This window comes from Paraburkholderia sp. BL10I2N1, assembly GCF_004361815.1.
GTDB lineage: Bacteria > Pseudomonadota > Gammaproteobacteria > Burkholderiales > Burkholderiaceae > Paraburkholderia.
Genome location: NZ_SNWA01000002.1, coordinates 1,726,925 through 1,950,113, shown reverse-complemented (window position 1 = coordinate 1,950,113; position 223,189 = coordinate 1,726,925). Strand labels below are relative to the sequence as shown.

Here is a 223,189-nt window from a genome sequence, read left to right as displayed (position 1 = left end):
CTGATGGTCGTCTCGACGAACATGGGGCTCGCGCGTCGCAAAGGCTTCAACGATCTGGAGAAGGAAGTGGTGGCGGTCGAGCGTGCGACCGCTGGCGCACAGTCGCTGGCGCGGCGCCTGTTGAGCGTCGCGCGCAAGCAGCCGCTCAAGCAGGAACCGGTGGACTTCGCCAGCTGGCTGCCGGCGACAACCAATCTGGTTCAGACGGCCGTCGGCGATAAGGTGCACGTGAGTGTGCAGGTCGTGCCCGATCTGTGGCCTGTGCTCGCCGACGCGACTGAACTCGAATTCGCGATCCTCAACATCGCCGTGAACGCGCGCGATGCGATGCCGCTCGGTGGCCGCTTCGTGATCCGCGGTCAAAACGTGCGTTTGACCGCGAGCGATACCATGCTGCCCGACGGCGACTACGTGCTGGTGTCGTTGTCCGACGATGGCGAAGGCATGACGGAAAGCGTCGCGCAGCGAGCGTTCGAACCGCTCTTTACGACCAAGGTGAGCGGCGCAGGCACAGGCCTGGGACTTGCGCAGGTGCTGGCCGCGTGCGAGCAGGCGGGCGGGACGGCACGCATCGACAGCGTGCCAGGGCGAGGCACGACGGTGCGCCTCTATCTGCCTCGGTATCACGGAGAGGTTGCGCCGGTCGAGCCGCCGGCGAGAGCGACGCTCGACGACGCCGACGCGACGCAGGGCTCGGTGCTGCTGGTCGAAGATAACGAAGAGGTCGCGGCGGGTGTCGCCGCCGTCCTCGAAGTATTCGGCTGCAAGGTGCGTCATGAACTGACCGCCGACGCCGCCCTCGAGATCCTCGCCGAAGGCGATACGTTCGATCTGGTGTTGTCGGACATCCAGATGCCGGGCCGGCTGAGCGGCATCGATCTGGCCGAGTCGGTACAACGTTCGTGGCCCTCGCAACGGATCGCACTGATGACGGGCTACGCTGACGAACTCGAGCGTGCGAAACATCTTGGCGTGCCGATTCTCGCGAAGCCGTTCGATATCGATGAACTGCGCGAGCTGGTTGCATGCGCTCCTTGACTGCGACGTGAACGATAACGGGCGTGCCAGCGGCTCGTTCTCACGCGTTGTCTTTATGCGCAAAAAGTATTGATTGTTGTTGGCGCAAGGACAGACGAAGTCCGTCCGTTATATTCCGTTCCCACGCTCCCGAAAAATCTCACCTAAGGGCGCGAATCGTGTCGCATGCGATAGTGCGACCGTCCAGACCAATGCACTGAAAATGGCGTTCGACGTCATCGTTCGCGATAGCTTCGCATCGTTCATCAGGCAGATAGGTGTGGCGCGGCCGCGATCGCATCGATCCTCGCCAAGCCTTTATCTACAAGGCTCTCCGGGTGAATGCAGAGCGTTGTCGAATGCCTGTTCCTGCCATTGCCCGAACGGACCGGTGAGGAAGTCGAAGCCACTCGCGATCACGTTTTTCGAGCCTCGACGTGCGCACCGAAAACGCAAAACACGAGGCTCCAGCGTCACCTCCCGAAAACTCTCACCATTCGTCGCCGAACCTTCTATGCCCGTAAACAACTGATGCGCGTGCATATCAACGATGGCAATGCGCAGGGCAAGTTGGCGCTGTTGCATCTCCGTGTCGTTGACCCTCGTGAGCGAGAGCGCTACTCGATGTCGTCGAGCAGTGGCGTTCAGTATCCATTCTCACGCAGTGCTTTTCGGAGAGACGCCGGAAACGGCCAGAACATCAAACGGGGGAGCGCAGCCGCGAATCCGGCGGCCAGGCCTGTTCTCGCATAGACGCGCGTCGGCTCCCGAACTATCTCACCATTGAACGGACGAATCGGCGAGGACCCGCCGCCCCTTCCATTTAATTCCAGTCAGTCCAATATAGACTTTTTAGTCTATACTTCATCACGACCGGTCGCTGCTCTTCGCGACTACAGCCTGCTGCGCACGTGCTTCTTCAATTCAAGGACGGAAGTCATGAAAATCAGGGAATTCGGTGTCGAACGCTGGATGGATCTCTATGAGGACCACTGCGAGCTGAATCTCGCGGAAACCTGCGTCGAGTCGCTCACGGTCGAAGAACTGCTGGAGATCTCCGGCAAGCGGGACTCGATCCTCGCCGAGATACTGCCGCTCAAGCTGACCTATGGCGCGATCGACGGCACCGAGCGGCTGCGTTCGAACGTGGCTTCGCTGTACGAAGAGCAGCAGGTCCCGAATGTGCTGATCACGCACGGCGCGATCAGCGCGAATGCGCTGGTGTATGAAACGCTCGTCGAACCGGGCGACCATGTGATCTCAGTGCTGCCGACGTATCAGCAGCACTATTCGATTCCCGCGAGCTATGGCGCGAACGTCGATATCCTGCCGCTGCGCGAGGAAAACGGCTTCCTGCCGGATCTTGAAGAACTGAAGCGCCTCGTCAAAGACAACACACGCATCATCGCGATCAACAACCCAAACAACCCGACCGGTTCGCTGATGGACCGAGCGTTCCTCGAGCAATTCATCGACATTGCGCGAACGTGTGGCGCCTGGGTGCTGTGCGACGAGGTCTATCGCGGCACCGACCAGGAAGGCGATGGTTTCACGGTATCGGTCGCTGACCTGTACGAAAAGGGCATCAGCAGCGGCAGCGTGTCGAAGACGTGGTCGCTCGCAGGCCTGCGTGTGGGCTGGATCGTGGCGCCTGTGGACCTGATTCATCGCGTGCAGATTCATCGCGACTACAACACGATCAGTGTCGGCATGCTGAACGACCTGTTCGCTTCGATTGCGCTGGAGAACCGCGACGCGATCCTGAAGCGTAACCACGACATCCTGCGCGGCAATCTGGCGCTGCTGGATGCGTGGATCGCGAAGGAACCCCTGCTCTCCTACGTCAAGCCGAAGTCCGGCACGACTGCGCTGGTGCGTTTCGATCTCGACATGTCGTCACGCGACTTCTGTATCGCACTGCTCGAAAAGACGGGTGTGATGTTCACGCCGGGTAGCGCGATGGATATGGAAGGCTATGTGCGGATCGGCTATACGAACAACCGCCAGGTGCTCGAAGCTGGTCTCGCGAAAGTCTCCGACTTTCTGCGCGAGGCAGCACGCAGGTAACAGGCTGTTCGCGACGTGCTGACCGGATGTCAGGCGTGCTTTCGTTCCGCTCACCGTTAAGCTGTTTCTTCGTCGCAGACCATGGCTAACGGTGGAGCGGTGCGCAAGCCGGCAGCGCGCGACGCACCGTTCGCTCGATCCCGAAAAGTCTCACCTTTAGCGCTGTATATGTACAACGGCAACGTCTGCATCGGTGGACACCCAATCAACCGGGTGTCCTGAAACCGCCGCCGCAACACTCAATACGTCTCCAGATGCAGCCGCCCTTCCCGCTTGAGCGTCTGCCACAACGGGTCCCACTCCAGGCCGTTCTGTTCCGCGATATCACCCAACGCCTGCAACACACCGTCTTCCATGCCCTTGAGCCCGCACACATAAATGTAGGTGTTCGCATCGCGCAGCAACTGGGCCACGTCCGCGCTGCGTTCACGCATCGCGTCCTGCACATATCGCTTCGCTTGACCAGGCGTGCGTGAAAACGCGAACGTCGTGTCGATGAAGTCGCGCGGCAGATTGACGAGCGGCCCGAAGTACGGCAACTCTTCCTTGGTCCGCGCCCCGAAAAACAGCATCAACTTGCCAGTCGCACCCTTCAGACGGCGACGACGGCGATATTCCGTCATCGCCCGCATCGGTGCCGAACCGGTACCGGTGCAGATCATCAGCAGATGCGAGCTCGGATGATTCGGCATCAGGAACGTGCTGCCGAACGGACCGATTACGTCGACCTTGTCGCCCTTCTTGAGGTCACAGAGATAGTTCGAGCAAACGCCGTCTGCCTCGTTGCCCTGATAGTCCCGCGTCACGCGTTTTACCGTCAGCGAGAGGTTGTTGTAGCCCTTGCGTTCACCGTCGCGCGGACTTGCGATCGAATACTGCCGCGCATGATATGCCTTGCCGTCTTTCGTCGCGCCCGGCGGCAGCACGCCGATCGACTGTCCTTCCAGCACCGGGAACGGCATCGTTCCAAAATCGAGCACGATGTGATGTATGTCGCTCCCGGTCGTCTCGTCGGTTAGCCGGTAGTTGCCGACTACCGTCGCCGACACCGGGACTTTATGCGTATAAAGGTTGACGTAGGGCTTAGCTGCCGACCACGGCGGCAGCGTCGAACCGCGCACGGTGTCGACCTCGATGCCATCCGACATTTCGGTCGACTCGCCTTCCGCACCTGGTTGTGCCGCGAGGGTATCGAGCGCCGCACTCGCCGTCGTGTTCTGTGCGGGCAACTCGTCCCACGTGAACTGTTCTTCGATGCTGTATGCGTCGGCCTTGAGCACCATGCGCCAGTTGTCGATCGCACCCGTCGGGCAGGGCGACACGCAGGCCATGCAGCCATTGCACACATCGGCCTTGACGACGTAGTTGTTGTCGTCGTGCGTGATGGCGTCGACGGGGCAGGTCTCTTCGCATGTGTTGCAGCGAATGCAGATCTCCGGGTCGATCAGATGCTGCTTGAGCACTTGTATCGGGGCTGGGCCGTTCATATTTGTCTCCCCCTGCGTACGGACGTCGCAGCCAATTGCATCGCGTCCGTACGCCTGGTATTGCTCGGTTGATGCCAGGTTAAAGCTCAGCTAACACTCAGTTGAAGCGCACGTAGTCGAAGTCGATCGGCTGACGGTTGATGCCCATCGCCGGCGGTGCGATCCAGTTCGCGAACTTGCCCGGTTCGACGACACGCCCCATCAATGACGCCACATACGCGCGATCTTCCGGCGTCGGCAGCCATTTGGCCTGATTCGCCTGCCATTCGCTTTCGTTCATGACGCGACCGTCGGGCGCCACGCGCACCCCGGCGAACGTGCCGATCTGCCGATTGAATGCCTTATGCGGAACGGTCATGCGGAAATCGATGCCTGCTTTTTCGAGCACCTTGTTCCAGCGGCCGACACCTGCCACCGAATCCTTGATGTAATCGTCGCGCAGCACTTCGTTCATCGCGTTGAGCATCGGCACTTCGCGCTCGACGAGCTTGCCGTCCTGCACGTCCAGCAGCTTGTAGCTCTGACCGGTCAGTTGATGGTCGTCGTCGCGCTTCGTTTCTTCGTAACGGCCCTTGAGACCCGAGCTATAGAAGGTCGCTGCATTCGATGAATGATCCGCACCGAACAGGTCGATCGTCACCGAGTAGTGGAAGTTCAGGTAGCGCTGAAGCGTTTCGAGGTCGATCACGCCAGCCGCGCGGATCTTGTTGACGTCGTCGGTCTTGAGTTCGTTCATCACCTGCGCGGTGCGCTGGATCACGCGCGACACGCCTGATTCGCCGACGAACATGTGATGGGCTTCTTCGGTCAGCATGAACTTCGTCGTGCGTGCGAGCGGGTCGAAGCCGGATTCGGCGAGCGCGGACAGCTGGAATTTGCCGTCGCGATCCGTGAAGTACGTGAACATGAAGAACGACAGCCAGTCCGGCGTACGTTCGTTGAAGGCGCCGAGAATGCGCGGATTGTTGTCGTCGCCGGAGCGGCGCTCGAGCAATGCATCCGCTTCCTCGCGACCGTCACGGCCGAAGTAACGATGCAGCAGGTATACCATTGCCCACAGGTGGCGCCCTTCCTCGACGTTCACCTGGAAGAGGTTGCGCAGATCGTACATCGAAGGCGCGGTCATCCCGAGATGCCGTTGCTGTTCGACCGATGCGGGTTCCGTGTCGCCCTGCGTGACGATGATCCGGCGCAGGTTCGCGCGATGCTCGCCGGGCACGTCCTGCCAGGCCGCTTCGCCCTTGTGCTCGCCGAAGTTGATCTTGCGGTCTGCGTCGCCCGGGGTAAGGAAGATGCCCCAGCGATAGTCGGGCATCTTCACGTGATCGAAATGCGCCCAGCCGCCCGGATCGACGCTCACCGCCGTGCGCAGATAGACGTCGTAATTCGGCGAGCCCTCCGGGCCCATATCGCCCCACCATGACAGGAAGTTCGGCTGCCATTGTTCAAGCGCGCGCTGCAGCGTGCGGTCATCGGCGAGGTTGACGTTATTCGGAATCTTTTCGCTGTAGTTAATCGTGGACATGTTCGGTTCCTCAGGCTTGGGCGCTTGCTGTGCGTGATCGGTGAAGGTGCGCGCGGACGGGGATTGCCTGGACTGCGGCTCAAACCCGGTTCAGGTCGAACTGCGCCTTGCTTCCCTTGCCGTACACCTTGAGCGCACCCTTCTCGCCCACTGCGTTCGGCCGGTTGAAAATCCAGTTTTGCCAGGCGGACAGCCGGCCGAAGATGCGCGTCAGCATCGTCTCTGGACCATTGAAACGCAGGTTGGCTTCGAGGCCCGTCAGCGCATCCGGCGACATCGCCGCCCGTTCTTCGATGGCGATACGGATCTCGTCGGCCCAGTCGATATCGTCCGGCGACGCGGTCACGAGACCCAGCCGCTCGGCCTCCACCGGCTTGACCGGCTTGCCGATCTGCTCGCGAACAGCCTGCATTGGACCGGTTTCATCGTAGAAGCGGCGGCCTAGGCGCGACTGGCCGGTGATCATCGGATACAGCCCGAAGTTCACCTCAGACAAAGTGATCGCCGGCTCTTCGTCCTCATTGCTGGGCAGCGCGGCCATGTAGGTGCGGTCGGTCGCAAAAGCAAGTTCGGCAAACGTGCCGGCAAAGCACGAACCCGGCTCGATCAGCGCGAAGAGGGACCGCGACGACACATCAATGCGCGCCAGCGTGCGGCGCAGCATGCCGATCGTTTCGCGCACGAACCAGTGGTCCTTGTGTTGCAGCAACGTGGCATCGGTGGCGAGCAACGCGCGGGCGTCACCTTCAGTCTTGAAGAGCCATGTGCCGATGTCGAGTTCGTTGGTACGCATCGAAAGAATTGCATCGTCGAGTTCGCGTGCGAACTGCAGCGGCCACCAGTTCGCGCCCGCGGCAACAATCGCGTCGATATCCGACGGCTGGACGCCCGAAGGAGCCTTCGCGGTGAACTTCGCGGTACGCTTGACGCGGTCGATGGTGACATCGACCGTGGCATAGCCGAGGCCGTCTCCGCGATCCGTGCGCTCCACGCGTGTCAACGCCACGCCCTTCGCGTCGGCCGGACGGTCGCTCAGCGCGGCAAGTTCGAGCGCGCGGGCCTGAATGGTCTGCTTGAACGCATTCGGCTTGACCACCTCGTCGACGAGGCGCCAGTGCTTCGCGCGCTCCCCGCGCACGCCTTCGACGATCGTGCAGAAGATGTCGGCGCGGTCGTGGCGGACCTTGCGCTTGTCGGTGACACGGGTGAGGCCGCCCGTGCCGGGCAGCACGCCGAGCAGCGGCACTTCGGGCAACGCGACGGACGACGAGCGATCGTCGACCAGGTAAATCTCATCACACGCGAGTGCCATTTCGTAGCCGCCGCCGGCGCACGCACCGTTCACTGCTGCGAGAAACTTGATACCGGAATAGCGCGACGTATCTTCGAGGCCGTTGCGCGTCTCGTTGGTGAACTTGCAGAAATTGACCTTCCACGCATGCGACGACAGCCCGAGCATGAAGATGTTCGCGCCCGAGCAGAACACGCGGTCCTTGAGGCTCGTCACGACGACCGTGCGAACTTCCGGATGCTCGAAGCGAATCCGCTGGATCGCATCGTGCAGTTCGATATCGACGCCCAGATCGTACGAATTGAGCTTGAGTTTGTAGCCTTCGCGGATACCGCCGTCTTCGGCGATGTCGATGCCGAGCGTCGCGACCGGACCATCGAATGTCAGCTTCCAGTGTTTATAGCGCGACGGCTCCGTGCGGTATTCGACACGCGGACCAGCCGACGGTGCAGCGGCCGCCGGCACCGAAGCGGCTGCCTGACCTGCGGCCGAGGTTGCGGCGCCCTGCTCCACTGATTGAGCGACTGACATGGATGTCTCCTTCGTACATTGCGAGTTGGTTGAATGTACGATAGTGCATCTTTTCTGCCGGGTAAAGCACTTTAGTTCTTATTAAGGGTTTCTCCGGACAGCCATTCAATAGCAGGATAATTCACTTTTATTCCGAGGCAAGGCGCGCTGCCAGGCGGTCCCTCAGCGACAGATAGCAATCGGCGAGCGGCTTGCCGCTGGTGTCGAACGTCATGTCGGCGCGGCCGTAGAACTCTGCGCGCCCTTCCAGAATGCGCTTCAGGTCATCCATCGCTTCCTTGTTGCCGGACATCGGCCGCAGGTCGCCTTGGGCAATCACGCGGCGCATGTGTTCTTCCGGCGTGGCTTGCAGCCAGATGGTGAAACAGTGGGCGAGCAGCGCCTTCAGCGTCGTGGGCTCCGACACCAGGCCGCCCGGCGACGCGATCACCGCGCGGGGATGCTCCTGGATCACGGCCTCCAGCGCACGGTGCTCGTAGCGACGGTAAGCGCTCGCTCCGTAGAGCGAGTGGATCTCCGAAGGCGGGCAGCCGGCGAGTTGCTCGATGACGCGGTTCAGTTCGACGAACGGTGCTTTCAGTTCGTCGGCCAGCATCCTGCCGAGCGTCGATTTGCCGGCGCCGCGCAGGCCGATCAAGGCGATCCGGTTGCGCCGGTTCGGGTCCTGCGGGGCGGTGGCCAGCATTTCCTCGAGCGCAATGCGGGCCCGTTTCAGCGTGTCGTGATCGCGGCCGTAGAGCAGTTCGCGGATGCGCAGCCAGTCAGCCGACGAGGTGGTCTCGTCCCCGACAATTTCCGCCAGCGTGCAATTTAGTGCCTTCGTCAGCTGACGAAGGAACAGCACCGACGCATTGCCGACGCCTGACTCCAGATTCGCGAGGTAGCGCTCGGACACTTCGGCCTCTCTCGCCAGCACCTTTCTTGTCAGGCCACGGCGGGCACGCAACAGCCGCACGCGCTCTCCCATGCCGACCAGAAACGGATCGCGGCCCTCGCGCCCTTCCTCGAGCGCGGCATCCTGCTCACCGGGCTCGACCGGCTGTGCAGCGGCGGTTTGCTTCATGTTGACCCGTTCCTTCCAGAGCTGTTGATGAATTATAGTGCTTGACATGCAGTTTGTCGCGGGCTAAGTTTAATGCACCTGTTTCGCTTTTTATTGCCCCACATCAAGAATGCGCCAGGCGAGGGTGCAGTACTCGCTCAGGCGTCGATCTGCGCACGATGCGCAGTGGAGACAAGCATGTCCCCCAGTCATTTCCAGGCCCTGATTGCGCGTGTGACTGAACGAGTCGCGCAGCGCCCTCTGGATCAAGATCTTGCCGACTGGCTGAACGCCGAATATCCGGCCGACGGCCCCGCCTTTGCCGAACTGTCCGACGCCTGCCGCACCGGCGTGAAGGAAGGCTGGCTGTGCGACCGCGAAGCCGGCGGCATCCGCTACGGCCGCATCTTCAAGGCGCTGCCGGAGACACACGGCTTCTCGGTGGACGTCGTCAGCATGAGCGATATCGCGGGCCCACATCACGTGCATCCAAACGGTGAAATCGATCTGATCATGCCCGTCACCCAAGGCGCGACGTTCGACGGTCATCCTGCCGGATGGTGCGTCTACGGCCCGGGAAGCGCTCACCGTCCCACCGTGGCCAACGGGAGTGCGCTGATTCTTTATCTGTTGCCGGAAGGCGCCATCCAGTTCACGAAGCAGGACACCGCCGCTGCCTAGCCGCAACGGCGCTGCTTGTCCGCTCACGACATCACTGGACCATCCCGGCGCATCGGATGCAGCGCGCCGGAGCCACAGCGGGACCCCGTTCCGCCGAACATCTGAAATAAGGGCTTGTCATGGCCGCACTGCTAGAAAACTTTGTCGCCGGCAAATGGGTTGCCGGTCGTGGCGACGGCACGCCGCTCGTCGATCCGGTGACGGGCGAAGCGCTCGTGCGCGTGTCAAGCGACGGCCTGGATCTGCCCGAAGCATTCGGTTATGCCCGAACCCAGGGCGGTGCCGGGCTCCGTGAATTGAGCTACGCCGCCCGCGCCGCCCAGCTTGCCGAAGTGGCGAAGGTGCTGCAGGCCAATCGCGACGACTATTACGCGATCGCCCTCGCCAACTCCGGTACGACGAAAAACGATTCGGCGGTGGATATCGACGGCGGCCTGTTCACGCTGTCGTACTACGCGACGCTCGGCGCGACGCTCGGCGACGTGCGTACGCTGCGCGATGGTGCCGCGCTGAGCCTCAGCAAGGACAAGACCTTCACCGCACAGCATGTGCTGACTCCGACGCGCGGCATCGCGCTGTTCATCAACGCGTTCAATTTCCCGTCGTGGGGATTGTGGGAGAAGGCCGCGCCGGCCTTGCTGTCGGGCGTGCCGGTCATCGTCAAGCCGGCCACCGCGACGGCATGGCTCACACAGCGGATGGTTGCGGACGTCGTGAAGGCGGGCATCCTGCCGGCGGGCGCGCTATCCGTCATTTGCGGCAGTTCAGCGGGTCTGCTCGATCAGATCGAGGCGTTCGATGTCGTCTCGTTCACCGGGTCGGCGGAAACCGCCGCGAAACTTCGTGCCCATCCGGCGTTCATCAAGCACGGTGCGCGCCTGAACGTCGAGGCCGATAGCCTGAACAGCGCGATCCTCGCCGCCGATGCCGCTCCGGGTACCGCAGCGTTCGATCTCTTCGTGAAGGAAGTCGTGCGCGAAATGACCGTGAAGTCAGGCCAGAAATGCACGGCGATCCGCCGCGCGTTTGTACCGAAGCAGCACCTCGCCGCTGCCGCTGATGCCATTGTCGCGAAGCTGTCGAAGGTCACCGTAGGCAATCCGCGCAATGAATCCGTGCGGATGGGCGCGCTCGTGAGCCGCGAGCAATACGATAACGTGCGCGCCGGCATCGCAATGTTGCGCGAAGAGGCACGCGTTGCCTTCGATGGCTCGAAGGTCGAACTCATCGATGCAGACCCAGCCGTCGCCGCCTGTCTCGCACCCCACCTGCTGGTGGTAGACGAAGCGCAGAATGCGGAGCGCATCCACGACGTCGAGGTGTTCGGCCCGGTCGCCACGCTCTGCGGCTATGACATCCACACAGCCGACGATCAACTGGAAGAAGCGCAGGCGATCGCGCTGGCGCGGCGCGGCCACGGCTCGCTCGTCGCATCGATCTATTCGAACGACGAAGGGCGCCTTGCCCGCCTCGCGCTGGAACTCGCCGACACCCATGGGCGCGTCCATGCGATTTCGCCGTCGGTGGCGCAAAGCCAGACCGGCCACGGCAACGTGATGCCGATGTCGCTGCACGGCGGCCCAGGGCGCGCCGGCGGCGGCGAAGAACTGGGCGGTTTGCGCGCGCTGAATTTCTATCATCGACGTGCAGCCATCCAGGCGCCGGCCGCAACGATCGAAGCACTTCAGCAATCGACCGGCAGCTTCGACACCTGAAGCGCCGAACGAATCGGGACCCCGCATCAATCCCTACAGAACGCGTGGCGGCTTGCGACAAGCGCAGCCGCACATGCGTCGCCCACGTCAGGAGACAAGCATGGAAGCTCTCGTTGAGCCGGCTGCCGCAAGCGATCACCCCGCCGTCGTGGCGCCACCCGCGCACTTCAATTTCGCGGCGCATCTGTTCGCATTGAACGAGGCACGAGCGCTCAAGACCGCCTATATCGACGACAACAGCGCGACGAGTTACGGCGAGCTTGCCGGGCGGGCGCGCCGCTTCGCGACGGTGCTAGGCGGTCTCGGCATTCATCCTGAAGAGCGTGTCCTGCTGGTGATGCAGGACACGATCGACCTGCCGGTCGCGTTTCTCGGCGCGCTCTATGCGGGCGCGGTGCCGGTGGTCGCCAACACATTGCTGACGCCGGCCGACTACGCGTACATGCTGGACCACAGCCGGTCGCGCGCGGTCGTCGCGACGGCCGCCCTGCTTCCCACTGTCGCGCAGGCGCTGGCGGATACGTCGAACGAAGGGTGCGTGCTGATCGTCTCGCAGCCGCAGGAGAGCAACCTGCCAGACGAGCACGTGTTCGGCAAGATGGTTGACGAAGCCGCACCGCGTGCCACGCCCTACGCAAGCAATGCCGACGAAATCGCGTTCTGGCTGTATTCGTCAGGGTCTACCGGCAAGCCGAAGGGCACCGTGCATACTCATGCCAACCTCTACTGGACAGCCGAACTGTATGGCAAGCGCATCCTGGGCATCCGCGAGGACGACATCGTCTATTCGGCTGCGAAGCTGTTTTTTGCGTACGGGCTAGGCAATGCGCTGACGTTCCCGTTGTCGGTCGGCGCGACTGCCGTGCTGACGGCAGGACGCCCCACGCCCGAAGCCGTCTTCGCGCAGCTCACCCGCCACAAGCCGACGATCTTCTGCGGCGTGCCCACGCTTTACGCCGGCATGCTGGCGTCGACGGCGCTGCCGCCGCGTGCGGACGTGCGACTGCGCGTGTGCACGTCGGCCGGCGAGGCGTTGCCGCGAGAAACCGGCGAGCACTTCACCGCGCACTTCGGCTGTGAGATTCTCGACGGCATCGGCTCGACGGAAATGCTGCATATCTTCCTGTCGAATCGCGCGGGCCATGTCGCCTACGGCACGACCGGCAAGGCCGTGCCAGGCTACGAAATCGAACTGCGCGACGAAAGCGGGCAGCCGGTGCCGGATGGCGAAATCGGCGATCTCTACATCAAGGGGCCGAGCGCCGCGCTAATGTACTGGTGCAATCGCGACAAAACGCGGGCGACCTTTCTCGGTGAATGGCTGAAGAGCGGCGACAAGTACCGTCGCCTGCCGGATGGCAACTACGTCTACGCAGGCCGCAGTGATGACATGCTGAAGGTCAGCGGACAATATGTGTCGCCAATCGAAGTCGAGATGGTACTGATGCAGCACGAGGATGTGCTGGAAGCCGCAGTCGTCGGTGTGACGCGCGACGGGCTCACGAAGACGCGCGCGTTTGTCGTCCTGAAACGCGACGTGCCCGCAACCGATGAGTTCGCCGCCGAGCTGAAGGCCTTTGTCAAGGCAAGGCTCGCGCCGCACAAGTATCCGCGTGAGATCCTGTTCGTCGAGGATCTGCCGAAAACGGCGACGGGCAAGATCCAGCGTTTCAAGCTGCGCGAATCGCCTTGATGGAATTGCGTTGAACCAACGTACGATGTCGAGCGCAAACCGATCAACTCCAGACTGACTGTCCATGGACCGCCTCGCTACAAACCTTCCGCCCTCCATCGCTTTCGCGGAATTGCCCCCGACCGCTGAACGCGGCCCGCTGCGCCTCGAATACCAGTGGCTGAATCCGGAACGCGTCGGTGCGCCACTTGCCATATTTCTGCACGAGGGGCTAGGCTCCATCGCGTTGTGGAAAGACTGGCCGCAAACGCTCTGCGACAGGCTCGGCTTTCGCGGCCTCGTGTATTCGCGGCCAGGCTATGGCCGCTCGACGCCACGCGAGCATGACGTGAAATGGCCTGTCGATTTCATGCACAGGCAGGCGCACGATGTGCTGCCCGCCTTCCTCGATGCGCTTGAAATCGACCCCGCCGAGCGCGCCCGTATGTGGCTCATCGGACACAGCGACGGCGGCTCCATCGCGCTGCTTTACGCTGCGGCGTTCCCGAAGACGCTGGGTGGCGTCATCGTCGTCGCGCCACACGTGATCGTCGAGCAGAAGTCGGTTGACGCCATCGCCGAAGCAAAAGTCGCTTATGAAGCGTCTGGCTTTCGCGAGAAGCTCGCCCGTTATCATGACGACGTCGACTCCGCATTTTATGGCTGGAACGATATCTGGCTCGACGCCGACTTCCGTCTCTGGGACATCACCGGAGTGCTCGCGTCTATCGAGTGTCCGTTACTCGCCTTGCAGGGCTATGACGACGAATACGGCACGATGGCGCAAATCGATCTGATCCAGCAGCATGTCGCCCATGCACAGCTGACAAAACTGACCGGCTGCGGACACTCGCCCCATCGTCAGGCAGGCGCGTTATTGAACGACGAGATTGCGGAGTTCATCAACGCTCCTTGATCGCGAGCGTCGCGTTACGGTGAGACTTTTCTGGAGGTGAGCGGGTCGCCTCGTTGTACTCACCGCTCGCTCAAAGCGATGCGCGGCTGGCGCTTCGCGCCGGTACACTACCTGCTCCCCGACCAGCATCCGGAACTCCATGGACTATCTTGCAGCGGTGCGCGCCTTCGTTCATGCAGCGGAACTGCAGAGCTTCAGCAAGGCCGCTCATGAAATGGCCGTCAAGACTTCCACCATCTCGCGATATGTGAGCGAACTGGAAAAGGATCTGGGAATCGCCCTCTTCAACCGGTCAACGCGAGGTCTCTTGCTGACCGAAGGCGGCCGGGTCTTTCGTGAGCACGCGCTGGTTGTGCTGCAGGCGCTCGATGACGCACGCCAGATCACGTCGTCCCTGAACCGGACGCCGCAGGGCTTGCTACGCGTCACATTGCCCTCCGCGTTCGGGCGCCTGCACATCGTGCCGCATCTTCCGGAATTCATGAGGCGCAACCCGGATATCGATCTCGACATTGTCGTGACCGACCAGACGCTGAACATGATCGAAGCCGGCATCGACGTTGCGGTACGCATCGGGGCGCTGCCCGATTCGTCCTTGATGGCCAGACGGCTTGCGCCGCATCGGCGGATCGTGTGCGGTAGTCCAGACTATTTCGAGCGGAATGGAACGCCTTGCATCCCTGACGATCTGGCGGCTCACGCTTCGCTGCGCCTGTCCCTGCTGCCGGACAACAAATGGCTTTTCCTGCGCGAGGGGAACACGAATGCGGACTCGGAGCAGCGGCTCGTCGAACTGAAGGTGCGCTTCCGTGGGGACGATTCCGAAGCGGTGCTGAAGATGGCGCTGGCCGGATGCGGTGTCGCGCTCCTGCCGACCTGGCTCGCGGGTCCGGCATTGCGCGAGGGACGCCTGATCCGCGTGCTGCCCGGATGGGAAGCGCGCACCGGTCGAGCCGAACCCGCGATCTGGGCAGTTTATCCGCCCAAGAAGATCGTTTCGTCGAAGGTACGTGCGTTCGTCGATTTCCATGCCGAGGTGATCGGCGAGCCGCCCTACTGGGACGACGGACTCGCCCTGGAGCCCGACGCCTAGCGTGCGAACTGGATATCGAGTGTGCGCAGCCACGTTTGCAGGCCGGCATCCTGAATCGGAATCACGTAGGCGTTATTGTTCGTTTCATTGTAGTGGGCGTGCCAGTACCCAGGCGGCGTCACAAACGCCATCCCGGATTCCCAATCGATGCGGGTCGGATTCGCGATGTTGCCGCTCTCGTCCAGTCTGGTACCGACCAGCGTGTAGACGCCCGGGTGGCCCCCGGCGATGAAGTCGAGTGCAATCGATTGATGGCGATGCGGCTTCTGCACCGAGTTGGGCGGCACGATGCCGAACATCGCCCACAGCACGTGCGTGACTGTCCGCGTTTGCGGGAAGTTGGCGTTGCCCATCAAAACACTGATACGGTTGCGGCGGCCCGCGTTGACGTCTTGCGCAACCTTGCGCAGTTCGGCCTGCGCCTGTGCGGCCGGATACAGCGTCGGAGCAAAGCGTGCGCGCACGCCGGTCGTGCCGAGGTAGGTCAGCAACGGGGCGTCGTTGACGTAGTAGAGCGTGGCGGTCGCGCTGGCCGACAACGCGGCGGCCGTGCCTCCCGGCAGGGTGAAAAAGTCGCCCTGCGCGAAAGGAAAGGTCGTCTCCCCCTGGGTCATGCTGCCGGCCCCGCTGATGACGTAGCAAACCTGCGACGTCGCGTCAGGAGCAAGTGTCAGTTTGTCGCCCGTGTTGATTCTTAGAAAGCTGGCGCTCAATCCTGGACCTGTTGCCGGGCCCGGGCAGCCCAGTTCGACAGAAAGGTCGAGTGGCACCACACGCGTTGCGCCGTCTGCGTACAGCGAAGGCGGGAAACTCCAGAACGGAATGCGCGAGATGAGCTTCGCGCCAATCGGATTGGCAGATGAGGTGTACTCGAAGTATTCCGCGTCCTGGGTTGCCGGAGATGCGTCTCCGAGGTTGGCGGGGGATGTTCTGTTCAACATGGTCGGCTCCGGTGGGTTAGAGGTCGAGTCGTGCAGACGCCTTCGTGTACGTGCTGCTTGCCCCGACGACTAGACCGAGTCTAGGTAGCTGCCTCTCACCACAGAAGTCCCGGGGATCGAAATCACTTTTGCGCAATAAGGCGTAGCGTTGGGCGCGTCGATCTGAAATCCAGCAGGCATCGCCATTCTTGTTGACTCGGCTAAGCCTTCACGCTTCGGCGTTTGGGTGTAAAACTACTGAAGGTCGACGAACGGAGGCCGATATGGACGACCCCTATGATCTCCAGCGCTTTGTCGATGCGCAGCAGCCGGTGTATGTGCAGGTCTGTGATGAATTGCGTGCCGGGCGCAAGCGAAGTCACTGGATGTGGTTCGTGTTTCCGCAGATCCAGGGCCTCGGGGAAAGCGCAATGTCGCAACGGTACGCGATCTCGACGTTGGCCGAAGCCGAGGCCTATCTGCGCCACCCAATACTCGGCGACCGGTTGCGGGAGTGCACGCGACTCGTCAACCTGATCGAAGGGCGTTCGATCCAGGAGATTTTCGGCTACCCGGATCACCTGAAGTTCTGGTCGTCGATAAGCTTGTTCGAGCGTGCCATTCCGGACAACGAGGAATTTCTGGAAGCGCTGCGCAAATATTTCGACGGCAAGGCCGATAGGCAAACGCTGCAGCGGATCCAGGCCACCTCTCCGCCAGGTTCCAGCGCATGACGGAGCGAAAATCCCGGACGCGCCGTGCCGTCTCGCTTCAGGTCCAACCGTTTGCCGATCAACGTTCAATCCGTCGCGAAGTGAATGGACGAGGGCAATCCTTGCCCCTAATGCGCCGCCGCCGTGTGCTGGTGGTCGCGCAATTCGCCGGGAATGAACGCCTGCTCGAGACCGCCGTCGTCGAGCCATGCGCGCGTTGTCTGCGCGGCGCGTTCGATCAGTTGAGCACATTGCCCGTAGTCGTACGGCGATACATCGAGTGGACATAGCGGCGGAACGACATAGATCTGCGCGCGCGTCCCGTAGTACTCCAGATCGCGCACGAGTTGCCTTGCGATCACCAGCGTCAGCGCATGCATCGCCTGCGCGATCGCGCTGCTGGGCGGCGCGTGCAGCGCACATGCGAAGCCGGCAGGCAACACGATGATGCGCGTCGCGCCGAGCTTGATCGCGGCGGCGATCGGCGTGTTGCTGGCCACGCCGCCATCGACGAGATCCACCCCGTCGATCCGCACCGGCGGATACACACCTGGGATCGCCGCGCTTGCGAGCACGGCATTCACCACCGGGCCCGAAGAGAGCACGACCTCGTGACCCGCAAGCATGTCGGTCGCGACGATGTGAAGCGGCAACAGCGCCTGCTCGATCCGCTCATAGGTCAGATGCTTTTCCAGCAGGACGCGCAGCGCATGTGACTCGACGAGATGCGGACGGGTGCGCAGAATCATCGAAAGCAGCCCGAGCATCGACAGCGGCATGATGTCCTGCCGGCGGATCTTGCGCCACAGCCCTTCGAGCGTCGCGACGCCGTCGCTGTCCGGGCGCCCGGCGAAGTACGCCGCGTTGATCGCGCCGGCAGACGCACCGACGACGAAGCCCGGATGCTCGCCCCGTGCGAGCAGTTCGCGCAGCATGCCCACCTCGATCGCGCCGAGACTGCCACCACCTGCGAACACAAACGCGGTTACCCCAAGCCGATCGGATTTCATGACTTTTCAGAAACGTCACAAGCGGAACCCGGGAGCCAGAGTATGGGCGCGTGACTGTCTCGCGCCCACGGCGGCCCCGGCCGTTCACCGCTCGACGTCAATGCCCCTTGAAGATATCCAGCAGTTCAGTCTGCAACTGCATCATGCCCTGCGCGTATTTCATTTCCATCTGCGCCGTGGCTTGCTGATGCTCCATGTCCATCTTCATCATCTTTTCCTGGATGTCGATGGCCTGGCTCCGCTGCTCGGGAGTCAACTTATCCATCATCATCCCCCAGTTCGGCGGCATGGTGTACATGCCGCTGTGCCCGATGCCCTGCGCGTGCGCAGCACCGGCTCCCAGAACCAGCGGAAGCATTCCGCACAGCACCATTTGTCGAATCGATTTCATACAAGCTCCATTTCACGTTTGCAGCCCGGATCGGATGAGGGCTGCTGAGGCGCCGTCGGGTAACCGTCGCACGGGCCACGTCCGGCAACACAACATCAGCGCTCGCGACCACACCTCCGGCGTGATGTTTCATGGCTTTCGTCGCGAGGATGTGCGGGAAATGACAGGCGCCGGCGGAAACCAGCGCGACGCCGCGTTGGAGCGGCGCACGCCCGGAACTAAGATGGGTGAAGTTGCGGACGATTGCCCAACCGCGGCCTGGACACATGGTCAGGTCGCGATTGTTCCATATAAATATCAGTCGTCGTACAACAAGAGAACCTTCATCCGGAAATAAAATGCCGTTTAAATCCGCACTTATCAGGGTTAACCATCCTGTTGGCTGCGGCATAAAACGGTATAACCTACTCGACAAGACATACGACGACCGATAACAAATCAAGATTTTGATTTGCAATCGTGACACCTTTGCGCCCATCGCCGCCCGACCGGGCTGGCTTTCGGAAAGCCCCATCTGGAGGAACGGAGAATGACAGCGTCTTCACCTTATCAGCCGTTACCCAACGGATTTCGCAAGTCGGTGTTGAGCGGCGAGACCGTGATCGGTTGCTGGTCGTCGCTAGCCAGCCCGATCGTGACTGAACTCCTCGGCGTGTTGAACTTCGACTGGCTGCTGCTCGACGCGGAGCACGCACCCAACGATGTCAACACGCTCATCCCCCAGTTGATGGCGCTCAAGGACAGCCGCAGCGCGCCGGTCGTGCGGCCGCCGTGCAACGAAAACGTCGGCATCAAACGGCTGCTCGACATCGGTTTCTATAACTTCCTGATTCCGTTTGTCGACAGTGCGGAGGACGCCCGCCGCGCCGTCGCCGCGACACGCTATCCGCCGCATGGCGTACGGGGTGTGTCGGTCGGACATCGCGCGAACCGCTATGGCACGGTGCCAAACTATCTCGACGTCGCGAACGACAACATCTGCGTCATCGTCCAGATCGAGAGTCGCGCGGCCGTGGAAGCGATCGATGAAATCGTCGCGGTTGAAGGCGTCGACGCGGTGTTCGTCGGACCGTCCGATCTCGCGGCCGCGTACGGACATCTCGGCAACGCGAATCATCCGGACGTGCAGCAGGCCATCGAGCGCATCTTCGCGAGCGCGCGCGCCGGCGGCAAGGCGAGCGGCATCCTCGCGCCGGTGCAGGCCGACGCGGAACGCTATCTGTCGATGGGCTGTCGGGTCGTCGCCGTCTGCGCGGATCTCGGTCTGTTGAGGGGCGCGGCGCAGGCGGTCCAGAAGCATTTCATTCACGAGTAAGCTGGGGCGAGCGGGAAAGCTCGACAGGCCAGGCAACGAACGGAGGATCACATGCAGAAAGCAGGATTTATCGGTCTCGGCATCATGGGCAAGCCCATGGCCGCGAATCTTCTCAAGAATGGCGTGTCGCTCGCGGCCTTCACGCGCAGCGGCGTGCCCGACGACCTGAAGCAGGCTGGCGCCGTTGCGTGCGACAGCCCCGCAGCCGTCGCCGCCCACGCGGACGTGATCTTCATCATGGTGCCGGATACGCCGGATGTCGAACGCGTGCTGTTCGATGAACAGGGGCTCGCAGACGCACTGCGCCCAGGCCAGACCGTCGTCGACATGAGTTCGATTTCGCCGATGGCCACGCGCGAGTTTGCCGCGCGCGTGCAGAAGCATGGGGCCGAGTATCTGGACGCGCCGGTGTCAGGTGGCGAGGTCGGCGCGAAGGCTGGCTCGCTGACGATCATGGTCGGCGGCAAGCAGGCGAGCTTCGACCGCGTCAAGCCCCTCTTCGACATGATGGGCAAGAACGTCACACTGATCGGCGACGTCGGCGCAGGACAGGTTTGCAAGGTGGCGAACCAGGTGATCGTCGCCGCGACGATCGAGGCGGTAGGCGAGGCATTGCTGCTGGCGTCGAAGGCCGGAGTCGATCCGGCGCGCGTGCGTGAAGCATTGATGGGCGGCTTCGCTTCATCACGGATTCTGGAAGTGCACGGTGAACGGATGACCAAACGCACCTTCGACCCGGGCTTTCGTATCGAACTGCACCAGAAGGATTTGAACCTTGCGCTATCGACGGCGCAATCGCTCGGTGTATCGCTGCCGAATACGGCGACGTGTCAGGCGCTCTTCAACGCGTGCGTAGCGCACGGCGGCAAGGCGTGGGATCACTCGGCGATGGTCCGCGCGCTGGAGATCCTGGCGAATCACGAAATCGGTCAGCAAAAGTAAGACTCGTGACGGGCGCGAGGCTCGCGGCCCAGCGCCTCGTCGGTCAGTCACCCTGTGCGTCGAGCGGCTTCTGACAGGCCGCCAGCACAGCGCCCACGCCCAGCAGGAGCGCGGAATCGATCAGTCCGCGCGCGAGTCCCGCGCCATCCGACACCCAGCCGATCACCATCGGCCCGACGATCTGGCCGAACGCAAACACGATCGTGAAAGCGCTGATGCCTTTAGCCCAATGACCGGCTGGCAGGTTGTGACGGACGAACGCGGTCGTCGAGGCAACGGCCGACAGGAACGTCGCGCCGAACATCACCCCTGACACAAACGCAACCAGCGGCTGCGTGAACAGCGCAGGCATCAGCGTTGCCAGTCCGAGCAACGCGTTGAGAATCGCCAGTGCCTGACCGCCGCGCACGCGATCCAGTAGGCTCGACCAGAGTCTCGCCGACACGATCGTCGCCGCGCCGAGCAGCACGTAGAACCCTGTCACCACTACCGCGCTCATGCCGGCATTGCGGAGCAGCGCGACGATGAAGGTCATGTACCCGATATAGCCCACGCCGAAGAGACCGTAGCCCGCCAGCGCCAGCGCAAACCGCGGCCACGTCGGATGGGAGCGGGTAGCAGCGGATGCGGCGCGCGCAGGAGACGGCGCGGCTTCGTGGTCCTCGATCTTTCGTACGGCGAGGATCGCGATGATCGAGAACACCGCGCAGGAGACGGCCAGTGCGAACCATGCAAATTGCCAACCGTGCACGGCACCGACGATCGTCACCGGAACCAATAACGCGGACGCCACGATGCCCCACCCGGTGCCGCCGTAATACAGCCCGAGCACGAGCCCGGCATCGCGTGGGCTTGCCGACGCAAGCCGCGCCGCCAGCACGCCGCCGCTGATAAAAATGAAGGCGCTGGCAATGCCCGTGACCACTCGTTGCACGAGCAAACCATGCGTATCGGAGAGTAGCCCGTCCGTCGCCATCAGCAACGCGGTAGCGAGACAACCGGCATTGAACAATGCCCCCGCCGACCAGCGGCGCGAGAGACGCGGAAACGCCAGCGCGCCCAGCAGGTAGCCGAGTGCGTTGGCGGTGTTCATTGCACCCGCCTGCGCGAAACTCCAGCCCAGATCGACTTTCATCGCCGGCAGCAGGAGTGCGTAGGAAAACCGCGCAAGCCCGAGGGCGATGGCGCTACCCAGCGAGAGCCGCGCGGCAAGCATCAGCGTCTGACTTCGCTGCGCGGTGCGCATGGCGTCTGTCTGCCCGCCGCGGGCGTGAAGAGGGGATGCCTGAGTATCGGTCACGTCCTGTTTGTGTCCACCGGAGCCGCTCGCGATATCGCGACCGGTATCGCGACAACGTTCGCACATTCAGATTGATCGGGAAAAAGCACATCGCAGGTTACCGGAAAATGGCCGGCACCGGCTCCCGAATGCTCTCACCTCTGGCGCTTATGGCAGCATCTGCTTTAACAGGGGGAGCAGCACATCGAGCGAGAGGGGCTCGCGGCAATACGCGAATCGCCGGATTGGGTTGCTTTGCCGGGATAATCGCTACCGCGTCAGCGGCTCGATCGGAGCGCATGGTCCATACTATCCCCACGAAGCGCGAACCGGCCGCGTACGCGCCGGGCATGTGCATTGCTACAACCACACCCCGGTGTACGCTGAGTGCTCCCTGCCGCGACGTTATGTCGCGCTCCTGCCATTACCATGCCGCGCCCTGCCACCTCGAACGTACGACCATGAAACTCCCCTTACCGCCGCGAGAACATTCCAACCGCGTCTATCCGCCCGGCGCGCCGACCCTGCATGGTCTGGCATCGGTGATCACGGGCGTCGTCGTTGTCTGCGGATTGTATTTCGCCCAGGCCGTCCTGATACCGATCACGCTGTCGGTGCTGCTCAGCTTTCTGCTCGCGCCGCTGGTGAACACGTTGCGGCGTCTGCACGTGGGACAGCTGCCGTCGATTTTCGTTGCCGTGCTCTTTGCGCTGTGTGTATTGCTGGGCGTCGGCGCCTTGATCGGCGCGCAGGTGGTCCAGCTCGCCGCCGATCTGCCGCAGTACCAGGTGGCCATCGAGCAAAAGATCGAGACGGTTCAGGAAAAGACGGTCGGCCGCGCCGATGTGCTGCTGAGCAAGGCGGCGGCGACGCTGCAACGCGTCGCCCCCTCGCGGCCCTACATGCCGCGGCCTACCGGACGTGCCGCGAAGAACGCGCCGCCGGTACCTGCGCCAGTCGAGGTTCATGAGCCCTCCCCTACGCCGCTGCAGCTTGCGCAGCGCGCGTTCTCACCCGTGATCGCGCCGCTCGAAACGACCTTTATCGTGCTGGTCGTGACCATTTTTATCCTGCTGCAACGCGAAGATCTGCGCGATCGTCTGATCAGCCTGTTCGGATCCAGAGATCTGCATCGCACCACTACCGCCATCAACGACGCGGCGGTCCGTCTCAGCCGGTACTTCGTTGCGCAACTGGGCCTCAATCTGAGCGTGGGGGCCGTCATCGCCGTCGGCCTTGCGCTGCTCGGCGTGCCGGGCGCGCTGCTGTTCGGTGTCGTCGCGGCGCTGCTGCGCTTTGTCCCGTACATCGGCATCTGGATTGCGGCCGTGCTGGCCGTGTCTCTCGCGGCAGCTATCCAGCCGCAATGGACGATGGCCGTATGGACGCTGGTGCTGTTCGTCGTGGTGGACCTGGTGGCCGGGCAGGTCGTGGAGCCGCTGCTATATGGCCATCGGTCGGGGCTGTCGCCGCTTGCCGTGATCGTCGCGGCGATTTTCTGGAGCTGGCTATGGGGTCCGGTCGGCCTCGTGCTATCGACGCCGCTGACGCTGTGCGTCGTCACGCTCGGCCGTTACGCCGACCGGCTGAATTTCCTGACCATCCTGCTGGGCGATCAGCCCGCGCTCACGCCCGCGCAGAATTTCTATCAACGCCTCCTCGCGGACGATCCCCACGAAGCTATCGTGCAGGCGGACCGGTTGCTGGGAGAGATGTCGCTCGTCGACTATTACGATCATGTCGCACTGGAGGGGCTGCGCCTCGCCCGCAACGACGCGCTGCGCGGCGTGCTGACCTCAGAGCAGCTCGCGCGGATCAACGAGGCGCTCGCGGATATCGTCGAAAATCTCGAAACGGTGGAAGGCGCACCCGATACGTCTGCGCCGGCCGAGCCGCCCGGCGTACCTGGAGCGGAGCCCGTAGCGGGTCATGTAACCCGGCTCGATGGCGAGGTTTCCCGCGAAGCAGGCGAGTCCGAACCAACGCCCGACGCGTTCGTCCTGTGCATCTCCGGACGAGGCGCATTCGACGCGCTGGCGGCGGCGATTGTCGTCCAGCTGCTTGCGCGCCGGGGGATCGCGTGCGCCCCGACGACTTACGAGCGCTTCCGCAACGGTCACGCCAGTACGCCTGATGTCGGAAGCCCATCGATCATCTGCGTCGTGACGCTCGACGCAGCCGAGTCGCCGCCGTATCTGCGCAATCTTCTGCGACGCATAACCGGCCGAAAGACGCCGGCGACGATTATCACGGGCTTTGGCCGATCGTTGGAGAACACCACGGATGCCGGCCTCGTCCACAGCACCCGCAACGCGACGACGTTTCGCGGGCTGATCGAGGAATGTCGGCTGGCCGCGGCCGCGAAGCCGCATCATGAGGATGCGCGGGGCGTTGCGTGAGTGTGGTAACCGCATGAAACGGCCCGCGCCGGTCACGTACAGTAACTGTGGACCGTTCGTCCGAGTGTCTATAATCGGGCTCCAAATCTGGATCTGGTCCGGGAGCCCAATCTGTGAAAACGATGATCGCCGTCGCGCTGGCTGCGCTTGCACTCACCGGCTGCATGTCTGCCGAAAAGCAGGCGGAGAAAGACAACGCGTTTTCGCGCGCCGAGAACAACCTGGACACCGCACAGCGGAACGCCACGGTAGAGTGCCGCGACGAGGCACAGTGCAACAAGGCCTGGGCGCTGACGAAGCGCTACATCGAGGAGAACACGTCGACGTCGGTGATCCGGGCGGATGAGGTTGCAATCGAATCCGACGTGCCGACCCGCTCAGGCAAACCCGTCTACTCGGCCACGCGAATCAGGAAGGGCAGCGGCGCAACGATCACCCTCGATGCGCAATGCCGCGGCATGTACGGCATGGACAAATCGCAAGGGGGAGACTATGACGACTGCGTCGAAAAGATCGTCCCGACGCAGAACAAGTTTCGTGCCTTCCTGACCACCCATCTGTCAGACAAGTGATGGTTGGCGACGCTCGCTGCCACACGATGCGCGGTCGTACCCTGTCGGGCTTGCGACCGCAGTCTTACTCAATGACGCAGGAAATCCAGCACCATCCGGTTGAACTTGTCGGCATGTTCCCACTGCGCCCAGTGGCCGCAGCGGCTGAAGATGTGCAGTTCAGCGTTCGGCATGCCCCAGGTCAGACGTAGACCCACATCGAGCGGCACGAAGCGGTCGTCACGTCCCCAGATCACCAGAGTCGGCGCGGACACTTCTCCGAGGCGGGGACCGACGTCCGGGAACTGTTTCGGATTGGCCGCCAGACTCTTGACGAAATTTTCGAGGTGATCACGGCGTGCCAGCATGTTTTCCAGTCGCGCCTGCATCAGTTCGTCGGTGAGCGTGCTGGTGTCGAACACGAAGACGTTCAGCATCTTCTTGAGGTTCTCGAGCGTCGGCTCACGGTACAGGCCCTGCAACAGCTTGATGCCTTCCGTCGGCATCGGCACGAACTGGCTCGGGCCGCCGGTGCCACCGCCCATCAGCACCAGCTTGCCTACCCGCTCCGGATAAGCGAGCGCGAAGGCCACGGCGCTATGTCCCCCCATCGAGTTGCCGATGATGTGAACCCGTCCACCCACATCAATCGCGTCGAGCAGGCTCTTCAAAGCTCGGGCGTTCAGTTCGGAGCGCGAGCTTTTGCAGACGACCGGATCGCTTTTGCTCCAGCCCGGGCAATCCATCAGGATGACGCGATAGCCTGCGTTGGCGAATGCATCGACGTTGCGGTTGAAGTTCGCCCAACCGCTCGCGCCCGGTCCGGAGCCATGCAGCATGACTACCGTCTCGTCGCCGTGCCCGGCATCGTTGTAGTGCAATTGCAGGTCGAGATCGCCATCCTTGATGCGGACGAACCTGCTTGTTGCCGCTTCACTCAGTGCTTGTGTACTGTCTGTCATTTCATGTTTCCTTGTTCGAGTTGATGCTGCAGGTTGATGCCTGTCAGGGCGAAGCCGGCAGGACCGGTGTTTCCTCTTCCTGCCCGAGTCGATTTCTTGCCGCCATCCAGAGCCATCGCGCCTTCGCCCTTGCGCCCGATGCCCTTCGAAAGAACGCGAACCCAACCGCTCGCTATGCGTGATCGGGCTGGTGCGCAGTGGCGATCGTCTGTCCACGCGAGAACCGTGCAATCACAAGCAGCGCCGCAATCGCCGCGATCACGATCAACGGGATGCTTGCGATCACCAGCACCGAAGCGCTCTGCCCGGTTGCGAGCAACTGGCCTGCGATCAGGGGACCGAGGATCGAGCCAAACCGACCCACGGCCACCGCCGCGCCTACACCGGTGCCACGTACCTGCACCGGGTAGATCGTGCTCGCGAGCGCATACAGCACCGACTGTCCGCCGACGAGAAAAAGTCCGGCGAGCAGGCCGCCGAAAGCCGTCGACACGCTGCCGGTCGCACTGGCGAGCACCGCGAGCGCCACCGCGATACCCACATACATGCCGGTAACGGTGAAGCGCCGGCCGATGCGATCCATCATGTTCGCGATGACGATTGCGCCGATGCCCCCGCCGATGTTGAACATCATCTGCACGACGCTCGCCTGCACGCGTGTCAGACCACGGCTCAACACCATCGACGGCAGCCAGTTCATCAGGAAGTAGAGGACGATCAAAGTGCCCAGATAGCTCGTCCACAGCCCGAGTGTCGTGCCGGCCCGGCCTTCGGCCCACAATGCATGTGCCACGCCGGATCGGGACTCCCGATGCGTCATCTCGCGGGACTTTGCCAAGACGAAATGCGCGGATTCCTTCAGGTACACAACGAGCAGCGGCAGGATCAGTAACGGCCCAATACCGCCGACGTAAAAGATGTGTCGCCAGCTTTCGTCGCCGGGACTGACGATGCCGATCAACGCGGCCAGCGCCGCACCGAACGGCATGCCGCAATACATCGCGCCCACAGCCGTGCTGCGCTGATGCGGCTGCGCGGCTTCCGAACAGAGCGCGATCAGGTTCGGCATGGCCGCGCCCAGCCCGAGGCCGGTCATGAAGCGTGCGGCGAGCAGACTATTGAGGTCCCAGACCTGCGTGGTCGCAATCGAAAAAATCCCAAAGAGAGCAATAGAGAGCATCAACACCCGCTTGCGACCAAGCTTGTCCGCGAGACGCCCGCCGATGGCCGCGCCCGGCAGCAACCCGAGCGCGCCGATACTGAAAGCCCAACCCATCTGCGCAACAGCCAGATGGAATTCGCGCGCCATGCGCGGGGCCGCGACCCCGGTTGACTGAAGATCGAGTCCTTCAAGTAACGCGACGACAAGACACAATCCGATGGTGAGAGCACCGCTTGCGCGGGCCGGCGTTGACGTCTTCATTAAAGTCTCCAATGAGTTTTTCAGCATCGCTTCTGGCGGCGATCACGCTGTGAATAGAACCCGTGCACCCGGCGAAGGCGAAGCGAAAACTTCGCCGCCGCCGGGCGCGCCTTCGGCCCATGTACTTCAGGATTGCGTGTCGAGTTCGCGCTTCAGGTCCAGCGCGACGTCGACGATCATGTCCTCCTGACCGCCAACCATCCGACGCCGCCCCAGTTCGACGAGAATGTCCACCGTCTTCAGGCCGTACTTGTTCGCCGCCACTTCGGCATGGCGCAGGAAGCTCGAATAAACGCCCGCATAGCCGAGCGCGAGCGTCTCGCGGTCCACACGTACCGGCCGGTCCTGCAGGGGTCGGACGATGTCGTCGGCGGCGTCGAGCAACGTGTACAGGTCGGTGCCATGGTTCCAGCCGAGACGCTCCGCCGCGGCGATGAACACTTCAAGGGGCGCATTGCCCGCGCCCGCGCCCATGCCGGCGAGGCTCGCATCGATGCGGTCGCATCCTTCCTCCACCGCGGCGATGGAGTTGGCAACGCCCAGGCTCAGGTTGTGGTGCGCGTGCATGCCCGTCTGCGTCGCCGGATCGAGCACGTCCTTGAACGCGCGGAAGCGTGCGCGGATGTCGCTCATGTTCATCGCGCCGCCCGAGTCCACCACATAGACGCAGGTCGCGCCGTAGCTCTCCATCTTCTTCGCTTCGACGGCGAGCTTTTCGGGAGTCGTCATGTGGCTCATCATCAGGAAGCCGACCGTATCCATACCGAGTTCCCGCGCGTATTCGATGTGCTGCTTCGAGATATCCGCTTCGGTGCAATGCGTGGCCACGCGCACGACCCGCGCACCCGCGTTGTAAGCTGCCTTGAGGTCGTGAATCGTGCCGATGCCGGGCAACAGCAGCGTCGCGATCCGCGCATGCTTCACGACCTCCGCCACCGCCTCGATCCATTCGAGATCGCTGTGCGCGCCAAAGCCGTAGTTGAAACTCGAACCCTGCAATCCGTCGCCGTGCGCGACTTCGATACTGTCGACCTTCGCGGCGTCCAGCGCGCGGGCAATGTCCTGCACGTTCCTGATCGAATACTGATGACGGATGGCATGCATGCCGTCGCGCAGCGTCACGTCGGAGATATAAAGTTTCTTGCTCATGTCAATCTGCTCCTTACGCGTTCACGAGCGACTGGGCCATGCGTTCGGCCGTTGCGAGCGCGGCCGAGGTCATGATGTCGAGATTGCCGGCGTAGGCCGGGAGGTAGTGCGCAGCACCTTCGACTTCGACGAACACCGAAGTCTTCAGTCCGCTGAAGCGGCCGAGGCCAGGCACGAGAAGCGGCGCATCGGCGGGGATTTCGTCGAACTGCACCTTCTGCTTGAGGCGGTAGCCGGGCACGTAGGCATTGACGGCGCGCGCCATGTCCTCGATGGACGCTTCGATCTTCGCGCGGTCCGCCAGCTCCGACAGCGTATAGACCGTGTCGCGCATCATCAGCGGCGGCTCGGCCGGATTCAGCACGATGATCGCCTTGCCCTTGTCCGCGCCGCCCACGACTTCGATTGCCTTCGACGTCGTTTCGGTGAACTCGTCGATGTTGGCGCGTGTGCCGGGGCCTGCCGACTTGCTGCTGATCGACGCAACGATCTCCGCGTAGTGAACCATCGCGACCCTCGACACGGCCGCCACGATCGGAATGGTCGCCTGCCCGCCGCACGTCACCATGTTGACGTTAGGGCTGTCGAGGTGCGCGTCGAGATTGACGACCGGCACGCAGTACGGGCCGATCGCCGCGGGCGTCAGGTCAATCAGGCGGATGCCGGGCTTGAGCGAGCGCAAAAACGCATCGTTCCTGACGTGCGCGCCGGCGGAGGTCGCATCGAATACGAAGTCGATATCCTCGAACACCGGCAAACGCGTGAGTCCCTGCACGCCTTCGTGCGTCGTGGCGACGCCGAGACGCGCTGCGCGCGCGAGACCGTCCGACGCCGGATCGATGCCGACCATCGCCGCGATTTCCAGGTGTTTGCCATGGCGCATGATCTTGATCATCAGATCGGTGCCGATATTGCCGGAGCCGATGATCGCGGCTTTGAGCTTGGTGGATGTCATGTCAGTCCCTGGTGGAGTCGTTAGTCGGTGAAGGTGGCGCGCACGCTGCCGAGCCCGTCGATCTGCGTCGTGAACGTGCCCGGGCGGGTCACGGCCACCATCGGTCCGAGCGCGCCGGTCAGCACGACGTCGCCCGCGCGCAGCGGAGTGCCGAGTTGCACCATCCGGTCAGCGAGCCACGCGGCCGCGTTGAGCGGATTGCCGAGACAGGCGGAGCCGGTGCCTCGCGACAGCACCTCGCCGTCCTGCGAAAGCGTCATCGCGCATCCGGCGAGATCGAGATCGCGCAGCAACACGGGGCGGCTCCCCAGCACGAACATCGCGCTCGATGCGTTGTCCGCGACGGTGTCGACGAAGTGGATGTCCCATTTATCGATCCGGCTGTCGACCACTTCGATCGCGGCCAACGCATAGGCTGTTGCGCCGATCAGATCGGCGAAGGTGTGCCTGTCTTTAGTGAGATCGCGTTCCAGCACGAGTGCGATCTCGGCTTCCACCTTGGGCTGGATGAGCGACGAAAGCGGCATCGGCTCGTTGTCGCCGTATGCCATCGATGCGAACAGCGTGCCGAAGTCGGGCTGATCGACGCCGAGCTGACGCTGCACCGCAGGCGAGGTCAGACCGATCTTGCGGCCGACGATGCGTTCTCCTTTGGCGGATCGCGCGTCGACGTTCGCGCGCTGCACGGCGTAGGCGATTGCCGCATCGTCGGGCGAGATCTCGTTGCGCACGGGGGCGATCGTGCGCCTCGACTGTTCGGCCTCGCGCAGCCGGGCGGCAAGTGCGAGCACGGTTTCGTTCGCAGTTTCGTTGTCAGACATGAAGTTCTCCTGTTCCTGCTACGCCAGCGTCGCGGCGATGTGAGTGGGGTGTGCGTGTAGCGCTGTCTGTCCCTGTCCCGCGGGGCAGGCGTGCATCGCGCCGAAACCCGCGATCCACTCCGGAATCGGCCGGTAGTAATCGAGCGAGGCCCGATACGGTCCGTATGCCGCCAGCGCCCCGAAGGCGGCGATCCACGTGCGGATTTCGTGCGCCGACTTGCCGCCCTGGCACGTGATCGCGCCGTTGGTCATGCCATCGACTGCGCTGATGTCGCCAGCGGCGAGCAGATCGAGAAACCAGCGGTCCCATTCGGGGTTGAGCGGATGCAGAGGGCTATCGCCGGCCGTGAAGGACTTCGCCGCCGCCACCGTGCGCGCCTGCCGCGCTGCGCGCGATTCCGCCGACGGATTGCGTCCGGCAATCAGTCTTTCGGCCATTTCCGCGCTGGCGCCCGCGATTTCCGGCACAGGCGGCTCGTGCGAAATTCCGCCGGAGCCGATCACGAGCACACGCTTGCCGGTTCGCAACAGGAAGCGGCCGACGGCATCGCCAAGCAGCCGCGAACGGCGGCACGACGCCATCGGTGGTGCCACCGAATTGATGAAGACCGGCACGACCGGATAGCGGTCGAGGCCGCCAGTCAGCACTTCGAGCGCCTGTGCACAGCCGTGGTCCACCTGCATGCGGTACGACACCGACACATCGACCTCGCTCGCCAGCACGACATTGGCAAGCGCGAGCGCCACGTCCTGCGGGACAGCGAGCGAACCGGCAAGACTTTTGAAGTCGCCGATTGCAGTGGCCGCCACGCCGATGCAGAACGGCGGCATCACTTCGTAGAAAAATCCGTTGTAGTGGTCGGGCGCAAACACCACCACCAGTTCAGGATCGAACGCTTCGACCCGCGCGCGGGCCTCGTGCTGCACGCGCTCCACTTCCGCGACGATGTGCGGCGCGGGATCGTAGTAGCCATGCAGCGGAGTGTGCGAGAGACATTCGAGAAGAATCGGCATATCAGGCTCCTGCTGTCGTGGCGACGAGGGGGCCATCGCAAACGGGCGTCGCGTTCCGCGCCACGGACACGTCGACCGGCGCGGTTTGTTCCGCTGCATCCGCAACCCAGGCCAGCTTGCCGGCGAGATCGGCAATGCTTTGCGACACGCGCTGCGGTGAACACATGCCGGCTACGAAACGGTCCGGGCGCAGCAGCACGACCGACTCCGACACCCGTGTGAACCAGTCCTTCAGACGGCCATCCACGTCACCGAGGGCGATCACCCCCTCAGGTACGTCGTGGCGGAAGCTCAGCTGCGTATCGGGCTTGGCGATCACAAAGCATCCGCCAAGACCCTCCCAGATCGCACGCGCTGCCGGCGTCAATCCGTAGGTGGGATCCGCGCCCCACCCGATCATCGCGAAGCGGTTCCCTAACGCATCGTCAAGTCGCACGACGCGGCCATCTTCGAGCCGCACGGACGGCTGGATGAACATGCGTCCAACGGGCGAAGCACTGGCGGGATCGCGGCCGTACACGAGACGTCCAATGAACGACTCGCGCTTTTCGCTCATCAACCCAAGCAGACGGCCGGGCGCCGTGTTGCCCGAGCGCTCGAGCAAGCGCGCGAGAAATCCGTGTTTGCGTTTGCTCTCGGGGAGCAACACCACACCTGATTCGTAGCGCGGCATCGGCTTGAAACGCATCTCGACGAAATAGCGCTTCACCGAGGGCAGAACGTTGAACGTGCGCACGAACGCGTCACGGAATCGCGAGCCAAACCGGCTCGTGGGCGCGAAGATGTCGCCGGCAACTTCCGACAGATGGATCATCGAACGCGCGTGGGTGCGTCGCTCCATCGTGTAGGTGTCGAGCAGACTGTCCTGCGCGAAACCCTTCACAACCATCGCCAGCTTCCAGCCGAGATTGCTTGCATCGCGGATGCCGCTGTTGTATCCCTGGCCCTGCCACACCGGCATGATGTGCGCGGCATCGCCCGCCAGCAGCACGCGCTTCACGCGGAAGGTGCTGGCAAGACGCGCATTGTGGGTATAGACGCGCTTGCGGATGTAGTCGACCTTGTCGGGGTCGGCCACGACCTTGCGGATCAATGCCGCCAGGTTCTGCGGCTTCGACAGTTCTTCCTCTGTTTCGCCCGGCATGACCATGAATTCGAAGCGGCGAATGCCGTGCGGCAAAGCCGCCGACACGTAAGGGCGCGCCGGATCGCAGTGCATGTAGACATGGGGTGAGCCGATCGGGTCGTTGCGCACATCGACAACGATCCACTGGTTGGGTTTGGTGCGGCCTTCGAAGGGCACGTCGAGGGTGCGGCGCACGAAGCTGTTGCCGCCGTCGGCGCCGACCATGTATGTCGCGCGGATCGATTTCTTTTGGCCCGTGCTATCCGCTGCCTCGATCGTCACACCCGCATCGTCCTGCGAAAAGCCGTCGACACTGTGGCCGAGCAGGACCTGCACGTGTTCGAAGCGCTCCAGACCATCGCAGAGAATGCGATCCGCGAGCGGCTGGATGAAGGCGTTGCGGCGCGACCAGCCGAATTCGTCGGTGCGCGGTTCAATCGATGCGAAGCAACGGCCCTTCAGCGTGAAACGCATCCAGTGATTCGGCGTCGTGTGCGGCAGCAGTTCGTCGACGAGCCCAACGGACTGGAACACGCGCAAGGCCTCGTCGTCGAGACCGATCGCCCGCGGATAGTCGATGATCTGTTCCAGCTTCTCGATGAGCACGACGCGCACGCCCTGCAGTCCGAGCATGTTGGCGAGCATCAAGCCGACGGGGCCTGCGCCGACGATGGCGACATCGGTGTACACACTCTGGGGGCGGCCGTCACCGGCCGCCATGTCGATGGCGGGGGTCATGTCTGTCTCCTGTTCTTGCGCCCGGAATGGACCGTGGTCGCATCAGTTGCGGGCTGGATCAGCGAAAATCCGGGGGAGACAGCGGTGCGCGACGGATTAACCGAAGCGGGCTGCGCGGGTCGTGGAAGGCTTCGTCAGCCACGATCCGCATCTCCTCGAATGTTTGCTTTGAGGCGAGTGTAGGAGCGCGCCCCGTGCTGCCTCAACATAATCTGAAAAATGTGCATAGAATGCACATTATTGAAAATAAAGGAGATTTTTGCGTGACGACGTACACGAACGTCCGAGGTCTGGCGCGCGGCCTGCAGGTGCTGCAGGCCCTTAACGCGATGGAAAGCGGCCGCGCCACGAGCCAGCAGATCAGCGATCTGACCGGACTGCATCGCACGACGGTGCGGCGCCTGCTCGAAACGCTGGTAGAGGAAGGGTTTGTACGGCGCAGCACGTCGGACGACAGCTTTCGCCTGACGCTCAACGTTCGTTCGTTAAGCGAGGGATTCACCGACGACGAGCGAATCGCGACCATCGCGCCGCCAATCATGGGGCAGTTGCTGCAACGCGTGGCATGGCCGTCGGACCTGACGACGCCGGACGGCGACGCGATGATCATCCGCGAAACCACGCACCGGTTCAGTCAACTTTCGTTTCACCGGTCGATGGTTGGGCGGCGGCTGCCTATTCTTTTGACCGCGGCGGGCCGCATCTATTTCGCGAAGTGTCCTGACGCCGAACGTGAAGATATTCTCGACCTGTTGCGCTCGGGCGTGGGCGGCGAAGAACAGAAAGCGCTCGCGTCCAACGATGCGCTGATTCGTAGTCTCATCAAACGGGTTCGAACCGACGGGTTCGGATCCAACCACGGCGACTGGGCTGCCCAGAGCAAGATCGGCGCGGTCGCTGTTGCGATCATCTCGCGTGAGCGTGTGCTTGCGAGTCTCAATGTGGTGTTTCTGTCGCGCGCGGTTACGCTCGCAGAGGCAACGCGGCGCTATGTTCCCGAACTGCAGAACGCCGCGCGAGAGATGGTCGCGGCGCTGGAGGCCGAACCGGCGCAGAACAAGGTTTGACTTCGCACAACAGGCGTGGGCTTGAGGCGCCATTTCGGGCAGGGGAACGCGACTACTTGTCGTCGCCATAGGTAAGGCCGTGTGAGCCCGTCGATCGCCAATCTCGCGCGGATACCGTTTCAGGCAAATGCAGACTCCTGGAAATCCTCACCTTTATCCAAGGTGCTCGCAAAAAACAGCGTTGACTCACCTCCTGGATTCGCTCACCTCTCTCACATCTGCGACTCCATCTCCTGGAATTCCTCACCTTTGCGCGTCGCCGGCTACCCCATAGATATAAACAAGCGCGGCATCTCTTTGCTGACAGATAGCGATGCTGCAATCTGCAGCGCAACGCGTATCAGGTATCCAAGCCAACGTTGGCGAAATCGCGGGGCGGCGCGCACGTCCAGTCTCATAAGACTCTTGCGGCGTCCGGTATCGATGAGACAACACTGCTGAATCACTGGCACGCCCCCGAAAAAGCTCACCTTTGATGTGCCTGGGGTTAGTGCGCCCGGTCAGCCTCCTGCCCTGACCGACCCGCAGAAGAGGCGCGATGCAAATGCATCGGGCTCCTCCGCATCGTGCGTATCGTGCTTCGCGATACGCCGCCTATGACTTGCTAACCGTCTTCACAGCCGGCTGCCCGCCCGGTGCAGGTCGATGGGCCGCGCCCGGATTTTCAGCCGCCGCTTCGCGCACCGAACGGTTCGGCCGTTGCGCCGCTTGATGCGATACATCCGGATGATGTCCCCGTTCGTTAGCTGCCATGTGACGGCCTGGTTCTTGACGGTGCTCATCCGTCGCGGCTGCGCGCATCGACGCCCGATGGTGAGGCTTTTCTAGATGGTGGTCATCACCTGCGTGCCGCGCGACAGGATGAACCTCGCGGCGCGACACCATCGCCGAGCGCAGATTATCCCGACGATGGAAGACCTCCCGACGCCTGTCGCCATGAGCGTAGAAGTGCCTGCGGCGTCGGCCGTCGGCGTCCGTCACCCAGATATACGTGTCTCCGCCCAGATAGACGACGTCACGATCGGTCGCGGTAGCGATATAGACATCGTTGCGCTCGGGCATCAGTTCTTCTCGCACGACGGGCTGAGGCGGCGCGACAGGCGGACCGGGCACCATCGGCGCAGCCACCACGGCGGTTGTGCGCGCCGGTTGCGCTGCGACTCGCCCTTCTCCGGAGGTCACGCATCCCCCCAGCGAGAGTGCGCACGCGATTCCGGCGATGGGTAAAGCCAGCCTCTTGTTGTTCAAACCAGGCTCCGTATTACGGTAGACATGATCCTGGGGATAACGGCCCAACCGACGGAATTCTTGAGGGCATACCGTGTGCGCGAGGCGATTGAAGGTGATAGCTGATCGAAGGAGCGGCAACGGCGTGTCGGGCGCTATCAGCGGGGGAGGCAAGAAGCGGCAACAACCGGCAAGTATTGCTGCGTGGGGATCGCGTTCGGCTTGACCGTGCAGGGCGTTACGATAGACTTGCCTCGTCAGGGGAGGGGTATTGCCGTGTCCGATCTGAAATCCAGGCTGATTCGTTCGACCGCCGTTTGCGTCTTTGCTTGCGTGTCGTTGCCGGCGCACGCCGGACCGTCATCAGAAACAGCCCCTGTTGCCGAGGCGAGCGGAGCGGAAACGTCTGCCTCTATCGATGTCCTGTCGGCGCAGCCTTTGGTTGGCGACGACCCGGTTGCGGTCAGAGACGCCCTGGCGAAGGAGAGTCGCAAGGCCAACTCGCCTTCGTTGAGCGATCGCGTGGAGAAACTGTTCAACGTCCCGACCCACAGGAAACCGCGCGATCCCGATTTGGCGAAAGCCGGGCTCGATCGCGACCTCGCGTTTGTCGTACCCGCGCCCTACGGCATACTGTACCGGTCGACGACGCATCTGTTGACGGTCAACGTCGATCTATCCGGCGACGAGACTCCCGGCGTGATTCTGCTCAGAAAGACGATAACGGGACCGCGGGGCCGAGGGCTTGTGGTGGCAGCTGAGGCGAAGGCCAAGGGATACATCCAGAATATCGACCTGATCGGACTGGATTCCCGCGAAGGAAGAAAGACCACCGTTCGCGGACGCGCGACGCTCCCGCCGTCAGCGTTCTCCAAAGCGAATGGAGCCTTCGCGGTCGTGTTGATCTGCAGCCTGGTTCCGCCCTACCTGAACGACCGGAGCGAGCACAGCGATCCCACCAACGAAGAGCCCACCGACATCACCACAAGAACCTCGACACTACACGCCAATATCCACGCGATCTGGCTGGTCAGCCCGCAAAAGGGCACGGTGTTGTCGAAGAACCTGCATCTGTCGAAGTAACGCATCCCGGGATGGATGTTCGGCACTCGCCGACGGTCCCATCGCGCGGCGCGACGGACTTGATGCGATCGTCGGACCAGGCGCATCTCGCGTGATGCATTGCGGTTCTGGTGAGCTAGCGGACGCTCAATGCATCACCGTGCCATTCCGTCGATCCAGTTGCTTCATCCTTTTCGGGGAAGCTCCGGCACCTGGAAATCCTCACCGTATTGAATATTTCTCGTGTCTCCTGGATTTCCTCACCTCCTGGAATCGCTCACCCATATCGCGGCATCTCCTGGAATTCCTCACCATCCTGGAACGTCTCACCTTTCCGTGTTGCAGGCTGCCACGCAGCGACCGCCAAAGAGCGCGTATCAAATGCATGGTGAGCACACGCTACTTGCGATACTTCTCACGCCAGGTGGTGGCCCGAAGGTGCGTGCGTTCTGGTGCGTCACACGCCCGGCGCTCCCGAGTTCCGCCTGGCGGACGTGGGGCAATTTCAGCGCCTACCCTGCGTTGTAAGCCTGAATCCGCGATTCGCGGGAGTCTTTTGCATTTGGCGGTGTGCGCCGATGTGGCAGTGTCACCTGTCTAAAACTTCACTTTCACCTGAAAGCCCAAAGTGAACGGAAGATGATCGGAAGGGATCGGCGGAATCAGAATGATGTTTGCGCCGACACGCTTGTAGTCGAGCATCACAATCGGCGCTGCCACTGGACCAATCGTGTGATTGTGTCCAAGCCCCCAGTTGCCATAGTTGTAGCCGGAGATCATGCCTGCCATCACGGCGACTCGCACGAGGCCCCAGTGTGCAAATTCGGGTGCCCAGACTCCGCCGCCATACCACGACGGGCGTCGGAGCGAATTGCGAAAACCACCGGCTGTCAGCGCCCATTCGTTGCCGAGCCAGCATTCGACGCCAAGCCCAGGATTGAACTGCTCGAAGTGTTCGTCAGGATCAGGATTAATGTGATACGAGCCGAGCATCGCGTCGACCCAGACGCCGCCCTTGCACCACTCGGCTGCTCGCGCCGTGGTCGCCGTCGCGAGGCCGGCGGCAGCCACGGCCACCGCCGCACGCACTATCGTGTGTTTCGCCCGCCAGAAACGCATGTCCTCTCCGCCGTCGGTCGAGTGCCGGCGTGATCAATGTTCTGTCCAGTGATTTTATGGGCCACCCGTCGCGCACTGTACCGCAACGCGCACCCGCGAAGAGGAAGACCCGCTCGGGTCGGCAGGCACGCATACTGCCCAGCGTGCCGCCGGACAGAACAATCATGGAGAGCCGATGGCAGTTCGCTGACGTACGGTCCGCCAAAGGTGAGCTTTTACAGGCCCAGTTCCGATAGACCCGGATGGTCGTCGGGACGCCGGCCGAGCGGCCAGCGATACAGCCGGTCCGCTTCCCGGATCGGCATGTCGTTGATGCTTGCATGACGGTGCGCCATCAGGCCGTTCTCATCGAACGCCCAGTTCTCATTGCCATACGAGCGGAACCAGTTACCCGAGTCGTCGTGCCATTCATAGGCGAAGCGCACCGCAATGCGGTTGTCCATGGATGCCCAGAGTTCCTTGATCAAACGATAGTCGAGTTCCTTCGCCCACTTGCGACGCAGCAATCCGACAATCTCCGCGCGCCCCGTGACGAACTCCGCGCGATTGCGCCACACGCTCTGCGGCGTGTACGCCAGCGACACGCGTTCCGGGTCGCGCGTGTTCCAGCCGTCTTCTGCGGCGCGCACTTTCTGGATCGCCGTTTCGCGTGTGAAGGGCGGAACGGGCGGACGGGTTTCGACCGGTTCAGTCATGGCTTTTCCTTACGTCGGGTGGAGGCTTGCCGTGAAGGCGAGCGAGGGGTTGCGGATTCGGCTTCGAGCAGACGTTCGGCCGCGGCGCGCGCATCGAGCGCGGCATCGGCGTCGCCGCTCACGAGTGCCACACCGATCGCACCGTCGATCAGGATCAGCCACTTACGTGACAGCCGCGCAGCACAGTGCGCGTCCCGATCGATCGTAGCGACGTATTGGTCGCATACGGATCGGACGAATTGCAGCAAACGCACTTTGTGTTCGCGCGCAACGACACGGATCGGATCGTCGGCGGCTTCGATTTCTCCTGCGGCGTTGAGGAACGCGCAGCCATGAAAATCACCCGACGAAAACCACTCGCGCAAGACGTCGAACATGCCGATCAGACGCGTGCGCGCGGTGTTACCACTGCGCAAGGTTCCTTCTACGAACCAGTTCATCCAGCGCTCGTCACGCCGCGCCAGCGCGGCGGCGACGAGCGCATCCTTCGATTCGAAGTGGGTATAGAAGCTTTTGCGCGCCGTCCCCGACTGGCGGACGATCGCATCGACGCCAGTTGCGTGGATGCCGCCAGCGTAGATCAACGCTTCAGCGGCTTCGAGCAGCCGCTCGCGCGGACTCGCTGCGGACAGATTGTCATCGGAAGTAGCCATGACCGGAGAGTAGAACGATCATTCTCCGTCGTCAAGTACCGGATGAATTTTGCTGGTCAGGCGGGCTTACGCTATCGTGTGACGAAGATCGACTGAGGGAATAAATGTCATGAGGACCTCCGCTTTCCGCGCGCCGGTTGCGCGCGCTTTATTGATCACTGCGGTCGCCCTGACGGCGGCCTGCACGCCGCTGCGGGTCGTCACGCATTCGGTGAGCACGACGGAGGCGCGCGTGCCGACCGGACGTTACCAGCTCGATCCACATCACTGGAGCATCACGTTCGACATCGATCACTTCAAATATTCGCGCTTTACGATGCGTTTCGATCGCGCCACAGCGCAGCTCGACTGGAACGAAGGCGGTCTGGACAGGAGTGCGGTAGCGGTCACGATCGATGCCGGGAGTATCGATACGAACGTTCCGCTGCTCGACAGGATGGTGAAGGGCCCCGATATGTTCGACGTGTCCCGCTATCCGGAGATAAAGTTCGTGAGCACGCGTTTTGAGCGCACAGGCGACGCGAGTGGCAAATTGACCGGTGATCTGACGATCCACGGCACCACGCAGCCTGTCACGCTCGAGGTAACGTTCAACGGCTTCGCCCCCGATCCGCTAACAAAACAGGACACGCTCGGGTTCTCAGCCGACGGCCGTTTCAGCCGTGCGAAGTTCGGCCTGTCGACATGGTATCCAGCCGTGGGCGACGACGTGCACGTCCGGATTCAGGCGGAATACGTCAAGCCGCTTGCAGGCGCTGAGGCGCCCACAAGCAGTACATCGCTCAATGATCAGGCGGCGGTCCAGTCGAGAATGACCTTGCCGCTTTCGCCCGAGAGCATGGTCGCAAAGGCGCGCTCGTAGTCGTCGACCGGGAAGCGATGCGTGAGGATCGGCGACAGATCGAGCCCGCTTTGCAGCATCGCGACCATCTTGTACCAGGTCTCGAACATCTCGCGGCCGTAAATGCCCTTGATCTCGAGGCCCTTGAAGATCACCTGCGTCCAGTCGATTGCAGTCTGCGCGGGCGGAATGCCAAGCAGTGCGATCTTGCCGCCGTGATTCATCGCTTCGAGCATGCTCGTGAAGGCGCTCGGGACACCCGACATTTCCAGACCGACGTCAAAGCCTTCGGTCATATGCAGATCGGTCATTACGTCGCGCAGCGATTCGCGTGATACGTTCACCGCGCGCGTCGCGCCCATTTTGCGTGCGAGGTCGAGGCGGTAATCGTTGACGTCGGTGATCACGACGTTGCGTGCGCCGACGTGCTTCGCGATCGCCACTGCCATGATGCCAATCGGGCCGGCGCCGGTAATCAGGACGTCCTCTCCGACGAGATTGAACGACAACGCGGTATGCGTGGCGTTGCCAAACGGATCGAAAATCGCGGCGAGATCGTCGGAAATTTCAGGCGGAATCTTGAACGCGTTGAAGGCCGGAATGACCAGATATTCGGCAAACGCGCCTTCACGATTGACTCCAACGCCAACGGTATTGCGGCACAAATGCCGGCGCCCTGCGCGACAGTTGCGGCAGAACCCACACGTAATGTGACCTTCACCGGATACCCGGTCGCCAATCTCGAAGCCGCGTACCTCCTGGCCCATCTCGACGATTTCGCCGACATATTCGTGCCCGACATGCATCGGCACAGGAATTGTCTTCTGCGCCCAGTCGTCCCATTTCCAGATGTGAATGTCAGTCCCGCAGATCGCCGTGCGGGTGATACGGATCATCACGTCGTTATGACCGACTTCAGGCTTCTTCACGTGCGTGAGGGTAAGACCCGGAGCGCGTTCAAGTTTTGCGAGTGCTTTCATGTGTGCGCCCCGTTTAGATAACGTTGAGGGACCGGCCGACGCGTGCGAATGCGTCAACGGCACGATCGATCTGCTCTGGCGTGTGTGCGGCGCTCATCTGTGTGCGAATGCGCGCGCGGCCTTTAGGTACAACCGGAAATGAAAAGCCGATCACATAGACGCCTTCATGCAGCAACGCGTCCGCCATGCGCGATGCAAGCTGCGCATCGCCAAGCATGACGGGAATGATGGGATGCTCACCCGGCACGAGCGTGAAACCAAGCGCGCTCATCGCGCTGCGAAAGTGCGCGCCGTTCGCGCGCACGCGCTCGCGCAGCTTCGCGCCTTCGTCGCTGGCAAGCAGTTCGAGCACCTTCAGCGACGCAGCGGCGATGCTCGGCGTCAACGTATTCGAGAACAGATAGGGCCGCGAGCGCTGCCGCAACAACTCGATGATCTCCTTGCGGGCGGCGACATAGCCGCCCGACGCACCGCCCAGCGCCTTGCCGAGCGTGCCGGTAATGATGTCGACGCGCGACAGCACACCGCAGTGCTCCGGCGTGCCACGGCCATGCTCGCCGATAAAGCCCACCGCGTGCGAGTCGTCGACCATTACGAGCGCGCCGTAACGGTCCGCGAGATCGCAGATGCCCGCGAGGTCGGCGATGATGCCGTCCATCGAGAACACGCCGTCCGTTGCGATCAGCTTGAAGCGCGCGCCGGCGGCGTCGGCTTCGCGCAGCTTCGCTTCGAGGTCGGCCAGATCATTGTTCCTGTAGCGAAAGCGCTTTGCCTTCGACAGCCGCACACCGTCGATGATGCTTGCGTGATTCAGTTCGTCGCTGATGATGGCGTCGGATTCGTCGAGCAAGGTTTCGAACAGGCCGCCGTTCGCATCGAAGCAGCTGGAGTAGAGAATACAGTCGTCGGTTTGCAGAAACGCGGCGAGTGCGCGCTCCAATTCCTTGTGCACGGTCTGCGTGCCGCAGATGAAGCGCACCGACGCCATGCCGAATCCATCTCGATCGAGGCCGTCTTTCGCGGCCGCAACCAGGCGCGGATCGTTCGCGAGGCCGAGATAATTGTTTGCGCAGAAGTTCAGCACATCGTTGCCGGCCTCGAGGTGTACTTCGGCTGATTGCGGGCTCGCGATCACACGTTCGCTTTTGTAAAAGCCGTCGGCGCGGATCTGGTCGAGTGTGCTGCGCAGATGGACGAGAAAGGGATCACGCATGAATCAGGCTCCTGAATGGGTCGGCGGATCTCGCCGTCACAGTGTTCCGCGTGCCGGCGGCCTGTTATAGTCGGCAGTCAGCTTTATCGGACAAATTCGTTTTTCCGAACTAAAATTCGGTATGTCGAACAACTCTAAACGATAGGTCATTAAATGGCAAGTTCCGGGACCCGGCGCAGTTCCACACTTTTCGCGCCTGCCGCGTCCGGCCCACAGTCCGCTTCGACGGTTGCGGCGCCGCCGCGCGTCGGCGAACAGATCCAGCGGTTGCGTAGTGAAAGGCGGATGACGCTCGACGAGCTGTCCCGCGCGGCCGGCGTATCGAAGTCGATGCTGTCGGAAATCGAGCGCGACAAGGCGAACCCGACTATCGCAGTTGCCTGGCGGCTGACGAACGCGCTCGGCGTCAGTCTCGACTCGCTGTTTGCGCAGCAAAAGGCGCCGGAGGCCATTGCCGTGTCCGGCCCGCACGAGATCCCGACGCTGAGCGGGCACGAGGCCCGCTATCAGTTGCGGGTGTGGGGGCCGATCGAGCTGGCGGGTAAGTTCGAGTGGTACGAATTGACGCTGCAGGCGGGCGGAGCGCTGGTATCGAATGCGCACGAGCCGGGTACGCGCGAGCATTTGACGGTGCTGCAGGGCGCGATCGAAATCGAAGCGGCAGGCGCGACGCGCAAATTGAAAGCCGCTGACACGGCGCGCTATATCGCCGACGAGCCGCACGCGATACGCAATGCAGGAAAGGGCGAGGCGAAAGCCTTGCTGGTGGTGATTCACGGTTAAGCCTCCGCGCGCCTGAAACCATTCCACGATAGCGCAATGCGGGCCGGCTCGCGCCTCGGCCGAATGGCTGAGGTTGCATCAAGCACTGTATATTTGTACAGTATACGGGGATTGATGGAGCCAAACATGAACCACCCGAACGACCATGATCTGGCCGCTCTGCGCTTTAACGCCGCGGCCCGTGACCTCGAACACATCGTGCGTCATATCGCGGCGCGTTGCATCGTGCAGCAGGTACCGCTTACGTGGCGCTTGCTGCATGCAATCGAAGCCGAGGCACTCGCCGACCTGGGTTGCGCCAGCCGGCACGACGCGCTGATGCTTGGCCTGTTTCAGCGGCCAGACGATCTGCCTTATCCGGAAACCGATGAGTCGGTGGACTTCGGCTCGTCCAACGCATTGCCGGCTGTTTTCGCGTTCGCGGTCAGCACGTATGAAGAAGCGGAGCGTACGGCATCCCAGGCTGCGGCGGGGCGTGCGACGGACGTAGCCGGTCGCCGGGCACGGTCGTGGGGCGGATGATCCGGCGGGGTTTTTAGCGCCGTGGCTCCTGTACGCCATTGCGGGTCGAGCCGGTAGGGGTTGGCGTGGCAGGCTGACTGGCCACTGCATCCACCACCCCTGCTGCCTGAGTACCCGCCTGAGCAGGCGGCCGCGCTGGCGCCGGAAACCAGCCGCTTTTCGGCACCACGACGTTCGCGTCGGGTTGCTCTTCGAAGTGTGGCGACATGATTTGAACGCCATATTCGTTGAACACGTCGAGAATGTGGCCGTGCAGCTCGCTCAGAATCAGCGGCCGCTGCGCGGGATTTTCCATCGATGCGTAGAGCTCGTACTCGACGTAAAAATCCGACAGCGCGCGCTGCAAGACGAACGGCGCCGGCTCTCCAAGCAGGTGGCGGGTTCGCCCAGCGGCTATCGTCAGCATGGCGTGAACCTGACGCCATGGCGTGTCGTAGCCGATGGTCACCGACGTCGACAGCGAGGTGCCACCTTGCTGGTCCGCGAGGCTCGAATAGTTGCGCACGACAGCGCCCACTACCAGCGCGTTCGGGATCGTCACCTCTTCCTGGCGCAGGTTGACGAGCTTTACCGAAAGCGTATCGACACGCAGCACAATGCCTGTCGTTTCGCCGATCTTGACAAGATCGCCTTTGCGAAACGCCCTGCTGTAGATGACGACCATCCCGCTCATCAGCTGGTTGACGATTCCAGCCGAACCGAATGTCACCATCAGGCCGAACAGTACGCTCAGGCCTTTGAACACGTCGCTTTGCGCGCCCGGAAAGTAAGGGTAGGCAACCGTAACGGCCAACGCCCAGACGATGATGGTAATGACGCGGCGCGTCGCCCCCGCCGTCTCCGGGTGCAGACCGGGAATCGTCAAACGGCCCGACTGGATAGCCTGAAAAACATTGCCGATCAGGCTCTGGATCGCCCGTGTGAGCAGGAAGATGACGATGACGGTGACCACGCCCGGAATTGCGCTGACCGCCCCAAGTGCGAACCGGTCAATCAGCGACCATAGGAATCCACTGAGACGCGCGCCCATAGGCTCGGTCGCCGGGAACTGTTCGAGAACGAAGATCAGATAGAAATAAACGAGCGCGAGAACCAGAAACAGCGCCATGATCTGGACGATCTGGTACGCGAGCTGAAACGCCGAACCGGTCCAGTCGAAGCATTTGGCTGTGCGGTGCAGAACGTGACGCTCGACCGCGTACTGAATCTTCGCCTGCAACCTCGAACGCATCCGGCCAATGACCCACACGAGTCCCAGCAACAAGGCCGTCGCGAGCGCCGAATAGATCAGGCCGCGTGCGATGTCCGGCCAGTGCAGTTGCGCCTGGCGCGCGTTCAACGCCGCTAACAGCAGTGCCCGCGTCTCGGCAACAACGGCATCAAACGAGCGGTCATCGTCGGGATCGAGGTCATCTTCGACCAGCGTGAACAGAATACGGTCGCGCACGCGAAAGGCAACGCCGTTCTTTTGTTCGATCGTTACGTTAAACAGCTCGACCGGCGCCTCCACCGTCGGTCCAGTTAGCGACTCGAGAGCCCTTTGCGAGCGCGACACCCGCTGTTCGGGCGTCAGACCGCCCAGCGTCGCGCGGAACGTGGTGATCGGACGGTCCATGAACCGTAAGTCGGCACTGGCCGGCGGCGTCGCGCCTGCGGAAGGCGTCGAGCTCGCCTGCGCGAGGACAGGATCGACTGACAGAAGCGTGAGACTAAACAACGCGCAAGCCGCCACAAGCTTGAACACTCGATCGAACATCATCGGCAATCCTTAGCAAGATGTTCCGGTTCAGCGTCCCGAATAGCGAGGCGGATGGCCGTGCAAGCAGACCGTACGTACCGCAACGGCCACAAAGGCGCTGCTGGGAGTCGAAGACGACAAGGCAAAGCGTTCGGGGAAGAGTCGACTCTACGACCAGTCGTCGAGTCGAGGATACGAAATGGCCTCTGAAATGTAAATATGCCGGGCGGAGACTGGAAGGCACACCCGGGATGCCCTACACTTCGACGCAACTAACAGTTATTTAGACCATGGTCGCTTCACATCCTTCCTCCTCGCCTGACCGGCACATGCCAGGCACCGATCTCTTCGACCAGCAACGTGAAGACTGGCGTCGCGATCCGCGCATTGCGTTCGACGCATGGCTCGCAAAACAGAATTTCAGGAGTTCTTCCGCAGACGTGTATCGCGCGCAGTGGGGACTATTTCTTGACTGGCTGAAGCTCCGGCGCAAGAGCCTCACGACGGTCGACATGCGCACCATCGCCAATTTCGTCGCGAGCCTTGAGATTCGAAAACCGCAGCGTGTCAGGTATTTACGGCTGATCGAGCGCGTGCTCGATCACGTGCGGGAAGTCGAAATGGCTTCGACGAATCCCGCAAGATTCATCGCTCAGGACGGTGACGCGGCGTGGCGCAATGCGCGTGACAACGAGCCAACCGGCTTCCTCACGTCAGGTGAGCGCGCGATGCTGGTCGCGCATTTATTCGCGCCGCTGACCGAGCTATCGGCTGCGGCTAGATGGCGGGAACGTCGGGATCGCGCGTTGATCGCGGCATTTCTCGGCGGCGGGATAAAAACTGGCGAGGCTCGTGCGCTTGCTGTTAGTTGTGTCAGTCCAGGGTCGCCATGGGTCACCATCGACGCCGCAAATCCCGCTTTCGCGCGGCGCACCCGGCTGTCTCCGTTCGCCGTGGCAATCATGGATGCATGGCTAGCTGAACGACGACTCTCCGAACTGCAAGGCGATCTTGTGTTTCCGGCCTCTCCGTCGGGACGCCCGATGCACAAGGCAACGATGCTGCGTTCAGTCGACGCGCTTATCGAAGCGGCGGGCATCGCTCGATCGCGAGAAGCGCGTGCAAGTCCGCACACGCTGCGCAATACGTTCGCGGCGGACCTGTTTGAAAGCGGCGTCGCACCTGAACTGGTTGGCCAGTGGCTCGGCTTCATGCAGCCGGTATCGGCGAACCGGCTGCATCGCGCGTGGCGAAACTGGGTCGATAAACAGGAAGCGCGCGCAATTGATGGCCCGAATTCGGCCGCGCCAACAGAGCCGGAATAGCCCGCCGGCGCGCGCCTGGGTTAGATGCTGTTCCCGCAACAGCTCACCTTTAAGCTCCTGAATCGTCTCACCTTATTGGCTGGCAGGTCTGGAAGGCCGCTCCGCGGCATTCACGCCGGCGCGGAAATAGACGACGAGAGAAAGCGGGCGATCGCCTCCAGTCGGGAGCCGCCCATCCCGGACGAATGCTCGCATTCAGGACATTGCAATTCGTAGCGGAGATCGACGTGCGAGAGCTCTGGCTCACCTTCATGGCATTTCGGACAGCGTTGAGGGAGAGAAGCCAGACTGTCAGCCGAGGTACCGATGCTGGCGAGTTCGTCTGCGGTGAGCCGGCCGGCACCGGCTAGCTCACAGATCACGCTCGCGACAGCCGGATCGATGCGCTGTTGTCCGCGCAGCGTCGCGATTTCCGCGGTCAGCCGATCGATTTCGTCCGATTGCTCGCGTAATTGTGCGTCGAGTCGGTCGGCACGCGCTTTGGCTGAAGCGATCTGCTGAATAAAGTCGAACTCCTTGCGACCTGCTTCGCGCACACCGGCCTGATACGTGGCCGCCATGCTGCGTAACGAATCAAGTTCGACCAGCATGGGTTTGACCCTTCGTTCCGCTTCGGCAACCGCGTCTTTGATCTGCTGGGCATAGTGCTCGGTGCTCTGACGCAATTCGGTGTGAAGCGCGTCGATGCGATCGCGCAGACCCGCATTGGTCGCTTGTTCGGTATCGAGACGTTTGCACAGTGTCTCGTTTTCGGCCTCGATACGGCTGACCGTTGCCTGAAGGCTTTCATGATGGGCGGCGTCATGCGTCGTTGCCGCTGCCCGTGCTGCTTCCAGTTCGCGGACCCGGTTCCATGCGGAGTCGGCGCGCGCTTCTGCGCGCTGGACAGCCTCTTCCGAAGCCTCCCGGCGAATTTCGGTTTCGCGGATTTTCTGTTCGGCAGCCGCTATCTCGGACTGCATGGATCCGCGGTCTTCATCTAACGTCGAACGGGCGTGGCTCATCGCTTCCTGGAAGAGGGCGCCGAGCAGTTCGCCTGCCCGATCTTCGAGCGATTTAGGAATCGCACCGGCACCGACGCGTACTTTCGAAACCGAGCGAATCCGTTCCCAGAAACTATCGATGTCCTTTGGGATGTCACTCGCGCTACCTGTCTGCGTGAGGTCGCGCACCGTCGCCATGGAAGGACGGATTCCAAGGTCGAAAAAAAGCCGCTTGCAAGCGTGCAGCGACAGTTCCTGCCGACGCGCTCCGTTTTCGCGCATCGATTCGAGTTCCTCGCGGATCGCCCGGCGTTCTTCGTCTGAATTCATGTATGTCTCGAGCGAGCTGGGATTCGATGAATCATAACAATTTACGTAGTATTTGCTACGAATTTGGGTCTGCAGTGAAAATCGTTGTGCGCGGACGACGCTTTTCCTGTCTGTGCCCGATTCTTGTGTTACATGACGAGGATTTTCCGTGAAACAAATCGAAGAATAGTCGCTAAGCTTCTGTAAAGAAAGAAGTTTTCGATGTTTGGCAACGGCGTGGCCTTGTTTCACGAGCTGCATGCCTTGGAGACGGTTTGTAGGGTACGGTTTTCCTGCGGGAACTCGCGGGGCTCTTGTTGAGAGTAGTAGAAGTAAACACCCTTGAACCCATGTTAAAAACGTTAACGCCACGGCAAATCCTTTCCAGGTAAGGGTTTGCGGGAAGTGAGGTGAAGCTTTACGGGAGAGGTGGTGAGGCGATGCAGGATCCTGGAGTGATGGGGTTCGGGGACGTCGGTGAGGTGCTCCGGGACAGGTAGTGAGGGGGTTCGGGAGCGGTCGTAAAACCAGGGGAAACGCAAAGGTGAGTTTCTACGGGACCCGACCGCGCGTATAGCCAGTCTGTATGGAGCGCATGCCGAAAAATCAGTGAAATTGATGGGTGAGCGCTTCCGGGACGTCGAATGAGCCATCTTTTTTGCCCTGATTTGGGCTTGTAAAGGCGATTGGTGAGCGATCACAGGACGAAATGCGACTCGAAGGTGAGTTTTTTCGGGAGCCGACGACCGGAATCGCTGATTTTTAGGCGTTCTGGCGGCTGAGGTGAGGATTTGCGGGAGGTCGTGGTCGGATTTTGAAGGGTCTGGCGCACGCCGAGGCTGCCCGATCTTCATAAACAGCCCCGATGGGTGAGGATATTCGGGATGTTTACTTCGAAGCCTCGCGAAATCCTGGACGTTTGGCCGATTGCTGGTAAAGGTGAGCCTTTTCAGGAGGGATTTTTCTCCTTCTGGTGACCTTTGGTGAGCATTTTCGGGAGCAAGTTTGTGATCACTTCCCCGGAAAGCACGCCTGGAGTTGATCGGTGAGCGCGAATTCGGGGTCACTGAGCATCGAAGGGTGAGATTTTTCAGGACCTGATTGTTGGGTTCCTGATTTCGGCGATTCGGCGCAACCGTGCGGTTCAGGTGAGGTTTTTCGGGACTTGGTCGAATGGTGTCTGGAGCCAATAGGTTGAGGGTAAGTACCGGGAATGATTGGACATTTTCGCTCGTCGAGCCAAAGGTGAGAGTTTTCGGGGGCAGGCGGGGGCGGTGGATTGGCCATGCGTTTTGGGCCAATGGTGAGAGTTTTCGGGAGTCAAATACCGGTGTTTTGCCCGCTCGGTGGCGGCAAGGCCCGTATTTTCAGGCATGCACGGCTGGCAAAGGTGAGAGTTTTCAGGACCGACCGACACGCGCCCGGATCTTTGCGCGCATTACGGCGGCCATTGCTGAGCATCGTCGTTTGATGTTGGAGTGCCGGGAGCGCCCTTGTAATCGTCTCTTCACGCTACAGTCGGTTTTTCCGGCAGTCGCAATGGGGCGCTCAAGTCTGCGAGGCGGCTTTCTCCGGGAGCAGCCAGGAGGCTGTGCGGCGCCGTGCCTCGATTCTGAGGTGCTGCCCGCAGTTCGAGGCGTGCCTGTGACCTGCGGGCGGTCTGCCGCTGCATGGTGGCGCCGGCGGCTTGTCCGGGTACGAGAGCCGTCTAGCCCGAAGAACTTGACCGGCCCAGTGGCGAGGGGCTTTACTGGGTCGCTGGTCCTTCGAGGGCGACTATTGGCGCGGACCTGTGTGGTCACGGGGGATTGAGGCCGTGGTGCTCTTCCGGTATTGGGGCGGCCCACAACCAATCGAATCGACTGACGCGCAGTCCAATTTTGGCTCCGCTGGGGGCTTGGTTATGGACTGAGCCCCGAGGGGCTCACCGTGCAGTCGCGCGCGCTGCTCGCCGGAGTTTTAAACCACCTCTCCGTGGCCGAAATTCCGTCGCAAAATTACGACAAGCCTAAAGGTGAGTCGATACGGGAGCCGAAGGATCGCCCTGTGGATGCTTCGATTCTGGGCACGTGTGCCGATCCCGCGACGCGCAAAGCTGCACGGATTGATTGCTATATAGAAAAGGTGAGCATTTTCGGGACTAACTCGAGGTGAGTCGCGATTCGTAAACACACTTCACCGGGAATGGTGAGAGAGTCTCTGTAGACGCGCATCACCGCAGCCGGTATCCTTTCGCCAAATCCCTCCTCGACCCGACGCATGGCCACGAAGCGCGCGAAGAAGACCGATGTGGTGAGCCCTAGCTCTGCGGAACTACGTAAAGCCGTCGAGGCGATCGCCATTCAGCCCAAGAGCGGCAAAATCACGCTGCTTACCCGTAAACTGTTTAACGTGCTGCTCGCGGTCGCACAGCAGGCGGACGAATCAGGCGATACCTACCGCGCCCTGCTTTCTGACATCGTCGCGAACTCGGCTTTCGATTCGAACGATACCGCTCTGGTCAAGGAGCACCTGCGCCGGATGGTGTCCGTGCAGGTGGAATGGAGCACCGGGACGTCGAGCCAGAAGCCTGGCCGTAAGTGGGGTATCTCCACACTGATCGCGGACGCCGAAATTCTGGAAGATCCTGCGACTCGCCGTGTGTGGGTCGAATTCTCGTTTGCGCCCAAGATCAAAAAGAAGCTGCTCGATCCGGTGCAATACGCGCGTCTGAGTCTGCAGTTCCAGAGCCAGTTGCGAAGTAGCGCGGGCCTCGCGCTGTATGAAATCTGTGTTCGCTATCTGACGAATCCCAGCCATCTGACGATGCGTGAGTCGTGGGAGTGGTGGCGCCCTATTCTGTCGGGCACGCCGGACACCGAAGCCGGTGACGAAGCCAAACGGGAATATAAATACTTCAAACGCGACTACCTGCGCCCGGCGATCGCCGAGGTCAACGCGGTAACGAACATCTTCGTCGAGTTGATCGAACATCGCGAAGGCCGTCGTGTCGCTGAGATCCAGTTCCGGGTGACGGAGCGAAAGCAACCGATGCTCGCACTCGACGAACATCCAAACGTTTTCGATAGCACGCTCGTCGACCGGATGGTCAAAATCGGCATTCCTTTGAAGGAAGCACAGACGCTTTACGCCGATAGTGAGGAAAACCGGATTCGCGCCGCGCTGCAAATGACCGAACAGCGCATGCGCAGCACGACGTTGCCGCCCGTGCGCAGTGCGCCCGCGCTCTTCAAGGACGCGTTGAAGAAGGGTTATGCGCCACCGGTCGATGCGTTGCCTTCGGCTGGTGGCGGCAAGGGTGGAGCGGCAGCCGTGCCGGCGGACGACCTGAAAGCGCGACTACTCGGCGAATACTCCGCGTATCGGCGCAAGGAAGCTCGGGCGCTTTACGACGAGCAAGGTGAGTCAGAGCGGGAGTTGGCGCGTCAGTCATTCGAAAACGACGAACTCCCGACGTTGGGCACGCACATGCGTGACGACTGGCGTCGCCGAGGCCTCGATTCGAAGCTGGCTGAAACGGCCTTCTTTGATTGGCTTGCCCACAAGACCTGGGGCGAACCCACCGACGGCGATTTGCTCTCTTTCACCTTGAGCCAGTCGAGGGCTGCCTGACAAGGTGCTTCCCATGAAGGCGGTGCCTGGAGCCTGAAGTGGGTTACCGGGCACGTCTTCGGCCCGATTTCCGTTATTTCGACAACAACATCTGCTCAAGCTGCTTGAGGATGTCGTCGCGTTTCTCGCGAGACAGACCGCGCAGCCGGAGTTCCAGTCGATCATCCCCGTACGACTTCAAATCCCCCACCGCAACGCCGTCGAGCTTGATGTCGAGTCGCTGTGCGTAGCGCTGGCGCCCTGGGGGTTTGGTGCTTTCCTGCGCAGTTGCGCGACCTTTGACGATGTCCGCGACCTGACGCGTGCTTAGATCGTCGGACAGGATCTTGTTAATCAGACGCAATGTTGCGTCGGCACCGCGCGCGCTGTGATACCGACCGACCTGATAGGCCATGTTCGAACCAAAACGATCCGGCCGGGCGACCATCTCATGCATCACGGGTTCTGGGAGTTTCGCGATCGACAATGCGACGGCAACGGTCGATTCGTCGAGACCAAGGTGCTCGGCGAGTTCCTTCTGACTCTGGAAATGCTTGTCTTCCAGAAAGCGCTTCCAGACGACTGCGTTATCGAAGACCGTCTGCGAATCTCTTTGTACGTTGAGATCGTAGCCTAGCTTGTAGCTCTGGATGCCGATCGGCAGGTCGATGACGATCGCCTTGACCGTCTCCTTGTTCGCTTCCTTCAGTGCGCGAACACGGCGACCGCCGTCGCTGACGTAATAGGTGCCGGGGTTGTCGTAATCGGGGATGACGTGGATTGCCTGCTGCTGTCCCTGCTTGGCCAGATTGACAGCGAGTTCCGCGATTGACGACTTCAGGTAGAAATGCCGGGGATTAAAAGGACTCGGTTTGATGGCCTTCAGGGCAAGTTCGATGACTTGTCCCGGACGATAGCCATGCTCGACGCGCCAGACATGATATGCCGGAGACTCATTCAACGACTGAGTTTCGTCGGCCTCTTCCTGAACCAGCTTGATATCAGGTTGACTGGGTCGGTCTGGGAGATCCGGGGTCTTTGGCGCGTTGCGCTGAACCAGACCGTCGATCGCGTTAAGGCGATCGAGTGCGGTGCGTTTTTCACTGCTAGTCGTGTCCGGACGCGCCTGGAAGCCTTTAGCAAATTGAGAGGGTTTCATTCAGGGTCCTTTATGCGCATAAATTCAGGGTAGCAAGGCGGCGATTTCATCGGCGCACGCCCTTATCTCAAAGCTAGCGAGTTTCGCCCCTCGGTCGTTCATCTGTAGAACGGTTTGTCCGAGCGCCATAGCCTGCTTGTAGGCCTCACGGGTCGGAATCTGGGTCTTCAGCAAAGGAAACCCGAGTCCTTCCAGCGCACGCTTGAGCTCACGCGTCAGCATTCGCTTCTCTTCCGTCTTGTTGAGGAGGAACACCGCGCGCAAATCTTCGTTCATGACCTGCGCCTGTTGAACAAGCTTGACGAGGCCGAGACTAGACCAATAGTCCGCAGGCGAGGATGAGGTGGGAAGGACGGCAACCGTGGCGGCAAGCAATACGACGCCGGAGACCTTCTCCGTGATCGATGGTGGGCAGTCAACGACAATGATGTCGTAGTCGCCGACGAACTTCTTGATCTCCCGATGGATTTGTCCTCCAGCCTCGGACAGATTGACAACGGGAAACGGAATGCCGGATTCGCTATCGGAGGAGGCGCTGGCCCAGTGCACGAGGGTGTTTTGGCCGTCGGCATCCACAACCAGAACGCGTTTGCCTTTTTCGTGGAAGGCGGCGCCCAGATGCATCGCAATGGTGCTCTTGCCGACCCCACCCTTTTGTTGCGTGACCGCGATGATTTCAGCTGCCAATTCTTCACCTCCTTTTTAGACGCTGATGGATTTTACCGTGATGAATTTCTATTTCAATCATTTTCGTTGTTTGAATGCGACCAATAGCCAGTTGGCCAAGGTTTATGCGCATAAACGGGCCCCGTTGATTTAGCGATGGTCGGCTGCAGGCTGTTTTGTCACGCGTGCTCTGGATCTCGCGACGAGCAAGATGACGAAACTTCGGCTTGCTTATGAGGCGCGAGGCGCCTTGTTCGACTGGCGTTCAGCCTGCGTCTGTACGTATGCTTCGACCGTCGGGAGACGTGGCCCTGATCTATCGAGAACGCGTAGCTCGGACAGCGTTCGATGAGCTGGCTTTATGCGCATAAACTTCGATCGGTGTCCGGTCGCGCTCCACGGCAATGAACGCCTGGATTCTTGTTGCGATGATGGCCTCGCACGAATGTGGAGTAGTCGACACAGGGGCATCTCCCCGAAAACGTCGATCGTGCACCCGCACGTGACGGAAGACGAGACGCTTCGCACGCATCCGGATACCGGGCAGGCGACCAACCCGGTCTTCGGGACGGCATCGCTGCCTTGCTTATGGCAATTGGCCGCTCGTTCACCGAGAGCACAACAGGGCAGCAAATATGAGTAGAGGCACGAACCTTCTGAATGACGGTTTGTACCACGCGTATTCGGGTTGCCCGCAAAGTCCGTGGATGGTGCCGCTCAACCGGCGCGTCGAGAGACGGAAAGTCTCAGACAGCGTGGGCACGGACGGGGTTATTTGAGACGAAAACCAGGCACAAACGCGACGAGATAGCCTCTCCATCATTTCGCGCGTAACGAGGGCAACGCGCTTAAGTCAGCCATGATCTCCGCCCGCCCCTCCCGAGCCGCTAAAATCCACGCTTCCCTGAACCTTCACGAACCAACCCAACCTTAGTCAACCATGATCACGATCTATCACAACCCACGCTGTTCGAAATCGCGCGGCGCGTGCGACCTCGTCACGAATGTTTATAACGAGGCGAAAGAACGGGTAGACGTCGTCGAGTATCTAAAGAACCCGCTCACCGTTTCGGAGCTGAAGCAACTCAACAAGATGCTGGCGCGCCCGGTGCGCGAAATGCTTCGAGACACCGAGCCGGAATACAAAGACCTCGGTCTTGCCGATCCCGCGTTGACTGACGCTCAGTTATACGAAGCAATCGAACGCCATCCGGTCCTGCTGCAACGGCCGATCGTCGTGCGAAACGGGCGAGCTGTCATTGGGCGTCCGCCGGAGGCCGTCGAGGCGCTCTTCCGATAGACGTTCCGTCTGAAGCCGGGTGCGCTAAGCAGCCCGTAAACTACGCCTGCGCCGCAAGCACCGCATCTTTCGTCACGATCTTCGTCGGGATGATGCGCAGTTCGGTAAAGGTGTCCGCGATGTGTTGCTGTTCGGCGAGAACCGCGGCGTCGACAGGCTTGTAGACGTGAGCATAGTGCCGCAGCCCCGCCTCAATCACGCTCGCGTCCAGACCTTGAATCGGTGCGAGTTGCGCGGCCGCCTCAGCATAGTGACCACGTACCCATTCGCCTTCCTTGCCGACTTCGTCGAGTACGCTCGCGAGCACGTCGCTATTCTGCTGCGCGTATGGCCGCGCGCTCAGGAAGAACTGGTGATGGCTCACGATGCCTGAGCCGTCCGTGAGCAAGCGCGCATTCGACTGTCGTTTCGCCGCCTCGAGAAAGGGATCCCAGATGGCCCACGCGTCGATGGCGTCGCGCTCGAACGCGGCGCGTGCGTCGGCCGGCGGCAGGAAGACTGTTTGGACGTCGGTGTACTTAACACCGGCTTTCTGGAGCGCGGCGACCAGGAACCAGTGCACATCCGAGCCTTTGTTCAAGGCGATTTTTTTCCCCTTCAGATCGGCGATCGATCTGATCGGCGCGTCCTGGTGCACGAGAATGCCCTCAGCGTGCGGCGTCGGAATTTCATACGCTGTGTAGACAAAATTCGCGCCGGCTGCCTGCGTGATGACGGGCGGCGCTTCGCCCACATACCCAAAATCGATCGCACCGACATTGAGCCCTTCGAGCAGTTGCGGGCCGGCTGGAAACTCTGTCCATTTGACCGTGATGCCCTGCGGCGCGAGCCGCTTTTCAAGCGTCTGATGCGACTTGAGCAGCACCAGCGTATTGGCAGCTTTCTGGTATCCGATACGGAGTTCTTTAGCGCGCGTATCTGCGAAGACGGGCAGGACTGCAGTGGCCAGCGAGGCCCCTACGCCGGCGAGGAACGCACGGCGCGTCAACGGAAAGGTTCGTGACATAAGCGATGACTTCGAAGTTGGGACGGACGCGAAGCGGCCCGCTTGCGCCCAACGATAAGGCGCGTGCAGCGAAAAGCGAACCGATGGATTCGCATAAGCAAATCACGGATCTCGCCGCGCGCGCGAGGCATTGCGCGCTCGAACAGCACGTCGGTTATTTCGCACGCGCCGGGCAGCCTCGATGTCGTTGTATTCAGTGTCCGCTACAATCGACCTGATCCGCCCTCCGCGTGTCTGAGCGCGACGCACAATTCGCTGCTGGCGCTTGCGATCGGCGCGGGCTCTGTCTTTTTCTGCCACGTGAACGACGCGGGCTTCTGGATGGTTCGCGAGTACTTTGGCTCGCAACTGAAGCAGACGGTATTCGTCTGGTCGATCCTGCAGACGATCGTCTCGGTGGTGGGCCTCGCGTGACGTTCGTCGTGTGGGGCGCGCTGGCCTGACCGGCAGTCCACAGCCCGAATGTCAGGCCGCCCGCTGCGTGACAAAAATAACCACAAGAAAGTTCGAGCGGCTGCCTGGCAGCAATTGAACGATGACTGGCGCATCGCAGACACGCAACGCCGCTAGACTGAACCAGTCGACGAGGCGTGAACTGCGTTCACGCAGTCGCGCTTTCTGTTCACCATGCAGGAGCCCTGCGATGCTCGAACTCAGACGCTCCTGCGAAGGCTGTGGCAAATCGCTGCCGGCTAACGCACCGGACGCGATGATCTGCAGTTACGTATGCACGTTCTGCGAAGTCTGCGCGCTGACGCTACTGCGCAACGTATGCCCAAACTGCGGCGGCAATTTCCAGCCCCGGCCGATCCGTCCGAAAGCGATGCTCGCGAAACATCCCGCGAGCGAAGACCGCCATGACATCCACATCGACGAAGCGTCTCACGCGCGCTTCTTCGAGCGATATCGCTCGAAGCCGCCCGGTGAGCGTTGATGCACGCGGCGCGTCATTCGTCACCGTCGGTCTCACCGGTGCGTGCGATGCCGCTGGCTTCGCGCGATGCCATGCGCAGCAGGCTGATCTGCTTGCGGTAGTTGCGGCAGCCGCTGCACGTAGGCAGATGAAGCCGGATGGAGACCCATTCTCCAACCGTCAATGGCCGGTCGAGCGCGTCGGAAAGCAGGCGCGTGATGTTCTTACACTTCCCCATTCGCATCCTCGCTGGAAAAGCCCTTCTCGCTCAGGCACGTGCGTAGCCGCAACCGCGCGCGGTAGATCAGAACGCTGCAATGATTCGGGGTCATGCCGAGTTCGGTGCAGATATCGGTGGTCTCCAGATCGAGAAACTCCCGCATCATGAATACGCGTCCGATGTGCTCCGGCAAGTGTTCGAGGCACATCTCGAACAACTGCCAGAACTGCTGCTGACGCAACGCTGTTTCGGGCGTCGGCCATGGTCGCGGCTTCGCCTGCGACGACCAGTGACCGTTGTCCTTGAACAGTTCGCGGTCCAGCAGCGATTCTTCGTCGGGTTCCGATTCGAGCGCCGACAGGTTGACGGTGCGTTGTCTTGCCCGCAGCGTGTCGACCAGCTTGTGGCGCAGGATTCCGAACACCCACGTCTTGTGCTCCGACTGCGCCGAAAAGCGGTCGGCCTGCGTCCACGCCGCGGCGAGTGCTTCCTGGACCGCGTCTTCGGCCGCAGCCGCGTCGCGCAGCTGCAGACGGGCGAAGCGCAACAGGTCGCGCCGAAGCTTTGTCAGATAGACGGGATCGTCCAACGCGGGACGTGATGCCGTCGTCATGCGAGCCACCGTTGGCAGGTGGCCCAAAGCCACAACCTGGTTGCCCAGCGGGAACCGGAACGGGACTCTTCAGGCGCACGCGTCGTGTGCTCCCGGGTGTAACGTCCAGCGCTCGTCGAAGTGGTCGCATGGTCGCGATGGTTGCAGGGTGGACGATCGATCATGTTCATTGTTGGGTGGTGTCGGCTCGGGCTCGTCAGCCAGTCATTCTCTCGCACGTTTTCCGAGACGCGAACGGGAATTGTGCCTTCCCGTTGCGTTACGACACGACCCACTCAATTGGGATGAGTCGGACGATCGATGGATTTATGACAACGCGGTTGCAGATTTCGTGGACGGTCGCCGTCGTCAAGATTCGCGGCGCCACTAATTATTGCTTGTTTCGTAACCGTCGCGGCGCGGTCCACCATGCCGATCCCAGCCCCTGGAAGCGGTCATGACACATAAGGAGCGAGCTGGCCGGCATCAGGAGCATGCAGAGTTATCGATTCAATTATTACTAGAATCGAAAAAATATCTTGGGGATATCGCTATTATTAAGTAGACACTGCGTATCTATCCTTTGTCCATCGATCGCAACAGATCCCCACAACTCGACGATGAACCGACAGAAGAAAGCGGGTCCATGCGTGGGCGCCCTTTTTCGTTTTGCCGTCTGGTCGTGAGCGATCCGAAAGGATCTGACTGCCTGCAGGCCACACGTGTTACAGTGGGCTGTCCCGCTTTCCCTCCGTCGATCGCTCGTGCGATGAAGCGAAAAGCTTCGCGTATCGACGCTCCCAAGATCGAACACGATTTTTTCGTTCCCCCAGTGGCTCGTATTCAAACGGGTCTGCTATTACACAAAGACGCCATGACGGATCGAGCGGATTATCTGCCCGACGCTATTCGCGCGCCCGCCATCGTCGCTGTGTCTCTCACGCGTTCGGTATGTTGCCGTTCTCGTCTACTCACAGCGAAAACAATCACTGGAGTCATCATGGACAACACCGTCAGAAGTTACCGGGGTCTCGAGATTTACCCGCTCGTCTATCCGCATCAGCCGCGCGGCGACGACGGTTCACGCCACTATGACAACGGCTTCGACGCTGCCGTGCGAATCTGCCGACGCGGTGACGACGATACGTTGACCGCCAGTCGCGTATTTCGTGTTTCGAGTCCTGTGCCGTTCCGGGCTGCTGGGGAAGCGCGTCGGGCGTCTGCGAGTTACGCTGAGCGCGTGATCGACGGACAGATTGCAGGGCAGTCGATTGTCGGACTTTGAACGAGCTACGATGGATGATGGCTTGAATGCAGGGCCTTTATCCACCTTGGGGAGAGATTGATGCAGCACAATCGGATCGCGCGCGAAATTACGCGCGCGGATTACAACGTAGCGGCTTCGTCATGCCGGACGTCGAGCGGGACCGTGCCGACCCTGAAGGTCATCCGCCTGAGCGACAAGCGGATCATCTACCCCTTTCAGGGACGCGCGGACATGCCGCTTTTCGCTAGCGCCGTCGAGGCACAGCACTACGCCGAAGCGTATGGCTGGCAACTGGTCGACGCGGACATCGCGTTTCCTGAGTAAGCATCGCGTCGCCGGACCAGCCGAAGAACGTGTTGGGTTATTCAGGCATCTTCGGCGTGGCGGGAACCGGGCGATAACGCCACTTTCCTGCAGTTGAATCGATATGTACCGCATCCTGTTTGCGGCGTTCCGCGCGTGCGTCATCTGCAATGGTGTACTCAATGCGTCTATCGCGTAGCGGGCGGGTTGCTTCGGGTCGGTAAGCCATATGGCCTCCTGTTGTTGACGATTGCCGGTCGGCGTCACGTTGACCGGATTCATACAGCCAGTCAGGCTCGAAGCTACATGATCGGGAAAGGCGACGACGTCTCAGATTTTGCCGCCACCGTTGAGTCCACTACCCTGCCGCCAGACCTGCTTGCCCTTTTCGGACAGTTCGCCGCAACTGTGTTGCGCGTCGGCTTCCGTGCCTTCGATTGGCATATCGCCGCCAGCCTGTTCCTGCGCTTTTTGTTTCTTGTCCATGCGCGCCGCGACGGCTTCGTCGTGTGATCTGCCTGCATAGTTTTGTGTCGTGGTCGAGCCCTCCGGGAAACCGTACTGAGGCTGGGCAGCACTGTCCGGTCACAACACGTCTGCAGTTTGCGAGGGGAACTGTCCCGCGTCCCCTCGACTATCGATGCATTAAAAGTTCGATGACACGGCCTGTGGCGAGTTCAGATTTAAGTTGTAACGTCGGCGCTTTGCGGGGGCTGTTCGGCGAGGCTAACGGCCGGAAGGCGGCTGCAGCCAGGAAGATATGCCGAGAGCGCGCCTTGACTGGCAAGGTTTGGAGGGCACTTATCCACAAGGTTATTCAACGAATCTGTGGATATCTTTAGTGTTGGCGAAGTTGTCCACCGGCTGCGCACGGTGCGACCCAGACACACTCTTCGTCGATGCCGCAGTGCATATTTTGTGAACTGCGACGCGCCCGGCCGATTTTTGATCCTGGCAAGTAGCGCGACGCTTCGACCGCCTATGATTGTCACTTTGGACCCTTTCGCACTTTATGCGCACAAACTGAGGAAACGAATATGGCCTATCAAATCGCGGTTATCGTCGGCAGCCTGCGTCGCGACTCGACTAACAGACAGCTCGCGAAGGCGTTGACCTCGCTTGCCCCCGCGGATTTTTCCTTCGATTCTGTCGATATCGGATCGTTGCCGCTTTACAGTCAGGACTACGACGCCGATTTTCCGGCGGTCGCCGTCGAGTGCAAAAAGAAAATCGAATCCGCCGACGGTTTGCTGTTCGTAACGCCCGAATACAACCGGTCGATGCCGGGTGTACTGAAGAACGCGCTGGACTGGGGGTCGCGTCCGTAGGGTAAAAGCGTGTGGGGTAATAAACCCGGCACCGTAGCCGGAACATCGCCGGGCGCAACCGGCACGGCTCTCGCGCAGCAGCATTTGCGCAACGTGCTCGCCTATCTCGATGTAGCAACGCTCGGCCAGCCGGAAATGTTCATCAAGCACAACGCCGCGGCGATCGACGAAGCAGGCAAGATCGTGAACGACGACACGCGAAAATTTTTGCAGTCGTTCGTCGATCGTTATGTCACCTGGGTCAAAACACACGGCGGCACGCGATAAATCCGCACGAGCCGCTACATGCGATAAACCGCAGATCGCGCCTGATCCTGCGAGCTTACGCCGGCGAGGAAGCGCGGTCTGTCCCACAGTCAGTCCCTTCGCAACGTTCTGCGATCACACGTGATGGTGGCCCGTCACGCGGTCCCAGCCATGGCGGATGGCGGCCTTGAAGCGCTCCCACGTATCGCCTTGAGGCATGGCTTCCCAGTCACGGCGTGCTTCCGGCTCGACGTCATCCCAAGGTCGATCGCGGTAGCGTGCGTCCTGTCCCATCTTCGCGCCATAGAGATACGCGCCCGAATAGTCTTCGTAGCGAGCCCCCTCTTTGGCGTATTGCTCGTCGTAGTGACCGCGGAAATCCTCTTCGTACTCGAGGAACTCATCGGGGATCGGCGCACCGATGCCGCCACTGCCCGCAGGTGGCGCAGGGGGCGCCATGTACGCACCGGATCCAGGCGCTGCCGCAGTCGCGACAGCCCTTGCAGCAGGCTGATCCATCTGCGTTGCAGGGCGAACGGGGGGCAGTTCGCGAGGCTCGACTCGCACCGGTTCCACAGCATTGCGCCGATCATCGGGATCGAGCAGATCCAGCGGCTGTCGGGTGGTCGCAGGAGGAACCGGGGGAACAGATGAAAGAGGATCGTGTATCGGTCGGGACACCGCCGAAACAGATTCATACGAGCGTCGCACAGTGGGCGGGACGGACGCAGTCGCGCCTATACCCAGCTCATCAAGCATCGAACGCTCGCGGCCATCGTCTGGGTATCCTATCGGCGAATCCCAGCTGGGCGGGCGTTCGCAGATGTCCGTGGCGCCGAGATTCGCCAGCGTGTGGCGGGCCAGTTCGGCGTGAGCTTCGCTCGCCACGCTCACGCGCACCAGCACTGCGCCCCGTCTGACGGCTTCCGTGTAGCGTACGCCGTCTTCGGGGCGCGGTCCCGATGCGAACAGGTTCGCAAAGAAGCGCTCGATGTTGATCATGAAGCCGTGGCTGCCGGCTTCCGGATTGGTGTCCGGATTCACGCCTGCAGCGGGCGGCGGCTCGGGATTCGCCTGAAGTTCGATCGCGGCACGGGGGAACCCGGTCTGAACGAGTGTGTCTCGTGCGCCTTCTGCTAGAGCGTAGGTGTCAAATAACCCGATCACGGTGTATTGCATGGTCGCCTCCTCGATTTCGTCAGATCGGTCCGGTGGATCCGGACCGGGCGACGCGTCAACACGCCGCCGTCCAATCGATCAGGTAACCGCAACGATCATGCCGGACTCGCCGGGTTGGCACGTGGAGCCTTTCCGCTCATGCAATCGGCACGACGGGTTGCAGCGCGGCCGCTTCTCTGCCGGCGCGCTTTTACAAGCGTCAGGTAATTCGAGGTGTGCGGTAGACGTGCGCCGGGAAGCCGGAAGTTACCCGGCAGGCTGGGTCGACTTGAGATCGCTCTGAATTGTCTGAAGGATCTTGTCGAGCAGGGCGATATCAAACGGCTTTGACAGGACGCGCACGTCCACGTGACGGGCACGCTCCAGCTCTTCGGCGTAGCCCGTCACGAGTATCACCGGCAGCTTCTGGCTGAACGACAGCACCGCCTCCGCGAGATCGATGCCGTTCATCGCGCCGGGCATGTGCACGTCGGAGATCACCATATCGAACGGCAATGGTTCGCCAGTGCTCGCCTCCTTCGCGTGCGCGTCGTCGAAGAGCCGCATCGCGGTGTCGGCATTGAACACGCAGGTCACCTCGTGGCCCATCATCTGTAGCAGCGCTTCGGTGCCGGCCGCTACTTCCTCGTTGTCTTCCACCAGCAGGATGCGCAGCCCGTTGGGAGCAGGCGTCTCTTCGGTACGCGGTTCGACGGGCCGCGCTGCTTCCGGCGCGCCTTCGGCACGCGGCAAATACAGTCGTACCGAGGTGCCCGCGCCTGTCGCGCTGTCGATGGCGGCAAGGCCGCCGGAGCGTTCGCAGAAGGCGAAGACTTGCGGCAGGCCGAGGCCGGTGCCCATGCCCTTCGGCTTGGTCGTGAAGAGTGGTTCGAACGCGCGCGCGAGCACCTCGGACGGCATCCCGACACCCGTGTCTTCGAGGGACAGCTGCACGAAATCGCCCGTCAGCGGGATGCCGTCTTCGTGCCGGAAGGTGATGTTGCTGGCGCGCACTGTGAAGCGGCCGCCGTTGGGCATCGCGTCACGCGCGTTGACAGCGATGTTGATCAAGGCAAGTTCGAATTCCGCGACGTCGACCCTCATCGGCCAGACCCCGGCGTCGACGTCGATCACGAGCGCGACCTTCGCCCCGAGCGACGCGTCCAGCAGCTCGCGGCACGCCGACAGCCAGCGCTCGACGGCGATCGTCTCGTTGCGTAGCGGCTGCTTGCGCGCGACGCCGAGCAATTGCCGCGTCAGCGACTGGCCGCTCTTCAGTGCCCGCTCCACCGCCGACAGCTCGCGGTCGAGCCCAGGCGCGCCGCGCCGGCGGGCGATCTGCACATTGGTCGAAATGATCATCAGCAGGTTGTTGAAGTCGTGCGCGACGCTGCCGACCAGATTTCCAAGCGCTTCCATCTTGCGCGACTGCCGATACGCGGATTCGATCGACCGGCGCATCGACGCTTCCGCCTGCCAGCGTTCCCACGCCTCTTCCTCGGCGCCGAGCCGTTTGAGCGACAGCCAGATCACGCACCACAGCACGATCGACGGCGTGAACATCGACAGGATCAGGAGGCCGAGATAGCGGTACCAGTCTGCCCAAATTGCAGACGTCCGATATCCGCACGATACGTAGACCGGATACGAACCTACACGGCGAAACGCCAGGATCAGGCTGCCGTCGCTGCCGGCGGCGGGCATTCGCACGACTCCGGCGCTGCGGCTTTCCGCCAGTGCGTCGGCGAACGGGGTGTGCGGTGTAACGGTTGCGGCCTCGCGCGGCTTCGGCGGAAATCGTGCGAGCACGGCGCCGTCGGAGCGCGTGAGGCCGAGCGTCATCGGGGCGTCTTCGCCACCGAGCAGTTCGCGATAGAAAGCGCTGAAGTAAGTCGGCCGCAGGGCGACCGAGACGATGCCCGCAAACTGGCCGTTCGCGTCGTGCCGTGCGACGCCGGTGTTGAAAACCAGCTCGCCCGCCACGTGGCCAGCCATCACCTTCGAGATGTGTTCGATGGCCTTGTTGTCGCGCACGCCGGTGAAATCGTCGCGTTCGGCGATCGATATTCGCGGCGCCGGATAAAACCGGCTGCTCGCGAGCAATGTGCCGTCGCGCCCGAAAATCGACACCGCGGCGACCTGCGGATAACCGCCACCCATCGTCCGGAGCTTTTCATGAATGTCGGCTTCGTTTTCTCGAATGGCGTCGTCGTCGAGGTTCTTGATGAGGTCGACGATGCGCGCATCGAGCGCTTCGTTCATGTCGAAGACTTTCAGCGCGTGTTCTTCAGCGACGCGAACGGTGCGCAGCGCGGCATCGGTTGCCTCGGCTTCGCGCGCCTTCAGGTTGCTGTAGGCCATCGCTGCCACATAAACACAGGGCAGCACGATGGTCGCGATCAGCAGAATGATCAGCGTGATGCGCCGGACCGCGAAATGATGTTCCGGAACAGTTGGAAATACTGCTTCGCCTTGCCGGTTCGAAGGAGGACGGCTCGCGTGACGCAGGTCGGGCCGGTCAGGAATCATCGTCGGTAGGGCTGGAGGTCGTCAAAAGCGGGCGCGCGGGCGGCGGTGAGGGTCGTTACCGCTTACATCATAAACGAGAAGAAACCGGCGCCCGGGGCCATTGGAGAACAAATCCATCTCATTTCCCCGCCAGACTTCGTGTTTTAGCCGGATTTTTTCGAAACAGCGACGAATCTGGAAGCGCAAACGTACACAAAAGTAAAAAAACGGGATTTTATTGGCTTGGCGCGAAGAATTTATATTCGCTCGCAGATAATGCGGGTTGATTTTAATCGCTGATGCGATTTTGGCGGGTTGCCTTTTCGCCTGTTTACTTCGAAAATCGATCCACAAAATTAATGCGTCCGCCATGTTCGGATGTATCTGCCGCGAGAGCCCGTCCGATATTGCGCGTTTAATGCGTGCTAAACAGGCTTCGCGGAAATGCGCGCGGGGCGTGAAGCATCGGTTATCCGGTGTCCGCTACCGCGTTGGTTCACGTACGGGGTAGTCGAACATGCCGGACATCGTCGTTGTCGTTCGCGCGCCGCTTTCGCCATACACGGCGCCGCAGGCGTGCGCCAGTTCGACCCTGCTTCCGCTCATCTCTCGCGCTGCCAGGCCGGCAGGCTAAAGAATGGCTGAATTCTGCCGTTAACGCGCACGAGCCTATCCTGTCTTCAGACCCGCCGCCATGCCTTTGCCCATTGTGATCGCCGACGATTCACTCCTCGCCCGCAAGGTGCTCACCCGAGCACTTCCGGCGGACTGGGACATCGAGATCGCCTATGCGTCGAATGGCATCGAGGCGCTCGAACTGTATCGCGCGGGCAAGGCTTCCGTGATGTTCCTCGACCTGACCATGCCCGGCATGACCGGGTTTCAGGTGCTTGAAGCGCTACAGCACGAGGATCTCAACACGTTCGTGATTGTCGTGTCAGCCGACGTCCAGCCGATGGCGCAAGCGCGTGTGCGCAACCTCGGTGCGATCGCGTTCGTCGCGAAGCCGGTGATCCCCGAGGTGCTACTACCCATCCTCAAGGAGTACGGGTTGTATGTCTGAGCCAGTCCTCAACGAAGACCAGCGCGACGCGCTACAGGAGGTCGCCAACCTGGCGATGGGCCAGGCCGCGACCCGTCTCGCGACTCTGCTCGATACCTTCATCGAGCTGTCGGTGCCCCGCGTGCGGGTGGTTGCCGTGCGCGAAGCCGCCAATACGCTGCGCGACATGACGGGTATCGACGAGCCGGTCACGGCCGTCCGGCAGGGATTCCGCTCCGATATCAAGGGCGAGGCACTGGTGATCTGCCGCAGCGGCAGCATCGCGCAGCTTTGCGCGCTCGTGAACGATCCGTATGTAGGTTCCGCGTACGAGACGGTCTCGCAGGAAGAACTGGTCTACGACGTCGCGAACATCCTGACGGGCGCCTGCGTGTCGTGCATTCTCGACCAGTTGGGCCGCACGCCGGTGTTTTCGGCGCCGGGGCTGCTCGGCGCGGCGATGTCGCTCGACGAGGTGTTCCAGGCCAACGTGCTGGCCTGGGAAGTCGCGCTGCTCGTCGAAGTGAATTTCGCGCTCGAAGACCAGAGCTTCCGTGCGCATCTTGTGATGTTGATGACGGAAGATTCGATCCGCCACATGAATGAGGCGCTCGATGCGCTGCTTTCCAGCTTATGAATGAAACGGTCTCGTCGTTGAGCGATCTGGTTGTCGAACGTGTCGGCTTCGGCATCTTTGTGCTCGACCGCGAGATGAAGGTTCTGATGTGGAACCGTTTTATGCACGATCACAGCGGGTTGTCGGCGGAACAGGTGGTCGGCAAGTCGATTTTCGCCAGTTTTCCCGAGTTGCCGCGTGTGTGGCTTACCCGCAAGCTCGAGAGCGTGTTCCAGCTCGGCAGTTTCGCGTTCAGTTCGTGGGAGCAGCGTCCCTACCTGTTCCGCTTCGACCATGACCGGCCGATTACTGGCGGTGTCGATTTCATGCAGCAGGACTGCACGTTCATGCCGCTCACGCGCGAACGTGAAGTGGTTGCCGTGTGTGTCACGATCTCCGACGTCACCGCAGTCAGCATCGTGCAGCGCGAACGCGAAGAGGCGGTCGCCAAGCTGCAGGAATACGCGGATCGCGACGGGCTCACTGGCATTGCGAACCGCCGCTATTTCGAGGCCCGGCTGCGCGACGAATACACCCGCTGGCAGCGCTATGGCGGCGATCTGTCGGTGCTGCTGTTCGATCTGGATCATTTCAAGAAGATCAACGACCAGTTCGGCCACGTCGTGGGCGATACGGTGCTGCGCGTGATGGCGCAGCGGGTCGCCGACGTGGTCAGGGTGCAGGACATTTTCGGGCGTTTCGGGGGTGAGGAATTTGCGCTGCTGCTGCCGTGCACGCCGCTCGAAGACGCCATGCTGGTCGCTGAAAAGATCCGTCAGACCATTGGCGACACGCCGGTCGATGTGCAGGGCGCGAAAGTGCCGGTGACCGCAAGCGTCGGCGGGGCGTGCGCGCGCACCGGCGTGCCGGCCTATGAAGTGCTCATCAACGAAGCCGACGCGGCGCTCTACAGCGCCAAGCGCCAGGGCAGAAACCGCTCCGTGGCCTTTATCTGAGCGGTTCCGGGCGGTCATTCCTGCTCCTGAACTGCGGCGCAGTCCAAAGGTTGTTATACTTTTCGCCGTTTCCGGCATCCCTGCCGGTATTGTTTCGCGCGTGTCCGCGCGCGCGGACGGCATGCCCTGCCGGCTGGCGTCCTTAGCGCCGCCAGCCGGCGCTTCAGCGGAGATCGTCTTGGCCGTTCCCAACCTTGTCGTGGACGATACAGAAACCGACGCCGCTGCCGTAACCTCCGGTAGCTCGTTCTATCTCGCAATGCGCATCCTGCCGGCGGCGCAGCGCGATGCAATGTATCAGGTCTACGCCTTCTGTCGCGCTGTCGATGACATCGCCGACAGCGATATGCCACGCGGCGAGCGTGCTGCCGCGCTCGAGCGCTGGCGCGCCGATATCGACGCGTGCTATGCGGGTGCGCCGCGCGCTTCGTTGCGCGCGCTGACCCGTCACATTCATACGTTCCACCTGCAGCGCGAAGATTTCCACGAGATGATCAACGGCATGGCGATGGACGCCGCCGAAGACATCGTCGCTCCCGACGAAGCCACGCTTGACCTCTACTGCGACCGTGTCGCGAGCGCGGCCGGCCGTTTGTCGGTGAGGATATTCGGGATGCAGGAAGAGCCGGGGCGCGAGCTGGCCCATCATCTCGGCCGTGCGCTGCAGTTGACGAACATCCTGCGCGACATCGACGAAGACGCGGGCATCAACCGTTGCTATCTGCCGCGCGAACTGCTCGCGCGCGAAGGCATCGCGACCGTGGATCCGCACGCGATCGCCGACGATCCTTCGCTGCCGCGCGCGTGCGCGCCGCTCGTCGAGCGCGCTAAGGCACATTTCGCCACGGCGGACCAGATCATGGGTTCCCAGCCGCGAAATTGTGTGCGCGCCCCGCGCATCATGTCGGGTGTCTATCGTTGCCTGCTCGAACGCACTGTCGAGCGCGGGTTCGACATTCCGCGCACGAAAGTGAGCAAGCCGCGGGCGCGGCTGCTGTGGATCGTCGCGCGGTATGCGTTCTTCTGATGTCAAAGATTGTTCATGTGATCGGCGCAGGCGTTGCCGGCCTGGCCGCTGCGGTGCAATTGCAGCGGCGCGGCGCGCGCGTCGTATTACATGAAGCCGCCGGGCAGGCAGGCGGCCGCTGCCGTTCCTGGTACGATCGGTCACTTGGCGCGACGATCGACAACGGTAATCATCTGGTGTGGTCCGGCAATCATGCCACGCTGAACTACGCGCGGGCGATCGGCGCCGCAGACCAGCTGGTAGGCCCGACGCAACCTGAGTTCGCGTTCATGGATCTGGCTACCCGGGTCCGCTGGACCGCGAGGCTGTCGGCAGGACGGTTGCCGCTGTGGGTCTTCGATGCAGCCGCGCGCGTGCCTGACACACAGCCGGCGGATTACCTGTCGCTCGCGCCGCTGCTGTTCGCGAAGCCCGGCCGTACGATGGCGCAGACCATGCGCTGCAACGGCGTGCTTTGGGATCGCCTGTTGCGGCCGCTGTTTCTGGCGGTGCTGAATGTCGAGCCACGTGACGGCACGGCCGAGCTGGCCGCCGCTGTTTTGCGCGAAACGCTGCTGGCTGGCGGCGAGGCGTGCCGGCCGCTTATGGCGCGTAGCGGGCTGGGCAGCGCCTTCGTCGATCCGGCCTTGCGCCTGCTGCAGCACGGCGGCGCCGACATCCGGCTCGGTTCGCAGCTTACGGATTTCACGTTCTCGGAGTCGGGTCGGGTAGCGTCCCTGCATTTCGCGGACGAAAGCATTGCGCTCAATGCCAGCGATGCGGTGGTGCTCGCCGTGCCGCCGGAGGTCGCGCAGACGCTCGTGCCGGGTGTGCAGACGCCGGATCGCTTTAGCGCGGTCGTCAGCGCGCACTTCGCGGTCGAGCCGCCGTTCGGGCTGCCGCCCCTGATGGGGCTCGTCAACGCGACGGCCGGGTGGCTCTTCGCGTCCGACGGCCGCCTGTCGGTCACGATCAACGGTGCCGAGCGTCTGCTCGATATGCCGCGCGACGAACTCGCGAAGACGCTCTGGGCCGAGGTGGCGCTCGCGGCAGGCCTGCCGGTTGAGCCGATGCCAGCCTGGCAGGTCGTCGTCGATGAATGTGCGACGTTCGCGTCAGTGCCGGATCAGGAAATGCGCCGCCCCGCCACGCGCACGCGCTGGAACAATTTGATGCTCGCGGGTGACTGGACGGCCACCGGCCTGCCCGCAACGATTGAAGGCGCGATCCGCTCAGGCCAGAAGGCCGCGGATCTGCTGCTCAATGAACCTTTGGAACGCCGATGAACGATCTATCCCAAGTCCCGACGATGGACACCGACGCTACGCCCCCGATGTCGGAACCGGCGACGGAAGCGACAAACACGGAAGCTGTGCCTCAGGCCGCGACTCAAGATACCAATCAAGGTGCAACTCAGATCGCTTCCGCTGATTCACCCGAAGCCGCGCTGGAGACTGCAGTCACGCGCGCGACCGACGCGATCCTCGCCGCGCAGCGCTCCGACGGCCACTGGGTCTACGAACTTGAAGCCGACGCGACGATTCCCGCCGAGTACGTTCTGCTAGTCCACTATCTCGGCGAAGAACCGAATCTCGAACTGGAACATAATATAGGCCGGTATTTGCGCCGCATTCAATTGCCCAACGGCGGCTGGCCGCTTTTCACCGACGGCGCGCTCGACATCAGTGCCAGCGTCAAGGCCTACTTTGCACTGAAAATGATCGGCGACGCCGAAGACGCCGAACACATGCGGCGTGCCCGTGACGCGATCCTCGCGCATGGCGGCGCGGAAGGCGCGAACGTGTTTACGCGCATCCTGCTCGCGCTGTTCGGCGTGGTGACGTGGTACGCCGTGCCGATGATGCCGGTCGAGATCATGTCGCTGCCGAAGTGGTTCCCGTTCCATCTGTCGAAAGTGTCGTACTGGGCGCGTACGGTGATCGTGCCGCTCCTGGTGTTGAACGCGAAGCGTCCGGTGGCGCGCAACCCGCGCGGCGTGCGGATCGATGAGCTGTTCCGCGGGGCTCCCGTTACCGTCGGCCTGTCGCGGAAGGCGACGCATCAAAGCAAGGGCTGGTTTGCCTTTTTCCGCGCCGTCGATGGCGTGCTGCGGATGGTCGACGGCCTGTTTCCGAAGTACACGCGTCAGCGCGCGATCGACGCCGCCGTGACCTTCGTCGATGAACGGCTGAACGGCGAAGACGGGCTTGGCGCGATTTTCCCGGCGATGGCGAATTCCGTGATGATGTACGACGTGCTCGGCTATCCAGCCGATCACCCGAATCGCGCCATCGCGCGTCGCTCGATCGACAAGCTGCTCGTGATTCACGAGGACGAGGCGTATTGCCAGCCGTGTCTGTCGCCGGTGTGGGATACGTCGCTCGCCGCGCACGCGTTACTCGAAACCGGCGACCCGCGTGCCGAAGAGGCCGTGTTGCGTGGCCTGCAATGGCTGCGCCCGCTGCAGATTCTCGGGGTGCGCGGAGACTGGATTTCGCGTCGTCCTGATGTGCGTCCTGGCGGCTGGGCGTTCCAGTACGCGAACCCGCACTATCCGGACGTCGACGATACGGCGGTGGTCGTGATGGCGATGGATCGCGCGGCCGCGCTCACGAAATCGAATGTCGACCGCGAAGCGATTGCGCGGGCACGCGAGTGGGTGGTCGGCATGCAGAGCAGCGACGGCGGGTGGGGCGCGTTCGAGCCGGAAAACACACAGTACTACCTGAACAACATTCCGTTCTCCGATCACGGCGCGTTGCTCGATCCGCCCACAGCGGACGTTTCGGGCCGCTGTCTGTCGATGCTGGCTCAACTCGGCGAAATGCCGTCGACGAGCGAGCCGGCGCGCCGCGCCTACGACTATCTGCTGAAGGAGCAGGAAGCCGACGGCAGCTGGTACGGCCGCTGGGGCATGAATTACATCTACGGCACGTGGACGGCGCTGTGCGCGCTGAACGCCGCCGGGATGAAGCACGACGATCCGCGTTTCGTGCGCGCGGTGCAATGGCTCGTCAAGATCCAGAACGCCGACGGCGGGTGGGGCGAAGACGGCACCAGTTACAAGCTCGACTATCGCGGCTACGAGCAGGCGCCGAGCGCCGCATCGCAGACCGCCTGGGCGCTCATGGGCCTGATGGCAGCGGGCGCCGTCGATCATCCGGCTGTCGAGCGCGGCATCGCGTACCTGATGGCTGAGCAGCGCGATCACGGTTTGTGGGACGAAACCCGTTTTACCGCCACAGGATTCCCCCGCGTGTTCTATCTGCGCTACCACGGCTATCGCAAGTTCTTCCCGCTGTGGGCGCTGGCGCGTTACCGGCAGCTCAAGCACGACCGGACCACGCGCGTCACGGTCGGGATTTGATCGTGCCCGTGACATCTGTGACCGGCGAAGCCCTGCCGGTGATCGCTGTGACCGGCATGGCATTCGAGGCGCGCATCGCACGCGGCGAGGGCGTTGACGTGGTGTTTGCGGCGCGCGCCGATCTGCTCGAGCGCGCGCTGAGAGCGGCGTTGGTGCGCGGTTGCAGCGGCATTGTCAGTTTCGGGACGGCGGGCGGCCTCGCGCCGGATCTGGAAGCGGGAACGTTGATCGTGGCCGATGCCGTCGACGGACCGTTCGGCCGCGTGACGACAGACGCCGGGTGGACGGAGCGCCTCGCGGCCGCGCTCAACGTTACGCCGTTGGGCGCGCAGTTGCGCCGCGGGACGCTGGCCGCGGTCACGGCACCGCTTACCAGCGCGCACGGCAAGCAGGCGCTTCACCGAAAGACCGGGGCGCTGGCCGTCGATATGGAGTCGCACATCGCCGCCGCGATTGCTGCCGCTCACGGGTTGCCGTTCGCTGTCTGCCGCGCAATCGTCGATCCGGCATGGCGTACCCTGCCGCCCGCCGCGACGGCCGGTCTACGCGACGATGGCCACACCGCGATCGGGCCGATCCTGCGAGAACTGGTGCGGCAGCCCTCGCAGCTCGGCTCACTCATCCGGCTTGCCGCCGATGCCCGCGCTGCGCGTCAGTCACTAGTACAGGCGCGCCGCGCACTCGGTGCGGCCGGGGCCCTGCGGACGGCCTGACAGGCGTCCGAATCGGGTCGTCCGCCAGACGGCCTTCTTCACCCTCTTCCTTGTATCGTCGATCGCGTTCGGCGTCTCTTTTCTCCTTGGCTCTCGCGTAATGAGGGAAAACCCTTATATGCATCCTGACGGTCGAGAAGATGGTGTTTGTCAATCTCGATGAAAATGGCGAACCGGTGCCGCATGGCCGTACGCGGATCCGCTACGCGGACGAGGCGACGAAGCGAAGAAACAGCCGGCGCGAAAAAACAGCCCGGCAGGTAAAACCTGCCGGGCTGTTTTGTTTGTCCCGACGCATACAGAGGTGGGCGTGGTCCGTGCGGATTACTGTGTAGCGGGTTTCGGCAAAGGCGCGGCGTCCGGGGTCCCGGGCGTTGGTCCGGCCGCCGCATCGCCTGGTTCCGTGGCGTTCGGCGCGCCGGCCGGGGCCGCCTGCGGAGCGCCAGACACGGGCGTTGCACCAGACGCTGAATCGCCTGGGTCGGAATAGTCGGGAAGGCCGGCCGGAGCGGTCCCGGAAGCGCCAGGGGCGGGCGCTGCGCCCGCGCCGGGTTCATCCGGCTCGCCGTAATCCGGCAGGGCCGCCGGCGGTGCACCTGCCCCGCGCAACAGCGAGCGGCGCTGCTGCGTGTAAGCGTCGCGGACAAACGAGTACTTGTCGAGCGCCGCCTGCGACAGCAGGTCGGTGGCACCGAGCAGATCCGAGCGCTTGCTGATGAATTGCAGGCCGTACAAGGGATTACGCCACGCAGGTTCGATGTAGTTGAGCGGATTGAAGCGGACATCGACCACAAGGGCAGCACCGTCGCGGAACGAGCTCGGCCCGAAGAGCGGCAGCACCAGATACGGACCGGACGGCACGCCCCAGTGTCCGAGCGTCAGTCCGAAGTCCTGATTGTGCTTGGGCAGCCCGGCTGGCGTCGCAAAGTCGAGCAGGCCGCCAATCCCGAACGTCGAGTTGAACGCGAAACGCATGATGTCTTCGGTTGCGTCCGTGATTTTCAACTGCAGCAGGTTGTTGGCCGCGTTGCTGAGGTCGCCGAGATTCGAGAAGAAGTTGCTGATCGCCGTGCGCAGCGGATGCGGCGTCACCTTCTGATAGCCCTTCGCAATCGGTTGGGCGATGACCGTATCGACCGTATCATTGAACTTGAAGATGGCACGGTTCATCGGCTCCAGCGGATCGCCGGGCTTGCGGTCAGGGCCGGTCGCGCAGCCGGTAAGAGCGCTCGCGACAACAAGCGCCAGCGCGGTGGTTTGCATCTTCATCCGTCGATCCCTGTAGTTTTCTTACGGACGCGCTTCGGGCGCGGTTTGCCCATCAACACTGGCTGGAATACCACGGCGCCGATCAGCGTGCACAACAGCGAAAGCGCCAGCAGCCGCCCCATGCTCGATGTGCCCGGATGGTGCGAAAGCCACAGGCTGCCGAACGCGGTCGCCGTGGTGGCCGCGCTGAACATCACGGCGTGCGTGAGGCTCGATTGCAGCAGGCCGGTCTGGCCGTTGCGCCATGCCATCACGAAGTAAATCTTGAACGCCACGCCGACGCCGAGCATCAGCGGTAATGCAATGATATTGGCGAAGTTGAGCGGCATGTTGAACACGACGCACAACTCGAGTGTGACGATAGCCGAGACGAGCAGCGGAATCATTGTGCGCAGCACGTCACCTATCCGGCGCAGTGTCAGCCACAGCAGGATCGAAATCGACAGAACCGCCCAGCCGGCGGCCTGCAGGAACGCCGTGATGATGGTGTCGGCGGAATGCAGGATCGAGATCGGGCCGCCGAGTGCGCCCGGCTCGGCCTTTTTGACCGCCTTGGCGAAGCGGCGCAGCATCGTGTCGTCGCTGGGATCGGCGCCTGCCTTGAATTTCGGCGCGACGTCCACGAGCGCGTGGCCGTCAGCCGACACCCAACTGCCTGCGATCTCCGGCGGCACGGATTCGCGGGTGACCGGCGACGGCTGCAACAGTGCGGTCAGTTGTCCGAGCGCTATCCTGAGCGATTCGGCCATCGCCGTTTCAGCCCGGTCGCGGGTAGCGGCGTCTGCGGCGGCGAGCTTCGCGAGTGTCGCGGACAGATGTTTGGCTTCGGCTGCCCCCGGCCCCGGATGATCGTCGGCGGCCAGCGACAGCTGGTTCGCAGCGCGCTTAAGAGCGGCGACGCGCAAGGCGTCGGTGGCGGGCGGCGCCGGTGTCTGCGTCAGCGCGGGCAACAGCTGCTGGGCGGCATTGGCGATCAGCGCGAGTTTTTGCGGCTGGTCGGTGGGGATGAAGGTGCTCAGGGTGGTCACGCGGCCGACTTCCGGCAGCGCCGACAGCTTCGCGGCCATCCGGTCCGCATCCGCCAGCGACGGCGCAAGCACGTGCACGTTATTGATCGAAGCCTCGGGCGCATCGTTGAGCGACAACAACGTGGCCATCGACTCCGTGTGCGGGTCTTTCAGATGCAGCGGGTTGAAGTCGAAACGCAGATGCGTGAGCAACGGCAGCGCGCCGCCCACCACGATCAGCGTCAGGATCAGCACCGGCTTGCGGTTGCGGTCGAGGAAGTCGTCCACCGGCGCAAGTTGCCTGAAGCCGGGCGACACAGGTTCGGGTTTCGGCTGCATGACCTGGAGCAGGGCGGGCAGCAGCGTCATGTTCGTCAGATACGCGACGAACATCCCGACACCCGCGATCTTGCCCAGTTCCGACACGCCACGATACGCAGTCGGCAGGAACGAGAAGAAGCTCAGCGCAACGGCGACCGCCGCGAGCGTCAGCGGCACGCCGATGCTATGCGCGGTATTCAGCAGCGCAGCGGGGAGGCGGTCGTCGCGGTTGCGCTCTTCACGGTATTTCACACCGAACTGGACACCGAAATCGACGCCCAGCCCGACGAACAGCACCATGAACGCGACCGAGATCATGTTCAGCGCCTCGACCATCATCAAGCCGAGCGCCGCCGTGATCGCAAGGCCGACGAAAAGTGTGATGAACACCGCGATGATCAGCCGCTTGGAACGCAGCGCGAGCCACAGGATCACGAGCACAACCACCATCGTGCCGATGCCGTTGACGGCGGCCCCGTCCTTTACCGACGCAAATTCCTCATCGGCGAGTGGCTGTTCGCCAGTCAGCCGGACCGTCGCGCCGTACTGCGTGTCGAGATGCAGCGAAGCGGCGGTATCGCGGATGGCCTGCGACGCCTGCGCGCCAGGCTCGAGCGCGGCGTAGTCGACAACCGGCTGGACCGTGACGAACGCGCGGGCCGGTTGTGTCGCCGTGCTTTTGTCGACGAGCGCGCGCCATGAGAACACCGACGGTTGACCGGCCAGCACGCCGTCGAGCACGGTCGCGCTCCGCGACAGCAGATGACTCATGTCGCTGAGCTTTACCTGGCCGATCTGCAGCGGCAGCAGCAGGGTGGTCGTCAGAATCCCGGCGAGGCCGGTAAGGCTGGGATCGTGAGCGAGCGAATTGACGAGCGGTCTTGCCTGGGCCAGCTGGGAAGTGGTCGATTCGACGTCCTTGAGCGGCAGGAACAGCAGGCCGTTATGCTCAAAGAATGTACCGTCGGCCGGTTGGGAGACGGCGACGAACTGTTTCGGCTGCTTCTGCAGCGCGGCGGTCAGCTTGTTGGCGGCGGCATCGGCGAATTCGGGCGCACCGGCTTCGACGACCACGAGAACGGTCTTGCCGCGATCCGGGAAGGCCGCATTCATCGCGTTTTCGAGGCGCGACCATTCCGGCTCGGTATCGATCAAACGGCTGATGTCCGTGTTGATCTTGAAGTGATGCGCGACATAGAAGGCACTCGCGACGGCGAGTGCGAGCGACAGCGCAATGACCCACCCCGCAAGGCGTATCGACCACGCAACGAGGCGAACAATGGATGACTTCAGCATACAGGTGAAATAGCCCTGTCGTTAACGGCGTTTTTGGCAGAAGGGCACAAGTATACAGACGCAGCGGCCTCGCGCGCGTCATGCGGGGCAGGACGCAACGGGCAAAATCGGTATACTGGCGCCCAATGGCTTCCTGGCCGCCGGGTGGCTGTCTTTTTCACTTTCATGTTCCAGCGAGCATATGAAACGTTATTTGTCTGCTTTTTTCGCAGCGGCCGTGGTTTCCAGCGCGGCTTTCGCACAAGCTGCACCGGACGCTGTCGTGAAGAGTGCCGTCGAGGGCACCGTCGCTGCGATGAAGGCCGATCCGCAGGCACGCGGCGGCGATATGAGCAAGATCACCCAGGTGGTCGAGACGCGCTTCGTGCCTTACACGGACTTCCAGCGGACGACGCGGATTGCCGTCGGCAAGGCGTGGGCGACCGCGACACCCGAGCAGCAGAAGCAACTGTACGAGCAGTTCACGAAACTACTGGTCGGAACGTACGCAGCCTCGCTGTCGCAATTACGGGACCAGGACGTCAAATTCCGGTTCCTGCCGTCGACGTCGGCTGAAGAGGCCAGGGACACCGTTGTGCAGTCGCACGTGATCAGCAACGGCGGCGACGATTCGATCGATTACCGGCTCGAAAAGACTGCCGCCGGCTGGAGGATTTACGACATCAACATGATGGGCGCGTGGCTCATCCAGGTCTATCAGACCCAGTTTGCCGAGCAACTCGCCAAGGGCGGGGTCGACGGATTGATCAAGTTCCTGACCGCGCACAACGCGCGCAGTGCCGGTTGATTGCAGAACCCGCGGTTTTGCGGCGGGCTCACTGCGCGAACTGACAAAGGTCTGCCCGCGATGTTTTCCGGACTTCGAGACGACGTGCGCAACTCGGGCCGCTATTTGGGTCAGGCGATGCGCCTGATGGTGGGCATGCCTGACTACGAGACCTACGTTGCGCGTATGCGCGCGACGCACCCCGACCAGCCGGCGATGACCTACGAGGAGTTTTTCCGCGAGCGGCAGAATGCGCGATACGGATCGGGGGCTGGAAAGTGCTGTTGAGTTGACCATCCGCTTACCCCGAAAACAAAGAGCGCAACGGTTCGCACCGTTGCGCTCTTTTTTCTTGCGTGCCGCTCATTCACGAGCGGCACGAATACAAATGCAGGCAGCCTGCTCAACGCTCAGCTTGCGGCTGCCGTCGTTCTTTCCACTTTCTTGCCCTTACCTGCACGGCCGATCTCTTCCAGCTTGATCTCGACGTGACGCGAGAATACGTACTCGGCCGGACGCTGCTTGTCGAGCGGGATGTCCTTAGCGAACGCACCCGAGGTCTTCGGACCACGCAGGCTGACCTTCAGTGCCTTCAGCGGATGCGCCACGGTATCCATCACGGCGGTCGCTTCGAAGCCGCAGTGGACCATGCAGTCCGCGCACTTCTCGTAGTTGCCGGTGCCGTAGGCGTCCCAGTTGGTCGTCTCCATCAGTTCCTTGAAGGTCTTCACATAACCTTCGCCGACCAGATAGCACGGCTTCTGCCAGCCGAACACCGTGCGCGCCGGGTTGCCCCAAGGTGTGCATTCGTAGGTCTGGTTGCCGGCCAGGAAGTCGAGGAACATGCCCGACTGGCTGAACGACCAGTTCTTGCCATTGTTGCCGCGCTTGAAGATTTCGCGGAACAGATGCTTGGTCTTGTCGCGGTTCAGGAAGTGCTGTTGATCCGGCGCACGTTCGTATGCATAACCCGGCGACACGGTAATGCCGTCGACGCCCATCGGCCCGAGCGTGTCGAAGAACGCGGCGACGCGTTCCGGCACGGCGTCGTTGAACAGCGTGCAGTTGATGTTGACACGGAAACCGCGGCGCTTCGCTTCGCGGATCGCGGCGACGGCCTTCTCGTAAACGCCTTCCTGCGACACCGAGTGATCGTGTGCTTCCTTGTCGCCGTCGAGGTGAACCGACCATACGAAGTATGGATTCGGCTCGTAGTCGTCCATTTTCTTTTCCATCAGCAGCGCGTTCGTGCACAGGTACACGAACTTCTTGCGCGCGATGATGCCCTTAACGATCTGCGGCATTTCCTTGTGCAGCAGCGGCTCACCGCCGGCGATCGACACCACGGGCGCGCCGCATTCGTCGACGGCGCCGAGGCATTCTTCCAGCGACAGGCGCTGGTTCAGGATAGGATCCGGATAGTCAATCTTGCCGCAGCCATTGCAGGCCAGATTGCAGCGGAACAGGGGCTCGAGCATCAGCGCGAGCGGGTAGCGTTTGTTGCCCGAAAAGTGCTGGCGCATGATGTAAGCGCCCACCCGGACCTTCTGTAGCAGCGGAATAGACAATCTGTCCTCCTTAAACTTCGCGTGCGGCGAGTGGTTGCGTCAGCTTCGACGGCAACTTGAATTCGACTTTCTCTTCACGGCCCGCCATCGTCATGACTTCGACGGGTCCCAATGCGCGCAGCGCATCGATGACGTTTTCAACCATTTCTTCCGGCGCCGAAGCGCCCGCCGTGATGCCGACCGTCTGCGCATTCGCAAACCACTCCGGCTTCACTTCGGAACCATCGGCGACGAGGTAGCTCGGTACACCCGTTTCGCTGCCGATTTCACGCAGACGGTTCGAGTTCGAACTGTTCGTCGCCCCCACCACCAGCAGTACATCGACCTGTGTGCTCAACTCGCGCACCGCCGCCTGGCGGTTTTGCGTTGCGTAGCAGATGTCGCGCGTGTCCGGGCCGACGATGTCGGTGAACCGGCGCAGCAGCGCGTCGATGATGCCGCGCGTATCGTCGACCGACAGCGTCGTCTGCGTCACGTACGCGAGCGGCGTGTCGAGCGGCAGATCGAGCGTCGCGACTTCGGCTTCGCTCTGCACGAGCAGCACCTTGCCGGGAATCTGCCCGATCGTCCCTTCGACTTCCGGATGGCCCGCGTGGCCGATCAGGATCAGTGTGCGGCCAGCGCCGACGTACTGACGCCCCTGCACGTGCACCTTGGTGACGAGCGGGCAGGTCGCATCGAGCACATCGAGCCCGCGCTGCTCGGCGTCACGTTCGACGCTTTGCGCCACGCCATGCGCGCTGAAGATCGCGACAGCGCCTTCCGGCACCTCGTCCAGTTCTTCGACGAAGCGGGCGCCTTTTTGACGCAGGTTATCGACCACGTGGCGATTGTGGACGATTTCATGGCGCACATAGACCGGCGCGCCGTGTTGAAGCAGTGCGCGATCGACGATTTCGATCGCACGGACAACACCCGCACAAAAGCCGCGGGGTTGAGCAAGGATGACTCGCATAGGCTGGCGAACTCCGACTGACGCGGGTCTCGAAGAAAGCCGGTAAAAATGACTTTATCGCCGCGACGATCATATTAATGGATGCATTAAGTCCGACAAAAAGCCGGTGCACCGAAACCAAACGCGCATTCTAACGCTATCGCGGCCTCCTTGCTTTCCTGACACACCGGATACAACACCTGCCGCGGCAACAATGACCGCTGCACCCGACATGCGGAACCCTTAAACTATCAGGCCTTGTGGTAGTTGTTTACAACCGCATTACTGAATGCATTTGGGGCTCGCTGGATGGAAGTCGATCACTACGAAAACTTTCCTGTTGCACGCGCGTTGCTTTCGAAGTCGTCAAGCGCGCTGGTGGGCTTGCCGGCAGTGTCGGTTGAGGGCAACGCATGATGCTGTTTCTGTTTGTCCTTTCCTGTCTGTCGCTGTTGATCTGGTGTGTCCTGCTGTTTGCCCGTGGCGGCTTCTGGCGGGCGCGTCCCGCCGCGCCGCTCGCGGTGCCGGCACGTAGCTGCGATGACGCATGGCCTGCCGTGGTCGCTGTGGTGCCGGCACGTAACGAAGCCGACGTGATCGCGCGAGCCGTCGCTTCGCTGCTCGGCCAGGATTATGCGGGCGCATTTCATGTGATCGTCGTCGACGACCATAGCACCGATGGCACCGCCGACGCCGCCCGGGCCGCCGCGCTGCAGTTGCAACGCCCCGACCGCCTGACGGTGCTCACCGCGAAGCCGCTGCCGGCGGGCTGGTCGGGCAAGGTGTGGGCGCAGTCGCAGGGCATCGAGGCCGTGAGAACGCTCGGTTTGCCCGCCGACTACCTGCTGCTTACCGATGCGGATATCGGCCATCCCGCCGAGGCCGTCACGCAAGTGGTGGTACGCGCGGACGACGAAAAGCGCGATCTCGTCTCGCTGATGGTCCGGCTGCGCTGCGATTCTTTCTGGGAAAAGGCGTTGATTCCCGCGTTCGTGTTCTTCTTCGCGAAGCTGTATCCGTTTTCGTGGGTGAACGACCCGCGCAACAAGACGGCTGCGGCGGCTGGCGGCTGCATGCTCGTGCGCCGTACGGCGCTGGAAGAAGCGGGCGGCATCGAATCGATCCGCGCCGAACTGATCGACGATTGCAGCCTCGCGGCGCGCATCAAGCATCGCGGTGAAGGCCGGCATCCGATCCGGCTGGACGTCGCGGCGCGAAGCGTATCGCTGCGTCCGTACGACAGCTGGCGCGACATCTGGAACATGATTGCGCGCACGGCGTTCACCCAGTTGCACTATTCGGGCTGGCTGCTGGCAGGCACGCTGGCCGGCATGACGATCATCTATCTGATACCGCCGGTGGTGGCAATTGTGCTCGGACCGCTGGCCTGGCCTGCGTGGCTCGCCTGGGCCGCGATGTGCTGCGCGTATGCGCCGATGCTGCGCTACTACGGCCGTTCGCCGCTGTGGGCGCCGTTCCTTCCGCTGGTGGCGCTGTTCTACGTCGGCGCAACGTTCGCGTCGGCGGTGCGTTACTGGCGCGGCAAGGGCGGCCAGTGGAAGGCGCGCGTTCAGGCGCCGACGCAGGGGCGCCAGGAAAACTGAAGGAGTGCAGTAAGGCGGCGCGCGGCGCGATTGCGCCGCGCGCCGCTTTTGCATGGAAGGCGGGTTAGCGTTGTATTAACGCTGCGTCAACATCATGTACATCTGGATGACCATGTCCGGCGAGAACGTGAACGGCACCCAGCCGTGGCCGGTATGGCGCATCACCAGCAGACGGTCGCCGTTCGACTGTTTCTGCGCGGCCATCACCGGATTCTTCGTCGACGCGAAACGCCAGCCAGACGGTATCGCGCCCGGCGGCTCGGGCTTCATCGATGCACGCGCATTCGCCAGTTCTTCGATCAGCCGACCGATCTGCTCCGGGTTCAACGAGACGGTCTTTCCGCCGATCGTCATCGTGATTTCGTTCTGGTTCGGGCGACCGACCAGCAGCGTCAACTCTTCGGTGGCAATGTCTGCCGCGTTGTCCGTGGCAACGGCAGGGGCAGCTTCCGTGGCAACGTTGGCGGCGGGTTCTGCGCTCGCCGATGCCGGCACGGGTTGCACGGCGTGCGTGTCCGGCGCGGCGGCTGCGGCGGGAATATCAGGGGTGGCTTCCTGGGTGGCCACGGCTTTCGGGGCCAGCGCGACTTGAATGAGCTGATCGACGCCCGTTTCAAGCGCGCCGATCTGTTCTTGAAGATTCATGCGAGGCTTTTTCCGGTAAGACCCGCGATTTTACCTGTTACGCGCCGCCTATGACCTTTCGCCGTCTTGCCGACGTTGTAACAAAGTGCTTGGGCAGGTGACGACTCCCTTCCTGTCAGGTGCGGGCCGGGCGAACTCAAGCCTTCAGATAGCCCGCCTGCCTGAACCACTCCAGTGCATCGCGCAGCCCTTCGCGATACGGCCGCGCCCGATAACCGAGTTCGCGTTCCGCTTTCGCCGACGTGAAGTACATCTTGTTCTTCGACATCTTCAGCCCATCGACAGTGACGAACGGCTCGCGTTTCGTGATCTTCGCGACGGCTTCCGCGCCGATCGCCAGCGGGTACAGCGGCCAGCGCGGCAGTGCGAGTGTCGGTGGCTTGCGGCCGGTGAGATTCGCGATGTCGGCCAGCATGACCTGCAACGGCAGGTTTTCGCCACCGAGAATATAGCGTTCACCCACCTTGCCCCGTTCGAGCGACAGAAAGTGGCCGGCAGCGACGTCGTCGACGTGGACCAGGTTAAGCCCGGTATCGACGAACGCCGGAATCTTGCCGAGCGCCGCTTCGACGATGATGCGTCCGGTCGGTGTCGGCTTCACGTCGCGTGGGCCGATTGGCGTCGATGGGTTGACGATGATGGCGGGCAGGCCGTCGTTGGCGACCATGCGTTCCACCGCGCGTTCGGCGAGCACCTTGCTGCGCTTGTAGACGCCGATCGCCTTGTCGGCTGCGAGCGGCGAGGTTTCGTCGGCGGACTGTCCCGAGCTTGTGACTTTCAGCGTCGCGACGCTGCTCGTGTAGATGATGCGCTCGACGCCTTCCTTTAGCGCCGCGCGCATCGTCGCCTCGGTGCCTTCGAGATTCGCGCGTTCGATGTCGGACGGGTCCGGCGCCCACAGGCGATAGTCGGCGGCGACGTGAAACAGATAGCGCACGCCGCGCAGCGCAGCGCGCATCGACGTCTCATCGCGCATGTCGCCCACGACGATTTCCGCGTCTAGCGCTTCGACATTGCGCCGCGGACTCGTCGCGCGGACGAGCACGCGTACCGCAAAGCCCTTCTGTTGCGCGATACGCGCGACGGCCGATCCGACAAAGCCGGACGCGCCGGTGACGAGCACGAGGTCGCGATTCTGATCGGTCATTCTTTTCTGACTTCCCTGTCTGGCGTGTGAGGGCGCTGCGCGGTTGCGGGCAGCGCTGGTTGATCGTCGTCGGATTGTACGTGGCGCGCGTCAGATGGTCACCGGAGCTGACAGTCCGCGAAGACGTTCGACGCGGGCAGCAGCATCGCCACGACGCGACTAAAATGCCGGGTTGAAAAGATAGTCAGGAGATGTCCGCATGACCGGCCCGGATCTGGATTCGCGAATCGAAACGTATTACGTGCGCGTGCGGGGTCACGTACAGGGCGTCGGCTTCCGTCATGCGACCGTGCGCCAGGCGCACGCGTTCGGCATCAAGGGATGGGTAGCGAACCTCGACGACGGCTCAGTCGAAGCCCTGTTGCAAGGGCCCGCCAATCAGGTGGACAGGATGCTGTCCTGGCTGCGCCACGGGCCGCCTGCGGCGCGCGTGACGGAAGTCACCGGCGAAGAGCGGTTCACCGACAAGCGCTACGAGCGCTTCGAACAGCACTGAAACGACGCGCCCGTTTGATGGCACACGCCTTCGCGGACAGCGGAGGACCGCCTGTTACGCGCGTTGCTGCTTGCAGGCGCGGAGCACACACGGCGAGAGCGGCCAGAACAGAACCGGCCGCTTTGCCCGCAACCCTGCCGCGGGGACGTCAGCGCGCGACCAGCAGACTTTCCGCAAATCCCCAATCACGCTCGACCCACTGACGCAGGCACGCGAATCCCGCGTCGTCCGCGATGGCATCGACTTCTTCCGCGCGGTATTTATGGCTGCTTTCGGTCCAGATCGTCTCGCCTTCTTCGAGCGTGACGGTCAGTTTCGCCGCTCGCACGTGCGCACTCACGCGGCGCTTTGCGCGCAGATGCATCTCGATGCTGCGCGCCTCGGGATTGAAACGCGCGACGTGCGCGAACGCATCGAGCGGAAAGTCGCCACCCAGTTCGCGATTGACCCGCGCGAGCAGGTTCAGGTTGAACGCGGCGGTGACACCGATCGGATCGTCATACGCGGCGATCAGCGTCGGCACGGGCTTGTCGAGATCCGTACCTAGCAGCAACGCATCGCCGGGCTTGAGCATCATGCGGATATCGCGCAGAAAGCGCGTGGCGGCAAGCCGGGCGAAATTGCCGATCGTGCTGCCGAGAAACAGCACCAGTAGCTGTTCGCCATCCGGCCGCTTTTCGCTGACTTCCGCAAGCCCGGCGAGATAGTCGCGTTCATATCCGACGATCGAAATCCGTTCGATATCGCCCAGCTCGCGGCGACAGAGTTGCAACGCGGTGCGCGAAATTTCAATCGGGCAGTAAGAAGTGGGACGCTTTTTACACAGTGCTTCCAGAATCCGGCGCGTTTTTCGGCCACTGCCGCTGCCGAGTTCGGCGACCGTCACATCGCGGGAAAGCTGCGCGACGATGTCAGTGGCATGCCGCGTCAGCAGTCGCTCTTCCGAGCGCGTGACGCCGTATTCAGGCAGAGCGGTGATGACCTCGAAGAGCGCGGAACCCACTTCGTCATAGAGATACTTGGAAGGCAGTTCCTTCTGCGGGGAGTGTGTCAGGCCGGCGCGGATATCTGCTGCAAATCCGGGCGAGACGTCTTGCAATAGCGCAGGCTCAGTCATGCAGGGGTCCTCTTTCAGGTGACGGCTGCTGGCCGTGCGGTGGGCGCGCAACGCGAGTCGATGCGCACAGGAAGGTGGACGAAAGCGTCCGCGTTTGTGTCGAAAAAGACTGGTTTTGAAGCAAGAACCGCGCTTGCCGCGCGTGCGTTGACGTTCTGAGAGAGATCCGCGGCGCGTTCGCGGAGCCGATGAAGTTACGTTCTAGTTCATCAATCGCCAATGCGCACGAAATAAATACAGTGGACCTTCTGTGTGACAACCCGTCTAGAATGCCGGCTTACATTCACGAGGCGGCGCCTCACGTCATTCGCCAGACCGCCCGTCTGAGACAATCGAGACGATGAAAAAGAACAGAACCGCGTCCACGTGCGGCGCGGCGAACGTAAACGCCCCCATTTCCCGCGTCGCCGGACTATCGTTGCGGCAGGTCAGCCGATGAATCAGTATGAACCGGGACGCGGTATTGCGCTGTCCGTCGCCGCGTCGACCCTGTTTGCGCTGCTATCGGCTTACGTGAAGCTTCTCGCGCCGCTGACGGGCCTCGACATCTTCGCGTGGCGCATCATCTGGACGCTGCCGGGCGCGTGGCTGCTGATCACGCTGCGCGGGCGTCTGCCGCAATTGCGCGAACTGGCGGCGCGGGCCGCGACGCAACCCAAAATCGCATTCTTGATGATCGTTAGCGCTGCGCTGTTGGGCGCGCAATTATGGGTCTTCCTGTGGGCGCCGCTGCATGGGCGAATGCTGGAAGTGTCGCTGGGCTATTTTCTGTTACCGCTGACGATGGTGCTGCTCGGCCGCTTTTACTACCACGAGCGGCTCGACACGCTGCAATGGCTCGCGGTCGGCTTTGCGGCTCTGGGCGTCGCCCACGAATTGTGGGTGACGCGCGCATTTTCGTGGCCGACGTTGCTCGTCTCACTCGGCTACCCGCCCTACTTCGTGTTGCGGCGCAAAATCAAGGCGGATTCGCTGACGGCGTTCGCGCTCGAAATCACGTTGCTGTTTCCGGCTGCCATCGCATTCGTCGCAGCAGGCGGCTCGCTTACGATTCTGAGCGGTCGCTACGATATGTGGCTTCTGCTGCTGCCGGGGCTGGGCGCGCTGAGCACGGTGGCGCTCGCGTCATATCTGAAGGCGAGCCGGTTGCTGCCGATAGCGCTCTTCGGCATCCTGGGTTATGTCGAGCCGGTGCTGCTCGTGATCGTCTCCGTGACCTTGCTTGGCGAAACGCTTTCGGCGCAGCAACTCGCGACGTACATACCGATCTGGATCGCGGTTGCGCTCACAGCGCTGCACAGCGTGCGACTGGTGCGCTTCGCGCCACGCTAATGGCGCTGATGTTGATGCTGATGCGCCACGGCCTTACCTGCGTTGATGCGCGTTGGCCCGACCTGCGCTTCGATCGCCTCGCGTAGCGCGGGCCGCCAGCCGAAGCCGAACAGCACTTCGGCAAGCACGAACAGTGGGCCGATTGCGAGGCCGATCACGTCATCGACGAAGGCGGGCTTGCGATGCTCATACGCGATGTGGCCAACCAACTGAAACGCCCAGCCCACGAGAAAAAGGCCGATGCCCGTGCTGAGCCACGTCAGTGTCGATTGCGCCGCGAGCCACTGGCCGGCAAGGAGGCACAGCGCGGACACGATTGACATCATCAAGCCGAGCGGCACATCGAGCACAAGGTAGTAGACGGTTGCCGTGACGAACAACGCCAGCGCGGGCGAAAGCGCAAAGGGCAGGCCGCCGGCCATCCATGCAGGGCGGCTCAGCAGCACGGCAAGCGCGGCAACGATCATCGGAATGCCGACCAGATGAGTCGCGATGTTGCGCCGGTCCCGATGGTAGGCCGCGTACTGGCCAAGTTGTTCCGTCAGCGTTCTCATGGATGCCGCTCCGTGGTCCGATTCGCCATAATCGCGTGCAACAGGATTTCAAACCATCGGGTAGCCGACAATTCAGCACGGATGTCGCGATATGAATTCGAGTCTTTCTTCCAGTCGACTTGCTGATCTTCCCACAGACAGGTACGCCGCGTTGATCGACGTGCTGCCGCATGCGGGGAAGATCTGCGAGCACAGCTTGTCGCTTTGGGACGCGTACAGCCACTGCCTGGCGGGACCCGGCTCTTCATGCGGGGAGACGCCGATGATGGCCTCTATTGCATGCTTGAGGGCTCGATACGCATCAGCGCTGCGAGTTTCAGCGGCAAGGAAGCGCTGCTCGCCGTCATCGAGCCGGTCAACTGGTTCGGTGAGATCGCGCTGTTCGACGGCAGGGAGCGGACCCACGATGCCTGGGCAGAACGCGATTCGATGCTGTTCCATGTGCCGCGTGTCGCGCTTGTCGCGTTGCTCGAGCGACGACCGGACTACTGGCATGCGTTCGGTCTGCTTCTGACGCACAAGCTGCGGCTCGCTTTTGAAGCGATCGAAGACGCAGCGCTGCTCCCTGCTGCGCAACGCATCGCCCGGCGCTTGCTGATGATGGCGCGCGACTTTGGCGAGCCACGTGCGATGCGGAGTGTGCTCAGGGTACTGCAGGAAGATCTGGCGATGATGGTGGCCCTATCGCGGCAAACCACCAATCAGGTGCTGCGTCAGTTCGAAATGCGCGGCGCCCTAAAGCTGCGTTACGGAGAGATCGAGATCGTCGACGCGGAAAGACTCGCGATGCTGGCCGAGCCGCAAGCGGACGCATAGTGGGCGGACAAGCCACCCGCAGGACGATTCTTGCGGACAGAAAAAAGGCGAGTCTCGCGACTCGCCCTTGAATGGCCTCTTCCGGTTATATTCGGCGCGCCGGAAGACGCCTGACCGATGACGTTATTGCGTTTTAGTCGTATCGGCCTTGGTGTTAGCCTGCGTAGCGTTGGCTTCTTTTGACGTTCCCGCCTTCTCCTGAGAGACTTTGGGCTCAGCAGCGTGTTTCTTGTGCGCGACCTTCACGTGCTTCTTCGCGCCGGCTGCGGGCTTCGTCGCGGGAGTATCGGCCGCGGTCTTGTCTGCGGTGGCGTCGGTCTTCTTCGATGCGTCAGCATTCAAACTGGTGGACTTCGAAGCCTTCAGTTGCGCCTCTGCAGCCGCGGGCGCCGAAGCGGGCGCGGCAGTCTGGGCGAATGCCGTCGAAACGAGCAGAGTGGAAGCGAGTGCGGCGAAAATCATCTTCATTGTTTGACTCCGTGGGTTCGCGGCTGAGAATGTTCAGCGCTGCCGGTTTAACGCGGCGGCGATGACGCCAGTTGACGCGGTTCTGGTGACAAAACGTAACGGCGGCCAAACGCATTCAGTTAAAAGAAAAGACCCGCGGTGATTAAACCGGCGGGTCTCTCCAGGCTTGCATCAAGAAAGCGCGAGTGCGCCGCAAACACTAACTGAACGGATTGTCGATGACACCTGGTTTCGCGTCCGGTTCATCCCTGATCCTGTCGGGTAGTTTGCCTTCGGCCTGCAAGGCCTCGACGACGCTATCCAGCGCCTGCTTCAGCGCGAGCGCCGCCTGCAGGCCGCGTTTGTCTTTCGTGAGTTCCAGCGTGCCCGCGACGACAACGCGTGTCGCACCGTTCGTTACCGTGAGGGCGTCGCCCTGGATGTTGAGGACATCGTCATTGTTCGAGTAAGCCTTAAACACCTTTTAGCCCTCCAGGTTTCTGGTCCTTCAGATTTTCCGGAATGCCCGGAAAGCGAATGCCGCTCATTGATTCGACTTCGTGAATCGAGTGCATGTCATAGCGATTCGTCGCGACATTATCGACCACGATTGCGAATGCCATCTGTTTCGATCGGATGTAGACGACCTTGAACAGCTGCGTTGGCACGAACACCCGGGTCGGACCGATGGTCTGCAACTGCTGCCCGCTGAACATCGGCCCCGTGATGACATAGGTATCGTCGTACCTTGTCGTGAGTCGGCGCACGGCCGTCTCGATGCGCGACCACAGGCGCTGATTGTTCTCGCGATTTTGCGGCACGATGTTCGCGAGCGAGAAGGACTCCGCCATCGCTTCCTCATTCCAGCGATTGCCCGCCGGACTCATGTGACCGCGATCGAAGCCGCTGCGCTTGTAGTCGGCGAGCGTCGCGCCTTCGCCGTCCGGCAGGCGCGAGTCTTCGAAGAATTTGTTGGTGCGCACCATGTCTTTCGCGGCTTCGATGTGATCACGCGTCAGATGTTCCGCCGACCACAGCGGCCCGTGCGTAATACCGGAATGAAGCACCGCGAAATCGGCGTAGCAAAGCACGCGCGTTTTCGGCGTCATCCGTGGATTGGTCAGCACGGGGAACTGATCGTTGGGAACGAACCCGGTGCAGGAGGGCGCGGCAGCCATAGCGTGGCCGGCGACTGCGATCAACAGACAGGCAAACACCTTCTTCATATGCGGAGCGATCGATGAACGGGGCGCAAGTATAGCGTCGTCCGTCGCGTCGAACGCTGACCGTTACATCGGCATACGAAACAGATAAGGAAACAGCCGGGGAGACGAGAAAAACAGGCGGGACAAAAAAAGGGCCGCCTTGCAGCGACCCGAATACGTGGAGTGACCAATTTAGGCGCGCAAGCTTAAAAGCGACTTAAGTGCCTTCGCGCACCCGAACAGACGTGCAAGAATGATGACTCACAAAACGCTGCGCCTTGCCGCAATGGCGAGCGCGATTCCCGACAGAAGTGGAGACGAAATGGCTGAACAACACTACGAAGGTGGATGCCACTGCGGGGCAGTGCGCTTTGCAGTCGACGTCGATCTCGACCAGGCGATCGTCTGCAACTGTTCCATCTGCACGAAACGCGGCTTGATCTGGGCATTCGCGCCGGCCAGCAGGTTCAGCCTGGCGGCGGCCGAAAACGCGACCCGTGAATATCTGTTCAACAAGTATGCGATTCGGCATCGCTTCTGTACGGTATGCGGAGTCGAAGCTTTTGCTTTCGGTACGGCGCCGGATGGAACGAAAACCGCTGCGATCAACGTGCGCTATCTGGACGGTATCGACCTCGACGCGCTGCATCCGACACCGTTCGACGGCGCGAGCCGCTGATTCCTCCACACGCAAAAAGGGCGTGCCGACGAAACCAGGCACGCCCCGCAAAAAAGCGCGGCAACTCAGCCATCGAAGACGCCATGCTCGGCGTGCACGGGTTGTCTGTCGACAGCCTGCAGCCGCCAGTATCCGTTCGTCGGTGCGCGAGCTTTGGGCGAGGACCACGCTGCCGATCCCTGCGCCGCGCTTACACGCTGTTTCCGGTCGACATGCAAACCGCGCAGCGTACAAAGCGGCGCATCCGTGCTGGGCGCGCAGAGCATCGTGACGCCATCGACGTCGCGCAATTCGCCCCATGGTGGAATGTCGATCCCCTGGTGTGATTCTCTCGACCACCGATGCTGATCGATATCAAGCCATAGCACAGCGTAGTCATGATTCACGGTGGGATCGGACCCGTTAATCAAAATGGTGAGACGCATAACCGGCTCCGGCAAAAAAAAACAGAAAGGCCTAACTAGTCTATGTCGGAGCATTGCTTATGCAAGACGTTCCCGAAACTTCGGCACGACAGATGTAACGGATTGCGCAGTAGCGCCGCCGTGCTGCAGCACAACAATTTGTAGAACCCGCCCGGAAATTCACCACAAGCGCGGCAAAAAGCACACAATCGACTATCGAAGGCATTGAAAAACACAATTGGGGAACAGGTTCCACAGCTTCTAGATTAAGAAGGCACGGTTCAGACGCGCGCGTGCTGCCGTGCGCTCACAGAGACGATTGCTCGTCCATTCGCGCGCCCACAATCCAGGCTGGATGGAGGTTCAGATGTCACAACTGAAAGGTTCGAAGACCGAAGAGAATCTGAAGTTCGCGTTTGCCGGCGAATCCCAGGCGAACCGCCGCTATCTATACTTTGCTGCGAAGGCGGACGTGGAGGGACAGAACGACGTCGCCGCGCTGTTCCGCTCAACGGCGGAAGGGGAAACCGGTCACGCACACGGTCACCTCGAATATCTGGAAGCGGTCGGCGATCCCGCTACTGGCTTGCCGATCGGCTCGTCGCGTCTGAATCTGCAGGCGGCGATCGCTGGCGAAACGCACGAATACACGGACATGTACCCGGGTATGGCGAAAGCGGCGCGCGAAGAAGGCTTCGACGAAATCGCGAACTGGTTCGAAACGCTGGCGAAAGCCGAGCGCAGCCACGCCAACCGCTATACGAAGGCGCTCGAAGTACTCTCCGACTAGCGCGTCACGGTGGGGCGGTAAAAGACGACTCGCGTTGACCGGGTCGGGGGCGCGTTGGCGTCGTCCACGCGCTGAGGCTGGCAGGCCGTACTGCCTGCGGCTTTCATTTGCCGGCTGCGCCCATCGAGTGGCTGCACCGCGTGCTGCGCGGTGCAGCATTTGTTCGTCTGAACTTCGACCCACTGCATCGTCTTCGCACAGGAGCCTGATGCCATGCCCCACAAGGAAGGCAGTCTCGAGGCGCCCACCCGTCACCCGCTCGACTGGCTCTCGGACGGGTTTTACGATCAGAACTCGCTCGACACGGAGTTGGCGCGCGTGTTCGATATCTGTGCCGGATGCCGGCGTTGCGTGTCGCTGTGCGGCGCGTTTCCGGCGTTGTTCGATCTCGTCGATGAAACCGATAGCGGCGAAGCGCACGATGTCGATAAACGACAATTCGGCAAGGTCGTCGACCAGTGTTATCTGTGCGATCTGTGCTACATGACGAAATGCCCATATGTGCCGCCGCATCCGTGGAACGTGGATTTTCCCCATCTGATGCTGCGCGCCAAGGCCGTCAACTACCGGCGCGGCGACGTGCCGATACGGGACAAATTTCTCTCCAACACCGACGCGCTCGGTCACTTCGCGGGCATTCCCATCGTCACGCAGACGGTTAACGCGGTGAATCACACCGCGGTGGCACGCGGCGTAATGGAAAAAGCGCTCGGCGTGGACAAGGATGCGTGGCTGCCCGATTTCGCGGCGCACAAGTTCCGCAGCTCGGCGAAGAAATCGCAGGCTGCGCAGGTTCGCGACGGCGAGCGCACGCCCGGTAAGGTCGCGATTTACGCCACCTGCTATGTGAATTTCAACGAGCCGGGCATCGGCCACGATCTGCTCGCCGTGCTGGCGCACAACGACATTCCGTACGAACTGGTCGCGAGCGAGGCATGCTGCGGCATGCCGCTGCTCGAGCAGGGCAACCTGCAAGGCGTCGCGGCCAAGAAAGAGAGGAACATGCCCGTGCTTGCGAGGTACGCGCGCGAAGGCTACGCGATCATCGGCGCCATACCGAGCTGCGTGCTGATGTACAAGCACGAACTGCCGTTGATGTTCCCTGACGACGAGGACGTGCGCGCGGTCAGTGAAGCATTCTGGGATCCCTTCGAGTACTTCGTCGCGCGGCATCGCGACGGGCTGTTCAAGACGGACTTCAAGAGCGCGCTCGGCAAGGTGTCGTATCACGTGCCGTGTCACGCTCGCGTGCAGAACATTGGCCGCAAGACTTTCGAAACACTGAAGCTCGTGCCGGACACGCAGATCGACGTCGTCGAACGTTGCTCCGGTCATGCCGGAACGTTTGGCGTGAAGAAGGAGTTTCACGCCATGGCGATGAAGATTGGCAAGCCGGTCTTCAAGGCGATGGCGCAGCCCGAGCCCGATTACATCTCGTCGGATTGCCAGCTGGCGGGACATCACATCGAACAGGGTATGGACGAAAGCGGATCACGCCGGGCAACGCTCGCGCATCCATTGACGCTGCTGCGCAAGGCCTATGGCATCTGACACCGCAAACCGCAGGCACCCCAACAACACCGCAAACGCAAGGAAAGCGCCATGAGCATCGCCCGCAACTCGTTGCTGTCGCTTGAAATGTACGCGAAGTCGCGCGAAACGCTGCGCGAGCAGGTGATCGAACACAAGAAACTGCGCACCGTCCCGCTCGGCAACCACGTGACGTTCCTGTTCGAAGACGAGACGACGATTCGCTATCAGATCCAGGAAATGCTTCACATCGAGAAAATCTTCGACGAAGAGGGCATTCAGGGCGAACTCGATGCTTACCTGCCGCTCGTGCCCGACGGCAGCAACCTGAAAGCGACCATGCAGATCGAGTATGAAAACGAGATCGAACGGCGCGCGGCCTTGGGGCGGCTGATCGGCATCGAGGATCGCGTATTCCTGCAGGTCGACGGCGAGCCCCCGGTGTATGCCATCGCCGATGAAGATCTGGAGCGCGAGAACGAAGAAAAGACGTCTGCGGTGCACTTTGTGCGCTTCGAGCTGACGCCGTCGATGAAGGCGCGCCTGCGGGACGGTGCGGCGTTGCAGATCGGCAGCGATCATCCGAACTACCCGGTGCCGGTTCACACGATCGACTCGAGCGTTCGGGCTTCGCTGGTGAAAGACCTCAGGTAGGGCGGCCTCCCGCGGCTGCCCCGGCGGATTTTCCCGGCGTGCTTCGCGCTATCATGCTGATCTACGAACCATCAGCAATATGAAAGCCGGACATGGCAAAAGAAGACAAGACAGGAGCGGGACGCAAGAGCGTGGGGCCGCGCGGCGACAGCCTGACCGCCGACGATGAGGTCGTGGCATCCGTGGAATCCATCGAAGCAACCGACGACGACAACGCGTCGCCTGCCACCTATCTCGTGCCGGGCCTCGAACGCGGCCTGCGCATCCTCGCGGAATTTTCGGCGCGCGAGTCGGTACTGGGCGCACCGGAGCTGTCGAAGCGCATCGGCATTCCACGCACCACGACGTTCCGTTTGCTGCAGACGCTCGAAGCGCTGGGTTTTCTCGAACGTGCCCACGGCGACCGGCATTTCCGGCTGGGCGTCGCGGTGTTGCGGCTCGGCTTCGAATACCTGAGTTCGCTGGAACTGACCGACTTCGGCACTCCGGTGCTCGAGCGGCTGCGCGATGCCACGGGCCTGAGCACGCACCTGCTGATCCGCGACGGGCGCGACGTCGTCTTCGTTGCGAAGGCGCAGACGCACGATCCGATGTTCAGCTCGGTGAAGGTCCATGTCGGCACACGCCTGCCCGCACACGCGACGGTGCACGGCCAGGTACTGATGGGCGACCTCACGCTCGACGAGTTGCGCGCGCTCTATCCGGAGCAGCAGCTCGAGCGCTTTACCGAACGCACGCCGGGCACCGTCGACGAGCTATACGAACGCGTGCGCGAAAGTGCGGCGCTTGGCTTTGCGCTGAGTGAAGCGTCGTTCGAACGGGGCATTTCGGTGGTAAGCGCGCCGGTGCGCGATCAGTCGGGTAAGATCGTCGCGGCGATTACCGCTACGGTGCCGCGCTCGGATATCGGCGGCGCGGGCGAACGAGCGCCGCTCATCGCGGCGGTGTGCGGCGCGGCGGTCGATCTGTCGACCCGCCTGAATTACCGCGCGAAGGCGGACGATCCAACCGTCGCGCACGCGCAAGGCAAACCGGTCGCAGCAGGCTGAAATACAGCACCGCGCCGGTTGCCTGATCATTCAGCGTTGCGGCATCAGAACGAGTGGTGGATGCCGGTCAGGACGATGGTCTGGTTACGCCCGCTCGACACGCCCGCCGTAAAGAACGCAGCGTGCGCATTTTCATTCGCATGCTGATACAGCACGTTCACATAAACCTGCGTCGACTTCGACAGCGCGTAGACATCGCCGATCATGAACTGCGTCCAGCGACGGCCGGACAGCGTCGTCGTGGCCGCGCCGCCGCCGACGCTGTTCGCGGGCGTGAACTGGTAGTTCGCGCCGGCGTCGTAGCTCTGATACGTATCGGAGAAGCCATTCGATTGCAGCTTCACGCGCGTGTAGAGGCCGTGCACGAGCAGGTTGCCGAACTGGTAGGACAAGCCGGCTCCCATGTTCTCCACCTTGTCGGCCATGTAGGTTGCAGCCGGCTGCCCCTGGAACGTGGTGATGCCGGTTGTCACGATCGCCGGTGAGCGGTTGTTCTCGTTCGAATACGTCGCGCCCGCCTTCAGCGGGCCGTTCGCATAGCTCAGCGCAACACTCCACGTGCGGCCGGTCGCGAAGTTGGTCGTGTTGCCGAGGCCCATCATTGCGCCGAACGTTACGCCGTACCAGCTCGGCGAACGATATTTCCCCGAGTTGTTGTACGGCACGACGCCTGTGTCCGCGAGCTGGTCGATATTGCCCGGGTGGAACGCAAACCAGCTCGCTGCGAGATACCCGGTGCTGAGCGGGCCGAGCACGTCGAAGCTGAACGGCGTCTGGCGGCCGAAGGTCAACGTGCCGAACTGATCAGAACTGAGCCCCACATACGCCTGCCGGTTGAATATCGTGTTGGCCACCGCGAACGCACCCGTGGTCGTGGAGAAGCCGTTCTCCAGCTGGAAGACCGCCTTCAGACCGCCGCCGAGATCTTCAACACCCTTCAGGCCCCAGCGGTCCGGCTGCATGTTGCCGTTTTCCGCCATCCATTTCGTACTGCCTCCGACATTGCTGACGTACGCGATACCGGCATCCAGGCTGCCGTACAGCGTGACACTGCTTTGTGCCCAGGCACCGGACATGGCGCAAATGCCGGTCAACCCCGCGGCGATGATCTGTTTCACCTTTTATGTACTCCTGATCGGATGACGAATAGCCGGAGCCCTGCTCCGGTTTCTCCAGCAAGCCTTCGTTAAATGGCTGCGACCCTGGTCTCTTGCGTCAAGGTTGCCCCTGCTGTTATGTTCCACCTATGGGCGTATGTATCGCCTATGGAAAGTATAGAGATACTCGGAGTTGGTCAAAATACTTTTTCGCGATAGTGAAAACCCTTAGTCGGCGGAGCTCAGGGTTTCTCTGTAATCAGCGCAAAGCCTTTGGCGGTGGGCGTTTCGGCAACCAGAAGCGGGATTCTTCGTACCACACGCCTACCAATTTCGAGACGCGCACTCGGTGTTTTCCCTGGAAACGGCAGATTTCTATTTTGTCGCCGCGGACCGACTTCTATAATGACCATACATAAACTAATGTTCCTTATATGGAACATGAGTGTCCTGGAGAAGGTGAGAAATGGCTGAAGAATGGCGCTGTGCCGGACATGCCGGCGACCTGTCCGATGACGAACCGCTCGAGTACAAACTCGACGGCACCGAAATCGGCATCTACAAGGTGGGCGACGAGCTTTATGCGCTCGAAAACGTCTGCCCTCATGCGTACGCGTTGCTGACGCAGGGCTTTATCGATGGCGACACCGTCGAATGTCCGCTGCACGAAGCCGTGTTCCATATCCCGACCGGCAAGTGTCTGAAAGAGCCGGGCGGCCGCGATCTGAAGATGTACGCGGTGCGCCTCGCCGGTGAAGAAATCCAGATCAAGGTGGAATGACATGCGAGAGGTAGCCGTGAACTTCAATCCTCATCTCAAGCCGTGGCTTGCGCCGCAGCCGAACAACGTGGCCGGCAAGGGCGTCATCGAGAAGCCGGGCGAAACCGAAAACTTCATCTGGCAAACGCGCAAAGCCGAGCCGACGCAGTACGAGAACGACTTCGGCGATGCGCTCGAAAAAGTGTTCGAAGCAGGCGCGGTGGAGCTCGACGAGGTGGTCGACGGTTTGAACCGTATCGGTTTCCGCACGCCGGAAGGCTGCCAATGGAACGCCGAGCGTCTCGCCGCCGAATTCCGTCTGCTCGCTGAATAAAGAACGACCTGCACGAACGGGATGGGCTCACGCCCGTCTCGGCCTGCCCCGGTGGTTGGTCCACTGCAAGCCGGCCCCGATCAAGTCTCAAAGAACACGTACCCGGAGTCTTTTCATGACGTCCCCCACAACTGCAAATTCCGTCGATCCGGTCCAGGCTTACCTCGACCGTGGCCTGCGCAACTACTGGTATCCCGTGGCACCGAGCTGGCAGGTCAGCAACGCCCCGGTCGGCCTCACGCGCCTCGGCGACCAGATCGTGCTGTGGCGCGATCAGGAAGGCCGCGTCCACGCACTCGAAGATCGCTGCCCGCACCGCGGCGCGCGTCTGTCGCTGGGCTGGAACCTGGGCGGCAGCGTCGCCTGCTGGTATCACGGCATCGAAATCGACGGTGGCGGCACGGTGGCCAAGGTGCCGGCCGTGTCGGCCTGTCCGCTTGAAGGGCAGAAGTGCGTGAAGTCGTATCCGGTCGAAGAGCACGCAGGCGCGATCTTCCTGTGGTTCGGCGACGACGCGCACAAGGAACCCACGCCGCTCGCGCTGCCGGAAGAACTGGTCGGCGAGGAATACGCGAGCTTCCTCTGCGTGTCGAACTGGAAGTGCAACTATCAGTACGCTATCGACAACGTGATGGACCCGATGCACGGCGCGTATCTGCACGCGACGTCGCACTCGATGGCCGAAGGCGACAAGCAGGCCGACATGCGCGTGCGCAAGACCGAAACCGGTCTGATGTTCGAAAAGGTCGGTCAGCGCGATGTGAACTTCGACTGGGTCGAGCTCGGCGAGACCGGTGTCCTGTGGATGCGCCTCGCGATTCCGTACAAGAAGAAGTTCGGCCCGGGCGGCAACTTCGGGATTATCGGTTTCGCCGTTCCTACCGATGGAGACAACTGCCAGGTCTACTTCTGGCGCACCCGCAAGGTATCGGGCTGGCAGCGCGACGCATGGCGCTTCATGTACCGCAACCGCCTCGAAGGACTGCACTGGGCGGTGCTCGAGCAGGACCGCTACGTCCTCGAAAGCATGGCGCCGAATGCGCGCGATCACGAATTCCTGTATCAGCACGACGTCGGCATGACGCGCGTGCGCCGCATGCTGCGTCAACGTGCCCAACAGCACTTCGTAGATCTTGATGCGCACCGCGTGCAGCTCGCAGGCGCCGCGACCGAAGCCAGCCACGCGGGACATAGCCATGCATAACGCTGCGTCCGGGGCACTGGCTGGCCGGCGCGTACTCGTCACGGGTGGCGCGCGCGGGCTCGGCGCGGCGTTCGTCGCGGCGCTCGGCGCAGCGGGAGCCCGCGTGGTGTTCGGCGACCTGCTGCACGACGAAGGCCGCGCACTCGCTGCCTCGCTGTGCGAGCAGGGGCATGACGTGTCGTACGTGCCGCTCGATCTGTCGCAACCGCAAACCATCACGGCGTTCGTCGACGAAGGTGCGAAGCGTTTGGGAGGCATCGACGGCCTCATCAACAACGCGGCGATCACCTATTCCGGCGGCAAGCTCGCAACCGAACTGAGCACGGAAACGTGGGATGCGGTGATGAATGTGAACGTGCGCGGCACCTGGCTCGCGAGCATCGCAGCGCTGCCGCATCTGCGTGATTCGGGCCGCGGCGCCATTGTGAACATCGCGTCGGACACCGCCCTGTGGGGCGCGCCGAAGCTGCTCGCCTATGTCGCGAGCAAGGGCGCGGTGATTTCGATGACGCACTCGCTCGCACGCGAATTCGGCGCTCACGGCATTACGGTCAACGCAATCGCGCCGGGGCTCACCGAAGTCGAGGCGACGGCGTATGTGCCCGCCGAGCGCCACGAATACTACAAACAAGGTCGCGCGCTGACGCGCGCGCAGGTTCCCGACGACGTCACGGGGCCGGTCCTGTTTCTGTTGTCCGACGCCGCGCGCTTTGTGACTGGCCAGTTGTTGCCGGTCAATGGCGGCTTTGTGATGAATTGACCCAGTCGAATCGAAAGGAGAAATCGATGGCCGATGCAGATATCGAACGCAAATCGTGGGACCAACCTACGGATGCGAGCTTTGCGCAGTGGATGGAAAGCCGCGTCGCGCGCCTTGAAACCCGCCGTTATGACTGGGACGCCCTGAGGTTCCAGGCCGACTACGACCCGAAGTACCGCCGTGCGCAGATGCGCTACGTCGGCACGGGCGGCACGGGCGTCGCGAAGGATGTGAACACGGTCCCGGCCGGCGGCTTCACGTTCTCGACGATGGTGATTCCGGCCGGCAACATCGGCCCGAGCCACATCCATATGGATGTCGAGGAAATCTTCTTCGTGCTGCGCGGAAAGATGAAGGTGATCTGCGAGAAGGACGGCGAAACGTGGGAATCCGTGATCGGTGAACGCGATCTGATCTCGGTGCCGCCCGGCGTGTACCGCACGGAAGTGAACATCGGTGAGGAAGACGCGCTGATGTGCGTGATGCTCGGTTCGCCGAAGCCCATCACGCCGACCTATCCGCCGGATTCGCCGCTCGCGAAGCTCAAGAGCTCAGTCACGCGCTAAGTCACGCGCCCGCCAGGTCACCCGCACCCTTCAATCGAAGTCATGTCAGAAGCCATCACCGTCACCGCTCAATCTGCTGCTTCGCTCGAAACGCGCCTCGCGCAGTTTCCCGCGCAGCAGGTCGTCACCGCACAGCGCATCGTGAGCTATCGCGAAGCGGGCGCTGCGAATACTGAAGCGTTGCCGCTCGTGCTGCTGCATGGCATCGGTTCGGGCGCGGCGTCATGGGTTCAGCAGTTCGAAGGGCTCGGTTCGACCCGGCGCGTCCTTGCGTGGGATGCGCCCGGTTATGGCGCTTCGACGCCGGTCGACGCATCGTCGCCGGTCGCTTCAGACTACGCGAACGTGCTGAAGGCGTGGCTCGACGCGCTCGGTATCGGGCGTTGCATGCTGGTCGGACATTCGCTGGGCGCGATCGTCGCGGGCGCATTCGCCGCGGCGAACGCGCATCGGGTTGCCGGTCTGCTGCTGGTTTCGCCCGCTGGCGGGTATGGTGCCGCGTCGCCCGAGGTGCGTGCGTCCAAGCGTGACGCGCGTCTTGCGATGCTCGCCGAACTCGGCCCCGCAGGCCTCGCTGAAAAGCGCAGCGCGAACATGCTGTCGGCGTATGCCGACGACACCGCACGCAGCTGGGTCCGCTGGAACATGTCGCGCGTCGTGCCGCACGGTTATGCGCAGGCGACGCATCTGCTCGCCAACGCCGACCTCGCCTCCGATCTGGCCGCATTCGACGGTCGCGTAGCCGTGGCAGTTGGCGCGGAAGACAGCATCACGCCGCCCGCTGCCTGCGAGCGTCTCGCCCAGCTTGCACGCGCGCCGTTTCAGATCGTGCCGCGTGCCGGACACGCGGGCTACATCGAAGCGCCCTCCGCGTACAACGCCATCCTCGATACCTTCTGCCGTGCGGGTGCAGCAGGTGTTGTCAACGCCGCAAACGCTGGACAACGGAGTCTCTGAATGACCCCTGATATGACGGATCCAGCCCGCGAAGCAGACGAAGACCGCAGCGATACGAACTATCGCGTGCCGGGTCTCGAACGCGGTCTGCGGATTCTCACTGAATTTTCGCCACGCGAGCCGGTGCTCGGCGCGCCCGAACTGTCGAAGCGTCTTGGCATTCCCCGTACGACGGTATTCCGTCTGCTGCAGACGCTCGAATCGCTGGGCTTTCTCGAGCGGGCCGACCGCGATCGCAACTATCGCCTGGGCGTCGCCGTGCTGCGCCTTGGTTTTGAATACCTGAGCTCGCTGGAATTGACGGATCTTGGTCTGCCGATCATCGAAGGGCTGCGCAACGAAACCGGCCTCACGAGCCACATCGTGATCCGCGATGGACGCGATGTCGTCTTCGTTGCGAAGGCGCAAAGCCATGCGCCGATTTTCAGCTCGGTGAAGGTGAACGTCGGCACGCGCCTGCCTGCTCATGCAACGACGCACGGCCAGGTGCTGATGGGCGACTTCACGCTCGACGATCTGCGCGAGCTGTATCCCGAGCCGAAGCTCGAACGCTATACGCAGCACACGCCGGAAACGATCGAAGCGCTTTATGAGCGCATCCGCGACGATGCAATTCGCGGCTTCGCGATCAGCGAGTCGTCGTTCGAGCGCGGTATTTCGGTGGTGTCGGCGCCGGTGCGCAACGACACCGGCCGCATCGTCGCGGTCATTACGACGACGATTCCGCGGCCTGAGATCGATGCGTCGCTGCTCGACAGCGGCCTCGTCGACAAGGTCCGGCGCGCGGCCGACGAACTCTCGAAGCGGCTCAACTACCGGCCGCCGGCAAGAAGCCAGTACATGAAGGCATTGGGGATCTGATGATTCAAATCGACTTGACCGGACAGGTCGCAGTGGTGACGGGCGGGTCGTCCGGCATCGGGCTCGCGACGGCCGAACTCTTTCTGCAGGCTGGCGCATCGGTGGCGATCTGCGGCCGCGACGGCGGGCGTCTCGCGTGCGCCGAAAGCGCGCTGCGCGAGCGCTTCCCGCAAGCTCAGCTGCTGGCGGCGCGCTGCGACGTGCTCGACGGCGACGACGTCAACGCGTTCGCGCAGGCGGTGCAAACGCGCTTTGGCCGCATCGACATGCTGGTGAACAACGCCGGCCAGGGCCGCGTCTCGACGTTCGCCGACACCACGGACGACGCCTGGCGCGAGGAACTCGACCTGAAGTACTTCAGCATCATTCGCCCGACGCGCGCGTTCCTGCCGATGCTGCGCGATGCCGCGGGCTCGGGCAACGCGTCGATCGTCTGCGTGAACTCGCTGCTTGCGTTGCAGCCGGAGCCGCACATGGTGGCGACTTCGTCGGCCCGCGCGGGCGTGCTGAGTCTCATCAAGTCGCTGGCTGGTGAACTCGCGCCGCAGCGGATTCGCGTGAATTCGATTTTGATCGGCATCGTCGAGTCGGGGCAATGGCGCCGCCGTTTCGAAACCCAGGCGCAGCCGGGTCAAAGCTGGGAAGACTGGACCGGCGAACTCGCGCGCAGGAAGAACATTCCGCTCGGCCGCTTCGGACGTCCCGAAGAAGCGGCGCAGGCACTCTTTTATCTGGCCACCGCTCAGTCGTCCTACACGACGGGCAGTCACATCGATGTTTCTGGAGGCAATGCACGTCATGTCTAACAAAACCACCATCGGCGAGCTGATTGCCGCCTTTCTCGAACAATGCGGCGTGCGTACGGCGTTCGGCGTGATCTCGATCCACAACATGCCGATCCTCGACGCGATCGGGCGACGCGGCAACATCCGCTATGTCGGCGCGCGCGGCGAAGCCGGCGCGGTCAACATGGCTGACGGCCTCGCGCGGGTGTCGGGCAGTCTCGGCGTGGCGTTTACGAGCACCGGCACGGCCGCAGGCAACGCGGCAGGCGCGCTGGTCGAGGCACTGACCGCCGGCACCGCGATGCTGCACATCACCGGCCAGATCGAAACCGAATACCTTGATCAGGACCTCGCATACATCCACGAAGCGCCGGATCAGCTGTCGATGCTTCAGTCGATCTCGAAGGCCGCGTTCCGCGTGCGCTCGGTGGAAACCGCCCTGCCGACGATCCGCGAAGCCGTGCGCGTCGCGCATACGGCACCGAGTGGCCCGGTTAGCGTGGAAATCCCGATCGACATCCAGGCGGCTCTCGCCGACTGGCCGGAAGACATGACGGCGCCGCACGTCACGACGCTGACGCACGACGACGCACGCGTCGAAAAACTCGCGCAGGCGCTGACGAATGCGAAGCGTCCGCTGCTGTGGCTGGGCGGCGGCACGCGCCATGCGCGTTCCGCGGTCGAACGTCTGGTGGCGCTCGGCTTTGGCGTCGTGACCAGCGTGCAGGGTCGCGGCGTGCTGCCGGAAGATCATCCGGCGACGCTCGGCGCGTTCAACGTGCATCCGGCCGTCGAAAGCTTCTACAAGACGTGCGACGCACTGGTGGTGGTCGGTTCGCGTCTGCGTGGCAACGAAACGCTGAAGTACAAGCTTGCGCTGCCGCAGCCGCTCTATCGCATCGACGCCGACGCGCTCGCCGACAACCGCGGCTATCGCAACGATCTGTTCGTGCACGGCGACGCCGCGGCGGTCCTCGATGCACTGGCGACGCGTCTCGAAGGCAAGCTGAAGGTCGATCCTTCGTTCGCCGGCGACCTCGCTGCCGCACGCGAGACGGCTGTTGCGGAAACCGCGAAGGGTCTCGGCCCGTATCGCCAGCTGGTCGAATCGCTGCAACGCCTGGTGGGCCGCGACTACAACTGGGTCCGCGACGTGACGATCTCGAACAGCACGTGGGGCAACCGCATGCTGAAGATCTTTACGCCGCGTGCGGGCGTGCACGCGCTTGGCGGCGGCATCGGCCAGGGCATGCAGATGGCGATCGGCGCGGCGCTGGCGGAATCGGCATCGAAGACCGTCTGTCTGGTTGGCGACGGCGGCCTGATGGTCAACGTCGGCGAACTCGCGACGGCCGTGCAGGAAAACGCCAACGTGATGATCGTGCTGATGAACGACCAGTGCTACGGCGTGATCCGCAACATTCAGGACGCGCAGTACGGCGGCCGTCGCTACTACGTCGATCTGCACCAACCGGACTTCTCGCAGTTCTGCGCGAGCCTGGGTCTCACTCATTACCGTCTGTCGTCGCTCAATCAGGCCGACGACATCATCCGGCAAGGTCTCGACAAGGTCGGCCCGGTGCTGGTCGAAGTCGACATGAAGTCGGTCGGCAGCTTCACGACCGCGTTCGCGGGGCCGCCGGTCAAGAAAGAGGAGCCGGAACATGCGTGATGCCCATCACGCGCGTGGTGCGAACCATGCGCCCATCGACATCGCGATGATCGGCTTCGGCGCGATCGGACAGACGGTGTACCGCGCTGTTGCGGCCGATCCGCAGGTACGTGTGTCGCATGTGATCGTGCCGGAGCGCTATACGGCATCGGTGCGTGAAGTCGTGGGATCGTCGGTCGACGTGGTGTCGTCGGTCGATGCGTTGTCGAGCCGCCCGCAGTTCGCGCTGGAATGCGCAGGGCACGGCGCGCTCGTCGACCATGTCGTGCCGCTCCTGAAGGCGGGCACCGACTGCGCGGTCGCGTCGATCGGCGCGCTGTCCGATGTCACGCTGCTCGACCTGCTGTCCGCCGCGGCGGACCAGGGCGATGCCACGCTGACGTTGCTGTCCGGCGCGATCGGCGGCATCGATGCGCTGTCGGCGGCGAAACTCGGCGGTCTCGACGAAGTGGTGTACACGGGCCGCAAGCCGCCGGTCGGCTGGCTCGGCACGCCGGCCGAAGAAGTGTGCGACCTGAACACGCTCGCCGCTGAACGCGTGATCTTCGAAGGCAGTGCACGGGACGCGGCGCGACTCTATCCGAAGAACGCGAACGTCGCGGCGACCATTGCGCTCGCCGGCCTCGGTCTCGACCAGACGCTGGTGCGCCTGATCGCGGATCCGTCGGTGACACGCAACGTGCACCGCATCGTCGCGCGGGGCGCGTTCGGTGAGATGTCGCTGGAAATGTGCGGCAAACCATTGCCTGACAACCCCAAGACGTCCGCACTGACCGCGTACAGCGCGATCCGCGCGCTGCGCAACCGCGCGGCGCACTGCGTCATTTGACGCAACTGAGCTGACGCAACTGAGCGAATGCAATTGAGCTGAAGTACCTGATCTGACGGACCCTAGACATGACTCCTTTCGATACCAGCCTGGTTCCATCCTGCGACATCCTGATTGGCGGCGAATGGCGGCGCGGCCGCGCTGCGCCTTACACGAGCATTTACCCGGCGGATCAGTCGGTGAACATGGAAATCTCCACGGCCAGCGCCGAGGACGCGAAGGAAGCTGTCGAAGCCGCCGATCTCGCCTGGCGCCAGGCGGACTGGGCGGGACTGAAGCCACATCAGCGCGCACTGGTGCTGTATCGCATCGCCGATCTGATCACGCAGCGCCACGAAGCGCTTGCGCATCTGCAACGCCGCGACAACGGCAAGCCGATTGCCGAAACGCGTGTCCTCGTGGCGAGTGCCGCGAACACGTTCCGCTATTTCGCGGCGTGCCTCGAAACGCTCGACGAAGAACTGACGCCATCGCGCGGCGACTATCTGACGATGAGCGTGCATGAGCCGATCGGCGTCATCGCGGCGATCACGCCGTGGAACTCGCCGATCGCTTCCGACGCGCAGAAGCTGGCGCCGGCGCTCGCAGCAGGTGACGCGGTCGTGCTGAAGCCGGCGGAAGTGACGCCGCTCGTCTCGCTGGCGCTCGCGCGCATCTGCGAAGAAGCGGGCGTGCCGAAAGGCGTGTTGAGCGTGCTGCCCGGCAAGGGCTCGGTGATCGGCGACGCGCTGGTGCGCCATCCGCTCGTGAAGAAAGTGTCATTTACCGGCGGCACCGACGTTGGCCGCGGCATCGCGCGTATCGCCGCTGAAAAGCTGATGCCCGTGTCGCTTGAACTGGGCGGCAAATCGCCGACCATCGTATTCGACGACGCCGATCTCGACCACGCGGTCAACGGCGTGCTGTACGGTATTTTCAGCTCTTCGGGCGAGGCATGCATCGCGGGGTCGCGGCTCTTCGTGCAGCGTCCCCTCTACGCTGAATTCATGAAGCGGCTCGCCGAAGGCGCACGCAAGCTGCGCGTCGGCGATCCGTCGCACGCTGAAACGCAGATGGGTCCGCTGATTTCCGCAAAGCATCGCGAGTCGGTCGAACGTTACGTTGCGCTCGGGCTGGAAGAGGGCGGCCGTCTGCTGTGCGGCGGCGAACGCCCGCCTGGCGAGGGACGCGAAAACGGCTTCTTCTACCAGCCGACGATCCTCGAAGGTCTGCCGAACAGCGCGCGCATCTGCCAGGAAGAAATCTTCGGGCCGGTGCTGGTCGCCATGCCGTTCGATGACGAAGCGTCGCTGATCAAGGATGCAAACGACAGCGTCTTCGGTCTCGCCGCCGGCATCTGGACGCGCGACTACAAGCGCGCATGGCGCGTCGCCCGTGCGCTGGAAGCGGGCACCGTGTGGATCAATACCTACAAGCTGTTTTCGATTTCGACGCCGTTCAGCGGCTGGAAGGAAAGCGGCATGGGTCGCGAGAAGGGCCGCCTCGGCATCCGCGAATACATGCAGCAAAAGAGCCTTTACTGGGGCTTGAACGACGCCCCGCTGCCGTGGGCTAACCAGGAACGGCGCATTGAAGAGCACTCAAGAGGTAAGCAATGAGCATTCTCGGCATCGAACAGATTACCTATGGCGTGACGGATCTCGCTACCTGTCGGCGGTTTTTCGCCGATTGGGGCCTGAAAGAGACCGCGCACGATGAAACACGCGCCCGCTTCGAAACGCTGAACGGCTGCACGATCCTCGTCGTCGACGCGAACGATCCGTCGCTGCCGCCCGCCTTCGAAGAAGGCCCGACGTTGCGCGAAGTGACCTGGGGCGTCGCCACGCGCGCCGATCTCGACGCACTGCGCGGGCGCTTCGCCGGTCAGCCGGGCCATTTCGAAACGGACGACGCCGTCGGCTGTTTCGACCCGGGCGGCATGGCGATCCGCGTTGAAGTCACGCGCAAGCGGGCGGTCGACGTGCACGGCTCCCCGTCTAACGTGTGGGGCCAGACGTTGCGCGTCGACCAGCCGTCGCCGATTTACGAGCGCGCGGAACCGGTCGAAGTGGGGCACGTCGTGTTCTTCACGAACTGCCTCGCGGAGCAGGAGAAGTTCTATCAGGAACTGCTCGGCTTCGAGATGTCGGACCGTTACCCGGGCCGCGGCGCGTTCATGCGCTGCGCCCCGCACGGCGGCCACCACGACATCTTTCTGCTTGCGCTGCCCAACGGCAAGCGCGGCCTGAATCACGTGGCGTTCACCGTGCGCGACATCCACGAAGTGTTCGGCGGCGGCATGCATATCAGCCGTTGCGGCTGGGAAACGCAGCTCGGACCGGGCCGGCATCCGGTTTCGTCGGCGTACTTCTGGTACTTCAAGAATCCGGCCGGCGGCCTGATCGAGTACTACGCCGACGAAGACATGCTCACGCCCGAATGGCAGCCGCGCGACTTCGAACCGGGCCCGACCGTGTTCGCCGAATGGGCGATCGACGGCGGCATCGACGGTAATACGCGTCGTCAGAAGAACGTGAGTGCGCCGGCAGGCAAGTTCATGACGGAGCAGAAAAAATGAGCGAAGACACGACGCAGGGCAAAGGCGCTGTCGACGAACCACAGACGATTGTCGTGATCGGCGGTGGCCAGGCCGCGGGCTGGATCGTGAAGACGCTGCGCAAGGAAGGCTTCGACGGCCGTCTCGTGATGATCGCCGACGAAATCCATCTGCCGTACGAGCGGCCGCCGCTGTCGAAAGCGGTGCTCGCCGGCGAAGCGGATATCGAAACCGTGCGCATCGTGAAGCCGGACGACTTCGCCGCGCTGAACGTCGAGGCATGGCAGCCGGATTGCGCGACGTCGGTCGACCGCGAAGCGCGCGTGGTGCATACGCGCTCGGGCCGGGAAGTGTCGTATGACCGGCTCGTGATCGCGACGGGCGGCGCGGCGCGCCGTTTGCCCGATGCGCTCGTGAAGACGTCGCACATCACCTATCTGCGCACGCTCGATGAAGCGGTCGTGCTCGGCGAGCGCCTGCGCAAGAGCCAGCGCGTGCTCGTCATCGGCGGCGGCTGGATTGGACTGGAAGTGGCGGCGACCGCGCGCAAGCTCGGCGTCGAAGCAGCGGTAGTGGAAGGCGCGCCGCGTCTGTGCGCGCGTTCGTTGCCGCCGGCTGTGTCGGATTTCCTGCTGGAACTGCATCGCGCGAATGGCGTCGATGTACGGCTCAGCGCAGCGCTCGTCACGCTCGACGATCACCCTGACGATCCGGGCCGCGTACGCGCCACACTCGCGGATGGCACAACCATCGACGCCGATTTCGCCGTCGCCGGCATTGGCCTCGCCCCGCATACGGCGATTGCCGAAGCGGCAGGCCTGCCGGTCGCGGACGGCATCGTCGTCGACGAATTCGGTGCGACGGCCGACCCGCGTATCTTCGCGTGCGGCGACGTGGCGAATCATCCGAATGCATGGCTCAAGCGCCGCGTGCGGCTCGAATCGTGGGCGAATGCGCAGAACCAGGCCATCGCTGCAGCGAAAGCGGTACTTGGCGTATCGGAAGCGTACGCGGACATCCCGTGGTTCTGGTCCGATCAGTACGACGTGAATCTACAGATTCTCGGCGACATTCCTGTGGACGCCGAACTCGCAGTACGCGGCAGCGTCCAGGAAAAACGCGCAACGCTGTTCTTCGTACGGGACGGCATCCTGCGCGGGGCAATCGCAATCAACACGCCGCGCGACCTGAAGCTCGCGCGGAAATGGATGAACCAGGGACGCACGATCGACCTCGCGACGTTGACCGACGCCGCCAAAGCACTCGCGTAACCCCAACAACGGCACGGGACACCAGGCATGAGAACCATCGACAACATCATTGAGCATCGAGGCGGCGCCGGTGTCTTCGGCCCCGTCACGCGGGGATCGATCATTGCGCGGCTCGAGCGGCTGCCGACCAACGCAATGCAGATCCGCGCGCGGATCCTGATCGGACTGGCAACGTTTTTCGATGGCTTCGACGTCATCGCGATTGCCGCGACGCTGCCGATCCTGATCCAGAAATGGCATCTGACGCCGTGGGAGATCGGCTTTCTGATCGCTTCGGGTTCGGTCGGCCAGCTATTTGGAGCGTTCCTGTTCCCCTGGCTCGCCGAGCGTCATGGCCGCGTGCGCGCCATCGCCTGGAGTTCGGGGATCATCGGTTTGACGAGTATCGCGTGCGGGTTTGCGCCGACCTTCGTTGTGTTCGTCGCGCTGCGCGTGATTCAGGGCTTCGGGCTGGGTGGTGAATTGCCGGTGGCGGCCACGTACATCAACGAAATCAGCCGTGCGCACGGCCGCGGCCGCTTCGTGCTGCTATATGAAATCGTGTTTCCGATCGGGTTGCTCGCATCGAACGCGCTCGGCGCCTGGATCGTGCCGCGTTTCGGTTGGGAAGCGATGTACTTTATCGGCGGTATGCCGTTGATCCTGTTCTTCACGCTGCGCAAGCTCGTGCCGGAATCGCCGCGCTGGCTCGCCGAGCGCGAACGGATGAACGATGCCGACGCTGCCGTGCAGGCGTTCGAACGCACCGCGAAGGGCTCGCTCGCGCCCGTTACGCAAGCGGCGGAATTCGACGCGCTGGCGAATCGCCATCCGAAGCGCCGCATGAAAGACCTGTTCGGCCCGGCTTACCTGAAGCGCACGCTGGCGGTCGCGATGCTCTGGATCACCTGCGGCTTCATCCAGTATGGTCTGTCGACCTGGTTGCCGACGATCTACCGCACCGTTTATCACGCGCCGCTGCAACTCGCGTTGAATCTGGCCGTCGCGGCTTCGGTGCTAGGCGTGCTCGGGTCGCTGACTTGCGCGCTGCTGGTCGACAAGGTGGGACGCAAGCCGATCATCAACGTGTCGTTCCTGCTGTGTGCGCTGTCACTGGTACTGGCCGGCGTGTTCCACGCGTCGTCGGTGTATGTGGTCGCGACGTTCTGCGCCCTGGCGCTCGGGTTGCTGGCTTGCGGCTTCATCACGGCGTATGTCTACACGCCTGAGCTTTACCCGACCAGCATCCGTGCGTTCGGCTGTGGCGTCGGCGGCGCGTGGCTGAAGGTGGCGGCGATCTTCGCGCCGGCCATCGTGTCGAAGACGATGATCGGCGGCAATCTCGACGTCGCGTTCTATATCCTCGCGGCCGTGCCGTTCCTTGCGGCGATCACCGTGCACTTCCTCGGGATCGAGACGAAGGGCAAGGTGCTGGAGCAACTGGAGGCCTGATTCAGGCTTTAGCGTAGAAGAAAGCAGAAAGGGCGCGCCGTAAGGCGTGCCCTTTCTGCTTGTGGGTCGTCGTGCGACTTCTACAAGGCCTTGCGATAGACCACAAAGCCTGAACGGTCGGCGACGTCATCGTATAGGCGCATCGCCGTGTGATTCGTTTCATGCGTCTGCCAGTAGACGCGCTGCGAGTTCGCCGCTTTCGCCTGCGCGTACACGGCGTTGATCAACGCCCGGCCGATGCCTTTTCCACGAGCCGTTTCCACCGTGTACAGATCCTGCAGATAGCAGATCGGGCCGGCCATCGTCGTGTGTCGATGGAACAGGTAGTGCACGAGGCCCAGCAGCTTGCCGTCGCTTTCGGCGACCAGCGCATGCATGGGCTCGTAACCGTCGAAGAAGCGCGACCAGGTGAGATCGGTAATGTCGCGCGGCAATGCGGTTTCGCCGGAGCGTCCGTAGAACGCGTTGTACGCGTCCCAGAGCGGCAGCCAGTTGTCGAAGTCGTCGCGTGTGACGGGGCGAACGTGGGTGGGGGCGGTCAAGTTGGTGGCTCCTTTGGCGTGTGCGGCCGGCAATCTGCGATTTTCGATCCCGGTCGATCCACGCAAGGATAGGAAATTTGTGGTGCTATTGTTAGGCCCACAATGAGACGGGAATCTGGAGCCACGCTACGTTTTATCGATTCACGCGCGGACCGTCAGTCTCCGTCACCACCCTCTACTTCTTTGCGCTCCCGGCGTTCTTCGTTGCCGCGGCGAGCGCGCAGGCGCTGGCGCGACAGTACGGTAATGACCTCGCCGGTGGATGCGCCAGCGGGAATCTCATTGCGGATGACGTTCGGCACCATCGGCAGCCCCGCGCGCCGGCGCCGCAGAGCCTTGGCGATGGCTCTCCGGCATTCGGGCCCGTGGCAATCCAGCTCGTCACGGACTTTTTCGCAGTAACGGCATTTGTCCATGATGAATAGTCTAACTGCAATCGCAGAAAGCCTATGGCTCCCGCATCTGGCGGCAGCCGGCCAGCAACGAAGCAGGGCGATTCGTTCGTCCACGTCCTTTCCAAAAAGAGTAGCGGATATTGCGGCCACGATCTTCTTCGACGGGCGTCGCGCGAACGCGGATTCCGCGATCCGGTCTGCGGGTGGCTAGCAGCCTCTTTCGGAGTCTTTGCGGGCACCTCGTCGTGCGCACCTGACAGCGCGCGGAAATCCCTTACTCCGCGTTGCCCCAGGAGACGAGCACGGCGTGTATGTCCCGTGCGTACTGGTCGCGGAGCTTGGGCGTCTCCGAATGGAAAGCGCCGATTGCTCGCCAGGTGTTGCCATAGCGCAGCATCTTCTGCTTCAGCATCCATGCCGCGACATAGATGTTGACGCACGCGTTCCTGAGCGCGCCCGGAGGCACGCCGTTGCGGCGCAGTTCACCGAAATGCACGGAGTTGATCTGCGCCTGGCCGACGTCCACGCTACCGTCGGCGTTGCGATGCACGGCTTCCGGATCGCCTTTCGACTCGAACCAGGCGATGGCCTTCAGGATGACGGGGTTCACACCTTGATAGACGCCCGCTTCCTCGAAGCAGTTTTCATCCGCGTGAGCGACGCCCGGCAATGCGGCAGCTGCCACAGCCAGAAGCAAAACGAGGGCGATCCGCAGCCAGCGCAACGGCACAAAGAGCAACATGTTGATCATCAAGCTTGCCTCCGGCGGCTGGCTATCGCGACAAGGCGACTGCCTGCGCGGCGGGTGAAGGGCGTCGGTCGGATGGACCGGCTTGCAGCATTGCATCGAGTTGCCGTTCCACATCTGTGAGATATAGACGCGACTTGTCGGTCACCACCAGGCGCACGGAGGCTTCGGGCGCTTTCCGGCCAGGAGGGCGCTTCGACTTCTTCGCAGACGGGCTGCCCGGCGTGGGTGGCGCCTCGTCGACGCTCGCTGCGACAGCGGCAGGCAGGGAAGCCAGCGGCGGGAGCGGCGGAAGGAGCTGGTTCGGGCTGGCTGCCGCTGCGACCGGCTTTGCCGCTGCGGAGCCCGCAGCATGCGACGAAGCATCGTCCGCCGGTGAGCCGGCAAGCGCGGTCGTGGACGCGAATGTCGCGACGAGGAGGGTGAATCGAAACATGGCGAGTGACCCCGGGTTATTCGGTCGGTCTGACCTGAATGCTGTACGGCTGGCAGCTTCCAACGGCCAGGTTCTCCAGCTGGATCGAGTTCGTCCGCTGAGGCGCAATCCCTCGCCGGATCGACTGGTTCAGCCAGGCAAAGTCCTGCGGAAGAGCGGCGACGACTATGGTCGTTGACTGTGACTGCTTTGAGGCTACGCTCCCCACCTTGGTGAGGATTTCGGTCAGCTTGGGATCCCGGGCGCCGAGCGCGTCCGCCGGTATGACGAAGTCGACGAGGTTGACCGGCGCGGCATGGGCGTCGGCGTGCGCATCGGAGTTCGCGTCGGTGCGGCCGGCTTGCAACTGAGCGCACCCGGCGAGCACGGACACAACGAGGAGGCTGGCTAGCAGTTTCAAGTTTGTCCCCTTCGAATGGAAATTGCCTTATCGGCAGGGACGGCGAATGGTTTACCCCTCAATGCGCAAACGATTGCCAGGCAAGGCACACGGCGTGAAACATTCCCAAATGATTGTATTAAGCGTTTCCTGTATTGACGGGATTCACACGGCCAACCGCTACAAGCTGGGTGCGGCAACAGGCGGTTAAATACCGTGGCCTGACATCGGAAGGCGGCGGCCTAGGCGGCGGGCGCAGGACCCGCCGCGTGTGCGGTGGGCTACGCCGGGCGCTTCGTGACGCGTGCGCCAAACATCCGGCGCGTCAGGTCGAAGGCGACAAGATTTCCCGCGACCACCAGCACCAGCCCGACCACGGCCAGAATCGACCACTGGTAGCCTTCAAACACAGTCGAAACCGCCAGCGCGACAATCGGAAACAGCACCGTGCAATACGCGGCGCGTTCCGGCCCGATCCGACCGACGAGCGTCAGATAAGCCGTAAAGCCAATCACCGATCCCGGAATCGCGAGATACAGCAGCGCGCCCAGGTAGCGCGGCTCCGGCTCCAACGCGAACGGCAGGCCGGCGGCGAGGCTGCCGACTGTCAACACGCTCGCGCCGATCAGCATCGCCCAGCCGTTGGTGACGAGCGGATGCAGACCCATCCCCTGCATCCGGCTGGACAGCAGGTTGCCCGCCGAAAAACACATCGTCCCCAGAAATGCGATTGCGAGTCCGCGCCACATGACGAGGTCGCCCGCATGGCCAGCCATCTGCTGCTCGAACAGGCAGGCAATCCCGATCAGACCCAGCAACGCCCCGACGATCACCGATGGCTGCAGTTTGCGGCCCATGAAGAGGCGGCCGTTGATCGAGTTCAGCAACGGCGCGGTCGAAAACACCACGGCGACGAGTCCGCTCGGCACGACCTGCTCGGCATAGTAGAAGCAGAGGAAGTTCACGCAGAAGAGCGCGAGCCCTTGCGCCGCGAGGTAGGGCCAGGCGGCGCGCGCCGGCCATATCGGGCGGCGCATGATGCGCAGCAATGCGAACAGCACCAGCGCCGCGATCCAGAAACGCCACGCAATCGAAACCGGGGGCGGCGTCACGCCGAGCTGCCACTTGATGGCGATCCAGGTCGTGCCCCAGATCAGCACGGTCAGGGCGTAGAGCGAAAGATTCATGGCAGGCGAGGCGCAGGCGGCAATTTCGGGAGCCCGACTATGCGCCGCAACGCGTCTTTGCATTTGTCCAGGATTGCGCTCTTTTGCCGGGTGAACGAAGTGCCGCGCACGCGTTCACCCGGCGTTCACCCTATACTCGAACCCTCCAGCCCGTCATACCACCTACGCCCCGTGAACCCCCGTCCGCCCGATTCGCTGATCGATCTCGCTGAGCCACCCTTCGGCATGCATTCGGTGTGTCGGACGCTGGGCGAGTCGAACGCGACGCTCGAGCGTTTCGCGTGGCTGGGCGATCAGCTGGCGATCGCGATCTGGCGGCGCTATACGCTGGAAGTCGAGACAGTCTACGAGCAGCCGGGCCATCACACGCTGTCGTGCTATCTGAACGGCGGCTACCGAACCGAGCGGCATAAGCTGCCCGGACTGTACGGCGCACCCAGCCGCCTTTGCGCGCTGCCTGGCGATCACGAATCGCGCTGGTGGGTGCGCGGTCATATGCACTTCATGCATCTGTATTTTCTGCCCGAACACTTCACGCGCCGCGCCGTGCTGGAACTCGACCGCGAGCCGCGCGAACTGACGCTGGCCGATCGCACCTATTTCGAACACGCGCAGATTGCGCAGCTTTGCCAGTCGCTGGCGAACGAGACCTGGGAAGATCCTGACGGACGCCTTCGCGCCAACGAGACCTCGCACGAAGTGCTGAGCCTCCTGCTGCGGGCGCAATCAGTGCATCGGCCACATGCGGGGCTGAAGGGCGGGCTGTCGGCGGCGACGCGGCGCCGGTTGCGCGACTTCATCGACGCGAACCTGACCGGGTCGCTAACACTAGGCGCGCTGGCTGATGTCGCGTGTCTGTCGGAATTTCACCTTGCGCGGATGTTCCGCACGTCGTTCGGTCTGCCGCCGCATGCGTGGATCGCGCAGCAGCGGCTCGACCACGCCCGCTCCCTGCTGCGCGCCACGGACCTTCCGCTCGAACAGGTCGCCATCCGTTGCGGCTACGCCGATTCGAGCCACCTGAGCCATCGCTTCCGCGGTGCTGTCGGGGCGACGCCGTCCGCATTCCGGCGCGCGATGCGTTCGATCTGATCGTTCACGCTGCAGTCAACGAAAACGGGACGCCGTCGGCGTCCCGTCAGAGCGTTACAACTCTTCTAACGTCTAGCTGCGGTGGATCGCGAACTTGCCCGGACCCGTGACGGCGAGCAGAAGCAGGCCGCCCATGATGCTGATGTTCTTGTAGAAGTTGATCATGTTCATCATCCGTTCAGCACCGTCGAGCGTCCAGTAATGGTGGCCGATCAGTGCTGTGCCGAACGTGTACAGCACGAACACCAGCGCCAGCGGCCGGGTGAACACGCCGAGGATCAGCGCAATCGCGACGAAGAACTCCATCGCCACCGCAATGGCGGCCGATACGGCCGGCATCGGTGCGCCGAGCGATCCCATGTAGCCGACCGTTCCGCCGAAGTTCGTGAGCTTCGCCCAGCCGAACAGCACGAACAGCACCATTAGCAGTACACGCGCCACGAGAATCAGGGCGTCCTTGTTGCGTTCAATCATTGCGTTCATCTTGTGTTTCTCCTTTCGATCCATCTATAGGGTATGAGGACTTCAGTCCATCAGGACCAGAGGGCGGAAACTTCGATCGGCCGGAGGTCGAATACGAGCACTTCTGCACCGTCGCCTTCCGAGAAGGTCAGCGCGGATTCGTTGCGAACACGTGCGCCATCGCCTTCATTCAGGCGTGTGCCGTTCACCGACACGCTGCCGCGGGCCACATGAATGTAGGCAAAGCGGTCGGCTGGCAGTTCGAGGCGCGCCTGTTCGTCGCCATCGAAAAGCCCGGCGTAGACACGCGCATCCTGACGCACCTCGAGCGAATCATTCGCGCCATCCGGCGAGATGATGAGACGCAGGGCGCCGCGCTTGTCGGCCTCCGAAAAGTGCTTTTGCTGATAACGCGGCTCAGCGCCATTTGTCGACGGTGCGATCCAGATCTGCATGAAATGCACCGGTTCGCGCTTCGAGTGGTTGTACTCGCTGTGGGCGACGCCCGTGCCTGCGCTCATGAGCTGCACGTCGCCGGGACGGATGACCGAGCCCGTGCCCATCGTGTCCGCGTGTTCCAGCGCGCCTTCCAGAACATACGAAAAGATCTCCATGTCACGGTGCGGATGCTTGCCGAAACCGCGGGCGGGAGCGACGCGGTCGTCATTGATCACGAGCAGGTCGGAGAAGCCGACTTGCTGCGGGTCGAAATACTGCGCGAATGAAAAGCTGTGACGCGAGCTGAGCCAGCCGTGCTCGCCCCGACCGCGTTGATCTGCTTTGCGAATGTCTAGCATGATGGTTCTCCAGTTAGGCGTTGCGCGTCGATGGCTGGTGCTACGGGTGGCCGTCGGTGTCGCGATGTGATGCAAGTTTAGGTCAATTCAGGGCGTTATAATCACGCCTGAAAATGACAGATCGTCTCATTAGGGTGGACAATCAGCGGCCAGGTTGTACTGCAAACGAGGCGGCAGATGAGGGTGGGCAGCGATGCAACTGGATGACCTGAGAATTTTTCTCGCCACGGTCGACGCACAGAGCTTCACGGCGGCTTCCCGCAAGCTGTCACTGTCGAAGCAGTTCGTAAGCCGACGCGTGATGGCGCTCGAAGCCGAACTCGGTGTGCGCCTGCTGGTGCGCAATACGCGCAAGCTGGCAGTGACCGACCTCGGCCGCGAACTGTACGATCGCGCGCGCCGCATCGTCGCCGAAGTGGAAGACGCGGAGCAGGCGATGTCGTCGCAACACGCGGAGCCGCGTGGGCTGCTGCGCGTGAGTGCGCCGATGTCGTTCGGCATGACACATCTGTCGCCGCTTGTCACTGAGTTCCTGAAGCGTAACGACGCGGTGCGCTTCGATATCGTGCTGAGCGACCGCTCGGTGGACGTGATCGGCGAAGGTTTCGACATGGCGATCCGCATCGGCATGCTGGCCGATTCGACGCTGATCGCACAGAAGATCGCCGACCTCCACGTCGTGGCGTGCTGCAGCCCGGGTTACCGCAGACGGCGCGGTGAACCGTCGAGTCCGCTAGAACTCGATGCGCATGAATGTCTGTTGTATGGGCACGAGCGTCCCGTGACGTGGGAGTTCGTGATCGGCGGCGCGCGCAAGGCGGTCGAAGTGGATGGCCGGCTGCATGTGAACAATGGCGAACTGATCCGCGATGCTGCCGCCGCCGGCCTCGGCATCGCGGTGTTACCTGAGTTCATCGTCGCGCATGCATTGAAGGTCGGTACGCTCGTCGCCGTGTTGCAGGCATTCGAGCCGCCGCCGTTCGGGCTATACGCGGTTTACCCGCAGCATCGGCAGCGCTCCAGCACGATTCGAGCGTTCACATCGTTCCTGCGTGAGGAGTTGGCCGGGAAGACCGCCATCTGACTGCCGCGCTGGTGTTGTGGTGCGATTGCCCCGTGGCAGCCGCGTCGGGGACCTGCACGGTTGTGCGGATTGGTGCGCCGGCCCAGCTTCGGATGCTGGATGCCGGTCTGCATGTCGATGACGATCAGCGTGGCATTCGCGTCAACGGTTGCCATGCCTCTGCCCTGGTTTCATGACTCGCGCCGCGTGGCGTCAATTCCAGCACACCGCGCTCACGCAGCAGATCCCGCAGTTCGAGGATCACAGGAAACACCTCGTGATTCCAGTCCGAGCCCTGTTTGTCGTGCGCTTCCTGTTCCGCTTCGACGATCTCGCGATCTTCCTTGAAGATGCGTTCCGTGAACCACACGAGCAACGGCCACGCCAGGTCGAGCGCGCCGGGAATGCCCGGCTTCTTGATCGACAGCAGGCCGAACGTGCGGTTGGTGCGCTGTTCCGCATCGAGCGGCACATACACGATCCACAGGTTCATCACGAGATTCTGCGCGGCGGTGCGGATCTGCAGCGTCTGGTACGGATAGCAGGTACGGATCGTCATGACGTCCTTGTCGTTCTGCCCTCCGTCCGTACGGCTCTGACCGAACACGAGCGCCTCGCCGACCGGCTGCTTGCCCTCCATCCGCGCGAACGTATAGTTCACTTCGACCCAGTCGTCACCGCGACGGCGTCCCAGTGAACGCGCGCGCATCTGACCCATCTGCCTGCGATGCAGGAACTGATGGTTCATGTCCATCAGGTTCTCGTGCATGAACGAATAGTGACACTTCACCTCGCGGCCAAAGCGACGGGTCTTGTACGTCTTGTCGGCCACCGAACCCAGTTCGGGTAACGGCCGTTCTTCAGCAATCGCAGCGTCGCCGGGGAATACGAAGATCAGGCCTTCCTTTTCGCGGCACGGATACGAACGCACGCCATTGGGCAGCCGCTCCCGGCCCAGATACGGCACGTCGATGCAGCGGCCGGTGCAATCGTAGGTCCAGCCGTGATAGCAGCAGCGGATCGATTCGCCCTTGACCACGCCTGCGTGCAGCGGCACCTGTCGATGCGCGCAGCGATCCTCCAGCGCGAACACAGTGCCGGATTCCGTGCGCACGATCACGATCGGCTGGCCGGCGAAGCGCACGCCATGGGCCTTGCCGCGCTTGACTTCGTGCGACCACGCCAGGGGATACCAGTGGTCGGGATGAATAGGGACGCGGCGCAGGTCGCGCACGGGCGCCTCCGCGCTTGCTCCGGAAGCAGCATCGTTGCGGGTGCCGCTTTCGAGCGTGGGGACTGCATGCATGGGTAACGCCTCCTTGCGCGACCGAGCCAGCCCGGTGAGTTGACTCTAAAGAACATGAAGACAACGTCGGTCAGTCTACTCGAACAAGGGTCACGCCGGAGTTTTGATCGGACGTGATCGCATGCGTTTCGTGGTCACGGGAGTGAGCTGCACGGCTGCTTGTCAGGCGCCATCCGGTTTCCACCTGGTTGTTAGCCGGTTGTTATCTGCTTATGCGTTCGCTATCCGGTCACCGGACGTTCTGTCATGCGTAGACGTTGTTCTCGCCCGCGACCTTGAACGATGCGGTCAGCTCGCTCAGCTTGCGCGCCTGCTCCGCGAGTGACGCGGCCGTCGCCGCGCTTTCCTCGACGAGCGCCGCGTTCTGCTGCGTGACCTCATCCATCTGCGTGACGGCGAGGCTGACCTGCTGGATGCCGTCGCTCTGTTCCTGCGAAGCCTGGGCAATTTCGCCGACGAGGCGCGCGACGCGCGTAGTCGCGGTTTCGATTTCCTGCATCGTGTTGCCCGCTTCGTTGACGAGACCCGCGCCGGTTTCCACGCGCCCCGTCGACTCGGCGATCAGCGTGCCGATCTCCTTCGCCGCCGCGGACGAGCGCTGTGCGAGGCTGCGCACTTCGCCCGCGACGACGGCAAAGCCGCGTCCTTCTTCACCGGCGCGCGCGGCTTCGACAGCGGCGTTCAGCGCAAGAATGTTGGTCTGGAACGCGATGCCTTCGATCGCGGTGATGATGCCTGTCATCTTCGACGAGCCGGCGTGAATCGCCCGCATCGTCTCGACCATGCTGCCGACGGCGTGACGTCCGCGCGCCGCCATGTCCGATGCGCCGAGCGCGAGTTCGCTCGCATGCTGCGCATTGGCGGCGTTCAGTTGCACTGTTGCGGTGAGCTGCTCCATCGCCGACGCGGTCTCTTCGAGCGAGGCGGCCTGCTCTTCCGTCCGTTGCGACAGGTCGAGATTGCCGGCGGCGATCTGCTGCGTCGAGGTCGCGATCGAATGCGAACCCGTGCGCACGTTGGTCACTGTTGCACCGAGCTTGTCCTGCATGGCCGCGAGACCATGTAGCAAGGCGCCCATTTCGTCGTCGGAGCGGATCGCCACGCGGGTCGTCAGTTCGCCGGCGGCGATGGCGTCGAACTGGCGCATCGCGTCGCGCAGCGGCGACATGATCGCGCTGCGCAGCGTTCTCCAGCTAAAGAACGCAACCGTCAGACCGAGCACGACGCTAGCGGCACAAGCCGCCAGCAACGTGTGAAAGAGCGTGGCGGAGTGGTCGCTTGCGTCCTGGGCCTGGTCGTTCAGATACTGCTCGAGCGCGCTCTGGCTTGCGTTCATCGCGGTGTACAGACCGATCAGATGATTCGCGCGGCTTTCGTCCATCCAGCTTGCGTCGCCAGTATGGATGGCTTCGATCAGCTGGTCGATGCCGTCGCGCAGCACCGCGGTGCGCTTCGCGCCGAGATCCTCGGTGAGCGTTTGCAGCTGCGGTGTTTTCGGCAGATCGCGAAACGTTGCCCACCACTTGTCCGATTCACCGAGCAGCATCTTCGCGCGGTCGAGCTGCGTGGACAGTTGCGGCGAGTGGGGATTCGCCATCGCCCAGTCGAGACCGAAACGCGCGCGGGACATCGCAGTGGCGGACTTGCCGAGCGCCACCACCGAAGCAAAGTGAACCGAATACGCTTCGCGCTGCGCCTCATTGCTTTCGGCCATGCCGAGAATGCCGAGGACACCCGTCGCAATCAGGAGCACGCCGAGGAAGGCGATCGTGAGCGCGATCCGCGTATTGATCGTCAGATTTTTCATGGTTTTGATGGGTCGGTCAGGTGGCGAGGATGTCTCGTTATGTTTCATATAAGGAACGACGTGCCTTGTATGGAAAGTATAACGGCTCAAATGCGTGGAAAATTAAGTCCAAAAGGGTCGGTGAAGCAGGGTAAGGGGCCGGCCGACGTATCGGACGCACGTCTTGCGCGGTACGATGGTTCTCTCTTTCCCATGAGGCTCGCGCATGTCAATGTCACTGCCCGGTCTGGCTGCATTGATGGAGCCGCTGCGAGGCTTCGTCGCGGTCGGGCGTCGGATGAGCATCACCGTCGCGGCCGGTGACCTGTGTCTGACGCAATCCGCCCTCAGCCGCCAGGTGCAGGCGCTCGAAGAGCGGCTTGGCGTGAAGTTGCTGATTCGCGGTCATCGCTCGATCGCGTTCACCCCGGAAGGCGAGCGGCTTTTTCGCAGCGCGAACGGCGCGCTCCAGCAATTGCAGGATGCCGTCGGCGCGGTCAGCGCGCGCAGTCGCAGGCCGCCCGTCACGCTGAGTGCGAGCATTGGCGTAACGGGCCTGTGGGTTTTGCCGCGGCTCGGGCGCTTCCAGCAACTGCACCCGGATATCGACGTGCGGGTAGCGGCCAGCAACCGGCTGCTGGATCTGGCGAGCGAAGGCATCGATCTGGCGATCCGTTATGGTCCGAGGTCGTCGGCTCACCCTGGCGCCACGCTGCTGTTCCGCGAGACGGTTGCACCGGTGGCGCATCCATCGCTGGCTGGCGGTGGTATCCGTTCGCCGGAAGACCTCGCGGCCCAGGTGCTGCTGGAATTCGACGACCCCGGCCGGCCCTGGCTGCACTGGGACGACTGGCTGGCCGCAGCAGGCTGGAGCGGCGTGAAGCCCAGGGGTGTCCTGCGCTTCAACCAGTACGATCAGGTCGTGCAGTCGGCGATGGCCGGGCAGGGTGTCGCTCTGGGACGGGTCGAACTGATCCGCCCAATGCTGGCCGACCAGCGTCTGATGCTACTGCCGACGTCGTTACAGGGGCCGCATGGCGATCACGCTTACTGGCTGATCCAGGCAGAGGACGCGCCGCGGCCAGACGTCGCCGCCGTAATTAAGTGGGTTACGTCGGAAGCGCGAGGCAACAGTTAGCGTTCGCATGCATACGGCGCATGTGAACAGTGCGCGTTCTGCGCTTGAGCGTGGTGATGTCCGCGAGGCTTAATGGGTGACGGGCCACCGCACCAGCGGCGGCATTCCAGGAGCCACACGATGAACGTCAATCAGTCCGCCGGCATGGCGGAACCGCACTACTCGCAGCGCCCTGACACCCACACCGAAGGCGAGGTTGCATCCGCGTTCCGGTTCAGGCCGGCAGCCATCCAGTCCCCATCTGTTCAAGCGACATTTGGCTATCTGCGGCCGACAGGCGAGCGTCCTTACAACTATGCGTTCGATCCGCCCGAAGGCGCGCCATGGGAAAACTACACACGGGACGAACGCCTGATGCGCGCCGTCGATGGACGTCTGGCATCGGCGCCAGGATCCATTCACAGCGAAGGCTTCGAACTCTGGGACGCGCCATCAGCGCTGCGTGATTTCGACGACCATGACGAGATTTTCCGGTCGTACTATCCGGAGGTCGCAGAACTGGCGTGTGCTGTCACAGGCGCCACACGCGGGTATGTCTTCGATCACCTTGTGCGTCGACGCGAAGCGGACCGGCGGCCGCTCGGATTTGGACGGGCCGGCATCGGCGCGCCGGCCGCCGCGAACGGCGTGGTCCACAACGACTACACCGAGGCATCCGGCCGCCGCCGGCTTTCACTCGTGCTGGGCGACGCAATGGCTTGTAGAGGAGTGGGGCGCTACAGCATCGTCAATGTGTGGCGCTCGATCAAGGGTCCGGTTCTCGATACGCCGCTCGCGGTCTGCGATGCGCGGTCCGTCGATGTGACTGATCTTGTCGTCGCGGACGTGCGCTATCCGCGACGCACCGGAGAGATCTATCTGGCGCAGTACGCGCCCCGGCACCGCTGGTCGTATTTTTCGGCGATGAACCGGCATGAAGCGCTCGTATTCAAGCAGTACGATTCGCAGATCAGCGGCGTCGCCCGCTACACGCCGCACGCGGCTTTCGATCATCCCGACGCACCCGCGGATGCGCCGCTGCGCGAAAGTATCGAGGCGCGATGCCTCGTTGTCTACGACTGACTGACTCTGGAGACCGCGATGAATCAAGCCCAACCCGCAATGCTCGAGTTCTGGTTCGAGTGCGGCAGTCCTTATAGCTATCTGAGTGCGATGCGCATCGAGACGCTGGCAGCGCGGCATGGCGTGAGGGTCGCATGGAAGCCTTTCCTGCTCGGCCCGATTTTCCGGTCGTTCGGTTGGGACAGTTCGCCGTTCGTGCTGCAGAAGGAAAAAGGCGCTTACGCACTGCGCGACCTTGCACGCGAATGCATGAAATACGGCGTGCCCTGGCAACGGCCGACAACCTTCCCGCGTCGCGCGCTGCTGCCGATGCGCGTCGCGATGCTGGGCGCGGAGGAGCCGTGGATCGGCGAATACACGCGACGGATGATGCAACTCAATTTCGCCGACGATCGCGACATTGACACACCCGACGCCGTGACCGAAGTTCTCGTCGCGATGAACCTGCCCGCAGTGCAGATCATCGAGGCGGCGATATCGGATGCGAACAAACAGCGCCTGCGCGAGCAGACGGAAACGGCACAGCGGCGCGGCGTCTTCGGCGCACCGATGTTCTTCGCTGGCGATGACATGTTCTGGGGCAACGATCGCCTCGAAGATGCATTGAGGGAGGTAGCGAGCGCGACGGCGGAGAGTCCGCGCGACGGATAACGGCCGACTCATGACACCTGACGCCGGATAAAGTGTCGCCGCTCAAAGGTGTCCGTGTTCCGGCATTTCGGCGCGAGGCCGATGGATGTCCTGCTGAAGGGGCTGATTACCGGCTCCGCTTCGACTGTACAATCATTGTCCTTACCCGTTCAGGAGCCACGCATGAACCCGTCCACCGCGATTGCCGCGATCCTTGCCGCGCTGCTGGTCGGCGCGATGAGCCCCGGGCCCAGCTTCGTGATCGTCGCGCGTAACTCGATCGGTCTATCGCGCCGCGATGGCCTCGCAACCGCACTGGGCATGGGCTTCGGCGGCGTGTTCTTCAGTGGCATTGCGCTCGCGGGGCTCTATACGCTGCTGGCGGCGGTCGAATGGCTTTATGTCGGTCTCAAGGTGGCGGGCGGCCTGTATCTGGTCTACATCGCTTCGAAAATCTGGCGCGGCGCGAAAACTTCGCTGACGGTCGACGCGGCGTCGTCCGGTCCCGGACGCAATCCGCGCAAGTCATTCTGGATCGGTCTCAGCACGCAACTGAGCAACCCGAAGACGGCGATCTACTACGGCAGTATCTTCGCTGCGCTGTTGCCGCAGCATCCGCCAACGTGGTGTTACTTCCTGCTGCCGCCGATGGTGTTTGCGATCGAAGCCGGCTGGTACACCGTCGTCGCGGTCGGCTTTTCGAGCCGTCGTCCGCGCGAGCTTTATCTGAGGGCGAAGGTTTGGGTCGACCGCATTGCGGCCGGAGCAGTCGGGGCGCTCGGACTACGGCTGGTTTTCACCGCGCATAAGGTGGGCATCTGACGGCGACGTGACGGATAACCCGAACGGACCCTTCACGCCGCAGCACGCCGGTGCCGATGTCAGCGACGAAGCCACAAACCTGTGCATCGTTACATATGAGAATGCATGCTGGGGCATCAAGCAGCGCTCTTACTGACTAGAATACGTCGACACTTCCCTGACCCGCGTGACCCGGCGCGTGTATGCCCATGCTCGTCATATCCATCACAGTCGTCGTAACGCTTATCGTCGTGTTGATCGTCGCGAATTTCACGAGCGGCGAGAAGAAGGTCGAGCACAACATCAAGCGACAGTACGCGAGCGACGATCCACAGTTCGTCCGCTCGATGAGCCTGCTGCTCGGGCCGCCTGTCGTAGCGGGAAACCGCTTCAAGGTGTTGCTGAACGGCGACCAGATTTTCCCGTCGATGCTGGAGGGCATCCACTCTGCCACGCAAACCATTACGTTCGAAACGTTCATCTACTGGTCGGGCGAGATTGGCGAAAAGTTTGCGAGGGCGCTATCGGACAAGGCACGCGCAGGCGTCTCGGTTCACGTGCTGCTTGACTGGGTGGGATCGTCGAAGATGGATCACGGCTACCTCGACATGCTCAGGGAGGCCGGCGCTGAAGTCATCCAGTATCACAAGCCGCACTGGACCGGTCTTGGCCGCATGAACAACCGGACGCACCGCAAGCTGCTGGTGATCGACGGCCACACCGGCTTTACCGGCGGCGTCGGCATCGCCGAGCAATGGACCGGCAACGCGCAGGGCCCGAAACACTGGCGCGATACCCACTTTCGTGTCGAAGGGCCGGTGGTGGGGCACATGCAGGCCGTCTTCATGGACAACTGGATCAAGGCGAGCGGCAACGTGCTGCACGGCCCCAGTTACTTCCCGGAGATTCCTGACGCGGGCGGCGGTGTCGCGCACATGTTCAGCAGCTCGCCCACCAACGGCGCCGACGACATGGAGTTGATGTACCTGATGGCGATCACCGCCGCGACGTTTTCGATTCATCTGGCGAACGCCTATTTCGTTCCCGATGGCCTCGCGATCAACGCGCTTGTCGAGGCGGCGCGGCGCGGCGTGAAGATCCAGATCGTGACGCCCGGTCAGCGCATTGACACGCACACGGTGCGTGAAGCCTCGCGCGGACGCTGGGGCGATCTGCTGAAGGCGGGCGCGGAAATCTACGAGTATCAGCCTACGATGTTCCACTGCAAGCTGCTGGTGGTCGACGAATATCTGGTGTCGGTGGGCTCCACGAACTTCGACAGCCGCTCGTTCAAGCTGAACGATGAGGCCAACCTCAACATCTACGACCGCGATTTCGCGCGGCAGCAGACGGCGATTTTCGCCAGGGACATCGCGATGTCGAAGCGCGTGACGCTCGAAGACTGGCTGCATCGGCCGATGCTGGAAAAGGCGATCGACAAGGCGTTGCCGCTGATCGACTGGCAGTTGTAGCAGTCAGATCGGAAATTTCGTCGTCGACAGGATTTCCTTGAGCACCATGAACGTTCGTATCTGCCGCACGCCGGGCAGATACAGCAACTGTTCCGCGTGAAGCCGGTTGAAGCTGTCGCTGTCTTTCGTGCGGACCAGCATGAAATAGTCGAACTCGCCCGTCACCACGTGGCATTCCATACAGCCGACCACTTTCTGCGCGGCCTTCTCGAACGCAGCGAACGACTCGGGCGTCGACCGGTCGAGCACGACGCCGATCACGACCAGCATCCCCGCACCCACCGCCTTCGGATCGAGCAGTGCGACAAGCCCCCGTATCAGTCCCATCTCCTTGAGCCGTTCGACCCGTCGCAGGCAGGCCGGTGCGCTCAGATTCACCTTTGCCGCGAGACTCACGTTCGAGATCGACGCGTCGCTCTGTAGCTGCCGCAGGATCGCACGGTCGATGCGGTCGAGTTGCTGTAGCGCGCTTTCGTCCCGCGTCGCTTCGCTGCGAAATTTTGTTGCGTTCATGTTTTGACCTATGCAATTCGGAAGCGGAAGTGTTTTGTCGCACCTACTAAACGTAGGCCTCAGCAATTTTTTTCGCAAGCTCATTTCGGCGGCTCTTGCCTAACATTTCATTCATCGCCGCTTCGTCCTGCCGATGAATAGCTCCGGCTCGTCGAGGCCCGTAACCCCTCAACCGCATCTCGACCATCCGGAGCCAGACCATGAACCTGCAACGTTTCCCCCGTTATCCGCTGACGTTCGGCCCGACGCCGATCCAGCCATTGAAGCGGCTCAGCGATCACCTTGGCGGCAAGGTGCATCTCTACGCCAAGCGCGAGGACTGCAACAGCGGTCTCGCGTTCGGCGGCAACAAGACGCGCAAGCTCGAGTACCTGATTCCGGAAGCGCTGGAGCAGGGCTGCGACACGCTCGTATCGATCGGCGGCATCCAGTCGAACCAGACGCGTCAGGTGGCGGCCGTCGCCGCGCATCTCGGCATGAAGTGCGTGCTCGTGCAGGAAAACTGGGTCAACTACTCCGACGCGGTGTACGACCGTGTCGGCAACATTCAGATGTCGCGGATCATGGGGGCGGATGTGCGCCTCGTGGCGGACGGTTTCGACATCGGCATCCGCAAGAGCTGGGAAGACGCACTCGAAAGCGTGCGCGCAGCAGGCGGCAAGCCTTACGCGATTCCCGCAGGGTGTTCGGAACACCGGCTCGGTGGCCTGGGGTTCGTCGGCTTCGCCGAAGAAGTTCGGCAGCAGGAAGCGGAACTGGGCTTCAAATTCAACTACATCGTCGTGTGTTCGGTGACGGGGAGCACGCAGGCGGGGATGGTCGTCGGCTTTGCGGCGGACGGGCGCGCGGATCGCGTGATCGGTATCGATGCTTCAGCGAAACCCGAGAAGACGCACGAGCAGATCACCCGCATCGCGAAGCACACCGCAGGGCTCGTCGGGCTGGAGCGTGACATCACCGACAAGGACGTCGTTCTGGATACACGTTACGGCGGTCCCGAGTATGGGCTACCGAATGAAGGCACGCTCGAGGCGATCCGTCTATGCGCGCGTCTCGAAGGCGTGCTGACGGATCCCGTCTACGAGGGAAAGTCGATGCACGGGATGATCGACAAGGTACGGCGTGGCGAATTTCCAGAAGGATCGAGAGTCCTGTATGCGCATCTCGGCGGTGTGCCGGCGTTGAACGGCTATAGCTTCATCTTCCGCAACGGCTGAAGCCTGTTGGCGAGCGCGCCCTGATCGAACGACGGAGGCACTGATGGACCCGCTGACTGAAACTTCAGATGAGCACGGTTACGACCATGAGCCTGGAGCAGGGATCTGGGTTCAGCCGCCGTCGCCGCTTACGCAGGTGTGCGCGGTGACGGATAACACCACACCGCGCGCGGTTCGCGCCGCGTTGATCGAGCGCTTTGGCGATGTGCCGCAGTTCGCTTTGCTCCATCTCGACGCACCCGAGCAGCAGAGGCTCGCCTGGATGTCTTCATGCCTGGGTGCAGTCCGGGCCGAGCGCCGAGGACAGCGGCGAATTGACGGCCTGCTCGCGCTGCTGTCGGCATCGTGCCGGCTTCTGCTTTGCACGCAGTCGGCGAGATCGCTCGACTGGCTTGGTTCAGTCTGCGGTCATCGATGCGCCTTCGCGTCGCTTCATGCGATCACCAGCGATGACAGGCAGAACGAAGTTGCCGTCGAGACGGTGCGCGCGCTGTTGCATGAGACGCTCGCCGAGCGTTGGGGGAGTGCGCTTTAGCGCTTTGTCGTCTCAGTCCCTGTCGCTACTGCGTGTACCTGCCGCTTCCTGCGCGGCCTGCTGCGCCGGCGGTGCGTCGATGAACTGGACGATCGCCGGAATCGTCTGCTCTGGCGCTTCCTCCATCAGCCAGTGCCCCGATCCCTTGATGATCACGCCCTGCACGTTGTTGTCGACCAGACGTGCCTGGTCGATCAGGAAACTGCCGGACGCCTTTCACCGGCAAGAACCAGCATAGGCATCGGCAGGGGCGTTTTCGCGAAGCCGGCGAAGTCTTCAGCGTCCTGCGGGAACGCGTGGAAGTATTCGAAACCCGCGCGCATCCGGCACGGTCGAGCGTATTCGGCGGCGTAGCGCCGGCGATCGGCTTCCGACAGCCCGTGCGACGGATCGGCGGCGATGTCGTTCCAGAAGTGCTCGAAGTAGGTCCGCTCGCGACCCTGCACCAGCTTCAGCGGCGTTTCGCCGTAGAAGTTGAAGTGCCATTTGTCGCGCAGCAGCCAGACCTTCTGCCAGTCGCCGACGCCCGGCAGGAACGCATCCATCAGCGTGATGCTTTCGACTTCGTCCGGAAATTGCGCCGCGTACGCATAGGCGACCATCAGGCCGATGTCGTGGCCGACAATCTTCACCTTGCGGTAGCCGAGTTGCCGAACCATCGCATGGATGTCCTGCGCCATGGCTTTCTTGTCATAGCCGGTTTCCGGCATCGACGATTGACCCGCGGGCCGGGCAGGTCCGGCGCGAGCACGACGCGGCGGTCGTCCAGCGCTTTGATCAGCGGCGGCCACATGTGGCTCGATTCGGCGTAGCCGTGCAGCAGCACGACGGGCGTTTCGCCGCCCTTTCCGGCTTCGAGATAGTGCAGCTCGATACCGTTCGCGTTGATCGAATGACTCTCGATGGGCGGATTCGTCGCCGCGTGCGAGGTGGACAAGTAGTGCGCCGGCAAGCAAAGCAGCGGCGCCCACACGCTGTGTGACTTGAGTGAACAGGCTCATAACAGGTTTCTCCGATGACGGGCCAGCGTTTTGCTGGAGGACATTCTGTTGACGTGATGTCATGGTGGACTGGCGCCCACCTTTTGCCGTACGATTTTCCCGACCAACTCGTTCGACGGAGTTGAACATGTTGTCTGAGGAAGAACTGGCCTTACTGGAGGCGATCCGGGAAAGCGGCAGCCTGTCGCGAGCGGCGGCGCGGCTCGGCAAGGCGCCTTCGACGGTGTCGCATGCGGTCCGGCAGCTCGAAACCCGCTTCGACGCGTTGCTGTTCGACCGCCGGCGCTACCGTCTGCAGCTCACGCCGGCTGGCCACATGTTGGCGGAAGAGGCGGCACGGCTGATGCAGGACGTGTCGCGGATGACGCAGCGCGTCCGCCAGATCGCGAGCGGCTGGGAGGACCGGCTGTGGATCGTGACCGACGAAATTCTCGAATTCGAGTTCTTGATGCCGGTCGTGAAGGCCTTCGACGCCCTGCAATCCGGCGTCATGCTGCGTTTTAAGCACGAGGTGCTCGCCGGCACGTGGGAAGCGCTGCGCGACGGGCGCGCGGACCTGATCGTCGGTGCAACCAACGAGCCGCCGGCGATTCCCGGGCTGCGCTGGTTCGAACTCGGCGTAATGGACTGGGTGTTTGCGGTGTCGCCGCGCCACCCGCTGGCGGCCGTCGAGGGGCCACTGAAGCGCGAGCAGATCGTCGCGCATCGGGCCGTCGTGGTGGCGGATTCGTCGCGCAGAACGGCAGGCCGGGCCTACGGCGTGGTCGGCGGGCAGCCGGCGCTAGCCGTGCCGGCCATGCGCGCGAAGGTGCTGGCGCAGCGCGACGGGCTTGGCGTCGGCTGGCTGCCGCGCCATCGCGTTGCATCACTGCTCAAACGCGGTGAACTGGTGGAGAAGCCGACCGCCGACCCGCGCGAACCGAACGTGTTGTACGTTGCCTGGCGTGGCGACCACGAAGGACGCGCGCTGCAATGGTGGCTCGAACAGTTGCGCCAGCCGCGGCTCTCGGAGCGGCTGGTCAAGGGTATCGACATGTTCGCGTGAGCCGGCGCGCGTGTCTGTCAGGTCAGGTCACGTTGCTGGTGCCGCGCGACGTGTCTCTTTCGCTGGCCTCGGCGGAGCTGATTGCGTCGGTCAGCGCCTCGGGCGGTTGTGGCCTGCTCAGGAGGTAACCCTGCACATAGTCGCATTGCACCTGCCGCAGAATGTCAAGTTGCTCCTGCTCCTCGACGCCTTCGGCGACGACCTTGATACCCAGTTTGCGCGACAGGCCAATGATGCCTTCGACGATGGTCTGGGTCGCGGCGTCGTGGGCGATCTTCGAGGTGAAATGGCGGTCGATTTTCAGCGTCTCAGGCGCGAAGTCGGCCAGGTAGATCAGGCTTGAATAGCCGGTGCCGAAATCGTCAATGGCGATCCGCACGCCGAGCCGCTTCAGCGCGTTGACCGTCTTTTGCGCCTTGGACGGGTTTTGCATCAGCGCCGTTTCGGTCAGCTCGATTTCGAGTTGATCAGCGGGCACGCCGTATTGCTTCAGCGCGCGCTCGACCTCTCTCACGATGACATCGTCGGCGAGCTGCCTCGCCGACACGTTCACCGACATGCAAAGACCCGTAGCGCCCGCACGTCGCCACGCGGCCAGCTGGCTCAGCGCGCTGTCGAGCACCCACACGCCGACATCGGCGATAAATCCCGTTTCTTCGAGGATCGGAATGAATACGCCCGGCGGGATCAGGCCGCGCGTGGGATGCCGCCAGCGGATCAAGGCCTCGACACCGCACACGGCGAGCGTGGCCGGCTCATGGATAGTCTGGAAGTGAAGCAGGAACTGGCTGGACACCAGCGCTTCGGGCAAATCGCGCTCGAGTTCGAAATCGTCGATGGTCGCCGCGGCTTCCTTGCCGGCGAACTGGAAGCTGTTGCGGCCGGCCTTTTTGGCGGCGTACATCGCGACGTCCGCGCTGCTCAGCAGCGTTTCGGGATTGGCGCCGTGATCCGGAAACTGCGAGATGCCGATGGACGCCGTCGTGAACACGCCGACGCGGTGTTCGAGGTGGCTGCGCGACAGGTCGGCCAGCAAAGACCCGGCCAGCCGCCCGAGCCCCGCTTTGTCCGGCACGCTGCCGATCAGCACAGCGAATTCGTCGCCGCCCAGCCGGGCGACGAAGGCATCGCCGGGAAGCGCCTTCCTGATTACGCAGCCGACGCTATGCAGCAGGTGGTCAGCCGCCACATGGCCGAGCGTGTCGTTGAGCACCTTGAAGCGGTCGAGGTCGACGAACATGAGGCCGAACGGCTTGCCTGCCGTGCAGCGCGCCTCTAGCTCCCGCAGCAGCGCCGCCCGATTGGCGAGCCCGGTGAGCGAGTCGGTGTAGGCGAGCCGGTCGAGGGCCATGATCCGCTCCTGCTCGGCGGTGATGTCCTCGGTGATGCCGACGATGCGCAATACCCTGCCGTTCTCATCGCTGACCGGATAACCGGTGCTGCGCAACCAGCGCAAGGATCCGTCGGCCTTCCGGATGCGGTATTGCGCCCGTCCGTCCGTCGATTCCCTGACGATGCGGTTCATTTCGGCAAGCAGCGGCTCGAGATCGGCGGCGACAATCAGCTTCATCCAGGCGGATGGATCCTTGACGAAAACCGCCGGTTCCAGACCGAACACCTTTGTGCAGCCTGCCGTGATGTAGTGAAAATAGTCGAAGTTCGCACTGTACGAATAGAACACGATGGGCATGTGCGCTTCCATCTCCGACATCAGCGCATTTTTCGCCTGCAACTGCGTCAGCAGTTCGGCTTCGTCGGTGATGTCGGACGATGCGCATACCACGGCAACAACTTTGCCGCCGCTGTCGCGAACCGGCGTCAAGCGGCTGTCCCACCATTTCGGCCGCCCGGTCGTCGTGTGACAAAGCGCGCGAAACGACGCGTCCCGGCCCGCCAGCACGTCGTCGAAGGCGGCCCTGGCCGCCACGCTGTCGGCGCCTTTCCAGAAGCTGAGCCAGTCGGCCCCCGCCAGTTCGAGCGGTGAGGGCGCGTCCATCAGCGTCGCGCCGTATTCGGAAATGCGCAGCATGCGTCCATTGACGTCGAGCAGCTTCATGCATTCCCGGTTCGTGTCGAGCAGCGCGGAGGCCAGCTTGCCTGTCGCCATCTGCCGGGAGCGCTTGCTGGCCTGGGTCCGATAGGCGGCAATGAAGACGACGGTGCCCACTGCGATGGCGCTTGCCAGACTCGCGCTTCGTGGCAGGCTCTCGGGAAACAGCGACCACACGGGGGCGTACAGGCTCAGTGCGCCCGCACCGAACGCAGCGGCAGCGCTGATCAGCGTCTCCGCTGCACCGGTTCCCTGGTAGCGCGCGTGCCAGCCGACGAAGTACGACAGAAAAAGCTGGTTCTGCGGCGGCGTGGCGCCGTCGCTCAAAGGGACGCTTGGCGTGCCGCTCCCGGGAATCGAACGGCTTAAACGCGACAGTTTCAATTTGATGCCTGTTCTGCCAGGTGTTTCGTTAATACGTACATGGCGCACACGATCGCGATACGGGCCGTTAGCCGATCATGCTCCAGTTCGGACGCGTGCAAAAACATTTCTACAGCGCACCGAGGTCCCGGCTCGATGAATCGGTCGTCGCGAACCGGAACGTATGGTTTTCCGTGGCCTTCGCAATATGCAATGCCCCAGATTGGCGCGCTTGATCAGAAATTCGGAAGGCTTGCGGTTCAAGGCGAATGCAATGTCGTTGTTCCGCATGAGCCGTAGCGCGGCCCATGCTCTTTGCATAGGCGCGCGAACCGGTGGGGATATGCGCGCAAGCCATATCATCAGCAAACGACGACCGTTCGCGGCTGCATGGAGCCTCCAGCATAGGCGAGCGGGCACGCGTCGTCGTGCGGCCGCTGTCTCCTGTGAGCGTCGAGGGAATCCAGTCGTGAAGGAGCATCTTGCCTGTCATGGTGTCGCTCTGGCGGGGATTGTGGATCGGTTCAGACACCGCCGCTTTCCGTATTAACGGACAAGAAGTTCATTTTTTTAGTGTAGGGTTTTTCCTATCCCGCAGGATGCTGCCGTAGGACGCCAGAGTACGTGAGACTGGCGCCACAGTTTTGCGACTGGGCGACGGAGTTGGTGCGACTGGCCTAAGTTGTTACGAATGCTCGCCCCTGCGATCCCTGAGGCCGGTATGCCAGCGAACCGGGGGCGTTAGCCGATGGTCGATGTCCGCACTTCCGTGCATCGGGTTGGTGCCTGAACAGACCCGCATCATCGGTCCGAGTGCGGCCATAAACAGTCTTTCGCAGTCGCATGGCGAATGTCTCCTGATAAGCGACGAGTCACCATTTGGTAAAGCGACGGCGGCCTTCGATTCATCGGCCGAGCCAACATCGTTTTCGCGCGCTTTGTACGGCGGCTTAGATTCAAATGGAGATTCTCGCGGACGACGCCTTCAGCTCGAGCAATCCGTCCCTGCACCTCGGGCTATCAGGATGGAAACGCTGCGCGACCCGCAGTACGCAGGGACGATTTATCTCGGCGTACTCAACGCTCAGGTCTCGATCAGATGAAGGAACTGCTTTGCGCGTGGACTGCAGCCCTCACCAAAGAAGGCTTGCGGTGTCGTGTCTTCGGCAACCACGCCGCCGTCCATGAAAACGACCCGATCCGCAACATCTCGCGCAAACCGCACTTCGTGCGTGACGATCAGCATCGTCATGCCCAGTTTTGCGACATCGCGCATTACGTTTAGGACATCCTCTCGTAGCGCTGGATCGAGAGCGGACGTCGGCTCGTCGAAGAGTATGACTTCCGGATCCATCGCGAGCGCACGCGCGATCGCTACGCGCTGCTTCTGCCCCCCGGACAGCCGTCCCGGATACTCGTTGGCTTTTGCCGCCAGGCCAACCTGTGTCAGCAGGTGCATTGCACGCTCCGATGCCTGCGCGCGGGGAACGCCCTTGACGCTGACCGGACCTTCCATCACGTTTTCCAGTGCTGTCCTGTGCGGAAACAGGTTGAACGACTGGAACACCATTGCCGTGCGCTGGCGGATTGCGCGGATCTTCTTTTGATGCTCGCGTGACGGTTTCGATGAACCGGCGCAATCGACATCAATGCCGCACACAGTCACGGTGCCGGCATCCGGCATTTCGAGGAAATTCAGTGAGCGCAGCAGCGTGGTCTTGCCCGACCCGGACGGCCCCATCACCACGACAACTTCGCCTTTCGATACGCTGAAGTCGACGCCGCGCAACACCTGGTTGTCGCCGAAGGCCTTCGAAAGCCCACGAACTTCGATTGTCCTGCTATCCGTATTCATACAAAACGCCTCGACAAGCGATTCTCGAGCACCGTCTGGACTATCGTGAGAATCTGGTTGATGCCCCAGTAGATGATGCCGACCATCAGGAACATTTCCATGTAGCGGAAGGTGGATGCGCCGACCTGGTCGGCCACGCGGGTCAGTTCCACCACCGTGATGGTCGAAGCGAGCGACGTATCTTTGATTAGTGCAATCAGGCGGCTGCCTACGGGCGGAATGGCGACGCGCAGACCCTGCGGGAGGATAACCCGCGACATGGCTTTCCAATAACCCATGCCCAGCGACATCGCAGCTTCCCACTGGCCTTTGTCCACTGCGTTGATGCCGGAACGGAAGTTCTCGCTCAGATACGCTGCCGAGAACAGCGTTAGCGCGAGGAGCGCGGCAGGAACCGGGTCAAGTGTCAGACCGTACCGGGGCAAGCCGAAATAGATAAGCAGTATCTGCACGAGCAGCGGCGTGCCACGGAAGATGGATACGTATGCGAATGCAAACGCGCGCAGTACGCCTATGCTCGAGACACGGGCTAGCGCGACGAGCAACCCCAGCGTCGAGCCCAGCACGAACGACGTTAAGCCGAGAAAGATCGTCATCAGCACCGCGCTCCTCAACAGCGGCAGCGAGCGCATGAAAAGTTCGGTCATGATTAATCCTTTTGCGCCTTGGCTTTCGCGATCATGCCTGCCATATCGTAATCGCTCCCAACCCACTTCTTCGCAATGGCCTCAATCGTCCCGTCAGCCATCATTTCCGAGATCGCCTTATTGACTGCTACGCGCAGGGCCGGTTGGCCTTTTACGATAGCCGGCGCTGACAGCTGATAGATCAAGGGGTCGCCCACTTCCTTCACGGGTAAGTGGTTGACGTTGGCATACTTCATACCGCCGAAGTGAGAAATAATTACCGCGTCGATCCGTCCACTGCCCAGATCGTTGAAGATGAGCGCCCCATTGTCGTAGGAACGAATATCGGAGTCTTTCAGGTGTGCTCGTGCCCATGTTTCATTGCTCGAGCCGGTGACCACGCCCACCCGCTTGCCTTTAAGCGTGTCTTTGCCCTTGATGTCCGTGTTGCCGGCAGGTACGAAAATACGGAAATCCTCCACGCCGTATGGATCGCCGAAATCAACCTGTTGCTCGCGTTCAGGCGTAGGCGTGAGATCGTTCATGACGAGGTCATACTTGCCCGTCTTTAACCCCTCCACAAAGTTCTTGAACGAATCGGCGACGAATACTACATTCGGCACGCCAATGCGCTTGCCGACTTCCTTTGCAATCGCGACGTCATAGCCAACAGGATTATTGCTGTCGTCAAGCATGCTCCACGGCGGACTGCTCTGAGTGTTGGCCACGCGCAGTGTGCCGCTCGCCTTCGCCTGCGCAAGCAGGTCTGCCGCTTGCACAGCAGCGGGAAAGCTGAACGCCGTGCAAAGTGCCACGAAACTCACTGCCGTGAGAGCGCGTCTCCATCCATTGATTGCTTTCATCTCGTACTCACTAATCCAGGTAAGTTGAACGGAAAAATACTAGGTACCGGCTACGCGGGTTCGTTTGAATGCGTCGAGACCGGCAAACAGGTCTTCAAGTAGCATCGCCGGATCCTCCAACCCGATCGAAAGGCGCACAACAGGCTGGTCGGTCAGCGGGAATGCGCGCTCGGCCTGCAACGGGGCCGGATAGAAGGCAGCGAGGCTATGCACGCCCCCCCAGCTCGCACCGATGGCGAAATGCTGGAGCGCATCGAAGAACGCGCTGAACGCGGCCGCTGGCGCGGGCTGGAGAATCAGGGAGAAGAGACACCCGCTGCTCAAAAAGTCCCGCTTCCAGATGGCGTGGCCGGTGTCGGACTGTAGCGCCGGGAACAGCACCTTGCTCACTTCCGGGTGGCGTTCGAGTTTCCTCGCAATCTGCAGCGTCGAGGCGCTCTGGGCGGCGAAGCGGAGCTTCAGGGTTGCCAGACCGCGCATCACGAGGAAGCAATCGTCGGGACTAGTCTGCTGGCCGAGAATGCTCTGCGTCTCGCGCACGCTCGCGTAGTAATCCGCGTCGTTCATGCTGATGCAGCCCATCAGCAGATCAGAATGGCCGCCGAAAAATTTCGTCGCGGCTTCGATGCTGAAGTCCACACCGTGTTCGAGCGGCTTGAAAGCGAGCGGGCTTGCCCAGGTGTTGTCCATCATCGTCAATACCCCATGACGTTTCGCGACTTCGACGATCGCCGGGATGTCGGGCATCTCCATTGTCACCGTGCCCGGCGACTCCAGGCAGATCATGCGCGTGTTGGGCTTGATGTACTGACTAATCTCAGTCCCGATCGCAGGCGGATACATTTCGACCTCGACGTTGAAGTGCGCCAGCCACTTCTCCGCGAACGTCTTCAGCGCGCCGTAGCAGGCAGCAGACACGAGCAGGTGATCACCACCGCGCACGAAACCCATGACGGTCGTCATCAGCGCGGACTGACCGGAGGGCGTCACCACGCAATGCGCACCGCCTTCAAGTTCGGCGATGCGATGCTCCAGTTCGCGAGCCGTTGGCGTCCCGGTGATGCCATAGCTGTAACCGTCCGGTTGCCGCTCCTTACGGCGCGTAAATTCGGCCAGAGAATCGAATACGACCGTGGATGCCCGCATGACGGCGGGCGAGAGGCTGCGGAACGGCTGCGGCGCTTTCTGGGTATGACTTGTCATCATGCTCTCGGTGATTGCGTGGTGGTGTATCGACGACTGCAGTTTACTTTCGCCCGGCTTTGCATCAACATCGGAAATAATTAAGTCAATAAGCGCAGGTTATGAGAATCCGGGATATTGAGGTGTTCAGGGCGGTCATGAACGCGGGAAGCACGAGCAAAGCGGCGGCCCTGCTCGGCATTTCGCAACCGGCTGTGAGCCAGGCCATCAGGCGTCTGGAGACCATGGCGGATTTCGGGCTGTTCGAGCGCGTACGCAGTCGGCTCGTTCCCACCCAGGAAGCCGTCGCGCTGATGCGGGAGGTAGACCAGTACTTCCGAGGTTTCGAGGTCATCGAGCATCGAATCCGTAGTTTGCGATCCTACGGATTGGGGCGGCTGGCGATCGCCTGTCAGCCGGCACTCGGCACAGGCTTTCTGCCTCGCGTCATCGCGGCGTTCGATGCTCCGTCCAGAAACGTCCAAATATCGCTGCAGGTGATGAGCTCGCGCGAAGTGCATGAGAAGGTCGCGGCGGGCCAGGCGGATTTCGGCCTGATGTCCGACGAGATGTCGATGGCTGGCCTGGAGCACTCGGTATTCGTGCGTATGCCGGCTGTAGCCGTGATGAACCGGCATCACCCTTTAGCCGCGCGCCCTTTCATCGCCGTCGCGGATCTGCCTGAATTTCCCTTCATCGCACTGAATCCCGAAGACAGCACGAGGCTGCGCCTGGAAACACAGCTCACAGCACGCGAGATCCGCCTCAAGCCGGTCGTAGAGACGCCGTATTCGCACACCGTATGCGCACTGGCGCTCGCGGGAGTGGGCATAGGCATCGCTCATCCGCTCGTGACGCTGGACTTCGAGGAGCGAGGTCTTGTCGTGAAGCCGATTGACGTCGAGGTCATGTTCACAGGAGTACTGGTGTTTCGCCCCGGCACCCCACTCACGGAAACTGCGAGGCAGTTCATGCGGCACATGAGAATGCAGCTTGAACGGGACCAGAAGGCGCTCAAACTTGCGCTAAGCGCAGCGGCGGCAGAGGAGGACGAAGCCGCCGTTCGCAAGCGCAGTCGCCGTCCGGCAGGGGGGCGTGTGTCCCAAAGCCGCTAGTGCTCTGCTTCTCGGACTTTCGGCGGTCACTATGCACTGCTATCCAACGCAACCAGTCTTCACATTACACAAACGACAGCGTGCATCCATTGCGCACCGTCGACAGGTGTGCGTCGGACACGCGAACGATCTTTCAATCGGGGAAAACCTAGCGTCGCCAAAAGCCTCGATGAGTCGCGGATGCGTCGACGACCTGCCAGTGCAACGTGTGCCGAATAGTCCCTCGTGAGCGTGGATGAGGGCGAACGCGAACCGGCGGTCTCCAGTTACGTCCAACATCGGCGGCGTACGGCAAACGGCCGCTTTGGAACTCGGTGGTGACATTCGCAGAAGCTAACCGAGAGGCAGGAATGGGTCGGCTACGGCCAATCGCGTCAGGAAAAATGCTATAGCTTTGGCGCGGACATAGGCCGTCGCACGAGCTTTGTCGCACCCGCCCTGGTACACGTGGCGCGGTTACGCGTAGGCACTTGATTTTTTAATGTGCGCCGTTGCAATAAACGTGGCGCCCTACGGATGCTGCGCCGAAGGTCGGCGTTTGCGATCTGTTTATGCGCAGTGAATTATCGAAGGTCGTCTAACGGTTATGCATTTTGCAAGCGTGTGCACATCTGGGCGCTCTCTGCGGGTGCCTTGTTGTCGGCCTTCACGGCCTGGTTATCGTGCCGGCGGGTTTGGGCCATGCAGAGGGCGAGCCATCCACGGCTCGTCTGCTCCGGCCAGCTTTTCCGCGGTAATGATGACGCGGTCGAGGCGGCGCGGCGTTCATGCGCGCGATGTCATTGGGACCGCCGCCGCCGTTGCAGACGCGTTTGCGCCCTGATGGTTACGTCTCGCTCCAGAGTCGCAGAAGGTTGTGATAGCAGCCAATCAATGTGCGTTTCGCCGCCTCATCGCCGTTTGTTGCATTGAGACGCTGGACAGCGTTGTCCATATCGAACAGCAGCGAGCGGCGCGTGTCGTCGCGCACGAGGCTTTGTGCCCAGAAGAAGCTCGACACTCGCGTGCCGCGCGTGACAGGGCGGACCTGATGCAGGCTCGTGCCGGGATAGACAATCGCGTGGCCAGCGGGCAGCTTGACTTCCTGTACGCCGTAGGTGTCTTCGATCAATAGTTCGCCGCCGTCGTATTCGTCGGGTGGTGTGAGAAACAGTGTGATCGACAGGTCGGTGCGTACCCGCGCACCATGCCCAGGGACGAGCCGGATCGCGCCGTCCACGTGACTGCCGAAATGCATGCCGCCTTCATAGCGGTTGAAAAGCGGCGGGTAGACACGGTTCGGCAACGCGGCGCTGATGAAGAGCGGATGCCGTTCCAGCGCGCCGACGATGATATCTCCCATTTCCTGTGCAATCGGCGAACCTTCCGCGATCTGCTGGTTGCGCTTGACGGGCGCACCCTGATAACCGGCAGTCGCACGGCCGTCGACCCAGGAATCGGTGGCGGCTTCGAGACGCGCGCGCATCGTGGCGGCGTCAGTGGGACTGAGTACGTCCGGAATGGAGACAATCATGACTGGATACTTCCTGCGTCAGACCGCCCGCTTCCCCGGCGGAGAGACGGGCGGCGTTTCGTGGGTCGTCGCTTGGCGCGATCAGAAGAAGCGGTAGTTTACCGTCGCGAGGAAGGTACGGCCGAGACCCGGCACCGCGCGCCCGCCATCCGACGGAATCAGCGCATCGTAGTATTTCTTGTCCGTCATGTTGAGCACGTTGAACTGGACGTCATACTTCTTCGCGTGATATGCGGCCATGGCATCCCAGCGCGTATAGCCGCCAACCTTCACGTAGTTGGTGTTCGCTGCATAGCGCGACGACGTGTAGACCGGGCCGCCGCCGGCTTCCCAGTGCGGCGTGAACGCGTACGTGGTCCAGAGCGTGAGCATGTTGCGTGGCGTGTTCGCGGGTGTCTTGCCGGCAGTGCCGTCGAGCGCCTTCAACACGGTGCCGTCCATGTACGTATAACCGCCGAACACCTGCCACTTGTTCGTGATGTGGCCGGCAACGCCAAGCTGATAACCGCGCACGCGAATATCGCCATCGAGCTGATAGGCGCCGGTCGAATCCAGTGTGCGAGCGTTGGTCTTCTCGATGTTGAAGAGCGACTGCGAAATTGACAGGCCACCGCCCAGCAGGTCCCACTTCGAACCCACTTCGTACGAGCGGTTCTTTTCCGGCGGCAGATTCTGCTGTCCGTTGGTCAGCGTCAGTGCTTCCAGCGACGGATCGAACGACGTGCCATACGACACGTAGTACGACTGCCAGTCGGTTGGTTGCCAGATGATGCCGCCGCGCACGCTGGTGTAGAAGTTCGTTTGCGTGGCGTACGAAGGCGCGTTGATCGAATTGCTGATCGAGGCTTCATAGCGGTCCCAGCGCACGCCGCCAACTACCTTCCAGTGCTCGCCGATCGAAATCGTATCGTTCGCGAAGAGGCCGATGCCGTTCGCGCTCGACTCGGCCAGGTTGGTCGCCACCGTCTTCGTGCTGGACGGGCGGGTGGTGTAGGTCGGATCGATCAGCGGCACGATCGCGAGGGTATTGGACGGCAAGCCTGCTGCGGTCGACGTGTAGGTCTGGTTGCTGTACGTCTCATGACTCAGGTCGACGCCGGTGATCACCTCATGCTTGAGCGGCCCGGTCGTGAATTTCGCGTCGAAATCGGTCGTGTTATAGACCGAGTGATCGTTGATGATGCGGTCCTTGCCCTGCAGCTTGACGTACAGCTGCGATAGCGGCAGCGACGTGAAATTCCCGTTCGTCAGCGCGGTCGAGGTGGCCAACGGTCCTCTCAGCACTGCCGCCGCATTGGTTGCGCGCGCGTCGGTGCTGTAGTGGCTGAACTGCGTCTGGTTGCGCAACGTCAGGTTTTCGTTGAAGCGGTGCTGGATGCGTGCAGAGAACGTCTGCACGTCCTGGATCGTGCGGTCGTCGGTGAAGCCGTAGAAGGTGCCCCGGCCGACCGGCGCCGGCTGTCCATTGAGCGACGGCACGCCGTAGTCAGGCTGGTCGCGGTTGTGCTGGATCAGCGCGGACAGGGTGATTTCAGTCGGCGTGCCGATGCCAAAGCGCACTTCAGGGGCGACGCCGAAGTCCTTGTTCTTCATGACGTCACGCGTCGAACCCATGTCCTGACCGAACGCGTTGACGCGAATCGCGGCGGTGTCGCTGATCGGCTGGTTCACGTCGACGGTGGTGCGGTAGCGGTCGTGTGTCCCGGCCATCACCGAAACGTCGGCGCGGCGCTTGAGGTCCGGTTGCTTGCTGACCTGGTTGATCACGCCGCCCGTCGACCCGCGCCCGAAATACAGCGACGACGGGCCATACAGCACGTCGATGGATTCAAGGTTGAAAGTGTCCCGATAGTACTGGCCGCGGTCGCGGAATCCATCGAGATAGATATCGGTGCGCGCCGTGAAACCGCGCAGGTTGATGTTGTTGCCGATCTGGCCGCCTTCCGCTGCGCCAATCGTGACGCCCGGAACGTTGCGCAATGCGTCGCTGAACGATGTCGCGGCCTGCGACTGCAAGACGGCTTTCGGTACGACCACCACAGCCTGCGGGATGTCGCGCAGTGCGGTAGGAACCTTGGCGCCGACGCTCGATGTCTCCGGCTGGAAGTCGCGGCTGTTGTCGGCCTGGCCCGTTACCTTGACTGCAGGCAGTGTGGCGTTGCCGTCGGCCGCGGTGTTTGTTGCGGGTGGGGTCTGTGTCGCTTGCGCTGCCTGTGCGACGGGTGCGGTGGGTTGCGTTGCAGTTTGAGCGTAAAGCGGCGCCGCGAAAACAGTCATGATGGCCGCGGCGAGCGGCGTTGTTCCAGGCATCTCGATTCCTGTTGTTGTTACTGTCATTTTTCTGGCTCGGCGCAACGCGGACGTCGTGCCGCAACCCGGCGCGTGTCATGGCGCACGCGCGAGTTCATCCCCCCGGGATCTTTGCTGAAAGTCCCGGTATGCGTTAGTAAATGCGAATCATTATCATTTCATAGATGGTAAGCGCCCGCAACAAACCCCGTACGTTTTGTGGGTTTTTTGTAATTATTTGACGGATGCCTTTGCGCGAAAACGACATTCCGCGCGGACGATGGGCAACAGCGCCATCGCTAGAGAGGGGGAAAACATGCCCGGCGCGCGGTGATGGTGCGGCCGGTTCTCACAAACTCAGATGGAAGGCAGTCGAGCGGCGCTCATCTGCGGCGGCGAATGGAGGCAACGGGCAACAGATAGAAGCGAGTGGCGACGAAGCGCCCAGGGCTCAGCTCCGCGCGGCCCGCTTGATTGCCTGCGGCGGCTGCCCGAACGCGCGCAGGAAGGCGCGCCGCATCCGCTCCGGATCGACGAATCCGGTTTCGGCAGCGACCACGTCCAGCGAATGACGCCCGGTTTCGATCATCGAACGGGCCGCTTCCACGCGCAGGTTTTCGATCGCCTTGGCCGGGGATTGCCGGGTCTCATCACGAAACGCGCGGCTGAACTGCCGCGGGCTCAGATGGGCGACCTTCGCCAGTTCTTCGACCGACAGACGCTCGTGCAGATGATTTTTTGCATAAGTCAGCGCGGTCTGGATCCGGTCGGAACGCGGCTCGAGATCGAGCATCGCCGAAAACTGCGACTGGCCACCTGTGCGCCGGTGATAAACCACCAGCTTCTTCGCAACCGCGCGCGATACCTCGACGGCAAGATCCGCTTCCACCAGCGCGAGACACAGGTCGATACAGGCGGTCATGCCGGCTGACGTCCAGACTGACCCGTCGACGATGAAGATCCGGTCTTCGTCTACCTGGGTCAGCGGAAAACGGTGTTGGAGTTCGCGCGCAAAGCGCCAGTGCGTCGTGACGCGGCGGCCATCCAGAATGCCCGCCTCGGCGAGCACGAACGCGCCGGTACAGATGCTGGTGGTGCGCCGCGACGCGGCCAGCGCCCGACCGAGAAACGCGCACAGCCCTGGCGTAGACGGTGCGATATCCATCGCACCGCTGACGATGACCGTATCGAATGCCGGATCGTCGAAGGCCTGCGTGTCGATCTGCACACCCGACGAACTGCGCACTTGGCCACCGTGTTCCGAGATGACTTCGATTGCGTACGCGGGACGCTCCGCCTCCTTGTTGGCCAGTTCGAATACCGACACGGCCACCAGATCGAGGATCTGGAATCCGGGAAAGACCACCACGCCGATACGCTTCATCGCTGTGTCCTAAAACGAGGTAAATACGTCATTTGAGACATAAGCGTACGCGCCTAGACTCGCTCATGTCAATTCCAGATGCGTTTCCCCAAGGCGGCGTGTCCGGAGCGATAAGGGTTCGTTTTTCACATTGATTTGGGCGCGCGGCACTCAGGTCCGGCGTTCACAAGGAGAGCTTCAAATGGCAACTAAAGAACACGCGGAAGCAGGTGCCAAGAAGGGCACCGCGCTGATCACGGGCGCATCGACGGGCATTGGCGCGGTCTATGCCGACCGCCTGGCGCGACGCGGTTACGATCTGATTCTGGTGGCGCGTGACGCGAAGCGTCTTGCCGGTCTGGCGGAACGCATGGCGCGTGACACAGGACGCAATATCGACGTCGTCGCCGCCGATCTGACCGCGAAGCCGGATCTGCATCGCATCGAGGAGCGTCTGCGTTCCGACACGAGCATCACGATGCTGGTCAATAACGCCGGCGTGGGCGCGACGGCCACGCTGGTCGATTCGGACCCGGACAGTCTCGAAAGCATGATCCAGCTGAACGTCATCGCGTTGACGCGCCTCACTTCGGCGGCCGTGCCGGGTTTCGTGGCGCGACGCCATGGCGTGGTCGTCAACATCTCGTCCATCGTCGCGGTGGCGCCGGAATTGCTGAACGGCACATACAGCGGCACGAAGGCGTACGTGCTCAATCTGACGCAGTCGCTGCATCGCGAAGTGAGTGCGCAAGGTGTGCAGGTTCAGGCCGTTTTGCCCGGCGCGACCAGCACGGAGTTCTGGGACCGCGCGGGAACACCGGTTTCTGCGTTGCCCGAGCAGATCGTGATGTCGGCGGCCGAGATGGTCGACGCAGCGCTCGCGGGACTCGACCAGCAGGAACTCGTCACGATTCCATCGTTGCCCGACGCGCGCGACTGGAAAACGTTCAACGACGCGCGGCTCGCGCTCGGGCCGAATCTGTCGCACAAGCATGCAGCCGCCCGCTACGGGGTTGCGGCCCACGTCACAGCCTAAGCCCGCTGCGCTGAAACTCCGGCTGGGTGATCCAGCCGGAATTGTTCTCGCTTCGCAATCACGCGGCGTCCAGAACGCCTTTGGCGCATCGGCGGATTCGCGCCGCCGGCGCGCGCAGGTCCCTGACGGGACGTTTGCACCTCCCCACATCCGCTTGCTAGACTGCCATCGCACACATCGCCCGCCGCGCTTCGATGCGGCCGCGATGGCAGTCAACGCTCGCGCCTCGCGCGCCCCACCGCTTCGACGCATGACGCGTCGCGCCATTCATGGGAGACCCCATGTCCTACATGTTGCTCATCATCGAACCCACCGACCAGCGCGATCAGCGGACCAGGGAGGAAGGGCAGGAGATCTACGACCAGATGGTCCGCTTCGGCGAAGGGCTGCAGTCGCGCGGCGTGCTGCGCGCGGTGGAATCGCTCGCATCGCAGGATAAGGCCGCGCGCGTCGAGGTGCGCGACGGTCGCAGCAAAGTGATCGACGGCCCGTTCGCCGAAGCGAAAGAAATGATCGGCGGCTTCTTCCTGCTCAATTGCGAAACGCTCGAAGAGGCGGTCGCGATTGCCAAGGAGTGCCCGGCGGCGTCATGGTGCACGGTTGAAGTCCGCAAGATCGGACCCTGCTGGGAGTGATTCCGCGGCGCGGTCGCTGTTCCGCTGCCTGCCGATTCCTGCGATCGCCACCCAGATTGGCCACATGAGAATCGATGCCTGACATCGCCCAGGGATATCCCTGGCGTCGCATTTTTCATGTCGATCCGCTCGCGGGTGGTTCGTCGTGTAAGCAGAAGCCAGCAAAACAAACGGCTTTCCTCCCCAAACCACAGGAGAAACTGCGATGCGATTCATGATCATGGTGCGGGCGAACGCAACGTCCGAAGCCGGCGTGATGCCCGACGACGATACCGTGTTCGCGGCGATGGCGACCTACCACGAAGAACTGGCGAAGGCGGGCGTGCTGCTCGACGCCACCGGCCTGCAGCCGAGTTCGAAAGGCTGGCGGATCCGCTATAGCGGCGGCAAGCGCACGGTCGTAGACGGCCCGTTCTCCGAGACGAAAGAACTGATTGCCGGCTATACGCTGATCCAGGTCCGCTCGCGCGAAGAGGCGATGGAATGGGCGCGCCGCTTCCCGGCACCGTTCGGTGAAACCGCCGACGGCGAGATCGAAGTACGCCAGCTCTACGAGATGGACGACTTCGAGCCGAGCGAGCCGGTTGAGCGGTTCCGCGAACTGCAGGCTGGCAAGCGGTAGTGCGCACAGGCATCGGAGGCTCACATGCTCAAGACCATCCTGCTGGCCGGCGTCGCCGTCGTGGCGCTACTGCTGGCCTATGCCGCGACGCGGCCCGACACGTTCCGCGTCGAACGCAGCGCGACTGTCAAGGCTGCGCCCGAGCGGATTTTCGCGCTCATCAACGACCTGCACCTGTTCAACACATGGAATCCGTACGAAAAGAAGGACACTGCGATCAAGGGTGAATACACCGGCAATGCCAGCGGACCCGGCGCGGCCTACGCCTGGCAGAGCAACAAGGTCGGTGTCGGGCAGATGGAAATCGTCGACGCCTCATCGCCCGAACGCATCACGATGAAGCTCGATTTCGTCAAACCGTTCGAGGCGCACAACGTCGCCGAATTCATGCTGAAGCCGCAAGGCGGCGCGACTGAAGTCACGTGGTCGATGCACGGCCCCGTGCCGTACGTTTCGAAGCTCATCGGCGTGTTCTTCAACATGGATCGCATGATCGGCAAGGATTTCGAAGACGGCCTCGGCAACCTGAAGAACATCGCCGAAGCAGGCTGACGCGACGTAGTCTGCCATCAGCACGCAATTGACAAGGGAACATCATGCACAAGCAGATCTATGTGAATCTCCCGGTGAACGACCTGCCGAAGTCGATGGCTTTCTTCAAGGCGCTGGGTTTCGGCTTCAACGCGCAGTTCACCAACGACTCCGCAGCCTGCCTCGAGATCGGCGAAAACATCTATGCGATGCTGCTCGTGAAGGACTTCTTCAAGGGCTTCACTGGCAAGCCGGTAGCCGACGCGAAAGAGAGCACGGAAGTCCTCGTGTGCCTTTCGTGCGCGAGCCGCGCGGAAGTCGACGGACTGGTCGCGAAGGCCGTGGCCGCGGGCGGCACCGCGCCGCGTGCGCCGCAGGATCACGGCTTCATGTACGGCCACGGTTTCGAGGACGTCGACGGCCATATCTGGGAACTGGTCTATATGGAGGACCCCGCCGCGGCGGGCGCTCGTTGAGGTCCGCGATGATTCCGGCCGACACCCATCGAGCCATCGAGGTAGTCTGGCGGATCGAATCCGCCAGGGTCATCGCCCACGTTGCGCGGATCGTGCGCGATGTGGGGCTTGCCGAGGAGCTAGCGCAGGATGCGCTCGTCGCCGCACTCGAACACTGGCCCGAAGCGGGCGTGCCGGACAACCCGGGAGCCTGGCTGATGGCGACAGCGAAGAACCGCGCGCTCGACCGCTTGCGTCAGGAAGCGCTGCACGCGCGCAAGCATGAAGAACTCGGACGCGAAATGGACGCGCTGGAGAGTCACGTGGTGCCGGATTTCGTCGATAGCCTCGACGCGGCGCGCGAGGACGATATCGGCGACGACCTGCTGCGGCTCGTCTTCACAGCGTGCCATCCGGTGCTGTCGACCGAGGCGCGGGTCGCGCTGACGCTGCGCCTCATCGGCGGCCTCACGACCGGCGAAATCGCGCGTGCTTTCCTTGCGCCCGAAGCGACGATCGCACAGCGCATCGTGCGCGCGAAGCGCACGCTCAAGGCGGCCCACGTGCCCTTCGAGGTGCCGCAGGCTGACGCGCGGGCGGCGCGCCTCGCATCGGTACTCGAAGTGATCTATCTGATCTTCAACGAAGGCTATTCGGCCACTGCCGGCGACGACTGGATGCGACCGGCGCTCTGCGACGAAGCGCTGCGGCTGGGACGCGTTCTAGAGCGGTTGATGCCTGATGAAAGCGAAGTGCACGGGCTGGTCGCGCTGATGGAAATCCAGGCGTCGCGCACGCATGCCCGCACCGATGCGCAAGGCCGCCCGGTGCTGCTGCTCGATCAGGACCGCAGCCGTTGGGACCCGTTGCTGATCCGCCGAGGGCTGGCCGCGCTTGAGCGTTCAGTGGCCCTTGGCGGCGCGAGCGGGCCCTATACGCTGCAATCGGCGCTGGCCGCTTGTCACGCCCGCGCCAGAACGGCGGAGGAAACCGACTGGGTGCAGATCGTCGCGCTTTACGACGCGCTCGCCCAGGTTGCGCCGTCACCGGTGATCGAACTGAATCGCGCGGTGGCGATCGGCATGGCCTTCGGGCCGGCCGCAGCGCTGGAGATCGTCGATGCGTTGGGCGACGAACAGTCGCTCGTGAGCTATCACTGGTTGCCGAGCGTACGCGGCGATCTGCTCGCGAAGCTCGGCCGCACCGGCGAAGCGCGCGCCGAGTTCGAACGCGCCGCCGCGATGACCCGCAACCTGCGCGAGCGCGAATTGCTGCTGGAGCGTGCGAGCCAGATGGGGCAGCGCAGCTGATTGCTTCTGCGTTCGTTGCACGGACGGTCAGTGTCCGTGCGACAGCTCGCCCAGCCGGCCTTCGATACCCAGATGTTCCCTTAGCGCGTCCCAGCCCTTCGGCGTGACCTGCACGACACGCGATGCCTTCGCGCGCCGCAGCCAGCCCTCTGCGCATAGCAGGGTCATGAACTGCGCGCCGAGCGGCCCAGCCAGATGATGCTGCCGCTCGGTCCAGTCGAGACATTGGCGCGCGAGGCCGCGTCGGGTGGGCCGCACGGCGGCGAGGTCGAGCCCCACGCTGCCGAACCACGCGACGCCCGCGAGCGTGACTTCGAACTGCTTGTCGGCGCAGGCGACGATGAAGCCGCGCTGCTGCAACGCCTGCGTCACCGCCACGCCGACTGCGCCCGCCAGATGGTCGTAGCAGCAGCGCGCGAAACGCAGGTTTCGCGCTTCCGGCGTGAGGGGCTTACGCCGCACGTCGTTGACCGGATGAATCGCCGCGAGATTCTCCAGCACCTGCGCGACGTGTGAGCCGCTAAGCCGGTAATAACGATGCCGCCCTTCGGTTTCGACGGCCAGCAAGCCGCCCGCGAGCAGTTTTGCGAGGTGGGTGCTCGCGGTCTGCGCGGTGACGCCAGCCGCATAGGCAAGTTCGCCGGCGGGCAGGGCACGTCCGTCGGCGAGCGCCATCAGGATTTTTGCGCGGGCGGGCTCGGCAATCAGGAACGCGGTGGACGCGATGTTCGGCTGGACAGGCATACAGGATCTCCGGCGACGTTCCCATGATAGTCGGCTGCGCGAATCCGATGCTTCGATACGCGTCGAAGCATCCGCGTGGCGTTGCGGGCCACACTGAACCTGTGATTCCCCACAGGACAAGCCTGCCATGTCAGACCGTGCTCTTCAGCGCCGCGTGCTTGCGGCGACGAGCGTCAGTTACGTCGTGGTCATTCTCGACACGTCGATCGTCAACGTCGCACTCGAACGTATCGCACAGTCCCTCGCGACCGACATCGCCGGCCTGCAGTGGATCGTGAACGCGTACACGCTCACGTTCGCGGCCTTGCTGCCGACGGGCGGTGCCCTCGGCGACCGGTGGGGCGCACGCAATACCTATCTCGCCGGGCTCGTGGTTTTCACGCTGGCTTCGGCACTGTGCGGCGTCGCCCCTGGTCTGACGGTGCTGACAGTCGCGCGCGTCTTGCAGGGCATCGGCGCGGCGTTGCTTGTGCCGTGTTCGCTGACGCTGCTCAACCACGCATGGCCTGACCCGGGAGAACGGGCGCGTGCGATCGGCGTGTGGGCCGGAGGGGGTGGCGCCGCGCTCGCAGCCGGTCCACTGGTGGGCGGTGTGCTGATCCATCTGTTCGGCTGGCGCAGCATCTTTCTTGCCAACGTGCCGATTGGCCTCGCAGGCGTATGGCTGACATCGCGGATCGCCCGCGACCCACAGACCGCCACGAGCCGGCCGCTCGATCTCGGCGGACAGTTGACCGCGATCGTGGCGCTCGGCTCGCTGGTCGGCGTATTGATCGAAGGCAGCGCCGCAGGTTGGCGCTCGCCGCCGGTCGTTGCGGGCATCCTGCTTTGTGTGGCGGCGTGGATACTGTTCGTAGCGATCGAAACGCGACACTCACAGCCGATGCTGCCGCTGTCGTTTTTCGCGGACCGCGTGTTCGTCGGTTCAGCGATCGCAGCCATGACGACGGCGCTGACGTCGTTCGGCATCATCTTCGTGCTCAGCCTGTATTTCCAGCAGGTGCGCGGCTACGCTCCGTTGTGGGCGGGCGTCGCGTTTCTGCCGCTGACTATTGTGGTGACCGGTGGCAACATGCTTGCCGGCAGACTGGTCAAGTCATACGGCGCCCGTTGGCCGGTGCTCACCGGTTTGCTGCTGCAGGCCGCCGGCTTTCTTGGTCTGCTACTTTCCACGCCCGCATCACCTTACTGGCTTGTTGCATTGCCATTGCCGGCGATTGGTCTCGGCGGCGGCTTCATCACGCCAGCGGCAACGGCAGCGCTGATGGGCAGCGTCGAAAAGAGCCGTGCCGGCATGGCGGCCGGGGTGCTCAACTCGGCGCGTCAAACGGGTGCGGCGTTGGGCGTCGCTATCTTCGGCATGCTGCTTGCCGCGCGTGACCCGTTCGACGCCGGCATGCGGGCCGTACTGTGGACGGCTGCGGGGATGTCGCTGGCGGCGGCGCTGGTGTGGTGGCGGGCAGTGGCCACGACGCGTCGCAAGGCGCATCCGCATCACGTCTAAGGTCTGCGCTGCGGCGCCACGCGCCGGACGCCAGCGCGAAGAGGACGTATTGCGTGACCGGATGAGTCATACGCCAGGCCGAGCGTGTTGACGTGAACGCATATTGTGTCCGCGGTGGTGCGGACGTGACAGGCGCAGTTGGCCGGTATTTTGTCGGGCCACAATAGTGCTGCCCCCGTCACGGGCTTCAAGGTTTGCCTGGCGGAAGTCGCCGCATAAGGTTCCCTTCAGGAGAATCTGATAACGTCGCCCGAGGCGGTCGTTGGGTGAGGTCGCGGCCCTGCATCGCATGGTCCTTTGCATGCCAAGAGGACACGAGGCCGGATGCGGTCGTAATCGTTCACACGCATGACGGTTCGGGCCACGATGCCGCCCGCAACCGCAGATTATCGGACTCGCGGTTTCGCGCAGGAACGAACTTGTCGGACAAGCACACTTCGAGCACATTCGATGGCGACCTCAAGCGGCTCACCAGCCGCTTGCTGGAGATGGGCGGTCTCGTGGAACTGCAGATCGCCTCGGCAATGGATGCCCTGCAGACCTTCGATTTGCCGCTCGTCGAGCAGATTCTCGAGGGTGAGCATCGACTCAACACGATGGAAGTCGAAGTCGACGAAGAAGTGAGCAACGTCATTGCGCGTCGGCAACCGGCTGCTCGCGACCTGCGCTTTCTGATGGCGACTTCCCGATGCGTCACGAACCTGGAGCGCGCGGGCGATGAGGCCGGCAAGATCGCCAAGCGGATTCGCAGCCTTGCGATGAATCGGGCAGGACGCAGCGTCGATATCGCTGAAATCAAGATCTCGGGTGAGATGGCGTTGCAGATTCTTCGCAGGGCGCTGGACGCATTCGCACGCATGGACACGGAGTCGGCAAGACAGATCATTCGTGACGACGTGTCTATCGATAACGAGTTTCGTGCCTTCATGCGCAAGCTGGTCACCTGCATGACGGAAGATCCCCGGTCCATCTCTACCGGCCTGGATTATCTCTTCATCGCGAAGGCCATCGAGCGCATCGGCGACCACGCGACCAACCTCGCCGAGTCCGTCGTCTACGTGGTGCACGGCACCGACGTTCGCCACCAGCCGTTACGACGCATCGAGGGCATGGCGTCCGATAGTTGAAGCGGAGTGGTTGCCTCTAATCAAAACCGCACCGCATCGACCAGGATCAGCCTCGCATCGGAATCTATCCAGCGGCGGCGTCGACGTTTCCACTCTCGTCGAACTCACATGTAACCAGCGCATCGCTGGCTGCACAGGTGCGCCCGGAATACATTACGGTGAGTTGTTTCAAAGTACACGTTTGGATACACACAAACACAACGGTAATTTGCTCACCCGATATAGTTGACTCAACACTAACGAGCGGGGCACCGTATGAAACGAACCTTGGCGCTGCTGCTGCTGGCTGTGTCGCTTGGAAGCGCACTCAGCGGTTGTATTGTCGTGCCGGGAGGCGGCTACGCCTATCACGACCACGACCACTATCGCGACCGCTACTAAAAACCAGGCGGGCCGCCGGTGGTCTTTGTGACCGGACGGTCCCTTCAATATCAATCCGGAGAAGCGGTTATGAGAATCTCAAGCACTCGCTGGTTTGCGATGGCATTGATTGCCGGCGTGGGCGGCAGCGTGTCGTCGCTTGCCCTCGCACACGTGGACGTCGGTGTAAACATCGGCATCCCTGGCGTGGTATATGCACCAGAGCCAGTCTATGCGGCACCTCCCCCCGTTGTGTATGCGCCGCCACCTCCTGCTGTCGTCATCGCGCCGGGATGGTACGGCGAGCGGTACTACGATGGACACCGTTACTGGGCGCGTCGCGACTGGGAAGAGCGCCACCACGATGACCGGGACTGGCGTGAAGCTCGCTACGACCACCGCGGTGGTTGGGGACACGACCATGGCGGCGACGGCCCGCGAAACGACTGGAATCATGGTCACGATGAAGGCGGACGCGGCAATCACGGCGATCACTGACAGCCACGCTGCCGCCCGCGCCACCCGCGCGCCGTGCCTGTTGCAGGCGCGTTATCTCCTGTGAGCCGTGTTGGTCAGAGGTCCTTGATCTGCCTCGCGGTGTATTTGCCACGCAGCCGCGACGGCCGGGGATGATCCGCCGGCCTGAGGCTGATGACCCTGGAGAGGCACCATGTCACGAAACAGCTTTCAATCGGTTACGGCTCAACTTGGCGGCAAGCAGATGTCCGCTGAATTTAGCGAACAGACGGGCCAGCTACTCGTTCGACAGGACGGCGTTCTGATTCGCGAGTGGTTCCCGCCGCACTCATGGTTTGCCATTGCTTCCGTAGCAGGCGCGCGCAACTGGGGTACCCGCCCAAGCGAGGACGACCTGCTGGCGCTACTGGAAAATCACGTATAACGTCATGGGCCACCGGCGCGCATATCGTCACTTCGCGCCGGTGGCGGGGTGAATGGTCGTCAGCGGGCTGCCGGGGCGCCGATAGAAGACAGGGCTGCGTCGACGGCATCCGTCAACCGGCCGACGATGGTTTCGATCTGCTGCTCCGTGCAGATGAACGGGGGGGCGACAAGAATATGGTCGCCCTGATTGCCGTCGACGGTGCCGCCCATCGGATAGACCATCAGCCCGCGCTTCATCGCCTCGCTCTTGACGACTGAATTCAGCTTTTTCTGCGGGTCGAAGGGTGCCTTGGTGTCGCGATTCTGGACGAGTTCGACGCCGACAAAAAGACCTCGCCCCCGTACGTCCCCTACAAAAGGATGATCCGCATAATGGCCGCGGAGCAGCGAACGCAGCTGTTCGCCGCGCGCCTTCACGTTGTCGAGCAACCGGTCTTCCGCAATGACACGCTGCACTTCGAGTGCTGCTGCACATGCCGTGGCGTGGCCGATGTACGTGTGGCCGTGCTGGAAGAAGCCGGAGCCGGCGACGATGGTGTTATAGATTTCGTCGCTGACGAGCGTGGCACCGATGGCCTGGTAGCCGGCGCCCAGCCCCTTGGCGATGGTGAGAATGTCGGGCGAGATGCCGTCTTCCTCGCACGCGAAGAGATAGCCCGTGCGCCCCATGCCTGACATGATTTCATCGAGAATCAGCAGAACGCCATACTTATCGCAGACTGCACGAATCTTGCGGAAGTACTCACGCACCGGCGGCACGGCGCCAGCCGTCGCGCCGACGACAGTCTCCGCGACAAAGGCCGCAACCGACTCCGGTCCGAGTTCGAGAATCTTTGCTTCGAGTTCGTCTGCGAGACGTTGCGCGAACGCTTCTTCCGTCTCGCCCGCGCGTTGTTCGCGATACGCGTAGCAAGGGCTGACGTGGTGTGCCTCGATCAGGATCGGCAGAAATGGTTCACGACGCCATGCGTTGCCGCCGATCGCCAGCGCACCCAGCGTGTTGCCGTGATAGCTCTGGCGGCGCGCGATGAAATGGCGCCGCTCGGGCTGCCCCTTCTCCACAAAGTACTGACGTGCAAGTTTCAGCGCGGCCTCGATAGCCTCGGAACCGCCGGAGACGAAGTACACATGTCCCAGTCCTTTCGGCGCTGCGTTGACGAGGCGATCCGCGAGTTCTTCGGCAATGTCTGTCGTGAAGAACGATGTATGTGCAAACGGGAGTTTCTGGACCTGACGCTTGATGGCGTCGATGACCCGCTGATTGCTGTGACCCAGGCAGGAAACCGCAGCGCCGCCGCACGCGTCGATGTAGCGCCTGCCGTTGGAATCGATGATCTCGATGCCGTCGCCAGCCACGGCGACGGGAAGTGTTGCGCGGGGCGCGCGGTGAAATACGGTCGTCATTCTTTGCCTCAGTGTTCAGGACGCGGCGGCTGGCCGCGGCTCTTGCGTAACGAATTGCTTGAACCGAAGCTCGCCTTGCTGGCGAACTTCAAACTCTACTCCGTCGTCCCTGATGACGAAGAGCGCGGTTGCCAGTGTGTTTTCGTCGTCGGGATCGGCCGGATCGTCGCGGTAAATGGGTAAGCCCTGTGGCGCGCGATCGGACAGCACCTGAAGCAGCGGCACGCGACCGACTTCGCCAAGGGCAGGGAGCAGCTGGCCGAGTCTCGCCTGCCGGTCGCCGGACGAGGCGGTGACAATCTGTGCCTCGCGTTCGCAACCCGGATGAATCAGATGATTCGTGTGGCCCGAAAGCTTCTCGATAGTCTGTACTGAGCAGCGCTTCACGGTTGCTTCAATGCTGAGCAGACGATCGTCTCCGACGCACCCCAAGGTATGGTGAAAGCCGCTTGAACGCGGCGCAACGCCTAGCGTGTTGACGGCCTCATCGAGCGAACTGGCGTCCAGCACCGCACGCGACAAGATCATGCGAGGGACGCCGGTCGCGGGCGTCTTGATGCGGATGTTGTTGATCGCCTGCACGAGCCCCGCGCGGTTCACCGCGAACGTGTGCCCGGGCAGCGAACCCGGGTAGTAGAAGCTCAGGAAACCCGGCTTGCCGGTCGGGCGAACATCGACAAGCGCGCACCTGTCGCGTAGGTACGGGTCGCCGTCCTCGTTGTGCGCGATGAAGCGCGCATCGTTTGATCCCGCCGCCAGCGTAGTGCATCCGTCGGGCGCGTTGTGAATCAACTCCCCCCGGCAGTTCCACAGAAATACATCTTCCGCGGCCCATCCGAGGCCGGCCGCCATGCCGTCAAGCTCGGCGACATGGTCCGGGAACATGGCTTCTGCGGCTTGCCGCAGCCCTTGGACAAACGCGCGGCCGCGCCACTGGCTGACCGCCCGCCATGCACTGCTTTGCGCCATGTATGCGTCCATGGACGGCCGGGCCAGCATGCCGAGGCCGTAGCCGATGTCGTACGGAGAGCCGGAGATGACGGCGGGAGTGAGTACCTGCATGTGAAGCATGACCTCTGTCAAGACACGTGTTTCAGGAAATCCTTGAGTCGCTGCGTGGGCGGCTGATCGATCAGTGCGGCAGGCTCGCCGTCCTCAGCGATACCACCCTGGTCCATGAACAGCAGTCGCGTTCCAACCCGCTTCGCGAATCCAATCTCGTGCGTCACGACGATCATCGTCATGCCTTCCGTCGCGAGGTCCTGCATGACTTTCAGCACTTCGTGACGCAACTCGGGGTCGAGCGCGGACGTAGGCTCGTCGAAGAGCATCAGCTTCGGCCGGATGGCGAGGGCACGCGCAATGGCAACCCGTTGCTGCTGTCCACCGGATAGCTCGGACGGGTAGTGATTGGCTCTCGATTCGAGCCCGACCTTGTCGAGCAACGCCATCGCCTGATCGCGTGCCTCGGCACGCGACGCGCTGCGCACCTGGACAGGGCCGAACATCACGTTTTCGAGCGCGGTCATCTGCGGAAACAGGTTGAACTGCTGAAAGACCATACCCGCTTCCAGCCGGATCGTACGGATGACCGAAGCGTTGCCTTTGACACTCTGACCGTCCACGAGCAACTCGCCGCCAGTGATTTTCTCGAGCGCATTGATACAACGAAGCATCGTTGATTTGCCTGAGCCCGATGGACCTACGACGACAACCACCTCACCGCTGTCGATTCGAAGATTGATGTCCTTGAGCACGGGAACGTGGCCAAAACTCTTCGAGACGTTTTGAAATTCGACCATTCTCATAATATGCGCATCCTCTTTTCAACGACCCGCAGCGAAAGCGTCATGACGCCAGTCAGCACAAGGTAGATGATCGCCACGACGGACCATATCTCGACCGCACGGAAATTGCCGGCGATGATTTCCTGGCCCTTGCGTGTCAATTCGCCCACGCCGATGACGATGAAGAGCGACGTATCCTTCAGGCTGACGATGCACTGATTGCCCAATGGCGGAATCAGGCGACGAAATGCAAGCGGCCCAATGATTTTCCCCAGCACGCGCGGCATCGAAAGCCCCATCGCAAGGCCTGCTTCCATCAGGCCTTTAGGAATCGACAGCAACGCACCGCGCACCACCTCCGCAAGGTAGGCACCCGAATTCACAGTGATTGCGATGATGGCGGCTGTGAGGCCATCGATACGGATATGCGCGAGCAGGGGAAGCGCGAAGTAGAGAAACATGACCTGCACGACAATCGGCGTGCCACGGATCAGCTCGACGTAGACCTGAGCGACGACGTTCAGCGCCGTGGGTCCGTACGCGCGGAACATACCGGCAACGATGCCGACAATGAACCCGCCGACGAGCCCGAAAAACGCGATAAAGATGGTGAGCTTCACGCCCTCCAGCAGGTCTGGCAACGCTGTCCAGATAACTGACCAATCGAATTCCACAAACCGCTCCTGGTTGGTTCGTCGCAGCGCGGCGGCTTGCGCCGCGCCCCCTCGATGACGATTACGACTTGGGTGGTTCGGAGCCGAACCACTTCTTGTACAGCTTCGCGTAGCGGCCATCCGCCTTGATCTTCACGAGTTCCTCGTTGACCTTCGGCACGAGCGGGCTGCCCTTCGGGAAGCCGATGCCGTATTTGTCGCCGCTAACCGGATCGCCCGCGACCTTGACCTTGCCCTTGCCCGCAGTGTTGACGAAATACAGCACATTCGGCGTGTCATGCATGGCCGCGTCCACGCGGCCAGCTTCGAGTGCAAGGTACGCCTCGTCGATGTTCGGGAACTGGCGGATTTCCTTCGGCTTCAGGTGCGCCTTGATCCAGTCGATGGTTGCCGTGCCGGTCTTCGCCGCGATGACCTTGCCGTTGAGGTCGTCGATCGACTTGATGCTGGTGTTGCCCGTCTGCACCATCGCGGCGAGGCCGCTATCGTAGTACGGCGTGGAAAAGTCGATGGCTTTCTTGCGCTCTTCCTTGATGGTCATGCCCGACAGCGCCACGTCGATGTTCTGCGTCTGAAGCGCCGGAATCAGGCCGCTGAAGTCCATCGGCTGGATCTTGTACGTCCAGCCCTGGTCTTTGGCGATTTCGGCCCACAGGTCGAGATCGAAACCGACATACTTGTCACCCTGCTTGAACTCGAACGGCATGAACGAGGTGTCGGTGCCGACGACCAGTTCTTTGCTCTCGGCATGAGCGAGGCTCGTGCCGAGCATCGCAACGGCAACGACAGACATCAGGAAGGAACGGCGTCCCATGGATTTTCTCCGCAATCATTGGCGATACCCCCACCGGGATGCGGGGGACTGGCGACAACACGCTAGGCCGCAACATGCGGTGTTGCAGTTATACGTGCAGCAACATGTGTTGTCAAGGCGGATACTATTACGCCAAAAAAGACGTCAACAGGAATTTGCATGACGGGAAACCCTGGCTCGCGCGTGGCGGGCCTAAGCGCGCTGGCTGGACGATCACAGACCGGGAATCCGGTCAGCTGACGTACGACCCCTTCTCGTGCAGGGCTTTCTCTGCGTCGGACAATTGCCTGACGGCGTCCTCGCCCTCAAGGGCGAGCAGGTGCGCGACAAGCGATTCGGCGATCGCAGATGCCGCGACGAGCGACGGAAAGAAGGATGGGCTCTCGTGCGAAAAGAGCAGCAGCTGGTCCGCATTCAGCGCAATCGGCGAGACGGCGCTGTCAGTGATGGCGATGAGGCGGCTGCCTTGCTCTTTCGCTGCCAAAGCCAAGCGTCTGTGACAGCCGGACGAGCGCCGCCGGCTGCACCTTCGCGCCTTGAGCTACCTTGCGCATCGACGATACCGCGACCTCGTCTGGGAAATTCAACAGGTAGGCGGCGCCTGCCTGGAATTGAGGGCTGAAATCCGGGAATCTGGCGCGAATGAGCGTTGGCCAGTTCGTCAAAGGTCGGTGGCACGGAAAGAGACTCGTTTGGGCGACAACAAATGTTACGTAGCGGCCGTCGTGCCGGCAAGGCCTATGTAGGGGCGCGTCGTGAGCAAAAGTGAAGACGAAAGGAATACGATATAGCTGCTTCGGATGCCCCATCGCGCGGCATCAACCTGAAACCTCGCTGGCACCAGCTGGAGTTTCCGACATGACGCACGCCCTTTGTGAACCTTCGCGCATCACCGAACCGGATCTGGTTGCCATTCGTGACGAACTGGCGAGCCGCGAACCAGTCTTTCATCGTCCGGAGTGGGGCACGATGCGCGCCGACTTCGAGAGGATGACGGCTGCGGACTTCTGGGAAACGGGCGCGTCCGGCAGGCGTTATAGCCGGGAGTTTGTCCTCGACGAACTCGAACGGCGCTACGCGTCACCGCCGCTCGACGACGACTGGGAAAGCTGCGACTTCCACTGCCAGCGGCTCGCCCCCGACGTCTATCTGTTGACCTACTCCCTGCGCCAGGGCGCGCGGGAAACGCGCCGCTCGACGATCTGGGAACGCGTCGGCGCCGACTGGAAGATCGTCTTTCATCAGGGAACGATCGTGCAGGATGCCTGACACGAAAGTGTCCTGCCTGGAAACCTGGCAATAGGGACGGCGCGTAACCCCATGCGCCGGTCAAGCCGGGCAAGATGAGCTAAACGAGCACTGGCTGCGCTTCAAAACTCGACATCTAGTTCGTCGATTTCCTCCACTTCCTTCTGCGCGTCCGCAATCCACTGCTGCATGTCCGGGAGCGCGAGAATGCGCTGTCCGTAGGCGACGATTTCCGGTTCGAGCTTGACGTCATACGTCACGAAGCGCGTGACGACGGGCGCGTACATCGCGTCGCCGGCATTCGGCCGCTCGCCGAACAGAAACGGCCCACCGTACTGCGCGAGACACTCGCTCCAGATTGCAACGATCCGCTCGATATCGGATTGCGCACGCGCCCACACCTTGAAGTCGGGGAAGTGCGCTTTCAGGTTCATCGGCAGCGCCGAGCGCAGCGAAGCGAAGCCCGAATGCATCTCGCCGCAGATCGAGCGGCAGTGCGCGCGTTCGCGCCGGTCGGCGGGCAGGAGGCCAGCCTCGGGGCGGACCTCGTTTAGGTATTCAGCTATGGCCAGCGTGTCCCATACCCTGATATCGTCGTGAAGCAGACACGGTACGAGTATCGACGGCGACAGCAGCAGCAGTTCCGCGCGCGCGGCGGGATCGTCGATCGGCATGACGATCTCTTCGAAAGGCAGTCCGCTGAGTCTCGTGAGCAGCCAGCCGCGCAGCGACCAGGACGAATAGTTCTTGCTGCTGATGGTAAGCGTGGTATTCGCCATACGAATCTCCTGATCGTGCGCTGCACACAGGCGTGCACTGTGTTGTGCGAAGGGCGCACCAAATAACAGCAAAGCGCGCGCTCCGGGCGGAATCGTGCAAGTGCCATGCCAGGGCGATGTGGCTGGCTGGCCGGGCGTGAGCCGTGCCTGGCATACGTATTGCCTGTTGTTGGCTTCACTCCTTTAGGGCATTCGTGCGAAGGCTATGAATCTGTTTGCCTATCCTGCCTACCAGGCCTTCGCCGACGCGACGCTGCCTTTCCGGCACGGCGCTTCGCTGATGAACCGGTCCCTCGCAATGTGGCCGGACCTGGCCGATACCCCGCAAGGCCGTTCGCTGCGTGCGACCTGTGAACTGATCACGCTTGCGGGCCTGACGCACCATCGTCCTCCATTTGACATCGGCTCGGTTGAAGTCGACGGTAAAAAAGTTGGGGTCGTCGAAGAAATCAGTGCTACGACGCCGTTCTGCTCGCTGCTTCATTTCCGCAAGGACCATGCGCCAACGCAACCTCAGCCGCGTGTACTGGTGATTGCGCCGATGTCGGGACACTTTGCGACGCTGCTGCGCGGCACGGTCCGCACCATGCTGCCGGAACACGACGTCTACATCACAGACTGGCACAATCCGCGCGATGTTCCCCTGGCCGAAGGGCGCTTCGGCTTCGATGAATTCGTGCAGCACGTGATCGACTTCACGGACCAGATCGGCCCCGGTGCGCACCTGCTCGCGGTGTGTCAACCAACGGTGGCCGCGCTGGCCGCCGTCTCGCTGATGGCCGCCGACAACCATCCGGCGCAGCCTGCGAGCATGACGTTGATGGCCGGACCGATCGACACGCGGGTCAATCCGACGCGCGTGAATGAACTCGCGAAGAGCAAGCCGATCGAGTGGTTCGAACAGAATCTGATCAGCGCCGTGCCGTTTGGTTTTGCGGGGGCGACGCGCCGGGTATATCCGGGTTTTGTGCAACTGGCCGCATTCATGGCGATGAATCTTGGGCGCCATTTCGACTCGTTCGAAACCATGCACGACGAACGCGCGAGGGGCGACCACCAGAAGGCCGACGCGATTCTCGTGTTCTACGAAGAATATTTCGCGACGATGGATCTCACCGCCGATTTCTACCTGGAAACGGTGGATACGGTATTCCAGCGTCACGCGCTGCCGTTGCATGCGCTCGAGGTGCGCGGACGGCGCGTCGATCCGTCGGCGATCCGGCGCACGGCGCTGCTGACGGTCGAAGGCGAAAAGGACGATATCTGCGCGGTCGGCCAGACGCTGGCGGCGCAGGATCTGTGCGACAAGCTGCGACCGTATCTGAAGACGCATCATGTGCAGACCGGCGTGGGTCACTACGGTGTGTTCAACGGGCGGCGCTGGGACCGGCACATCTACCCGCGTGTGCGCAGTGTGATTCACGACAACGAGCCGCGGGCGGTTGTCGTCAGCGCGCATGCGGCGCCGATTCAGCTTGCTGCTGCGTCGCTGGTCAGTCCGCCGCCGGGTTCCGCGCCCGCGGCGCCCGCGGCGAGCGGCGTTACCCAGGCCGATGGGCCCGGCGGCGATGAGCCGGTTGCGACCAACGTGTTTCCGTTACGGCGTAACAGCGTGTCGGGGTAGGTCACCGCCGCTTGCGGGAAGCAGGGCGAGAGCGGTCGCGTGACCGCTCCGCCTCCACCACGGCCCGCTCAAGCCGCTTCGCTGTTCCAGGGCGTGACCGGTGGCACCGCGCAGGGTCCCTCGACGCCCACGGTCTTGAAGTCGGCGGGAGAGACGATCTCCAGATACTCCATATCTTCGGAGTAGTCGAACAGGTAGTGGACGATGCCGGGCGCCTGATGCACGCAATCCCCGGCGGCGACCAGCGTTTCCTTGTCGCCGTACATGAAGCGCGCCCAGCCCTTCAGCATGATCACGATATGGAAATCGGCCTCATGACGGTGCCAGCCGGTGCCTTCCTGTGGTGCAATGTTTGCCTTGACGAGTTGCGCCAGCACCTTGCCGCCGGTCGCCTGAGCGATACCGAGATCGCGATACAGGAAGAAGTCGCGCAGCCCCTGATCCTCCCAGGGCGTATCTTGTGGATGGACGTGTGAAAACTCAGTGGCGAATCCGGAAGTCATGATCGCGCTCCAGAATGATGAACGGTCAGGGGAAAGACATAGGGGCCGTTCTCTCAAGCATCAAACATTCCATCCGGGCGCGCAAGGGCGGGTGATGGATCAGGCGTCCCGGTTGCCGCGCAGACGCGCACGACCGACGGCAAACAGCATCGGCGCGCGGCGTCTGGATGCGTCGCTGACTTCAACGCCACTTCGCGATGTACTCGGGCGTCTGTTCGTAAGCGCCATCGGGCACGGCGCTGCGCGGTGCCAGTTCCAGCGGCAGCACGCCGGCCCAGACCGGCAGGTCCAGGTCGTCCTCGTCGTCTTTCGGGCCGCCTGCGCGAGTCTTGCAGGCGAATTCGTCGAGCGGCAGGCGTAGCACTGTGGTTGCGGCCAGTTCCTTTGCGTTGCCCGGCCGAACCTCGCGGGATCGTCCGCGGGCGATGGTTTCCATGAAGGCGTCGAGTGCGGCGGCCTTGTCTTCGTCGGCGACGCGCTCGCAGACGCCATAGATCACTGCGCAGCGGTAATTCATCGAGTGATGGAACGCCGAGCGCGCCAGCACCAGCCCGTCGAGGTGGGTGATCGTCACACAGACCTGCGCGCCCGATGCCGCCTGCCTGATCAAGCGGCTGCCGTTCGAGCCGTGCAGATAAAGATGATCGCCTTCGCGCCAGCAGGCCATCGGAATGCAGTGCACGCCGCGTTCGTCGGCGAAGGCGAGATGGCAAAGGTGCGCGGCGTCGACGATCGCATCCAGCGTCGCGCGTTCGTAATCGCCGCGCTCCGGCACGCGGCGCACGCGCGTACGGTCAGTCGGTGCTCTTGCCTTCATATCCATGAGTGTGGTTCCCCTGGTTGGTTGTGTGCTGGCAGAATAGGGTTTTCGTGGCACTACGAGTAGACCCACGGCAGACACTATTTCTGGAGCCACGACGCATATGGATTTTGGCTTGCTGCTTTCCACACATGCGAAAGAAAGCGCGGCCCAGTCGAACGGTCGTCGATTGCCGCGTCAGCGGATGTTGTACGAAGCGTTGCGCAGGGCGATTCTCGACGGCAAGATCGCGCAGGGTTCGCGTTTACCGGCCACGCGCGTGCTGGCGGAAGAACTCGGCATCGCGCGCAATTCCGTGCTGTACGCGTACGAGCGTCTCGCCGCGGAAGGCTTTCTCGAAGCCGATCGGCATGGCTCCGTCGTGGCGCATCTTGGGCTGCACGCGCAACCGCCAGCGGCGCTCGACAGGCAGCTGTCAGTGGGGTTGTCGCGGCGCGTGGGCGGCCTGCGCAACGATCGGGAGGCACTGGAAGCGCACGTCGCGTTTCGCCCTGGCCTGCCTGCGCTCGACGAGTTCCCGCTTGCCCAGTGGCGCGCGGCGATGGAGCGCGCATGGCGCAGGGTCGGCGTCACCGATCTTGGTTATGGCGGCAGCCAGGGGCATCCTTCGCTCCGGCGGGCGGTTGCCGGGTATCTGAAGGTGTCGCGCGGCGTGCGTTGCGATATCGAACAGGTGTTCATCACCGACGGCACGCAGACCGGCCTCGACGCAGCCGCGCGCATGCTGGCCGATAGCGGCGATACGGCGTGGATCGAAAACCCCGGTTACAACGGCGCGCGTGCCGCGTTTCAGTCGGCAGGGCTCCGTATCGTGCCGATTCCGGTCGATGCGCAGGGAATTGCGCCGACACCGGCGCATTGGCAGGATGCGCCGCCCAAGCTGATCTACATCACGCCGTCTCATCAATACCCGCTTGGCAGCGTGCTTGGCCTGGAGCGGCGCGTTGCGCTGATCGACGAGGCGCGCGCGCACGGCGCCTGGATCATCGAAGACGACTACGACAGCGAATTTCGCCACGAAGGGCCGCCACTGTCCGCCGTCCAGGGGCTCGCGCCCGATGCGCCGGTGTTCTATGTCGGGACCTTCAGCAAGACGCTGTTTCCTGCGTTGCGGCTGGGCTTCATGGTCGTGCCGGCGCAACTTGCGAACGCGATCGCGCTGACGATGGGCGAGATCACGCGTCGCGGTCGCGTCGCGGACCAGATCGCGCTCGCGGATTTCATCGATAGCGGCATGTATAGCCGTCATCTGCGTCGCATGCGGCGGCTTTATTCGGAAAGACGCCGCGCGCTGCTCGAGGCGCTTGAACGCCATCTGCATGGTGTTGTGACGGTATCGGGCGGCGCGGGCGGCATGCACCTGACGGTGCGGCTCGATGTGCCGCTCCCGGACGTAGAGATCAGTGACTTCGCGTTGACGAAGGGCATCGTCGTACCGCCCGTCAGCCGGTATTGCCTGCCTGTAGAAGATGCGAGCCGTTATAACGGCTTTGTGCTCGGCTATGCGGGCGTGCCGGCCAATGAGATCGACGGGCTTGTGGCGCGGCTGGCGGATGTGATTGATGCGTTGCTAGCTGCGCGTGGCCGGTGAATGGGGATCACGCGGTGCGACTTACGGTGAGGCGACGTCCTGCACGATCCTGTTGCGCAGTAGCGATGCGCAAGCCACCCTTCACACCTTGAGCGGAATCCAAAGCTCGAACCCACCCATACCCGTCATCGGATTGAACTGCTCGCCATAGCGCTCGAAAACAGGCGCGTCTGCGACCTCATGTTCCGACTCGGGCAGCCACTTGTTCCAGATCGTATTCCATGTTTGCCGGATCGTCGAAATGTGCTCGCGGTGCGCAAACACCGCATAGCGCTGTTCGCCGATACGCACGCGCGCAAAGTCTGCCGGCAGCGCCGAGAAGTCGGTTACTTCGACACCGCATAGATAGTCGAAATTTCCCGCATCGTCCTGGTTGAAGCAGACGCCATAGGCGATCTGTCCAACCTGTCCCGGCACCTTGCCGAAATGCGGCCCGAAGCGTTGCCACTGCGCGGCTATGCCGGCGCTCTGCTCACACGGATAGCGTTCGCAAAGGCCTGCGATGAGCAGGGCTTTGCCGTCTTCGATGCGCGGTGGCGCGAGGTCTTCGAGAAATGACTGGTCCATGATGATCGGCTCCACGAGTTCGATGTTGCATACGGATCCTTGCGCGCGGACCGCTTCGGGCGTGATCCCGAATTGATCGCGAAACGCACGGGTGAATGCCTCGTGAGAGCCGTATACCGCCTCGACTGCGACCGCCAGAATATCCGGCGCGCCGTCCGCGAGCGAGCGGGCCGCTTCCGACAGTCGCCGGCCGCGCACATAGCGCATCACCGAACGGCCGGTCGCGGCTTCGAACGCCCGCGACAGGTGGAAGCGGGACACACAACTACCGCTGGCGATGTCATCGAGCGTGATATCGCGCGCGAAGTGGCTTTCGATAAACCAGAGTGCTTTTCCAACGGGGTTCATGCCAGCTCTCATATCAGCATGAAACCAGCATAGCGGTGCGCCGCGCGGGCCATTTGATCGCTATTGCGCAACTTGCGCCGTCGGACCATCGGTCGCGCAAAGGGCGCTCATGCTGGCGATACGTCGTCCGACGGCGACCCGAAGTACACCTCGACTGCCGTCACTTTGCCGTCCCTGGTCTTGAAGAACTCCGTGTTACGGAACGGTTTGCCCTCTTTCGGCTTGCATTCATAGAGCACGAAGGCTTCATCGCCCTGTACGAAGAGCTTTTCGATGTGAAACGAGTGGACGTGCTCGCTGAATGGCCAGCATCGCTCAAAGTAACGGGTCTTGCCGATGTGATCGTCGCGCGGGCTGCTGAACGTGAAGTCGTCGCTCAGCAGGCCTTCGAGTGTCTGCCTGTCTTTGGTCTCGTACGTGGAGTAGCAACGGCGGATCAGACCGGCAACGTCGCTGTCACCTTGATGGCTCATGATTCTGTCTCCTTGAGTTTCAGCCGCTGCGTGCGGCGGTATCGCCGCCGGCCCGGCCAGATGCGGCTCGTTGGACATGTCCTTCCCCTTGATCCGTGACGCCGCCACGCCCTGCACCGGCCTTCGCACCCCGCCGCAGCAATAGTCCGCCAAGCACGCCTGCCGTGGCCGCAAAGACCGCGCCCGACATGAAGGCGACGTGATAGCCGCCGGTCAGCGCGGCGCGCGGCTGCGCGCCGCTGCCGAGCAGGTTGCCGGTCCGTGCGGCGGCGAGGCTCGCGAGAATCGCGAGACCGAGCGCACCGCCCATCATGAAAGCCGTGTTGACGAGGCCCGACGCAAGCCCGGAATCCTCCGGCTTCACGTCGCTCATTGCGGCGAGCAGCAACGGGTTGAACGCGATGCCCGCACCGAAGCCGAGCAGGATCATGCCGGGCAGCACGTCGATGGCAAAGTGGCCGTCGAGCGGCGCGCGCGCGAACAGCGCCAGCCCGCACGCCGCAATCAGCAGGCCAACAGCGAGCGGCAGCCGCAGACCGAAGCGCATCACCAGCCGCGCCGACAAGCCGAGCGAGAAGAACGCCATGATCACGTTCGCCGGCAGGAACGCGAGGCCGACCTGAAATGGCGGATAACCCAGCACGCGTTGCAGATAGAGCGCCGAAATGAAGAACCACGCGAACATTGCCGCTGCCCACAACACCGCGACGACGTTTGCCGTCGCGGTGTTGCGCAACGTGAAGAGACCGAGCGGCATCAACGGGTGACGCACGCGTGACTCGATGCCGAGAAAGAGCGCAAGCAGCGCTGCGGCGATGACGAGCAAGCCGATCGTTTCCAGCGACGTCCAGCCGGCTTCGTTGCCATTCACGATTGCATAGACCGCGAGCATCAGCGATGCGGTGACGGTTGCCGCACCCGCGACGTCGAGCCTGCCCGCCTCTGCAAGGCCGCGCCCGGCCGGCAGCAATGTAAGACACAGGGCATAGACGGCGACGCCGATCGGTAGATTGACGAGAAAGATCCAGTGCCAGCTCAGCACGTTCGTCAGCAGGCCGCCGAGCAGCACGCCAATGCTTCCGCCTCCGGCACACACGAAGCCATAGACGCCCATCGCTTTCGCGCGCTCATCCGTTTCGGTGAACAGGTTCATGATCAACGACAACGAGACCGCCGACACCACGGCGCCGCCCAACCCCTGCACAGCGCGCGCGAAGACCAGCAGCCCCTGGGCGTTCGCGAGTCCGCATGCGAGGGACGCGAGCGTGAAGAGCGCGATACCGGCGAGGAACAGCCGCCGATGTCCGAACAGATCGCCCAGCCGCCCACCGAGCAACAGGAAGCCGCCGAAGGTCAGCATGTACGCGTTGACGACCCATACCAGCGCGGTTTCGGAGAATCCGAGATCGGCCGCAATCGACGGGAGCGCGACGTTCACGATCGTCGTGTCCAGGACGATCATCAACACGCCCATGCAGAGGACGATGAGTGCCAGCCAGCGCTTCTTGCCGTCGATGTTATGCGTCATGCCCGAGTCTCCATGTTCTGCCTCGTCGCTTCGAAGGGGTGCCATCTGGTCGCAGCTCCAGCGCCCGCTGATACGCGGGCCGCGCGTGCGGCCGCCACCCCATGCTTACGCCTTGTCTCCCATCAAGGCGTTCGAGGGCAACGTCTCGTCCAGCAGTTTCTTCGCGCTTTCGATGCCAGCCACTGGCAGGTCAGCCGGGTTCAGCAGCCCGATCTGCACGAGCACCGATGCCTGATCCCAATAGATGTGCTCGTTATACAGCTTGTCACCCCGGAAGCACACGACGGCCAGCATCGGCACCTCGAAATACTTGCCGGTCGGCGCGACGCCGGGCAGCATCCAGTCGATTTCGCGCGAATGGGTACAGCTGAAAATAAACTCATCGACGATGCGATCCGCGCCTATGGTGCGCGAAATCGGAATCAGCTTTGTATCGTCGGGGTTCGAGTTGACGAAGTGCTTCGTATAGAAACGCTTCAGGTTGTCGTAACCGACACCGCCCGTCATTGTCGGCACGTGATTGACGTAAGGGTCGGCGACCATCGTCGGCATTACCGAATCGACATCACGCGTCGCGAACTCGTAGTAGCAGTGCTGCTCCCAGAGTGCGTTGAGGTCGTACACCGGGCCGAGCACCTTGCGCAGCAACGCGAGCGTGCGCGAATACGCCATCATCGTCGCGGGTTTGTTGTACTGTGGGCGCGCCGGCGTGGCGAACGCGTGATCGCAGCCGGGATAGACGTACTGTTCGATCTGCGGCCGCTGGCGCAACGCGGCGCTGATGTGCTCACGTACATCCGGCGGGCAGAGTGCGTCGTTCTCGGGAAAGTGGAACACCATCGGGCAGCGGATGGCCTGCACCTCGTCCAGATACGCTTCGCAACCGACGCCGTAATAGCTCACCGCGCAATCCACATCGGTTCGCGCTGCGGTCAGCATTGCGAGCCTGCCGCCCAGGCAGTAACCAATCGCGCCGACCTTGCCGACCTGCTCGGGCAGCGCGCGCAATGCGGCGAGCGTGGCCGCGATGTCGTCGATCGAGCGGTCGATGTCGAAGCCTTCCAGATACCCCATCGCCTGCTTGACATCCGCCTCGCCATAACCGAGGACGATGCCCGGTTTCATGCGCCAGAACAGGTCGGGCACCAGCACGACGTAGCCCTCTTCGGCGTAGCGGTCGGCCATCGACCTCATATAGCCGTTGATGCCGAAGATTTCCTGCAGCAGCACGAGGCCCGGGCCCGAACCTTGCTCCGGACGGGCCAGGTATGCATTGAAACGGCCGCCATCCTGGGCGGCGACTTCGATGAAAGATCCGGCCATGAGCGCTCTCCTGCAGGAATGACGGTGTCGGGATGATCTACATCGTGCGCAACGCAAACCGTTTGAGCTTGCCAGTTTCCGTGCGCGGCAACGCGTCGATGAACTCGATGACGCGCGGATACTTGTACGGCGCAACCGTATTTTTCACGAAATCCTGCAGTTCCGCGACCAGTTTGTCATCGGGCTGATACGGCGCGCGCAGCACCACGAACGCCTTGACGATCTGGCCGCGCATATCGTCGGCGACGCCGATCACCCCGCACTCGGCCACCGCCTCGTGCTGCATGAGCGCACTTTCCACTTCCGGACCGGAGATGTTGTAGCCCGCGGAGACGATCATGTCGTCGGCGCGCGCCTGGTAGAAGACGTAGCCGTCGTCGTCCATATAGACGCTGTCGCCAGGCAGGTTCCAGCCGTCGCGCACGAACTTCTCCTGGCGCGGGTCGGCCAGATAGTGACAGCCGGTTGGACCGCGCACGGCGAGTTTGCCGATGGTGCCGCGTGGCACGGGCTTCATTTCATCGTCGACCACCTGCACCACGTAACCCGGCACCGCGCGGCCGATCGCGTGCTGGCGCACCTCGTTGCCAGCCGCTGAAATGAAAATATGGATCAGCTCCGTGCCGCCGATGCCATCGATCATTTCGATGCCGCTCGCGTTGCGCCACAGCGTGCGTGTGGAATCGGGCAGCGTTTCGCCGGCGGAGACGGTCTTCTTCAGGCTCGTGATATCGAAGCGCGGCAGCAGCGGCGCCATCTGCCTGTAGAAGGTCGGGGCGGTGAACATGATCGTCGTGCGATAGCGTTCGACCGTCTGGAGCAGCGTTTCCGGCGTGAGCCGCTCGATCAGGACCGTCGACGCGCCGACGCGCAGAGGAAAGCACAACATGCCGCCAAGACCGAACGTGAATGCCAGCGGAGGCGTGCCGCAAAACACATCCTGAGCCGTTGGCTTCAGCACATGGCGGGGGAACAGGTCGCACATCGCCAGGACGTCGCGATGAAAATGCATGCAGCCTTTCGGCGCGCCGGTTGTGCCGCTCGTGAAGGCGATCAGGCACACATCGTCGCTTGCAGTGTCGCAGGCCGTAAATTCGGCGGGCTTGTTGGCCGCCAGTGTTTCAAGCGAACCGGCTGAGTCGTCGTGAAAGACGCAGATCTGTTTGAGGTCCGGGCAGAAGAACTCATCTTCCGCATCGCTGCAGCGCCGGAGTTCGTCGGTCAGGCGCCCATCGCACAGGGCGGCGCTCACGCGCGCCTTGTCGATGACCTGCTTGAGTTCTTTTTCGCGCAGCAGTGGCATTGTCGGCACCACAACGAGCCCGGCTTTCAGCGCGGCGAGAAAGGCCACGGCCATCTGCAACGTATTCGGTCCGCGCAGCAGCACGCGGTTGCCGGGTTTCAGGCCCAGGTTCTCGACGAGGACGTGGGCGCTGCGATTGACCAGCGTCAGCAGTTCGCCGTACGTGGTGGCGTGAGGCTGCCCGTCGACTTCAGACCAGATCGCCGGACGGTCGCGATGACCCGCAACGACCGTCCGGTCCAGCAGTTCCGTTGCGCAGTTCAAACGCGCCGGATAGGTCACGTCGGGATTGTCGAGCAGAAACACCGGCCATTGTTCCTGTGGCGGGAGGTTGTCCCGTGCAAAGGTATCGACGTGTGCTGACGGTTCCATCCTGGTCTCCCGGAGCGAAAAAGAGGTTTAGCGGGCTTCGTGGGGGATCACTGCTGTGGCTTCGATTTCCACTTTCGCTTCGTCTTCGATGAGCGCGACGACCTGCACCGCGCTCATCGCGATGTCGTAGTCGCCGATCAGCTCGCGAAACGCACCGCCGATTTCCTTCAGCGAGGCGAGGTATTCGCGCTTGTCCGTGACATACCACGTGAGGCGCACCAGATGCTCGGGCTTGCCGTCCGCTTCACGCAGTACGGCCACCACGTTGCGCAGCGCCTGGATGGCCTGCGCCGCGAATTCGGTGCTCTGAAAGCGGGCCTGTTCGTCCCAGCCGATCTGGCCGGCGATGAACACCTGCGTGCCGGTCGCGGCGACGCCGTTTGCGTAGCCGCGCGGCTTGATCCAGCCTGGCGGCAGGAGAGATTTTTTCATGAGCGAAGCTCCTGCAAGGATTGATGCTGCGGGGCGAACATCGCGAGTGCGGTGGCGATGTCGTCGGGAATATCGATGGAGTTGCCCGTTTCGAGCGACGTGGTCACCAGTACCTGGTGCGCGCGAAAACGGACTTCATCACCACACTGGCCGACGATGTCGAGCCGTATCGAACGCCGGCCGATCGACGCGACGGATAGCGACAGCGTGACCGTTTCGCCCATCCGGCTCGGGCGCGAGAACTCGCACTCGAGCTTGACGATCGGCAGGCCGATCCGGCGCTGTCCGATCATGTGCGCATAGTCGATGTTCAGGCGATCGGTGAACCAGTCTTCGACGAGCGCGTTGGTGAGCACCAGATACTGCGGAAAGAACACCATGCCGGCGGGATCGCAATGCGAGAAGCGGATGCGTACCGGTACCTCGAAGATCGCGCTCATTGGCTCTGCCCCCGCTCTTGCGCGGCGGCATGCGCCTTCAGAAGATCGCGTCCGACGATCAGTTGCTGCACTTCGGTTGCGCCTTCGTAGATGCGCAGCGCGCGAATCTCGCGATACAGCATTTCGACGGCGGTACCGCTTTGCACGCCCATGCCGCCCCAAAGCTGCACGGCCGCATCGATCACCTGCTGCGCACCTTCGCTTGCGTGCCACTTCGCCATGGCTGCCTCGCGTGTGACGCTTTCGCCCTGATCGCGCAGCCACGCAGCGCGATAGACGAGCAGCGCGCTGCTGTCGATCGTCAGCGCCATCTGCGCGAGCTTTGCCTGTGTCAACTGGAAGTCGCCGAGCGTCTGGCCGAACATCTTGCGCGAGGCGGCACGTTCGAGACCCGCCTGCATCGCATGCCGCGCGAAACCGAGCGACGCGGCCGCAACCGAGGTGCGGAAGATATCGAGCGTGCGCATCGCGATCTTGAAGCCTTCGCCCGGCACGCCGAGCATCTGGCTCCGGGGGATGCGTGCGCCTGCGAAGTGCAGGCGCGCAAGCGGGTGCGGCGCGATGACATCGATGCGCTCGGCGATCTGCAGTCCCGGCGTATCCGCATCGACGATGAACGCGGTGATGCCGCGCGCCCCGGGCGCTTCGCCCGTTCTCGCGAAGACGACGTAGAAGTCGGCGATGCCGCCGTTCGAGATCCACGTCTTGTCGCCGTCGAGTACGTACGTATCGCCTTCTGCGCGTGCAGACAGCGCCATCGCCGCGACGTCCGAGCCGGCTTCGGGTTCGGACAGCGCAAACGCAGCCAGCGCCTCGCCACGTGCGACACGCGGCAGATAACGCGATTTCTGTTCGTGCGTGCCGGCGAGCGAGATTGCGCCGGATCCAAGTCCCTGCATCGCAAGGGCGAAATCGGCAAGGCCGGAGTGCTTCGCGAGCGTTTCGCGCAGCAGGCAGACTGCGCGTGTGTCGATGGTGTCGCCGTGCCCGCCGTAGGCGAGCCCGCCGACGCCATATTTCAGCCAGCCGGCTTCGCCCAGCTTGCGCACGAGCTGCCGGCAGGTCGCATCGACGTCGTCGTGCGGCTCATGTCCGAGGTTGGCCGCGGCCCACGCTTCGACACAGGCGGCAAGCTCCCGATGATGGTTTTCGAAGAACGGCCACGCGAGCGCGCCGTGCATGTCTGTTGTCTGGGACGTGCTCAATTCAGTCTCCTTCGAACACCGGTCGCGTTTTTGCCGCAAATGCGCGATACGCCCGATCGAAGTCGCGCGTGCTCATGCAGATCGCCTGAGCCTGCGCTTCGGATTCGATCGCCTCGTCGATGCTCATGCTCCATTCCTGATGCAGCATCTTCTTCGTGACGCCGTGCGCGAAAGTCGGACCGGCGACGAGATCGGCCGCGAGTTGCGTGGCTTCGGCGAGGAGCGCATCCGGATCGCAAAGACGGTTGTAGAAGCCCCACGCGTGGCCTTCCTCGCCGCTTGCCGAGCGACCCGTCAGCAGCAGTTCGGTCGCTCGACCCTGGCCGATGATGCGCGGCAGGATCGAGCACGCGCCCATGTCGCAGCCGGCGAGCCCCACACGCGAGAACAGGAAGGCGAGCTTGCTGCGTGCGGTGCCGAGACGCAGATCGGACGCCATCGCGAGGATCGCGCCCGCGCCGGCGCACACGCCATCGACGGCCGCGACGACCGGTTGCGGGCAATGGCGGATTGCTTTCACCAGATCGCCGGTCATGCGGGTGAACATCAGCAGTTCGGGCATCGGCAGGTCGATCAGCGGCCCGATGATTTCATGCACATCGCCACCGGAGCAGAAATTGCCGCCCGCGCCGTGGATCACGACGGCCTTCACATCGGTTGCATAGGCGAGCTGGCGAAACAGGTCGCGCAGTTCGGCATACGATTCGAACGTCAGCGGATTCTTGCGCTCCGGACGGTTCAGCGTGACTGTGGCGACGCCGGCATTGACGGACCAGCCGAAATGCCGTGCTTCGTAGTTTGCAAGTTTGACGCGATTGCCGGCGAGCAGTGCGTCGGCGTTGTGCTGTGTCATGAATATCTCCTGTGTCGACCAGAGTTGGCGCTTTAGCGCTTACTCTGGTCCCATGCAAGTTGCAGTCTGGTATCAATCAATCGCCAAGGGTGTCGAGCAGATGTTGTTTCAGCTTGCCGAGGCGCTGATGCATCCGCGATTTGTCGTCGAGGCCGAGGCCGCCGAACATTTCGACGACCCACTGCTCATGCGCGACAGCCATCCTGTCGAACAATGCGCGGCCATTCGGTGTGAGCTTGACGCTGATCGAGCGACGGTCGTTCGGATCGACGTCGCGAGTGACGAGGCCTTCTTTCTCCAACTGGTCGGTGATGCCGGTCACGTTGCCGCCGGTCACCATCAGGCGACGCGACAGCTCGGTCATCTTCAGGCCATCGGGATGGCGCTCGAGCTGCGCCATCATGTCGAAACGCGGTAACGTCGTGTCGAATTCGTTGCGCAGACGCTTGCGCAACTCAGCTTGCACGAGGTTGGTGGTGGTGAGCATCCGCAGCCACAGACGCAAGCCCATATGGCTATCCGCACCGGTGCTCATCTCCATGTCGACGACATTCTCCGCGGGCTTGGCAACGCCTTTGCGCGTGCTTTTTGCTTCGGCGGCAGCGTTTTTCTTCACTTTGGCAGCGTTAGTCACATTACTTCTCCACCAGAGATGGAAATCGATTGGCCCGTGATCGCGTCGGAACCTGGCGCACACAGCCAGAGCACGGAGTTCGCGACTTCTTCCGGCGCGACGAAACGGTGTTGGGGGTTCTGACGCAGCAAGGCTTCGCGCGCCTCCTGTTCGCTGCGCGAGGTTTTCGCTGTGATCTGCTCAAGCGATGCGCGCAGCAGTTCGGTTTCGGTATAGCCGGGGCACACGGCATTGACGGTGATGCCCCTTGTCGCGACCTCGAGCGCGAGCGAACGCGTGAGGCCGATCACGCCATGTTTCGCCGCGCAGTACGCCGCGACGTAGGCATAGCCGGTTTGCCCCGCGGTGCTTGCGACGTTGACGATCCGGCCGCCGCCGCGCTGGAGCATCGAAGGCAACACGGCGCGGGTGCAAAGGAAGACGCCTGTCAGGTTGACGTCGAGCATGCGTTGCCAGAGCGTCATGTCGGTGTGCGCGAACGGCGCGGCCTGGGCCTGGCCCGCGTTATTGACGAGCACGTCGACCGGACCGAAGCGCTCCGCAGCCTGCGCGAACGCGGTGGCGACGGCAGCTTCCTGCGTGACGTCGACGCTGAGCGCATCCACTTGTCCCGCTGCTTTGAGTGCCTCGCGTTGTGCAGCGAGCTTCGCCGGATCGCGGCCCATCAAGGTCACGCGCGCGCCAGCGCCAATCAGCGCCTGCGCGGTGGCCGCACCGATGCCGCTACCGCCGCCGGTCACGACGGCGTGCCGCCCTTCAAGTCCCTGCCACGCGTTGTTCACGTTGTTCCCTCCGCGCGCTGGGCGCGCTCCTGCGGCGAGAGCCGCGCGTTCTCGATGGCCTGCGCACGTTCACGTTCCAGATTGCGTTCGAGCTGCGACTTTGCCGCGGTGTACTGCCTTGGCCACATCACATCGAAATAGCCGATGCGGGCGGCTTCGTTGAGCGTCCACGAAGGATTGGCCAGATGCGGACGCGCAACCGCGCACAGATCGGCGCGTCCGGCTGCGATGATGCTATTCACGTGATCGGCTTCGGAAATCGCGCCAACGGCGATCGTCGCGATGCCCGCTTCATTGCGGATGCGGTCGGCGAAGGGCGTCTGGAACATGCGGCCGTACACGGGCTTCTCTTCCTTGCTGACCTGTCCCGACGAGACGTCGATCATGTCCGCACCGGCTGCCTTGAACGCGCGCGCGATTTCGACGGCGTCGTCCGGCGTGGTGCCGCCCTCGACCCAGTCGTTGGCGGAAATGCGCACAGAAATCGGCTTGTCCTGCGGCCAGACCTTGCGGATCGCAGCGAAGACCTGCAGCGGATAGCGCAGACGGTTCGCAAGCGAGCCGCCGTATTCATCCGTACGTTGGTTGGTGAGCGGCGACAGGAAGCTCGACAGGAAATACCCGTGTGCACAGTGCAGTTCGAGCCAGTCGAAGCCGGCAGCCTCCGCCATTTCGGTGGCACGCACGAATTCGGCTTCGATCGAGCGCAGGTCCTCATGCGTGGCCTCGCGCGACCACTGGCTCACGCCGCGCAGATACTGCTGCGGCGAGGCGGACACGAGTCGCCAGTTGCCGTCAGGCAAGGGCTGGTCGATGCCTTCCCACGCGACACGCGTCGATGCCTTCGCTCCGGCGTGCCCGATCTGCATGCCGATCTTCGCGTCCGATTGCGCGTGCACGAAATCGACGATGCGGTGCCATGCAACGAGATGCTCGGGCGCATACATGCCGGGACATCCCGGCGTGATGCGCGCTTCCGGCGATACACAGGTCATCTCGGTCATCACCAGCGCGGCCCCGCCCATTGCGCGGGCGCCGAGATGCATCAGGTGGTAGTCGCCGGCAATGCCGTCGACCGCCGAGTACTGCGCCATTGGCGATACGACGACGCGATTCTTCAACGTCACGCCGCGCAGCCTGAATGGCGTGAACATCGGCGGGATCGGGCGCTTGTCGTCGGCGCGCGTGACACCGGCTTCAGAGGCGAGCCAGTCTTCGAACTGGGACAGATACCGTGCATCGCGGGCACGCAGGTTTTCGTGCGAGATGCGCTGCGAGCGCGTCAGCAGCGAATACGCAAACTGCTCCGGCTTGAACGACGTGTAGCGGTCGACGTGTTCGAACCATTCCGTCGAATTGCGCGCCGCGTTCTGGATGCGCAGGACGTCGACGCTGCGCACTTCCGTGTAGTGCGCAAGCGCGGCCGGAAGGTCGCCGGGATGGGCGCCGATGCTGTTGGCGAGTTCGATGGAATCTTCAAGTGCGAGCTTGGTGCCGGAGCCGATTGAGAAATGCGCGGTATGGGCGGCGTCGCCCATCAGGACAACCGGCGTTTTGCCGCCGCCGGCGCGCGGTTTCCAGTGCACCCATTCCTTGTTGACGACGCGCGGGAAGCGGATCCATTGCGACGAGCCGCGCAGATGGCTTGCATTGGAGAGCAGCGCATTGCCGTCGAGGTATTTGGCAAAAAGGCGCTCGCAGAACGCGATGCTGTCTTCCTTGCTCATTTCGTCGAGACCGGCGGCGCGCCAGACGTGCTCGGGCGTTTCCACGATGAAGGTCGATGTGCTGTCGTCGAAGCGGTACGCGTGGGCCTGGAACCAGCCCCATTCGGTTTCTTCGAACGCGAATGTGAAGGCGTCGAAGAGCTTCTTCGTGCCGAGCCAGACGAAGCGGCAATGGCGCACGTCGATGTCGGGCTGGTAGGTCGCCTCATACTTCTGGCGGATCGCGCTGTTCAGGCCGTCGGAGGCGACGATCAGGTCGGCGTCGTAAAGGTCGTCATCCGTGACCTGGGTTTCGAAGACCAGCTTGACGCCCAGTTCCTCGCAGCGCGCCTGCAGGATGTTAAGCAGACGCTTGCGTCCGATTCCGCAGAAGCCGTGGCCCGACGAACGGACCTTCTCGCCGCGGAAGTTGATCTCGATGTCGTCCCAGTGATTGAAGGCGTCGAGGATCATGTCGGCGCTGGGCGCATCGGCTGCACGCAGGTTGCCGAGCGTCTGGTCCGAGAACACGACGCCCCAGCCGAACGTGTCGTAAGGGCGGTTGCGTTCGATTACGGTGACTTCGTTCTCCGGGTTCCGTCCCTTCATCAACAGGCCGAAGTACAAACCGGCGGGGCCTCCCCCGATACAGACGATGCGCATACCCGCTCCTTACGTGGTTTACGGGATTTAATTTAGTCCTAGATAGTTTAGATGTCAAGTAAATGGAAACCCGGGGGGAGGCGTGGTACCTGGTGCTCTGAAAGCCGCTCACGAGCCAACCGGCCAGGCGCTATCACGATGCAACTGTCGTTCGAGCAGTCGGGGCGGCTGCCAGGTGCCCGGCCGTTGCGGGCAGTCTTTTCAAAACAGGTCACGATCATCGACAGGCGACTAAAGCGACGCGTGCATGTAAAAGACTCCCGCGTTTTGAATCCGCCGAACATGCAACCGTCTTTCATAAGACGAAGACGCGCAGTCTGGCGCCTGAGCATCGCGGAAGCAAGAGGATTCCGGCCGGCATCTGCTCCAAAAGCTGGCGGATGTCGTGGACAATTGCGTGCTCCGCGACTACGGTCCTTTCAGTTCTATCCGGCCTAGGTGTCGAATTCGAAGGAGGCGATGATGAGCTACCAGCAAAGAGACGAAGACTTGCTCAAAAGCCAGGCCACCGGAACACGAGAGTGCTGGATGTTTCGGCGGAGACTGGCAAAAAGGATCGCCGATGCCGAAAAGATGATCTCGTACGCCATGGATAACGGCATCGACGTCAATGCTGACGATCTGTCAACAGTGCGACGTGCCCGCCATGCGTTGTGGCATTTCAGCGGCTCAGAGGCGCTCGAGGCCGCCCTTTACAATGTCGCCACCCGTCTGGCGAAGCTCGTCCATTACCCAAACTCTCAAGTTGCCGAGGATCTGCGACGCGCTGAAGAACTGGTGTCGTATGCAGCATTTTCGGGAAACGACGTGGCACCAGGCGACATCCAGGCCTTGTCACAGGCGCGGACGGCGCAGACGAATCGAGCGTGGGATTCTGCCATCGAATCTGCCTTCTACTCTGCACTGGATCGGCTCGCGCATCGCGCTATACCCGTTGTCGCGGAGACCGCCGGCGCGGAAGCCCGACGCGGTGCACGACGGGCCATCAGGATCTATACCTCATCCGCAGTTGTTCTCACATTCGCGGTCGTTTCTCTCTCGTGTCTTCTCTTTACGGTTAACCAGATTTCCGAGGACGTAGAGCAGACTATTCGACAAAATGATGCGGGTGCGATGTCCTTGCATAACCAGCTCGTCAGTCACGGGGACGATATTTTACGAGCCAAACAAAAGAGCGAACGGGAACTTCGTGCACTGCTGGCGTCTTCTTACAGTCAACACTATCAGTTGCAAAACGACACCCCAGAAGTGATTGACGCCAGAGAGAAGGCAGGTAACGATCTCCAGGCGCTCAGTAACTCCCAGCCAGCCCTACAGATCAAGGAAAGCCTTCAAAAGTTCGCAACCAACAACAGACAACTGTTCAACGACGTACATCGCATACGGGTAATTGGAAGACTCCTCAACGTGTCCGTCACCAATCGCTATACAGACCGTGACCCAGACTGCGCCGAGGCTTCGAGCAAGCCCGCAATGGCAGCCGGAATCGCGGCATCTGCTCCTGCTGTTACGGATTGGATCTGCGATCAAGCCAGAATCCGCGACAGCCTGGAGATCAAAGTCCCGATGCTACAAGCCACATCCGAAATGGCAGACGCAAGCGGCAACGCCGTTCGCCCAGAAAGCGTGATTGCGGATGGATTCGTCAAAATAGCAGCGTATCAGGACATCCGCGCAATGGCGCTGTACGGGCGAGAGATCATCCTTTCATTTGTCGGTGCGATAACGGGTTTTGTGCTGCCGGTGCTGTATGCCTGGTTGGGCGCATGCGCCGCCATTCTTCGGAAAATAAAGATTGAGTGCGAGACAAGCCGGTTTCATCCGGAATATTCAAAGGTGGCCAATCGCTCTCATGTGACCTGTGCCATTATCGTCGGTATAGCGATAGGCCTGTTCAGTGATCTTGTCCACGGCGGCCAGAATATCTCCCCGCTAGGCGTGGCCTTTGTAGCGGGTTACGCTTCCGACAAGTTTTTCTACTTTGTAGACCGGCTCGTCGACGTCATCTTCCCCGCGCGATCAGTCAGTACCAGAGGTATTCAGGCGAGCGATCGAAATTCCGCACAAACGGGAACGTCTTCTGGAACACGAATGCACGACCCTTCTACCGCTGGACTGGTGAACGCGGCAAGACCCGCTTAGTCTGCGGCCATTTTTTCGCAAGCTTTGCACGAGTACTCGACGGTCGCCTCCCCATAGACAACGCCCCTATGTGCATCGGTCTCGCCTGTCGTGTTGGCGGCCATTCCATGAGTGAGGTGCCGCTGAGGCAGCAATTTCAGGTGATCAAGCTTCAAGTTCGCCGCCCAGGCTTGGTTTTCGTGGAGAAATCTGGCGCATGGATACGTAGCCGTTCAGAATAGCGATAGTTCACCACTCAAGTTCGCGGAATTCGAGCTGAAACCGATTGGGCTAAAAATATATAACCGGAAAGAGATATCGGCTGCGGATGAACATCTACTTCGTCTGCGAAGATTCCATTAATGAAATCTGGAACCGGACATCCAACGTGGATCGTTTCGGTGAGACTTGAATGACCCTCATGGCCGAACTGGAGTCACGCGCCGTCGTCGCAAACAGAGCCGGCGACGCGCTGGTTGTGCGCAACGCTTGAAAGATCGTAGTCGGCCATCTCCGGCCGCTCGACCGCGCTCTCAGACGGACATTCGAATGTCGGCACCCGTCCCCCGACGATCATGTTCGTCGTGTCATCGACCAGAACGATCTTTCGTATCGGATGTCGCCCACGACGAATGACCGGCTCCGAGCTGACCACGATCTAATACTGACCATTCGGGAAATATCCAACTATATTTCGAACACCCGGTCGCACCACGCCATTCTGGATTCCCCCACGGTAGAGGCTCGCGCATGCCCACGCACGCGCGCTCGTATGCCGACGCGACCAGTCGACGACGGAGGTCATCATGGCCATATATCACTGGACTGGAGCCGCAGGGACGGGCGCGTTCGCGACAGCAGGCAACTGGGATCCCGCAGCTAATGCGCCGCCAGGACCCAGTGACCTTGCGATCATCGTCAACGCCGCTACGCCGATAAGCGGGACAGGTACCGCGCAAATCCTGAACTTCGGTGGCACGAACGGGGTTGAAGGGCACCTGACTGCGAGGTACGGCTGCCCGGTCAATGAAAATTTGACGTTGCTTCGGGGCGCCATCCTGACGACGCCCAAGCTTCACATCGTGGTGGATTTTAGCCCCAACCCGCCGACTACCGGCGTCGCCATGGTGACAGTCGGTGAGCACAGCCGTGTCGTGATCTCGGGATGCAACCCGCCAGACACCTACGCGATTTCGATCGCTAATATAGTCGGGAAACACGGCACGTTGGTGGTGCAGGGAGCGCATGCCGTCGTCGACGGTGGCAATCAGCCGATGTCCGTCGGACAGGACGGGACCGGCGTGCTGACGATCAAGAAAGGGGCCGTGGTAAGTGTCGGTAACGGCGACCCGATCAAATATCCTTGGGCTCTGGTCATCGGGAACCACTGGCACAAGCTAAAGCCCGGCAGCGGCACGGTCGAGGTGTCGAACGCGTCGCTGCTGGTACATGGACAGGTCATTGTCGGCCGTAATACTGTCGGAAAGCTTGACGTGCATGAGCGGGGTCTCGTCGTCGCAGAGGATGTGGCAATCGGCTGGGCGCCAGACAGTGGACAGGGCGACCAGGGCAAGGGCTCGGTGACGGTCAAAGGAAGCGACGCGCGTCTCATCGTCGATAACTCCCTGGAAGTCGGGCATATGGGAGTTGGCTCGCTTACGGTCGCGGAGCATGGCTTCGTTTCGGCGGGTATTGCAATTAACGTTAACGGAGCGCTATCGCTGGCCGACGGGCAGATCGAGACAACTGCGTTGGGCGTCTACACGGGCGCGACACTGAGCGGACACGGGACGGTGATCGCTTCCGCGGGATTCAACATCAACGACCTCGGGGCGATAACCGCTCACCAGCAACTGAACCTTATCGGTGATATCGACAATGCCGGCACGATCACGGTCGCTGCGGGCGGCGATCTGCGGTGTTTCGGTACGCTTCTTGACGATCAAGGCTCGATCGAGCTGCAGGCAAACAGCGTGGCATCGCTCGAGGCAGTAGGATCAGGTCAAACAATCACGTTCGCCGGCAACAACGCCAAGCTCGTGCTGCGAAGCCCCGGTGCTTTCGGCGGCACTATCAAGAATTTTGGGCCGACCCACTCGATCGAGCTGGAGGCCGAGGTGACCCTCCCTCCCAACTTCGCCAACGGCGTGCTCACGCTTACCGGTCCTGGCAACAACAACGTCGTCGCGCAGTTGCAGATGCAAGGTGCCATCGCCTATAACACCAACAGCTTTAATGTGGTGCCGGGCCCCCCCGCGGTGATCACGTATGTGTGACAAACGGTCAAAAACACCCACGAGGGCGCCTGGTGGCGGCTAGGGGACCGGATACTTATAAAGTGTAGGGAAGACCGTTTTTCGAAGCCGATCTAAAGACCGACCATACCCACAATATCTGCCGAAAAGCCGATCTCATGGCCGATGACGTGGGTTTGAACATTCCAGGAAGCGTCTACCCTGGCGTCCTGCAAAGGTAACAGCTTCGGCGGAGCAACAGCACCTAGTCCATTGAACCAATGAAATTGCACCGATCTAAAGGTGCATGAACAAAATGAATCTGAGTGAAGTCGAGCGGGAAGAACTGCTGTCGATGCAGCGCAGCCGAACGATGGCCGTTGGCCAGGTGAGGCGAGCGCGGCTGATCCTGCTGCTCGACGAAGGGGCCTCGCGCGGGTCGATCATGAATGAGTTGCGATGCGATTCGCGTTTCATCTCGACATGGCAAACCCGCTTCGCCAGTGAGCGTCTGGCGGGCCTGTGCGGCAGGCACCCAGGTCGTGCGCCGCGCCGGGATCTGGCGCGTCTTGAGGCGAGAGTGCTCGACTATACGCTGCGACGCAAACCGGCCGACGGCTCGACGCACTGGAGCAGCCGCAGACTGGCCGCGCAACTGGGCGTGCCTTTCATGACGGTACAACGTATCTGGCGCAAGCACGACATCCGGCCGCATCGTCTCGATACCCACATGGTGTCCAACGATCCCGACTTTGAGGCCAAGGCTGCCGATGTGATCGGCCTGTACCTGAACCCGCCGTTGCATGCGGTGGTGTTCTGCGTGGACGAGAAAACGGCCATTCAGGCGCTTGATCGCAAAGATCGCATGTTGCCGCTCTCGCCCGGGCGCGCCGAGAGTCATGGCTTCGAATACAAACGCAATGGCACCCTGAGCCTGTTTGCGGCGTTGAATGTGGCCACTGGCGAAGTGCTGGGCAAGACTGCCCCACGCCATACCAGTGCCCAGTTCGTCGCGTTCCTCACCGAGGTGGTAGCGGCACAACCAGCCGGACAGGAGATTCACGTGATCTGCGACAACGTGAGCAGCCACAAAACCGACGCCGTTGAAACCTTTCTGGCTGATCATACGAACGTCTCGATCCATTACACCCCCACGTATTCGTCATGGCTGAATCAGGTCGAGAACTGGTTTGCCCGCATCCAGCGCGACGTCATCACGCGTGGGGTATTCAACAGCACCAGAGATCTCGACAAAAAGCTCATGCGCTACATCCGCCAATACAACAAACAGGCTGCCCCATTGAAATGGAAGTATTCCGATCCAACTCGACGCATCCGGTGCAATTCATCCGGTTCAATGGACTAGTATGGGCGAGCCGGGGACCATATGGTCCGCGATTCACCAGGGTAAAGGATTCTAGCCACGGAAAATTCCCCCTCTCCTTGAAGGCGCTCGCGACCGTCCTATCGTTCGTGGAGGGGCCGCGCGGCGGGCGGCTGCAGAAGAGCAAGAACGAGGAGACTGCGATGGAGATCAAGCCGTTCAAGGATCTGGTCGAAGCGGTTGGCTCGGCGGGCGACGCGCTCGCCAAGATCACCGATGGCATCAAGCATCTTGTGGTTGCCGGGGTCGAGGGCTACGACGCGGTCAAGGAGCGGCGGGCCCAGGCGCGGCTTTTCGTCGTGAGTTCCGGAAGCGTCGACCAAGGGATCATCAATGTATCGGTGACTTCAAGAATTCGGGACTACAGCGAGAATCAAGAGCGGCGCAGCGACGAGCGCAGCCGCGACTGGGCGCAAGTGCTGGAGAATGTCGAACGGCGCTATGCAACGTATCGGCTCTGATGTGCTGGCGAACGAGCGCAGCGTGCGGGTGCGGCGGAAAGGTCGGCGCGCTCATCCACGCATGATCGACCCCGATAAAGGGGCGATCAGTGTCGCCATGCCGCGCAGGCCATAAGCGCGGAAGTGGCTGCCGCGGTTCGCGCGCTGAAGTGTGGCAATGACGGACATGATGACGACCTCAGGCGGACTGAGCTTCGCTCAGGGTCGGATAGTCGGTGTAACCCGCAGCCGTACCACCGAAGAAGCCATTGCGATTGGCCTCGTTCATCGGCGCGTTGGTCTTCAGCCGCTCGACAAAATCCGGGCTCGCAAGAACCATCTGGCCGTAAGCTTCCAGGTCGGCCACGCCCGAGCCAACGTCCGCTCCGACCTGCTCGCGCGGGCGGCCTGGCCGGTTCACGATCAGCGTGCCGGTCCAAAGCTTGCGAATATCGGCGAGCAGCGACTCGTTCCCCTGGTCCATGATGTGCAGATAGGCCAGCCCCAGCTTGTCGAGTTTGGCGACCAGGTAGCGATACAGGTCCGGCCCTTCGGCGCCTTCGTCAATGCCCCACAGCGTCGTGCCGGGCGACAGGCGGATTGCTGTCCTGTCGGCGCCGATTTCCTCGGCGATCGCGGCGGCGGTTTCGATGGCGAAGCGCGCACGATTCTCGATGGTGCCGCCATACTCATCGGTGCGCGTGTTGGCGCTCGGCGCGAAGAACTGCTGGATCAGGTAGGCGTTCGCGCCGTGAATTTCGATGCCGTCAGCACCGGCCTCGATCGCACGGCGGGCGGCGTCGCGAAAATCCTGGACGGTCCGGCGCACTTCCTCGGCACTCAGGGCGCGCGGCACGGGGATGTCCAGCATCCCATTGGCCGTGAACATCTGCGTGCCCGGCGCGATGGCCGAAGGCGCGACGCCCTGGCGGTGGTGCGGCGTGTTGTCCGGATGGGACATGCGCCCGGCGTGCATCAGCTGGATGAAGAGGTGACCGCCCTTTGCATGCACAGCGTCAGTGGTCTTCTTCCAGGCAGCGACATGCGCATCGGTGTAGATGCCCGGCGTGGTCAGGTAGCCCTGGCCATCGGCCGATGGCTGCGTGCCCTCTGTGACGATCAAGCCGACGCTGGCGCGTTGGGCGTAATACTCTGCGGCCAGTTCGCCCGGTGCGCCATCGAACTGGGCGCGCGACCGGGTCATCGGCGCCATCACCAGGCGATTTTGCAGGGTGTAACGACCGACGCGTACTGGATCGAATAGTTTGCTCATGATGCAATCCTCGAATGTGGTAAATGGAAGAAACAGTGGCTCGCTCGTTTGCACTGCCGCGCCCTGAACACCTGTCCGCGCCACTAACGCTTCGGACGCAGACATGAACCTCCGGATGTGCCGGTCGGTCAGCCCTGCCGACTGCAGGATGGCTTGGCCCTTGCTGTTGAACATTGCGCCGCTATGGCTCTCGATGTCGGGCGAGAGAAGCAAGGATGTGATGCGCTCCGCGTAGGCGTCGGCCGTCGGCGTAAGCAGCCCGATCAACGTCTCCATCACGCGCGATTTCAGCGAGCCCTTGCCAAGGAAGTTGTCGCGGATGTCGGTCTTGACGAGGCCCGGATTCAGCCCGAAAAACGTCGCATTCGGATACCGCTTTGCTGCGTCAAGCACGAGCATTTCGTTGCCGGCAACGGTATTCATGTGGGCCGCCATTGCCTTGTAGGACTTCTCGGCATTGAGGTCGTCCGGTGTGCCGATCTGGCCACTACCCGGATAACCCATGAGGAACACTCGCGGCTTCATGGACGACGTGGACCTCTGCGTACCCAGTCTCGGCGCGACGCTACGCAGGATGACCAGCCGGTTCAGGTAGCTGACGGCCAGGTCGCGCTCGATGCCTTCCGCGGTTTCCTGGCGCTGCGGCGCGGCGAAGATGCCAGTGGTGAAAATCACCATGTCCAGCGTTTCCGCCGACAGTTCCGCTGCTACGCGCTTAGCTTCCGTCATCGAGCTCAGATCCACCTGGATGAACTTGAGCCCGGATACACCTGCATCGCGGAAGGTCTGTCCCACGACGATGACATCCGCGCCGAGCGACGCGAGGCGGCGGCTGAGGGCGCGCCCGATACCGCCGGTGCCGCCGATCACGGCGACCTGTTTGCCATTGACATCCAGAGCCACTGTGTCACGACGTTGCCAATCCCAAGTCTTGTCCCGCTTCATGATGAGTTTCCCGGTGTTCAATGAGGTAATTGTCGACTGTTTCTCATGCGGGATAAATATGGTAATTTGGAAAACTTTGATCCGTTTATGGAGCAATGAGTATGGAACTGCTGAACGACATGGCTTTGTTCGTCGAAGTCGTCAAGGCAAAGGGCTTTCGCCATGCTGCGGTGGCAATGGGAATGCCGAACTCGACGCTATCGCGACGGATCAGCACGCTAGAGCAGGCGATCGGCCTGCGCCTGCTTCACCGCACGACGCGCAAGATCGAACTGACCGAGGCCGGCCAGATTTATTTCGAGCGGTGCAAGCGCATCGTCGATGAAGCCCGGCTTGCACACGAACAACTCGGAGAGATGCTCGCTCAGCCCAGCGGCGTATTACGCGCCTCACTGCCGGTGGATTTCGCAGTGACCTATCTGACGCCGTTGATTGTTGAGTTCGCGAGGCTATATCCTGGCATCACATTCGATTTCGACCTCACCCCGCGCCGGGTCGATCTCGTCAGCGAACCCTACGATGTCGCAATCCGCATGGGGGAGTCCGAAGACTCTCAACTGATCGCGCGCACGCTCGCCTTACTTACCCCTCACCTCTACGCGGCACCCGGCTATCTTGAACAGTCGGGTGAGCCGGGCGAGCCGGCCGATCTGGAACAGCACGAGTGCCTGAGTATCCTGAAGGCCGGTTCGTGGACTTTGCATGACGGAAAGCGAACTGAGACGATATCGGTAGGCGGGCGATTTGCGCTCAACAGCGTCGGCATGATCCGTCGACTGGCAACGCACAATATGGGTATCGTCTTGATGCCGGACGAAATCGTCGCCGACGAGGTTGCAGAAGGGAAGTTGCGCCGGATCATGCCCAGCTGGCACGGCAGGCCGACGCCTGTCCATGCCATCACCGAAACCCGTCTGCTGCCAGCGAAGACCCAGCGTTTCATCGACTTTCTTCGGGAACGGTTAGCGCGGTAGCTCAGCTCGATGGGTGATCAGCCAAGGCCAGAAAGACATTTACATCCTCCTTTTCCCGACCTAGTTTGAGAACTCGGGCGTGCGAAAGGGGCAGCGGCATGCGCAAGGCATTGATAGCGGTATTGTTTGTCACAGTGAACGGCGCGCTGTCAGCGTGCGTCGGCCGCCTTTCGCCCAGCGCGGACGTCATGCGAGCGGCCGACTATGGCCCCTACCCGAGCGACTACAAGACAATCATCGATAAATATCACGAGGCACGGTTCAAGGACCCAGCGAGCGTACAGGTGCAGTACCTGAGCACGCCGCAGAAGGCGTGGGGCGGGTTGAGCTTCTACCCGTACTTCGGTTATGTGGTGTGCCTGACCGTGACTGCCAGGAACAGCCTGGGCGGCCTTACAGAGAGCCATTTGACTGGTGTGTTTATCAGAGATGGGCAGGTGGTACAGTACCGGTCTGCAAATCCTTCGATCGAGGGCACGGACGTGGGCGTGCGCGACATGTGCAAAAACGTGCTCGGCAAGTTCGATACCCCCGCTGGATCGAATTGATGGGACGAGTCAACTTCACGCCAACGTGGCGTGCCATGGCGCGGATGCTCGCGCATACCCCGTGCACAGTAGCACTCACAGTTTTCCTTGTCAGCGAATGAGCCTGCCGATTGGCTCTCTCAAATGGACGATTTGATGGCCGTTGTCAGACCACAAGGGGTTCCCTGAGGCGATGCGCGCCGGTTGCAGGCAGCGGACACTCCCTACCCCGCATTGGGTGTCTCTCTCCAATGACGGACAAGCGCGAATTCGCAAGACTGAAGGGGTGTGGCGGCGGTGCGTCTCATGTGATCACGCTCGGGTTCGACAGATGTCCGGCTCGCCCTTTCGCCGCCGTGACCGGAGACCGCAATGAGAACGTTCATCAAATTGCTGATCGGCGCCTGCGTCGTGACAGGCGCCGGAACCGTCGGGCCCACCGCGGTGCGTGCGTATGCCGCTGATGCCGCCGAGGCCATGGATAGCCCCGCTGGCGCAAACGGCGTCGACCCGCACGACAATCACCACAAGATGTCGGGCACCATGCGTTCGACAGTCCGCTACACGTTACCGCCCGTTTCGTTGATCCGGGACGACGGCGAGACGGTCTCGCTGATCAATGAGCTGAACGACGGCCGTCCCGTCGTCCTGACCTTCATCTACACCACGTGCACGGGCATCTGCCCGATGGTCAGCCAGACGTTCGAGCAATTTCAAGGCCTGCTGGGCGGCGATCGGGACAAGGTCCACCTGGTGTCGATCTCGATCGATCCCGAGGAGGACACGCCTGCGCGACTCAGGGCGTACGCGACCCGGTTCAGCGCCGGTCCGGAGTGGCAGTACTACACCGGGACGGTGGCCACGAGCATCGCGACCCAGAAGGCCTTCAACGTCTACCGGGGCGACAAGATGAATCACACGCCGGTCGCATTCGTCCGCGCTGCGCCGGGCAAGCCATGGCTGCGCATTGATGGCTTCGCGACGCCGGACGAGCTGTTGAATGCATACCACGAGCTGGTCGCCTCCAACTAGCCGCTTGTTCCGGCGGGTTCGCCGAAGTCGAGCACGGGCCGCGGCGTGTTGCTCCCGTTGGCCTCGTGATGTTTCCTGGCGCGGGAACGGATCAGGCCCATATCAATGGTTTTGAGAACGAGGCTCGTCAGATGGGTGTTTCCTGACGGCACCCCGAATAGCGCGCAGGATACGCGCATCCCACCCCATCCAATGGGACAGATCCAGGAGAACCAGGATGAAATCAACTCTCGCCCACCAAGCCCTCGTTGCCGCAGCCCTCGCCGGTCTCGGCGTCGCAGGAATGAGTCTCGCGCACGCCGAGGACATGGTGCAGTGCTACGGCATCGCGAAGGCCGGTCAGAACGATTGCGGGAGCAAGACCGGCGTGCATGGCTGCGCCGGCGAAGCGAAGGTTGACAATGACAAAGGCGATTTCAAGATCGTGCCGAAGGGTACGTGCGTGAAGCTCGGCGGTACGGTCGGCACCTAGGAATCCCATGAGCCTCGATCCTTTTCCTGCCGCCCTGCCCTCCGAAGGGCAGGGTCTCGCGTCACTCCTCCGCGCAATCATTGCACGCATCCAACGCGACCTTCGCGAGACCCGGAAGGTAGTGGGAGTCCTGGTTGGCGAGCGCTTGTACCGCAGTGACAAGAGCAAGCATTTGCACGACGCTCTGGGAGCATGCGGCCATTTCCTTGTCGCCGGTTGCCAGAAGGTCGAGGCAATGGGTCACACAGACTTGCCCCTTCGAGACGCACGTCCCCGCCGCATCAGCTAGCGCCTTATAGTGTCCAGCATGATGCATGTGTGGGCTCTCCTGGGCTGAGGCCCGCTGCGCAACCGCTAATCACAGCGGCCGATTTTCGGGCGCTTCGTTGCAGCGTCTTGACCACACCCATGCAAGCCCGTGGCAAAGTATCCGGGGCCGATCCGGCGACGGTTTGCGCCGCTGGGTTCACCGATGCGATCATCGCGCCTGAGCGCCCGGTTCACGCTGACGAACTTCGTCAACGATGCGTTCGATACCGAGATCGACTTCCCCGTCGTAGACGCCTTCCAGGAGACTCGCCATGCCCCGCACCATCGCCGAAAAACGCGCTGCCTTTCGTGAGCTGCACGCTTCCGGATGCTTCGTGCTGCCCAACCCTTGGGATATCGGTAGCGCTCGTTATCTGCAGAATCTGGGCTTCAAGGCACTGGCCACGACCAGTTCCGGATTCGCCTGGTCCGTCGGACACGCCGACAATACGTTGCCCCGCGAAGCGATCCTCTCGCATCTGCGGTCCATAGTCGAAGCAACTGACCTGCCCGTCAACGCGGATTTCGAGAACGGCTTCGGGACCGATCCAGACGGCGTCGCGGAAAGCGTCAGACTGGCCGTCGATACCGGCGTCGCCGGCCTGTCGATCGAAGATTCGACTGGCGACTCCGATAACCCGCTCTTCACCATCGACGTCGCCGTGGAGCGGATCAGGGCCGCACGCCGCGCCATCGACGAGGCAGGCGGCGATACGTTGCTGATCGGGCGCGCGGAGAACTTCTTCGCCGGCGTGCCGGATCTCGACGACACGATCGCACGTCTGAAGGCGTACGCCGCAGCCGGTGCGGATTGCCTCTACGCACCGGGTATCGACACGCGCGAGCAGATCGAGGCAGTCGTCGCCGCAGTGGCGCCGAAGCCCGTGAATCTGCTGATCGGCTCTACCTCCGGCCTCACGCGGCAGGACGTGGCCGCGCTCGGCGTGCGGCGCATCAGCGTCGGCGGTGCACTTGCGCGCGCCGCGTGGGGCGGATTCATGCGCGCTGCAGAGGCACTGGCAGACGGCCGCTTCGATGGCTTTTCCGGGGCGGCATCCGGCGCACAACTCAATGACCTTTTCCGGCATCGCGTGTGAAGTCTGCCGGCCAGGCGGCTCGTGTTCCCCTCACATGGAGATCACCGGAAAATTATCGTGCCGGAACTGTCGGTTTCGGTGTTCAGGGTCGCCAACACCGGGTGCTCCGCGCCGCGGGCGGTCATACCGCAGAGCAGGCCTCACATCCGGCTGGAATAAACGCTCGCGACTGACGGTCTTGCACGGTGAGACGAGACAAAATCGGGAGGTCCAAAATGAACGTGATCGAGTTGGCTCGCGAATCGGGCATGGCGGTCATCCTTGACGGCAGAATTGGTCGTGAGGAATACCAGAGCGTTTGCTGCTCACTATCAGCGCTCCAGCGATTTGCGGATGCCCTGTGTGCTGCGACGGTAAAGGAATATTTCTGCCCTGTCAGCCCGCATACGGTTGGCGTCGTCGTGGCTAAACAGGCTATTGCGCAACCGGCATCCAGTCGGAATTGAGATGCAGCCGATTCTGCGGCGTTTGCAGGGTGGATCCGGCCTCGTGTTGCTGTTCTATATTTCGCTGCACCTCTTCAATCACGCGCTCGCAATCTGGTCGCTGGATCTTGCCGAGCGCGGTCTCACGTTGGCGATGCAACTGTGGCACAGTGCGCCCGGCAAAGAAGGAATCGTGCCTACCGGCGCGAAGGCTGCGGCACCGGGGCGGCAGAGAAAGTGTGCGACTGGATGGAGCGACTTTGCGAGGTAGCCGACTATGCGCGATGCATCCGTAGCCGACTATGCGCGATGCATCCGCGGTCGGCTTCCGTCTATCCCCAGGGCTGCGCCGCGCGAAACGGCTTTTTGTAGATGGGACTTCAACTCGTTAGCAGGTGCCAGGCGCGTCGACTGCGTTGAGGATCCGCCCAAAGAGTTCGTCAGCGGCGGCCGGATTCAACCAGCGAACGATAACCGTCATCCGGCGATCCGGCTCTATCCAGGTAAAGGAACTGCCAGCACCGACGCCGAAATAACTCGACGCGGGCACACTCGGGAAAATCTTGCGGTCAGTATTGAGCCACACGAGATAGCCGTAGAACGGCGCGAGCGCGCACGGCGTACGCATGCGCGCGATCCACTCACTGGAGAGAATCCGCCGCCCGTCGACGACGCCCTCGTTCAGCAGCATCTGCGCCACCTTGAGCTGATCATTCGCGCTGACCGACATGCCGCCGCCCCAGTGCGTGCCGCCCGGAACAGACTGCATGCGTCGCCCGTCGATCTCGACCCATGCGTTGTCATAGCCGACCCATTGCCAGTTTTCGCTCGCCCCGGCAGGGCGCATGATCGCTTCGCGGAACACCTCAGGCAGCGGTTGCCGGAACAGGTGCAGCAGCGCCAGCGAAAACTGGTTGATACGTACATCGTTGTATTCCCAGTACGTGCCGGGGCGTTGCAACGGACGCAGGTCGCCCTTTTTGCCATCCGGCGGCGCGGCGAAGTTGACGGCCCGATAGTGGTCGGCCTGATCCGACAGGCCGAAATAGGTGCCTTGCCATTCGCTCGTCTGTTGAAGCAGTTGCGCCCATGTCACGTCGGCGTTGTGTTTGTCGTCGAAGCCCGTGCCGGGCACCCGGACGTGCACCGGTTCGTCGACATCCGGCAGCAGCCCGCGATCGTGGGCGACGCCGGCGAGCAATGCGAGGTACATCTTGGCGACGCTGAAGGTCAGATCGGCACGGTCGGGTTCGCCCCATGAGGTCAGCACGCGGCCGTCGATCGCGATCGTGCCGGATGCGGGACCGCGGTCATGTACCGGTCCGAGCAGCCGGTTCCAGGGTGGCGGGTCATTCACATGCACACCCCACGCGCCATCGACGTGGCGATCCCAAAGCGACTCATGATCCACCGCGAACTGCACTGCCTGTTGCAAATCGTCTTGCATAGATAAAGTCCTGTCGGTTCGACGAGTTCATCCGCCCTAGCGCGCATTCAGGCGCGCACGTGCCCATACCAGAGTGAAAAGGCTGATGACGGCCGCGAGCATCAGATAGAGGCCGGGCGCGAGGTTGTTGCCGGTTGCCGCGATCAGAGCGGCCACTGCCAGCGGCGTGAAGCCGCCGAACACGGTGGTGCCGATGTTGTAGCCGAGCGCCATGCCGGTCGTGCGCGTGCGGGTCGGGAAGAGTTCCGACATCAGTGCGGGGATAGGCGCGAAGTACGTAGCCTTCAATATGGCGACCCAAACGACCGCGGCAAGCAGCGTCGCAAGCGACGGGTGCGCGTTCATGAGCATGAACGCCGGATAGACTGTCGCGAAGAACAGGATGCCGGCGCCCAGCATGATGCGGGTGCGGCCGACCTTGTCGGACCAGTGGCCTACGATGGGCGTCAGTACCATCATGATGAAACCGGCCAGCAGCGTTGCAATGAAGCCGGACGACGGCGCGAGACCGAGTTGCCGCGACGCATACGTCGGCATGTACAGGAGCATGTAGTTGGCCGTAGTCGTGAGCACGAGCGAGCCGATCGACACGAGTACGCGCTCCTTCTGCGTTGCGAGCAACTCCCGCACCGGCGATGCGGACTTCTCCGCACGCTCGAACTCCGGTGATTCGTCGATGCGGCGGCGGATATACAAGCCAACCGGCCCGATCAGCATGCCGAACAGAAAAGGAATGCGCCATCCCCAGCCTTCGAGCTGAGGTTGCGTCAGCACACCGGTCAGCACCGCGCCGAACGCGGAAGCGAGCAGCGTACTCGCACCCTGGCTCGAGAACTGCCAGCTTGCCATGAAGCCTTTACGTGCCGGTGCATGCTCGATCAGAAACGCCGTGGAACTGCCGAACTCGCCACCGGCCGAGAAGCCCTGCAACAGGCGCGAAGCGAAAATACCGATTGGCGCAAGCAGGCCGATCGTTGCATAGGAGGGCATCAACGCGACCATGCCTGTGCCGAGCGTCATCATCGCAATGGACAGCGTGAGCGACGCTTTGCGGCCCTTGCGGTCGCTAAACGAGCCGAGTGCCAGCGCGCCGAGCGGACGCGCCAGATAAGACAACGCGAACGTGCCGAGTGTCAGCAGAAGCGATACGGTCCTGTCATCGACCGGAAAGAATATCCGCGACAGCGTGGTGGCGAAGTAGCCGTACACGATCAGGTCGTAGAACTCGAGCGCGTTGCCGATGGAAGTCGCGAGGATCAGACGAGATACGCTGGCGTGCGACACGGGCTTGGCGACCGTACCAGCCGCGGCGGCGGAATCAATGCTCATGACGGTGTCCTTTGGCGACGGTTCGTGGAAGTCGTGATGCGCTGTTGTCGCCGTGGCCATAAGTAAGCATGGTCGGCAGCGCGTCGCCCTTGTGTCGGCGCGCGATCAGAAATGGCCCAGCGCCCGCCGCGGGATTGTCGACGGTGCGGCGCTGGAGGGTCTTCGAGAAAACGGCCGGAATCGAACTGATCCGTCGCGTATTGAATAGCCGTGTCACGTGTCAACGTTGGTCTCCGGTGTAGCGCGGCGCGCGCGCGAGCGCTTGATGCGAAGCGATGACGCGATCTTGGCGCGGACGATATTTGTGGACAATTACAATATTTGGCAGATATCGTTGCCGAAACGGCAAAGCGAAACAGCCTGACCGATATGGACAACACTGCACTGCGTTATTTTCTGGAAGTGGCACGCAGCGGCTCGCTGAGCAAGGCATCGGAGCGCTTGTACGTTGCCGTGTCAGCGCTGAGCAGGCAGATTGCGAAGCTGGAGGAGGAAGTCGGCGCGGCGCTTTTCGAAAGGCGGCCGCGCGGGATGGTATTGAGCGATGCAGGGCGTTTGCTGGCCGAGCATGCGCGGCGCAGTCTGCTGGACACGGAGCGGGTGACCGAGGAGATTCGCGGGCTGAGTAACGGTGGCCGCGCGACGATTCGCGTGGCGAGTTCGGAGGGTGTTGCCGCTCATTTTCTGCCACAGGTTTTCGCGCGCTTTCTGAAGACGCACCCGGCTACGCATTTCCAGCTCGACGTGTCCGCGCCGTCAGTTGCGACGCAGCGCGTCCGCGAGGGCACTGCCGATATCGCCGTATGTTTCAGCATTGCACCCGAGAAGGACATCAATGTGCTGTACTCGCAGCGCGCGCCGATCTTTGCACTGGTCAGGCGCGATCATCCGCTCGCGGCGCGCGAGTCCGTCTCGCTCGCGGACCTGATGCCGTGGCCGCTTGCGATCGACCATCAGGGCGTGACGATCCGCCAGCTATTCGACATTTCGTGCAGTCTTGAAGGTCTGGTGTTCGAGCCGGTGTTCGTCAGCAACTATCATGCGGCTCTGCAAAGCTTCGTCTTGCAAACCGATGCCGTCACGCTGACAGGATTCCTGACCGTGCGCAGCCGGCTGGATGTGGATGGGCTCGCGGCTGTGCCGATCAGCAATCCCGAGTTGCACCAGCGCACGCTCCAGATCCAGACGATGGCCGGCCGCACACTGCCGCAAGCGGTGCAGGCGTTCCTCGAATTGCTGACGGGCGCGATCGATAACCCCGCCCTTCTCGACTGAAGCGGCGTGAACCTGTACCCGGCGCGCGACAATGACCGAGCGTCCCCGTCATGCTTTAGCCATGAAGAGCAGGACCTTGCCTTACCTGCCGGCGCTCGATGCTCTGAGCGGCGCGCGGCTCGTCGCCCGCGCGCCTTCGGCCTGGCTTATTGGGCTGCCGTGAGCTTCAATCCTGGCCGCAACGGCGGCGAGATCTCATGCTGCCCCTTGCGGTCGTCGGACACCTGCTCGATGCCTTTCTTCAAAACTTCTTCGCAGAAGGCTATGCGTGTGCGGTAGTAGTCCGCATGCATTTGAGCGTCGAGGACACGCTGCTCGGCCTGAAATAATTCCATGCGTAGTTCGCCCAGCGCGCGTTCAGCATGTTTTTCGGGAGCAGGGGCGTGATGTGATGCCCAGTGGGTCAACCATCGCAGCATGATGAAGCCCTCCAGATTGCTGATGCTCTTGTGCTATGTCGAAAGACGCCAGCGTTGTCGTACAACGCTCCGGTTCGATCGCGCACAAAGCTAGGCTATCAAAAATATCGGCAGCATCTGTGTGACTTTCCGTACGTGTTGCGAAAACGACGCATGCATATGCTCTTGAACGCGTGACGTGACTGCAGATCGGGAAATACCGGATTGCCTGTTAGCGATGCACACTGGTCAGCGGAGCGCGCTATTTTGACGGCGCAAGGCGCCGATTTAAACTGATTGGCCTTACCGGGGTAGCCGTTCGCTCCGGTAAGCTGTCGCGCTCACGAAGGTCCCCGACATCGCGGCCACCTATCCATGTTCGAGCACATCGTAAGCGAAATCGTCATATGAATCGCAGAGAGGCAGTGCTTGCGTGCTCGCTGGGTGCGCTGCTGTGCCCGACGGGGTTCGCGCGTGCGACGGCGCGCCCGCCCCGCGTGGTCTTTCTCAATCCGGGAGAGGCGAAGGAGCGTGGCACGGGCCAGCATTGGCAACTCGTGTCGCAGTTCATGACGATCGCAGCGAAGACTTTCGATATGCAACTCGAAGTGCTGTACGCCGAGCGTGATCATTTGCTGATGATGCGCCAGGCCGATGAGGTCGCACGTCGAATCGATGCGCCGGACTACATGGTGATCGTCAATGAAAAGATGGCCGCGCTGCAGATGCTCCGCTCGCTTGCGCACTCGCCGGCAAAGGTCATGGTCATCCATAATGACCCCACGGCGCGGCAGCGTCGGGAGGCGGGCAATGAGCGGCAGCAGATACCAAACTGGATCGGAACGGTCACGTCCAACGCGACGCGTGGCGCTTACCGTTTGATGGAATATCTCTGTCAACGTCCTGGCGGCGATGGCCCCAGGGTGATCGGCATTACAGGCGACGCCAACACGCCTGTTTCACTGGAACGTGCCGCCGGCGTCGATGCTTACCTGTCCCGCGTGCCGGATGCACGAACCTGCCAGCTGGTATTCAGCGATTGGAGCTATGCGGACAGCGAGGAGAAGACGCGTGTGCTGCTTGCCCGCTATCCCGATGCGAATCTGCTATGGGCTGCGGACGATTCAATGACGCTGGGTGCGCTGAGCGCCGTCAATGAGCGCGGCGCCCGGGTGCTGGTTGGCGGAGTGGGCGCGCTGCAAGGCGCGCTCGACTGCGACGCTGTATGTTACAACGCTATTTCTGCTTAACCGGATGGTGCGCAAGCCGATCAATCGTCTGGAAGAGATGGTCGATAGGATCGCAGGCGGCAATCTCGATGCGCGATGCGCTGTTGAATCGGATGACGAGATCGGCCGGCTTGCTGCGCGCGTGAACGCGATGGCGAGCCACCTTCGCGAGTCGACGATGCGCCTCACCGAAAGCGAGAGACTGTATCGCAGCATCGTCGAGAACGCGCTTGAGGGCATTTTTCGGCTCGACCGGAGCGGAAGAAGCGCTCGGCAAGGCCGACAGCATGCGCGAACTGGTCGAGAAAACGATGTGGGTAGTACGCAATGTCGTGAATTACCTGCGTCCGGCGGCACTCAACTTCGGCATCCTGTCGGCTCTCGAATGACTCGCAGAGGACTTCAACCGGCGCCATAGCATCCGCTGCCAGGTCGTGACCGACGGGGAGGAACCGGCGTTGCCGGACTCGCAGGCGACGGCGGTTTTCCGGATTGCCCAAGAATCACTGACCAACGTGGCGCGGCACTCGGGCGCGTCACATGTGATGCTCACCCTCAGTGCAAGCGATGCATCTTTCGACCTTCAGATCAGGGACGACGGCTGTGGCTTCCACATCAATGCAGCATCGGCGAAGCGACGACACTCCTACGGTCTGCTCGGCATGACTGAACGCGCACGGCTGATCGGCGCCGAGCTTTCGATCGAGAGCTCACCCGGAACAGGTACGGCCGTATCGCTTCACATTCCGCTGCTGGACGTCGTACGCTAACCAGCCGCCTCGACCTGCGACGCGCCCTCCGCCGTTGCGTCGACATTTGACGTGAACGTCATGGCCGGAACGACACATCCACGCGCGCGAACATGCACTACCGAGTGTCGCCATCCGGGCGGTAGCCATCCGTTAACGTCTTCATGAATGCGATGATGTCCTCGATGTCTGCCTTGGTCATGGCGGGCACGTCGCCGCGCTTTCGATCGAACGGGGCGTCGCTCGTGTCGATGTTTGCACGGTATTGACGGGGTAAATCGTCATATTTGTTGACGTTACCGCGGGCATCGCGCGGATAGATTTTTGCCGGGTTGACGTCGCGCAGGTTGTAGAACACGAGCACCTGCTCGAGCGTCCGGTAGACGCCGTTATGAAAGAACGTGCTGCGCGTGGCGGCGTTGCGTAGCGTCGGCGTGAGGAACATTCCGCAGTATTGAGTCTGCGCCGAAAGATCCTTGCGGTAAGGGCCGCAAATGCCCATGTCGTAGAAGTGCGGATTCCGGTTCGCGGCCAGCTTCTGGTTGCGCGGCGGCCCGAGCGCTTCGTACTGGTCGTCGGTGAACAGCGGTGGCAGGCCGTCGCTGCTGGGCTTCGAAAGATGGCAACCGGCACAGTTGGCTTTTTTGGCATCGTTGAACAGATGCAGACCGCGCAATTCAGCCAGGGTGAGGCGCGCTTTCCCTTCGAGCCAGTAATCGTATTTGCTCGTGTAGGGGTGAAACGACGGATCCTCGATCTGATAGCGCGCCACAGCGAACATCGCCTCGGATAGCAGAAGCCGCCGATTCTCGAAGACGTTCTCTCCGAACAGCTGGGTGAAGAGCGTTCGGTAGGTGCCCCGCTCGAGTTTGACGGCGACGTCGTCGATGCGCCCGTTCGCCATCTCGGCAGGATCCAGCAACGGGCCAAAGGCCTGTGATTGCAGTGTATCGGCGCGACCGTCCCAGAAGAGGCCGCCTTGCGGCACCATCGCCGGGGCGGCGGGCGCCACGCCCGCGGTTTTCTGCGCGTGCACGGTACCACTGGCCTGTGCTGCAGCCTGGGTGAGATCGGCCGGTGTATCCGCATCTGCCTGATCGGGGCCGATGCTGAAATTCGGTTGACGGTACAGGTACATCAGCGATGGCGGCGCCCGGTCGCCTTCGAGCGTCATCGCTGGGCCGCCGAGCTGAACGGGGCGTGCATTCGGCGGACCGTACGAGTGCTGCGGGCTGTGGCACGACGCACACGACAGCCGGCCCGAAGCCGACAGCGTCTGATCGAAGAAGATCTGCTTGCCGAGCTGGGCCATCGCGCTCAATGGCGCCGTCGGTGGGCGCTGCAGGTGAATGGGGTGCGGATTCGCACCGCTCGCGTCGACGATCCTGTCGTCGTGTGCAGGCGCCGGCGGTTGAACCGGTTTAACCGGTTGCGCGTGCGCGAGTACCCACGCGCAAAGGCCAACGGGAAGGACGGCAACTGCGGTCGCCATTGAACCGAGCACGCGCCTGCGCAACGTTCGGGCTGTGATGCGGTTACGTGCTGCGGATTGCTCGTGTTCAGATGAGTGCATCGTATCGAAGGCAGGCCGACATGCGGTCTATCGGAGAAGTGGCCACAGCCCTGAAACAGCGGGGCTGTGGCCAACGCTTGTAATCTTCGCGCGGAGTGGTGTACTGCGCGTCAGAGGTGCGGAGGTGTATCGACGGGCAAGCCAGTGGCTGGGTCGAGGAAAAGCCTGGCGTCATGGCGGTCACCGCCGCGGCGGTTGAAATCAAACATGCCCATGATGCTGCCTGCCTTCGCGTCGAACGAACCGCCGCCGATGCGTTTGCCGTCAAGCCAGTTGTCTTCGATGAAGCGCACCACGGACGACTGATCGATCAGCGTATGGTCGACATGATTCTCCTTGGCCCACGGCGAGATCACGACGAACGGGATGCGTGTGCCCGGACCGCAGCGGCCGTTCACAGGTTTGCCGTTCAAGCCATCGGGGGCTGAGCCCGAGCCGCAGATACCGGGGGCGTTCAACTGGTCGGCGACCGGGTCGAACGAGGCGCTCGTCGGGCTCGCAAAGGCGTGGTCGTACCAGCCGTCCGAGTCATCCCAGGCTACGATGACTGCGGTGTCGCGCCAATCCCGCTGTTCTTGAAGGAAGTTGACAACCTTCGTGACGAACGCCTGCTCGTCGAGCGGATTGGAGTAGCCGGCGTGGCCGTCCTGAAAGGCCGGCGCCTTCAGGAAGCTCACCGACGGGAAATTGCCCGCGCGTACGGCATCGAAGAAATCGTCGGTATCGTACTGGTGATTGGCAGGGTCGACAGTTCCGCCTTTCGGTTCGTTGGTGTGTCCGATGGCCCACACGGAACTCGGGCGCAAATGTTTCGGGTTCGACGTCGACGCGTAATACTGGAACCAGTTGTGGTGCGGAATGTAGTCGGAAGTGGCGGCACCGACGACCGTCGACAGCGTGCTGCGCTTGCATCCCGTCGTTCCGTTGCCGTTCACGGTTGCAAGGTTGAAGCCGCCCATAAAGCCGCCCCACGAGATGTCCCGCGAGTTCAGCAGGTCGCCGATATTCTTGCCCGTCATCTGCGCGGAATCGGTCGTGCTCGAGCAGGTATCGTAGGCCGGATCGACGTCGTTGATCATCGTGAATCCACCCTGGCCGTCGTTCACGTAGTACGAACCAGCGACCGACGGTTGCTTCGTCGTCAGGACAACCTTCATGCCGTTGGTCTGTCCGGAGACGACTTCGAGCGCGCCTGGCGTCGACGGGCCATAGGTCGACGTGTAGGCGTTATCGCTCATCGCGAATTTTTGTGCGTAATTCCAGAACGCCGTGACCGTGTTGCCGTCGTAATAGCCCATCACCTGGCCCGTCGTACCGAACGCGCCGGCGCCGCCGCTCGTGCCGCGGCCCGTGTATTTCGGAAAGAGGTCCGCCGCGCCGTTGTCGTACGCCTGCTCCTCGGCCGTGTACGCATGGTTCTGGTCGGCCGTGGCCGCCTGCGTGCGATCGAGGCGGAACGGGTTGGCTGCGCCAGCGCCGTTGGCCGGATTCGTATAGTTAGGGTTCTGCGTGAGCAATGCACCCGACAGGCCGTTCACCTCAGGCGTACCGGCCATCGCATTGAAAGCGGGTTCTCCGGGCGGGTTCGTCGCATGCGGGTAGGTCGCGAAGTAATGATCGAACGACACGTTTTCGCCGTAGATCACGACCAGGTGCTTGATGGGTGTTGCGGTACGGGCTTCCTGCCGCCCGTGATCGGGCCGGTTCCAGTCCTGGTCTTCGCTGGCGCTCCATGCAACCGTCGACGCAAGTGCGGCGGCCGTGAGCGAAAAGAGGGCAATCTGACGCCAAGGCATTTTGTGGCTCCTAGTTGTGTTGCCAAGATAACCACGGCGCCCGGGAAAGGCTCATCTAAACCGCATCACAAATGCTGATCCCGATCGGACGAGAGACGGCTACGCGGTGGTCGGTTCGAAGAAGCGGGAGCCATTACAGCACCTACGTATGAATGCTTGGCGTCTGGAAGCTTTCAGATTATTTTCAATCGGTCCCTATCTGAACGTTGGGAGTATCAAGGTGGTAGCGCTGGAGGAAACGGCTCCCGAAGATTGCATCGGTAGCGCCGGTTCGACGCAAGGCAGGCGCTGCTTTTGCGCTTTTGCCGCGAAGGGAATAGATTGGATCGCGTTGGCATTTGTTGGCGGCGTTTGACCAACCCACTCCGTGTCGAGGTAGAGATGAAAGCGAATGGAATAAGGGCTTTGTTGACGATGGCTTGTATGGGTGTCGCGCTTTCGTCATACGCCCAGTCGAGCGATGTCACGCCAGGCGGCGAGATGTCGTCGGGAGCGGCCACTGAGAAGAGCCCTGCGCAGTCCGATCGCGCACTTGCACGCGCAGTTCGTCACGCCTTGGGAAGGGCTCAGGGGTTTGACGTATCGGGTGTCTTTGTCCGCGCGCGCGGTGGCGCGGTGACGCTGAGCGGTACGGTTCGTAACAGTGATCAGATTGCTCAGGCGGAGCGGGTCGCCCGCGCGGTTCAAGGGGTGAACTCAGTTTCGAACAAGTTGACGCTGTTTCATGGTGGGAATGGGTAGTTGTGGGTGCAGTGACGGTGTGAATGCGTCGTGCTTGGGCGGGCTTTGGGCCAGCTCCGTCGAGGTTTTGCACAAGCCCGGTGTCTGTTGCAATCGCTTGCTGGATGTCCGCTGCCGGGACCGCGCCGCTTCTCCCTATGCCGTTTCCGCGCCTGAACATCCGCAGCCGGCGTGATGAGCGTGGCCGGCGTTGCTGTCGTCCCATGCCGAACCGAGAATGATCTGGCAGAAATTCAGGCGCTTGTAGGTCGGATCACGAAGTTCGAGGACATCTGCCTTGACGTTGCCGAACGTGGTTTCGGGCTTACTGATCGTGCCGTGTGCAAACGCGTCGATGATGTCGTTCTTGAAGGTCTGCTCGCGCGGATGGGCGGCAACAACCTGGATCCGTTGTTCTTCGCTGAATTCTTGATAGGCGAGGCCGAGCACGTCCATCTCGACACCCGCGGTCACCAGCGCGACAACCGGCTTCATATGTTCGGGCACGCCTGGCGTCGTATGCAACGCGATGGACATCCACACCTGCTCGATGTCGTATTCGTTCGCGCCGTACTGTTTGAGGAAGTCGCGCGCTGCGTTCGCGCCATCGACTTCGAAGCGGTTCGTCGGGCTACTGTACGCATCGACGAGGCCCATGTCATGAAACATTGCGCCGATATACAACAGCTCCGGGTCGTACTTGAGCTTCTTGCGTTCACCCGCCAGCGCACCGAACAGAAACACACGGCGGGAATGGTTGTAGAGCAGGTCCGGCTCGGTGTCGCGCACCAGTTCAGTGGCCGCCCGCGCCATGATGCTGTCGGGTATCTTGATGCCTGCGATGGTGGTAGTCATTTCATTTTTCCTCGATAGGAGACGGCAGGTTGAGTGAATCGTGAGCGAGCGCCGTCACCGTCGACAGTGAAGCGACGCGACGCCAATGGGACTCCGCTGTTCAGGTGAAGAAGCCCGATGAAACTGGATCGCTCGCGGGAAACGTCAGCATTAGTGACTCGTCCAGCTGACGTTCCTGACGTTCAAGCTCAGCGTGTTCTGGAAACTGCCTGAAACGGGCGCTGAGCAGGTCGCTCGAAAGAGACGGAGCAGCGATCAGGGGGTGTTCGACAGTCCGGCTCATGGTGTCCTTCCAGGTGAGTGTCGATGGACACCAGTATTGGCGAACACCCCTCGGCGGACAACGAATAAGGACCGTTGAAGAGTGCCAACGGTACGCGATTTTCTGCCATGTCCACGTCGCGGCGCATTTGACCTCCACTGTCCATGTTTTCCAGAACAGTCCGGGCGACTGCGGCGCTATCGAGCGTGAAACGGGAATGAAGGAACAGGAGGGAGAGTGCCGACTTTCCCGACGAACGCAGGAAAGTCAGCAGCAGAGGAAGCGTTACTTGACCGCGCCAAGCGCCAGCCCTTTAACCAGATAGCGCTGCAGCCAGGCAAAGACCACGGAAACCGGCAACGTAGCGCACAAGGTGGCGGCCATCACCAGGTGCCACTGAACCACATACTTGCCGGCAACCATATCGGTCACCTGCACGGTTAGCGTCTTGTTTTCCGGCGACCGGATAAGCGTATAGACAACAGCAAACTCATTCCACGCATTGATGAACGTAAAGATCGCGGTCACGACGATCGCAGGCACAGCCAGCGGCAGGAACACCTTGAAAACCGCCTTCGTCCGGCTACACCCCTCGAGCCACGCGGACTCCTCGAGGTCACGCGGTACGGTCTGGAAATACGAGGAAAGCATCCACACGGCGAAAGCGATATTGAACGCCGCATAGGAAACAATGACCCCGATCTTCGAGTCGACAAGATTGCCGTCACCATAGGGGATCATCGCCGCCAGCCGGAACAGCCCGACCACCAGCAGGATCGGCGACAGCATCTGCGTCACGAGCAAAAACTGGCGGTACACACCACGCCCGCGAAACGGAAAGCGGGCAAGCGCATAAGCTGCCGGCAAGCTGACCGACAGCGCCAGCGCGGTGGAAAGCAGACTGATCACCGTGCTATTGCGCAGCGCGACGCCAAAATTCGCCGCGGTCCACATGTCGACGAAGTTCTCCCAGCGCCACTGTACCGGCAGCCAACGCGCCGGGTACACAAAGATCTCCTCAGCAGGCTTCAAGGCAGTGAAGAACATCACCGCAAACGGAAAGAGGATCACAACAACGAGCGGCGACAGCGCGAGCCAGCACCACAAGGAGCGTTTCATCTTGAGGTTCATGCGGCTTCTCCCGACGACTTCGGCTGGATGCGCAGATACACCATCGAAAACACAAACAGCATGACCAGCATGATGAGCGAAACGGCTGCCGCTTCGCCCGGCCGACCCAGCCGGAAACCAAGCTCATACAGATACGTGACGAGAATATGCGTGCCGTTATCCGGTCCGCCCTGCGTCATGACCCAGATGATCGGAAACGAATTGAAAACGTAGATCACGTTCAGCAGGATCGCCATGTTGATGAACGGCCGCATCAACGGCAGCGTCAGCTTGCGAAACTGCTGCCACGCGCTGGCGCCGTCGATGCGCGCCGCTTCGTAAATATCGCCCGGCACCGACGAAAGTCCGCCAAGCAGAATGGTCACCGTAAACGGAATCGACACCAGAACGCCGACGGCGATTTCCACCGGGAACGCCAGCTCAGGCGTCGCCAGCCAGTGGATCGGGCCGGCAATCAGCCCTAGACGATGGAGCGTGACGTTGACCATGCCGTAATCGTCGTTGAACGCCCAGCGCCAGACGACGGCCGTCATCGTGAGCGAAACGGACCACGGCAGCATGATGATCGTGCGTGCCACGCCGCGGCCATGGAAATCCTGATTGAGCACCAGTGCGACCGGCACCGAGATCAGCACCGTGCCGCCCACGACGAACAGCGTCCATACGACCGTCCGTCGCATGGCATCCAGGAACGCTGGATCGTCGAAGATCGTGAAGAAATTTCTCAGGCCCGTAAAGTCACGGATCGCGCCAAAGCGCGACACCTCGTGTAGCGACTGGTACACGATGTTGAAAATCGGATAGCTGATGATGAAGAGCGCCAGGATGAGGCTTGGCACAATCAGCAACCAGGGCGCCGGTGGGCGCAGAGAAGCAGGACGGCTCATGCGTGCTCGTTCAGAAGAGGCGCCGGCGACGATCAAGAATCATGCCGGCGCGTCAGAATGGGCCGATCAAGACCGGACCCATGCGAGAGTCGAAGACAGGACAACAACAGCGGCCGGAACAGCGCCGCATGGGCCGCGCTCAGGGCATCAGCCCAGGAAGCGCTCAGGTTCGCGCGTGGCCCCTTGCATCAATGACCCAGCGCCTTGTTCGCCTGCGTGGCGGCTTCGCTGAGCGCATCCGCCGGTTTCGCCTTGCCAAGGTAGACCGACTGCATCGAATTGGTGACCGCCTTCGCCGTATCTTCCCAGCCCGTTACTGTCGGCGCGAAGTGGGCCGTCGGCAGCAGCGCGATGAACGCCTTCGTGTCAGGATCGTTGAACACCGGATCCGTTGCCTCGGCCTTCGTCGTCGGCAGGAAGCCTTCCGTGCTCGTGAACTCGACGCGCGGTTCCTTCGTGAACAGATAGTCGAGGAACTTCCACGCGTCCTTCTTCACCTTGGAGTTCTTGAACATCACGATCGAATCGGTCACCGCATACGTTGCAGGCGTGGTGGCGACAGGCACCGGATCGATACCGTACTTGAGATTCGGTGCTTCCTTCTTGATCTGCTTCGCAAGGAACGGCGCGGAGATGACCATCGCGACGCGGCCCTGCTTGAAGAGGTTCTGCACGTCTTCGCGGCTGTAGCCGGTGACGCCCGGCTGCGTGAGGCCTTCGTCGATCATCGTCTTGTACAGCGTCGCGGCCTTGATGCCGGCCGGTGAACTGAACGCCGCCTTGCCGTCCTTGCCGACCACATCGCCGCCGTGCGTCCACAGCGCGTAGTAGTAGTACACGTCGGTTTCGATTTCCTTGCCCTGCAGGCCAAAGCCGGCGACACCCTTCGCCTTCAGTTTCTTCGAGGCGTCGACCACGTCATTCCACGTCTTCGGGCCGTTCGGATAGCCGACCGACGCGAGCAGGTCCTTGTTGTAGTAGAGCGCACGCGCCGATGCGGCGATCGGCAGGCCATACGTCTTGCCGTTGATCTGCCCCGGGGCGAGGAACGGGCCGATGAAGCGGCCCTTGAACGCGGCGTCCATGTAGCCGTCGAGCGGCTCGGCGACGTCGTCCTTCACGAAATCGAGCAGCCAGCGGGTGCCCACGATAGCCAGGTCGGCGTTGGCGTTGCCGGAAATGTCCGTTTGCAGCTTCTGTTGCAGCGTGTCCCAGTTCACGTCTTCGATCTTGATCGTCGTGCCGGGATTGGCCTTCTCGAAGTTCTTCGCCATCTTCTCGAAGTACGGTGCGGTAGCGTCGCTGTAGTGGGCGACGGTCACGCGGACCGTATCGGCGTGCGCTGCCGTAGCGATACCTGCGACCGCGAGCGCAACGGCCAGCTTGCCGAGCGCAATTGAAGCACGTGCATGCAACGACATTTTCGTCTCTCCTGGGGTGGTCTGCCGCCGTAGCCGGCTGCTGGGTTTGGATTGTTTGAAAAAATCCTACAGGACGAAAAAATAGTTGTCACGTAGGGTTCACCATATTTTTTATCTGAGCCGTTCCCGCATAATATGCTGTAAAGAAGGCATATTTTGTGCGGTGCAAGACAGATGAGGCAGCGCTGTTCACGGGAAAAGATCATCGTGAAACTGCCTTTTTGTTGGAAACTTACAGGCGGGTCGGGCTAAAAGCAACGGCCCACAAGGGCCTCTGCCGGGTGACTTTGCTGCATGTGGCGGGCAGCAATCAGGGAGAAGAACAGGGCGGGCGGCGCGGCGCGCATCGAGGGAGACGGCCGCAAGGCAACACATCGACGAGGACGGACATGAATCGCGTGGTCTTGGTAACGGGTGCCTGTGGCGGAATCGGCAGGGTGTTATGCAGACGCTTCGTGGAGCAGGGCGACACGGTGCTGGCGCTCGATATCGACGCAACTGCCCTTGCCGCGCTCAGGGATGAACTCGGCGCGAGCCATCTGACGCCGGTGGCGGTCGATATCGGCGACGCAGCAGCGGTTCGCGACGCGGTCGCGCAGGCGGTGCAGCAGCGCGGCCCGGTCGACGTGCTGGTCGCGAACGCAGGCGCAGCGGAGGGCCTGACGCTCGCCACCACAGATGCCGCCAGCTGGCATCGCGACGTTCACCTCAATCTGAACGGCACGTATCACACGGTGGAAGCCGTCCGCGCGTCGATGATCGAGCGTCAGCGCGGCGTGCTCGTGCTGTGTGCCCGGGAACGGTGAAGACGCAGGCGTGGCAGGCGCGCGTCGACAAGAACCCGCAGGTGTTCGCGAGGCGCTGAAGAAGTGGTATCCGCTGCGCGACTTCGCGACTCCCGACGATATCGCCGACGCGGTGCTGTTCCTGGCGTCGCCGATGGCGCGGGTGATCACCGGCGTGGCGTTGCCGGTCGACGGCGGTCTGATGGCTGGCAACCGGCTGATGGCCGAGGAACTGACGCTCGAACAGATTTGAGCGGGCGGGCCGGAACAGGCCAGAGCGGGCCGGAACAAGCGTGAGCGGCGCTGAAAAGCGCACGATGAAAGCATGAACGTCGCGCAGCGCGTGCGGCGCTTTCGATCTGAAGAGGGCAGCATGGCAGCAGTGCAACTGAACGGGATTTTCAAGCGCTACGGCGATACGCAGGTCGTGCACGGCATCGACCTCGATATCGACGATGGCGAATTCGTCGTGCTGGTGGGGCCTTCGGGCTGCGGCAAGAGCACGCTGATGCGCATGGTCGCGGGCCTTGAGGAAATCAGCGGCGGCGATCTGATGATCGGCGGCAAGCGCGCCAATGCGCTCGCGCCGCAGGAGCGCAATATTTCGATGGTGTTCCAGAGCTACGCGCTCTATCCGCATCTGTCGGTGTACGACAATATCGCGTTCGGTCCGCGCATCCGCAAGGAATCGGCGGAGCGGTTCAAGCCGCGCATCGAGGCGGCGGCGAAGATGCTGAACCTCGGCGGGTATCTCGACCGTCTGCCGCGTGCCCTGTCCGGCGGGCAACGGCAGCGCGTGGCGATGGGCCGCGCGGTGGTGCGCGAGCCGTCGCTGTTCCTGTTCGACGAACCGCTGTCGAACCTCGATGCGAAGCTGCGCGTGCAGATGCGCACTGAGATCAAGGCGTTGCATCAACGTCTGAAAAATACGGTGATCTACGTCACGCACGACCAGATCGAAGCGATGACGATGGCCGACCGGATCGTCGTGATGAACGCGGGGCGTATCGAACAGATCGGCCGTCCGCTGGAACTGTACGACCGGCCCGCGAACCTCTTTGTCGCGAGCTTCCTCGGCTCGCCGTCGATGAACTTCGCGGAAGGCACGATCGTGCAGGGTGACCGCGGCCTCGCGCTGGCGTTGCCGGACGATCATGTGATTTCTCTGCCGGATGAAGCGAAGACATTGACCGCACCGGGTGCGCGCGTGACGCTCGGCATCCGGCCGGAGCATATCGAAGCCGGAGCGGACGCTCAGCCGGGCGTGACGATGGAAGTCGAAGTCGTCGAGCCGACTGGCGCAGAGACGCACCTGTACGGGACAATCGGCGGCAGTTCGTGGTGTGTCACGACCCGCCAGCGCTCGAAGATCGAGCCTGGCCAGCGTGTGACGCTCGGGCTGCCCGCTCAACATCTGCATCTGTTCGATACGGAGAGTGGCCGCAGGCTTGCCTGAATCCGCGTGCTGTCGTTGCCGTGAACGTGCTGACAGAACGCGGAGTCTTTAACCCAACTGGAACACACGGGTGTCCGCTCCGAACCTGATTCCCCACATCCGCAACGCGCTCGCGTCGCTGCGGCCTGCTGAGCGCAAGGTCGCCGACATGGTGCTGAGCGACGTCGACTTCGCGATGCGCGCGAGCATCACCGAACTCGCGCAGCGCGCCGACGTGTCGGAGCCTTCCGTCACTCGCTTTTGTCGGGCGGTTGGCGCGCATGGATTGCGCGACTTCAAGATGCTGCTCGCGCAGAGCGTGGCGGGCGGATTGCCGTATGCGTCGACGGCCGTTGCGCGTGACGACGATATCCAGACTCTCTTCGACAAGGTCAGTGAGGCCGCCGTGCAAGGCATTACGCACGCGCGCGGGGCGCTCGAACCATCAGCCGTGGAGGCGGCGATCTCGGCGATTGCGACCGCGCGGCGCGTGTATTTGTTTGGCGTCGGTTCGGGGTCGGGGCTTGCGGTGCAGGACGCGGCACTGCGCTTTCTGCGGCTCGACATTGCGGCCAGCGCCTTTACCGACGGTCATCTGCAACGCCTGTACGCGGGCTTGATGGAGCCGGGCGACGTCGCCTTTGCGATTTCGCATTCGGGGCGCAGCGTCGAAGTGAACGAGAGCATCCAGATCGCGAAGGAGCGCGGCGCGACCACCATCGGGCTCACGAATGTCGGCTCGCGGCTTGCATGGCTCGTCGATATTCCGTTGCTGCTGCGTGTGCCGACTCCGATCGACCCGAACACGCCGGGCGTATCGCGGCTCGTGCATCTGTGCATCATGGATGCGCTCGCGATCGGCGTCGCGCTGCGCCTCGGACCGAAGACGCTGGAGAAAATGCGGCACGCCAAGGCGCGGCTGTCGCAGGAGCAGGAGCCGACGCCTGCTCCTGGTGACACGCCCTGAGCCTTAGTCAACGGCCGCCAGCAGACTTGCCTTGCGCCGACGTCGCGCGATCATGCGCACGGCGAGTAGGCAGACGATCACCACCGCAAACGACATCACCGTTGTCGTAGTGCCGAGCGCATAGATCACCGGCGTCGTCACTGACGTCGTCAGTCCCTGCAATTCCAGCGGCAACGTATTGGCATCGCCGATTGCCTGCGACGTCCGCGCGATCTCGTCCCACGACAGCGTAAAGCCGAACATCCCGACACCGATCACCGACGCCCCGATGATCGGCAATACGACGTGCAGGAACTGCTGCCACGGCGTCGCGCCGAGATCGCGCGCCGCTTCTTCCCAACCGCTGTTAAAGCGGTTGAATACGGCAAACATCACCAGCAGGCCGAACGGCAACGTCCAGGTGAGATGCGCGCCCAGCGCCGATGTATAGAGTCCCATCGATGTCGTATAGCTGTCCGCGAAGCTGCTCCAGCCTACCGCGTTGGCGAGCGTTTTCACGCCCATGTCGAGCAGCCGGAACGTCAGCCCGATGCCGAGCGATACGATGATCGAAGGCATGATCAGGCTTGCGATGCTCATATAGAACACCGCGCCATCGCCGAGGAAACGCCGGCGAAAGGCGAGACCGGCCATCAGCGAGAACACGACGGTCAGCACCATCGTCACCAGCGCGAGCTTCATCGAGCGGGCAAAGGCCCCCCAAATGTCGACCTCGCCGACTCCCCGACTCAGCTGCCTGAACCAGTGAAGCGAGACGCCGCGCATCGGGAATGTCAAGCCGCCTTCGGGACCCTGAAACGACAGGATGAAAATGGTGATGGTCGGCCCATAGAGAAACAGCACGAACAGGGCGAACAGCGCTGAAAGCCAGTAGAAGCTCGCAGGACGTCGGTCGCGCCGCAAGACTGTGGCAGCGGTCATTTAAAGCTCCTTGCGAATATCGACGAGACGCGTGAGCGCCCAGATCATCATCAGCACGATGGCGAGCAGCACCATCGCATTGGCGGCGGCGGCCGGGAACTGCAGATAAGACGTCTGCACCTGAATGATCTTGCCCACCGATGCGATCTGCTGGCCGCCCATTACACCCACGGTCAGAAAATCGCCCATCACGATCGTCACGACGAAGATCGAACCGATGATCACGCCCGTCTTCGACAGCGGCAGCACCACACGCCAGAGAATCTGCCAGCCGTTTGCACCGGCATCGCGTGCGGCCTCGATCAGGGAGCGGTCGATGCGCATCATCGCGTTGAAGATCGGCACGATCATGAAGAACGTGAACAGATGCACGAACGCCAGCACGACGGCGAAGTCGGAATACAGCAACCAGTCGAGCGGCCTGTCGACGAGACGCGTACCGACCAGCGCCTGATTGACGAGCCCGTTGCGCCCGAGCAGCGGCATCCACGAAATCATGCGGATCACGTTCGAGGTCCAGAACGGAATCGTACAGACCATGAAGAGCAGCGTCTGCATGCGCACCGTGCGCACGTGAAACGCGAGGAACCATGCGATCGAGAAGCCGAGCACGAGCGTGACGGCCCACACGATCACGCAGAAGCGCAGCGTCGACCAATAGGTCTTCAGCGTCACGCAGACGTTGGTCAGCGAGCCGCAGCCGTCGAAGATCGCCTGATAGTTCTTGAACGTGAACGCTGGAATGATCTCGTACTCATTGAAGTTCCAGAAACTCACGACGAGCGTCATCACGAGCGGCACGATGAAGAACAGCAGGAACGCGAGTGTGAGCGGCGCGGCCTGCCACCACGCGGAACGCCGCGCCTTGCGGCGTTCGCGTGCGGCAGGCCCGGCGGCGATCGGGTTGGGAAGCGTGGCCATCGCGTTGTCCTTGCCTGAATGACCTGAGTGAAATGAAAAAGAGCGGCACGGCCCGCGCGGGCCGCTTCACAGGCGCGGCGATCAAGCCGCGATGAACTCGTTCCATTTCTGGACCATGTAGATGTTCTCGTCCATCACAGCGTTCCAGCATGCGATAGCGCCCATGCGCGTCTGATAGGAGCCGCCGTCGCGAACGGTGCCGACTTTCTCGAGCAATTGGCCGTCCGGCGCCTTGATCTCCTGCGTCGCGGGTTTGCCTTCGATCCAGTAGTCCCACTCGAACGGCTGCATATGCTGGCGCGCCGTTTCGAGCACGGCGGCGTAATAGCCCTGACGCATCAGATACGCGCCGGCCCAGCCGTCGAGGAACCAGTTGATGAACTGATAGGCCGCATCGAGCTTGCGGCCCTGCAACGTGCGCGGCAGCCCAAAGCCCGAAGCCCACGCGCGATAGCCTTCTTTCAGCGGCTGGAACGTACACGGCACACCCATCGTGCGAACCTTGGTCACGGCCGGCGACCACATCGACTGGATCACGACTTCGCCGGAGGCCATGAGGTTCACGCTCTCGTTGAAGTCGCGCCAGAACGCACGAAACTGGCCCGCGTGTTTCGCTTCGATCAGCGCGGCGATGGTGCCGTCGATCTCGGGCTTCGTCATGTTGCCCTTGTCGCCGTACTTCATCTTGCCGCTGGCTTCGAGCGCCATCGCGGCGTCCATGATGCCGATCGACGGGATGTTCAGGAGGGCGGCCTTGCCCTTGAACTGCGGGTTCAGCAGATCGGCCCACGTGTTCACCGGGCGCTTGATCAGGTCGGGCCGGATGCCGAGCGTGTCGGCGTTGTAGGTGGTCGGGATCAGCGTCATCCACTCAGTGGGCGTCGACGAAAACTGCGTCGAATGCTGGTCCGTCAGGAACATGACCTTTTTGGGCGCGGTGCCCTGGTCGCCGATCTTCTTGCCGCCGATCTCGCCACGCGTGAGCACCGGCGTGATCTTGTCCGCGTACTTGATCTTCTTTGCGTCCAGACCGACGAGCGTGCCTGACGGGATCAGCTTTTTCAGCGAGAAGTATTCAGTGTCGGCGATATCGAACGAATTCGGCTGCGTAATGATGCGCTTGGTGACGTCGTCGGTGGTGAGCGGGATGTACTGGATTTCGATGCCCGTGTCTTCCTTGAACTTCTTCGCGATGTCGGCGCTCTGGTTCACGGCAGTGCCGAGATAGCGCAGTGTGATCTTTTCCTGCGCATGCACGTAGGGGAAGCCAGCGATGCCGGCGGCCGCGACCGCGCCTTTCAGGAACGTGCGGCGCGAAAGGCAGCGGTGTTCGGTGGTGGTGGTTGCGGTCGTTGCGGTGTCATGGACGGCCGTGGCGGCGTCGGCTTCCACGCGGGCGTCCGTTGTTTTCTTGTCGCTCATGGCGAAGGCTCCTCGTTGCGTTTGTAGTGCATTCAAAGAAAGACGGCTGGATATGACGTGTTTCAGGCTGATGGGTCAGATCGGTCAGGCGGCAAGCGCATGCGCGTGCGCCTCGCTCCACCACACGACGACGCGCGCGCCGACCTGCATCCGTGCGACGTCGTAATCGGCATCGCCGACGAGCGCGATCAGTTCGCGGTCGCCGTCGACGGTGGTGAGACTCATGCGGACATGTGTGCCGTGGTACTCGGTGGCGGCGACACGACACGGCACGCCGCCGATGCGGCTCATGCCTTCAGGACCGCCCTGCACGGGCACAGTGCCGTGCGGCGCGACGCGCAACTGGTCGGCGCGCACGGTGATCGTCTCTTTGCCGGATGGGATCACGTTGTGCGCGCCGAGAAAGCGTGCGACGAATTCGGTGCGCGGCCGGTTGAACACTTCGTGCGGCGTGCCGGCCTGTTCGATCCTACCTCCGTTCATCACGACGACCAGATCGGCGAGCGCGAGCGCTTCTTCCTGCGAATGCGTGACGTGCACGAAGGTGATGCCGAGTTCTTTCTGCCAGCGCTTGAGTTCGGCCCGCATCTGCACGCGCAGGAACGGATCGAGCGCGGAAAGCGGTTCATCGAGCAACAGGCAGCGCGGCTGGTTGAGCAAGGCACGCGCTAACGCCACACGCTGCTGTTGACCGCCCGATAGCTGCGCCGGTTTGCGATGCGCATAAGCGCCCATCGACACCAGCTCCAGCAGCGCTTTCGCACGTTGTTCACGCTCTTCACGCCCGACACCGCGCATGCGCAGGCTGAAGGCGACGTTGTCGAGCGCGGAAAGGTGCGGGAAAAGCGCATAGTGCTGGAACACCATCGCCGTGCCGCGTTGTGCGGGTTCCAGCAGCGTCACGTTGCGGTTGCCGATCAGGACATCGCCGTCGTTGACGGTCTCGTGACCGGCGATCATCCGCAGCGTCGTGGTCTTGCCGCAGCCGGAAGGTCCCAGCAGACAGCAATAGCTGCCGCCCTCGATAACGAGGTCGAGACGGTCTACGGCGACGCTGTCGCCATAGCTCTTCGTCACGTGGACGAGTTCGATCTGCGACCGCGCGTGCGATCTTGAAGACGTCGGCGATGAGAGCGGGGCGGGCACGTTACACCTCTTCTGTTGAATGGGCGTCGCAACAGCACGCCGGATTGCGGATCGAGTACCGCCGCGCCGAAATCGAAATTCAGGCGTTGCACGTGGCCGACCGCGTTGCCTTCGCTATCCGCGACGCAGATGAAGGTCGTGTCGCTGCCTTGAGGTTGCGCTGCGCGCGGGAGTTTCGTTCGGGTTGTGCATGCATTGACGTGCGCGGGAGCGCGAATCGCGGTCCTTCAGCCATGTCTGGTCCGGAATGTGATCGAGGATTGCCCTGTAGAGCGCTACGTCGCGCAGCATGAGATGGGTCCGCTCGTCGGCGCCCTCAGTGGTCGTAATGGGAGCGATTACGCAAGGTTTATGCCGATGCTGGCTTATGCTTGCTGGCACTGGATTGGAGCGCTGTCCTGATGCTCGCCAGGCAAGGGTGGCTGCACCACGCCGCTGCATGGCGCTTCAGGGCGGTGCGTGCGCGCCGGCCGGGCTGGTCGCGATTGTCGCTTGTGTGGATGTGAGCGACGTGCCTGGTGCGCTGGGCGCGGTACCTCTGTGCGTGCTTATCCCTGCGACCGCCGGTTACTGTCCACTCCCGCTGCATACCCAAACCGATGCGACAGCCGCTGCGTTGCTGCGAGCAAGGTCTGCGCGGGGTCACCCTTCAGATCGCTGTCGAAGCTGCCAGCCGGCCCCATCAACGCGACGACGAGGCAGATGTTCCCGGTATGGTCGAACACGGGTGCCGCGAGCGTGTTGATGCCAGGCACGGGTTTGTTGATCGCGTGATCGACTCCATCCACGCGGATCGTTGCGAGCCGCTTTGCATAGCGCGGCTCGAGCTGCGCTCGCGAACGCTCGCGGGTCTCGCGCGCGTCCGCGTAAATCTCCGCCGCCGGCGCGCCGGCCAGCCGCAGCGCATCTTGCGCGAGCAGTCCGCTGCGCACGTCGTCGGCGATGAAGGCGGCGAATACGCGGCCGATCGCTGTGTTCACCAGTGACATCACCGTCCCCACCCGCAGGCTCACATGCAGCGGCCGCGATGATTCCTCGAGCCGCACGACGGTCGGCCCGAGCGGTCCGAGCACGGCCATCGCGACGCTCATGTCCGTCGATACGGCCAGTCCGGCGATTTCAGCTTCGGCTTCGCGTGTCGGCGACAGGCGTTGCAAGCCGATCAGGCCAAGTTCGAGCGCGAGCGGCCCGGCTTCGAAACAGCCGGCCGCATCGCGATTGAGCAAGCCGATCTTCAGCAGGCTGACGAGGTGCGGGAAGGCCTTGGCCGGTGGCATGCCGGCTGCGGCGGCGAGGTCGCGCAAGGTTAGCGGCCTGCCCGCCGCAACGAGCGCGGTGAGGAGGTCGCCGGTGCTGTCGAGCGACTGGATGCCGCGCTGCTGGCGGGCATGGCTGGCGTTGTCGTTGTCTTGTGACACGGGGGAGGGTGAGCGAGGCATTTACGGGGTGGCGACGAGTTCGGCGCTGATCGTCTGCGTGGTCTCGCGCAGCGCGCGGGCGATCGGACCATTCCATTTCACATCGATCGAGCCGGTCGAGCCGATCACGGTCAGGGCAAGGCAGAGCTGGCCGTTCGCGTCGAGTACGGGCGCGCTCATGCTGCTGACAGCGGGGCTCGGCGCATCGATGCTCCTTTCGAGACCGCGCACGCGGATTTCGGCGAGCGTCGCGTCGAATGCCTGGCGTTGAGCGGGCGTAGCGAGCACTTCGTCGGGGGAGCCGGCTTGCCTCGCCCACATCGTTTCCCATTGTTGCGGTGGAAGCCAGGCGCAGAACACGCGACCCGTCGACGTCGCCGGCAAGGACATCACGGTTCCCACGTGCAGGTTCACATGCAATGGAAATCCCGCGTGCTGATACCGAACGATAGTCGGCCCCTGTGGACCCGCGATGCAGATCGCGACATTGAAGCCAACCGCGTCGGCCAGCGCGGCAACCCGCGGCACTGCCGCGCGAAACGCCGGCTGATGTTCGAGATGCAGCAATCCCAGCCGCAGCGACAGCGGCCCCGGCTCGTAACGGCCCGACAGTTCGTCGCGTTTGATGAGCCCGAGCCGCGTCAGACTGACCAGATACGTATGCGCCTGGCCGGACGCCAGGTCCGCGCTGGCGGCCAGGTCGCTGAGCCCGAGCGGGCCGCGCGCGGCGGCGAGCGCGTGCAGCAGCCTTCCGCCGACTTCGACGCTCTGGATGCCGCGCTGCCGCTTTTCCGTGTCCGGCTCCTCGCCGTGACGCGACGTCTCTTTCGATACTTTACTCACACCCACGTATGCCCTGAAAAAGGGTCCATGTTAAACGAAGCCTGGCGGCTTCCCGATTCCTCTAGTCCGGTCTTTATAATTTGCGTATAGCAATACAATTCGCTATTGACAAATAAATCGGGTGAGTCCTAAGATGCAATCACCCCGACTCACCGGCGCAGTTATAGAGTCAAAACGGGGCGAGACACTCATCCAGTACCGCCTGACTGCGCACGACCGTGCGCCGCGGCCGTCTCGCCTCACACCCAACTTATGAGGGAGACAGACATGGCAAAGGCATTCGCATCGCAGGCCGATCTCGAAGAAAAGAAGATCACGTTCACGCAACTGTCGGAGAACGCCTGGGCTTACACGGCCGAGGGCGATCCGAATTCAGGCGTGATCATCGGCGACGACGGCGTGCTGATCGTCGACACGACCGCCACGCCCGCGATGGCTCAGGATCTGATCGCGAAGATCCGTACTGTCACCGACAAACCCATCAAGTACGTCGTGCTGTCCCACTATCACGCGGTGCGCGTGCTGGGCGCGTCGGCGTATTTCGCGGAAGGCGCTCAGCAGGTGATCGCGAGCCGCGGCACGTATGAAATGATTGTCGAGCGCGGCGAGGCCGACATGAAGTCGGAAATCGAGCGCTTTCCGCGTCTTTTTGCCGGAGTCGAAACAGTGCCGGGCCTCACCTGGCCGACGCTCGTGTTCGAACGCGAAATCACGCTCTTCCTCGGCAAGCTCGAAGTGCGCATAGCGCATCTGGGCGCCGGCCATACGAAGGGCGACACGGTGGTCTGGCTACCGTCGCAGAAGGTGCTGTTCTCGGGCGACCTGGTTGAATACGACGCCGCCTGTTATTGCGGCGACGCGCAACTCGCACAGTGGCCCGCCACGCTCGAAGCCTTGCGCGCGCTCGGCGCCGACAGGCTCGTGCCCGGCCGCGGCCCCGCGCTCACCACGCCCGAGGACGTCAACAAGGGCATCGACTACACGAAAGACTTCGTCACGACGTTGCTTCAGCAGGGTCGCGAAGCGGTAGTGCAGAAGCTCGACCTGAAGGCCGCCATGGCGCACACGCGTCAAGCCATGGACCCGAAGTTCGGCCACGTCTTCATCTATGAGCATTGCCTGCCGTTCGACGTGTCGCGTGCGTTCGATGAAGCGAGCGGCATCACGCATCCGCGCATCTGGACGGCGCAGCGCGACAAGGAGATGTGGGACGCGCTGCAAGCCTGACCCAGGCGGCGTGGAAGAGACGGACGGAGACACCCGATGAGCACCAACTATCAGACACTGTCGTTCGACTATCAGCCCTGCCGCGAGCAGCAGGGCGAGCAAGGCGAGCAGGCCGGCCAGCCAGCGACAGTGCACCCCGTGGTCGTGGTCGGCGCCGGCCCGGTGGGCCTCGCAACCGCAATCGATCTTGCGCAGCAAGGCCAGCCGGTCGTGCTGGTCGACGACGACTGTTCGCTTTCGACCGGCTCTCGCGCGATCTGTTTTTCGAAGCGTTCGCTCGAGATCTTCGACCGGCTCGGCTGCGGTCAGAAGATGGTCGACAAGGGCATGAAGTGGAACGTCGGCAAGGTGTTCCTGCAGAACGAACTGGTCTACACGTTCAATCTGCTGCCGGAGAGCGGACATCAGCGGCCGGCATTCATCAATCTGCAGCAGTACTACGTCGAAGGCTTTCTGCTCGATCGGGCGCGCGAGTTGCCGAACCTCGAGATTCGCTGGAAGAGCAAGGTCGTGGGTCTGCGCCAGGACGAAGCGGCTGTCACGCTAACGGTCGAAACACCGCAAGGCGAATACGCGCTGCGCGGTCGCTATGTGGTCGCCGCGGACGGCTCGCGCAGCCCGATCCGCAAGCTGATGGGCCTCGACAGCAAGGGCCGCACGTTCAAGGACCGCTTCCTGATCGCCGACGTCAAGATGGAAGCGGATTTTCCGACCGAGCGCTGGTTCTGGTTCGATCCGCCGTTCCATCCGAACCAGTCGGTGCTGCTGCATCGTCAGCCGGATAACGTGTGGCGCGTCGATTTCCAGCTGGGCTGGGACGCCGATCCCGTGCTCGAAAAAACGCCTGAGCGCGTGATTCCGCGTGTGCGTGCGTTGCTTGGCCCGGACGTGAAGTTCGAGCTGGAGTGGGTGAGCATCTACACGTTTTCGTGTCAGCGGATGGATCGCTTCCGGCACGGCAATGTGCTGTTCGCCGGCGACTCGGCGCATGGCGTCTCGCCGTTCGGCGCACGCGGTGCGAACAGTGGCGTGCAGGACGCGGAGAATCTCGCGTGGAAGCTCGCGATGGTGCTGGAAGGCCGCGCGTCCGACACGCTGCTCGACACCTACGCCAGCGAACGCGAATATGCCGCCGACGAGAATATTCGCAACTCCACCCGCTCGACCGATTTCATCACGCCCAAAAGCGCCGTCAGCCGCGTGTTCCGCGATGCCGTGCTGAAGCTCGCCCGCGATCATGCGTTCGCGCGGCAACTGGTGAATAGCGGTCGTCTGTCGGTGCCGGCGGTGCTGCACGATTCCACGCTCAATACGCCGGATACGGAAAGTTTCGCGGGGCAGATGGTGCCGGGCGCATCGTGTTGCGATGCGCCGGTCGAGGTCGATAGACAGTCTGCGTGGTTGCTGCCCCAGCTTGGCCAGCAATTCACCGGCGTGCTGTTCTGCGGACCATCCGGTATCGATCCGGCGACACAGGCCGCAGTGGAGAAGCTGCGGCAAGGCGCGGTTCCACTGCGCCTCGTCGTTGTGAGCGGGAGTGCCTTGAAGGCTGACTCGAAGCCTCAGGGATTTCCGCCGTTCGCCGTGGTCGCACACGATATTGAAGGGCTTGCCGCGAAGCGTTACGACGCGTTGCCGGGCACGTTCTATCTGATTCGCCCGGATCAGCACGTCTGTGCGCGCTGGCGGCAGATCGATGCAGCGCAGGTCGAACTGGCACTGAAGCGCGCCCTGTGCGTAGCCGGAACGGCCTGAATCGCGGTACCCGTGGATGCTGCGAGACACGGCATCCACCGCGCCCGAAACAAAATAGCAGGACACCGATGACACTCAACACTGAACCGAATCTCGCGCGCCCCGACGACTTCTATGAAGCGCTGATCGACATGCATCGCGATCTCGACGACGCGCAAAGCCAGTCCGCCAATGCGCAACTGATCCTGCTGCTCGCGAATCACATCGGCGATCACGCGACGCTGCTCGAAGCGATGCAGCATGCGCGCGACGGCGCGCTGCACTCCTGCGCCATCAAGCCCGGGCCGCACGCGCCGCAGATCGCCGCGTAGTCCACGCAATCACCCTGCGCACGGCCGATCCCGGCCGCGCATCGATTCGCCCACGGCGCGACAAGACGCCGGGTTCCCAAGGTCCGACGGACCTTTCGTTTGGAGAGAGACACCATGACCCAATCCGTCGCCCCGGCTTTCGAGCCGGCGGCATCCGACAGCTCGCGCGACGATCCGCTCTACCGGAAGGTCACGCTCCGGATCATCCCGTTTCTGTTTCTCTGTTACGTCGTGTCCTTTCTCGACCGGATCAACATCGGCTTTGCGCAGTTGCAGATGAAGCACGATCTCGGATTCAGCGACGCCATGTATGGCCTTGGCGCCGCGGTTTTCTTTGTTGGCTACGTGCTGTGCGAGGTGCCGAGCAACATGCTGCTCGCGCGTTTCGGCGCGCGCCGCACGTTTGCGCGGATCATGCTGCTGTGGGGCCTTGCGTCGATGGGGATGATGTTCGTCTCCACGCCTTCGCACTTCTATGCAATGCGCTTCCTGCTCGGGGTATTCGAAGCGGGCTTTTTCCCGGGAATCGTGCTGTATCTGACGTACTGGTATCCCGCGCGCCGGCGAGCGGCAGTGCTGTCGATTTTCTTCGCCGGCGTGGCGGTGGCGGGCGTACTGGGCGGCCTCTTTTCCGGCTGGATCATGCGCGATATGGCCGGCGTGCTGAACCTCTTGGGCTGGCAATGGATGTTCGTGATCGAAGGCGCGCCGGCGGTGTTGCTTGGCCTTGCGGCGGCGTTCTGGCTGGTCGATGGCCCGCAGCACGCGAAGTGGCTGAGCGCGGCGGAAAAGGAGCACCTGATTGCGCAGCGCGACGCCGGTCGTAAGGCCGCGCACGGACATTCGTCGAATTCGTTCGCACATGCGTTGCGCAATCCGCGTGTCTATCTGTTCGCGTTCATCTACTTTTCGCTGACCTGTGCGTCGTTGACGCTCAACTTCTGGATGCCGCTGATGATCCGCGATTTTGGCGTGCACGACGTGCTGTGGATCAGCCTTTATACGGTGATCCCGAACGCGGTCGGCGCGGTTGGGCTGATCCTGATCGCGCGCCGCTCGGACCGACACGGCGAACGTCGCCGGCATTTCGCGGTGTGTACGATTGGCGGCGGCATCGCGCTGTCGCTGCTGACGCTGCATCTGAGCAGTTTTCCCGCGATGCTGGCGATCCTGTCGGTGGCGGCTGTGCTGATTTTCGCCGCGCTGCCGATCTTCTGGACGGTGCCGTCCGGCTATCTGTCGGGCAACGCCGCGGCAGCCGGGATTGCGCTCATCAGCAGTATCGGCATTACGAGCGGGATTGTGAGCCCCTGGGTGATCGGCCTCATCAAGGTGCACACGGGCAGCATGGATAACGCGCTGTATCTGTTGACGGCGCTGCTGTTCGCTAGCGGTGTCGCCTTGTTGCGTGGTGTGCCGCGCGAGTCGCGTGCAGGGTGAGCGCCGCGACATCAACGATGTTCACTGCGGCTGGGCGGCCCACCACGTCCACCCGCCGCGGATCGAACACCGCAATTCGACGACCGAAAGCGGCGGAATTTCGATGCGCGCAAACGACTCGGGCGAAGCACCTAGCGCATGAACGATCGCTGCCCGGATCACGGCGGCATGCGTGACGGCGACGGCCGTGGAGGAATATTGCTTCTGGGAGTTCTGGGAAACACGATCTTGCGGCAACCCCTTGCCACGCTTGGCTTCGGCTAATTCTGAAGGGCCGACTAACGAGCGAGGCGCAGGAACAGGCGCGCTTGACGCTCGAACAAAAAGCCCCGCCGAAGCGGGGCAATCTCAATGCTGCGCGCCTAGAATTTTTGTTATTGCGTCACATTTTGGTTTTTTCGATGATTCCATATAATCCGGACAAGCAAGCCACTTATAAAACTCAAGTTCCTGTTTCGCAGTGTCGTTACGACATGCCGCCACCTGAAAATCAGTCCACCATAAGGCACTTGGCCGATTTATATAACAATGCCTTTCCCATGCCGCGCATCATAATTCCCTGTTTCAAAAAGTCGTGCATAAAGCCCTGCCAAAGTGGGGCTGATTCTCACCATTTAGTCATATTTAATATGTCTTTGAGAAACTTGTTCTGTGCTTTACGAGCATCATAAATGCACTGTTCGAATATGGCCGGAAACATTGAACCATCGTGTTCCGCCTTCCATCCATCACCTGAATCGCGTTGTAACTCGCAATATTTGATCGCGTCATCCTGTGCTTTCATATATTCATCGAGTAACTTTGTATGAACGTTTTCAGCGGGAATAGTTACTCTAATGCTTTTATAGAGTCGATTATTCTCTGCCGCAATGTCAACGCTCAGGCCGTGATAACATTCCGCATCCCCATAACCGCCGCCAAGATGTTTCAGGCAATCAGGATTAGTTTTTGCAGCTGCCGCGCCCGATAAGATAGCGAGGGACGCTAGACAGATAAGGCGGGGGCTAGTGAGAAGCATCATAAACCCCGGATTTGAACAAACGCGACTCAGCAACACGCCGGTTGCCAACCCCCTTATTTGTGCCTACACGATAATGCAAAATATAATCTGGCATTTCCTTGTAATGCTCGGAATTTATTTTTTTTATTATCTCCTTAGCGCCATCTCCCGCACCACAATTGTAGACAATGCTCACCAAAGCATCGTATTCATATTGATATAAAGGTACCTTTATGTCAGAGTTTAGGCGCTTCTCAACCTGCTCTATAGCCTTCTTCTTGAGGTTTCGCGCGCGTTCTAAGGAAATGGTATCCCCGACATTGATGTGATCGGAAGGAAGGATGCGATGCCCGCATCCGACTGTCGGAATTCCTACATTATCACGGTACGCCATCAGAATAAAACCTTCGATTACTTTGTGACCTCCGTAGATGCCGTTAAGAGTACCCGATTCCCACACGGCGATAAATGACAACCCGTCATTAGATACAAACCAAGGCTTGGAAAGCCGGCCCGTTTGGACGTTTACGCTTGAATTCGGACTGGTGTTTGTTACTGCGGTTGCGAGTGCATCAGGCATTAGACCTCCTGTTTGTGACCAAGGTAAATTCGGATGGATTGAGCGCCGTCTGTCTCATAGCGCGTTGTGCGTCCCTGCGAATCAGTTGCGCCGTGCTGCAGTTCGCCGGCAGGCATGCGAGCCGTGTAATACGTGTCCGCGAGCGCGCGGCCTTCACCGTCCCTGAGCGTGAACTGTTCGTCATAGGTAGCGCGTGGCGCGGATGCCGAACTGGCTTGCGCGCTGACTGCTGGCGCGCTGCCGCTGTCGATGTATTTGCAGCTACTTGCATAGAAGACACGACGCGCGGGTGCCGTTCGCATTTGCAAAGCCCGATATCGCCGCCAACCGCTTCCTGTGCGTCCAGGATACCGTCCCAGCCGCGCAGATAGTCCGATATCCCGCACCCGCAACGATTTCACTGAAAGACTGACACACTGAACACCACGCTTTTTGTCCTAGGTGCGTCTGCCCGCGCGTCCGGCCGTCTGGGCCTTCGATGGTTGCATGTTGCGCACCGCCGATCACGTGACTTCCATTCCCATTGCCGAGCGGATCGCCTTCCACGGCTGCATAGTAAATGGTCAATTACGCTTCCTTGTGACCCATGTAAACACGCAGGCGTTGCGCGCCATCCGTCTTGTAACGTGCCGTTCTGCCGGATGAATCGGTAATCCCGTGTTGCAGTTCACCCGATGGCAGGCGAACGGTGTAATACGTGTCCGCGAGCGCTTTACCTGCGGCATCGGTTAGCGTGAATTGTTCGTCGTAGGTTGCAGCCGGTGCGCCCGTCACAATGACGGATTGCGCCGCGCTCGCCGCGTTGCTCGCGCCCGCCGAACCCCGGTCCGTGTTGAGAAAGTATCCCGGATTGCTGCCGACGATTACCCAGTTCTTCCCGCACGGGCAAAGTACAGAATCGCCGTCAACAACAACGTTGCGCCCCTTATCGGATATTCCCTTGCCCGTTCCGAATATCCTGTGGGTCCCCTTGCAGTTGCCGCAGGTCGCCACGTCGCCATCCAGCGCGACCTTTTTCCCGTGATCGGTAATCCTCGTCGAGGAACCAATGACAAAACCGCCCGTTGTCGTCGGGTCGCCGTTCCGTACCGCTGCCTTACGCATCGGTGCCCCCTTCGTGCGTGGCAACGGTCGGGGGCATCGTATAGGATGGATCAAACAGGCCGGGAATCTGTTCGCCATGGCGGACCGTGATGCCCCATTCATCCTGCATTGTTTCCGTGATCGTGTCGCCGTTGCTCAGACGTGAACCGACCAGCGCGAGCGGCTTATCTTCACAGAGAGCGGCACAGCCTGCGCCGTCAATGATGGTGGCCGCGCTGCCGTCGTCGTAGGTGACCACATCGCCCACACGGGCGAGGCCCTGTCCGTTAGTCTCCACCTGGGTCGTTACCCGGGTGACACGCCCGCCGCGCCTGGTGCGCGAACCGATGGTGACAAAAAGGTACGTCGTTTCGTTTTTCTGCTGTTCCTGCATCTTTAAGTCTCCTATATAAATAAGCACTGCTTCACCACCCCGGAAGCGTACCCTTTCCAGAATAGCCGTAATTCCTCAGACGTTCTTTCAAGAATTGCCAGGCAATGACGGCCAACAGGTCGCGCGGATGCTCCAGCCCTGCCACCAACAAGAAAGCCGACCCTTGCGAGGTCGGCTTTTCGTGCCGGTCTGTATCAGCGCCCGTCGTTAGGGGTACCGCCGGTCATCAAAACGAGCGCGATCCCTCAGCGAGCCGCAGCCAGTTGCTGATCGCAGCCGGTATCCGCCACCGGTTCTGATCCCGATCGCGCAAGGCTGCGACGACCGCGACATCAACGATGCTCACTGCGTCTGGGCGGCCCACCACGTCCACCCGCCGCGGATCGAACACCGCAATTCGACGACCGAAAGCGGTGGAATTTCGATGCGCGCAAACGACTCGGGTGAAGCACCTAGCGCATGAACGATCGCTGCCCGGATCACGGCGGCATGCGTGACGGCGACGGCCGTGGAGGAGTGATCCAGCTCGAGCGCATCGAGCCATCCGCCGACGCGCAGGCGCACCGCTGCGAACGACTCGCCATCGGGAGGCGCCGCCCCGGCCTCGCGAGCCCATGCCGCCAGCGCATCGGCTTCTTCGCTGGCGACGTCTGCAAGACGCCTGCCACGCCATTGCCCCGGGTTCATGTCGGCCAGCGCTTCGACGGGGACGGCGGTGAATCCAAGCCCTTCAGCCGTGTCACGCGCGCATGCCGCGGGGCTGCAGAAGACCGCATCCGTCTTACCAGCCAGCGACATCACGCGCGCGCGGCATGCCGCGACCTGGGCGAGACCGCACGCGTCCAGCGGATCGTCGGCGGGAAACCGTCCGCTGCGCAGCGCCGCCGTTGCAGCGTGACTGATCAATAGCAGGCGTGTCTGCATCCTGTGTCCTTCTGGTTGAAAGTACCGCGCGCTTTGTCCATTCATCGCGCTGCGCAGCGAAGTTTAGCGCGTAGAATAACGGCACCGAAGCGAGGAAGCCGGTGTAAGCCCGGCGCGGTCGCGCCACTGTAATCGGTTCATCCACAAGCCGAAAGCCAGACCTGAGCTTCGTGTCATCCCTTCCTGTTCGACTATCGGGGCGCGTAACCCCTGGAGAGTTCCGTCATGACTGACACCGTTTTCGAGCCAACTGCTCAACCGACACCGATCCCCCTGCGCGAACTGCTTCCGTGGGTGGTCTTCGGCGGCTTGCTGCTGTTGCTCGCACTGTATTTCGTCGGCGCCGAACAGGGCGCGACTTCGCTGGTTCCTGGCATGTACGTGCACGAGTTCGTTCACGACGCTCGCCATCTGCTCGGCTTCCCCTGTCACTAACGGGGAAACTTCATGGTAGGCAAACTGTTATTGCGCGGGATGCTCGCAGGCATCGCCGCGGGCTTGCTCACGTTCGCATTCGCCCGGGTGGCCGGTGAACCGCACGTCAATCAGGCTATTTCATTCGAAGAAAAAGCCGCCGCCGCACGCGGCGAAGCGGCGGAGCCGGAACTGGTCAGCCGTGAAACGCAGGCGGGTCTCGGCTTGCTGACTGGCGTGGTGGTCTATGGCGCGGCCCTCGGCGGCCTGTTCTCGCTCACCTTCGCGTATGCGTACGGGCGGGTCGGCAAGCTCGGTCCGCGCGCGTTGTCGGCGGCGCTTGCGGCGGCGGCGTTCATTGCGCTGGTGATCGTGCCGAATCTCAAGTACCCGGCCAATCCACCATCGATCGGCGACCCTGAAACGATCGGCCAGCGTACCGGGCTGTTCTTCCTGATGATCGCGATATCAATTGCCGCACTGGTGTTCTCGCTGAAGGTGCGAGGACGCGCAGTCGCGCGCTTCGGCCAGTGGAATGCGGCGATCGTGGGCGGCCTGGTATACGTCGCGATCATCGCGGCGGTGCAGATCGCTCTGCCGACGATCAACGAAGTACCCGATGCCTTTCCGGCGACGCTGCTGTGGCACTTCCGCGTTGCGGCCATCGGCATGCAGTTGATCGTCTGGACGACCATCGGCCTGTTGTTCGGCTGGCTGGTCGAACGCAGTGAGCGCGCGCAGCAGGGTGGGCGTGCAGCTGGCAAGTCGGCCTGGCAGTAGCGGGCTGACTGCTTCCGGCGCCCGGGCTGCATCGCTGCTCAAGTCGTGCGGTTGGCCGTGCAGGCGCCGGCTTCACCGGAACTCTCGGCAGCCGTATTCTTCACATCATTTAGCAAGCCCAATCCCATCCGCGTGTTTCTGACGCCGAACCCGACCGTGCCGCCACGGTTGCGTTCGGCGTCTTGCCATGGTGCGGGACATTGTCCGCGCCCGCGCGGCTGGTGCCCGCAAGTCCAAGGTTGAATTGCTTTTAATGTGAGAGTCGCATGAAGAAAGTCTCAAGATCCGGCTCAACCTGCCGATAAGCAGATTCGTAAGGGCGGTTTACCGCTTCTCCCGATGGGGTCTAGGGGCGATGTCCGGAATATCCTGACCCCAGCGAAGCTGGCGTATCGTCCGCGGATTTCCGCGGATTGCAAGAAAAAGAACCAGAGAGAGCGAAGAAATGGGGCTGTCATCCGAAGGGCCAACTCCTGGGTTTAAGGCGTTTGCTGAGTCATTGCGTTCACGCCGATGGGCCGGACCGCTCTGGACCCTGTCGCTTGCGTTCGTGGCGACGATGCTCACCTGCATGGCGAGCGGGGCACTCAAGAGTATGGCCGGCGAAATCGCCCCAATCTGGCTGACCAACGCCGTGCTGCTCGCGCAGATGATGGTGGCGCGCCCGGGGCGGGTGGCCTGGGTGTTTGCCGGTGGGCTGGCGGGCAATCTCGCGGCCAATCTGCTCGGCCTGAGTCTCGCGGTCTCGTCCTCCTACACTGCGGCCGACATGCTCGAAGTGCTGGTGGCGTTCAGCTTCGCGCCACGTATCTCGTCGGTCGTCGAACTGATCCGTCCGAAGCAGCTCATCCGCTTTCTCGCTGGCGCCATCCTGCTTGCGCCCGTCCTGTCGGGGCTCGTCGCCGTAACCTTGCTGCGCGGACAACTCAGCGGGTATATGTTGCCGAACCTCGCCAACTGGTTCGTTTCGGATGCGCTGAGTCTCGTCCTCTTTACGCCGGCGGCGGTGGTCTTCTGGACCGGCGAAGTAAAGGGCCTCTTGCACCCCGAGCGCCGCTGGAAGACGGGGCTGCTGTTGCTACTGGTCTGCGTCGTGACCATGGGCGTATTCGGGCAAAGCCGTTTTCATCTGCTTTACTGGGCGCTCCCGCCGATCGTTCTGCTGGCGTTTCAGGCCGATCTCGCCGGCGTGCTGCTGGGTTTGCTGCTATGCCTTGCGATTGCGGTCACTTTCACGATGCGCGGTTTGGGACCGCTCTGGATGTTTCATTATCAGAGCA

General features: G+C 62.2%; 217 protein-coding genes, 12 pseudogenes and 1 riboswitch (2 of these 230 cut by a window edge). Of the genes and pseudogenes, 109 read left to right on the top strand and 120 right to left on the bottom strand.

Annotation, left to right across the window (positions count from 1 at the left end):
- Positions 1-1,038, top strand: partial view of a hybrid sensor histidine kinase/response regulator gene (locus B0G77_RS30900; RefSeq protein ID WP_133665677.1) — the 3' portion only. Its footprint begins 1,152 nt before the window's first position; the window shows 1,038 of its 2,190 coding nt (coding positions 1,153-2,190); its start codon lies beyond the left edge, outside the window; its stop codon occupies positions 1,036-1,038.
- Positions 1,039-1,335: 297 nt separating this feature from the next.
- Here the strand turns inward: B0G77_RS30900 and B0G77_RS30895 are convergent, their stop codons facing one another.
- Complete coding sequence (locus B0G77_RS30895) at positions 1,336-1,602, bottom strand: hypothetical protein (protein ID WP_133665676.1); 267 nt, start codon at positions 1,600-1,602, stop codon at positions 1,336-1,338.
- A 354-nt stretch (positions 1,603-1,956) separates the two neighbouring features.
- Here B0G77_RS30895 and B0G77_RS30890 point away from each other — a divergent pair, with 354 nt between their 5' ends.
- On the top strand, positions 1,957-3,084 hold the full coding sequence (locus B0G77_RS30890) for an aminotransferase (protein ID WP_133665675.1): 1,128 nt from the start codon (positions 1,957-1,959) through the stop codon (positions 3,082-3,084).
- 239 nt (positions 3,085-3,323) lie between these two features.
- Here B0G77_RS30890 and boxA read toward each other — a convergent pair whose 3' ends face one another.
- The 4 genes from boxA to B0G77_RS30870 form a co-directional block, all read right to left on the bottom strand.
- Positions 3,324-4,571: a benzoyl-CoA 2,3-epoxidase subunit BoxA gene (gene boxA / locus B0G77_RS30885; RefSeq protein ID WP_133665674.1), complete on the bottom strand. Its 1,248-nt coding sequence runs from the start codon at positions 4,569-4,571 to the stop codon at positions 3,324-3,326.
- Positions 4,572-4,668: 97 nt separating this feature from the next.
- Positions 4,669-6,096 carry a benzoyl-CoA 2,3-epoxidase subunit BoxB gene (gene boxB, locus B0G77_RS30880; protein WP_133665673.1) on the bottom strand — a complete coding sequence of 476 codons (1,428 nt, stop codon included), beginning with the start codon at positions 6,094-6,096 and terminating at the stop codon, positions 4,669-4,671.
- 79 nt (positions 6,097-6,175) lie between these two features.
- Positions 6,176-7,918: a 2,3-epoxybenzoyl-CoA dihydrolase gene (boxC, locus tag B0G77_RS30875; RefSeq protein ID WP_133665672.1), complete on the bottom strand. Its 1,743-nt coding sequence runs from the start codon at positions 7,916-7,918 to the stop codon at positions 6,176-6,178.
- 127 nt (positions 7,919-8,045) lie between these two features.
- Entirely contained in the window at positions 8,046-8,981 is a 936-nt protein-coding gene (locus B0G77_RS30870; protein WP_133665671.1) for a helix-turn-helix transcriptional regulator, read from the bottom strand.
- A 177-nt stretch (positions 8,982-9,158) separates the two neighbouring features.
- On the opposite strand from B0G77_RS30870, the gene B0G77_RS30865 reads away from it, so the two are divergent.
- The 5 genes from B0G77_RS30865 (at position 9,159) to B0G77_RS30845 (ending at position 15,037) form a co-directional block, all read left to right on the top strand.
- A complete protein-coding gene (locus B0G77_RS30865) occupies positions 9,159-9,641 on the top strand; it encodes a DUF4863 family protein (protein WP_133665670.1) in 483 nt (160 codons plus the stop codon).
- 119 nt (positions 9,642-9,760) lie between these two features.
- Entirely contained in the window at positions 9,761-11,356 is a 1,596-nt protein-coding gene (locus B0G77_RS30860) for a 3,4-dehydroadipyl-CoA semialdehyde dehydrogenase (protein ID WP_133665669.1), read from the top strand.
- Between the two features lie 100 nt (positions 11,357-11,456).
- Positions 11,457-13,049 (top strand): benzoate-CoA ligase family protein, encoded by a 1,593-nt coding sequence (locus B0G77_RS30855; protein WP_133665668.1) that lies wholly within the window; start codon positions 11,457-11,459, stop codon positions 13,047-13,049.
- Positions 13,050-13,113: 64 nt separating this feature from the next.
- On the top strand, positions 13,114-13,944 hold the full coding sequence (locus B0G77_RS30850; protein ID WP_133665667.1) for an alpha/beta hydrolase: 831 nt from the start codon (positions 13,114-13,116) through the stop codon (positions 13,942-13,944).
- A gap of 139 nt (positions 13,945-14,083) precedes the next feature.
- The gene (locus tag B0G77_RS30845) at positions 14,084-15,037 is read left to right on the top strand and encodes a LysR family transcriptional regulator (RefSeq protein WP_133665666.1); all 954 of its coding nucleotides are present in this window, start codon (positions 14,084-14,086) and stop codon (positions 15,035-15,037) included.
- Here the strand turns inward: B0G77_RS30845 and B0G77_RS30840 are convergent.
- Complete coding sequence (locus tag B0G77_RS30840) at positions 15,034-15,978, bottom strand: cupin domain-containing protein (protein WP_133665665.1); 945 nt, start codon at positions 15,976-15,978, stop codon at positions 15,034-15,036. The two genes, B0G77_RS30845 and B0G77_RS30840, sit on opposite strands and share 4 nt — an antisense overlap.
- 263 nt (positions 15,979-16,241) lie before the next feature.
- Between B0G77_RS30840 and B0G77_RS30835 the strand changes: the two genes are divergently transcribed.
- A complete protein-coding gene (locus B0G77_RS30835) occupies positions 16,242-16,691 on the top strand; it encodes a DUF1810 domain-containing protein (RefSeq protein WP_133665664.1) in 450 nt (149 codons plus the stop codon).
- 107 nt (positions 16,692-16,798) lie between these two features.
- Here the strand turns inward: B0G77_RS30835 and B0G77_RS30830 are convergent, their stop codons facing one another.
- Positions 16,799-17,680: a patatin-like phospholipase family protein gene (locus B0G77_RS30830; RefSeq protein ID WP_133665663.1), complete on the bottom strand. Its 882-nt coding sequence runs from the start codon at positions 17,678-17,680 to the stop codon at positions 16,799-16,801.
- Between the two features lie 97 nt (positions 17,681-17,777).
- Positions 17,778-18,071, bottom strand: coding sequence for a hypothetical protein (locus tag B0G77_RS30825; RefSeq protein ID WP_133665662.1), 294 nt, complete (start codon positions 18,069-18,071; stop codon positions 17,778-17,780).
- Positions 18,072-18,600: 529 nt separating this feature from the next.
- Here B0G77_RS30825 and garL point away from each other — a divergent pair.
- Positions 18,601-19,386: a 2-dehydro-3-deoxyglucarate aldolase gene (gene garL, locus B0G77_RS30820; RefSeq protein WP_133665661.1), complete on the top strand. Its 786-nt coding sequence runs from the start codon at positions 18,601-18,603 to the stop codon at positions 19,384-19,386.
- 33 nt (positions 19,387-19,419) lie between these two features.
- Positions 19,420-20,328 (top strand): annotated as a pseudogene (locus B0G77_RS30815) (2-hydroxy-3-oxopropionate reductase); the annotation flags it as partial.
- 43 nt (positions 20,329-20,371) lie between these two features.
- Here the strand turns inward: B0G77_RS30815 and B0G77_RS30810 are convergent.
- Positions 20,372-21,574, bottom strand: a complete 1,203-nt coding sequence (locus B0G77_RS30810; protein WP_133666950.1) for a YbfB/YjiJ family MFS transporter — start codon at positions 21,572-21,574, stop codon at positions 20,372-20,374.
- Positions 21,575-22,068: 494 nt separating this feature from the next.
- On the opposite strand from B0G77_RS30810, the gene B0G77_RS30805 reads away from it, so the two are divergent.
- Together B0G77_RS30805 and B0G77_RS30800 are read left to right on the top strand one after the other, a co-directional pair.
- Positions 22,069-24,006, top strand: a complete 1,938-nt coding sequence (locus B0G77_RS30805) for an AI-2E family transporter (protein WP_133665659.1) — start codon at positions 22,069-22,071, stop codon at positions 24,004-24,006.
- Between the two features lie 122 nt (positions 24,007-24,128).
- Complete coding sequence (locus B0G77_RS30800; RefSeq protein WP_347814212.1) at positions 24,129-24,578, top strand: hypothetical protein; 450 nt, start codon at positions 24,129-24,131, stop codon at positions 24,576-24,578.
- Positions 24,579-24,646: 68 nt separating this feature from the next.
- Here the strand turns inward: B0G77_RS30800 and B0G77_RS30795 are convergent, their stop codons facing one another.
- The 7 genes from B0G77_RS30795 to B0G77_RS30765 all read right to left on the bottom strand — a co-directional run bounded on the left by B0G77_RS30795 (position 24,647) and on the right by B0G77_RS30765 (position 32,745).
- A complete protein-coding gene (locus B0G77_RS30795) occupies positions 24,647-25,519 on the bottom strand; it encodes an alpha/beta fold hydrolase (protein WP_133665657.1) in 873 nt (290 codons plus the stop codon).
- A 172-nt stretch (positions 25,520-25,691) separates the two neighbouring features.
- Positions 25,692-26,942: a 3-(3-hydroxy-phenyl)propionate transporter MhpT gene (mhpT, locus tag B0G77_RS30790; RefSeq protein ID WP_133665656.1), complete on the bottom strand. Its 1,251-nt coding sequence runs from the start codon at positions 26,940-26,942 to the stop codon at positions 25,692-25,694.
- 126 nt (positions 26,943-27,068) lie between these two features.
- Positions 27,069-28,091 (bottom strand): 4-hydroxy-2-oxovalerate aldolase, encoded by a 1,023-nt coding sequence (dmpG, locus tag B0G77_RS30785; protein WP_133665655.1) that lies wholly within the window; start codon positions 28,089-28,091, stop codon positions 27,069-27,071.
- 13 nt (positions 28,092-28,104) lie between these two features.
- Positions 28,105-29,046 carry an acetaldehyde dehydrogenase (acetylating) gene (locus B0G77_RS30780; RefSeq protein ID WP_133665654.1) on the bottom strand — a complete coding sequence of 314 codons (942 nt, stop codon included), beginning with the start codon at positions 29,044-29,046 and terminating at the stop codon, positions 28,105-28,107.
- Positions 29,047-29,066: 20 nt separating this feature from the next.
- Positions 29,067-29,867 (bottom strand): 2-keto-4-pentenoate hydratase, encoded by an 801-nt coding sequence (gene mhpD / locus B0G77_RS30775; protein WP_133665653.1) that lies wholly within the window; start codon positions 29,865-29,867, stop codon positions 29,067-29,069.
- A gap of 18 nt (positions 29,868-29,885) precedes the next feature.
- Positions 29,886-30,881, bottom strand: a complete 996-nt coding sequence (locus B0G77_RS30770) for a 3-carboxyethylcatechol 2,3-dioxygenase (protein ID WP_133665652.1) — start codon at positions 30,879-30,881, stop codon at positions 29,886-29,888.
- Between the two features lies 1 nt (position 30,882).
- Positions 30,883-32,745, bottom strand: a complete 1,863-nt coding sequence (locus tag B0G77_RS30765) for a bifunctional 3-(3-hydroxy-phenyl)propionate/3-hydroxycinnamic acid hydroxylase (RefSeq protein ID WP_133665651.1) — start codon at positions 32,743-32,745, stop codon at positions 30,883-30,885.
- Between the two features lie 263 nt (positions 32,746-33,008).
- On the opposite strand from B0G77_RS30765, the gene B0G77_RS30760 reads away from it, so the two are divergent.
- Positions 33,009-33,812: a DNA-binding transcriptional regulator gene (locus B0G77_RS30760; RefSeq protein ID WP_133665650.1), complete on the top strand. Its 804-nt coding sequence runs from the start codon at positions 33,009-33,011 to the stop codon at positions 33,810-33,812.
- Between the two features lie 594 nt (positions 33,813-34,406).
- Here the strand turns inward: B0G77_RS30760 and B0G77_RS30755 are convergent.
- The gene (locus B0G77_RS30755) at positions 34,407-35,060 is read right to left on the bottom strand and encodes a hypothetical protein (RefSeq protein WP_133665649.1); all 654 of its coding nucleotides are present in this window, start codon (positions 35,058-35,060) and stop codon (positions 34,407-34,409) included.
- Positions 35,061-35,315: 255 nt separating this feature from the next.
- Between B0G77_RS30755 and B0G77_RS30750 the strand changes: the two genes are divergently transcribed.
- Positions 35,316-36,122 carry a hypothetical protein gene (locus B0G77_RS30750; RefSeq protein WP_133665648.1) on the top strand — a complete coding sequence of 269 codons (807 nt, stop codon included), beginning with the start codon at positions 35,316-35,318 and terminating at the stop codon, positions 36,120-36,122.
- Between the two features lie 576 nt (positions 36,123-36,698).
- Here B0G77_RS30750 and B0G77_RS30745 read toward each other — a convergent pair.
- From B0G77_RS30745 to B0G77_RS30735, 3 genes are all read right to left on the bottom strand, one after another.
- Positions 36,699-37,220, bottom strand: a complete 522-nt coding sequence (locus tag B0G77_RS30745; RefSeq protein ID WP_133665647.1) for a hypothetical protein — start codon at positions 37,218-37,220, stop codon at positions 36,699-36,701.
- Positions 37,221-37,435: 215 nt separating this feature from the next.
- Positions 37,436-37,915, bottom strand: a complete 480-nt coding sequence (locus B0G77_RS30740) for a nuclear transport factor 2 family protein (RefSeq protein ID WP_133665646.1) — start codon at positions 37,913-37,915, stop codon at positions 37,436-37,438.
- Positions 37,912-38,568, bottom strand: a complete 657-nt coding sequence (locus B0G77_RS30735) for a TetR/AcrR family transcriptional regulator (RefSeq protein WP_133665645.1) — start codon at positions 38,566-38,568, stop codon at positions 37,912-37,914. Before B0G77_RS30735 ends, B0G77_RS30740 begins: the two co-directional genes overlap by 4 nt.
- 109 nt (positions 38,569-38,677) lie before the next feature.
- Here B0G77_RS30735 and B0G77_RS30730 point away from each other — a divergent pair.
- A pseudogene (locus B0G77_RS30730) lies at positions 38,678-39,325 on the top strand (YceI family protein); the annotation flags it as partial.
- 32 nt (positions 39,326-39,357) lie between these two features.
- Here B0G77_RS30730 and tdh read toward each other — a convergent pair.
- A complete protein-coding gene (tdh, locus tag B0G77_RS30725) occupies positions 39,358-40,389 on the bottom strand; it encodes an L-threonine 3-dehydrogenase (RefSeq protein WP_133665643.1) in 1,032 nt (343 codons plus the stop codon).
- A gap of 13 nt (positions 40,390-40,402) precedes the next feature.
- The gene (locus tag B0G77_RS30720) at positions 40,403-41,602 is read right to left on the bottom strand and encodes a glycine C-acetyltransferase (protein WP_133665642.1); all 1,200 of its coding nucleotides are present in this window, start codon (positions 41,600-41,602) and stop codon (positions 40,403-40,405) included.
- A gap of 153 nt (positions 41,603-41,755) precedes the next feature.
- Between B0G77_RS30720 and B0G77_RS30715 the strand changes: the two genes are divergently transcribed.
- A complete protein-coding gene (locus B0G77_RS30715) occupies positions 41,756-42,385 on the top strand; it encodes an XRE family transcriptional regulator (protein ID WP_133665641.1) in 630 nt (209 codons plus the stop codon).
- Between the two features lie 126 nt (positions 42,386-42,511).
- Positions 42,512-42,907: a DUF2471 family protein gene (locus B0G77_RS30710; protein WP_133665640.1), complete on the top strand. Its 396-nt coding sequence runs from the start codon at positions 42,512-42,514 to the stop codon at positions 42,905-42,907.
- Positions 42,908-42,920: 13 nt separating this feature from the next.
- Here B0G77_RS30710 and B0G77_RS30705 read toward each other — a convergent pair whose 3' ends face one another.
- On the bottom strand, positions 42,921-44,666 hold the full coding sequence (locus B0G77_RS30705) for a mechanosensitive ion channel domain-containing protein (protein WP_133665639.1): 1,746 nt from the start codon (positions 44,664-44,666) through the stop codon (positions 42,921-42,923).
- A 308-nt stretch (positions 44,667-44,974) separates the two neighbouring features.
- Between B0G77_RS30705 and B0G77_RS30700 the strand changes: the two genes are divergently transcribed.
- Positions 44,975-45,970 (top strand): site-specific integrase, encoded by a 996-nt coding sequence (locus B0G77_RS30700; RefSeq protein ID WP_243751281.1) that lies wholly within the window; start codon positions 44,975-44,977, stop codon positions 45,968-45,970.
- 110 nt (positions 45,971-46,080) lie between these two features.
- Here B0G77_RS30700 and B0G77_RS30695 read toward each other — a convergent pair whose 3' ends face one another.
- Positions 46,081-47,283, bottom strand: coding sequence for a DNA-binding protein (locus tag B0G77_RS30695; RefSeq protein ID WP_133666949.1), 1,203 nt, complete (start codon positions 47,281-47,283; stop codon positions 46,081-46,083).
- 2,238 nt (positions 47,284-49,521) lie between these two features.
- Between B0G77_RS30695 and B0G77_RS30690 the strand changes: the two genes are divergently transcribed.
- Positions 49,522-50,874 carry a replication initiation protein gene (locus B0G77_RS30690; RefSeq protein WP_133665637.1) on the top strand — a complete coding sequence of 451 codons (1,353 nt, stop codon included), beginning with the start codon at positions 49,522-49,524 and terminating at the stop codon, positions 50,872-50,874.
- Positions 50,875-50,947: 73 nt separating this feature from the next.
- Here the strand turns inward: B0G77_RS30690 and B0G77_RS30685 are convergent, their stop codons facing one another.
- Together B0G77_RS30685 and parA are read right to left on the bottom strand one after the other, a co-directional pair.
- Entirely contained in the window at positions 50,948-52,012 is a 1,065-nt protein-coding gene (locus tag B0G77_RS30685; protein ID WP_133665636.1) for a ParB/RepB/Spo0J family partition protein, read from the bottom strand.
- Between the two features lie 24 nt (positions 52,013-52,036).
- Positions 52,037-52,699: a ParA family partition ATPase gene (gene parA / locus B0G77_RS30680; protein ID WP_133665635.1), complete on the bottom strand. Its 663-nt coding sequence runs from the start codon at positions 52,697-52,699 to the stop codon at positions 52,037-52,039.
- Positions 52,700-53,618: 919 nt separating this feature from the next.
- Between parA and arsC the strand changes: the two genes are divergently transcribed.
- Complete coding sequence (gene arsC / locus B0G77_RS30675) at positions 53,619-53,978, top strand: arsenate reductase (glutaredoxin) (RefSeq protein WP_133665634.1); 360 nt, start codon at positions 53,619-53,621, stop codon at positions 53,976-53,978.
- Between the two features lie 40 nt (positions 53,979-54,018).
- On the opposite strand, the gene B0G77_RS30670 is transcribed toward arsC, so the two are convergent.
- A complete protein-coding gene (locus tag B0G77_RS30670; RefSeq protein ID WP_133665633.1) occupies positions 54,019-54,984 on the bottom strand; it encodes a sulfonate ABC transporter substrate-binding protein in 966 nt (321 codons plus the stop codon).
- A gap of 234 nt (positions 54,985-55,218) precedes the next feature.
- On the opposite strand from B0G77_RS30670, the pseudogene B0G77_RS30665 reads away from it, so the two are divergent.
- Positions 55,219-55,427: pseudogene (locus B0G77_RS30665) on the top strand (gluconate transporter); the annotation flags it as partial.
- A gap of 200 nt (positions 55,428-55,627) precedes the next feature.
- Positions 55,628-55,918: a DUF1272 domain-containing protein gene (locus B0G77_RS30660; RefSeq protein WP_133665632.1), complete on the top strand. Its 291-nt coding sequence runs from the start codon at positions 55,628-55,630 to the stop codon at positions 55,916-55,918.
- Between the two features lie 13 nt (positions 55,919-55,931).
- Here B0G77_RS30660 and B0G77_RS30655 read toward each other — a convergent pair whose 3' ends face one another.
- On the bottom strand, positions 55,932-56,135 hold the full coding sequence (locus B0G77_RS30655; RefSeq protein ID WP_133665631.1) for a zf-HC2 domain-containing protein: 204 nt from the start codon (positions 56,133-56,135) through the stop codon (positions 55,932-55,934).
- The gene (locus tag B0G77_RS30650) at positions 56,122-56,730 is read right to left on the bottom strand and encodes an RNA polymerase factor sigma-70 (RefSeq protein ID WP_133665630.1); all 609 of its coding nucleotides are present in this window, start codon (positions 56,728-56,730) and stop codon (positions 56,122-56,124) included. Before B0G77_RS30650 ends, B0G77_RS30655 begins: the two co-directional genes overlap by 14 nt.
- Before the next feature lie 979 nt (positions 56,731-57,709).
- On the opposite strand from B0G77_RS30650, the gene B0G77_RS30645 reads away from it, so the two are divergent.
- The 4 genes and pseudogenes from B0G77_RS30645 (at position 57,710) to B0G77_RS30635 (ending at position 59,874) form a co-directional block, all read left to right on the top strand.
- Complete coding sequence (locus tag B0G77_RS30645) at positions 57,710-57,994, top strand: hypothetical protein (protein WP_133665629.1); 285 nt, start codon at positions 57,710-57,712, stop codon at positions 57,992-57,994.
- Between the two features lie 60 nt (positions 57,995-58,054).
- On the top strand, positions 58,055-58,300 hold the full coding sequence (locus B0G77_RS30640; protein ID WP_133665628.1) for a DUF6723 family protein: 246 nt from the start codon (positions 58,055-58,057) through the stop codon (positions 58,298-58,300).
- Between the two features lie 285 nt (positions 58,301-58,585).
- Positions 58,586-58,792: a hypothetical protein gene (locus B0G77_RS43525; protein WP_166656242.1), complete on the top strand. Its 207-nt coding sequence runs from the start codon at positions 58,586-58,588 to the stop codon at positions 58,790-58,792.
- A 524-nt stretch (positions 58,793-59,316) separates the two neighbouring features.
- Positions 59,317-59,874 (top strand): annotated as a pseudogene (locus tag B0G77_RS30635) (NAD(P)H-dependent oxidoreductase).
- Between the two features lie 114 nt (positions 59,875-59,988).
- On the opposite strand, the gene B0G77_RS30630 reads toward B0G77_RS30635, so the two are convergent.
- The 3 genes from B0G77_RS30630 to B0G77_RS30620 all read right to left on the bottom strand — a co-directional run bounded on the left by B0G77_RS30630 (position 59,989) and on the right by B0G77_RS30620 (position 63,891).
- On the bottom strand, positions 59,989-61,032 hold the full coding sequence (locus tag B0G77_RS30630) for a hypothetical protein (protein WP_133665627.1): 1,044 nt from the start codon (positions 61,030-61,032) through the stop codon (positions 59,989-59,991).
- Positions 61,033-61,278: 246 nt separating this feature from the next.
- Positions 61,279-63,540 carry a hybrid sensor histidine kinase/response regulator gene (locus B0G77_RS30625; protein WP_133665626.1) on the bottom strand — a complete coding sequence of 754 codons (2,262 nt, stop codon included), beginning with the start codon at positions 63,538-63,540 and terminating at the stop codon, positions 61,279-61,281.
- A 21-nt stretch (positions 63,541-63,561) separates the two neighbouring features.
- On the bottom strand, positions 63,562-63,891 hold the full coding sequence (locus B0G77_RS30620) for a hypothetical protein (RefSeq protein ID WP_133665625.1): 330 nt from the start codon (positions 63,889-63,891) through the stop codon (positions 63,562-63,564).
- Between the two features lie 322 nt (positions 63,892-64,213).
- Between B0G77_RS30620 and B0G77_RS30615 the strand changes: the two genes are divergently transcribed.
- The 8 genes and pseudogenes from B0G77_RS30615 to B0G77_RS30580 form a co-directional block, all read left to right on the top strand.
- Positions 64,214-64,582: a response regulator gene (locus B0G77_RS30615; protein WP_133665624.1), complete on the top strand. Its 369-nt coding sequence runs from the start codon at positions 64,214-64,216 to the stop codon at positions 64,580-64,582.
- Positions 64,575-65,198, top strand: a complete 624-nt coding sequence (locus tag B0G77_RS30610; RefSeq protein ID WP_133665623.1) for a chemotaxis protein CheC — start codon at positions 64,575-64,577, stop codon at positions 65,196-65,198. Before B0G77_RS30615 ends, B0G77_RS30610 begins: the two co-directional genes overlap by 8 nt.
- Entirely contained in the window at positions 65,195-66,133 is a 939-nt protein-coding gene (locus B0G77_RS30605) for a diguanylate cyclase (RefSeq protein ID WP_133665622.1), read from the top strand. The genes B0G77_RS30610 and B0G77_RS30605 overlap by 4 nt, the downstream gene beginning before the upstream one ends.
- 178 nt (positions 66,134-66,311) lie before the next feature.
- Positions 66,312-67,160 carry a presqualene diphosphate synthase HpnD gene (gene hpnD / locus B0G77_RS30600; RefSeq protein WP_133665621.1) on the top strand — a complete coding sequence of 283 codons (849 nt, stop codon included), beginning with the start codon at positions 66,312-66,314 and terminating at the stop codon, positions 67,158-67,160.
- On the top strand, positions 67,160-68,425 hold the full coding sequence (hpnE, locus tag B0G77_RS30595; RefSeq protein ID WP_133665620.1) for a hydroxysqualene dehydroxylase HpnE: 1,266 nt from the start codon (positions 67,160-67,162) through the stop codon (positions 68,423-68,425). The genes hpnD and hpnE overlap by 1 nt, the downstream gene beginning before the upstream one ends.
- On the top strand, positions 68,422-70,506 hold the full coding sequence (gene shc, locus B0G77_RS30590) for a squalene--hopene cyclase (RefSeq protein WP_243751280.1): 2,085 nt from the start codon (positions 68,422-68,424) through the stop codon (positions 70,504-70,506). Before hpnE ends, shc begins: the two co-directional genes overlap by 4 nt.
- A 56-nt stretch (positions 70,507-70,562) precedes the next feature.
- Positions 70,563-71,219 carry a phosphorylase gene (locus B0G77_RS30585; RefSeq protein ID WP_133666947.1) on the top strand — a complete coding sequence of 219 codons (657 nt, stop codon included), beginning with the start codon at positions 70,563-70,565 and terminating at the stop codon, positions 71,217-71,219.
- A gap of 122 nt (positions 71,220-71,341) precedes the next feature.
- A pseudogene (locus B0G77_RS30580) lies at positions 71,342-71,446 on the top strand (acyl-CoA thioesterase); the annotation flags it as partial.
- Between the two features lie 97 nt (positions 71,447-71,543).
- Here B0G77_RS30580 and B0G77_RS30575 read toward each other — a convergent pair.
- Together B0G77_RS30575 and B0G77_RS30570 are read right to left on the bottom strand one after the other, a co-directional pair.
- On the bottom strand, positions 71,544-72,488 hold the full coding sequence (locus B0G77_RS30575) for a VacJ family lipoprotein (RefSeq protein WP_133665619.1): 945 nt from the start codon (positions 72,486-72,488) through the stop codon (positions 71,544-71,546).
- Positions 72,485-75,112: an MMPL family transporter gene (locus B0G77_RS30570; protein WP_133665618.1), complete on the bottom strand. Its 2,628-nt coding sequence runs from the start codon at positions 75,110-75,112 to the stop codon at positions 72,485-72,487. Before B0G77_RS30570 ends, B0G77_RS30575 begins: the two co-directional genes overlap by 4 nt.
- A gap of 181 nt (positions 75,113-75,293) precedes the next feature.
- On the opposite strand from B0G77_RS30570, the gene B0G77_RS30565 reads away from it, so the two are divergent.
- Positions 75,294-75,899: an ABC transporter substrate-binding protein gene (locus tag B0G77_RS30565; protein WP_133665617.1), complete on the top strand. Its 606-nt coding sequence runs from the start codon at positions 75,294-75,296 to the stop codon at positions 75,897-75,899.
- 60 nt (positions 75,900-75,959) lie between these two features.
- Positions 75,960-76,166 carry a YbdD/YjiX family protein gene (locus tag B0G77_RS30560; protein WP_133665616.1) on the top strand — a complete coding sequence of 69 codons (207 nt, stop codon included), beginning with the start codon at positions 75,960-75,962 and terminating at the stop codon, positions 76,164-76,166.
- A gap of 122 nt (positions 76,167-76,288) precedes the next feature.
- On the opposite strand, the gene hpnH is transcribed toward B0G77_RS30560, so the two are convergent.
- The gene (gene hpnH / locus B0G77_RS30555; protein WP_133665615.1) at positions 76,289-77,446 is read right to left on the bottom strand and encodes an adenosyl-hopene transferase HpnH; all 1,158 of its coding nucleotides are present in this window, start codon (positions 77,444-77,446) and stop codon (positions 76,289-76,291) included.
- A 10-nt stretch (positions 77,447-77,456) separates the two neighbouring features.
- Complete coding sequence (gene ispH, locus B0G77_RS30550) at positions 77,457-78,401, bottom strand: 4-hydroxy-3-methylbut-2-enyl diphosphate reductase (RefSeq protein WP_133665614.1); 945 nt, start codon at positions 78,399-78,401, stop codon at positions 77,457-77,459.
- A 392-nt stretch (positions 78,402-78,793) separates the two neighbouring features.
- On the opposite strand from ispH, the gene B0G77_RS30545 reads away from it, so the two are divergent.
- A complete protein-coding gene (locus B0G77_RS30545) occupies positions 78,794-79,984 on the top strand; it encodes a glycosyltransferase (protein WP_133665613.1) in 1,191 nt (396 codons plus the stop codon).
- Positions 79,985-80,059: 75 nt separating this feature from the next.
- Here B0G77_RS30545 and B0G77_RS30540 read toward each other — a convergent pair whose 3' ends face one another.
- The gene (locus B0G77_RS30540; protein WP_133665612.1) at positions 80,060-80,629 is read right to left on the bottom strand and encodes a hypothetical protein; all 570 of its coding nucleotides are present in this window, start codon (positions 80,627-80,629) and stop codon (positions 80,060-80,062) included.
- Between the two features lie 136 nt (positions 80,630-80,765).
- The gene (gene hpnA / locus B0G77_RS30535) at positions 80,766-81,776 is read right to left on the bottom strand and encodes a hopanoid-associated sugar epimerase (RefSeq protein ID WP_133665611.1); all 1,011 of its coding nucleotides are present in this window, start codon (positions 81,774-81,776) and stop codon (positions 80,766-80,768) included.
- Positions 81,777-81,975: 199 nt separating this feature from the next.
- Here hpnA and B0G77_RS30530 point away from each other — a divergent pair, with 199 nt between their 5' ends.
- A complete protein-coding gene (locus tag B0G77_RS30530; RefSeq protein ID WP_133665610.1) occupies positions 81,976-82,272 on the top strand; it encodes an acylphosphatase in 297 nt (98 codons plus the stop codon).
- A gap of 148 nt (positions 82,273-82,420) precedes the next feature.
- On the opposite strand, the gene egtD is transcribed toward B0G77_RS30530, so the two are convergent.
- On the bottom strand, positions 82,421-83,389 hold the full coding sequence (gene egtD / locus B0G77_RS30525; protein WP_133665609.1) for an L-histidine N(alpha)-methyltransferase: 969 nt from the start codon (positions 83,387-83,389) through the stop codon (positions 82,421-82,423).
- A gap of 435 nt (positions 83,390-83,824) precedes the next feature.
- Here egtD and rarD point away from each other — a divergent pair, with 435 nt between their 5' ends.
- On the top strand, positions 83,825-84,721 hold the full coding sequence (gene rarD, locus B0G77_RS30520) for an EamA family transporter RarD (RefSeq protein ID WP_133665608.1): 897 nt from the start codon (positions 83,825-83,827) through the stop codon (positions 84,719-84,721).
- On the opposite strand, the gene B0G77_RS30515 is transcribed toward rarD, so the two are convergent.
- Positions 84,718-85,275 (bottom strand): Mpo1-like protein, encoded by a 558-nt coding sequence (locus B0G77_RS30515; RefSeq protein WP_133665607.1) that lies wholly within the window; start codon positions 85,273-85,275, stop codon positions 84,718-84,720. The genes rarD and B0G77_RS30515 overlap by 4 nt on opposite strands.
- Positions 85,276-85,458: 183 nt before the next feature.
- On the opposite strand from B0G77_RS30515, the pseudogene B0G77_RS30510 reads away from it, so the two are divergent.
- Positions 85,459-86,091 (top strand): annotated as a pseudogene (locus B0G77_RS30510) (Crp/Fnr family transcriptional regulator); the annotation flags it as partial.
- A gap of 123 nt (positions 86,092-86,214) precedes the next feature.
- Here B0G77_RS30510 and B0G77_RS30505 read toward each other — a convergent pair.
- The 3 genes from B0G77_RS30505 to B0G77_RS30495 form a co-directional block, all read right to left on the bottom strand.
- Positions 86,215-86,559, bottom strand: a complete 345-nt coding sequence (locus B0G77_RS30505) for a hypothetical protein (protein ID WP_133665605.1) — start codon at positions 86,557-86,559, stop codon at positions 86,215-86,217.
- Between the two features lie 199 nt (positions 86,560-86,758).
- The gene (locus B0G77_RS30500; RefSeq protein WP_133665604.1) at positions 86,759-87,019 is read right to left on the bottom strand and encodes a hypothetical protein; all 261 of its coding nucleotides are present in this window, start codon (positions 87,017-87,019) and stop codon (positions 86,759-86,761) included.
- A complete protein-coding gene (locus B0G77_RS30495; RefSeq protein ID WP_133665603.1) occupies positions 87,012-87,764 on the bottom strand; it encodes a DNA/RNA non-specific endonuclease in 753 nt (250 codons plus the stop codon). The genes B0G77_RS30500 and B0G77_RS30495 overlap by 8 nt, the downstream gene beginning before the upstream one ends.
- A 301-nt stretch (positions 87,765-88,065) precedes the next feature.
- Between B0G77_RS30495 and B0G77_RS30490 the strand changes: the two genes are divergently transcribed.
- Positions 88,066-88,422: a GFA family protein gene (locus B0G77_RS30490; RefSeq protein ID WP_133665602.1), complete on the top strand. Its 357-nt coding sequence runs from the start codon at positions 88,066-88,068 to the stop codon at positions 88,420-88,422.
- A gap of 65 nt (positions 88,423-88,487) precedes the next feature.
- Here the strand turns inward: B0G77_RS30490 and B0G77_RS30485 are convergent, their stop codons facing one another.
- Positions 88,488-88,847, bottom strand: coding sequence for a DUF3564 domain-containing protein (locus B0G77_RS30485; RefSeq protein WP_133665601.1), 360 nt, complete (start codon positions 88,845-88,847; stop codon positions 88,488-88,490).
- A gap of 346 nt (positions 88,848-89,193) precedes the next feature.
- On the opposite strand from B0G77_RS30485, the gene B0G77_RS30480 reads away from it, so the two are divergent.
- The 4 genes from B0G77_RS30480 (at position 89,194) to B0G77_RS30465 (ending at position 92,849) form a co-directional block, all read left to right on the top strand.
- On the top strand, positions 89,194-89,616 hold the full coding sequence (locus B0G77_RS30480) for a rubrerythrin family protein (RefSeq protein ID WP_133665600.1): 423 nt from the start codon (positions 89,194-89,196) through the stop codon (positions 89,614-89,616).
- A 213-nt stretch (positions 89,617-89,829) separates the two neighbouring features.
- Positions 89,830-91,167, top strand: a complete 1,338-nt coding sequence (locus B0G77_RS30475) for a heterodisulfide reductase-related iron-sulfur binding cluster (RefSeq protein WP_133665599.1) — start codon at positions 89,830-89,832, stop codon at positions 91,165-91,167.
- A 51-nt stretch (positions 91,168-91,218) separates the two neighbouring features.
- Positions 91,219-91,800, top strand: a complete 582-nt coding sequence (locus tag B0G77_RS30470) for a DUF3501 family protein (RefSeq protein WP_133665598.1) — start codon at positions 91,219-91,221, stop codon at positions 91,798-91,800.
- Positions 91,801-91,892: 92 nt separating this feature from the next.
- Positions 91,893-92,849, top strand: a complete 957-nt coding sequence (locus tag B0G77_RS30465; RefSeq protein WP_133665597.1) for an IclR family transcriptional regulator — start codon at positions 91,893-91,895, stop codon at positions 92,847-92,849.
- A 44-nt stretch (positions 92,850-92,893) separates the two neighbouring features.
- Here the strand turns inward: B0G77_RS30465 and B0G77_RS30460 are convergent, their stop codons facing one another.
- Positions 92,894-93,967, bottom strand: a complete 1,074-nt coding sequence (locus B0G77_RS30460; protein WP_133665596.1) for a porin — start codon at positions 93,965-93,967, stop codon at positions 92,894-92,896.
- A gap of 445 nt (positions 93,968-94,412) precedes the next feature.
- On the opposite strand from B0G77_RS30460, the gene B0G77_RS30455 reads away from it, so the two are divergent.
- The 14 genes from B0G77_RS30455 (at position 94,413) to B0G77_RS30390 (ending at position 107,912) form a co-directional block, all read left to right on the top strand.
- Positions 94,413-94,727: a non-heme iron oxygenase ferredoxin subunit gene (locus B0G77_RS30455; protein WP_133665595.1), complete on the top strand. Its 315-nt coding sequence runs from the start codon at positions 94,413-94,415 to the stop codon at positions 94,725-94,727.
- A 1-nt stretch (position 94,728) separates the two neighbouring features.
- The gene (locus tag B0G77_RS30450; RefSeq protein ID WP_133665594.1) at positions 94,729-95,040 is read left to right on the top strand and encodes a recombinase-like helix-turn-helix domain-containing protein; all 312 of its coding nucleotides are present in this window, start codon (positions 94,729-94,731) and stop codon (positions 95,038-95,040) included.
- A 115-nt stretch (positions 95,041-95,155) separates the two neighbouring features.
- Complete coding sequence (locus B0G77_RS30445; RefSeq protein ID WP_133665593.1) at positions 95,156-96,244, top strand: aromatic ring-hydroxylating dioxygenase subunit alpha; 1,089 nt, start codon at positions 95,156-95,158, stop codon at positions 96,242-96,244.
- Positions 96,237-97,004, top strand: a complete 768-nt coding sequence (locus tag B0G77_RS30440; protein WP_133665592.1) for an SDR family oxidoreductase — start codon at positions 96,237-96,239, stop codon at positions 97,002-97,004. The genes B0G77_RS30445 and B0G77_RS30440 overlap by 8 nt, the downstream gene beginning before the upstream one ends.
- 26 nt (positions 97,005-97,030) lie before the next feature.
- Positions 97,031-97,570: a cupin domain-containing protein gene (locus B0G77_RS30435; protein WP_133665591.1), complete on the top strand. Its 540-nt coding sequence runs from the start codon at positions 97,031-97,033 to the stop codon at positions 97,568-97,570.
- A gap of 42 nt (positions 97,571-97,612) precedes the next feature.
- Positions 97,613-98,527, top strand: coding sequence for an alpha/beta fold hydrolase (locus B0G77_RS30430; protein WP_133665590.1), 915 nt, complete (start codon positions 97,613-97,615; stop codon positions 98,525-98,527).
- The gene (locus B0G77_RS30425) at positions 98,528-99,388 is read left to right on the top strand and encodes an IclR family transcriptional regulator (protein ID WP_133665589.1); all 861 of its coding nucleotides are present in this window, start codon (positions 98,528-98,530) and stop codon (positions 99,386-99,388) included.
- A complete protein-coding gene (locus B0G77_RS30420; protein WP_133665588.1) occupies positions 99,388-100,194 on the top strand; it encodes an SDR family oxidoreductase in 807 nt (268 codons plus the stop codon). Before B0G77_RS30425 ends, B0G77_RS30420 begins: the two co-directional genes overlap by 1 nt.
- Entirely contained in the window at positions 100,187-101,845 is a 1,659-nt protein-coding gene (locus B0G77_RS30415; protein WP_133665587.1) for a thiamine pyrophosphate-binding protein, read from the top strand. The genes B0G77_RS30420 and B0G77_RS30415 overlap by 8 nt, the downstream gene beginning before the upstream one ends.
- Positions 101,838-102,674, top strand: a complete 837-nt coding sequence (locus tag B0G77_RS30410) for an aspartate dehydrogenase (RefSeq protein ID WP_133665586.1) — start codon at positions 101,838-101,840, stop codon at positions 102,672-102,674. Before B0G77_RS30415 ends, B0G77_RS30410 begins: the two co-directional genes overlap by 8 nt.
- Before the next feature lie 68 nt (positions 102,675-102,742).
- Entirely contained in the window at positions 102,743-104,272 is a 1,530-nt protein-coding gene (locus B0G77_RS30405) for an aldehyde dehydrogenase (protein ID WP_133665585.1), read from the top strand.
- Positions 104,269-105,231, top strand: a complete 963-nt coding sequence (locus B0G77_RS30400; protein ID WP_133665584.1) for a VOC family protein — start codon at positions 104,269-104,271, stop codon at positions 105,229-105,231. The genes B0G77_RS30405 and B0G77_RS30400 overlap by 4 nt, the downstream gene beginning before the upstream one ends.
- The gene (locus B0G77_RS30395) at positions 105,228-106,481 is read left to right on the top strand and encodes an FAD-dependent oxidoreductase (protein WP_133665583.1); all 1,254 of its coding nucleotides are present in this window, start codon (positions 105,228-105,230) and stop codon (positions 106,479-106,481) included. The genes B0G77_RS30400 and B0G77_RS30395 overlap by 4 nt, the downstream gene beginning before the upstream one ends.
- A 27-nt stretch (positions 106,482-106,508) precedes the next feature.
- On the top strand, positions 106,509-107,912 hold the full coding sequence (locus B0G77_RS30390) for an MFS transporter (protein WP_133665582.1): 1,404 nt from the start codon (positions 106,509-106,511) through the stop codon (positions 107,910-107,912).
- 80 nt (positions 107,913-107,992) lie between these two features.
- Here B0G77_RS30390 and B0G77_RS30385 read toward each other — a convergent pair whose 3' ends face one another.
- The 6 genes from B0G77_RS30385 to B0G77_RS30360 form a co-directional block, all read right to left on the bottom strand.
- Positions 107,993-108,454: a GNAT family N-acetyltransferase gene (locus tag B0G77_RS30385; protein WP_133665581.1), complete on the bottom strand. Its 462-nt coding sequence runs from the start codon at positions 108,452-108,454 to the stop codon at positions 107,993-107,995.
- A 155-nt stretch (positions 108,455-108,609) separates the two neighbouring features.
- Positions 108,610-108,870 carry a hypothetical protein gene (locus B0G77_RS30380; RefSeq protein WP_133666946.1) on the bottom strand — a complete coding sequence of 87 codons (261 nt, stop codon included), beginning with the start codon at positions 108,868-108,870 and terminating at the stop codon, positions 108,610-108,612.
- Between the two features lie 253 nt (positions 108,871-109,123).
- Complete coding sequence (locus tag B0G77_RS30375; RefSeq protein WP_133665580.1) at positions 109,124-109,600, bottom strand: lytic transglycosylase domain-containing protein; 477 nt, start codon at positions 109,598-109,600, stop codon at positions 109,124-109,126.
- Positions 109,601-109,622: 22 nt separating this feature from the next.
- Entirely contained in the window at positions 109,623-110,033 is a 411-nt protein-coding gene (locus B0G77_RS30370; protein ID WP_133665579.1) for a hypothetical protein, read from the bottom strand.
- Positions 110,034-110,049: 16 nt separating this feature from the next.
- Positions 110,050-110,433, bottom strand: coding sequence for a hypothetical protein (locus tag B0G77_RS30365; RefSeq protein WP_133665578.1), 384 nt, complete (start codon positions 110,431-110,433; stop codon positions 110,050-110,052).
- A 260-nt stretch (positions 110,434-110,693) separates the two neighbouring features.
- Complete coding sequence (locus B0G77_RS30360; RefSeq protein ID WP_133665577.1) at positions 110,694-111,599, bottom strand: EamA family transporter; 906 nt, start codon at positions 111,597-111,599, stop codon at positions 110,694-110,696.
- Positions 111,600-111,824: 225 nt separating this feature from the next.
- On the opposite strand from B0G77_RS30360, the gene B0G77_RS30355 reads away from it, so the two are divergent.
- On the top strand, positions 111,825-112,691 hold the full coding sequence (locus tag B0G77_RS30355; protein ID WP_243751409.1) for an AraC family transcriptional regulator: 867 nt from the start codon (positions 111,825-111,827) through the stop codon (positions 112,689-112,691).
- A 72-nt stretch (positions 112,692-112,763) separates the two neighbouring features.
- Here B0G77_RS30355 and B0G77_RS30350 read toward each other — a convergent pair whose 3' ends face one another.
- Both B0G77_RS30350 and B0G77_RS30345 read right to left on the bottom strand, forming a co-directional pair.
- Positions 112,764-113,174 (bottom strand): DoxX family protein, encoded by a 411-nt coding sequence (locus B0G77_RS30350; protein WP_133665575.1) that lies wholly within the window; start codon positions 113,172-113,174, stop codon positions 112,764-112,766.
- A 50-nt stretch (positions 113,175-113,224) separates the two neighbouring features.
- A complete protein-coding gene (locus tag B0G77_RS30345) occupies positions 113,225-113,950 on the bottom strand; it encodes a pirin family protein (RefSeq protein ID WP_133665574.1) in 726 nt (241 codons plus the stop codon).
- Between the two features lie 193 nt (positions 113,951-114,143).
- Between B0G77_RS30345 and B0G77_RS30340 the strand changes: the two genes are divergently transcribed.
- Positions 114,144-115,034: a LysR family transcriptional regulator gene (locus B0G77_RS30340; protein ID WP_133665573.1), complete on the top strand. Its 891-nt coding sequence runs from the start codon at positions 114,144-114,146 to the stop codon at positions 115,032-115,034.
- A gap of 124 nt (positions 115,035-115,158) precedes the next feature.
- On the opposite strand, the gene B0G77_RS30330 is transcribed toward B0G77_RS30340, so the two are convergent.
- Both B0G77_RS30330 and B0G77_RS30325 read right to left on the bottom strand, forming a co-directional pair.
- Positions 115,159-116,319, bottom strand: a complete 1,161-nt coding sequence (locus B0G77_RS30330; protein ID WP_133665572.1) for an aromatic ring-hydroxylating dioxygenase subunit alpha — start codon at positions 116,317-116,319, stop codon at positions 115,159-115,161.
- Positions 116,320-116,563: 244 nt separating this feature from the next.
- Entirely contained in the window at positions 116,564-118,126 is a 1,563-nt protein-coding gene (locus B0G77_RS30325; RefSeq protein WP_133665571.1) for a methyl-accepting chemotaxis protein, read from the bottom strand.
- A 205-nt stretch (positions 118,127-118,331) separates the two neighbouring features.
- Here B0G77_RS30325 and B0G77_RS30320 point away from each other — a divergent pair, with 205 nt between their 5' ends.
- The 5 genes from B0G77_RS30320 to B0G77_RS30300 all read left to right on the top strand — a co-directional run bounded on the left by B0G77_RS30320 (position 118,332) and on the right by B0G77_RS30300 (position 123,208).
- Positions 118,332-119,243 (top strand): LysR substrate-binding domain-containing protein, encoded by a 912-nt coding sequence (locus B0G77_RS30320; protein WP_133665570.1) that lies wholly within the window; start codon positions 118,332-118,334, stop codon positions 119,241-119,243.
- A 120-nt stretch (positions 119,244-119,363) separates the two neighbouring features.
- The gene (locus B0G77_RS30315; protein ID WP_243751279.1) at positions 119,364-120,305 is read left to right on the top strand and encodes a CmcJ/NvfI family oxidoreductase; all 942 of its coding nucleotides are present in this window, start codon (positions 119,364-119,366) and stop codon (positions 120,303-120,305) included.
- Positions 120,306-120,323: 18 nt separating this feature from the next.
- Positions 120,324-120,956 (top strand): 2-hydroxychromene-2-carboxylate isomerase, encoded by a 633-nt coding sequence (locus tag B0G77_RS30310; RefSeq protein WP_133665569.1) that lies wholly within the window; start codon positions 120,324-120,326, stop codon positions 120,954-120,956.
- A gap of 162 nt (positions 120,957-121,118) precedes the next feature.
- A complete protein-coding gene (locus B0G77_RS30305; protein ID WP_133665568.1) occupies positions 121,119-121,757 on the top strand; it encodes a LysE family translocator in 639 nt (212 codons plus the stop codon).
- A 188-nt stretch (positions 121,758-121,945) separates the two neighbouring features.
- Entirely contained in the window at positions 121,946-123,208 is a 1,263-nt protein-coding gene (locus B0G77_RS30300; RefSeq protein ID WP_133666944.1) for a phospholipase D-like domain-containing protein, read from the top strand.
- Between the two features lie 3 nt (positions 123,209-123,211).
- On the opposite strand, the gene B0G77_RS30295 is transcribed toward B0G77_RS30300, so the two are convergent.
- Positions 123,212-123,721 carry a winged helix-turn-helix transcriptional regulator gene (locus tag B0G77_RS30295; protein ID WP_133665567.1) on the bottom strand — a complete coding sequence of 170 codons (510 nt, stop codon included), beginning with the start codon at positions 123,719-123,721 and terminating at the stop codon, positions 123,212-123,214.
- A 200-nt stretch (positions 123,722-123,921) separates the two neighbouring features.
- Between B0G77_RS30295 and B0G77_RS30290 the strand changes: the two genes are divergently transcribed.
- Together B0G77_RS30290 and B0G77_RS30285 are read left to right on the top strand one after the other, a co-directional pair.
- The gene (locus tag B0G77_RS30290; protein WP_133665566.1) at positions 123,922-124,938 is read left to right on the top strand and encodes a 1-aminocyclopropane-1-carboxylate deaminase; all 1,017 of its coding nucleotides are present in this window, start codon (positions 123,922-123,924) and stop codon (positions 124,936-124,938) included.
- Between the two features lie 43 nt (positions 124,939-124,981).
- Positions 124,982-125,473 carry a hypothetical protein gene (locus B0G77_RS30285; protein ID WP_133665565.1) on the top strand — a complete coding sequence of 164 codons (492 nt, stop codon included), beginning with the start codon at positions 124,982-124,984 and terminating at the stop codon, positions 125,471-125,473.
- Between the two features lie 12 nt (positions 125,474-125,485).
- Here B0G77_RS30285 and B0G77_RS44745 read toward each other — a convergent pair whose 3' ends face one another.
- The 3 genes from B0G77_RS44745 to B0G77_RS44735 are packed head-to-tail and all read right to left on the bottom strand — an operon-like array spanning position 125,486 to position 126,410.
- Positions 125,486-125,638 (bottom strand): alpha/beta hydrolase, encoded by a 153-nt coding sequence (locus B0G77_RS44745; protein WP_243751278.1) that lies wholly within the window; start codon positions 125,636-125,638, stop codon positions 125,486-125,488.
- 29 nt (positions 125,639-125,667) lie between these two features.
- On the bottom strand, positions 125,668-126,153 hold the full coding sequence (locus B0G77_RS44740) for an alpha/beta fold hydrolase (RefSeq protein ID WP_243751277.1): 486 nt from the start codon (positions 126,151-126,153) through the stop codon (positions 125,668-125,670).
- Positions 126,102-126,410 carry an alpha/beta fold hydrolase gene (locus B0G77_RS44735; RefSeq protein ID WP_243751276.1) on the bottom strand — a complete coding sequence of 103 codons (309 nt, stop codon included), beginning with the start codon at positions 126,408-126,410 and terminating at the stop codon, positions 126,102-126,104. The genes B0G77_RS44740 and B0G77_RS44735 overlap by 52 nt, the downstream gene beginning before the upstream one ends.
- A gap of 191 nt (positions 126,411-126,601) precedes the next feature.
- Here B0G77_RS44735 and B0G77_RS30275 point away from each other — a divergent pair, with 191 nt between their 5' ends.
- Positions 126,602-127,519 carry a LysR family transcriptional regulator gene (locus B0G77_RS30275; RefSeq protein WP_133665564.1) on the top strand — a complete coding sequence of 306 codons (918 nt, stop codon included), beginning with the start codon at positions 126,602-126,604 and terminating at the stop codon, positions 127,517-127,519.
- A 22-nt stretch (positions 127,520-127,541) separates the two neighbouring features.
- Here B0G77_RS30275 and B0G77_RS30270 read toward each other — a convergent pair whose 3' ends face one another.
- From B0G77_RS30270 to metC, 6 genes are all read right to left on the bottom strand, one after another.
- Positions 127,542-129,896, bottom strand: a complete 2,355-nt coding sequence (locus B0G77_RS30270; protein WP_243751275.1) for an EAL domain-containing protein — start codon at positions 129,894-129,896, stop codon at positions 127,542-127,544.
- 166 nt (positions 129,897-130,062) lie between these two features.
- Positions 130,063-130,464 (bottom strand): hypothetical protein, encoded by a 402-nt coding sequence (locus B0G77_RS30265; RefSeq protein ID WP_133665563.1) that lies wholly within the window; start codon positions 130,462-130,464, stop codon positions 130,063-130,065.
- Positions 130,465-131,016: 552 nt separating this feature from the next.
- Positions 131,017-131,787 carry an amino acid ABC transporter ATP-binding protein gene (locus B0G77_RS30260; protein WP_133665562.1) on the bottom strand — a complete coding sequence of 257 codons (771 nt, stop codon included), beginning with the start codon at positions 131,785-131,787 and terminating at the stop codon, positions 131,017-131,019.
- Positions 131,784-132,434, bottom strand: a complete 651-nt coding sequence (locus tag B0G77_RS30255; protein ID WP_133665561.1) for an amino acid ABC transporter permease — start codon at positions 132,432-132,434, stop codon at positions 131,784-131,786. The genes B0G77_RS30260 and B0G77_RS30255 overlap by 4 nt, the downstream gene beginning before the upstream one ends.
- 2 nt (positions 132,435-132,436) lie before the next feature.
- A complete protein-coding gene (locus B0G77_RS30250; RefSeq protein WP_133665560.1) occupies positions 132,437-133,276 on the bottom strand; it encodes an ABC transporter substrate-binding protein in 840 nt (279 codons plus the stop codon).
- A 39-nt stretch (positions 133,277-133,315) separates the two neighbouring features.
- Positions 133,316-134,479 (bottom strand): cystathionine beta-lyase, encoded by a 1,164-nt coding sequence (metC, locus tag B0G77_RS30245; RefSeq protein WP_133665559.1) that lies wholly within the window; start codon positions 134,477-134,479, stop codon positions 133,316-133,318.
- Between the two features lie 101 nt (positions 134,480-134,580).
- On the opposite strand from metC, the gene B0G77_RS30240 reads away from it, so the two are divergent.
- Positions 134,581-135,573: a LysR substrate-binding domain-containing protein gene (locus tag B0G77_RS30240; protein ID WP_243751274.1), complete on the top strand. Its 993-nt coding sequence runs from the start codon at positions 134,581-134,583 to the stop codon at positions 135,571-135,573.
- 826 nt (positions 135,574-136,399) lie between these two features.
- Here B0G77_RS30240 and B0G77_RS30235 read toward each other — a convergent pair.
- From B0G77_RS30235 to B0G77_RS30225, 3 genes are all read right to left on the bottom strand, one after another.
- Positions 136,400-137,086, bottom strand: a complete 687-nt coding sequence (locus tag B0G77_RS30235; protein ID WP_133665558.1) for a Fe2+-dependent dioxygenase — start codon at positions 137,084-137,086, stop codon at positions 136,400-136,402.
- 81 nt (positions 137,087-137,167) lie between these two features.
- Positions 137,168-139,396, bottom strand: coding sequence for a TonB-dependent siderophore receptor (locus B0G77_RS30230; RefSeq protein WP_133665557.1), 2,229 nt, complete (start codon positions 139,394-139,396; stop codon positions 137,168-137,170).
- 430 nt (positions 139,397-139,826) lie between these two features.
- Positions 139,827-140,759 carry a GlxA family transcriptional regulator gene (locus tag B0G77_RS30225; RefSeq protein WP_133665556.1) on the bottom strand — a complete coding sequence of 311 codons (933 nt, stop codon included), beginning with the start codon at positions 140,757-140,759 and terminating at the stop codon, positions 139,827-139,829.
- A 181-nt stretch (positions 140,760-140,940) separates the two neighbouring features.
- On the opposite strand from B0G77_RS30225, the gene B0G77_RS30220 reads away from it, so the two are divergent.
- The 6 genes from B0G77_RS30220 to B0G77_RS30195 all read left to right on the top strand — a co-directional run bounded on the left by B0G77_RS30220 (position 140,941) and on the right by B0G77_RS30195 (position 145,327).
- Positions 140,941-141,774: an SDR family oxidoreductase gene (locus tag B0G77_RS30220; protein WP_133665555.1), complete on the top strand. Its 834-nt coding sequence runs from the start codon at positions 140,941-140,943 to the stop codon at positions 141,772-141,774.
- A gap of 281 nt (positions 141,775-142,055) precedes the next feature.
- On the top strand, positions 142,056-142,409 hold the full coding sequence (locus B0G77_RS30215; protein WP_133665554.1) for a YciI family protein: 354 nt from the start codon (positions 142,056-142,058) through the stop codon (positions 142,407-142,409).
- Between the two features lie 205 nt (positions 142,410-142,614).
- Positions 142,615-143,031 (top strand): YciI family protein, encoded by a 417-nt coding sequence (locus tag B0G77_RS30210; RefSeq protein WP_133665553.1) that lies wholly within the window; start codon positions 142,615-142,617, stop codon positions 143,029-143,031.
- A 24-nt stretch (positions 143,032-143,055) separates the two neighbouring features.
- Positions 143,056-143,583, top strand: coding sequence for an SRPBCC family protein (locus B0G77_RS30205; RefSeq protein ID WP_133665552.1), 528 nt, complete (start codon positions 143,056-143,058; stop codon positions 143,581-143,583).
- Between the two features lie 44 nt (positions 143,584-143,627).
- Entirely contained in the window at positions 143,628-144,038 is a 411-nt protein-coding gene (locus B0G77_RS30200) for a VOC family protein (RefSeq protein ID WP_133665551.1), read from the top strand.
- Positions 144,039-144,046: 8 nt separating this feature from the next.
- Complete coding sequence (locus B0G77_RS30195; RefSeq protein ID WP_133665550.1) at positions 144,047-145,327, top strand: RNA polymerase sigma factor; 1,281 nt, start codon at positions 144,047-144,049, stop codon at positions 145,325-145,327.
- Between the two features lie 27 nt (positions 145,328-145,354).
- On the opposite strand, the gene B0G77_RS30190 is transcribed toward B0G77_RS30195, so the two are convergent.
- Positions 145,355-146,071, bottom strand: a complete 717-nt coding sequence (locus B0G77_RS30190) for a helix-turn-helix transcriptional regulator (RefSeq protein ID WP_133665549.1) — start codon at positions 146,069-146,071, stop codon at positions 145,355-145,357.
- 127 nt (positions 146,072-146,198) lie between these two features.
- Between B0G77_RS30190 and B0G77_RS30185 the strand changes: the two genes are divergently transcribed.
- From B0G77_RS30185 to B0G77_RS30170, 5 genes are all read left to right on the top strand, one after another.
- Positions 146,199-147,575 carry an MFS transporter gene (locus tag B0G77_RS30185; RefSeq protein ID WP_133665548.1) on the top strand — a complete coding sequence of 459 codons (1,377 nt, stop codon included), beginning with the start codon at positions 146,199-146,201 and terminating at the stop codon, positions 147,573-147,575.
- A 419-nt stretch (positions 147,576-147,994) separates the two neighbouring features.
- On the top strand, positions 147,995-148,702 hold the full coding sequence (gene phoU / locus B0G77_RS30180) for a phosphate signaling complex protein PhoU (RefSeq protein ID WP_133665547.1): 708 nt from the start codon (positions 147,995-147,997) through the stop codon (positions 148,700-148,702).
- A gap of 255 nt (positions 148,703-148,957) precedes the next feature.
- Positions 148,958-149,083, top strand: coding sequence for a hypothetical protein (locus B0G77_RS45350; protein WP_279571358.1), 126 nt, complete (start codon positions 148,958-148,960; stop codon positions 149,081-149,083).
- A 69-nt stretch (positions 149,084-149,152) separates the two neighbouring features.
- Positions 149,153-149,560, top strand: coding sequence for a hypothetical protein (locus B0G77_RS30175; RefSeq protein ID WP_133665546.1), 408 nt, complete (start codon positions 149,153-149,155; stop codon positions 149,558-149,560).
- 172 nt (positions 149,561-149,732) lie between these two features.
- Positions 149,733-149,963, top strand: coding sequence for a hypothetical protein (locus B0G77_RS30170; protein WP_133665545.1), 231 nt, complete (start codon positions 149,733-149,735; stop codon positions 149,961-149,963).
- 59 nt (positions 149,964-150,022) lie between these two features.
- On the opposite strand, the gene B0G77_RS30165 is transcribed toward B0G77_RS30170, so the two are convergent.
- The 6 genes and pseudogenes from B0G77_RS30165 to B0G77_RS30140 form a co-directional block, all read right to left on the bottom strand.
- Positions 150,023-151,369: an aspartate aminotransferase family protein gene (locus B0G77_RS30165; protein WP_133665544.1), complete on the bottom strand. Its 1,347-nt coding sequence runs from the start codon at positions 151,367-151,369 to the stop codon at positions 150,023-150,025.
- Positions 151,370-151,384: 15 nt separating this feature from the next.
- A complete protein-coding gene (locus B0G77_RS30160) occupies positions 151,385-152,431 on the bottom strand; it encodes a C45 family peptidase (RefSeq protein ID WP_133666942.1) in 1,047 nt (348 codons plus the stop codon).
- A 17-nt stretch (positions 152,432-152,448) separates the two neighbouring features.
- The gene (gene glnQ, locus B0G77_RS30155; RefSeq protein WP_166656307.1) at positions 152,449-153,177 is read right to left on the bottom strand and encodes a glutamine ABC transporter ATP-binding protein GlnQ; all 729 of its coding nucleotides are present in this window, start codon (positions 153,175-153,177) and stop codon (positions 152,449-152,451) included.
- Positions 153,174-153,830, bottom strand: coding sequence for a glutamine ABC transporter permease GlnP (gene glnP, locus B0G77_RS30150; protein WP_133665542.1), 657 nt, complete (start codon positions 153,828-153,830; stop codon positions 153,174-153,176). The genes glnQ and glnP overlap by 4 nt, the downstream gene beginning before the upstream one ends.
- Positions 153,831-153,891: 61 nt before the next feature.
- The gene (gene glnH, locus B0G77_RS30145; RefSeq protein ID WP_133665541.1) at positions 153,892-154,644 is read right to left on the bottom strand and encodes a glutamine ABC transporter substrate-binding protein GlnH; all 753 of its coding nucleotides are present in this window, start codon (positions 154,642-154,644) and stop codon (positions 153,892-153,894) included.
- 232 nt (positions 154,645-154,876) lie between these two features.
- Positions 154,877-155,322: pseudogene (locus tag B0G77_RS30140) on the bottom strand (hypothetical protein).
- 180 nt (positions 155,323-155,502) lie between these two features.
- Between B0G77_RS30140 and B0G77_RS30135 the strand changes: the two are divergent.
- Positions 155,503-155,913 carry a DUF4440 domain-containing protein gene (locus tag B0G77_RS30135; RefSeq protein WP_133665540.1) on the top strand — a complete coding sequence of 137 codons (411 nt, stop codon included), beginning with the start codon at positions 155,503-155,505 and terminating at the stop codon, positions 155,911-155,913.
- Positions 155,914-156,014: 101 nt separating this feature from the next.
- Here the strand turns inward: B0G77_RS30135 and B0G77_RS30130 are convergent, their stop codons facing one another.
- Complete coding sequence (locus tag B0G77_RS30130) at positions 156,015-156,671, bottom strand: glutathione S-transferase family protein (protein WP_133665539.1); 657 nt, start codon at positions 156,669-156,671, stop codon at positions 156,015-156,017.
- 205 nt (positions 156,672-156,876) lie between these two features.
- Here B0G77_RS30130 and phaZ point away from each other — a divergent pair, with 205 nt between their 5' ends.
- The gene (gene phaZ / locus B0G77_RS30125; RefSeq protein WP_133665538.1) at positions 156,877-158,295 is read left to right on the top strand and encodes a polyhydroxyalkanoate depolymerase; all 1,419 of its coding nucleotides are present in this window, start codon (positions 156,877-156,879) and stop codon (positions 158,293-158,295) included.
- 68 nt (positions 158,296-158,363) lie between these two features.
- Here the strand turns inward: phaZ and B0G77_RS30120 are convergent, their stop codons facing one another.
- Positions 158,364-158,798: a cupin domain-containing protein gene (locus B0G77_RS30120; protein ID WP_133665537.1), complete on the bottom strand. Its 435-nt coding sequence runs from the start codon at positions 158,796-158,798 to the stop codon at positions 158,364-158,366.
- A 181-nt stretch (positions 158,799-158,979) separates the two neighbouring features.
- A complete protein-coding gene (locus tag B0G77_RS30115; RefSeq protein ID WP_133665536.1) occupies positions 158,980-159,621 on the bottom strand; it encodes a pyridoxamine 5'-phosphate oxidase family protein in 642 nt (213 codons plus the stop codon).
- A gap of 100 nt (positions 159,622-159,721) precedes the next feature.
- Here B0G77_RS30115 and B0G77_RS30110 point away from each other — a divergent pair, with 100 nt between their 5' ends.
- Entirely contained in the window at positions 159,722-161,209 is a 1,488-nt protein-coding gene (locus B0G77_RS30110; RefSeq protein WP_133665535.1) for a PLP-dependent aminotransferase family protein, read from the top strand.
- A gap of 81 nt (positions 161,210-161,290) precedes the next feature.
- On the opposite strand, the gene B0G77_RS30105 is transcribed toward B0G77_RS30110, so the two are convergent.
- The 12 genes from B0G77_RS30105 to B0G77_RS30050 all read right to left on the bottom strand — a co-directional run bounded on the left by B0G77_RS30105 (position 161,291) and on the right by B0G77_RS30050 (position 173,838).
- Positions 161,291-162,124 (bottom strand): AraC family transcriptional regulator, encoded by an 834-nt coding sequence (locus tag B0G77_RS30105; protein ID WP_133665534.1) that lies wholly within the window; start codon positions 162,122-162,124, stop codon positions 161,291-161,293.
- Positions 162,125-162,231: 107 nt separating this feature from the next.
- Positions 162,232-162,597, bottom strand: coding sequence for a nuclear transport factor 2 family protein (locus B0G77_RS30100; RefSeq protein ID WP_133665533.1), 366 nt, complete (start codon positions 162,595-162,597; stop codon positions 162,232-162,234).
- A 19-nt stretch (positions 162,598-162,616) separates the two neighbouring features.
- Entirely contained in the window at positions 162,617-164,125 is a 1,509-nt protein-coding gene (locus tag B0G77_RS30095) for a DHA2 family efflux MFS transporter permease subunit (RefSeq protein ID WP_133665532.1), read from the bottom strand.
- Between the two features lie 105 nt (positions 164,126-164,230).
- The gene (locus B0G77_RS30090; protein WP_133665531.1) at positions 164,231-165,448 is read right to left on the bottom strand and encodes a dienelactone hydrolase family protein; all 1,218 of its coding nucleotides are present in this window, start codon (positions 165,446-165,448) and stop codon (positions 164,231-164,233) included.
- A gap of 37 nt (positions 165,449-165,485) precedes the next feature.
- The gene (locus tag B0G77_RS30085) at positions 165,486-167,123 is read right to left on the bottom strand and encodes an AMP-binding protein (protein ID WP_133665530.1); all 1,638 of its coding nucleotides are present in this window, start codon (positions 167,121-167,123) and stop codon (positions 165,486-165,488) included.
- A gap of 27 nt (positions 167,124-167,150) precedes the next feature.
- The gene (locus B0G77_RS30080; protein ID WP_133665529.1) at positions 167,151-167,555 is read right to left on the bottom strand and encodes a RidA family protein; all 405 of its coding nucleotides are present in this window, start codon (positions 167,553-167,555) and stop codon (positions 167,151-167,153) included.
- Positions 167,552-167,995 (bottom strand): thioesterase family protein, encoded by a 444-nt coding sequence (locus B0G77_RS30075; RefSeq protein WP_133665528.1) that lies wholly within the window; start codon positions 167,993-167,995, stop codon positions 167,552-167,554. Before B0G77_RS30075 ends, B0G77_RS30080 begins: the two co-directional genes overlap by 4 nt.
- Positions 167,992-169,176 (bottom strand): acyl-CoA dehydrogenase family protein, encoded by a 1,185-nt coding sequence (locus tag B0G77_RS30070; RefSeq protein WP_133666941.1) that lies wholly within the window; start codon positions 169,174-169,176, stop codon positions 167,992-167,994. Before B0G77_RS30070 ends, B0G77_RS30075 begins: the two co-directional genes overlap by 4 nt.
- Positions 169,177-169,201: 25 nt before the next feature.
- Positions 169,202-170,053 (bottom strand): enoyl-CoA hydratase family protein, encoded by an 852-nt coding sequence (locus B0G77_RS30065; RefSeq protein WP_133665527.1) that lies wholly within the window; start codon positions 170,051-170,053, stop codon positions 169,202-169,204.
- Positions 170,054-170,129: 76 nt separating this feature from the next.
- Positions 170,130-170,687 carry a MarR family transcriptional regulator gene (locus B0G77_RS30060; RefSeq protein WP_133665526.1) on the bottom strand — a complete coding sequence of 186 codons (558 nt, stop codon included), beginning with the start codon at positions 170,685-170,687 and terminating at the stop codon, positions 170,130-170,132.
- Positions 170,684-171,469, bottom strand: coding sequence for an SDR family NAD(P)-dependent oxidoreductase (locus B0G77_RS30055; RefSeq protein WP_133665525.1), 786 nt, complete (start codon positions 171,467-171,469; stop codon positions 170,684-170,686). The genes B0G77_RS30060 and B0G77_RS30055 overlap by 4 nt, the downstream gene beginning before the upstream one ends.
- Positions 171,466-173,838: a bifunctional salicylyl-CoA 5-hydroxylase/oxidoreductase gene (locus B0G77_RS30050; RefSeq protein WP_133665524.1), complete on the bottom strand. Its 2,373-nt coding sequence runs from the start codon at positions 173,836-173,838 to the stop codon at positions 171,466-171,468. Before B0G77_RS30050 ends, B0G77_RS30055 begins: the two co-directional genes overlap by 4 nt.
- Before the next feature lie 462 nt (positions 173,839-174,300).
- On the opposite strand from B0G77_RS30050, the gene B0G77_RS30045 reads away from it, so the two are divergent.
- The gene (locus B0G77_RS30045) at positions 174,301-175,980 is read left to right on the top strand and encodes a hypothetical protein (protein WP_133665523.1); all 1,680 of its coding nucleotides are present in this window, start codon (positions 174,301-174,303) and stop codon (positions 175,978-175,980) included.
- Positions 175,981-176,395: 415 nt separating this feature from the next.
- Here the strand turns inward: B0G77_RS30045 and B0G77_RS30040 are convergent, their stop codons facing one another.
- Positions 176,396-176,614: a hypothetical protein gene (locus B0G77_RS30040; protein ID WP_133665522.1), complete on the bottom strand. Its 219-nt coding sequence runs from the start codon at positions 176,612-176,614 to the stop codon at positions 176,396-176,398.
- Between the two features lie 385 nt (positions 176,615-176,999).
- On the opposite strand from B0G77_RS30040, the gene B0G77_RS30035 reads away from it, so the two are divergent.
- The 3 genes from B0G77_RS30035 (at position 177,000) to B0G77_RS43520 (ending at position 180,038) form a co-directional block, all read left to right on the top strand.
- Positions 177,000-178,235 carry a hypothetical protein gene (locus B0G77_RS30035; RefSeq protein ID WP_166656306.1) on the top strand — a complete coding sequence of 412 codons (1,236 nt, stop codon included), beginning with the start codon at positions 177,000-177,002 and terminating at the stop codon, positions 178,233-178,235.
- A 265-nt stretch (positions 178,236-178,500) separates the two neighbouring features.
- The gene (locus B0G77_RS30030; RefSeq protein ID WP_133665520.1) at positions 178,501-179,559 is read left to right on the top strand and encodes an IS630 family transposase; all 1,059 of its coding nucleotides are present in this window, start codon (positions 178,501-178,503) and stop codon (positions 179,557-179,559) included.
- A gap of 77 nt (positions 179,560-179,636) precedes the next feature.
- Positions 179,637-180,038 carry a hypothetical protein gene (locus B0G77_RS43520; protein WP_166656241.1) on the top strand — a complete coding sequence of 134 codons (402 nt, stop codon included), beginning with the start codon at positions 179,637-179,639 and terminating at the stop codon, positions 180,036-180,038.
- 19 nt (positions 180,039-180,057) lie between these two features.
- Here the strand turns inward: B0G77_RS43520 and B0G77_RS44730 are convergent.
- The 3 genes and pseudogenes from B0G77_RS44730 to B0G77_RS30010 all read right to left on the bottom strand — a co-directional run.
- A pseudogene (locus B0G77_RS44730) lies at positions 180,058-180,206 on the bottom strand (pirin family protein); the annotation flags it as partial.
- Positions 180,207-180,216: 10 nt separating this feature from the next.
- A complete protein-coding gene (locus B0G77_RS30015) occupies positions 180,217-181,290 on the bottom strand; it encodes an alkene reductase (RefSeq protein ID WP_133666940.1) in 1,074 nt (357 codons plus the stop codon).
- 66 nt (positions 181,291-181,356) lie between these two features.
- Positions 181,357-182,235 (bottom strand): annotated as a pseudogene (locus tag B0G77_RS30010) (SDR family NAD(P)-dependent oxidoreductase); the annotation flags it as partial.
- A 101-nt stretch (positions 182,236-182,336) separates the two neighbouring features.
- Between B0G77_RS30010 and B0G77_RS30005 the strand changes: the two are divergent.
- The 4 genes from B0G77_RS30005 (at position 182,337) to B0G77_RS29990 (ending at position 185,240) form a co-directional block, all read left to right on the top strand.
- Positions 182,337-183,209, top strand: a complete 873-nt coding sequence (locus B0G77_RS30005; RefSeq protein ID WP_133665518.1) for a LysR family transcriptional regulator — start codon at positions 182,337-182,339, stop codon at positions 183,207-183,209.
- 98 nt (positions 183,210-183,307) lie between these two features.
- Entirely contained in the window at positions 183,308-183,757 is a 450-nt protein-coding gene (locus B0G77_RS30000; RefSeq protein ID WP_133665517.1) for a hypothetical protein, read from the top strand.
- A gap of 351 nt (positions 183,758-184,108) precedes the next feature.
- On the top strand, positions 184,109-184,768 hold the full coding sequence (locus B0G77_RS29995; RefSeq protein ID WP_133665516.1) for an SCO family protein: 660 nt from the start codon (positions 184,109-184,111) through the stop codon (positions 184,766-184,768).
- A 217-nt stretch (positions 184,769-184,985) separates the two neighbouring features.
- Entirely contained in the window at positions 184,986-185,240 is a 255-nt protein-coding gene (locus tag B0G77_RS29990; protein ID WP_133665515.1) for a DUF2282 domain-containing protein, read from the top strand.
- Positions 185,241-185,301: 61 nt separating this feature from the next.
- Here the strand turns inward: B0G77_RS29990 and B0G77_RS29985 are convergent, their stop codons facing one another.
- Positions 185,302-185,556 (bottom strand): hypothetical protein, encoded by a 255-nt coding sequence (locus B0G77_RS29985; RefSeq protein ID WP_133665514.1) that lies wholly within the window; start codon positions 185,554-185,556, stop codon positions 185,302-185,304.
- Between the two features lie 265 nt (positions 185,557-185,821).
- Here B0G77_RS29985 and B0G77_RS29980 point away from each other — a divergent pair, with 265 nt between their 5' ends.
- The 3 genes from B0G77_RS29980 to B0G77_RS29970 all read left to right on the top strand — a co-directional run bounded on the left by B0G77_RS29980 (position 185,822) and on the right by B0G77_RS29970 (position 187,342).
- Entirely contained in the window at positions 185,822-186,646 is an 825-nt protein-coding gene (locus tag B0G77_RS29980; RefSeq protein WP_133665513.1) for an isocitrate lyase/phosphoenolpyruvate mutase family protein, read from the top strand.
- A gap of 215 nt (positions 186,647-186,861) precedes the next feature.
- Complete coding sequence (locus tag B0G77_RS29975) at positions 186,862-187,092, top strand: hypothetical protein (RefSeq protein WP_133665512.1); 231 nt, start codon at positions 186,862-186,864, stop codon at positions 187,090-187,092.
- Between the two features lies 1 nt (position 187,093).
- Positions 187,094-187,342 carry a hypothetical protein gene (locus B0G77_RS29970; protein ID WP_133665511.1) on the top strand — a complete coding sequence of 83 codons (249 nt, stop codon included), beginning with the start codon at positions 187,094-187,096 and terminating at the stop codon, positions 187,340-187,342.
- A gap of 117 nt (positions 187,343-187,459) precedes the next feature.
- Here B0G77_RS29970 and B0G77_RS29965 read toward each other — a convergent pair whose 3' ends face one another.
- The 3 genes and pseudogenes from B0G77_RS29965 to B0G77_RS44725 form a co-directional block, all read right to left on the bottom strand.
- Positions 187,460-188,518, bottom strand: coding sequence for a serine hydrolase domain-containing protein (locus B0G77_RS29965; RefSeq protein ID WP_133665510.1), 1,059 nt, complete (start codon positions 188,516-188,518; stop codon positions 187,460-187,462).
- A gap of 36 nt (positions 188,519-188,554) precedes the next feature.
- Complete coding sequence (locus B0G77_RS29960; protein WP_133665509.1) at positions 188,555-189,847, bottom strand: MFS transporter; 1,293 nt, start codon at positions 189,845-189,847, stop codon at positions 188,555-188,557.
- A gap of 46 nt (positions 189,848-189,893) precedes the next feature.
- Positions 189,894-190,053 (bottom strand): annotated as a pseudogene (locus B0G77_RS44725) (M20 peptidase family dipeptidase); the annotation flags it as partial.
- A 163-nt stretch (positions 190,054-190,216) separates the two neighbouring features.
- Here B0G77_RS44725 and B0G77_RS29950 point away from each other — a divergent pair.
- Positions 190,217-191,122, top strand: coding sequence for a LysR family transcriptional regulator (locus tag B0G77_RS29950; protein ID WP_133666939.1), 906 nt, complete (start codon positions 190,217-190,219; stop codon positions 191,120-191,122).
- A 146-nt stretch (positions 191,123-191,268) separates the two neighbouring features.
- Here the strand turns inward: B0G77_RS29950 and B0G77_RS29945 are convergent, their stop codons facing one another.
- Positions 191,269-191,541: a hypothetical protein gene (locus B0G77_RS29945; protein WP_133665508.1), complete on the bottom strand. Its 273-nt coding sequence runs from the start codon at positions 191,539-191,541 to the stop codon at positions 191,269-191,271.
- A 386-nt stretch (positions 191,542-191,927) separates the two neighbouring features.
- On the opposite strand from B0G77_RS29945, the gene B0G77_RS29940 reads away from it, so the two are divergent.
- Positions 191,928-192,770, top strand: coding sequence for an ABC transporter substrate-binding protein (locus B0G77_RS29940; protein ID WP_133665507.1), 843 nt, complete (start codon positions 191,928-191,930; stop codon positions 192,768-192,770).
- Positions 192,763-193,519, top strand: a pseudogene (locus tag B0G77_RS43915) (HAMP domain-containing protein); the annotation flags it as partial. The gene B0G77_RS29940 and the pseudogene B0G77_RS43915, both read left to right, overlap by 8 nt.
- Positions 193,520-193,616: 97 nt before the next feature.
- On the opposite strand, the gene B0G77_RS29930 reads toward B0G77_RS43915, so the two are convergent.
- Both B0G77_RS29930 and B0G77_RS29925 read right to left on the bottom strand, forming a co-directional pair.
- Entirely contained in the window at positions 193,617-194,990 is a 1,374-nt protein-coding gene (locus B0G77_RS29930; protein WP_243751273.1) for a cytochrome c peroxidase, read from the bottom strand.
- A 191-nt stretch (positions 194,991-195,181) separates the two neighbouring features.
- The gene (locus B0G77_RS29925) at positions 195,182-196,867 is read right to left on the bottom strand and encodes an alkaline phosphatase family protein (protein WP_133665505.1); all 1,686 of its coding nucleotides are present in this window, start codon (positions 196,865-196,867) and stop codon (positions 195,182-195,184) included.
- Positions 196,868-197,248: 381 nt separating this feature from the next.
- Between B0G77_RS29925 and B0G77_RS29920 the strand changes: the two genes are divergently transcribed.
- On the top strand, positions 197,249-197,608 hold the full coding sequence (locus B0G77_RS29920) for a BON domain-containing protein (protein ID WP_133665504.1): 360 nt from the start codon (positions 197,249-197,251) through the stop codon (positions 197,606-197,608).
- Positions 197,609-197,743: 135 nt separating this feature from the next.
- Here B0G77_RS29920 and B0G77_RS29915 read toward each other — a convergent pair whose 3' ends face one another.
- From B0G77_RS29915 to B0G77_RS29895, 5 genes are all read right to left on the bottom strand, one after another.
- On the bottom strand, positions 197,744-198,442 hold the full coding sequence (locus tag B0G77_RS29915) for an HD domain-containing protein (RefSeq protein WP_133665503.1): 699 nt from the start codon (positions 198,440-198,442) through the stop codon (positions 197,744-197,746).
- A 100-nt stretch (positions 198,443-198,542) separates the two neighbouring features.
- Positions 198,543-198,725, bottom strand: coding sequence for a hypothetical protein (locus B0G77_RS29910; protein WP_133665502.1), 183 nt, complete (start codon positions 198,723-198,725; stop codon positions 198,543-198,545).
- Between the two features lie 264 nt (positions 198,726-198,989).
- Positions 198,990-199,835 carry a carbohydrate ABC transporter permease gene (locus B0G77_RS29905; RefSeq protein WP_133665501.1) on the bottom strand — a complete coding sequence of 282 codons (846 nt, stop codon included), beginning with the start codon at positions 199,833-199,835 and terminating at the stop codon, positions 198,990-198,992.
- Positions 199,832-200,722, bottom strand: coding sequence for a sugar ABC transporter permease (locus B0G77_RS29900; RefSeq protein ID WP_133665500.1), 891 nt, complete (start codon positions 200,720-200,722; stop codon positions 199,832-199,834). The genes B0G77_RS29905 and B0G77_RS29900 overlap by 4 nt, the downstream gene beginning before the upstream one ends.
- 188 nt (positions 200,723-200,910) lie before the next feature.
- Complete coding sequence (locus B0G77_RS29895; protein ID WP_133665499.1) at positions 200,911-202,143, bottom strand: sugar ABC transporter substrate-binding protein; 1,233 nt, start codon at positions 202,141-202,143, stop codon at positions 200,911-200,913.
- A gap of 389 nt (positions 202,144-202,532) precedes the next feature.
- Here B0G77_RS29895 and B0G77_RS29890 point away from each other — a divergent pair.
- The 3 genes and pseudogenes from B0G77_RS29890 to B0G77_RS29880 all read left to right on the top strand — a co-directional run bounded on the left by B0G77_RS29890 (position 202,533) and on the right by B0G77_RS29880 (position 205,330).
- A pseudogene (locus B0G77_RS29890) lies at positions 202,533-203,181 on the top strand (SDR family oxidoreductase).
- 120 nt (positions 203,182-203,301) lie between these two features.
- A complete protein-coding gene (ugpC, locus tag B0G77_RS29885) occupies positions 203,302-204,384 on the top strand; it encodes a sn-glycerol-3-phosphate ABC transporter ATP-binding protein UgpC (protein ID WP_133666938.1) in 1,083 nt (360 codons plus the stop codon).
- Positions 204,385-204,454: 70 nt separating this feature from the next.
- Positions 204,455-205,330: a MurR/RpiR family transcriptional regulator gene (locus B0G77_RS29880; RefSeq protein ID WP_133665498.1), complete on the top strand. Its 876-nt coding sequence runs from the start codon at positions 204,455-204,457 to the stop codon at positions 205,328-205,330.
- A 3-nt stretch (positions 205,331-205,333) separates the two neighbouring features.
- Here the strand turns inward: B0G77_RS29880 and B0G77_RS29875 are convergent, their stop codons facing one another.
- From B0G77_RS29875 to B0G77_RS29845, 7 genes are all read right to left on the bottom strand, one after another.
- The gene (locus B0G77_RS29875; RefSeq protein WP_133665497.1) at positions 205,334-206,251 is read right to left on the bottom strand and encodes an ABC transporter permease; all 918 of its coding nucleotides are present in this window, start codon (positions 206,249-206,251) and stop codon (positions 205,334-205,336) included.
- Positions 206,252-207,172 carry an ABC transporter permease gene (locus B0G77_RS29870; RefSeq protein WP_133665496.1) on the bottom strand — a complete coding sequence of 307 codons (921 nt, stop codon included), beginning with the start codon at positions 207,170-207,172 and terminating at the stop codon, positions 206,252-206,254.
- A gap of 81 nt (positions 207,173-207,253) precedes the next feature.
- Positions 207,254-208,594 carry an extracellular solute-binding protein gene (locus tag B0G77_RS29865; protein WP_133665495.1) on the bottom strand — a complete coding sequence of 447 codons (1,341 nt, stop codon included), beginning with the start codon at positions 208,592-208,594 and terminating at the stop codon, positions 207,254-207,256.
- Positions 208,595-208,678: 84 nt separating this feature from the next.
- Entirely contained in the window at positions 208,679-209,740 is a 1,062-nt protein-coding gene (locus B0G77_RS29860; RefSeq protein ID WP_133665494.1) for an ABC transporter ATP-binding protein, read from the bottom strand.
- A complete protein-coding gene (locus B0G77_RS29855; protein WP_133666937.1) occupies positions 209,668-209,958 on the bottom strand; it encodes a gamma-glutamyltransferase in 291 nt (96 codons plus the stop codon). The genes B0G77_RS29860 and B0G77_RS29855 overlap by 73 nt, the downstream gene beginning before the upstream one ends.
- Positions 209,959-210,288: 330 nt before the next feature.
- On the bottom strand, positions 210,289-211,158 hold the full coding sequence (locus B0G77_RS29850) for an IclR family transcriptional regulator (protein ID WP_243751272.1): 870 nt from the start codon (positions 211,156-211,158) through the stop codon (positions 210,289-210,291).
- A 21-nt stretch (positions 211,159-211,179) separates the two neighbouring features.
- The gene (locus tag B0G77_RS29845; RefSeq protein ID WP_243751271.1) at positions 211,180-212,001 is read right to left on the bottom strand and encodes an IclR family transcriptional regulator; all 822 of its coding nucleotides are present in this window, start codon (positions 211,999-212,001) and stop codon (positions 211,180-211,182) included.
- A 267-nt stretch (positions 212,002-212,268) separates the two neighbouring features.
- Here B0G77_RS29845 and B0G77_RS29840 point away from each other — a divergent pair, with 267 nt between their 5' ends.
- The 4 genes from B0G77_RS29840 to B0G77_RS29825 all read left to right on the top strand — a co-directional run bounded on the left by B0G77_RS29840 (position 212,269) and on the right by B0G77_RS29825 (position 216,734).
- Positions 212,269-213,228 (top strand): MBL fold metallo-hydrolase, encoded by a 960-nt coding sequence (locus B0G77_RS29840; RefSeq protein WP_133665491.1) that lies wholly within the window; start codon positions 212,269-212,271, stop codon positions 213,226-213,228.
- A gap of 36 nt (positions 213,229-213,264) precedes the next feature.
- On the top strand, positions 213,265-214,983 hold the full coding sequence (locus tag B0G77_RS29835; protein ID WP_133665490.1) for an FAD-dependent oxidoreductase: 1,719 nt from the start codon (positions 213,265-213,267) through the stop codon (positions 214,981-214,983).
- A gap of 68 nt (positions 214,984-215,051) precedes the next feature.
- The gene (locus B0G77_RS29830) at positions 215,052-215,294 is read left to right on the top strand and encodes a DUF2783 domain-containing protein (RefSeq protein WP_133665489.1); all 243 of its coding nucleotides are present in this window, start codon (positions 215,052-215,054) and stop codon (positions 215,292-215,294) included.
- Between the two features lie 114 nt (positions 215,295-215,408).
- Entirely contained in the window at positions 215,409-216,734 is a 1,326-nt protein-coding gene (locus B0G77_RS29825; protein ID WP_133665488.1) for an MFS transporter, read from the top strand.
- A gap of 21 nt (positions 216,735-216,755) precedes the next feature.
- Here B0G77_RS29825 and B0G77_RS29820 read toward each other — a convergent pair whose 3' ends face one another.
- The 7 genes from B0G77_RS29820 to B0G77_RS29790 form a co-directional block, all read right to left on the bottom strand.
- Complete coding sequence (locus B0G77_RS29820) at positions 216,756-216,971, bottom strand: histidine phosphatase family protein (RefSeq protein WP_133665487.1); 216 nt, start codon at positions 216,969-216,971, stop codon at positions 216,756-216,758.
- Positions 216,972-217,341: 370 nt separating this feature from the next.
- On the bottom strand, positions 217,342-217,752 hold the full coding sequence (locus B0G77_RS29815; RefSeq protein ID WP_243751270.1) for a hypothetical protein: 411 nt from the start codon (positions 217,750-217,752) through the stop codon (positions 217,342-217,344).
- Positions 217,739-218,314: a lysozyme gene (locus B0G77_RS29810; protein ID WP_133665486.1), complete on the bottom strand. Its 576-nt coding sequence runs from the start codon at positions 218,312-218,314 to the stop codon at positions 217,739-217,741. The genes B0G77_RS29815 and B0G77_RS29810 overlap by 14 nt, the downstream gene beginning before the upstream one ends.
- Entirely contained in the window at positions 218,314-218,616 is a 303-nt protein-coding gene (locus B0G77_RS29805) for a hypothetical protein (RefSeq protein WP_133665485.1), read from the bottom strand. Before B0G77_RS29805 ends, B0G77_RS29810 begins: the two co-directional genes overlap by 1 nt.
- Positions 218,617-218,881: 265 nt before the next feature.
- Complete coding sequence (locus B0G77_RS44715; RefSeq protein ID WP_243751269.1) at positions 218,882-219,418, bottom strand: PAAR domain-containing protein; 537 nt, start codon at positions 219,416-219,418, stop codon at positions 218,882-218,884.
- Complete coding sequence (locus tag B0G77_RS29795) at positions 219,411-219,791, bottom strand: PAAR domain-containing protein (RefSeq protein ID WP_133665484.1); 381 nt, start codon at positions 219,789-219,791, stop codon at positions 219,411-219,413. Before B0G77_RS29795 ends, B0G77_RS44715 begins: the two co-directional genes overlap by 8 nt.
- 342 nt (positions 219,792-220,133) lie before the next feature.
- Positions 220,134-220,715, bottom strand: coding sequence for a histidine phosphatase family protein (locus B0G77_RS29790; RefSeq protein ID WP_133665483.1), 582 nt, complete (start codon positions 220,713-220,715; stop codon positions 220,134-220,136).
- Positions 220,716-220,759: 44 nt separating this feature from the next.
- Positions 220,760-220,899: riboswitch (cobalamin riboswitch) on the top strand.
- Positions 220,900-220,940: 41 nt separating this feature from the next.
- Here B0G77_RS29790 and B0G77_RS29785 point away from each other — a divergent pair.
- The 3 genes from B0G77_RS29785 to B0G77_RS29775 form a co-directional block, all read left to right on the top strand.
- Complete coding sequence (locus tag B0G77_RS29785) at positions 220,941-221,150, top strand: CbtB-domain containing protein (protein WP_133665482.1); 210 nt, start codon at positions 220,941-220,943, stop codon at positions 221,148-221,150.
- A 12-nt stretch (positions 221,151-221,162) separates the two neighbouring features.
- Positions 221,163-221,909 (top strand): CbtA family protein, encoded by a 747-nt coding sequence (locus B0G77_RS29780; RefSeq protein WP_133665481.1) that lies wholly within the window; start codon positions 221,163-221,165, stop codon positions 221,907-221,909.
- Between the two features lie 499 nt (positions 221,910-222,408).
- Positions 222,409-223,189 carry the beginning of a diguanylate cyclase gene (locus B0G77_RS29775; RefSeq protein WP_166656305.1) on the top strand. It continues 1,052 nt past the right edge of the window, so the window shows 781 of its 1,833 coding nt (coding positions 1-781); the start codon lies at positions 222,409-222,411; its stop codon lies beyond the right edge, outside the window.

What these genes read in the sequence shown, in the direction of transcription:
- B0G77_RS43525 (WP_166656242.1), top strand. Translation starts at nt 58,586, where the DNA reads ATGATCGGGAAAGGCGACGACGTCTCAGATTTTGCCGCCACCGTTGAG.
- B0G77_RS30780 (WP_133665654.1), bottom strand. Translation starts at nt 29,046, where the DNA reads ATGACATCCACCAAGCTCAAAGCCGCGATCATCGGCTCCGGCAATATC.
- B0G77_RS30370 (WP_133665579.1), bottom strand. Translation starts at nt 110,033, where the DNA reads ATGTTTCGATTCACCCTCCTCGTCGCGACATTCGCGTCCACGACCGCG.
- B0G77_RS30295 (WP_133665567.1), bottom strand. Translation starts at nt 123,721, where the DNA reads ATGAACGCAACAAAATTTCGCAGCGAAGCGACGCGGGACGAAAGCGCG.
- B0G77_RS30005 (WP_133665518.1), top strand. Translation starts at nt 182,337, where the DNA reads ATGGAACTGCTGAACGACATGGCTTTGTTCGTCGAAGTCGTCAAGGCA.
- B0G77_RS30170 (WP_133665545.1), top strand. Translation starts at nt 149,733, where the DNA reads ATGTCACGAAACAGCTTTCAATCGGTTACGGCTCAACTTGGCGGCAAG.
- B0G77_RS30450 (WP_133665594.1), top strand. Translation starts at nt 94,729, where the DNA reads ATGCGAGAGGTAGCCGTGAACTTCAATCCTCATCTCAAGCCGTGGCTT.
- B0G77_RS29910 (WP_133665502.1), bottom strand. Translation starts at nt 198,725, where the DNA reads ATGAGCCGGACTGTCGAACACCCCCTGATCGCTGCTCCGTCTCTTTCG.
- mhpT (WP_133665656.1), bottom strand. Translation starts at nt 26,942, where the DNA reads ATGAAGACGTCAACGCCGGCCCGCGCAAGCGGTGCTCTCACCATCGGA.
- B0G77_RS30185 (WP_133665548.1), top strand. Translation starts at nt 146,199, where the DNA reads ATGTCAGACCGTGCTCTTCAGCGCCGCGTGCTTGCGGCGACGAGCGTC.
- B0G77_RS29835 (WP_133665490.1), top strand. Translation starts at nt 213,265, where the DNA reads ATGAGCACCAACTATCAGACACTGTCGTTCGACTATCAGCCCTGCCGC.
- B0G77_RS30205 (WP_133665552.1), top strand. Translation starts at nt 143,056, where the DNA reads ATGCTCAAGACCATCCTGCTGGCCGGCGTCGCCGTCGTGGCGCTACTG.
- glnQ (WP_166656307.1), bottom strand. Translation starts at nt 153,177, where the DNA reads ATGAGAATGGTCGAATTTCAAAACGTCTCGAAGAGTTTTGGCCACGTT.
- B0G77_RS30340 (WP_133665573.1), top strand. Translation starts at nt 114,144, where the DNA reads ATGCAACTGGATGACCTGAGAATTTTTCTCGCCACGGTCGACGCACAG.
- hpnA (WP_133665611.1), bottom strand. Translation starts at nt 81,776, where the DNA reads ATGACCGATCAGAATCGCGACCTCGTGCTCGTCACCGGCGCGTCCGGC.
- B0G77_RS30425 (WP_133665589.1), top strand. Translation starts at nt 98,528, where the DNA reads ATGACCCCTGATATGACGGATCCAGCCCGCGAAGCAGACGAAGACCGC.
- B0G77_RS30000 (WP_133665517.1), top strand. Translation starts at nt 183,308, where the DNA reads ATGCGCAAGGCATTGATAGCGGTATTGTTTGTCACAGTGAACGGCGCG.
- B0G77_RS29940 (WP_133665507.1), top strand. Translation starts at nt 191,928, where the DNA reads ATGAATCGCAGAGAGGCAGTGCTTGCGTGCTCGCTGGGTGCGCTGCTG.
- B0G77_RS30420 (WP_133665588.1), top strand. Translation starts at nt 99,388, where the DNA reads ATGATTCAAATCGACTTGACCGGACAGGTCGCAGTGGTGACGGGCGGG.
- B0G77_RS29785 (WP_133665482.1), top strand. Translation starts at nt 220,941, where the DNA reads ATGACTGACACCGTTTTCGAGCCAACTGCTCAACCGACACCGATCCCC.
- B0G77_RS29795 (WP_133665484.1), bottom strand. Translation starts at nt 219,791, where the DNA reads ATGCAGGAACAGCAGAAAAACGAAACGACGTACCTTTTTGTCACCATC.
- B0G77_RS30115 (WP_133665536.1), bottom strand. Translation starts at nt 159,621, where the DNA reads ATGGATATGAAGGCAAGAGCACCGACTGACCGTACGCGCGTGCGCCGC.
- B0G77_RS30435 (WP_133665591.1), top strand. Translation starts at nt 97,031, where the DNA reads ATGGCCGATGCAGATATCGAACGCAAATCGTGGGACCAACCTACGGAT.
- B0G77_RS30685 (WP_133665636.1), bottom strand. Translation starts at nt 52,012, where the DNA reads ATGAAACCCTCTCAATTTGCTAAAGGCTTCCAGGCGCGTCCGGACACG.
- ispH (WP_133665614.1), bottom strand. Translation starts at nt 78,401, where the DNA reads ATGCGAGTCATCCTTGCTCAACCCCGCGGCTTTTGTGCGGGTGTTGTC.
- rarD (WP_133665608.1), top strand. Translation starts at nt 83,825, where the DNA reads ATGAATCAGTATGAACCGGGACGCGGTATTGCGCTGTCCGTCGCCGCG.
- B0G77_RS30400 (WP_133665584.1), top strand. Translation starts at nt 104,269, where the DNA reads ATGAGCATTCTCGGCATCGAACAGATTACCTATGGCGTGACGGATCTC.
- B0G77_RS30390 (WP_133665582.1), top strand. Translation starts at nt 106,509, where the DNA reads ATGAGAACCATCGACAACATCATTGAGCATCGAGGCGGCGCCGGTGTC.
- B0G77_RS30615 (WP_133665624.1), top strand. Translation starts at nt 64,214, where the DNA reads ATGCCTTTGCCCATTGTGATCGCCGACGATTCACTCCTCGCCCGCAAG.
- B0G77_RS30895 (WP_133665676.1), bottom strand. Translation starts at nt 1,602, where the DNA reads ATGCAACAGCGCCAACTTGCCCTGCGCATTGCCATCGTTGATATGCAC.
- B0G77_RS30890 (WP_133665675.1), top strand. Translation starts at nt 1,957, where the DNA reads ATGAAAATCAGGGAATTCGGTGTCGAACGCTGGATGGATCTCTATGAG.
- B0G77_RS30825 (WP_133665662.1), bottom strand. Translation starts at nt 18,071, where the DNA reads ATGAAATCGATTCGACAAATGGTGCTGTGCGGAATGCTTCCGCTGGTT.
- tdh (WP_133665643.1), bottom strand. Translation starts at nt 40,389, where the DNA reads ATGAAAGCACTCGCAAAACTTGAACGCGCTCCGGGTCTTACCCTCACG.
- B0G77_RS30175 (WP_133665546.1), top strand. Translation starts at nt 149,153, where the DNA reads ATGAGAATCTCAAGCACTCGCTGGTTTGCGATGGCATTGATTGCCGGC.
- B0G77_RS30765 (WP_133665651.1), bottom strand. Translation starts at nt 32,745, where the DNA reads ATGACCCCCGCCATCGACATGGCGGCCGGTGACGGCCGCCCCCAGAGT.
- B0G77_RS30110 (WP_133665535.1), top strand. Translation starts at nt 159,722, where the DNA reads ATGGATTTTGGCTTGCTGCTTTCCACACATGCGAAAGAAAGCGCGGCC.
- B0G77_RS30850 (WP_133665667.1), top strand. Translation starts at nt 13,114, where the DNA reads ATGGACCGCCTCGCTACAAACCTTCCGCCCTCCATCGCTTTCGCGGAA.
- B0G77_RS30745 (WP_133665647.1), bottom strand. Translation starts at nt 37,220, where the DNA reads ATGCGTTTCTGGCGGGCGAAACACACGATAGTGCGTGCGGCGGTGGCC.
- B0G77_RS30835 (WP_133665664.1), top strand. Translation starts at nt 16,242, where the DNA reads ATGGACGACCCCTATGATCTCCAGCGCTTTGTCGATGCGCAGCAGCCG.
- B0G77_RS30410 (WP_133665586.1), top strand. Translation starts at nt 101,838, where the DNA reads ATGCGTGATGCCCATCACGCGCGTGGTGCGAACCATGCGCCCATCGAC.
- B0G77_RS30620 (WP_133665625.1), bottom strand. Translation starts at nt 63,891, where the DNA reads ATGGCGGACGCATTAATTTTGTGGATCGATTTTCGAAGTAAACAGGCG.
- B0G77_RS29865 (WP_133665495.1), bottom strand. Translation starts at nt 208,594, where the DNA reads ATGAGCGACAAGAAAACAACGGACGCCCGCGTGGAAGCCGACGCCGCC.
- B0G77_RS30360 (WP_133665577.1), bottom strand. Translation starts at nt 111,599, where the DNA reads ATGAATCTTTCGCTCTACGCCCTGACCGTGCTGATCTGGGGCACGACC.
- B0G77_RS30160 (WP_133666942.1), bottom strand. Translation starts at nt 152,431, where the DNA reads ATGCAGGTACTCACTCCCGCCGTCATCTCCGGCTCTCCGTACGACATC.
- B0G77_RS30195 (WP_133665550.1), top strand. Translation starts at nt 144,047, where the DNA reads ATGATTCCGGCCGACACCCATCGAGCCATCGAGGTAGTCTGGCGGATC.
- B0G77_RS30310 (WP_133665569.1), top strand. Translation starts at nt 120,324, where the DNA reads ATGAATCAAGCCCAACCCGCAATGCTCGAGTTCTGGTTCGAGTGCGGC.
- B0G77_RS29905 (WP_133665501.1), bottom strand. Translation starts at nt 199,835, where the DNA reads ATGAACCTCAAGATGAAACGCTCCTTGTGGTGCTGGCTCGCGCTGTCG.
- B0G77_RS29970 (WP_133665511.1), top strand. Translation starts at nt 187,094, where the DNA reads ATGCAGCCGATTCTGCGGCGTTTGCAGGGTGGATCCGGCCTCGTGTTG.
- B0G77_RS29830 (WP_133665489.1), top strand. Translation starts at nt 215,052, where the DNA reads ATGACACTCAACACTGAACCGAATCTCGCGCGCCCCGACGACTTCTAT.
- B0G77_RS30225 (WP_133665556.1), bottom strand. Translation starts at nt 140,759, where the DNA reads ATGAAGCGTATCGGCGTGGTGGTCTTTCCCGGATTCCAGATCCTCGAT.
- B0G77_RS30495 (WP_133665603.1), bottom strand. Translation starts at nt 87,764, where the DNA reads ATGAAGAAGGTGTTTGCCTGTCTGTTGATCGCAGTCGCCGGCCACGCT.
- B0G77_RS30430 (WP_133665590.1), top strand. Translation starts at nt 97,613, where the DNA reads ATGTCAGAAGCCATCACCGTCACCGCTCAATCTGCTGCTTCGCTCGAA.
- B0G77_RS30240 (WP_243751274.1), top strand. Translation starts at nt 134,581, where the DNA reads ATGAGAATCCGGGATATTGAGGTGTTCAGGGCGGTCATGAACGCGGGA.
- B0G77_RS29925 (WP_133665505.1), bottom strand. Translation starts at nt 196,867, where the DNA reads ATGCCTTGGCGTCAGATTGCCCTCTTTTCGCTCACGGCCGCCGCACTT.
- B0G77_RS30810 (WP_133666950.1), bottom strand. Translation starts at nt 21,574, where the DNA reads ATGCGCACCGCGCAGCGAAGTCAGACGCTGATGCTTGCCGCGCGGCTC.
- B0G77_RS30345 (WP_133665574.1), bottom strand. Translation starts at nt 113,950, where the DNA reads ATGCTAGACATTCGCAAAGCAGATCAACGCGGTCGGGGCGAGCACGGC.
- B0G77_RS30740 (WP_133665646.1), bottom strand. Translation starts at nt 37,915, where the DNA reads ATGACTGAACCGGTCGAAACCCGTCCGCCCGTTCCGCCCTTCACACGC.
- B0G77_RS30570 (WP_133665618.1), bottom strand. Translation starts at nt 75,112, where the DNA reads ATGCTGAAGTCATCCATTGTTCGCCTCGTTGCGTGGTCGATACGCCTT.
- B0G77_RS29805 (WP_133665485.1), bottom strand. Translation starts at nt 218,616, where the DNA reads ATGCGAACGGCACCCGCGCGTCGTGTCTTCTATGCAAGTAGCTGCAAA.
- B0G77_RS29950 (WP_133666939.1), top strand. Translation starts at nt 190,217, where the DNA reads ATGGACAACACTGCACTGCGTTATTTTCTGGAAGTGGCACGCAGCGGC.
- B0G77_RS30300 (WP_133666944.1), top strand. Translation starts at nt 121,946, where the DNA reads ATGCTCGTCATATCCATCACAGTCGTCGTAACGCTTATCGTCGTGTTG.
- B0G77_RS30305 (WP_133665568.1), top strand. Translation starts at nt 121,119, where the DNA reads ATGAACCCGTCCACCGCGATTGCCGCGATCCTTGCCGCGCTGCTGGTC.
- B0G77_RS30200 (WP_133665551.1), top strand. Translation starts at nt 143,628, where the DNA reads ATGCACAAGCAGATCTATGTGAATCTCCCGGTGAACGACCTGCCGAAG.
- B0G77_RS29870 (WP_133665496.1), bottom strand. Translation starts at nt 207,172, where the DNA reads ATGGCCACGCTTCCCAACCCGATCGCCGCCGGGCCTGCCGCACGCGAA.
- B0G77_RS30070 (WP_133666941.1), bottom strand. Translation starts at nt 169,176, where the DNA reads ATGCACGGCGCGCTCGCGTGGCCGTTCTTCGAAAACCATCATCGGGAG.
- B0G77_RS30285 (WP_133665565.1), top strand. Translation starts at nt 124,982, where the DNA reads ATGGACCCGCTGACTGAAACTTCAGATGAGCACGGTTACGACCATGAG.
- B0G77_RS30255 (WP_133665561.1), bottom strand. Translation starts at nt 132,434, where the DNA reads ATGACCGAACTTTTCATGCGCTCGCTGCCGCTGTTGAGGAGCGCGGTG.
- B0G77_RS30165 (WP_133665544.1), bottom strand. Translation starts at nt 151,369, where the DNA reads ATGACGACCGTATTTCACCGCGCGCCCCGCGCAACACTTCCCGTCGCC.
- B0G77_RS29920 (WP_133665504.1), top strand. Translation starts at nt 197,249, where the DNA reads ATGAAAGCGAATGGAATAAGGGCTTTGTTGACGATGGCTTGTATGGGT.
- B0G77_RS30465 (WP_133665597.1), top strand. Translation starts at nt 91,893, where the DNA reads ATGGCAAAAGAAGACAAGACAGGAGCGGGACGCAAGAGCGTGGGGCCG.
- B0G77_RS30080 (WP_133665529.1), bottom strand. Translation starts at nt 167,555, where the DNA reads ATGAAAAAATCTCTCCTGCCGCCAGGCTGGATCAAGCCGCGCGGCTAC.
- B0G77_RS30320 (WP_133665570.1), top strand. Translation starts at nt 118,332, where the DNA reads ATGTCAATGTCACTGCCCGGTCTGGCTGCATTGATGGAGCCGCTGCGA.
- B0G77_RS30480 (WP_133665600.1), top strand. Translation starts at nt 89,194, where the DNA reads ATGTCACAACTGAAAGGTTCGAAGACCGAAGAGAATCTGAAGTTCGCG.
- B0G77_RS29990 (WP_133665515.1), top strand. Translation starts at nt 184,986, where the DNA reads ATGAAATCAACTCTCGCCCACCAAGCCCTCGTTGCCGCAGCCCTCGCC.
- B0G77_RS30100 (WP_133665533.1), bottom strand. Translation starts at nt 162,597, where the DNA reads ATGAGCCATCAAGGTGACAGCGACGTTGCCGGTCTGATCCGCCGTTGC.
- B0G77_RS29965 (WP_133665510.1), bottom strand. Translation starts at nt 188,518, where the DNA reads ATGCAAGACGATTTGCAACAGGCAGTGCAGTTCGCGGTGGATCATGAG.
- B0G77_RS29825 (WP_133665488.1), top strand. Translation starts at nt 215,409, where the DNA reads ATGACCCAATCCGTCGCCCCGGCTTTCGAGCCGGCGGCATCCGACAGC.
- B0G77_RS29995 (WP_133665516.1), top strand. Translation starts at nt 184,109, where the DNA reads ATGAGAACGTTCATCAAATTGCTGATCGGCGCCTGCGTCGTGACAGGC.
- B0G77_RS30030 (WP_133665520.1), top strand. Translation starts at nt 178,501, where the DNA reads ATGAACAAAATGAATCTGAGTGAAGTCGAGCGGGAAGAACTGCTGTCG.
- B0G77_RS44740 (WP_243751277.1), bottom strand. Translation starts at nt 126,153, where the DNA reads ATGGCGCAGGACATCCATGCGATGGTTCGGCAACTCGGCTACCGCAAG.
- B0G77_RS30575 (WP_133665619.1), bottom strand. Translation starts at nt 72,488, where the DNA reads ATGAAGATGCAAACCACCGCGCTGGCGCTTGTTGTCGCGAGCGCTCTT.
- B0G77_RS30120 (WP_133665537.1), bottom strand. Translation starts at nt 158,798, where the DNA reads ATGACTTCCGGATTCGCCACTGAGTTTTCACACGTCCATCCACAAGAT.
- B0G77_RS29980 (WP_133665513.1), top strand. Translation starts at nt 185,822, where the DNA reads ATGCCCCGCACCATCGCCGAAAAACGCGCTGCCTTTCGTGAGCTGCAC.
- B0G77_RS30530 (WP_133665610.1), top strand. Translation starts at nt 81,976, where the DNA reads ATGACCGGCCCGGATCTGGATTCGCGAATCGAAACGTATTACGTGCGC.
- B0G77_RS30260 (WP_133665562.1), bottom strand. Translation starts at nt 131,787, where the DNA reads ATGAATACGGATAGCAGGACAATCGAAGTTCGTGGGCTTTCGAAGGCC.
- B0G77_RS30640 (WP_133665628.1), top strand. Translation starts at nt 58,055, where the DNA reads ATGCAGCACAATCGGATCGCGCGCGAAATTACGCGCGCGGATTACAAC.
- B0G77_RS29900 (WP_133665500.1), bottom strand. Translation starts at nt 200,722, where the DNA reads ATGAGCCGTCCTGCTTCTCTGCGCCCACCGGCGCCCTGGTTGCTGATT.
- boxC (WP_133665672.1), bottom strand. Translation starts at nt 7,918, where the DNA reads ATGTCAGTCGCTCAATCAGTGGAGCAGGGCGCCGCAACCTCGGCCGCA.
- B0G77_RS30315 (WP_243751279.1), top strand. Translation starts at nt 119,364, where the DNA reads ATGAACGTCAATCAGTCCGCCGGCATGGCGGAACCGCACTACTCGCAG.
- B0G77_RS30805 (WP_133665659.1), top strand. Translation starts at nt 22,069, where the DNA reads ATGAAACTCCCCTTACCGCCGCGAGAACATTCCAACCGCGTCTATCCG.
- B0G77_RS30705 (WP_133665639.1), bottom strand. Translation starts at nt 44,666, where the DNA reads ATGATGTTCGATCGAGTGTTCAAGCTTGTGGCGGCTTGCGCGTTGTTT.
- B0G77_RS30455 (WP_133665595.1), top strand. Translation starts at nt 94,413, where the DNA reads ATGGCTGAAGAATGGCGCTGTGCCGGACATGCCGGCGACCTGTCCGAT.
- ugpC (WP_133666938.1), top strand. Translation starts at nt 203,302, where the DNA reads ATGGCAGCAGTGCAACTGAACGGGATTTTCAAGCGCTACGGCGATACG.
- B0G77_RS30350 (WP_133665575.1), bottom strand. Translation starts at nt 113,174, where the DNA reads ATGAACGCAATGATTGAACGCAACAAGGACGCCCTGATTCTCGTGGCG.
- B0G77_RS30800 (WP_347814212.1), top strand. Translation starts at nt 24,129, where the DNA reads ATGATCGCCGTCGCGCTGGCTGCGCTTGCACTCACCGGCTGCATGTCT.
- B0G77_RS30440 (WP_133665592.1), top strand. Translation starts at nt 96,237, where the DNA reads ATGCATAACGCTGCGTCCGGGGCACTGGCTGGCCGGCGCGTACTCGTC.
- B0G77_RS30355 (WP_243751409.1), top strand. Translation starts at nt 111,825, where the DNA reads ATGCATTCGGTGTGTCGGACGCTGGGCGAGTCGAACGCGACGCTCGAG.
- shc (WP_243751280.1), top strand. Translation starts at nt 68,422, where the DNA reads ATGAACGATCTATCCCAAGTCCCGACGATGGACACCGACGCTACGCCC.
- B0G77_RS30565 (WP_133665617.1), top strand. Translation starts at nt 75,294, where the DNA reads ATGAAACGTTATTTGTCTGCTTTTTTCGCAGCGGCCGTGGTTTCCAGC.
- B0G77_RS30505 (WP_133665605.1), bottom strand. Translation starts at nt 86,559, where the DNA reads ATGAAGATGATTTTCGCCGCACTCGCTTCCACTCTGCTCGTTTCGACG.
- B0G77_RS30610 (WP_133665623.1), top strand. Translation starts at nt 64,575, where the DNA reads ATGTCTGAGCCAGTCCTCAACGAAGACCAGCGCGACGCGCTACAGGAG.
- B0G77_RS29815 (WP_243751270.1), bottom strand. Translation starts at nt 217,752, where the DNA reads ATGCTTCTCACTAGCCCCCGCCTTATCTGTCTAGCGTCCCTCGCTATC.
- B0G77_RS29945 (WP_133665508.1), bottom strand. Translation starts at nt 191,541, where the DNA reads ATGCTGCGATGGTTGACCCACTGGGCATCACATCACGCCCCTGCTCCC.
- B0G77_RS29915 (WP_133665503.1), bottom strand. Translation starts at nt 198,442, where the DNA reads ATGACTACCACCATCGCAGGCATCAAGATACCCGACAGCATCATGGCG.
- B0G77_RS30325 (WP_133665571.1), bottom strand. Translation starts at nt 118,126, where the DNA reads ATGAAAAATCTGACGATCAATACGCGGATCGCGCTCACGATCGCCTTC.
- hpnE (WP_133665620.1), top strand. Translation starts at nt 67,160, where the DNA reads ATGTCAAAGATTGTTCATGTGATCGGCGCAGGCGTTGCCGGCCTGGCC.
- B0G77_RS45350 (WP_279571358.1), top strand. Translation starts at nt 148,958, where the DNA reads ATGAAACGAACCTTGGCGCTGCTGCTGCTGGCTGTGTCGCTTGGAAGC.
- B0G77_RS29975 (WP_133665512.1), top strand. Translation starts at nt 186,862, where the DNA reads ATGAACGTGATCGAGTTGGCTCGCGAATCGGGCATGGCGGTCATCCTT.
- B0G77_RS30050 (WP_133665524.1), bottom strand. Translation starts at nt 173,838, where the DNA reads ATGCGCATCGTCTGTATCGGGGGAGGCCCCGCCGGTTTGTACTTCGGC.
- B0G77_RS30540 (WP_133665612.1), bottom strand. Translation starts at nt 80,629, where the DNA reads ATGAATCTTCAAGAACAGATCGGCGCGCTTGAAACGGGCGTCGATCAG.
- B0G77_RS30250 (WP_133665560.1), bottom strand. Translation starts at nt 133,276, where the DNA reads ATGAAAGCAATCAATGGATGGAGACGCGCTCTCACGGCAGTGAGTTTC.
- B0G77_RS30445 (WP_133665593.1), top strand. Translation starts at nt 95,156, where the DNA reads ATGACGTCCCCCACAACTGCAAATTCCGTCGATCCGGTCCAGGCTTAC.
- B0G77_RS30220 (WP_133665555.1), top strand. Translation starts at nt 140,941, where the DNA reads ATGGCAACTAAAGAACACGCGGAAGCAGGTGCCAAGAAGGGCACCGCG.
- B0G77_RS30105 (WP_133665534.1), bottom strand. Translation starts at nt 162,124, where the DNA reads ATGAACCCCGTTGGAAAAGCACTCTGGTTTATCGAAAGCCACTTCGCG.
- B0G77_RS30475 (WP_133665599.1), top strand. Translation starts at nt 89,830, where the DNA reads ATGCCCCACAAGGAAGGCAGTCTCGAGGCGCCCACCCGTCACCCGCTC.
- B0G77_RS30870 (WP_133665671.1), bottom strand. Translation starts at nt 8,981, where the DNA reads ATGAAGCAAACCGCCGCTGCACAGCCGGTCGAGCCCGGTGAGCAGGAT.
- boxA (WP_133665674.1), bottom strand. Translation starts at nt 4,571, where the DNA reads ATGAACGGCCCAGCCCCGATACAAGTGCTCAAGCAGCATCTGATCGAC.
- B0G77_RS30190 (WP_133665549.1), bottom strand. Translation starts at nt 146,071, where the DNA reads ATGCCTGTCCAGCCGAACATCGCGTCCACCGCGTTCCTGATTGCCGAG.
- B0G77_RS30585 (WP_133666947.1), top strand. Translation starts at nt 70,563, where the DNA reads ATGGCATTCGAGGCGCGCATCGCACGCGGCGAGGGCGTTGACGTGGTG.
- B0G77_RS30085 (WP_133665530.1), bottom strand. Translation starts at nt 167,123, where the DNA reads ATGGAACCGTCAGCACACGTCGATACCTTTGCACGGGACAACCTCCCG.
- B0G77_RS30135 (WP_133665540.1), top strand. Translation starts at nt 155,503, where the DNA reads ATGACGCACGCCCTTTGTGAACCTTCGCGCATCACCGAACCGGATCTG.
- B0G77_RS30625 (WP_133665626.1), bottom strand. Translation starts at nt 63,540, where the DNA reads ATGATTCCTGACCGGCCCGACCTGCGTCACGCGAGCCGTCCTCCTTCG.
- B0G77_RS29895 (WP_133665499.1), bottom strand. Translation starts at nt 202,143, where the DNA reads ATGTCGTTGCATGCACGTGCTTCAATTGCGCTCGGCAAGCTGGCCGTT.
- B0G77_RS30045 (WP_133665523.1), top strand. Translation starts at nt 174,301, where the DNA reads ATGAGCTACCAGCAAAGAGACGAAGACTTGCTCAAAAGCCAGGCCACC.
- B0G77_RS29780 (WP_133665481.1), top strand. Translation starts at nt 221,163, where the DNA reads ATGGTAGGCAAACTGTTATTGCGCGGGATGCTCGCAGGCATCGCCGCG.
- B0G77_RS30405 (WP_133665585.1), top strand. Translation starts at nt 102,743, where the DNA reads ATGACTCCTTTCGATACCAGCCTGGTTCCATCCTGCGACATCCTGATT.
- B0G77_RS30650 (WP_133665630.1), bottom strand. Translation starts at nt 56,730, where the DNA reads ATGACGACGGCATCACGTCCCGCGTTGGACGATCCCGTCTATCTGACA.
- B0G77_RS44715 (WP_243751269.1), bottom strand. Translation starts at nt 219,418, where the DNA reads ATGCGTAAGGCAGCGGTACGGAACGGCGACCCGACGACAACGGGCGGT.
- B0G77_RS30490 (WP_133665602.1), top strand. Translation starts at nt 88,066, where the DNA reads ATGGCTGAACAACACTACGAAGGTGGATGCCACTGCGGGGCAGTGCGC.
- B0G77_RS30095 (WP_133665532.1), bottom strand. Translation starts at nt 164,125, where the DNA reads ATGACGCATAACATCGACGGCAAGAAGCGCTGGCTGGCACTCATCGTC.
- dmpG (WP_133665655.1), bottom strand. Translation starts at nt 28,091, where the DNA reads ATGAGCAAGAAACTTTATATCTCCGACGTGACGCTGCGCGACGGCATG.
- B0G77_RS30075 (WP_133665528.1), bottom strand. Translation starts at nt 167,995, where the DNA reads ATGAGCGCGATCTTCGAGGTACCGGTACGCATCCGCTTCTCGCATTGC.
- B0G77_RS30065 (WP_133665527.1), bottom strand. Translation starts at nt 170,053, where the DNA reads ATGACACAGCACAACGCCGACGCACTGCTCGCCGGCAATCGCGTCAAA.
- B0G77_RS29930 (WP_243751273.1), bottom strand. Translation starts at nt 194,990, where the DNA reads ATGGCGACCGCAGTTGCCGTCCTTCCCGTTGGCCTTTGCGCGTGGGTA.
- B0G77_RS30770 (WP_133665652.1), bottom strand. Translation starts at nt 30,881, where the DNA reads ATGCCGATTCTTCTCGAATGTCTCTCGCACACTCCGCTGCATGGCTAC.
- B0G77_RS30485 (WP_133665601.1), bottom strand. Translation starts at nt 88,847, where the DNA reads ATGCGTCTCACCATTTTGATTAACGGGTCCGATCCCACCGTGAATCAT.
- garL (WP_133665661.1), top strand. Translation starts at nt 18,601, where the DNA reads ATGACAGCGTCTTCACCTTATCAGCCGTTACCCAACGGATTTCGCAAG.
- B0G77_RS29840 (WP_133665491.1), top strand. Translation starts at nt 212,269, where the DNA reads ATGGCAAAGGCATTCGCATCGCAGGCCGATCTCGAAGAAAAGAAGATC.
- B0G77_RS30735 (WP_133665645.1), bottom strand. Translation starts at nt 38,568, where the DNA reads ATGGCTACTTCCGATGACAATCTGTCCGCAGCGAGTCCGCGCGAGCGG.
- B0G77_RS30645 (WP_133665629.1), top strand. Translation starts at nt 57,710, where the DNA reads ATGGACAACACCGTCAGAAGTTACCGGGGTCTCGAGATTTACCCGCTC.
- B0G77_RS30860 (WP_133665669.1), top strand. Translation starts at nt 9,761, where the DNA reads ATGGCCGCACTGCTAGAAAACTTTGTCGCCGGCAAATGGGTTGCCGGT.
- B0G77_RS30670 (WP_133665633.1), bottom strand. Translation starts at nt 54,984, where the DNA reads ATGTCACGAACCTTTCCGTTGACGCGCCGTGCGTTCCTCGCCGGCGTA.
- B0G77_RS30690 (WP_133665637.1), top strand. Translation starts at nt 49,522, where the DNA reads ATGGCCACGAAGCGCGCGAAGAAGACCGATGTGGTGAGCCCTAGCTCT.
- B0G77_RS30210 (WP_133665553.1), top strand. Translation starts at nt 142,615, where the DNA reads ATGCGATTCATGATCATGGTGCGGGCGAACGCAACGTCCGAAGCCGGC.
- B0G77_RS30090 (WP_133665531.1), bottom strand. Translation starts at nt 165,448, where the DNA reads ATGGCCGGATCTTTCATCGAAGTCGCCGCCCAGGATGGCGGCCGTTTC.
- B0G77_RS30795 (WP_133665657.1), bottom strand. Translation starts at nt 25,519, where the DNA reads ATGACAGACAGTACACAAGCACTGAGTGAAGCGGCAACAAGCAGGTTC.
- metC (WP_133665559.1), bottom strand. Translation starts at nt 134,479, where the DNA reads ATGACAAGTCATACCCAGAAAGCGCCGCAGCCGTTCCGCAGCCTCTCG.
- B0G77_RS29875 (WP_133665497.1), bottom strand. Translation starts at nt 206,251, where the DNA reads ATGACCGCTGCCACAGTCTTGCGGCGCGACCGACGTCCTGCGAGCTTC.
- egtD (WP_133665609.1), bottom strand. Translation starts at nt 83,389, where the DNA reads ATGACTGAGCCTGCGCTATTGCAAGACGTCTCGCCCGGATTTGCAGCA.
- B0G77_RS30700 (WP_243751281.1), top strand. Translation starts at nt 44,975, where the DNA reads ATGCCAGGCACCGATCTCTTCGACCAGCAACGTGAAGACTGGCGTCGC.
- B0G77_RS30330 (WP_133665572.1), bottom strand. Translation starts at nt 116,319, where the DNA reads ATGCATGCAGTCCCCACGCTCGAAAGCGGCACCCGCAACGATGCTGCT.
- B0G77_RS30840 (WP_133665665.1), bottom strand. Translation starts at nt 15,978, where the DNA reads ATGTTGAACAGAACATCCCCCGCCAACCTCGGAGACGCATCTCCGGCA.
- B0G77_RS29810 (WP_133665486.1), bottom strand. Translation starts at nt 218,314, where the DNA reads ATGCCTGATGCACTCGCAACCGCAGTAACAAACACCAGTCCGAATTCA.
- phaZ (WP_133665538.1), top strand. Translation starts at nt 156,877, where the DNA reads ATGAATCTGTTTGCCTATCCTGCCTACCAGGCCTTCGCCGACGCGACG.
- B0G77_RS30830 (WP_133665663.1), bottom strand. Translation starts at nt 17,680, where the DNA reads ATGAAATCCGATCGGCTTGGGGTAACCGCGTTTGTGTTCGCAGGTGGT.
- mhpD (WP_133665653.1), bottom strand. Translation starts at nt 29,867, where the DNA reads ATGTCTGACAACGAAACTGCGAACGAAACCGTGCTCGCACTTGCCGCC.
- B0G77_RS30380 (WP_133666946.1), bottom strand. Translation starts at nt 108,870, where the DNA reads ATGGACAAATGCCGTTACTGCGAAAAAGTCCGTGACGAGCTGGATTGC.
- B0G77_RS30470 (WP_133665598.1), top strand. Translation starts at nt 91,219, where the DNA reads ATGAGCATCGCCCGCAACTCGTTGCTGTCGCTTGAAATGTACGCGAAG.
- B0G77_RS30015 (WP_133666940.1), bottom strand. Translation starts at nt 181,290, where the DNA reads ATGAGCAAACTATTCGATCCAGTACGCGTCGGTCGTTACACCCTGCAA.
- B0G77_RS30415 (WP_133665587.1), top strand. Translation starts at nt 100,187, where the DNA reads ATGTCTAACAAAACCACCATCGGCGAGCTGATTGCCGCCTTTCTCGAA.
- B0G77_RS30275 (WP_133665564.1), top strand. Translation starts at nt 126,602, where the DNA reads ATGTTGTCTGAGGAAGAACTGGCCTTACTGGAGGCGATCCGGGAAAGC.
- B0G77_RS30630 (WP_133665627.1), bottom strand. Translation starts at nt 61,032, where the DNA reads ATGCAATACACCGTGATCGGGTTATTTGACACCTACGCTCTAGCAGAA.
- B0G77_RS30375 (WP_133665580.1), bottom strand. Translation starts at nt 109,600, where the DNA reads ATGATCAACATGTTGCTCTTTGTGCCGTTGCGCTGGCTGCGGATCGCC.
- B0G77_RS30215 (WP_133665554.1), top strand. Translation starts at nt 142,056, where the DNA reads ATGTCCTACATGTTGCTCATCATCGAACCCACCGACCAGCGCGATCAG.
- B0G77_RS30230 (WP_133665557.1), bottom strand. Translation starts at nt 139,396, where the DNA reads ATGCCTGGAACAACGCCGCTCGCCGCGGCCATCATGACTGTTTTCGCG.
- glnH (WP_133665541.1), bottom strand. Translation starts at nt 154,644, where the DNA reads ATGGGACGCCGTTCCTTCCTGATGTCTGTCGTTGCCGTTGCGATGCTC.
- boxB (WP_133665673.1), bottom strand. Translation starts at nt 6,096, where the DNA reads ATGTCCACGATTAACTACAGCGAAAAGATTCCGAATAACGTCAACCTC.
- B0G77_RS30845 (WP_133665666.1), top strand. Translation starts at nt 14,084, where the DNA reads ATGGACTATCTTGCAGCGGTGCGCGCCTTCGTTCATGCAGCGGAACTG.
- B0G77_RS30560 (WP_133665616.1), top strand. Translation starts at nt 75,960, where the DNA reads ATGTTTTCCGGACTTCGAGACGACGTGCGCAACTCGGGCCGCTATTTG.
- B0G77_RS30695 (WP_133666949.1), bottom strand. Translation starts at nt 47,283, where the DNA reads ATGAATTCAGACGAAGAACGCCGGGCGATCCGCGAGGAACTCGAATCG.
- B0G77_RS30715 (WP_133665641.1), top strand. Translation starts at nt 41,756, where the DNA reads ATGGCAAGTTCCGGGACCCGGCGCAGTTCCACACTTTTCGCGCCTGCC.
- B0G77_RS29790 (WP_133665483.1), bottom strand. Translation starts at nt 220,715, where the DNA reads ATGCAGACACGCCTGCTATTGATCAGTCACGCTGCAACGGCGGCGCTG.
- arsC (WP_133665634.1), top strand. Translation starts at nt 53,619, where the DNA reads ATGATCACGATCTATCACAACCCACGCTGTTCGAAATCGCGCGGCGCG.
- B0G77_RS30515 (WP_133665607.1), bottom strand. Translation starts at nt 85,275, where the DNA reads ATGAGAACGCTGACGGAACAACTTGGCCAGTACGCGGCCTACCATCGG.
- B0G77_RS30710 (WP_133665640.1), top strand. Translation starts at nt 42,512, where the DNA reads ATGAACCACCCGAACGACCATGATCTGGCCGCTCTGCGCTTTAACGCC.
- B0G77_RS29985 (WP_133665514.1), bottom strand. Translation starts at nt 185,556, where the DNA reads ATGCATCATGCTGGACACTATAAGGCGCTAGCTGATGCGGCGGGGACG.
- B0G77_RS30655 (WP_133665631.1), bottom strand. Translation starts at nt 56,135, where the DNA reads ATGGGGAAGTGTAAGAACATCACGCGCCTGCTTTCCGACGCGCTCGAC.
- B0G77_RS30865 (WP_133665670.1), top strand. Translation starts at nt 9,159, where the DNA reads ATGTCCCCCAGTCATTTCCAGGCCCTGATTGCGCGTGTGACTGAACGA.
- B0G77_RS30720 (WP_133665642.1), bottom strand. Translation starts at nt 41,602, where the DNA reads ATGCGTGATCCCTTTCTCGTCCATCTGCGCAGCACACTCGACCAGATC.
- B0G77_RS30855 (WP_133665668.1), top strand. Translation starts at nt 11,457, where the DNA reads ATGGAAGCTCTCGTTGAGCCGGCTGCCGCAAGCGATCACCCCGCCGTC.
- B0G77_RS29960 (WP_133665509.1), bottom strand. Translation starts at nt 189,847, where the DNA reads ATGAGCATTGATTCCGCCGCCGCGGCTGGTACGGTCGCCAAGCCCGTG.
- B0G77_RS30130 (WP_133665539.1), bottom strand. Translation starts at nt 156,671, where the DNA reads ATGGCGAATACCACGCTTACCATCAGCAGCAAGAACTATTCGTCCTGG.
- B0G77_RS30290 (WP_133665566.1), top strand. Translation starts at nt 123,922, where the DNA reads ATGAACCTGCAACGTTTCCCCCGTTATCCGCTGACGTTCGGCCCGACG.
- B0G77_RS30235 (WP_133665558.1), bottom strand. Translation starts at nt 137,086, where the DNA reads ATGATTGTCTCCATTCCGGACGTACTCAGTCCCACTGACGCCGCCACG.
- B0G77_RS30660 (WP_133665632.1), top strand. Translation starts at nt 55,628, where the DNA reads ATGCTCGAACTCAGACGCTCCTGCGAAGGCTGTGGCAAATCGCTGCCG.
- B0G77_RS30395 (WP_133665583.1), top strand. Translation starts at nt 105,228, where the DNA reads ATGAGCGAAGACACGACGCAGGGCAAAGGCGCTGTCGACGAACCACAG.
- B0G77_RS30545 (WP_133665613.1), top strand. Translation starts at nt 78,794, where the DNA reads ATGATGCTGTTTCTGTTTGTCCTTTCCTGTCTGTCGCTGTTGATCTGG.
- B0G77_RS30605 (WP_133665622.1), top strand. Translation starts at nt 65,195, where the DNA reads ATGAATGAAACGGTCTCGTCGTTGAGCGATCTGGTTGTCGAACGTGTC.